Annotated in this window: 161 protein-coding genes, 1 tRNA gene, 1 other RNA gene, 2 pseudogenes, 2 riboswitches and 1 other annotated feature; of the genes and pseudogenes, 65 read left to right on the forward strand and 100 right to left on the reverse strand. The window is 34.4% G+C overall.

The genetic code is table 11. The features are described 5' to 3' along the window. Window positions 1–416: 416 nt before the first annotated feature. From recR to gltB, 11 genes are all read right to left on the reverse strand, one after another. The gene (gene recR, locus KA845_RS01365) at window positions 417–1,013 is read right to left on the reverse strand and encodes a recombination mediator RecR (protein ID WP_002510513.1); all 597 of its coding nucleotides are present in this window, start codon (window positions 1,011–1,013) and stop codon (window positions 417–419) included. Between the two features lie 4 nt (window positions 1,014–1,017). Then, the gene (locus KA845_RS01370) at window positions 1,018–1,335 is read right to left on the reverse strand and encodes a YbaB/EbfC family nucleoid-associated protein (RefSeq protein WP_002510514.1); all 318 of its coding nucleotides are present in this window, start codon (window positions 1,333–1,335) and stop codon (window positions 1,018–1,020) included. 88 nt (window positions 1,336–1,423) lie between these two features. Then, a complete protein-coding gene (gene dnaX, locus KA845_RS01375; RefSeq protein ID WP_021459289.1) occupies window positions 1,424–3,148 on the reverse strand; it encodes a DNA polymerase III subunit gamma/tau in 1,725 nt (574 codons plus the stop codon). A gap of 56 nt (window positions 3,149–3,204) precedes the next feature. Then, on the reverse strand, window positions 3,205–3,738 hold the full coding sequence (locus tag KA845_RS01380; RefSeq protein WP_021459290.1) for a GNAT family N-acetyltransferase: 534 nt from the start codon (window positions 3,736–3,738) through the stop codon (window positions 3,205–3,207). Window positions 3,739–4,165: 427 nt separating this feature from the next. Next, window positions 4,166–4,435, reverse strand: an RNA gene (gene ffs / locus KA845_RS01385) — signal recognition particle sRNA large type. Between the two features lie 99 nt (window positions 4,436–4,534). Continuing rightward, window positions 4,535–5,260: a trehalose operon repressor gene (gene treR, locus KA845_RS01390; RefSeq protein ID WP_151508184.1), complete on the reverse strand. Its 726-nt coding sequence runs from the start codon at window positions 5,258–5,260 to the stop codon at window positions 4,535–4,537. 22 nt (window positions 5,261–5,282) lie between these two features. After that, the gene (gene treC / locus KA845_RS01395) at window positions 5,283–6,917 is read right to left on the reverse strand and encodes an alpha,alpha-phosphotrehalase (protein ID WP_167868086.1); all 1,635 of its coding nucleotides are present in this window, start codon (window positions 6,915–6,917) and stop codon (window positions 5,283–5,285) included. A gap of 93 nt (window positions 6,918–7,010) precedes the next feature. Continuing rightward, entirely contained in the window at window positions 7,011–8,438 is a 1,428-nt protein-coding gene (gene treP, locus KA845_RS01400; RefSeq protein WP_107373778.1) for a PTS system trehalose-specific EIIBC component, read from the reverse strand. Window positions 8,439–8,646: 208 nt separating this feature from the next. Beyond that, window positions 8,647–8,739 (reverse strand) — tRNA-Ser (locus KA845_RS01405). Window positions 8,740–8,799: 60 nt separating this feature from the next. After that, window positions 8,800–10,263 carry a glutamate synthase subunit beta gene (locus KA845_RS01410; protein ID WP_167868085.1) on the reverse strand — a complete coding sequence of 488 codons (1,464 nt, stop codon included), beginning with the start codon at window positions 10,261–10,263 and terminating at the stop codon, window positions 8,800–8,802. Between the two features lie 19 nt (window positions 10,264–10,282). Next, the gene (gltB, locus tag KA845_RS01415) at window positions 10,283–14,779 is read right to left on the reverse strand and encodes a glutamate synthase large subunit (protein WP_167868084.1); all 4,497 of its coding nucleotides are present in this window, start codon (window positions 14,777–14,779) and stop codon (window positions 10,283–10,285) included. 138 nt (window positions 14,780–14,917) lie between these two features. Between gltB and gltC the strand changes: the two genes are divergently transcribed. The 3 genes from gltC (at window position 14,918) to KA845_RS01430 (ending at window position 17,799) form a co-directional block, all read left to right on the forward strand. After that, on the forward strand, window positions 14,918–15,805 hold the full coding sequence (gltC, locus tag KA845_RS01420) for a glutamate biosynthesis transcriptional regulator GltC (protein ID WP_167868083.1): 888 nt from the start codon (window positions 14,918–14,920) through the stop codon (window positions 15,803–15,805). A 102-nt stretch (window positions 15,806–15,907) separates the two neighbouring features. Next, window positions 15,908–17,020 (forward strand): YibE/F family protein, encoded by a 1,113-nt coding sequence (locus tag KA845_RS01425; protein ID WP_151508178.1) that lies wholly within the window; start codon window positions 15,908–15,910, stop codon window positions 17,018–17,020. Beyond that, window positions 17,017–17,799, forward strand: a complete 783-nt coding sequence (locus KA845_RS01430; protein ID WP_151508177.1) for a YibE/F family protein — start codon at window positions 17,017–17,019, stop codon at window positions 17,797–17,799. The genes KA845_RS01425 and KA845_RS01430 overlap by 4 nt, the downstream gene beginning before the upstream one ends. Before the next feature lie 131 nt (window positions 17,800–17,930). On the opposite strand, the gene KA845_RS01435 is transcribed toward KA845_RS01430, so the two are convergent. From KA845_RS01435 to KA845_RS01445, 3 genes are all read right to left on the reverse strand, one after another. Continuing rightward, a complete protein-coding gene (locus tag KA845_RS01435; protein WP_151508176.1) occupies window positions 17,931–19,175 on the reverse strand; it encodes an ammonium transporter in 1,245 nt (414 codons plus the stop codon). A 106-nt stretch (window positions 19,176–19,281) separates the two neighbouring features. Then, on the reverse strand, window positions 19,282–19,752 hold the full coding sequence (locus KA845_RS01440) for a GNAT family N-acetyltransferase (RefSeq protein WP_151508175.1): 471 nt from the start codon (window positions 19,750–19,752) through the stop codon (window positions 19,282–19,284). A 1-nt stretch (window position 19,753) separates the two neighbouring features. Next, window positions 19,754–20,149, reverse strand: coding sequence for an NUDIX hydrolase (locus tag KA845_RS01445; protein WP_167868082.1), 396 nt, complete (start codon window positions 20,147–20,149; stop codon window positions 19,754–19,756). Between the two features lie 167 nt (window positions 20,150–20,316). Here KA845_RS01445 and KA845_RS01450 point away from each other — a divergent pair, with 167 nt between their 5' ends. Further along, window positions 20,317–20,577, forward strand: a complete 261-nt coding sequence (locus tag KA845_RS01450) for a hypothetical protein (RefSeq protein ID WP_021459301.1) — start codon at window positions 20,317–20,319, stop codon at window positions 20,575–20,577. Between the two features lie 51 nt (window positions 20,578–20,628). Here KA845_RS01450 and KA845_RS01455 read toward each other — a convergent pair whose 3' ends face one another. The 4 genes from KA845_RS01455 to KA845_RS01470 form a co-directional block, all read right to left on the reverse strand. Then, on the reverse strand, window positions 20,629–21,606 hold the full coding sequence (locus tag KA845_RS01455) for a LysM peptidoglycan-binding domain-containing protein (RefSeq protein ID WP_167868081.1): 978 nt from the start codon (window positions 21,604–21,606) through the stop codon (window positions 20,629–20,631). Between the two features lie 234 nt (window positions 21,607–21,840). After that, window positions 21,841–22,623: an arylamine N-acetyltransferase family protein gene (locus KA845_RS01460; protein WP_103388575.1), complete on the reverse strand. Its 783-nt coding sequence runs from the start codon at window positions 22,621–22,623 to the stop codon at window positions 21,841–21,843. A 151-nt stretch (window positions 22,624–22,774) separates the two neighbouring features. After that, window positions 22,775–23,245, reverse strand: a complete 471-nt coding sequence (locus tag KA845_RS01465) for a GNAT family N-acetyltransferase (RefSeq protein WP_167868080.1) — start codon at window positions 23,243–23,245, stop codon at window positions 22,775–22,777. Window positions 23,246–23,783: 538 nt separating this feature from the next. Next, window positions 23,784–25,112, reverse strand: coding sequence for a sodium-dependent transporter (locus KA845_RS01470; RefSeq protein ID WP_167868079.1), 1,329 nt, complete (start codon window positions 25,110–25,112; stop codon window positions 23,784–23,786). A gap of 281 nt (window positions 25,113–25,393) precedes the next feature. On the opposite strand from KA845_RS01470, the gene brnQ reads away from it, so the two are divergent. Further along, a complete protein-coding gene (gene brnQ / locus KA845_RS01475; RefSeq protein ID WP_002509932.1) occupies window positions 25,394–26,707 on the forward strand; it encodes a branched-chain amino acid transport system II carrier protein in 1,314 nt (437 codons plus the stop codon). A 155-nt stretch (window positions 26,708–26,862) separates the two neighbouring features. Next, the gene (locus KA845_RS01480; RefSeq protein WP_107373792.1) at window positions 26,863–27,234 is read left to right on the forward strand and encodes an iron chaperone; all 372 of its coding nucleotides are present in this window, start codon (window positions 26,863–26,865) and stop codon (window positions 27,232–27,234) included. 44 nt (window positions 27,235–27,278) lie between these two features. Here KA845_RS01480 and KA845_RS01485 read toward each other — a convergent pair whose 3' ends face one another. Beyond that, window positions 27,279–28,019 carry an alpha/beta hydrolase gene (locus tag KA845_RS01485; RefSeq protein ID WP_167868078.1) on the reverse strand — a complete coding sequence of 247 codons (741 nt, stop codon included), beginning with the start codon at window positions 28,017–28,019 and terminating at the stop codon, window positions 27,279–27,281. Between the two features lie 130 nt (window positions 28,020–28,149). Further along, window positions 28,150–28,683 (reverse strand): hypothetical protein, encoded by a 534-nt coding sequence (locus KA845_RS01490; protein ID WP_107373794.1) that lies wholly within the window; start codon window positions 28,681–28,683, stop codon window positions 28,150–28,152. 275 nt (window positions 28,684–28,958) lie between these two features. Here KA845_RS01490 and KA845_RS01495 point away from each other — a divergent pair, with 275 nt between their 5' ends. Continuing rightward, window positions 28,959–29,687, forward strand: coding sequence for a poly-gamma-glutamate hydrolase family protein (locus KA845_RS01495; protein ID WP_193325418.1), 729 nt, complete (start codon window positions 28,959–28,961; stop codon window positions 29,685–29,687). Between the two features lie 196 nt (window positions 29,688–29,883). After that, complete coding sequence (locus KA845_RS01500) at window positions 29,884–31,302, forward strand: MDR family MFS transporter (protein WP_210127747.1); 1,419 nt, start codon at window positions 29,884–29,886, stop codon at window positions 31,300–31,302. A 116-nt stretch (window positions 31,303–31,418) separates the two neighbouring features. On the opposite strand, the gene KA845_RS01505 is transcribed toward KA845_RS01500, so the two are convergent. Continuing rightward, complete coding sequence (locus tag KA845_RS01505) at window positions 31,419–31,874, reverse strand: hypothetical protein (RefSeq protein ID WP_156344358.1); 456 nt, start codon at window positions 31,872–31,874, stop codon at window positions 31,419–31,421. A 186-nt stretch (window positions 31,875–32,060) separates the two neighbouring features. After that, complete coding sequence (locus tag KA845_RS01510; RefSeq protein WP_210127748.1) at window positions 32,061–33,263, reverse strand: GTP-binding protein; 1,203 nt, start codon at window positions 33,261–33,263, stop codon at window positions 32,061–32,063. 209 nt (window positions 33,264–33,472) lie between these two features. Between KA845_RS01510 and KA845_RS01515 the strand changes: the two genes are divergently transcribed. Next, a complete protein-coding gene (locus KA845_RS01515; protein ID WP_167868077.1) occupies window positions 33,473–33,877 on the forward strand; it encodes a YxeA family protein in 405 nt (134 codons plus the stop codon). A 394-nt stretch (window positions 33,878–34,271) separates the two neighbouring features. Here the strand turns inward: KA845_RS01515 and KA845_RS01520 are convergent, their stop codons facing one another. After that, window positions 34,272–34,751 carry a nucleoside deaminase gene (locus KA845_RS01520; protein ID WP_103388585.1) on the reverse strand — a complete coding sequence of 160 codons (480 nt, stop codon included), beginning with the start codon at window positions 34,749–34,751 and terminating at the stop codon, window positions 34,272–34,274. A 157-nt stretch (window positions 34,752–34,908) separates the two neighbouring features. On the opposite strand from KA845_RS01520, the gene KA845_RS01525 reads away from it, so the two are divergent. Further along, on the forward strand, window positions 34,909–35,415 hold the full coding sequence (locus KA845_RS01525) for a cupin domain-containing protein (protein WP_167868076.1): 507 nt from the start codon (window positions 34,909–34,911) through the stop codon (window positions 35,413–35,415). A gap of 64 nt (window positions 35,416–35,479) precedes the next feature. Here KA845_RS01525 and KA845_RS01530 read toward each other — a convergent pair whose 3' ends face one another. Continuing rightward, entirely contained in the window at window positions 35,480–36,328 is an 849-nt protein-coding gene (locus KA845_RS01530) for a YitT family protein (RefSeq protein ID WP_107380121.1), read from the reverse strand. Between the two features lie 194 nt (window positions 36,329–36,522). Between KA845_RS01530 and KA845_RS01535 the strand changes: the two genes are divergently transcribed. Further along, complete coding sequence (locus KA845_RS01535; RefSeq protein ID WP_107380123.1) at window positions 36,523–36,729, forward strand: hypothetical protein; 207 nt, start codon at window positions 36,523–36,525, stop codon at window positions 36,727–36,729. A 620-nt stretch (window positions 36,730–37,349) separates the two neighbouring features. Here KA845_RS01535 and KA845_RS01540 read toward each other — a convergent pair. From KA845_RS01540 to KA845_RS01560, 6 genes are all read right to left on the reverse strand, one after another. Next, complete coding sequence (locus KA845_RS01540; protein ID WP_107380127.1) at window positions 37,350–37,649, reverse strand: hypothetical protein; 300 nt, start codon at window positions 37,647–37,649, stop codon at window positions 37,350–37,352. A 27-nt stretch (window positions 37,650–37,676) separates the two neighbouring features. Beyond that, window positions 37,677–37,895, reverse strand: a complete 219-nt coding sequence (gene elxI1 / locus KA845_RS12985; protein WP_103388589.1) for an epilancin biosynthesis-related protein ElxI1 — start codon at window positions 37,893–37,895, stop codon at window positions 37,677–37,679. A 160-nt stretch (window positions 37,896–38,055) separates the two neighbouring features. Next, window positions 38,056–38,412: a rhodanese-like domain-containing protein gene (locus KA845_RS01545; protein WP_103388590.1), complete on the reverse strand. Its 357-nt coding sequence runs from the start codon at window positions 38,410–38,412 to the stop codon at window positions 38,056–38,058. Next, entirely contained in the window at window positions 38,405–38,923 is a 519-nt protein-coding gene (locus KA845_RS01550; RefSeq protein WP_103388591.1) for a MarR family winged helix-turn-helix transcriptional regulator, read from the reverse strand. The genes KA845_RS01545 and KA845_RS01550 overlap by 8 nt, the downstream gene beginning before the upstream one ends. Window positions 38,924–39,326: 403 nt before the next feature. Continuing rightward, window positions 39,327–39,608 carry an Rcat domain-containing protein gene (locus tag KA845_RS01555; RefSeq protein WP_107373800.1) on the reverse strand — a complete coding sequence of 94 codons (282 nt, stop codon included), beginning with the start codon at window positions 39,606–39,608 and terminating at the stop codon, window positions 39,327–39,329. 83 nt (window positions 39,609–39,691) lie between these two features. After that, on the reverse strand, window positions 39,692–40,714 hold the full coding sequence (locus tag KA845_RS01560) for an AbiH family protein (RefSeq protein ID WP_107373801.1): 1,023 nt from the start codon (window positions 40,712–40,714) through the stop codon (window positions 39,692–39,694). 376 nt (window positions 40,715–41,090) lie between these two features. On the opposite strand from KA845_RS01560, the gene KA845_RS01565 reads away from it, so the two are divergent. Next, a complete protein-coding gene (locus KA845_RS01565) occupies window positions 41,091–42,035 on the forward strand; it encodes an exonuclease domain-containing protein (protein ID WP_107373802.1) in 945 nt (314 codons plus the stop codon). Further along, window positions 42,032–42,424: a hypothetical protein gene (locus tag KA845_RS01570; protein WP_107373803.1), complete on the forward strand. Its 393-nt coding sequence runs from the start codon at window positions 42,032–42,034 to the stop codon at window positions 42,422–42,424. The genes KA845_RS01565 and KA845_RS01570 overlap by 4 nt, the downstream gene beginning before the upstream one ends. A gap of 57 nt (window positions 42,425–42,481) precedes the next feature. Here KA845_RS01570 and KA845_RS01575 read toward each other — a convergent pair whose 3' ends face one another. The 8 genes from KA845_RS01575 to xpt all read right to left on the reverse strand — a co-directional run bounded on the left by KA845_RS01575 (window position 42,482) and on the right by xpt (window position 49,525). Further along, the gene (locus KA845_RS01575; protein ID WP_107373844.1) at window positions 42,482–42,676 is read right to left on the reverse strand and encodes a hypothetical protein; all 195 of its coding nucleotides are present in this window, start codon (window positions 42,674–42,676) and stop codon (window positions 42,482–42,484) included. Window positions 42,677–43,054: 378 nt separating this feature from the next. Next, complete coding sequence (locus tag KA845_RS12990) at window positions 43,055–43,300, reverse strand: YolD-like family protein (RefSeq protein WP_239442777.1); 246 nt, start codon at window positions 43,298–43,300, stop codon at window positions 43,055–43,057. Between the two features lie 253 nt (window positions 43,301–43,553). Further along, a complete protein-coding gene (locus KA845_RS01585) occupies window positions 43,554–43,856 on the reverse strand; it encodes a hypothetical protein (RefSeq protein WP_107373804.1) in 303 nt (100 codons plus the stop codon). A 58-nt stretch (window positions 43,857–43,914) separates the two neighbouring features. Continuing rightward, window positions 43,915–44,316, reverse strand: coding sequence for a sigma-70 family RNA polymerase sigma factor (locus KA845_RS01590; protein ID WP_239442778.1), 402 nt, complete (start codon window positions 44,314–44,316; stop codon window positions 43,915–43,917). A gap of 287 nt (window positions 44,317–44,603) precedes the next feature. After that, window positions 44,604–46,145, reverse strand: a complete 1,542-nt coding sequence (gene guaA / locus KA845_RS01595; RefSeq protein WP_021459319.1) for a glutamine-hydrolyzing GMP synthase — start codon at window positions 46,143–46,145, stop codon at window positions 44,604–44,606. A gap of 20 nt (window positions 46,146–46,165) precedes the next feature. After that, window positions 46,166–47,632 (reverse strand): IMP dehydrogenase, encoded by a 1,467-nt coding sequence (guaB, locus tag KA845_RS01600; RefSeq protein ID WP_021459320.1) that lies wholly within the window; start codon window positions 47,630–47,632, stop codon window positions 46,166–46,168. Window positions 47,633–47,666: 34 nt separating this feature from the next. Then, window positions 47,667–48,935, reverse strand: coding sequence for a xanthine permease PbuX (gene pbuX / locus KA845_RS01605; protein WP_103388593.1), 1,269 nt, complete (start codon window positions 48,933–48,935; stop codon window positions 47,667–47,669). Further along, complete coding sequence (xpt, locus tag KA845_RS01610) at window positions 48,932–49,525, reverse strand: xanthine phosphoribosyltransferase (protein ID WP_002509193.1); 594 nt, start codon at window positions 49,523–49,525, stop codon at window positions 48,932–48,934. Before xpt ends, pbuX begins: the two co-directional genes overlap by 4 nt. A gap of 240 nt (window positions 49,526–49,765) precedes the next feature. Next, window positions 49,766–49,868: riboswitch (purine riboswitch) on the reverse strand. A 213-nt stretch (window positions 49,869–50,081) separates the two neighbouring features. Between xpt and KA845_RS01615 the strand changes: the two genes are divergently transcribed. The 4 genes from KA845_RS01615 to KA845_RS01630 all read left to right on the forward strand — a co-directional run bounded on the left by KA845_RS01615 (window position 50,082) and on the right by KA845_RS01630 (window position 54,386). Beyond that, entirely contained in the window at window positions 50,082–50,492 is a 411-nt protein-coding gene (locus KA845_RS01615) for a general stress protein (RefSeq protein ID WP_151508165.1), read from the forward strand. Between the two features lie 520 nt (window positions 50,493–51,012). Beyond that, window positions 51,013–51,687, forward strand: a complete 675-nt coding sequence (locus KA845_RS01620) for a hypothetical protein (RefSeq protein ID WP_151508164.1) — start codon at window positions 51,013–51,015, stop codon at window positions 51,685–51,687. Between the two features lie 127 nt (window positions 51,688–51,814). Further along, on the forward strand, window positions 51,815–52,810 hold the full coding sequence (locus KA845_RS01625; RefSeq protein ID WP_002509584.1) for a hypothetical protein: 996 nt from the start codon (window positions 51,815–51,817) through the stop codon (window positions 52,808–52,810). A 190-nt stretch (window positions 52,811–53,000) separates the two neighbouring features. After that, complete coding sequence (locus tag KA845_RS01630; RefSeq protein ID WP_002509585.1) at window positions 53,001–54,386, forward strand: L-cystine transporter; 1,386 nt, start codon at window positions 53,001–53,003, stop codon at window positions 54,384–54,386. A 258-nt stretch (window positions 54,387–54,644) separates the two neighbouring features. Here KA845_RS01630 and KA845_RS01635 read toward each other — a convergent pair whose 3' ends face one another. Further along, window positions 54,645–55,223, reverse strand: coding sequence for a hypothetical protein (locus tag KA845_RS01635; protein ID WP_002509586.1), 579 nt, complete (start codon window positions 55,221–55,223; stop codon window positions 54,645–54,647). Window positions 55,224–55,306: 83 nt separating this feature from the next. Next, window positions 55,307–56,062 (reverse strand): annotated as a pseudogene (nfsA, locus tag KA845_RS01640) (oxygen-insensitive NADPH nitroreductase). Window positions 56,063–56,242: 180 nt separating this feature from the next. Here nfsA and KA845_RS01645 point away from each other — a divergent pair. From KA845_RS01645 to KA845_RS01675, 7 genes are all read left to right on the forward strand, one after another. Continuing rightward, entirely contained in the window at window positions 56,243–57,022 is a 780-nt protein-coding gene (locus KA845_RS01645) for a 2-keto-4-pentenoate hydratase (RefSeq protein WP_103388597.1), read from the forward strand. A gap of 524 nt (window positions 57,023–57,546) precedes the next feature. After that, entirely contained in the window at window positions 57,547–58,116 is a 570-nt protein-coding gene (gene ahpC / locus KA845_RS01650; protein ID WP_002509589.1) for an alkyl hydroperoxide reductase subunit C, read from the forward strand. 16 nt (window positions 58,117–58,132) lie between these two features. Further along, on the forward strand, window positions 58,133–59,677 hold the full coding sequence (gene ahpF, locus KA845_RS01655; protein WP_167868074.1) for an alkyl hydroperoxide reductase subunit F: 1,545 nt from the start codon (window positions 58,133–58,135) through the stop codon (window positions 59,675–59,677). A gap of 320 nt (window positions 59,678–59,997) precedes the next feature. Beyond that, window positions 59,998–60,339: a hypothetical protein gene (locus KA845_RS01660; protein ID WP_002509591.1), complete on the forward strand. Its 342-nt coding sequence runs from the start codon at window positions 59,998–60,000 to the stop codon at window positions 60,337–60,339. A gap of 135 nt (window positions 60,340–60,474) precedes the next feature. Further along, the gene (locus KA845_RS01665) at window positions 60,475–61,092 is read left to right on the forward strand and encodes an NDxxF motif lipoprotein (RefSeq protein ID WP_167868073.1); all 618 of its coding nucleotides are present in this window, start codon (window positions 60,475–60,477) and stop codon (window positions 61,090–61,092) included. A gap of 291 nt (window positions 61,093–61,383) precedes the next feature. Beyond that, complete coding sequence (locus KA845_RS01670; protein ID WP_167868072.1) at window positions 61,384–61,599, forward strand: hypothetical protein; 216 nt, start codon at window positions 61,384–61,386, stop codon at window positions 61,597–61,599. Between the two features lie 485 nt (window positions 61,600–62,084). Next, window positions 62,085–62,447: a hypothetical protein gene (locus tag KA845_RS01675; RefSeq protein WP_021459328.1), complete on the forward strand. Its 363-nt coding sequence runs from the start codon at window positions 62,085–62,087 to the stop codon at window positions 62,445–62,447. A 20-nt stretch (window positions 62,448–62,467) separates the two neighbouring features. Here the strand turns inward: KA845_RS01675 and KA845_RS01680 are convergent, their stop codons facing one another. Then, a complete protein-coding gene (locus KA845_RS01680; protein WP_167868071.1) occupies window positions 62,468–63,046 on the reverse strand; it encodes a histidine phosphatase family protein in 579 nt (192 codons plus the stop codon). A 130-nt stretch (window positions 63,047–63,176) separates the two neighbouring features. Between KA845_RS01680 and KA845_RS01685 the strand changes: the two genes are divergently transcribed. Beyond that, entirely contained in the window at window positions 63,177–63,545 is a 369-nt protein-coding gene (locus tag KA845_RS01685; protein WP_021459330.1) for a magnetosome magnetite crystal formation protein family, read from the forward strand. Between the two features lie 53 nt (window positions 63,546–63,598). Here the strand turns inward: KA845_RS01685 and KA845_RS01690 are convergent, their stop codons facing one another. The 3 genes from KA845_RS01690 to KA845_RS01700 form a co-directional block, all read right to left on the reverse strand. Then, window positions 63,599–64,225, reverse strand: a complete 627-nt coding sequence (locus KA845_RS01690; protein ID WP_167868070.1) for a LysE family translocator — start codon at window positions 64,223–64,225, stop codon at window positions 63,599–63,601. 275 nt (window positions 64,226–64,500) lie between these two features. After that, entirely contained in the window at window positions 64,501–64,815 is a 315-nt protein-coding gene (locus KA845_RS01695; protein WP_167868069.1) for a DMT family transporter, read from the reverse strand. After that, the gene (locus tag KA845_RS01700; protein ID WP_002509599.1) at window positions 64,815–65,141 is read right to left on the reverse strand and encodes a DMT family transporter; all 327 of its coding nucleotides are present in this window, start codon (window positions 65,139–65,141) and stop codon (window positions 64,815–64,817) included. The genes KA845_RS01695 and KA845_RS01700 overlap by 1 nt, the downstream gene beginning before the upstream one ends. Window positions 65,142–65,190: 49 nt before the next feature. Further along, window positions 65,191–65,286: riboswitch (guanidine-I (ykkC/yxkD leader) on the reverse strand. A gap of 352 nt (window positions 65,287–65,638) precedes the next feature. Here KA845_RS01700 and KA845_RS01705 point away from each other — a divergent pair. After that, window positions 65,639–65,863, forward strand: coding sequence for a hypothetical protein (locus tag KA845_RS01705; RefSeq protein ID WP_167868068.1), 225 nt, complete (start codon window positions 65,639–65,641; stop codon window positions 65,861–65,863). A 228-nt stretch (window positions 65,864–66,091) separates the two neighbouring features. Here the strand turns inward: KA845_RS01705 and KA845_RS01710 are convergent, their stop codons facing one another. Together KA845_RS01710 and KA845_RS01715 are read right to left on the reverse strand one after the other, a co-directional pair. Continuing rightward, entirely contained in the window at window positions 66,092–66,520 is a 429-nt protein-coding gene (locus tag KA845_RS01710; protein ID WP_002509601.1) for an organic hydroperoxide resistance protein, read from the reverse strand. 164 nt (window positions 66,521–66,684) lie between these two features. Next, entirely contained in the window at window positions 66,685–67,191 is a 507-nt protein-coding gene (locus KA845_RS01715) for a phenolic acid decarboxylase (protein ID WP_103388605.1), read from the reverse strand. 93 nt (window positions 67,192–67,284) lie between these two features. Between KA845_RS01715 and KA845_RS01720 the strand changes: the two genes are divergently transcribed. Continuing rightward, the gene (locus KA845_RS01720; RefSeq protein WP_002509603.1) at window positions 67,285–67,800 is read left to right on the forward strand and encodes a PadR family transcriptional regulator; all 516 of its coding nucleotides are present in this window, start codon (window positions 67,285–67,287) and stop codon (window positions 67,798–67,800) included. Between the two features lie 146 nt (window positions 67,801–67,946). Here the strand turns inward: KA845_RS01720 and mbcS are convergent, their stop codons facing one another. Further along, on the reverse strand, window positions 67,947–69,530 hold the full coding sequence (mbcS, locus tag KA845_RS01725) for an acyl-CoA synthetase MbcS (RefSeq protein ID WP_107373812.1): 1,584 nt from the start codon (window positions 69,528–69,530) through the stop codon (window positions 67,947–67,949). Between the two features lie 398 nt (window positions 69,531–69,928). Here mbcS and KA845_RS01730 point away from each other — a divergent pair, with 398 nt between their 5' ends. From KA845_RS01730 to xylE, 4 genes are all read left to right on the forward strand, one after another. Then, window positions 69,929–71,077 (forward strand): ROK family transcriptional regulator, encoded by a 1,149-nt coding sequence (locus KA845_RS01730; protein WP_107380087.1) that lies wholly within the window; start codon window positions 69,929–69,931, stop codon window positions 71,075–71,077. A gap of 144 nt (window positions 71,078–71,221) precedes the next feature. Then, window positions 71,222–72,544, forward strand: a complete 1,323-nt coding sequence (xylA, locus tag KA845_RS01735) for a xylose isomerase (protein WP_021459335.1) — start codon at window positions 71,222–71,224, stop codon at window positions 72,542–72,544. A 5-nt stretch (window positions 72,545–72,549) separates the two neighbouring features. Further along, window positions 72,550–74,040, forward strand: coding sequence for a xylulokinase (gene xylB / locus KA845_RS01740; protein WP_031266677.1), 1,491 nt, complete (start codon window positions 72,550–72,552; stop codon window positions 74,038–74,040). A 20-nt stretch (window positions 74,041–74,060) separates the two neighbouring features. Further along, entirely contained in the window at window positions 74,061–75,497 is a 1,437-nt protein-coding gene (xylE, locus tag KA845_RS01745; protein WP_002509608.1) for a D-xylose transporter XylE, read from the forward strand. Window positions 75,498–75,545: 48 nt separating this feature from the next. Here xylE and nadA read toward each other — a convergent pair whose 3' ends face one another. From nadA to KA845_RS01765, 4 genes are read right to left on the reverse strand one after another with little or no spacing between them, the layout of a single operon-like run. After that, complete coding sequence (nadA, locus tag KA845_RS01750) at window positions 75,546–76,646, reverse strand: quinolinate synthase NadA (protein WP_002509609.1); 1,101 nt, start codon at window positions 76,644–76,646, stop codon at window positions 75,546–75,548. Next, window positions 76,646–77,479, reverse strand: coding sequence for a carboxylating nicotinate-nucleotide diphosphorylase (nadC, locus tag KA845_RS01755; RefSeq protein ID WP_103388609.1), 834 nt, complete (start codon window positions 77,477–77,479; stop codon window positions 76,646–76,648). Before nadC ends, nadA begins: the two co-directional genes overlap by 1 nt. Continuing rightward, entirely contained in the window at window positions 77,424–78,341 is a 918-nt protein-coding gene (locus tag KA845_RS13075; protein WP_210127749.1) for an FAD-binding protein, read from the reverse strand. The genes nadC and KA845_RS13075 overlap by 56 nt, the downstream gene beginning before the upstream one ends. Then, window positions 78,274–79,005 carry an FAD-binding protein gene (locus tag KA845_RS01765; protein ID WP_210127750.1) on the reverse strand — a complete coding sequence of 244 codons (732 nt, stop codon included), beginning with the start codon at window positions 79,003–79,005 and terminating at the stop codon, window positions 78,274–78,276. The genes KA845_RS13075 and KA845_RS01765 overlap by 68 nt, the downstream gene beginning before the upstream one ends. 86 nt (window positions 79,006–79,091) lie before the next feature. Here KA845_RS01765 and KA845_RS01770 point away from each other — a divergent pair, with 86 nt between their 5' ends. From KA845_RS01770 to KA845_RS01780, 3 genes are all read left to right on the forward strand, one after another. Then, window positions 79,092–80,198 (forward strand): cysteine desulfurase family protein, encoded by a 1,107-nt coding sequence (locus tag KA845_RS01770; protein ID WP_021459340.1) that lies wholly within the window; start codon window positions 79,092–79,094, stop codon window positions 80,196–80,198. Next, window positions 80,185–80,703 carry a transcription repressor NadR gene (locus tag KA845_RS01775; protein ID WP_002509613.1) on the forward strand — a complete coding sequence of 173 codons (519 nt, stop codon included), beginning with the start codon at window positions 80,185–80,187 and terminating at the stop codon, window positions 80,701–80,703. Before KA845_RS01770 ends, KA845_RS01775 begins: the two co-directional genes overlap by 14 nt. A gap of 173 nt (window positions 80,704–80,876) precedes the next feature. After that, window positions 80,877–82,304: a YhgE/Pip family protein gene (locus KA845_RS01780; protein WP_167868063.1), complete on the forward strand. Its 1,428-nt coding sequence runs from the start codon at window positions 80,877–80,879 to the stop codon at window positions 82,302–82,304. A 53-nt stretch (window positions 82,305–82,357) separates the two neighbouring features. Here the strand turns inward: KA845_RS01780 and KA845_RS01785 are convergent, their stop codons facing one another. From KA845_RS01785 to KA845_RS01795, 3 genes are all read right to left on the reverse strand, one after another. Next, window positions 82,358–82,687, reverse strand: a complete 330-nt coding sequence (locus KA845_RS01785) for a hypothetical protein (protein WP_103388611.1) — start codon at window positions 82,685–82,687, stop codon at window positions 82,358–82,360. Between the two features lie 20 nt (window positions 82,688–82,707). Then, on the reverse strand, window positions 82,708–84,189 hold the full coding sequence (locus tag KA845_RS01790; protein ID WP_167868062.1) for a catalase: 1,482 nt from the start codon (window positions 84,187–84,189) through the stop codon (window positions 82,708–82,710). A 542-nt stretch (window positions 84,190–84,731) separates the two neighbouring features. Beyond that, on the reverse strand, window positions 84,732–86,150 hold the full coding sequence (locus KA845_RS01795) for an aminotransferase-like domain-containing protein (RefSeq protein WP_103388613.1): 1,419 nt from the start codon (window positions 86,148–86,150) through the stop codon (window positions 84,732–84,734). A 173-nt stretch (window positions 86,151–86,323) separates the two neighbouring features. Between KA845_RS01795 and KA845_RS01800 the strand changes: the two genes are divergently transcribed. Then, a complete protein-coding gene (locus tag KA845_RS01800) occupies window positions 86,324–86,941 on the forward strand; it encodes a LysE/ArgO family amino acid transporter (RefSeq protein ID WP_103388614.1) in 618 nt (205 codons plus the stop codon). Between the two features lie 576 nt (window positions 86,942–87,517). On the opposite strand, the gene KA845_RS01805 is transcribed toward KA845_RS01800, so the two are convergent. From KA845_RS01805 to KA845_RS01820, 4 genes are all read right to left on the reverse strand, one after another. After that, on the reverse strand, window positions 87,518–88,180 hold the full coding sequence (locus KA845_RS01805; protein ID WP_002509620.1) for an ABC transporter ATP-binding protein: 663 nt from the start codon (window positions 88,178–88,180) through the stop codon (window positions 87,518–87,520). A gap of 14 nt (window positions 88,181–88,194) precedes the next feature. Then, the gene (locus tag KA845_RS01810) at window positions 88,195–89,244 is read right to left on the reverse strand and encodes an ABC transporter permease (RefSeq protein ID WP_021459344.1); all 1,050 of its coding nucleotides are present in this window, start codon (window positions 89,242–89,244) and stop codon (window positions 88,195–88,197) included. Between the two features lie 97 nt (window positions 89,245–89,341). Beyond that, on the reverse strand, window positions 89,342–89,719 hold the full coding sequence (locus KA845_RS01815) for a BlaI/MecI/CopY family transcriptional regulator (protein WP_002509622.1): 378 nt from the start codon (window positions 89,717–89,719) through the stop codon (window positions 89,342–89,344). Further along, a complete protein-coding gene (locus KA845_RS01820; protein ID WP_204171566.1) occupies window positions 89,712–91,478 on the reverse strand; it encodes a BlaR1 family beta-lactam sensor/signal transducer in 1,767 nt (588 codons plus the stop codon). The genes KA845_RS01815 and KA845_RS01820 overlap by 8 nt, the downstream gene beginning before the upstream one ends. Window positions 91,479–91,567: 89 nt before the next feature. Here KA845_RS01820 and blaARL point away from each other — a divergent pair, with 89 nt between their 5' ends. Beyond that, the gene (blaARL, locus tag KA845_RS01825) at window positions 91,568–92,416 is read left to right on the forward strand and encodes an ARL family class A beta-lactamase (protein WP_167868059.1); all 849 of its coding nucleotides are present in this window, start codon (window positions 91,568–91,570) and stop codon (window positions 92,414–92,416) included. 215 nt (window positions 92,417–92,631) lie between these two features. Here blaARL and KA845_RS01830 read toward each other — a convergent pair whose 3' ends face one another. The 3 genes from KA845_RS01830 to KA845_RS01840 all read right to left on the reverse strand — a co-directional run bounded on the left by KA845_RS01830 (window position 92,632) and on the right by KA845_RS01840 (window position 95,385). Further along, window positions 92,632–93,057 (reverse strand): MaoC family dehydratase, encoded by a 426-nt coding sequence (locus tag KA845_RS01830; RefSeq protein ID WP_002509625.1) that lies wholly within the window; start codon window positions 93,055–93,057, stop codon window positions 92,632–92,634. A 153-nt stretch (window positions 93,058–93,210) separates the two neighbouring features. Next, on the reverse strand, window positions 93,211–94,455 hold the full coding sequence (locus KA845_RS01835) for a Glu/Leu/Phe/Val family dehydrogenase (RefSeq protein WP_002509626.1): 1,245 nt from the start codon (window positions 94,453–94,455) through the stop codon (window positions 93,211–93,213). Between the two features lie 288 nt (window positions 94,456–94,743). Beyond that, the gene (locus tag KA845_RS01840) at window positions 94,744–95,385 is read right to left on the reverse strand and encodes an FMN-dependent NADH-azoreductase (protein ID WP_107373818.1); all 642 of its coding nucleotides are present in this window, start codon (window positions 95,383–95,385) and stop codon (window positions 94,744–94,746) included. Between the two features lie 80 nt (window positions 95,386–95,465). Between KA845_RS01840 and KA845_RS01845 the strand changes: the two genes are divergently transcribed. Then, a complete protein-coding gene (locus KA845_RS01845) occupies window positions 95,466–96,401 on the forward strand; it encodes a helix-turn-helix transcriptional regulator (RefSeq protein WP_167868058.1) in 936 nt (311 codons plus the stop codon). 160 nt (window positions 96,402–96,561) lie between these two features. Next, complete coding sequence (lepB, locus tag KA845_RS01850) at window positions 96,562–97,161, forward strand: signal peptidase I (RefSeq protein ID WP_103388617.1); 600 nt, start codon at window positions 96,562–96,564, stop codon at window positions 97,159–97,161. 340 nt (window positions 97,162–97,501) lie between these two features. On the opposite strand, the gene KA845_RS01855 is transcribed toward lepB, so the two are convergent. Then, window positions 97,502–97,885 carry a VOC family protein gene (locus KA845_RS01855; RefSeq protein WP_002509630.1) on the reverse strand — a complete coding sequence of 128 codons (384 nt, stop codon included), beginning with the start codon at window positions 97,883–97,885 and terminating at the stop codon, window positions 97,502–97,504. A gap of 21 nt (window positions 97,886–97,906) precedes the next feature. Next, window positions 97,907–98,311 carry an SRPBCC domain-containing protein gene (locus KA845_RS01860; RefSeq protein WP_002509631.1) on the reverse strand — a complete coding sequence of 135 codons (405 nt, stop codon included), beginning with the start codon at window positions 98,309–98,311 and terminating at the stop codon, window positions 97,907–97,909. Window positions 98,312–98,470: 159 nt separating this feature from the next. Here KA845_RS01860 and KA845_RS01865 point away from each other — a divergent pair, with 159 nt between their 5' ends. Further along, on the forward strand, window positions 98,471–98,845 hold the full coding sequence (locus KA845_RS01865) for a VOC family protein (RefSeq protein WP_002509632.1): 375 nt from the start codon (window positions 98,471–98,473) through the stop codon (window positions 98,843–98,845). A 160-nt stretch (window positions 98,846–99,005) separates the two neighbouring features. On the opposite strand, the gene KA845_RS01870 is transcribed toward KA845_RS01865, so the two are convergent. After that, a complete protein-coding gene (locus KA845_RS01870; RefSeq protein WP_002509633.1) occupies window positions 99,006–100,133 on the reverse strand; it encodes an epoxide hydrolase family protein in 1,128 nt (375 codons plus the stop codon). A gap of 239 nt (window positions 100,134–100,372) precedes the next feature. Here KA845_RS01870 and KA845_RS01875 point away from each other — a divergent pair, with 239 nt between their 5' ends. Next, window positions 100,373–101,125, forward strand: a complete 753-nt coding sequence (locus KA845_RS01875; protein WP_021459353.1) for a poly-gamma-glutamate hydrolase family protein — start codon at window positions 100,373–100,375, stop codon at window positions 101,123–101,125. A gap of 176 nt (window positions 101,126–101,301) precedes the next feature. Here the strand turns inward: KA845_RS01875 and KA845_RS01880 are convergent, their stop codons facing one another. From KA845_RS01880 to KA845_RS01895, 4 genes are all read right to left on the reverse strand, one after another. Continuing rightward, window positions 101,302–101,481 carry a hypothetical protein gene (locus KA845_RS01880; RefSeq protein ID WP_021459354.1) on the reverse strand — a complete coding sequence of 60 codons (180 nt, stop codon included), beginning with the start codon at window positions 101,479–101,481 and terminating at the stop codon, window positions 101,302–101,304. 1,041 nt (window positions 101,482–102,522) lie between these two features. Next, a complete protein-coding gene (locus tag KA845_RS01885; protein ID WP_021459355.1) occupies window positions 102,523–103,056 on the reverse strand; it encodes a CHAP domain-containing protein in 534 nt (177 codons plus the stop codon). 862 nt (window positions 103,057–103,918) lie between these two features. Continuing rightward, window positions 103,919–104,479 (reverse strand): LOG family protein, encoded by a 561-nt coding sequence (locus tag KA845_RS01890; protein WP_002509637.1) that lies wholly within the window; start codon window positions 104,477–104,479, stop codon window positions 103,919–103,921. A 1-nt stretch (window position 104,480) separates the two neighbouring features. Beyond that, a complete protein-coding gene (locus tag KA845_RS01895; protein ID WP_021459356.1) occupies window positions 104,481–105,008 on the reverse strand; it encodes a DNA topology modulation protein in 528 nt (175 codons plus the stop codon). A 160-nt stretch (window positions 105,009–105,168) separates the two neighbouring features. Between KA845_RS01895 and KA845_RS01900 the strand changes: the two genes are divergently transcribed. The 5 genes from KA845_RS01900 to KA845_RS01920 all read left to right on the forward strand — a co-directional run bounded on the left by KA845_RS01900 (window position 105,169) and on the right by KA845_RS01920 (window position 108,304). Further along, window positions 105,169–105,711, forward strand: a complete 543-nt coding sequence (locus tag KA845_RS01900) for a GNAT family N-acetyltransferase (protein ID WP_107376750.1) — start codon at window positions 105,169–105,171, stop codon at window positions 105,709–105,711. Between the two features lie 364 nt (window positions 105,712–106,075). After that, window positions 106,076–106,519 (forward strand): LytTR family DNA-binding domain-containing protein, encoded by a 444-nt coding sequence (locus KA845_RS01905; protein ID WP_002509640.1) that lies wholly within the window; start codon window positions 106,076–106,078, stop codon window positions 106,517–106,519. Continuing rightward, complete coding sequence (locus tag KA845_RS01910) at window positions 106,516–106,977, forward strand: DUF3021 domain-containing protein (protein WP_103388619.1); 462 nt, start codon at window positions 106,516–106,518, stop codon at window positions 106,975–106,977. Before KA845_RS01905 ends, KA845_RS01910 begins: the two co-directional genes overlap by 4 nt. Before the next feature lies 1 nt (window position 106,978). Further along, on the forward strand, window positions 106,979–107,437 hold the full coding sequence (locus tag KA845_RS01915) for a DUF4188 domain-containing protein (RefSeq protein WP_002509642.1): 459 nt from the start codon (window positions 106,979–106,981) through the stop codon (window positions 107,435–107,437). Window positions 107,438–107,971: 534 nt separating this feature from the next. Then, window positions 107,972–108,304, forward strand: a complete 333-nt coding sequence (locus KA845_RS01920; RefSeq protein ID WP_107389166.1) for a hypothetical protein — start codon at window positions 107,972–107,974, stop codon at window positions 108,302–108,304. Between the two features lie 166 nt (window positions 108,305–108,470). Here the strand turns inward: KA845_RS01920 and KA845_RS01925 are convergent, their stop codons facing one another. Beyond that, the gene (locus tag KA845_RS01925) at window positions 108,471–108,566 is read right to left on the reverse strand and encodes a type I toxin-antitoxin system Fst family toxin (RefSeq protein WP_107373825.1); all 96 of its coding nucleotides are present in this window, start codon (window positions 108,564–108,566) and stop codon (window positions 108,471–108,473) included. 334 nt (window positions 108,567–108,900) lie between these two features. Between KA845_RS01925 and KA845_RS01930 the strand changes: the two genes are divergently transcribed. Then, complete coding sequence (locus KA845_RS01930) at window positions 108,901–109,563, forward strand: NYN domain-containing protein (protein ID WP_167868056.1); 663 nt, start codon at window positions 108,901–108,903, stop codon at window positions 109,561–109,563. Window positions 109,564–109,618: 55 nt separating this feature from the next. On the opposite strand, the gene rpsR is transcribed toward KA845_RS01930, so the two are convergent. The 6 genes from rpsR to rpsF all read right to left on the reverse strand — a co-directional run bounded on the left by rpsR (window position 109,619) and on the right by rpsF (window position 123,534). After that, window positions 109,619–109,861: a 30S ribosomal protein S18 gene (rpsR, locus tag KA845_RS01935; protein WP_002464877.1), complete on the reverse strand. Its 243-nt coding sequence runs from the start codon at window positions 109,859–109,861 to the stop codon at window positions 109,619–109,621. Between the two features lie 273 nt (window positions 109,862–110,134). Further along, window positions 110,135–110,830 carry a thioesterase II family protein gene (locus KA845_RS01940; RefSeq protein ID WP_002509646.1) on the reverse strand — a complete coding sequence of 232 codons (696 nt, stop codon included), beginning with the start codon at window positions 110,828–110,830 and terminating at the stop codon, window positions 110,135–110,137. Between the two features lie 12 nt (window positions 110,831–110,842). Continuing rightward, window positions 110,843–111,475 (reverse strand): 4'-phosphopantetheinyl transferase family protein, encoded by a 633-nt coding sequence (locus KA845_RS01945; protein WP_167868055.1) that lies wholly within the window; start codon window positions 111,473–111,475, stop codon window positions 110,843–110,845. Window positions 111,476–111,642: 167 nt separating this feature from the next. Continuing rightward, the gene (locus KA845_RS01950; RefSeq protein ID WP_210127751.1) at window positions 111,643–122,187 is read right to left on the reverse strand and encodes a non-ribosomal peptide synthetase; all 10,545 of its coding nucleotides are present in this window, start codon (window positions 122,185–122,187) and stop codon (window positions 111,643–111,645) included. Window positions 122,188–122,692: 505 nt separating this feature from the next. Continuing rightward, the gene (gene ssb / locus KA845_RS01955; protein ID WP_002509650.1) at window positions 122,693–123,214 is read right to left on the reverse strand and encodes a single-stranded DNA-binding protein; all 522 of its coding nucleotides are present in this window, start codon (window positions 123,212–123,214) and stop codon (window positions 122,693–122,695) included. Window positions 123,215–123,228: 14 nt separating this feature from the next. Beyond that, window positions 123,229–123,534 (reverse strand): 30S ribosomal protein S6, encoded by a 306-nt coding sequence (gene rpsF / locus KA845_RS01960; RefSeq protein WP_002509651.1) that lies wholly within the window; start codon window positions 123,532–123,534, stop codon window positions 123,229–123,231. A 332-nt stretch (window positions 123,535–123,866) separates the two neighbouring features. On the opposite strand from rpsF, the gene KA845_RS01965 reads away from it, so the two are divergent. Then, entirely contained in the window at window positions 123,867–124,652 is a 786-nt protein-coding gene (locus KA845_RS01965) for a GH25 family lysozyme (protein ID WP_210127752.1), read from the forward strand. Between the two features lie 119 nt (window positions 124,653–124,771). Here the strand turns inward: KA845_RS01965 and ychF are convergent, their stop codons facing one another. Genes ychF through KA845_RS01980 form a run of 3 tightly spaced genes read right to left on the reverse strand, consistent with a single transcriptional unit; the run spans window position 124,772 to window position 126,990 of the window. Continuing rightward, window positions 124,772–125,869 (reverse strand): redox-regulated ATPase YchF, encoded by a 1,098-nt coding sequence (gene ychF, locus KA845_RS01970; protein WP_002509653.1) that lies wholly within the window; start codon window positions 125,867–125,869, stop codon window positions 124,772–124,774. Next, the gene (locus KA845_RS01975) at window positions 125,869–126,084 is read right to left on the reverse strand and encodes a DUF951 domain-containing protein (protein ID WP_002509654.1); all 216 of its coding nucleotides are present in this window, start codon (window positions 126,082–126,084) and stop codon (window positions 125,869–125,871) included. The genes ychF and KA845_RS01975 overlap by 1 nt, the downstream gene beginning before the upstream one ends. A gap of 18 nt (window positions 126,085–126,102) precedes the next feature. After that, window positions 126,103–126,990, reverse strand: a complete 888-nt coding sequence (locus tag KA845_RS01980; RefSeq protein WP_002509655.1) for a mechanosensitive ion channel family protein — start codon at window positions 126,988–126,990, stop codon at window positions 126,103–126,105. 255 nt (window positions 126,991–127,245) lie between these two features. Here KA845_RS01980 and KA845_RS01985 point away from each other — a divergent pair, with 255 nt between their 5' ends. Next, complete coding sequence (locus KA845_RS01985) at window positions 127,246–128,097, forward strand: sialate O-acetylesterase (protein ID WP_103388622.1); 852 nt, start codon at window positions 127,246–127,248, stop codon at window positions 128,095–128,097. A gap of 197 nt (window positions 128,098–128,294) precedes the next feature. Here the strand turns inward: KA845_RS01985 and KA845_RS01990 are convergent. Further along, window positions 128,295–129,656: pseudogene (locus tag KA845_RS01990) on the reverse strand (CitMHS family transporter). A gap of 683 nt (window positions 129,657–130,339) precedes the next feature. Between KA845_RS01990 and KA845_RS01995 the strand changes: the two are divergent. Then, window positions 130,340–131,161 (forward strand): hypothetical protein, encoded by an 822-nt coding sequence (locus KA845_RS01995; RefSeq protein WP_232158767.1) that lies wholly within the window; start codon window positions 130,340–130,342, stop codon window positions 131,159–131,161. Between the two features lie 424 nt (window positions 131,162–131,585). Here KA845_RS01995 and melB read toward each other — a convergent pair whose 3' ends face one another. The 3 genes from melB to KA845_RS02010 all read right to left on the reverse strand — a co-directional run bounded on the left by melB (window position 131,586) and on the right by KA845_RS02010 (window position 135,408). Further along, entirely contained in the window at window positions 131,586–132,956 is a 1,371-nt protein-coding gene (gene melB / locus KA845_RS02000; protein ID WP_107373831.1) for a melibiose:sodium transporter MelB, read from the reverse strand. A gap of 90 nt (window positions 132,957–133,046) precedes the next feature. Continuing rightward, entirely contained in the window at window positions 133,047–134,345 is a 1,299-nt protein-coding gene (melA, locus tag KA845_RS02005) for an alpha-glucosidase/alpha-galactosidase (RefSeq protein ID WP_210127753.1), read from the reverse strand. Between the two features lie 178 nt (window positions 134,346–134,523). Continuing rightward, window positions 134,524–135,408 carry an AraC family transcriptional regulator gene (locus KA845_RS02010; RefSeq protein WP_210127754.1) on the reverse strand — a complete coding sequence of 295 codons (885 nt, stop codon included), beginning with the start codon at window positions 135,406–135,408 and terminating at the stop codon, window positions 134,524–134,526. 195 nt (window positions 135,409–135,603) lie between these two features. On the opposite strand from KA845_RS02010, the gene KA845_RS02015 reads away from it, so the two are divergent. Together KA845_RS02015 and KA845_RS02020 are read left to right on the forward strand one after the other, a co-directional pair. Further along, window positions 135,604–136,761: a globin domain-containing protein gene (locus tag KA845_RS02015; protein ID WP_210127755.1), complete on the forward strand. Its 1,158-nt coding sequence runs from the start codon at window positions 135,604–135,606 to the stop codon at window positions 136,759–136,761. Between the two features lie 342 nt (window positions 136,762–137,103). Continuing rightward, a complete protein-coding gene (locus tag KA845_RS02020) occupies window positions 137,104–137,973 on the forward strand; it encodes an SDR family oxidoreductase (RefSeq protein ID WP_103388626.1) in 870 nt (289 codons plus the stop codon). A 217-nt stretch (window positions 137,974–138,190) separates the two neighbouring features. Here KA845_RS02020 and KA845_RS02025 read toward each other — a convergent pair whose 3' ends face one another. Next, complete coding sequence (locus KA845_RS02025) at window positions 138,191–139,024, reverse strand: ParB/RepB/Spo0J family partition protein (protein WP_210127770.1); 834 nt, start codon at window positions 139,022–139,024, stop codon at window positions 138,191–138,193. A 201-nt stretch (window positions 139,025–139,225) separates the two neighbouring features. Beyond that, window positions 139,226–139,543, forward strand: a binding site (T-box leader). A gap of 60 nt (window positions 139,544–139,603) precedes the next feature. Between KA845_RS02025 and KA845_RS02030 the strand changes: the two genes are divergently transcribed. From KA845_RS02030 to KA845_RS02070, 9 genes are all read left to right on the forward strand, one after another. Further along, on the forward strand, window positions 139,604–140,707 hold the full coding sequence (locus tag KA845_RS02030) for a PLP-dependent transferase (protein ID WP_002509664.1): 1,104 nt from the start codon (window positions 139,604–139,606) through the stop codon (window positions 140,705–140,707). After that, window positions 140,704–141,879 carry a cystathionine beta-lyase MetC gene (gene metC, locus KA845_RS02035; protein ID WP_021459378.1) on the forward strand — a complete coding sequence of 392 codons (1,176 nt, stop codon included), beginning with the start codon at window positions 140,704–140,706 and terminating at the stop codon, window positions 141,877–141,879. Before KA845_RS02030 ends, metC begins: the two co-directional genes overlap by 4 nt. Next, complete coding sequence (locus KA845_RS02040) at window positions 141,833–143,674, forward strand: bifunctional homocysteine S-methyltransferase/methylenetetrahydrofolate reductase (RefSeq protein WP_210127756.1); 1,842 nt, start codon at window positions 141,833–141,835, stop codon at window positions 143,672–143,674. The genes metC and KA845_RS02040 overlap by 47 nt, the downstream gene beginning before the upstream one ends. After that, entirely contained in the window at window positions 143,668–145,914 is a 2,247-nt protein-coding gene (gene metE, locus KA845_RS02045; protein WP_210127771.1) for a 5-methyltetrahydropteroyltriglutamate--homocysteine S-methyltransferase, read from the forward strand. The genes KA845_RS02040 and metE overlap by 7 nt, the downstream gene beginning before the upstream one ends. Before the next feature lie 23 nt (window positions 145,915–145,937). Beyond that, the gene (locus KA845_RS02050) at window positions 145,938–146,681 is read left to right on the forward strand and encodes a cyclase family protein (protein WP_103388630.1); all 744 of its coding nucleotides are present in this window, start codon (window positions 145,938–145,940) and stop codon (window positions 146,679–146,681) included. A 273-nt stretch (window positions 146,682–146,954) separates the two neighbouring features. Then, the gene (locus tag KA845_RS02055) at window positions 146,955–147,233 is read left to right on the forward strand and encodes a TM2 domain-containing protein (protein WP_002509669.1); all 279 of its coding nucleotides are present in this window, start codon (window positions 146,955–146,957) and stop codon (window positions 147,231–147,233) included. A gap of 191 nt (window positions 147,234–147,424) precedes the next feature. Then, complete coding sequence (locus tag KA845_RS02060) at window positions 147,425–147,961, forward strand: TetR/AcrR family transcriptional regulator (protein WP_103388631.1); 537 nt, start codon at window positions 147,425–147,427, stop codon at window positions 147,959–147,961. Continuing rightward, entirely contained in the window at window positions 147,962–148,273 is a 312-nt protein-coding gene (locus KA845_RS02065; RefSeq protein WP_276330037.1) for a DMT family transporter, read from the forward strand. It begins immediately after the preceding gene. Between the two features lie 13 nt (window positions 148,274–148,286). Next, complete coding sequence (locus KA845_RS02070; protein WP_021459382.1) at window positions 148,287–148,628, forward strand: DMT family transporter; 342 nt, start codon at window positions 148,287–148,289, stop codon at window positions 148,626–148,628. 273 nt (window positions 148,629–148,901) lie between these two features. Here KA845_RS02070 and KA845_RS02075 read toward each other — a convergent pair whose 3' ends face one another. The 10 genes from KA845_RS02075 to KA845_RS02115 all read right to left on the reverse strand — a co-directional run bounded on the left by KA845_RS02075 (window position 148,902) and on the right by KA845_RS02115 (window position 160,441). Then, window positions 148,902–150,362 (reverse strand): carbon starvation CstA family protein, encoded by a 1,461-nt coding sequence (locus tag KA845_RS02075; RefSeq protein ID WP_103388634.1) that lies wholly within the window; start codon window positions 150,360–150,362, stop codon window positions 148,902–148,904. Window positions 150,363–150,624: 262 nt separating this feature from the next. After that, window positions 150,625–151,809 carry an NAD(P)-dependent malic enzyme gene (locus KA845_RS02080; protein ID WP_210127757.1) on the reverse strand — a complete coding sequence of 395 codons (1,185 nt, stop codon included), beginning with the start codon at window positions 151,807–151,809 and terminating at the stop codon, window positions 150,625–150,627. 31 nt (window positions 151,810–151,840) lie between these two features. Further along, window positions 151,841–153,184, reverse strand: coding sequence for a 2-hydroxycarboxylate transporter family protein (locus KA845_RS02085; protein WP_210127758.1), 1,344 nt, complete (start codon window positions 153,182–153,184; stop codon window positions 151,841–151,843). A 184-nt stretch (window positions 153,185–153,368) separates the two neighbouring features. Beyond that, window positions 153,369–154,082: a response regulator gene (locus tag KA845_RS02090; RefSeq protein WP_002509676.1), complete on the reverse strand. Its 714-nt coding sequence runs from the start codon at window positions 154,080–154,082 to the stop codon at window positions 153,369–153,371. Further along, window positions 154,079–154,909, reverse strand: coding sequence for an ATP-binding protein (locus KA845_RS13110; protein ID WP_348634720.1), 831 nt, complete (start codon window positions 154,907–154,909; stop codon window positions 154,079–154,081). Before KA845_RS13110 ends, KA845_RS02090 begins: the two co-directional genes overlap by 4 nt. After that, window positions 154,861–155,667, reverse strand: a complete 807-nt coding sequence (locus tag KA845_RS13115) for a PAS domain-containing protein (RefSeq protein ID WP_348634721.1) — start codon at window positions 155,665–155,667, stop codon at window positions 154,861–154,863. Before KA845_RS13115 ends, KA845_RS13110 begins: the two co-directional genes overlap by 49 nt. A gap of 255 nt (window positions 155,668–155,922) precedes the next feature. Continuing rightward, window positions 155,923–156,276: a hypothetical protein gene (locus KA845_RS02100; protein WP_107373841.1), complete on the reverse strand. Its 354-nt coding sequence runs from the start codon at window positions 156,274–156,276 to the stop codon at window positions 155,923–155,925. Between the two features lie 669 nt (window positions 156,277–156,945). After that, complete coding sequence (locus KA845_RS02105) at window positions 156,946–158,346, reverse strand: PTS transporter subunit EIIC (RefSeq protein ID WP_210127759.1); 1,401 nt, start codon at window positions 158,344–158,346, stop codon at window positions 156,946–156,948. 21 nt (window positions 158,347–158,367) lie between these two features. Beyond that, on the reverse strand, window positions 158,368–159,099 hold the full coding sequence (chbG, locus tag KA845_RS02110) for a chitin disaccharide deacetylase (protein ID WP_210127760.1): 732 nt from the start codon (window positions 159,097–159,099) through the stop codon (window positions 158,368–158,370). A gap of 16 nt (window positions 159,100–159,115) precedes the next feature. Next, window positions 159,116–160,441: a family 4 glycosyl hydrolase gene (locus KA845_RS02115; protein WP_210127761.1), complete on the reverse strand. Its 1,326-nt coding sequence runs from the start codon at window positions 160,439–160,441 to the stop codon at window positions 159,116–159,118. 132 nt (window positions 160,442–160,573) lie between these two features. Here KA845_RS02115 and KA845_RS02120 point away from each other — a divergent pair, with 132 nt between their 5' ends. Then, complete coding sequence (locus KA845_RS02120; RefSeq protein WP_210127762.1) at window positions 160,574–161,287, forward strand: GntR family transcriptional regulator; 714 nt, start codon at window positions 160,574–160,576, stop codon at window positions 161,285–161,287. Window positions 161,288–161,484: 197 nt separating this feature from the next. Here KA845_RS02120 and KA845_RS02125 read toward each other — a convergent pair whose 3' ends face one another. From KA845_RS02125 to KA845_RS02155, 7 genes are all read right to left on the reverse strand, one after another. Next, the gene (locus KA845_RS02125) at window positions 161,485–162,438 is read right to left on the reverse strand and encodes an SDR family NAD(P)-dependent oxidoreductase (RefSeq protein ID WP_210127763.1); all 954 of its coding nucleotides are present in this window, start codon (window positions 162,436–162,438) and stop codon (window positions 161,485–161,487) included. Window positions 162,439–162,514: 76 nt separating this feature from the next. Beyond that, window positions 162,515–163,033: a TetR/AcrR family transcriptional regulator gene (locus tag KA845_RS02130; RefSeq protein ID WP_210127764.1), complete on the reverse strand. Its 519-nt coding sequence runs from the start codon at window positions 163,031–163,033 to the stop codon at window positions 162,515–162,517. A gap of 87 nt (window positions 163,034–163,120) precedes the next feature. After that, a complete protein-coding gene (locus tag KA845_RS02135; protein ID WP_210127765.1) occupies window positions 163,121–164,020 on the reverse strand; it encodes an Mph(C) family macrolide 2'-phosphotransferase in 900 nt (299 codons plus the stop codon). A gap of 306 nt (window positions 164,021–164,326) precedes the next feature. Beyond that, window positions 164,327–165,514, reverse strand: a complete 1,188-nt coding sequence (locus KA845_RS02140) for an NAD(P)/FAD-dependent oxidoreductase (protein ID WP_210127766.1) — start codon at window positions 165,512–165,514, stop codon at window positions 164,327–164,329. Further along, window positions 165,507–165,842: a (2Fe-2S)-binding protein gene (locus KA845_RS02145; protein WP_021459392.1), complete on the reverse strand. Its 336-nt coding sequence runs from the start codon at window positions 165,840–165,842 to the stop codon at window positions 165,507–165,509. The genes KA845_RS02140 and KA845_RS02145 overlap by 8 nt, the downstream gene beginning before the upstream one ends. After that, entirely contained in the window at window positions 165,835–166,101 is a 267-nt protein-coding gene (locus tag KA845_RS02150; RefSeq protein WP_021459393.1) for a (2Fe-2S)-binding protein, read from the reverse strand. Before KA845_RS02150 ends, KA845_RS02145 begins: the two co-directional genes overlap by 8 nt. A 57-nt stretch (window positions 166,102–166,158) precedes the next feature. Next, entirely contained in the window at window positions 166,159–167,529 is a 1,371-nt protein-coding gene (locus tag KA845_RS02155; RefSeq protein WP_210127767.1) for a sigma-54 interaction domain-containing protein, read from the reverse strand. 137 nt (window positions 167,530–167,666) lie between these two features. Between KA845_RS02155 and KA845_RS02160 the strand changes: the two genes are divergently transcribed. From KA845_RS02160 to nhaC, 4 genes are read left to right on the forward strand one after another with little or no spacing between them, the layout of a single operon-like run. Then, window positions 167,667–168,830 carry an NAD(P)/FAD-dependent oxidoreductase gene (locus KA845_RS02160; protein WP_238126226.1) on the forward strand — a complete coding sequence of 388 codons (1,164 nt, stop codon included), beginning with the start codon at window positions 167,667–167,669 and terminating at the stop codon, window positions 168,828–168,830. A 2-nt stretch (window positions 168,831–168,832) separates the two neighbouring features. Beyond that, the gene (locus KA845_RS02165) at window positions 168,833–169,849 is read left to right on the forward strand and encodes a proline racemase family protein (RefSeq protein WP_210127768.1); all 1,017 of its coding nucleotides are present in this window, start codon (window positions 168,833–168,835) and stop codon (window positions 169,847–169,849) included. 17 nt (window positions 169,850–169,866) lie between these two features. Next, window positions 169,867–170,673, forward strand: coding sequence for a hypothetical protein (locus KA845_RS02170; protein ID WP_210127769.1), 807 nt, complete (start codon window positions 169,867–169,869; stop codon window positions 170,671–170,673). A gap of 23 nt (window positions 170,674–170,696) precedes the next feature. Then, window positions 170,697–172,127, forward strand: a complete 1,431-nt coding sequence (gene nhaC, locus KA845_RS02175; RefSeq protein WP_167868036.1) for a Na+/H+ antiporter NhaC — start codon at window positions 170,697–170,699, stop codon at window positions 172,125–172,127. The last annotated feature ends 8 nt before the right edge of the window (window positions 172,128–172,135 follow it).

Here is a 172,135-nt window from a genome sequence, read left to right on the forward strand (position 1 = left end):
TTCAGTTTTCAATGTTCATTCGTTCAAGTTTTTTCGAACACAAGAATTAATTATACTCTTTAATCCTTATTAAGTCAACAACTTTTTAGAATTAATTTTGAATGTTAATTTGTGTTGTTGTCGTGTTGTTTCGCTCGACAAGTAAATACTATACAGGGTTTCAAGCATATCGACAACAGTAAAATTTACACTTCTCTCCATTGTCATCAGCATCAAGTAACCAATAAACAAACTTATATTCTCTTTTCTTATATTTAGTACGCTTTTTCCCGTTACATTGTTAAAAAAAGCTGAACCTTAAACACTAACAATGCATAAAAACCAAACTTTAAAGTTTTTTAAACTTTTTTACAAAAAAGACATCATCCTGAAAAAGGACGATGTCTAAACCAGTTCTCTCTATTATAAACAGCTATTTACATTTCTGTTCGTCCCATTATCGCTTTGGATAAAGTGACTTCATCAGCGTATTCTAAATCTCCGCCCACAGATAATCCTTGGGCTAGTCTTGTAACTTTTATGCCAATAGGTTTCACTAAACGAGAGATATACATCGCTGTAGATTCACCTTCTAAGTTTGGATTCATCGCTAAAATCAATTCTGTCACACCTTCGTCTTTTAAACGATTAATTAATGTTGGGATATTAATATCTTCTGGTCCAATGCCATCCATCGGAGATATCGAACCATGTAAAACATGGTATAGACCTTTATATTCACGCATTTTTTCCATAGCGATTACATCTTTATCATCTTCTACTACACAGATAATTGTTCTATCTCGCTGTTTATCTTGACAAATATAACATGGGTCTTGTTCTGTGATATGGCCACATTCACTACAATAAGTTAATTCTCTTTTTACATCTACTAACGCTTTTGCAAATTGTACAACGTCGTCTTCTTTCATATCTAATACATGAAATGCCAGACGTTGTGCCGTTTTAGGGCCAATGCCTGGCAGTTTCATGAAACTGTCAATCAGTTTAGAAATCGGTTCAGGATAATGCATGGGATCACATTCCAGGGATGTTTAAGCCTTGAGTGTGTTTGCCTAAGCGTTCTTGAGTTAACTCATCTGCTTTATTCATAGCTTCATTCGTAGCAGCAATCACTAAGTCTTGTAACATTTCTACATCGTCTGGATCAACCGCTTCTTCTTTGATAACCACGTCTACAACTTCTTTATGGCCTGTTACAGTAACAGTAACCATGCCGCCTCCTGCTGTACCTTCAACGCGTTCTTCTTTTAACTTTTCTTGTTCTTCGCCCATTTTCTTCTGCATTTTTTGCATTTGTTTCATCATTTGTTGCATATTTCCGCCACCGCGCATAATGTATATCCTCCTTAGTGTATTAATTATAATTTATATAATTATGCTTTCCTAATATTATACATGCCTTTGTATTTATTGTCATGTATCACTCTTCGTCAATAACATTGACTGTATTTTCGCCAAATAAGTCTTTTGCTTTTTGAACGACGTCTACTTCCTCTGACGTATCAGCTGTATGTTCACCTTCTACAGAACTTGTTGTTTCGTCAGATTGTCCGGACTTTCTATTTTGTAGATACTCAGAGCGTACACGCATCCATTGATCAGAAGGTACACCTACTACTTTGACTGTTTTATCTATGATGTTGCAGACTACATTTTCAATATTAGCCCTTTTATCATCATCTTTATTTACAATTTCACAATGTATTTCTTCTTCGAATTTAATCAGTACATGTGTTTCACTTGCCGCTACCGGCTCTGAATTTTGCAATAGACTTACGAGTGATTTCATATCATTCGTTTTGGCATGATCCACAACTTCTTCCCAATGACCTTTTAAGAGTTTGATATCATCTTTATTCGCTTTATCTAACACTTTAGCTATTTGTTGCATAGAGAAAGCATTTTTAGATTGTGCCCCTCTACTCGGTGCTTGCTTTTTAGTTGGTTGTGCAGAGGTAGCAGTTGCTACGCCTTGGGCTTTCAATGTTTTCAATTCATTTTCTAACTGTTCCATTCGTTGTAATAACACATCGTTATTTGGTTCAGCTGCTACACTTGTTGTCGCCACGTGTTGCACAGTAGTAGCTTGTCCTTTAATCATCTCTGATAATTTCACCAACAGTACTTCGAAATGTACATTTTGATTCACGCTGAAACGTATCGACACTAAAGTATCATTAATCACATCAATCATTTGATATAAAGTTTCTAACTCAAAGCCCATTAACGCGTCATATTCTACAGTTGATTCAGAAGTTTTATTCATTATAGTATCACGCACAAAATAAATCATATCGTTAATCAAACGATTGACCTCTTTACCATCAGATACAAACTGGTGATACGTAGTAAAAGCTGATTTAACATCGCCATCAATTATTTCTGTGAATAATTGGTTTAATGAAGCCTCATCAACACTTCCTGTCACATTCAGTGCATCTTGAAGCGTCAAGTGTTCATCTCCAAAGGCTATCGCTTGGTCCATGATACTCAGCGCATCTCGCATACCACCTTCAGAAGTTTTAGCAATGAAAGTAAGTGCTTCGTCGTCATAATCAATTTCTTGTTCTTCAGCAACAAATTTCAAGCGCTCTACGATTTCTTCTTCATTAATAGCCTTGAAATCAAAACGCTGCGCACGTGAAATAATTGTAGGTGGTATTTTATGCGGCTCTGTTGTAGCCAAAATAAATATCGCATGCGCTGGAGGCTCTTCGAGTGTTTTTAATAATGCATTGAAGGCACCTGTCGTTAACATGTGAACCTCATCGATAATGTAAACTTTATACTGTGATTCACTTGGAGCATATTTTACTTTATCTCTAATATTTCGTATTTCATCTACACCATTGTTACTCGCCGCATCAATCTCAATAACATCTGAATTGGTACCTTGTGTAATACCTGTACAGATCGCACATTCATTACACGGCTCACCATCATCATTATGTTCACAGTTGATTGCTTTCGCAAACACTTTTGCAATACTCGTTTTACCTGTACCTCTCGGGCCACTGAATATATAAGCGTGAGATTGCTTTTGTTTAGAGATAGCATTGCGTAATGTTTTGGTGACGTGTGTTTGACCTACTACGTCACTAAACGCTTGCGGTCTAAACATTCTATATAAAGCTTGATAATTCACTTTCGCACCTCCATTTACATCCGTTCATTATTATATCATTGAACTTTCTTTCATGGCTATCCATTAAATGCATCTGAATAAACGACTTTACCTCGTGGTGTTGTCTGCTTATTTTCCGCGATAAACTTCACCATAAAATAAGCTGATGGTACTTCAAATGGTGAATAAATACTATATTGTTCCGCTTCCTCATATCCTAAACGTCCATAGTAATCTGGCTCACCTAGTACAATAATTGTATCATAGCCTTGAGCAGCAGCCCGTTCTTCGCCTGCTTGAACTAAAGCTTTACCAATACCTTGGTTGCGATAAGGTTTTAATACAGCTAGTGGTGCTAACGCTAATGCGGTATAAGTTGCTTGTTCACTCACAATTTTAATCTCCGATAATAGAATATGCCCTACCACTTCACCATCATCATTTTTAGCTACGACTTCAAGCTCATAATTATAATTTGCGTCACTACGAATACGTTTTACTAATTCTTGTTCATCGTGGTTGGATTCTGACACATCTTGAAAGGCTTCTACTATTGTTTGTAAACTTGCTTCATAATCACTTTCAGTTAAAGTACTTAAATATATCTGCATATCTTCCCTCCGTACAGCTATCTTTTATGTACATACTACACTATTTCTTTCGATATACCTATATATTAGCTAATGAATAAAAGGGAGTGGGACAGAAATCTGATTTTGAAAAAAATGATTTCGTCGTCCCACCCCGGCAAGGATGACTAGCGTTGAAAAAAGCTTGGTTTAAAGCGCATTTTCAATGCAGTCAGCTACTGCCCATATGAAAAAGGTTTCTAATAAAACATGGAGTGGGACAGAAATCTGATTTTGAAAAAATGATTTCGTTGTCCCACCCCGGCAAGGATGACTAGCATTGAAAAAAGCTTGGTTTGAAGCGCATTTTCAATGCAGTCAGCTACTGCCAATATGAAAAGAGACTAGGACGAATCAATATTGTCCCAGCCTCAAAATTTATGTAAATGTATAATTTTTAATATTAAAACCGTGCACCTTTGCTTCGAATAAGTATCACAAACGTTACCAAAGTCGACAGCTAAATCTCGGCAACCCTACGGCACATATGATGATCCACTTAATGCTGCTTCCGTCAGGACCTGACATGATTCATGGGTTCATATTGCATAGGACCGAAATCTTCAAACACTACGTGCTTTGGGCAGACTTCACAAAAACGTACCCTTAGCAAAGGAATTAAGTCTCGCGTAAAGCGGATTTCGAGTACAGGGAACCGCTACCTCCCCACCTAGCACGGCAAACTTTATATTACTATAAAATCATTAATTAATGCAAGCTAAACGTTTAAAATGCCTTAATAATTTTTTACACAGTCTTAAAGTATATTGCGCATTTGTTATAATTTGCGACGCCGTGAAAAGTCATTAAACCTAAATTCAGTCGCTATATGTTTAGACACAGTATATTGAAAACGTTCTGTATTTTTTAAATGTACGACGCCTCTAACTGTGGCCGTATATGGTGGTTCGACTGGACCAAAAACACGTTTTTCTTGCTCACCAAACGCTTCAAAAGTAATAGATTTATTAGCATAACTAATCTCTAACCCTAGCACTTCTTCGATATAGCGATAAAGTGATTGTTGTGCAATGTCTAAAGTTATTTTAGGAACCATAGTCTCAACGAGATAATCTTCATCTAAAATTTTAACTTGCCCGTTCACTTTTCGCACTCTAACGATATGCCATAATTTGGCGCCCAGCGATAAACTTAATTTATCTTTAATCGTTGGAACGTCACTCGCTTGAATAAGTTCTAATTTCAAAACTTCTGTCGTATGTTTTAGCGCACGTTCATTTTTCACTTCGCTAAAGCTCATTAGATCCGCAAATGGAAACTCAGTTAGCTGTTGATAAATGACAATAGACCCTTTACCTCTAATTTTTTGAATCATGCCATCACTTACTAAGAGATGCAAAGCTTTTCTTACAGTTTCTCGTGACGCTTGGTAAGTTTGTACTAATTCATTTTCTGATGGAATTTGTTCACCATAAGACAAACTCCCATCTAATATTGCTTCTTTCAATGTTTCATATATATTTATAAATTTTTTCTTCGTCATAACTGCCAACTCTTTTACTTAATTATTGAGCGATAACTACTGCTCCAAAACCACTTAACATATTACGTTGTATCTCACCATTTCGGATAATATATTCTCCATCAATATTCAAATCGTCAGGCAAGTCAACAGACGCTTTAGAAAAATTCGCTATAACTAGCCACGTTGCACCTTGATAATGGCGTTTGTATACAAACAATTCATTATGGTCCATATAAAGTGGCTCTATACTACCGTACGTAATAATATCGTTGTTATGGCGTAAGTCAATTAACTTTTTGTATGTGTGTAATACTGAGTTCGGGTCGTTAATCGCCGCTTCTACGTTGATGACATCGTAGTTATTAGGAATATCAATCCATGGCGTACCTGAAGTAAATCCTGCATTAGCTTCATTTGTCCATTGCACTGGTGTTCTAGCATTATCTCGTGATTTTTGCCCTAAAATTTCAATGATTTCATCTTCAGCATATCCGTCTTGTTTCATTTTACGATAAGCGTTGAGTGATTCTACATCTCTATACTGACTTATGTCACTAAAGTACGGATCAGTCATGCCGATTTCTTCGCCTTGATAGATATAAGGTGTACCTTGCAACATATGCAGCACAATTGCCAACATTTTAGCACTACTTTGATGCAATTCTGGCGTTGAATCGTCCCCAAATCTAGAAACTACACGTGGTTGGTCATGGTTACACCAAAAAATAGCATTCCAGCCGCCACCTTCATATATACCTAATTGCCACTCCATCAAAATTTCTTTCAATTTAATGAAATCTAGTTTAGCATTCGACCATTTTTCGCCATCAACATAATCTACTTTCAAATGATGGAAATTGAAGACACTACTTAACTCTTGTCGTTCTGGATTCGTATACTTAACACAATTATCGATAGTCGTAGATGACATTTCTCCTACTGTCATCATCGGTTTATCACCAAAAGTGCGACGATTCATTTCGTGTAAGTACTCATGTACACGTGGACCATCTGTATAAAATTCTTTACCTATCTTTTCAGAATTTTTAAACTCACCTTTCGAAATCAAATTAATTACATCAAAACGAAAACCATCAACACCAAAATCTATCCAACGATTGATCATGTCATATAGTGCATCACGTACAGCTTTATTATCCCAGTTTAAATCTGCTTGTGTAACATCAAAAAGGTGTAAATAATACTCATCTGTGTCAGCATCATACTGCCAAGCATTACCCCCAAATTTAGATTCCCAATTCGTAGGAGGTTGTCCATCCGAAGATTTTCTAAAGAAATAATAATCTCTATACGGGCTATCCTTCGATGAATACGCTTGTTTAAACCACTCGTGTTGTGTTGATGTGTGATTAATTACAATATCTAACATAACCTTTAGTTCGCGTTTATGTGCTTCACTAATTAACGTTTCGAATTCCTCGATGGTTCCAAAACGCTCATTTATTTTATAGTAATCGCTAATATCGTAACCATTATCATTCATCGGTGATTCATATATCGGCGTCAACCAAATGTAGTCCACACCTAAGTACTGAAGGTAATCTAACTTTTCAATTATGCCATTAATATCCCCTTCACCATTACCAGTCGTATCATTAAATGATTTAGGATAAATTTGATAAACAACCGATTTTCTCCAATCATTATGTGCCATAGTACATTCCACCTTCTTTAAATATTAAATAAAAACTCGCTATCTACGTACTAGCGAGTTTAATTTTGACTTTATGCTAATTCAATTACCTACTTACTCTTCTACTAATTCTTTCGTATCATCTTTGGCAAACTTAGAAAAGATAATAGTTAAAATAAATGGTACGATCATTGCAATGACAGTACATATTAAGTACACAACCCAAAAATCTTTTTGAATAGAAATGAACGCTGGTACGCCACCTACACCAACATTACCTAACACACGACTAGCGCCAATAAAGGCACCTAAAATACATGATGTTGTAATAGCTGCAATAAATGGATATTTCAATGGTAAATTGACACCGAACATTGCAGGTTCTGTAACACCTAAAAATCCTGAAACTCCGGAAGTTACTGCAAGCCCTTGTTCTTTGGCCATTTTACGTTTTTTGTAAATATACCAAGCACCGAAAGCTGCTGAACCTTGACAAATATTTGAAATTGCTACTATCGGCCAGAGGTAAGTACCTCCTAACTGACTACCCATCAATTGGAAATCGACTGCCAAGAACATATGATGTAAACCTGTAATTACAAGTGGCGCGTATAATAATCCATAAATGGCACCACCTAACCAACCAGCATGTTGGAAAATAAATGTAACAGCACTAGTAATGCCTCCACCTATCCATAATGCAAGTGGTCCTATGACGATAAATGCTAAAAATCCTGTAATTAACAACGCTACCGGTCCTACTACTAACATCTTAATAGAATCGTGCACACGTTTATTAAGGAATTTTTCAATTTGAGCTAACACATAAGCTGCAAGTAAAATCGGTAACACTTGACCTTGATAGTTTAACTGTTTAATCTCTAATCCAAATAAATCCCACGTTGGAATATTACCTTTTGCAATATCATATTGCGATACTAATTGTGGATTCATCAAAACTAACCCAAGTACTAACCCAAGAATTTGACTTCCGCCAAACACTTTCATACTACTCCAACCAATTAAAGCTGGTAAAAACGTAAATGCAGTATTGGCAATAACGTTTATGATATCAGAAATATCACCGAGTTGCGGAAACTGCTTAACTAACGGATCTGGTCCGAATAAATCTTCCATCGTCAATAAGTTGTTAATCCCCATTAACAAACCGGCTGTAACAATGGCAGGTAAAATAGGTATAAAAATATCACCTAATAATTTAATAAGCCTTTGGACTACATTACCTTTTTTGGCAGCAGCAGCTTTGGCATCATCTTTTGATGCTTCTGTTTGCCCCGTTTCTTCGATAAATTGACTATAGACTTCATCAACAGTACCTGGACCGATTACTATTTGATATTGATTGTCTGCTTTAAACTGTCCTTTTACTAATTTATTATCACTTAACTTGTCCTTATCTACTTTAGCGTCATCTTTTAAAACCAATCGTAAACGCGTCACACAATGTGTGGCAGTGTCAACGTTGTCCTTTCCCCCAATTGCTGCAACAATATCTTGAACATCCTTTTTATTTACAGCCAAGATAGATCACTCCCATTCACTTAATCTTTATAAAAAGTATACATGTATAGACAAGTTATGTAAAGGTTTTCATTTTATTTCTCTCAATTTCCTGATAACAATGGGAATAAGAGCATCTTATGAGTTTTAGACAAATAAAAAAGGCAAATATTCAATAACAACTTGAATACTTGCCTTTTGTATCTATTAGTCTTGGATTACTTCTTAATGGCGGAGGAAGAGGGATTCGAACCCCCGCGAGCCGTTAAGCCCCTGTCGGTTTTCAAGACCGATCCCTTCAGCCGGACTTGGGTATTCCTCCAAACGAACACAACATCAATGATATTATAGCCCGTTTCAAAAGTCAATATAATTTTTATAGCTATACTGGCGTTTTCTCTAGTAAGTAACTGTTTACAGCATCCGCTACAGCTCTGCCTTCTTGAATCGCCCACACTACTAAACTTTGACCTCTGCGTGCATCACCAGCAGCAAAAATTTTAGCTTGATTAGTTCTGAAATCTTTGTTGTCAGCCACAATTTTGTTGCGTTCAGTTTGTACATTAAACGCGTGGGGTACTGTAGTTTCTGTACCTATAAATCCAATGGACAATAATACTAAATCTGCTGGCCAATGACGCTCTGTACCATCCACAATCATCATACCTTCATCAGTTTCTTCTAATATTTGAGTATACACTCCTTTGACGTTACCTATATGATCCACATCATAACGCATCGTTTGAACACCGTATGCGCGTGGCTCAGAACCAAATTTCGCTTCGTATTCTTTATGCGCATAATCCATCTTAAAGACCGGCATCGGTAATGGCCAATGGGTATTTTCTTCAAATTCAAAAGCTTCTGCTTGTTTCGTATATTTATTGAATTGGACGATAGATTTACAGTTTTCACGTAATGCAGTAGCTACACAGTCTGCACCTGTATCACCAGCACCAATTACGACTACATTTTTACCTTCAGCTGAAATCGTAGTTTCACTAATTTCACCATTTAAGTACTGTGCTTGTTCGGTTAAATAATCCATTGCAAAATGAATACCTTGGCCCATACGTCCTTCTAATGGTAGATCACGTGCGTTTTGCGAACCTGTACATAACACTATCGCATCATACGCTTCTGTTAAGTCTTCTTTAGAAATATCAACACCGATTTCTATGCCAGTTTGAAATTCGATACCTGATTGCTCCATCACACGAATTCTACGACGCACTACATCTTTATCTAGTTTCATATTAGGAATACCATACATCAATAAACCACCCGCTTCTTGTGCGCGTTCATATACCGTGACTTTGTAACCTAATTTATTCAACTCATCCGCCGCTGTTAAACCTGCCGGGCCACTACCCACAATAGCTACCCGTTCTTGTTTACGTTTTTTTGGTGGTGTAGGCTGTACCCAGCCATTTTCAAATGCTTCATCTATAATGGTACGCTCAATACCTTTGATTGCTACAGATTCACGATTAATTTTCATGACACATGATTGCTCACAAGGTGCTGGACAAACATAACCTGTAAATTCTGGAAAGTTGTTTGTTTCACTTAATCGTTCATACGCAGTTTTAAAATCTTTTTTGTATACCAAATCATTCCATTCAGGAATATAGTTACCAATTGGACAGCCTATCGTCTCACGACCGAAAGGCTCCCCCGTTTGGCAAAATGGCGTACCACAATCCATACAACGTGCACCTTGTACAGATGCCTCTTCCCGAGTAAATCTATGTTGTATTGCAGCATGATGCTTTAAACGATCAACTAATGACAACTCATCTAATTGTTGTTTGTCATAATTCATAAATCCTTTAAATTCACCCATGCAAATCCCCCCTTATGATTTAATATACTGCCGACAATGGTTTGTCAGTTTCTATATGTGTGCGCTCATCATTAAATGCTTTAAGCAATGCCTCGTCTAGTTGCGGTGTTGTTTGCTTTTGTAAGTCAATTTTCTGCATCATTAATTTGAAATCTTTTGGTATTACTTTGACAACCTTACTTTCAATATGTTCAAAGTCTTGCAGAAGTGCTTGTGCTTTTTTACTATTTGTATATTTCACATGTTCTTCAAGCATTTCTCTTAAGACAGAACGTTCTTCATCGACCGTCACTTCATCAAAGTCGAGTGTATCTAAGGCGTTATCTTGTTTGAATTGTTCAACATCTGATGGGAAGATATAACTAACTCCGCCACTCATACCTTGACCAAAGTTTTTACCTACATCTCCTAATATGACTACACGTCCACCAGTCATATATTCTAATCCATGGTCCCCTATGCCTTCGACTACAACTTGCACACCACTATTTCTAATACAGAAACGTTCGCCTGCACGTCCATTGATAAATGCTTTACCATGAGAAGCACCGTAAAAACATACATTACCAACAATAATTTCATTCTCTCGCGCTGCATTAGGAGCGTTAACAATGATTTTGCCGCCAGATAATCCTTTACCAACATAGTCATTAGCATCACCTGTGTGATGAATCGTTAAGCCTCTAGGTGTATAAGCTGCTAGACTTTGTCCTGCATGACCATTTGTATAGGCATTGATACTATCTTCAGCCATACCTTCTGCACCATGAACACGCGTGATAGCACTACCTGTAATTACGCCTACATCACGTTGTTCATTTTTTAATTGATAGTTTCCTTTATAAGTCTTACCATCGTTGATCGCTGCTTGAGCATCTGGGAATAATTGTGTTAAATCAAAGCCTTCGTCTAAATGATGATTTTGTTCAATTGATTTATGACGTTCACCATCATGTTGATACAACAAAGCTTCAATATCCATTGTATTCGCTTTAGGTCGCTGTTTTTGGTAAGGTGCACGTTGTAATAAATCTGTGCGTCCCACAAGTTCATCTACGGATTTCAAGCCAAGTTGCGCTAAAATCTCACGTAATTCTTCAGCTACAAAATGCATGAAATTCACTACATGATCTGCACGTCCATTAAATAATGCACGTAAATCTTGGTTTTGTGTTGCAATGCCTACTGGACATGTATCTTTATGACACACACGCATCATAATACATCCAAGTACTACTAATGGTGCTGTAGCAAAACCAAATTCTTCAGCACCTAAAGCACAAGCGTAAGCTACATCTTTACCAGTAAGTAATTTGCCATCCGTTTCTACTTTTACACGTGATCTCAAATCATTCATCATAAGTGTTTGGTGCGTTTCGGCTAAACCTACTTCCCACGGAACGCCAGCATGTTGAATACTTGTTTTCGGTGATGCACCTGTTCCGCCATCATAACCACTAATAACAATTTTATCTGCATAGGCTTTCGCTACACCTGCAGCAATCGTGCCTACTCCTGTTTTCGACACTAATTTCACTGTGATATCAGCATCTTTATTCGCATTTTTCAAATCATGTATTAACTGCGCTAAGTCTTCTATTGAATAAATATCGTGATGTGGAGGTGGTGAAATCAAACCTATTCCTGGTGTTGAACCCCTTACTTCCGCAATCCACGGATAAACTTTACTACCTGGCAGTTGTCCGCCTTCCCCTGGTTTAGCGCCTTGCGCAACTTTAATTTGAATTTCTTTCGCATGTAGTAAATAATCACTCGTTACTCCAAAGCGGCCTGAAGCTACTTGTTTAATAGCACTTGAATGATTACGTCCTTCTTCGTCAATAATATAACGTTCTGGGTTTTCTCCACCTTCACCACTATTACTTTTACCACCAATACGATTCATCGCTTCCGCTAATGTTTGATGCGCTTCTGCTGAAATCGAACCGTAACTCATAGCACCTGTATTAAAGCGTCGCACGATATCACTCGCTGGTTCTACTTCAGTGATATCAACAGGTGTTTGTTGCTTAAATTCCATTAAATGCCGAATATGGTCTGTACGTTTTGTATTGACTTCTTCAGAAAAAGCTTTAAATTTCTCATAATCATTTAAACGACATGCATGTTGTAATAAATGAATGGATGTCGGATTAAACGCATGACGTTGGCCTTGTTTACGCCATTGGAATGTACTTCCCGACTCAATATAAGGTGATGTTGCACTTTGACGCGCTTTATTTTCTTGATCAATCATGTCAATTGAGATTCCTGACAATTTTGATTGCGTGCCTGTGAAATAACGATCAACCACATCATGACTTAAACCTACAGCTTCAAAAATTTGTGCCCCTTGATAACTTTGAACTGTGGAAATACCCATTTTCGCCATAACTTTAATTACACCTTCAGAAAGTGTGTCTGTATATGTTTGGACATTAGCAATTACTTCACCAGACAAACGACCATCCTTAGTCAATGCTTCAATAGTACGTTGTGCTAAATACGGTACGACCGCATTCGCTCCATAGCCTAATAAACACGCTACATGATGCACTTCACGTGTTTCACCTGATAACGCAACAATACTCGTATCCATACGTAAATTTTGCGTGATTAGCAGTTGATGAATATGACTGACTGCTAGCAATATAGGCATAGCAAAACCAGTGTCATCAACTAAACCACTATCATCAAGCACTATTATTTCCTTGCCTTGTTTCACAGCTGCAATCGCTTGTTCTCCTAACTCATCTAAAGCATCCTCTAAACGACGACTATATAATGTCGATAAGCGCTGCACATTAAAGCGACTATTTTCAATTTTAGCTAATTGCGCTTCTGTTAATACCGGTTTTTGTAATTGAATACGACTTAACGCATCTTCATTAGGTTGTAATAAATTGCCTTCACTACCTAAATAAGACAACTCACTTGTTACTATCTTTTCACGATAAGCATCAATGGGTGGATTTGTAACTTGTGCAAATAGTTGTTTAAAATAATTGAACAAAGATTCATCTTTGTCATTCAAGACAGCTACTGGCACATCATATCCCATTGCACCAATTGGATCCTTTTTATTTTCAACTATTTCAGTCATATATTTGTCTATTTCTTCTTTAGTGTAGACAAATTGTCTTTGTAAACGTGATAATGTCTCCTCATCCCACTTTGAAGGCTGATATTGCACTTGCGCTAAATCTAAATCTTCTTTAAATTGGCTTAGCCAACTTTCATATGGTAACTCGTCAGCAATTTTTGCTTTCAGCTCATTATTTTCAATCACTTTATTTTGGTTGAAATCTACAAGCAACAACTTCCCAGGATTTAACTGTCCTTTGAAAGCAACTTGTTCCTCAGGCACATCGATAACTCCAACTTCTGATGAATAAACAATGTAGTTATCTTCGGTAATTGTATAACGTCCTGGTCGTAAACCATTTCTATCTGTTAACGCGCCAATTTTATCACCATTACAAAACGAAATCATCGTCGGTCCATCCCACGGCTCCATGAGGTAACTGTAATACTCATAAAATGCGCGAACATTCGCATCATTAGTTTTGTTGTATAACCAAGGTTCAGGAATTAACAGCATCGCTGCTTTTTCAGGTTCCATCGCTAACGCTAAAAATTCTAAGGCATTATCGACTATTGCCGAATCACTACCATCTTCATCTACAATTGTTTTAATTTTATGTTTATCTTTTCCAAAAACAGTATCTACTAATCGTTCTTGTCGTGCACGCATCCAATTCACATTACCTTTTATCGTATTAATTTCCCCATTATGCATTAATAGGCGATTAGGGTGCGCACGTTTCCAACTTGGAAATGTATTAGTACTAAATCGTGAATGTACTAAACCTAACTTAGAAATATAAGATTCATGAGTTAAATCTATATATAGACGTTTAATTTGATCGGAACGCAACCAACCTTTATAAACAATCGTTTTATGCGATAAACTCGTAAAATACAATGCTAAGCCTTGTGTTTCACTGTAATATTCGATTTGTTTACGTGCTAAAAACAATGCTTTATCTATAGTCGACACATCATTTAGTGCTACAAAAACTTGCTGAATTACCGGCATCGTTTTCGCAACATGTGGTGCAATAGCATCAGTATTGACCGGAACTTCTCTGTAGCCTAATACCGTCATGCCCTCTTCAGCAAAATATGCATTAAACTGACTTTCATGCTTTGTCCCTGCAATGGATTCATTAGCAAAAAAGAGTCCTACTGCATAGTGACCTTCAGCTGGTAAATCAATATCAACGTGATTAGCGAAAAATTCAAATGGAATCTCTGTCATGATACCTGCACCATCACCCGTCATTCCATCAGCACCAATACCACCACGATGATCTAATCGACGCAACATCTCCAATGATTTATCAACAATATCGTGTGTTCTTTTATTATCCATGTTGGCATAAAACCCTATACCACACGCATCATGTTCTTCTCTACTATCATATAAGCCCACATTTTTTACAGATTCGAGCATGACATTCACCCCTTTTACGAAAATTCAGAATATTCATTACGTAGAATTACTATATAGCACCTAATCAATCTGTTCAATATATAAAATAGATGATATTATTCTAATTAATAGAACGATTGTGTAAAAAGGAGTATGGTCATGGAAATCAAACAATTAAAATATTTTATTGAAGTTGCTAAAAGAGAGCATCTTTCTGAAGCTGCATTAGAATTAGACATTGCGCAATCTGCCATTAGTAGACAAATCAGTCATTTAGAGCGTGAGTTAAACGTAACGCTCTTCAAACGTGAAGGTCGTAATATCCATTTAACAGATGATGGTCATAAATTGCTTGCTGAAGCCAACAAAATCGTTGAACAAGCTGAGGATACTGTGCGGTTATTTCATAACCAATCCGAAACAAACCATTATGTCATTCGTATCGGTTATGTTGAAAGTTATACTGCTCAAATGCTCGGTTTATTAATTCAAACCTTCGAAGGTCAAAGCGACTCTAAAATAGAACCTATGTTAATGGAAGAAACAGAAATCACCAACGCGTTACTATCTGACCAAATCGACGTTGCTTTTATGGATTTATCCACTGATATCAAACAACACCGAGACCTTGATACCATTCCATTATTTGAGGAAACTTATAATATTTGTGTACCTAAAGAAGACCCGATTGCATTAGCAACCAATCCACCTTTATCACAATTTAAAGACAAAACCATTTATCAATTATACGCAACACCACAATCAATCAAGCACACCCTTGAACAGCAAATTCAACAGCGCGTACGTATAATTACGCACAAACAATTAGCAAAATATTTATTAACACACAACCGTGGTTTTATAATTACACCGTCCTATCACATTATTGATAAGCCTAACAACAAATGGGTAGAAATCTCTTTGGCTCACACTGAATTAAAACGTACCATTTGTTGTGCGACGCGCAAAGACAATCGTAAACACGATATGGCGTTACTCAAAAACACGATTATCACTTTGTTAAGTCGTGATGCTACATATCATTAATCATATGCATCATATCTTTGATCGTTATACAATTTTTTGAATTCCTAAAATTCAAAGCGTATAATCACACTGTCACAATACTAAATGTTTGGAGTCCGCTACATGAACCTTAAAAGACAGTTTAAATCTCCATTTGTTTGGAGTATTACATTATTTTGTATTATTTTTATCTGTGTATTTATCTTCACTTTAGTAAACGACCAAATGTACCGTACACCTATTGGTCAAATTACGAATATCCAAAACCTGAAAACCGAACAGGTCGTCGATGAACATCATAACCATGATACAAAGCACCAAGATCAATTGACCATACATATGTTGAATGGCAAATACCAAGGTGAAACGACTAAAATCAAACACGAATATACAGAGTCTCAAGCAGACAGTGAAGCTTTTTCACCTGGCAACAAAGTACTCATGCATATCGATAAAAAACCAAGCGATGGTTATATTGTAGAAAAGAAACGTGATAGTCTCGTTGTGGTAGTCATGGGTATTTTTTTACTCGTCATTTTATTAGTAGGTAAAAAGGTCGGTATTCAGTCTATTCTATCCCTTATATTCAATACCATAGCTATACTGACAGCAATTTATCTTCATTTACAGTTTCCTAACACTAGTCTATTTGGTTTAATGAGTATCGCTATTACATTGTCAACTACGATAACCTTATTACTCATTACCGGTTGGCACTGGCGAACGTTGGTCACAATTATAAGTACGCTGTTAGGTACCTTCCTTTGTATAGGAATTACATATGGGGTTATACAAGCAACAGATGGTGCTGGCATGAAATTTGAAACCATGAGTTTCTTAACGTTACCGCCTAAAACAATCTTTCTAGCATCCGTTATCGTAGGCTCACTTGGTGCAGTAATGGATGTAGCTATTACGATAGCGAGTGGTATGTATGAAATTTTACGTCGTAGCCCTAACATTGAGATGACACGCTGGGCATTAGCTGGACGTAACATTGGACAAGATATTATGGGCACAATGACCAATATTTTGCTGTTCTCATATTTATCTGGTAGTTTGCCAATGATTTTAATCTATCTCAAAAACGCAAATACTATAACTTATACACTCTCTATCAATTGGTCTATAGAATTATCGCGCGCAATTACAGGTGGTATTGGTATTGTCTTAACAATTCCATTAACGATTATCTTGATGCAACTGGTCTTCAAATTGCGAGGTGTTAAGCAATGAGCGCTATTACAATCTTAGGTTTAATATTATTTGTCCTGATGCTTATATTTGGAGGTAAAAAAGGACTAATTTCTTACCTTACTTTATTTTTAAATTTTATAATCTTAGTTATTTCAATCGTTTTTATTATTTTTGGCGCACCTATTTACCTAGTTACATTAATTTTTTGCATTGCTATTGCAGCGTGTAATCTTTTTGTACTAAATAGCTATAATATTAAAACACGTGCTGCGTTTTACGCTACTATCCTGACGACTTTATTGTTAATTGTAGCGATTTATTGTTCCGTAGCTGTCGGTCACTTACAAGGGTTCACGACAGAACAACAAGACGAAACATATATCTTTTCAATGAATATAGGCGTAGACATGGTAAAATTCATGGTCTTTACTGTTATTTTGGCTGTCATTGCTGCAGTAATAGATTTAGCCATCACGATTAGTTCACCCATCTATGAATTGTATGATACTAATCCACATCTAACACAAAGCGAATTATTTCATTCCGGTATGCGTGTAGGTCGTGAAATATTAGCAACATCTGCCAATACCATATACCTCGCGTATTTTGGTGGCCAGCTGACATTATTCTTTTGGTTTTTCAATTTGAAATACTCGTTCGGCCATATTATAAACTCTAAAATTTTCGCACAAGAATTTGTCACTATTTTACTTGGCGGTATTGCCGTTGCTATAAGTATACCTATAACTGCATGGTTAACATCCTGGCTGATTGTTAAAGAACAACGTAGTACCAAAACAACTTATAATGATAAGTAATGCGAGAAATATTTGAGTTAAAAGAGTTGTGTGGCAACATGTTATCAGTTCAGCCACCTACTGACAATACGACATGAGGCTGGGACATTATTAATTTGTCCCAGCCTCATTTTGCTTGTCTAAGTGCAACATTAACGGCGTTGCTTGAACTTATTCATTTCGCCATAAAAATAAGCTTGTTCACCGTGTACCGTCTCATCTAGACCAAGTTGTTCTTCGCCTTTTGTCATAGCTAGTGGAGTCCAATAACCGATACAACGCGCAAGTATATATGTCATCATCACACTAAATACAATTGTTACGAATACAGCAAGAAATTGGCTACCTACAGCTTGCCAATTTCCTCCTGCCAGTAATCCATCTTGAATAGTAGGATTTGCGCTATGGGATTGGAAAACACCGGTTAGTAATGCCCCAACAATACCACCAACACCATGAATACCAAATGCATCCAACGCATCATTATAGTTGAGTTTAACTTTGATGTAGTTAATAACTAAATAACAACACCCACCACCTATTAATGCCATTATTATTGCTTCAGCGTAATTAACAAAGCCTGCTGCTGGTGTGATTGCCACGAGTCCAGCTAACATTCCAGACAGCATCCCAATTAAACTCGTTGTTTTTTTAGATACATATTCTAATACTGACCAACCTAATGCGCCTGCGCTAGCTGCTAAAACAGTATTTACAAAAGCAAGTATAGCAATATTATCTAATGTAAATGCACTACCAACATTAAAGCCGTACCAACCTAACCATACGAAGATTCCTCCAATTAAAGTAATGACTAAATTATGCGGAGGTCGTTTATCTACATTATGTCCAGCCTTAATCATTACAGCTAACACTAAACCTGAAACACCGGACGTAATGTGTACTACTGTACCGCCAGCATAATCAATCGCACCTAAATGTTCGATCCATCCGCCTCCCCATACCCAATGAGCTACTGGGCTATAAACAAGCAATACCCATAAACCTACAAATATTAAGTATGGTATAAATTTCATTTTTTCAGCAATCGAGCCTGATAAAATCGATACTGCTATCGTACAAAACATTAATTGAAATAACATAAATAACGCTAATGGCACATGCGGCGACAAACTTTCATGAGTAGCAAATCCTACGTTGTGTAATCCGAGAAAACTAAAATCTCCTAACCACCCATTGCCCTGACCAAAACTAAGCGAAAATCCTGCCAAAACCCACACAAAAGTTACAATGACAATAGCAGACATACTTTGCATTACAGTATTTAAAACATTTTTAGATTGCACTAAGCCACCATAAAAAAGACTTAGTCCCGGTGTCATTAACCACACCAGTAATGTACATAGAAAAACAAACAATGTATCTGACATATTCATATACTTCACTCCTTTTTAGGAGCATATACCGTTGATAGTGCAAAAGCAAAAATGCGTTATGAAACGTAACATAGTGTGTCAATTTTCATAACACATTACACATCATTCAAGTTATTATTTGTTTTAAAATATACACGCGTTTGTCTTCTAACTCACCCTCACCACAATATTGATAACCACAACGTTCATATAATCGTTGTGCTTGTTCATTTGTGTCATTGACCGCTAAATAAATTTCGGTAATCATAGGAAATTGTTCATGTATGTATTGTGGCAACGCTTGGATTACTGCTGTACCAATGCCGAGATTGCGATAACGCGCGTCGACACCAAATGAACGAAAAAACACTGCTTGTTCATTTGTAGTATACGGTTTTATCCCTTCACCAAAATGCAAAGTAAAAAAGGCGATGCACTGCTGACGATCATTGTAGACCAATGTCGGACAACGTTCATTATCAAGCTCTGCTAATTTAATGTTATCTTCGGGTGTTTTAGTAAACTGTCTATCGTGGGATTGTATATAAAAATCCATTACATCTTGAATTAATTGTGGTCGATAACTTTCAAAATACATATTACTTCCTCTTTTCATTATCTTCTGATTGCAACCAAGTTAGTACAGCTGGTGCTATACGTGTCACATCATCTTTTTTTATCCACTGTACATCAGTAATTTCACTTGCAGGTTCGATGTTCTGCCAATTGATGTCTTGGGTTGTACTAAAGCAAATCAGCTTAGTCAATGTATTGGGTTGAGGATAGGCCTCACCAACAACAATATTACGATAATACAACTCATGTTCCGCTACAGTTAAACCTAATTCTTCTTCAAGTTCTCTTACGAGTGCAGCGGTCAACGTTTCATTCTCATCAATTTTACCACCCGGGAAATAATATTTAGCTCTATTTCTAGCTTGTACAAGTAATAATTCAGACTCTGTTTCCACTACTAAACATACACAGGTAATCATGTCGTATCACACCTTCTAGTTATTTCCAATTACAATATTTTCATTCGTTAGTATTGTTATGTTATCATATTGCAGTATTGAGCGAATAGCTCAACTTGCAATCAAATAAGACATACAACATAACTATAAACAAGTATCACCAACGACAGATAAATGGAGGTAACATCATGGCTAAAAAAACAAAACTACATCGCGTCTCTAATTTCATTAATTTTACTGGAGTTGCGATAGAAGGATTTAATTGGTATGCATATCGCTCTAACAACAAAAAACTGCTTTATGCGAGCATGGCCATTTCAACAACTGGTGCTATTTTAGATTTTTATACTGCATTAAAATCACCACGAAAATTTGTAAAATTATTTTCTACTTTTACCTTAGCAAGTACATTGGTCACTACGGTGAAGCGATTAAAATCAATGAAATAAAAAAATAGCGTAAACACTAGAGTCACACTCTACGTTTACGCTATTTTTTATTTAATGTATAAATTTATGATTTGCTACTTGTGAAGCAGGCACCGTTCTAAATGTTTTAACACCTGGTGCTGCACTATAGTTCATTTCCGAAACATAGACACTGCCGTCACTATTCACACGTTCTACAAATGCAACATGACCATAATACCCTGCATCAGTTTGCAAAATAGAACCGACTGTTGGTTTACGATCTACTGTATAACCATCTTGTGGCGCAGCATTGTCCCAATTATTAGCATTCCACCAATACGTGCTAATACCTTTACCGATTTGAGCACGACGATTGAATACATGCCATGTACACTGACCCCAATCATACAAATTAGAGTGGTTAAACACTGGCGTCTTGTAACTCGTACCTGATGATGTAGAACCACCAGAAGTACTTGAACTACCAGTTACTTTCAAACGCTGGCCTGGATATATGAAATAATCAGACAATCCATTAAGCTCCATAATTTTTTTGTAAGTTGTTCCATACTTCGCTGCAATCGCAGATAATGAATCTCCGGATTTCACAGTATAATAAGATGTTGTCGATGTATTTGAACTTGTTGAGCCAGATGTAGAAGTTGATGTAGATCCTGAAACTTTTAGGCGTTGTCCTGGATAAATAACATAATTATTTAAACCATTTAAACTCATAATCTTTTGATAAGACGTGCCGTACTTAACTGCAATTGAAGATAGTGAATCTCCAGATTTCACTGTGTAATATGTAGTATTTGAGCTCGTTGTTGTCGAACTAGACGAACTTGTTGTCCCTGATACCGTTAATACTTGTTTTGGGAAAATAACGTTAGATGTTATGTTATTGAGTGATTTTAATTTTGAAACTGACATATTATATTTATTCGCAATCGACCAAAGTGAGTCCCCACTCTGCACTTTATACGTCGTTGCTCCTTCTGCATGTGTTGCGGCTACTGCTGCCACAGCACTACTTCCAATGACCGTCGCAATGATTTTCTTTTGCACTTTTGATAAGCCTCCCTAATACTGTAAAAACTTAGAATTCATTTCTTTTCTTTTCATATTATACACGTCCTAATTGTTAATTAGTATATTTTTTTGATGACATTATGATTACAAAGCATTTTAAAAATTAATTAAAAATATACAATTCAATTGTTCGCCACTATATTTTTACAGTACCATTTATCAGCGTGCGTCATTACGTTAAACCTTAATACCTTCTTTACATGCCTTGAATTATGGCTGGTCAAAAGTTTTAATTTCAATATTTTCAATACCAAAATAATGTGCTAGCATCGTTCGGTAATTCGTATGATCAATTGCTATTTTTTTCTTATGCTCACCTTTAGATATCGTAACATTGCGTTTAGACATTGTGACACGCCCATTTGTGAGTGCCTTACTAATAATTAATTCTCGTACAAAAATAGATTGTGCATCATATTGATTAAATTCAATACCCGAAGCAAAATCAGCAAGCGTTTGAGATTCAGTCGCAGCTTGATACTGTATCACCCATGCACTACCGTTATATTTCAAAAACCGATAATTCATCTGGTCTACCCATTCAATTTTAAAGTAACCATTAACATCTTCGACAATTTTTGATTGTGATAATGGTAAAGCTTGTTGTGGTACATCTGCGTAACCCACATCTGCCACAAAATCTCCCTCTGGCAAAGTAACGATAAGTGACATATGTGAACCTTCCATAGCCCACCCATCACCTGTATGAATTGTTGCTGCTACCATTTTGACACTAAACCCTTTTGCAGCTAAAAAATTACGAAACAAACGATTTTGCTCATAACAAAATCCCCCACGTTGTTCGACAATAATTTTGTACAACATACTTTCATCATCTAATGCAATAGGTTGATTGTTTTGCACATTAATATTTTCAAACGGTACGTGTAATACATACTGCTGAATAAGATGGTTCAACGTAGTCAAATTCACTTCACTATATGTCCCGAGATCCGCATTTATATAGTCCTCTAACTGTGAAAAATCAGTCATCTTAAGTCACCCTTTTCAATATCATTTAATTTTATAGTGCACCGTAAACTATAATGAAGCAATAGCTTTGCTTAAACAATTAAAGCCTTTCGCTAAACAAAAAATCAAACGCTTATATAATATAAACGTTCGATGCCATCGTTGTTTTCATTTATTTTGAGAGTACTAATTCCATAATCATTAATGTGCCTTTACGCCACTGAACACGTTGGCCTGAATCTTTAAATTGACATTTTGTATAAAGTGCCTGTGCAGTTGTATTATCTATATTTACACCTAAAACTATGCTAGTTATATGTGGATAATATTCGGCAATAAAGGCAGGCAAATGTTGCAAAGCTGCTGTTGCATATCCTTGATGTAAAAAACGTGTATCAGTAGAAAAACAACGTAACAATAATGTTGAACTGTGTGTTGTGTAGGATTCAAATTCATGGTGCTCTTGTAAGGCGAAATAGCAAACTAAATGCCGATCTTGATTGAAACACACAATCGGATGATGCCTGTCACTAGCCTGTTGAATATTATTACTAGGGTAGTCCGTAAATTGTAATTGTGTTTCTGTTAACTCATATTGCTGTATCTGCACCTGATATTTTGTAGAATAGTTTTCTAATTGCATAATGTTCACCCCTAATTTTTACCTCTATCGTTAGCTTGTAAAAAATTTATCATGAATATTGCGGTCTGTCACTCACCATAGCTAGTTTGTTTTTTATCGCCGAATACACTTTGATAGTTACACTCATTGTCGATAATAGGGAGTAGTCAGCAATCAAGTATTATTTAAAAACTTTAGCCTCCCAACCCGGCAAGGATGACTAGCATTGATAAAGTGGAACACGTGCACAAAATCTTCCAACAATGTCGAGTAATTTATCGACAATCTATGGTGTGGGACGAATCAATGATGTATCACACTTTTGTTTTAGAACGTAAATAAACCTTACATGACAGTTCGTTTAAGATTTTCATTTAATATTGGCAGTACTTTGGGCCGACTCCTGCTGAAATTGCACTCGCCGAAGAATACTGGCTGAGGCTGTGCCCGCAGAAAGCGTGCACAAAAAAACTGCCAACAAAGTGTATAACTTTGTCGACAGTATATGAAACGGGATAGCAATCTATTGCTATCCCAGCCTCGTTACTTTAATGTGCCATTATAAAAATTGCACAATAAAAATCAAGATAATGACGATAGGTAAAATGAATTTAATTAAATAATACCATGGACTAAACAATTTAAATTTATCGCGTCCAAAATAATCACGTAAAGCTTCCTTATCCAATAATTGTCCTACCACTAACGTCGTTCCAAGAGCGCCTATTGGCATCAAGATATTAGAAACTAAGAAATCCATATTATCAAAAATCGTCCCTGCAGCAAATTGAATATTACTCAAACTACTAAATGATAATGTAGCAGGTATACTAATAGCAAAAACAAGTATACTACCTATCACCGCAACACGCTTACGCTTAGTATTATCATTTTTAGTAAAATTAGAGACATTCAATTCTAACAACGAAATTGAAGATGTTAACGCTGCAAATAAAAATAGTATTAAGAAAATTAAATAAAACCCTGCACCAAAAGTCATTTGTTCAAATACTTTTGGTAACACTATAAATAACAGCCCTGGTCCTTCTGTCGGTTGGTAACCGAAAGCTGATATAGCTGGGAATATTGCTAAGCCAGCTAAAATAGATACTAAAATATTCATTGCTACTATAGAAAGTGCTGATGTTTTGATTGTCATTTCTTTCGAGGCATAACTAGCATAAGTAATCATACCCGTTGTTCCAAGTGATAATGTAAAAAACGATTGCCCTAGTGCAAGCAAGATTCCTTCTACCGTAATATCTTGAACTCGAGGTTCTAAAATATAACGCAAACCACTCATCGCACCATCAAGTGACAATGATTTTAGTACAATTAATATTAAGAAGATAAAGAGTAATGGCATCATAAATTTTGATGCTTTTTCTAAACCTTTTTCTACCCCTAACATAACAATCACCGTCGTTAAGAGTATAAATATCCCTTGTCCAACTATTGTCAGCCATGGATTACCAATAAGTGCTTCGAATTGTAAGTTGCCAATTTGATTACTTTGTAACGTTACAATGTGATATATCACGTTACAAATATAAATAATAATCCAGCCACCAATAACACTATAAAAACCAAATAAGATAAATACTGCTAAATTACCATTCCAGCCTATAATATTGAGCCATTTTTTCCCGGTTAGTTTTTCGTAAATCTTAGTAGTGTACGTTTGTCCCATTTTACCGACTGTAAATTCCATAATTAGTAACGGTAAGCCTACGAGCAAGGTAAAAATTAAGAACATTAATAGAAATGCTCCACCGCCGTTTACCCCTGCCATATATGGAAATTTCCACATAGCTCCTAGTCCAATAGCGGAGCCAGCACTTGCTAAAATAAAGCCAGTCGATGTCTTCCATTGTGATTGTTTAGCCATTTCCAACATCCTTTATATATAAAACTTCATTGCGTTAAAGCGTTCAATAAACATAGAATCTACTATACCATTTTTCAAAATCCAACACAATAGAATCTAAAGAAGTTATTATTTATATATTTTTATAATAAAAATAAACCTATAGATTGGCTTTTAGCTCAATATAATTGTCAGAAATTTCATTGTATTTACCCTAAAATTATGGTATACTGGTATGCGTTTTGTGCAAGATTTATCTTTATCAAAATAGTTTGATTTTTCTAATAATTGAGGTAATTGAAATGAACAAATTAATATTAATATCTGGTTTCATGCTATTCTCATTCTTTTTTGGGGCAGGTAATTTAATTTTCCCGCCGATGCTCGGATATACTGCTCAAAGTAACATGTGGATAGCGATGGCCGGATTTGCAATAACTGGTATTTTAATGCCTTATTTAACAGTTATTGTCGTAGCTTATAAAAATGGCGGTGTAGAGAGTATTGGAAATAAAGTGCACCCCATTTTCGGGTTAATCTTTGCGATATGCATTTATTTATCAATCGGTGCACTTTATGGTATTCCTCGAGCGGCTAACGTAGCTTATGAAATTGGCACAAAAAACTTACTACCCGTACATAATCAGTGGACACTTATAGCATTTTCTATTGTTTTCTTTTTCATTGTGTATATCATTGCACTTTATCCAAGCCGTATAATTGATAATTTAGGCAAATATTTAACACCCATTCTGATATTTATAATCGCACTATTATGTGTGTTAGTCTTTATTAACCCTGAAGGTTCCGTCCAACAACCGGGAGGAGAATACACATCAACACCAATAGTCTCAGGTATACTCGAAGGCTATTTCACAATGGATTTAGTAGCTGCACTCGCCTTTTCGGTAGTTATTGTGCAAATGTTTAAATTAAATGGTGTGAATGATCATAAAACATTAGTTAAAAGTGTCATTAAAGCCGGGTTAATCTCAGCGCTATTATTAGTAATTATTTACTTTTCATTAGCTTATCTCGGCGCTTCTACCACACATCCTGGTTTCAAAAATGGTACTGATATACTAACTTTTAACTCATTACGTGTTTTTGGCACTTTTGGTAACTTAATCTTTGGTATCATTGTCATCTTGGCTTGTCTAACGACTTGCATTGGTTTAGTTAATGCCTGTGCCGCATTTGCAATGGAAAAACTTCCAAAGATTTCATATAAATCGTTTGTACTGATTTTTTCACTTTTAGGTTTTTTAGTGTCGACACTTGGCTTAAATCTAATCTTACAATTTGCTGTGCCATTGTTAACATTTATTTATCCTACATCAATCGTATTAGTACTGATTTCGTTACTTAGTATTTTCATTAAATTTGATATGCAATATACTTTTATAATTCCAACCATTGTGACTTTAATCATTTCAGTACTACAAATAGCTGTCGATTATGACTTATTAAATATACTCAATAGTCTCTATCATTTATTACCATTAGCAAATATCCAATTAGCATGGCTTATACCATTTATTGTGTTAACAATCGTTGGCCTCGTTATTGATTATTTCCTAAGTAATAACGCAAAACCGGAAACTCACCAAAATTAACGTTCAATTTATAGCGATGGCTGCCCTAAAGGCACCATCGCTTATTTTATTATTATGCTTAATTGCACATCTGATGTCTCTCTACTAGTCATACGTTACTGGTTACTATATAATATCCTTAAATAAGTAAGACATATATACTGGAGGAGAATGTTATGCAAATGTTCAATCCTTTTTTACAAACTATCGAAAATGAAACTCACCGAACAAAAGTTGCTGAATTATTCACATGGGTGGCAGAGACATTCCCACAACTTGAAACGACAATCAAATGGAACCAACCAATGTTTACAGATCATGGTACTTTTATTATTGGTTTTAGTGTGGCAAAACAACATTTTTCTGTTACGCCGGAAGCGCAAGGATTATCACCTTTTGTTGAGCGTATTACTGAAGCAGGCTATAGCCAGACACCAAATTTATTCCGTATTAAATGGACACAAGATATCGATTATGATTTATTACGAGACATGATTCAGTTTAATATTGATGACAAGGCAGACTGCACGACTTTTTGGCGTAAATAACATCAAACCCTACTCAATCTTAAGATAGTAGGGTTTGATGTTATTTATTGTAATTCAGCTAAAAAGCGAATGATATCTTGTTCTACCACTTCTCGAGCTTTACCATGCGTTATTAAATGCTCACCCTCTTCATAACCTTTGACTGACTTATGTTGATGTGCAATATGCTCATAAATATAATGTGCGCTTTTAGAATAAGCTGGTTCATCTTGTTGACCATATTTAATAACTATAGGTGCTTGGATACTTGGCAACTGTAGCATAATGTTATCTACAACATTTTTAAACATTTCAAATCCCGCTTCGTATGAGCGTATATCAGCCACTTGACGTTCTATTTCGGTTTGGTCTAAGCCTAAAATATCACCCATACGTCGACCATATGCTTCTAAACGCATTGCTAAGCCAGCATCGTCCTTTTTATACGGTACTGACATCGCAACGACACTATGCACTGACTTGGTTTCACTCAGTTTAAGGGATAGCAATCCTCCCAAAGACACACCTAACACTGTGATCTTATCATAACCTTTGTCTTGTAACAGCTCATAACCATCTTGGGCATCTTGCCACCAATCGGCTATAGTATAAGCCATTAAATCCTCGAGCATTTTTCCATGTCCTTTATATGATGGGACGTAGCAAGTGTAACCTGCTTTATGTAATTTAGTAGCTAATAGTTTAACATCACGTACCGTCCCAGTGAATGAGTGTAATAACAATACAGCGTGTGATGCGCCTTCATACTCTAAATATATTGGATTAGGTTCTTTTACTTTAATCATTTATGTCACTCCACGCTTTTAATTTCACTATTATTATAACAAATATCAATAACTCTAGATTACATCTTATTTAAGTCGTAAAAATGTTGATGAGTCATCTCACTCACCAACATAATTATCAACCAACATGTCATTCATTACTGATAAATTGTAACTCATAAACGGCCTTGTCATCGAATGAATTAAAATTATCTATTTTAGCATTAAGATAGATTTCTTGTTGTTTTCTACTAACATTATGTTTATATGTTATTTTGACATGTAAATCTGATTCGTAGCCATTATTTTTCAAAGTACGATCGATTTCTTTAAAAACATCATTATTTATCGGTAATAAATAACCTTCTTTACTTGGCAACATACTAACATGTTTACGTTGAAGTACATCGTTCTCTCCAATAAAGATTTCTATTTCAATATTTTTGGCAGCTCCGCCACCTAAATTATAAAGTTTGATATAGTCTACATTTTCTAACTCGTTATGATCCTCTATATTTCTAACTTTTAATCTACCATCATTTCGCGAAATGAGTATTTGGTTAAATCCTAATGCTGGAATAAAACTTATTTTCATTTGATACAATTGGATAGACACAGAAACAAAATAAAATAATGCCATAACAAATGTCCCAATTGAACCAATGGCTGAAATGATATTAATCATAATTAAACCTCCTTTTAACTTATCGTTGTATCTATCCCCGTTTTGCTATAGGTTCACACTTCTTAATTAAACTTAACTTGTATTACATAACATCAACATGCTAACCACAAGCCACTGCTGACTTTAACATAATTAAAATTGTCACCCAAAATTTAACCCACCATTAACATCATATTCATATTTAATAATTTATTTTATTAACTTATATAAATATTTTATTATTTACATATGATTATGATAAGCTTTAGACAAACTAATGATGGGGGACGCACAGCATGTCATTTTTTTCACTTAAGCCAAAGTTCTTAATACATAAATTTATCGTCATAAGCATTCTTTCTGTACTACTTACTAGCATCTTGCCATACAATACCGCTAAAGCAGATGATGCCTTTAGTTCTATGAGTGAACTCATGGAAAACACAACTGAAGGTAGCGACTGGCAAATCACGACTACGGATCGGGGTAGCGATGTATTAATTGCTGCTATACATGGAGGCGGTATCGAACCTGCTACTTCACAACTCGCAAGTCTAATCGCGAGCAATGGGGGCTATAACTATTATTCATTTCAAGGTGTGCGTCCAACAAATAATGGAGAATTACATGTCACATCTACAAATTATGATGAACCTATTATTCAACATATGCAATCCACTGCTAACCGCTCTGTCACTATACACGGAGCTTTGGGTACTGAGCCCGTTACATATATAGGAGGCAAAGACCAATCATTGATCTCGAGAGTTGAAGACGAGCTTAGCAACGCAGGTTTTGAAGTCCAAGAATCACCTAATCACCTTTCCGGTAATTCTGATAATAATATAGTCAATAAAAATAAGCGTGGAGAAGGTGTTCAACTCGAATTAACTACAGCAATGAGACAATCTCTATTTAGTAACAATGATATTTCTAAAATCTCAAGAATGAATGCGTTAAATTATAATAGTGAAATGTATAGCTATGCCCATGCCATCAATACTGCGCTATCAACAGACAATTAATACCATATATTATACCTTTGTAAGCATTCAAGGGTATAATTTTTTGTTGTTTTATAGTCCTTTAGTTACAGTTTGATACCATTTTAAAAAATTCTAATAATTTTAACATTATTTTTTTAAACATAATGGTTTGCTTTGCTAACTAAAAACAGTTAAAATTGACAACTGTGATGTTTTAGAAAAGAGGTAATGTGTCATGTCGGATAGTATACTATCTAATAAAAAGAGAAATACCATAATTTTAGTAATGTTAAGTAGTGCCTTTGTGGCCATGCTAAACCAAACTTTACTAAATACAGCTTTACCAGCCATTATTACAGGATTACAAATCACAGAAACTACTGCACAATGGTTGATTACTGGTTTCATGTTAGTGAATGGTATTATGATTCCACTAACTGCCTTCCTCATGGATCGATTCCATACTAGACCGCTTTATATTTTTGCCATGAGTGCTTTTTTAGTCGGCTCTATTGTCGCCGCACTTTCTCCTAGTTTTACCTTGCTCATGATTGCACGTATCATACAAGCAGTCGGAGCCGGTATCTTATTACCACTCATGCAATTTACTGTTTTTACGCTCTTTCCACCGGAAAAACGTGGCTTTGCCATGGGTCTTACAGGTATTGTAGCGCAATCAGCACCGGCTATTGGACCTACTTTAACCGGCTTTTTAATCGATACGTTTAGTTGGCGTGCGCCATTTATCGTGGTAGCAGCGATTGCTATTATTGCCTTTATTATTGGAACAATCTTTGTAGAGAGCAATAACACTACAAAACACACTGAACTAGACAAAACTTCCGTCGTTTATTCTACTTTAGGTTTTGGGTTAATGCTCTATGGCTTTAGTAGCGCAGGTAATCTTGGCTTTGGCTCACCCATCGTCATACTATCCTTAATTATTGGTTTAATCATTGTAGCTATATTTGTTCTACGTCAAATTAAACTCGATAATCCATTATTAAATATGAAAGTTTTTGCCAATAGAACATTTTCGTTATCAGCTTTTAGTTCAATGATTCTATTTATTGGTATTGTAGGCCCTGCCTTATTAATCCCAATGTATATTCAATCAGGTTTAGGTTTATCGGCAATTTTATCAGGCATAGTTATTTTACCAGGAGCCGTCGTCAATGCTTTTATGTCTGTTTACACCGGTAAAATTTACGATAAATATGGTTTGAAAATCTTAGCTATCCCAGGCTTTATCTTACTCATCATTATGACAATTTTACATTGTTTCTTAACTACAGAAACTCCTTATTGGTATATCGTAGTTATTTACGCGGTGAGAATGTTTGCTGTAGCACTCATCATTATGCCTTTGAATACAATTGGTATAAATGCGCTACAACCAGAAAATATTTCTCATGGAACAGCTATCATGAATTCGCTACGTATTATAGCAGGAGCAATCGGCACTGCTGTGATGATTACTATTTTATCTATTGTACGTAAAAATTATGCTGTTGCACATGCAGACCAAAGTAAAATAGATATAATGCAACATTCTACAGTTTTAGGTGTCGATGCCGCCTTTATCTTTACTACTATTTTATTATTTATTGGATTTGCCTTAACACTCATGATCAAACAACCTAAAAAATCTTAATGTTTTAAGTTGAGAGACTCTATTGATATAACAGAAGCCCCATTCATTACACTCATGTAATGAATGGGGCTTCTTTTTTAAAATGTTTCGTATGAAACATTTTAGTGGATAACTAGTCACATAATGCCTATACACAAAAGAATCATCACGATAGTTAATAATATTGCTCTACCTATAATAATACGATCCCAATGCGTTTGTATTGTTCGTAAATTAGAAGGTACTTTATGTGCTTCTGCTGCAGTGGTGATAACTTTATGAATCGGTTTAGATTTAAAATTATATATAAAGATATAACCTAACATTAGTAAAAATGCTATAACATATTCTAAATTACCTACACGGAGCCCACCATTAAATATTACTGCAGCCACAATAGCAAATAACCCAACTGTACCAAATTGAGGCATACGTTTATCTGCTATTTGATGTATATGACCCAACACGTCTACCATACTTTTATCTCTACATTTACGTAATGCTTGAACACCAATGATACTGAAAAATACATCTACGCCAAAGACAACACCAATCATTAAGATTGCTATGATACCTGCAACTAATTCCATCATATCACCTTGTTTTTATGCTTTCGCTATTACTGTGTTCAATTCATTAGCCGCGTGTCAACATGGCTCATTTTCACAACAGTTACCCTATATCTTCCCACTTTAAAATTTCCCAAAACAGTAGATCTCACACGATGTAATATCTATAAATTAAAATAATGCACCATTTACAACTTTTATAATTGCATATTATTGTGCTGGTGCCAATTGCCACTGATATGGTTCAGGCAATGTATCCCAAGCCCCGTCTATTTCATCGTGTTTCAATAAGCAATCATCTAATTGTTGAATAAGTTCATCCTGTTGTAGATTTGTACCTATGATGACAAACTGTGTATGACGATCACCGTATTCAACGTCCCAATTTTCAACAACGTCCGGTCTGTCTGCTAATATGTCTCGCTGTGCCTCCGGTGACATACTCGCTACCCAATATGTTACCGGACTTATATTACATGATGAGCCCGCTTGAGATAACAAACATGCCACTTGGTTATATTGCGCTAACCATACAATGCCTTTCGTACGTACGATATTTTGTGGTAATTGCTCTAACCATGCGTGAAAACGTTCTGCATGGAATGGTAATCGTCTATCATAAACTAAGGAAGTAATACCATATTCTTCAGTCTCTGGCGTATGTGTACTATGTCCGCCTTCAGTTAACTCTTCAATCCAACCTGCTGATTGGCTCGCTTGATCAAAATCAAATAATTGTGTATTTAATACCTCAGACAAATCAACTTCAGCATTAACCGTACGAATCACTTTCGCTGTTGGTTGTAGTTGTCGCAATATACTTTCTAAATGTGTTAAATCCGCTTCGTGAACCAAATCTGTTTTATTTAAAATAAGTACATCACAAAATTCTACTTGGTCAATTAATAAGTCTGCAATAGAACGTTCATCTGTATCATCTGTCCCTTGGTTACGATCAATTAATAAATCTTCTGAGTTAATATCATTAACAAAGCGATTGGCATCGACGACCGTAACCATGGTATCTAGCGTACAAATCGCACTTAAATCAATACCTAAAGCGTCATCCATATAGGTAAATGTCTGCGCTACTGGCACAGGCTCGGAGATACCTGTAGATTCAATGACTATTTGATCAATATTTCCTTTATGTACAAGCTGTTGTACTTCTTGCAACAAATCATCACGCAATGTACAACAAATACAACCATTGGATAGTTCTACCAATTTTTCATCAGTTCGTGACAAACCACCCCCATCTGCTACCAAGTCTTTATCAATATTTACTTCACTCATATCATTAACTATTACCGCTATACGTCTACCCTCTCGATTTTGTAAAATGTGATTGAGTAACGTGGTCTTACCTGACCCTAAATACCCACTTAATACCGTAACTGGAATTTTGCCCATAACATCAAAACCTTTCTAAATCGTAATTATTACGTTTTGTATTATATTAGAACTTTTCGAAATAAGCAAATGCATTTAATGAATAATCGCGAGTGTTTACTTTTCAAATAAATCGTATGACAAGATTGTCATTTGAAATGTCACTTCATATTGTCGAAATTTATCATGTAGCTCCTTATACTGAAAGTAACAACGTTAGGAGGTATTATGTGAAACGATTAATCAAATCAATCATAGGTATATTTATTTTTATCGTAATAGTTTGGAGTGCTTTGCTTCTTTGGAAGGTTTACGCAGAGCAACATACTGATAATTCAGCAGTTGCAGACTTGGCAAAGTTTAATCCATTAATACAAAGTGAAAATTATTATATTAAAACGCAAGAACCAACAAAGGTTGATAAACAGGATAATTCACACAATGTTTATAAGTATAAACAGCAGGCAGTAGATAAAAATGGTCATCGCAAAATGATTACATTTAATGCTTTTTCAGATAAATTAAAAATTAATCATTATTTAAAAGTAGAAGTAAAATTAGATAGAGTGCAAAGTTATAAAGAAGTATCTCAACAACAAGTCCCTTCAAAAGCATTACAACGTATCGATTCATAAACAAAGACTTAGACAAGTGATATACTGTCGACATAGTTTCTGACTTTGTTGGCAGTTTTTGTTCACGCTTTCCGCGGGCACTGCCTTAGCTTGTAGTCTGCGGCGAGTGCTATTCCCGCAGGAGTCGGCTCAAAACACTGCCCATATTATTAGAAAGACTTAGTTGAACTGTTGTCTAAATTCTAAAATAAGAGTGGGATATTATTGTTTAGTCTTACATCACTATAGACTGTCTATATAGTTTCTGGCTTTGTTGGCAGTTTTTGTTCACGCTTTCCGCGGGCACTGTCTTAGCCTGTAGTCTGTAGCTAAGGAGTCGACCTAAAGTCTCGCCAATATTAACGAAAAAAGCACTCATCATTTAGATAAGTGCTTGCTACAATCAGACAGACATTTATTGTTGTTGATGAAAACGATAATGCAGTTGTCTTACCTCTTCTGCTAAATCTTCTACAGGTCCTTCAACTTCAGTATCAGTAATGACATCTTGGATACGCAAATGTCGAACTTTAGAAGGCGGGACGTCTAACTCTTGTAACCACTGTGACAATTGTGCCGATGAACTTGCGTAGACAATCCGATTAAGACCGACCCAACCATGTGCAGCTGCACACATTGGACAATGCTCCCCTGAAGTATATACCGTTGCTGTAGCGCGTTCATCTTCAGATAAGTGGTTCGCCGCCCAGCGCGCTATCGCAAATTCAGGGTGTTGTGTATGGTCACCGCCAGAGACATGGTTAAAGTCTTCAAATAAAATTTCTCCATCCGCTGCAACAAGTATAGAGCCAAATGGTTCGTCATTCGTTTGCAATGCAGTTTCAGCCAATGTAATACAGCGTCGTAAGTATTTTAAATCTTGTTCATTGATCATTACACTGTTCCTCCCTCTCCCAGTTAGCTTTTAATTATAACTTTAATATAGTACAGGCGAGATAGCTAATATTTCACCATAGTCCATACTTTAATCTGCTAACAATGTTTAACTTTCTAGTAAATGAGAGAAATAGTAATGTAAGGAGGTCAACGTTATGAAAGAACTAACAGATAAACAAATTAGTACTTATCAATTTAAGGATGATGGCACAATTCCGAATAACCCCACATACCCATTAGTGATATATAAGGATTTACTCACAAGCAATGATCAAGCTGAACAGATTTTAGCGCATAACAATTGGCTAGACGCTTGGCGTGGTGGCATATTCAACCAACACCATTATCACAGCAATACCCATGAAGTCCTTGCAGTTGTAACTGGAGAAGCTTTTCTCCAACTTGGCGGTGCTTCAGGTAAACAATTAGCTGTCGCATCTGGTGATGTCCTCATTTTACCAGCAGGCACTGGTCATAAATTAGTCGATAGTAGTCCCGATTTTACTGTTGTTGGCGCCTATCCTAATGGTATAAGTTATGATTTCTGTACAGGACAACCACAAGAACGTCCTCAAAATGTCGATAACATCGCAACGGTAACACTACCTGCAAAAGACCCTTTATTTGGTAGCCAAGGTCCTTTATTCAATTATTGGCAATAAACAAATAAGCTAGAAAAGTTGAATTATACTTTTCTAGCTTACTTTATGTGTATTAACTTTTTTATTATGTGATGTTATTAATAAAAGTACTGCCTAGTACATCTCTGACATCATGTATCACTAAAAATGCTTTATCATCTTCTAAATATACTAAATTTTTAATTTTTGTCACTTGCGATTGAGGCACTACTACATAAAGCATACCTGAGTCATTTTTTGAGTAACCACCCTTACTCGGTAAAATCGTTGAACCTCTACCAGTGAAACTATTAATTTTGTCAGCAATTTGTTCATTATGTTCTGAAATAATCGTTACCGCTTTTTTAGGGTTAAAACCTTCAATGACAAACGATGTTGCGCGTTCCGTAATAAACAACATAATTATCGTAAATAGTACGTTTTTTAAAGGTAATACCATTAAAAATGATAACACGATTAAACTATCTAGTAAGAAAATAGATTTAGCAGTTTTAAATCCAAAATATTTATTTAATATTCTAGCAATAACAGCAGGTCCTCCTACCGTACTGCCTGTCGACAAAACGATACCCACACTAATACCAATAATCGCTCCACCAAATACTGAGTTGATAACAAAATCATCAATCCCTAAATTTATATCTTTAGTAAGTCCTAAAAATAATGAAAGTGCAGTATTGGATATAACAGTATAAATAGCTACTTTTTTACTTAAAAATTTCCAACCTATAATAATAAGAACTACATTTATTAGTAATGTGGTGATTGCTGGTGAAAAACCAAAAGCATATTTTAATGCTAATGAAATACCCACAGTTCCACCATCCCCTAAATTAGAGCCTAGTAAAAAACCGTTTACGCCGATAGCATTTATAAAAGTACCAATTAAACATAGAATGATGTTTTTATAGTGATTGTTAATAACAGCTAACATGATCTCACCTTCTCTTATATATAATTAACCCGTACATACTACCATATAGCTACCTATAAATGATACGTATTTTTTATTTAGTGTGAATTCACACTATAGAAAGCGCTTATATTTAAACCACATTGTTCTACTGTATTGTTTCATGTTAAATTAACACTAAATTAATTAAGAGATAATTCGAAAGAGGTGATACAATGTCCACGGTCATGTATATACATCACGTAATTAATATTATTCTCATGATTATCTTATCTATATTAGAATTCACTCATTTTGGTGGCACAGTCGCCTTAATCGTATTAAGTATTTTCTTTATCATCAATAATATCTTATTATTTAGATCAAACAGTAAACAAGTGAAAGATAACGGCACTACGTTAGAAGATTTTAACAAGAAATAACCGAATTACATTGGAGGTGTATGATCATTCACAACAAATCACAACCATCAACTAACAGTATTAAAACAATATTTTGTGCTACCTTGCCGATATACATATACTTTATTGCATTATCGATACATACGATATTAACGAAAGCAAACATCCTTGCCGTCATCCTAGCTACAGTGGGTTTAATAACTTTTACAGCCATGCTCACACTAGTAACTACCAAATATTTGAATGCGAGAAAACCTAAAAGGATAAGATATTATAAAAATGAGCAAAATTAAATATGATTATAACTACTTACTAATGGCGATTCCTCTATTAATCCTAGCTAAATTGGCCCCAGTCACTTTTGTCGCAGCTATGATCTGTTTACTTTGTGGCTTTGAGAAGCGGGAATAGTACAATTGAGTTGTAAAGCTAGGCAATAAACCAATATTAAACTGCAGGAGCAATGAAACTTATGTACATTGCTCCTTTTTATATAGCTGTTTTCTACTGTATTATGAGCTAAAGGTATCATTTTATTACTATTACGCATTGAAAATTTACCAATTTATCCTGAAGCGATTCAAAGAAAAATAAAAAGAGCTAGAAAATGCGTAGGAGCAACGTTCCCAACTCTCTTTTTATCAATTTTCTATATTTTTTATTTCCTGTTTATATCTTACTAAGATATCATATTTTTCCTTAGGTACAATTTCAGACACTAATACATCGTATGCCTCGTTGTATATTCTTTTAGCTTCAGATTTCTTTTCTTTGTTTTTTGCACTATATTCATCGAAAATTTCTTCAAATAGCTTTTCACTTTTATTTAAATAGATAAGTTTGTCTTTATTAGCATCTCGCTCAATCAAACCATCCCTTATACCATATTTAATAGCATAATAAAGTAAAATAGCAGATAAAATTATGTATACGAAAACCAATTAATCACATCCTTTACAATTTATATTTTAGTTTTCAATATGATTTGACTCTTCCTTTTGTTTGTCTTTAATCATTTCAGAAGATACTGCAAACACAAATAGTAGTATAAATAGGATGATTGCTAGATAAGGTATATCTTCTAAAAAATACCATATTAAATTCCAATCGAACATCATATTCGCGTAACTAACTGCATACTTGATAAAAAACAGAACAACACATACACCTGCTAACACATCTAAAATTTAGTTGTCATTTTCATTAAAACGCCCCTATATTTTATAAAAATATTCTATACTATTATTTGAATTTCAATTCAATAACATCATAGTGATATAAAAAATTATATCACTCATATACATATATTTTAACACTTCACTATCTGATTAATATTTATTATTCTATTTAAACATTCTCTAGTGGTAATTTCATACCTTTCCATCCTTCTAACGCACCAGACAATTCATATGCTTCATAACCATTTTTATAAAATGTTAATAATGCTTCTTTTCCTAAAATAGTGCCACCAGTCCAATCATAAACCACATAAATTTTATCTTTTGGTAATTGATTTATTTGAGTATTTAATGTCTTGGCCGGAATCTCTATAGAACCTTTTATTTTATCTCCCTTTACTTCTTTCGGTGCATTCCTTACGTCTATAACAGTATATTTATCATTTCCTTTTTCCATATCTTCTAATACTTCATGGTGATTAATATATAAACTTAAAAAAGTTTCTAAAAATTCTATTTTATCCATTATTATCATCCTTTTCTATATTGAGTCTTAATTTATTTACTAGGTTTAAAAAAGTTGCTTTCTCTTCTTCATCAAACGCTTTAAACATATCTGCAACTAAATCATAATTATGGGGAAGAAAATTTTGCAATTTTAACTGTCCCTCTTTGGTTAGTTGTACATAATTTGTTCTCTTGTCTTGACCTATATTAACTCTTTGTATTAAATTTTGCTGTTCCAAACCTTTTAAAATACCAGTTATCGTAGATTTTTTATTCCCAATTTTTTTGGATAACTCTGATGGTGACAAAATCATATTTTCTTCATATGACAGCAACATCATTATTGAAAACTTTGCTTCAGTTAAACCAAATTCATCGCTAAATTTGTCATAGTTCTTTTTCATAACTTTATAAGCTTTATTTAGCTCTAAATAAAGCATTACAGAAATGATGTCTAGATTCTCATAACTTTTCTTTAGTTTTTCTAATTTACTGTATGTAGGGCTATCTATTAAATAAAATTCGTTCATAAAAACATCTCCTCCATTTAGTTAGGTACCTAACTAAATTAAATATAACATACCCTTCAATATTTTAAAACCAATTACTATTTAACTATTGAATTCCGTTGGCTACTGGAACTGTAGTGTATGCTGATGTTGCTGTAAAATCCGCCAATTATATCAGTGTGAAACGAAACGTATTCAAAGCAAAATAAAAAGAGCTAGAAAGTGCATTATAGCAACGTTTCTAACTCTTTTCTTATGCTTATATATTATTCCCACTCGATGAAGTAGTGATTTTTCGTAGTTTAGTAGCACTTGTGAACATTTGATATAACAGTGTTTCACTATATTTATAATTCTCATTAATTTACATCATTTTAAAATTTACGTATTCAATTACGTATTCATTCCCGTATGCGTGAGATACCTATTTTTTGTTAGGTTTAAAATGCAATTCACATGACTTACAGTATAACGAATGTCCGAATTTATTCAATAAGAATATAAAAAACACCGGAATTACAATAACAAAAACAATAGCCATAACAGTACTAACTGGATTTCTCATAAAGTCACCAGAAATTACTGTACCTAAAATTATCATTACAGCAAAGGCTACTCCAATTCCAACTAAACATCCTAAACATCCACTAGTTCGTTCAACAACAGCGCCCGAACCACATCTTGGACAACGACGCCAACCACTCACTATGTATCACTCCTGATTCTTTACTCTCAAACTTTATATAATAATTAGTGTTATTATATCATTGTTTATAATACAGTAGTACATCAATGTAATATTAATTCATTGATCCGTTTGGATTTTACGACTTCATTTAGTTCCATAATCATCCTCACACCTTGATACACAAATATACAAAAAACAATGGTACTTATAAATCTCTTGAAGAGTTTCATTGTTTTATTATCTATTAGATGATCATTAAAACTTTCAAGTTTATTTTCTAAATTATATTTCTTTAAAAATTCAACAAACTTTACTTTATCTCTACTGTTAAATTGGTATTTACTTAAATAAACCTCTGTTATTGTACTTTTATTATCTTCAAATATCTTTTCTATGTATGGCTTGTCCACGTCAGATAATGAAAACCCCCAAAAAAATAATTCGTTAATCTTACTTTTTTGTAATTTTTCATAAAAACGTTTATTATTCTGAATAATATTTTTTGTATCTTTTTTTGTGTTTAAACCAAAATAGTTAATTTTTTCATTATCCAAACCCGGCGATTCAACTTCTTTTATAAAATTTTCACCATGTCCATAATGATATTGTTTATTACATTTGTTTTTATGTACATGAATATGATTTATATTTTTATTACAAACACTAAATCTATAGTTTTTCTGAAGTGTCTTTGTATAATTAAAATTCAAAAAAAGATCGTCATTTTTAAATATCCTTGTTCGCCTAGTTGAATGTTCATCAATACTATTAATCCATTGAGTAAACAAAGATTGTAAATCTATTAGAACATTTTCTTGTAACATATCATTACGAAATGAATTTTCTTTACAATAATCCTCACTTTCATTAAGTGATCCTATATAGGCTAAAATAGTTTCAAAAAGATTCCACTCACTAGAATCAGAATCTTTTAGTATATTTGCTTTACAATTATATGATCCTTCTGCCGAATTTAAAATAGCATAAATTCTAAATAGGTTTTCTTTCTCTTTCTTTTTACTTTTATTAATACGATTTTCGATATACTTTTTAAACTCCTCAAAACTAGTACTCAAATTATGTGCCATATCGAACCCATTACCTATTACAAAAAGCCTTGTCATTTTTTCACCATCTCTTTTTACTTTTAATTATGTATATATCTTAATGAGAAAGCAATGAGTAATATAAGAATTAGTACACTCTGACATTCACTCTGTGCTGCATCGAGAAATCAATTTACGTATGAGTTTATTCGTTTGATGTTCTACAATCGACTTTGATCTCAAATGAAGTATAAGTATATTATCACTAAATAATTTTAATCATAACTTTTTGTTATCACTATTATTTTTTAAGTGTAGTACAATTAAGTTAATAAATTATTTTTTTAGTAGACGTCAGAATACCTATATTGACTATGCTACTTGAAGATTACTTCAGTCAGTTGAACCATTACGTGTGACTTATTACAAAAAATTATAAAAAGGGGTATGGTGAATGAAAAAATATGATATAGCTGTACTAGATTTTGAAACAATGAACAACCATTCTGATAGTCCCTGTGAAATTGGAATATCGTTAATTAAGGATTTAAAAATAGTAAATGAATACCATTCATATATTAACCCTCCTAATAACGAGTATAGTTTACAGAATGCGAAAATACATAAAATCCCAAAAGAATATATTGATAGTGCACCTCAATTTAAAAGTATATATGATGATATTAATTCTCTAATATCAAATTCTCATTTAGTAATCGCACATAATGCGCATTTTGATGTTTCAGTATTAAAATCAACTATTGATAAATCTAATCTACTTTCTATCGATTTCATGTATATAGACAGTATTAATATAATGAAACAATACGTGAGCAGCAAAAAAGTTAATTTAGAAACTTTGTGTGATTTGTTTAACATCAATAAAGAAAATTTGCATTCAGCTTTAAATGACACACAAGCCTTATCAAAAATAATGATAAATATAGCTGAATCCAGAAATTATAAAAGTATACTTGAATTAATTCAAAACATGAGAAATCAGTCTTTGAAATTCAGTGGTTTAACTAAAGCTCAACAATCAACTTCTTTTTCATTTCCAAAGAAAAGTGATTTAAAACTATCAGAAATAAACAAAATGCCCGTTGAAATAAATGATAATTCTTTCTTCAAAAATAAAGCAGTTGTTTTCACAGGAGATTTCGAAACTAAAAAAGATGAATTGAAAATTATGGTTAGAAAAAATGGAGCATTCATTAGAAGTGAAGTTTCTCCTAGAATAGACATACTAGTCGAAGGTGAGCAACAAGAAAGATATAAAGATGAAAACGGATTGGTATCAAAACAACGTAAAGCTAGAAAATTAATAAACCAAGGAATAAATATTCAAATTTTAAATGAAAATGAGTTGTTGAGTCTTGTAAAAGAGGTGGAAATATGATTAAAAAAATCAAAACACAAAACCATACTTTTTTAATTGAAGAAATAGACTCAAAGGGAAACGAAGATGCTTATTATGGGTATTCATTACTTTTATCTATTTATATCGCAATTAATATTCATAAAAGAACAAAGATGGGTCAGTATTTTTTTAGTGATAAAACAAACAGAATTGCTTTAAAAAAAGATGTTTTAAGTATTTCTGATCCAACTGAAGAAGAGGTTGAGTTTTATAACTTGATAAAGAATAAAAAAAGCCTTAATTATTCTAAAAAAATAGTTACACAATATGGTATAACTAAATATTTAAGATGTTATTTTATTGATGGAAAAGAAGACCAAAATGACAATCCAAAATGTTTACTGTACTATAATTCAAGTGTTTTATAGGAATATATAAACATTTTCTTTCTAACTTCATATAGTCGACACGTTAAACAAGCCCACCTAATCCATGTGGGCTTTTGCGTATTCATATAGTTTTTCTATAGTGATAAATTTCGCTTTACTTAAATCTGATTTACCAGTCATTAAATCTGTAACGGCTTGTCGGGGTATGCCGGAATTTTCAGATAAACTATAAGCTGTTTCTGTATCAATTAACTTTTCAATTTTACTTTTTATTTCTTCAATCGTGTCCACCATTAGCACCTCTTTTATCTTTATATAATTTGTTTACTAATAATGTAGTAATTAGTGCAACAATACTTTTTGTTATGTCATTTCCAAGCAGCACATTTACCCATGCAAGAATGATTAAAATAATATAAATTGTTTTCATAATGTTTAAGTGTTAGAATTTGATTATAAATAGGTAGCACCGTTGGGCTTACCTTATTACTTTTCTTTATCGTCTTTTAGTAGTTGTGTGACAATGGCCGTTGTCAATGCTACATAAAAGGCGATTTCTACTATCTGCTTGATGTTAACCAACACTTTTTTAACTCCTTCCTAGCTGGTATACATTATTACAGCACGTTATTCCGTACTAAATAAGCTGATTGTTTAAAGTTTTTCAATTTATTTTATCCCTACAATATCTTTTAAATCTAACTTTGTTATCCCTTTATCTTCATATAAATGCAGCGTTTGTGTGTATGGGTCAGCTTTATGAATAATGCCCTCTTTCGATTTAATATAACCATTACAAAAGTACCGTACATTTATATGTGGATCGTTGAACATTTTAAATACTAATGCTTCATTTAATTTTTGTAATTGATCATCGCTAAGTATAGGTTTGTCTATCTTATTCTGGTCTTTCATGTATTTAGCTAACTGTTCATACTGTTTTGGAATTGAAGCAAAAGGTTGCCACTTAACCGAACCTCTATCTTTGCAATATTAGAATTTAAATACTCTCTTCGTATTTTGCGATAGCCCTTTTCATATTTATATGGTTCTGGTAATTCTTCATTTACAGCTATCAAAATAATCACCTCATAAATATAAAAGAACGCTGGTTCGCTTGTGTAAATAAAAAACACCCACAATAATGTGGGCATTATATTAATAATCACTAATCTCCTGATATTTCGCTATATATTTTATTACATTTGTGTCTGACCATAAAATACCTAACAATTAAATATAATGCAGGAATTAAAGTCAACATAACTTCTTGAGTGAATCTATTTTTAAGATCACTTAGATTAAAAATTCCATCATTAATCGTAAGATAAAATGGACTAATTACATCCATAATTAAAATTGCTAAAGCGATAAAACTTATGTATATAAACAAACTTAATAACAATGTGTTTTTCTTTTTCCAAAGTACTTCGAAATGTTTAATCAATAATAGTTCTTCACTATTCCCCAAAAAATCACCTCCCCAATTTATTTTACTTTAACATAAATTCAAATTTTAATAAATTATGTTATATCATTAATATATTAAAATTAACAAAAAAAGAGCAAGCACATAAGTGCCTATCCTCAGTTATATACTCCAACTTATCCAACAATCTATTAAACATTTGCTTTACTCTTGCTTCTTTGACACAAAATATACTCCCAGCCTTTTCAAATCTCACACCATTGCATATTAGTAAAGATAAATTATGTTCTTTTTCAGTCGCTATTCTTTCAATAATTGCATCTAGTTCATTATAAAATATACTTTCTTCAACATTATTATTATCTATATCGTGAGTTTCTGCTTGATCATTCACATTAAAAAATTCATCTGTATCAATATCATAGTCACATGTATTATCTTTTTCTATTGTCTTGTGGTAATTCAATATAAACTCTTTCACTGTCGCTTTATCATACCTCATACATAATCTACTGCCTTAGCAACACGTTTTAATATAACTTCTCTCGCATGTCTTAACGTTAACTAACTAACACCTATCACATAATCACAACTCATATGAGATGTATTTAACGATTTGTTCTTGTATAGCTCGGTATCACGCACATGTTACTGAAAAACAACGCGATAAAGTAGCCGATAAATTTGCTAATTATATCAATTTTTAGACGAAACGTATTCAAAGTAAAATAAAAAGAGCTAGAAAGTGCATTATAGCAACGTTTCTAACTCTTTTCTTATGCTTATATATTATTCCCACTCGATTGTGCTTGGTGGCTTAGAAGTAATATCGTAGACTACGCGGTTCACGCGATCTACTTCGTTAACGATACGACTTGAAATCTTTTGTAAGACTTCCCAATCGATACGGGCAAAGTCACTTGTCATACCATCAATCGATGTTACAGCACGGATTCCGACCGTATGATCGTATGTACGGTAGTCTCCCATGACACCTACAGATTGAATGCCTGGTAATACTGTAAAGTATTGCCAGATTTCACGTTCTAACCCTTCTTCACGAATGACTTGGCGTAAAATAGCATCTGATTCACGTACAATTTCTAATTTGTCTTCAGTAATTTCACCTAACACGCGGATTCCTAGTCCTGGACCCGGGAAAGGTTGTCTCCATACTAAATGCTCTGGAATACCTAATTCGATACCTAATGCACGGACTTCATCTTTGAATAGTGTATTGATTGGTTCGATTAATTGGAATTCCATGTCTTCTGGTAATCCACCAACGTTATGGTGTGATTTAATTGTTTGTGCAGTTTTAGTACCTGATTCAATGACGTCAGTGTACAACGTACCTTGTGCTAAGAAATCGACACCTTTTAGTTTTGAAGCTTCATCGTCAAAGACATAAACAAATTCGTTACCAATAATTTTACGTTTTTGTTCAGGGTCAGATACGCCTGCTAACTTATTCATAAAACGTTCTTGGGCATCTACACGAATAATATTCATATTGAAGCCTTCACCAAACTGTTCCATAACCATGTCGCCTTCACCTTTACGTAATAAACCATGGTCTACAAAAATACATGTCAATTGGTCACCAATCGCTTTGTGTAACAGCACTGCTACTACTGATGAATCTACACCGCCACTCATCGCACATAAGACACGACGGTCACCAACTTGTTCGCGAATTTTGTCAATTTCAATTTCGATAAAGTTTTCCATTGACCATTCGCCTGTACATTCACAAACACGGCGTACAAAGTTACGTAATAAGTCATTACCAAATTCAGTATGACGTACTTCTGGGTGGAATTGCACACCGTAAATACGGCGTGCTTTATCTTCAATTGCAGCGTAATTTGTGCTAGGGCTATCTGCAATTACTTCGAAACCTTCTGGAATTTCAATTACTTTATCTGAATGACTCATCCAAACATTTTGCTCTTCAGGTAAACCAAAGAACAATTCATCTGTTTTAGCATTAATCACAGCTTTACCATATTCACGCTCGTTTGCACGCTCTACTTTACCACCTAATAATTTAGTAGTTAGTTGCATACCGTAGCAAATACCTAAAATAGGAATACCTAAATCATAAATTGCTGGATCAATTGTAAATGAGCCTTCTTCATATACTGAATTCGGTCCACCTGATAATATGATTCCTTTTGGATTCATACGTTTAATTTCTTCTATTGAAATTTCATGGTCGTGTAATTCACTGTAGACGCCCATCTCACGAATGCGTCGTGTAATCAATTGATTGTATTGGCTACCAAAGTCTAGTACAAGGATTAATTCTTGCTCTTTCGCCATTTCCATAATTGTTTATCTCCTTTGACTTAGAATGAATAGTTTGGTGATTCTTTAGTAATTTGAATGTCGTGTGGATGACTTTCTGCTAAACCAGCAGGTCCCATGCGTGTAAATTGAGCTTCTTCTCTTAACGCTTCTAAGTTTCTTGAACCTGTGTAACCCATTCCTGATCTTACGCCACCCATTAATTGATAAACTGTATCTTGTAATGAGCCTTTGAAAGCAATACGTCCTTCAATGCCTTCTGGGACGAATTTTTTAGGCGTTTTATCTTGTTGGAAGTAACGATCATTTGAACCACTTTCCATAGCTCCTAGAGAGCCCATGCCACGGTATACTTTATATTGTCTACCTTGGAAAATCTCAGTTTCGCCAGGACTTTCTTCAGTACCTGCAAGTAAGCTACCTAACATTACGGCATGTCCTCCAGCAGCTAATCCTTTAATGATGTCACCAGAGAATTTAATACCGCCGTCAGCAATAATCGCTTTACCATGTTTGCGTGCTTCAGACGCACAATCATAAATTGCTGTAATTTGTGGCACACCTACGCCTGCAACGACACGAGTCGTACAGATTGAACCTGGACCAATACCAACTTTTACAACATCTGCGCCTGCTTCGAATAATGCTTTTGTAGCTGGACCTGTCGCAACATTACCTGCAACTAATGTTACTTCTGGGAATGTTTCTTTAATATGTCTCACTTGTTCAATTACACCTTTGGAATGACCATGTGCTGTGTCAATAACTAAAGCATCAACGCCTGCTTCAACTAATTTTTCAGCACGAATATCTGTATCTTTTGCGATACCGATTGCCGCGGCAACAAGTAATCTACCGTGACTGTCTTTCGCTGATTGTGGGAATTCTAATACTTTTTCAATATCTTTAATTGTAATTAAACCTTCTAAACGACCATTTTCGACAAGTGGTAATTTTTCGATTTTATGTTCTTGTAGCAGTTCTTCTGCTTCATCAAGTGTTGTACCTACTGGTGCTGTGACTAAATCTTCTTTTGTCATAACATCTGAAATTTTAATTGAAAAATCTTCAATAAAGCGTAGATCACGATTTGTGATGATACCGACAAATTGACGCTCTTCATTATTATTAACAATTGGGACACCTGAAATACGATATTTACCCATTAATGCTTCTGCTTCATATACACTTTCTTCTGGTGTTAAATAAAATGGATCCGTAATAACACCATTTTCTGAGCGTTTTACTTTTTGTACTTCATCAGCTTGATCTTCAATGTTCATATTTTTATGGATAACACCAAGTCCACCTTGACGTGCCATAGCAATTGCCATTTTAGATTCAGTAACTGTATCCATACCAGCAGAAATCAATGGAATATTTAATTTGATTCTATCCGATAATTGCACGCTTAAATCCACGTCTTTCGGCAAGATATCTGATTCCGCTGGTAACAATAATACATCATCAAAAGTTAAAGATTCTTTTTCAAACTTATTTTCCCACATTTAGTACAGCCTCCAATTTTTATTTATAGTTACATTATTTCATAACTTCTGTCGTTTGTTGATACTTTATACCATTAAAAAAGAAATTCAGAATAATTGCTGATAATGCGCCTAGAACAATACCATTTTGCGTTAACCAAGCAAATTGCTCACCTAATGATTCAAACGCTTGAGGTACTGCACTTATACCCGTTCCTAGTCCAACTGATACCGCAATAATCAACAAATTATTTTGATTTTTAAAATCGATATTACCTAATATACTAACACCATATGCCATAACCATGCCAAACATAGCAATCATGGCACCGCCTAATACTGGTAATGGAATCATGTTAGCCAAAGCACCCAATTTAGGGATACAACCACATATCAATAACAAAATGACCATGCCATAGATAACATTGTTTTTCTTAGCACCTGACAATGAAACCAAGCCCACATTTTGTGAATATGCCGTATACGGAAAAGCATTAAACACAGCACCTAACATAATCGCAAGACCTTCGGCAGTATAACCTTTACGAAAATCTTTACGGTCAAGTTGTTTTCCTGTAATTTGACTTAGCGCATGATAGACACCAGTAGATTCGATTAAACTCACTAAAGCTACAATAAAGAATACGAGTGTTGCTCCAAAATCAAAACTAAACATTGAAAAGCGAAATGGCTGTGGTAAAGCAAACCAATGTGCTTCTCCTACTTGCTTCACATCAACACTACCGAATGTAGAAGCCAGTATTGTCCCAACAAGCAAGCCAATCAAAATTGCGATGGATTTAAAAAATCCAGTTGTCAATCGTTGAATAATTAAGATAACCAACAGTGTAACAACGCCTAACACAATATTATTGCCATTGCCGTAATCTTTAGCACCTTCACCACCAGCTAAATAATTCATAGCCACTGGCATTAAATTAATCCCAATAATTGTAACGACACTACCTGTTACAACAGGCGGGAAAAATCTAACGAGTTGCGAGAAAAACGGTGCAATGATGACGACTAAAATACCTGATAAGAATAATGAGCCATATAATACATCTATACCTTTAGTCTGTCCTATTAAAATCATTGGAGCTACGGCTGTAAATGTACAACCTAGAACTATAGGTAAACCTGTCCCCGTCCCTTTCCATACTTGTAAAAATGTCGCGACACCACACATAAAAATATCTATCGTAACTAAAAATGCAATTTGTTCAGGCGTAAAGTCTAAACTAGTCCCTACAATAATAGGTACGAGAATGGCTCCCGCGTACATAGCTAATAAATGTTGAACACTTAAAATAAACGTCTTCATATTTGTGTGCCTACTTCTTCGCTGGCAAATGTCACTTTATTACCTTGCAATGAAGCTACTTTACATAATGAAGAAACACGTAATCCTGCGTCCTCTAATCGTTGTCTGCCAGGTTGGAAACTTTTTTCGATAACAATGCCTACTCCCGCTGTTGAAGCTTGGGCTTGTTTAACAATTTCATTCAATCCTAATGAGGCATCTCCATTAGCTAAAAAGTCATCAATAATAAGTACTCGGTCATCTTTGGCTAAAAATTCATTTGAGACAATAACCGTACTCGTTGTATTTTTAGTAAATGAATGAATATCAGCATGATAGACATCTTGTGTTAAAGTGCTTGGTTTTGCTTTTTTCGCAAACAAACACGGTACATTAAACTGTAATGCTGCCATTATTGCAGGCGCGATACCTGAAGCTTCGATCGTTAATATTTTAGTAATGCCTTCATCCTTAAATTGCTCATAAAACGTTTGTCCCACTTGTTGCATCAGGCCTGCATCGATTTGATGATTTAAAAAACCATCTACTTTTAAAATCTTTTCATCAATTACAATACCGTCCTCTTTTACTTTGCGTTCCAACAAATCCACTCGAAAAAACCTCCTCAATTTGTATACAAAAAAAACCCTAAACCAACAAAGTTTCAGGATCTACGAGTGAACAAGCCATACAACTATGTAACTAGCATTTAAAAGCCAGATAATTGCTTATCTAAGTGCTAAAGTTGAATAAACATTTCCCGTTGCTATTCTGCGCAAGCACTTTATGTATGATAAGCCCTATTGTTTTTAATATCATGTGAATAATAAAAGCAATAGTTTTACATTGTTTTGTATTGGGGTGTTACTCATAGTCATATCGTTAATGGCGACATGGTAGAAACTTCTAAAGCCGTATTCTTCAGATTATATGAGTTAGATAAATTATTATACGATAATACCAAATTCCACCTTTTTTTTCAATATATACATTGTTCGCAATATTATTTCGAGCACGATTACACTGCACGTTGCAATCGTTTTCTATAGTGTTTTCATGGTGTTTGTCAAGATACGAGAAACATTATATAATTTAATAAATTCGTTTTATTTTCATGCTTCAAGGGTAAACATGCAATAAGTGAAAACAACAAGTGGAGGGGTAACCATGACAGAATTTACTGTAGTCGATAATGCAGAGAGTTTATATCAAGCAATTGATAGTAAGAGAGCAGAGGGGTATAAAGATTACGAACTATCAGTGCTAAGTAAAGCTAAATTACATTTAGATGAATTACATGATTCAGAAATCAATCTAACATCTACTGGTGGCACATTTAGTGATAAAGTGGCTAAAATCATGACTGGCGAAGATACTGAAAGTGTAGTACTTGCAAACTACAACCTTTCTGATGAAGCGTCTGAACGTTATAAAAAAGAACTTATGGACAATAAATTTATTTTAGTTGCTGCTAAAGATACAAGTTCCCATGAAGAAGTGAATCACTTAAATGCCGCATATGATGAAAAGATTCTCGGTAAACATTTTTCTGAAGAAACACGTGGACCAAAATCTTAAAGCTACAAACAGTAAAAGACTGGACTATTATTAATAATAGTCCAGTCTTTTTATATTGTCTGTAGTTACACTTTAGGTATCAGTTCTGCTACTACTTTTCATAAATATGGGTATGGGCAAAATCCTGCGAAATAACTCTCAGCGAAGACTACCAGCTGAGGCAAAGCCCGCGGAAAGCGTGCACAAAAACTGTCAACAAAGTCATAGATTATGTCGATAAGCTATGGTGGTATGAGACGATTCAATAATATTCCATTCTTACTTTAGAACATAGACTACTTCAGGTAATAGTTCGTCTAAATCTGGCATGAAATATGGGCAGTTTTGGGCCGACTCCTGTGGGAATAGCACTGGCCGAAGACTACAGGCTGAGGCAGTGCCCGCGGAAAGCGTGCACAAAAACTGCCAACATAGCAGGAAGCTATGTTGCATTCCCTTTCATAATAAAAAAATATTTCATCCATACATAGAAAAAGCCATATGCTATAATGGGCAAAACAACAAACGTGGAGGTTTAAGTATGGAATTTAAAGTAGTGAAATCCGTCAATGATCCATTATTTAAAGAAGCAATCCAGCTTTATGATGCTAAATTAGACGTATCTTTAGCTGAAGGAGAAAAAATATTTCGCCAATCTTTAGAAAATAAATATACTAAAGATGATTATATCTTCCTAGTAGGTCTTGAAAATGGCGTTGCAGTTAGTTTAGCAACTGCACATTACGAAGCTACGACCAACTCATCATTTTTAATTTATCTCATCGCTAAAGACAACCCGAACCACGACGAAGTTATCGCTTTAACATTAGAAGAAAGTCAAAAAGAGATTAACCATTTATCCAATCAATTACATTCACGAGATGTTAACTTTATTATGCTAGAAGTGAAACAAGAGCCTGAAGACACAGAACAACTTGAAGACCAATCAACTATTTTAAGTAATCGTCGCCGCTTTCTGTTTGAACATGGCTTTGAAAAACAAAACGACATTGACTATATCGCACCGCAACGTAAAGGGGAAAGTCTAGAGTCACCTATGGATTTATTTATTAAACCAAATATCGAATTAACAAAAGATATTTATGGCGCTAGTATCAAATCAAATTATATCTTAAAATACGTTTTCGCTAACAAAATACCTCGCAGTGAAATCTACCCCCTTTTAGAGGAAATGGACCTACGTAAGCAGTCTTAATTTTACAAGGAACACTTGAAATGAAGACTTAAAGGGGTTAAACTAACATAGAAGTAAGACTGACGTTTCACTAACCGAAGACAAACGTCCGTATACATAATCACATATTAAGAAAGGGATTATCTCTATGTTAACGAAAGAATTTGCTCAACGTGTTGAACTAAGTGAAAAACAAGTACGTAAAATAGTACAACATTTAGAAGAACGTGGTTATCAACTTAGTAAAACTGAATACCGTGGCCGTGAAGCTACTGATTTCCATGAAGAAGATATTGAATTATTCCAAGATATCGCAGAAAAAGTCAAACAAACAAATAGTTACGATTTAGCCTTTGACGAACTAGAAAAAGAAAAAGACTTCTTACAAGTATTAGTCAAAGACACAGACGAACAATTACCAGCTGACCAAAATGTTGCTAATGTCATTGAAGACTTACGTACAGAATTGGAAAAAATGCGTGAAGAGCGCCACATGCTTGGTCAAATGATTAGCCAAGTACATAATCAACAAAACGAATTACGTGAGTTACAAAATCAAATCACTACAAAAATAGACGCAAATACGGAATCACTGACTGCATTACAAACATCTACTGAAGAAATTAAAACAACTCAGTCTGATATTCAAAGTGCGCAAAAAGAGCAATCTGAATTAGTAAAATCCAGTGTGGCAAATGAAACAATTGCAGCTAAACCTAAGCAGGAAGCTCAGACGGCAACATCTGAAGCTAATACTGAAACTGCTACGTCAACGAACGACAGTCAATCAGAAACAGCGTCAGCTAAATTAACTGAAGACGAGATTACATCTACTTCAACTAATTCTGAAAACCATGCAGCAAAAACACCACAAACTGCAAGTACGACTGAAGCAACTTCAGCTAAAACAACTACAGATGAAATTACTGAATCAACTGCGGAAAGTACTTCATCAACAAATGTTGCTGAATCTGAATCATCATCTGAAGAATCAACGACAAAATCTGAAGATCACAGTGAGACAACTAATACATTCAGCATAAATGACTCAGCTCAATCCGAACCAGCAAGTGAATCTGCACAATACAATTCACAATCACAAGGTGAGAAAAAAGGCTTCTTTGCACGTCTGTTTAATTTATAATATAAAGCTATTTTTATAGTCTAGACTCCGGTCTAGACTTTTTTTAATGCTCTAAAGATTGTAATAATATTCTGACTATAATTTTTATAGTAATATTTGAGTTTTTCCTCTTGAATAAATATTGTTTTGCTACTATCCTTATTAGGTATGTCGGATTAAATTATATTAAAAGAAAGTGTAGGTCTTTACTATGTTATTTACTATTATTAACATAATTGTATTTGTGGCCTTCATCATCGGATTATATATTATGGCTAAAAGACACGTATCTTTCCCTAAACGTGTATTCACTGCATTAGGTGTAGGGATTTTATACGGGGTAGCCATCCATCTTATCTATGATGTCGATAGTAGTATAACTAAACAAACAACTGATTGGTTTAGTGTTGTCGGAGACGGTTATATTGCCTTGTTACAAATGATTGTTATTCCATTAATTTTTATTTCTATTGTTTCAGCGTTCACCAAAATACAAATCGGTGAAAAATTTGCGAAGATAGGCGTTTGGATCTTCGTATTCTTAATTGGTACAGTAGCTATTGCAGCTATTGTTGGTATTATTTCAGCATTAATATTTGGATTAGATGCTTCAACAATTGACTTAGGTAATGCTGAAAGCTCACGTGGTAGTGAAATTGCTAGCCAAGCAAAAGATATGACAGCACAAACATTACCTCAACAAATTTTAGAGTTACTACCAAGTAACCCATTCTTAGACTTCACAGGACAACGTACTACATCAACAATTGCAGTCGTTATCTTTGCAGCCTTTATAGGTTTTGCATTTTTACGTGTTATGCGTAAACAACCTGAAAGTGGCAATGTTTTAAAACGTGGTATCGATGCATTATACGCGTTAGTTATGTCTATTGTAACGTTCGTATTACGCTTAACACCTTATGGTATTTTAGCAATTATGACTAATACTATTGCTACAAGTGACTTTGCGGCAATTTGGACACTTGGTAAATTTGTAATTGCATCTTATGCAGCACTTATTACTATGTATATTATCCATTTAATTATTATTGGTGGTATTGGGTTAAATCCTATTACCTTCGTGAAAAAAACGGGAGAAGTATTACTTTTCGCTTTTACATCACGTTCAAGCGCTGGTACATTACCACTTAATGTGCAAACACAAAAAACACGTTTAGGTGTACCTGATGGTATTGCTAACTTCTCCGCATCATTCGGTTTGTCTATAGGACAAAACGGTTGTGCCGGTATTTATCCCGCAATGTTAGCTGTGATGGTTGCGCCAGCAGCTGGCGTTGAAGTGAATTTACAATTCATTTTATCCGTTATCGGTGTTGTTATTATAAGTTCATTCGGTGTAGCCGGTGTTGGTGGCGGTGCAACTTTCGCCTCTATACTCGTATTATCAACATTAAATCTTCCTGTCGCATTAGCAGGTGTCTTAATCTCAGTAGAACCATTAATCGATATGGGTCGTACGGCATTAAACGTCAACGATTCTATGCTTGCTGGTGCAGGTACTGCTAAACTTACAGATAACTTAGATAAAGATACGTACAACGATAGTACTTACGGTGAACTTACTGCCAATAATTAAACACCTAGTTACTATGTAATATTTATCTAACAAAAAACACTTCGTTAAATTCATCACAGCATGAATTTTAACGAAGTGTTTTTTTATATAGATTGCTTACTTTTTTAGTAACAAGTCTCCCTATGCCCTTCCTATTATTCATCAATTTAAAAACAACGACTTAACCCTTTTCGTTAGAGGAATAAGTCGTTGTTCATCTTGCTACAGCTTTTGTCTTTATTTGTATGTTTTCACCAGACACTCAAATTGCTAGCTTCTTTATGCTATAGGTTTGAAAGGGCCCCAAGTAATCTTCTTCTTACTATCTAATGGCGTTTGCTTAATCTCATGAGAGACGTCATCAAACCACTTTAAAAATGCTGCATATTTATCAAGTTGGGCTTCCATACTTTCTTCCGAAATGTCATGTAAATACCAGGTTTTACTTTCAAATTCGAATTGAATTTGTGTGTAAGCCATTCGCGTTAAGTGTGCACGATCATATAAACAATGTGCTTGTTTTACAATATTATCCACTTGCGGCAATAGATTGTGTGCAATGATGTTTTTGTGCTGTGTATTATCCAAATCATTCCACATTCTTACCTGACCATTCATTTGAAAGAAAATGTCCATAGTTGGATCTTTTTCATCAAAGGAAATTAATATAAATATACGTTCTGCCGTATGATCTACGCAGTTTAATGTACTTACAATGATTTTACTCGCTATTTTCGCCCAATATTGTTGTGCTTCTTCTGGAGTAAGTTGGTTGTTATCTATATGTGTATCACGCTTTTTTTCACTTGGACCCACTGCATCTGTGTTTTCATTCTTCTTAAATAATCTATCAAACATGCTCAACACAACCAACCCCTCTCTATAGTTACACAAAACTAAAAAACTTTTCGACACTAACACCATGTCATGGTATAGCTTGCTTACTGCTTAATAAAACCTGACTTATTCAGTTGTTCCAACATTTCAAGTCTTTGTTTACTACTCATAAAGCCAGCAATTTGATCTGACCATGTTTCTGAACGTTCTCCATTCGTACGATTACGATAATATTCACTTACTGTTTGGTCAAAAGCTTCAATTTCTTGTCGTTGACGTTCTTTGTCGCTATTATATTTGTTTTGATGGAAGATGTGTTCTAAAGGTAGACGTGGCTTAGGTTCGCCATTTTCATCGTCTGCAGGTTCGCCGAGAGCCATACCAAATAGTGGGAAAGTATGTTCAGGTAAACCAAGAATATCTTTAACACGTGCTACGTCGTTACGTAAAGATCCTAAATAAACCATGCCATAACCTTTATCTTCAGCAGTAACGGCAATATTTTGTGCTACTAAAGCCACATCAATTGCACCGACTAATAGACCTTCAGCAGATTCAAAAGACACGCTCATGTCTACTTTTTTATCGTCGTTAATCGTAGCATGTCTGTAATAATCCATAACGAACACTAATAAATATCCATTTTCAACAACGTAAGGCTGTCCTGACACTTCTTTTAATTGCTCTTTAATAGTAGGATCATTAATTCCGATAATCGAATACGTTTGTAGGTAACTAGATGTAGAAGCATTTTGACCTGCTTCTATTAATTCTTTTATCGTTTCCTCGGGAATGTCATTAGGCTTGAATTTTCTTACTGAATGATGTTATTTCAATAAGTTATATACATAATCTGTCACATTAATCGCTCCTTATTTGTAAATTTCATACTTCACTTTAACAAATAAAATCGATTAACCCTTATTATAATGCTTACCCGTTTTCTCAACTTTTAAATATATTGAAAGTAAAATCATTTCTCGTTATGATAATTATAATGATAATAGTAACAATTTTCTGAAAATTTAAGGAGAGATTATATGTCAAAGGATACTAAAGTTATTGCAGATTCACTTTTCACTGCTTTCAAGGCGCATGAACCTATTGATTTTGTGAGCAACACATATAATATAACTGAAGCTGACGCATATCATACGCAATCATTATTAATAGAACAATTGCAAACTGTTGATAACTCTAATATCGCTGGCTATCGTGTTAATATGACTAATGACGCTACTCAAATACTTGCGAATACTAATGAACCTGCATACGGGACTATTTTATCCAGTAAAATTGTTCAATCCAATGAATCTATCTCATTATCGAGCCTATTTAATCCTCTCATAGAACCTGAAATTATGTTTATCGTAACAGACGACATTCCTATGGATGCTGATGATGCTACTATTTTGTCATGTGTTGATATCGCACCAGGTTTAGGAATTGCCGACGCCCGCTATAAAAATTGGTTCCCCAACTTTACTTTAAGTGATTTTATCTCAGATAATTCAGCCACAGGACTTGTTGTCGTTGGAGAAATTGTTCCAGCATCAACAATTTCCGCATTAGCGAATGTAGAAATGACATTAACACACAATAGTATAGAGGTTGCTGAAGGTTCCGCCGAAATCGTCTTGGGAAACCCCTTCAAATCATTAACATGGTTAGTTTCTAAATTACAACAGCACAACAAACAATTAACGAAAGGTCAACTTGTGGCTTCCGGTACGTTTATAAGAGCCTTACCAATAACTCATGGTACGTACCACGCTACTTTTACTGATATTGGTGAAATTAGCGTAACCTTTGTTGATTAAGCTACCATACATGCCTGATAAAACGAGACTGGGACAATATTGATTGTCTTAGTCTCTTTTCATATTGGCAGTAGCTGACTGCATTGAAAATACGCTTCAAATCAAGCTTGTTTCAATGCTAGTCATCCTTTCCGGGGTGGGACGACGAAATCATTTTTTCAAAATCAGATTTCTGTCCCACTCCCTTTTATTGTGTTATTTCATTATATTAAACTATTTTCATATTCTAAATGATATTTAGTTGAGAATAAAAGTGGCTAATTGATATTAGTAGATTGCTAAATAAGTTATTACTACCTAACAAAATACACTTTACCGAATACGATGTCAGAGTGACACTGGTAGTTATAGAAACTAGGTCGTAATAAACATTTATTATGCAATGTTGTTTGTTGACTATTTCACAATGTCATGTGATAATGAATATTGGAGATTAGAATAATTATCATCAAACAATTGAAATAATCAATTGTTATAATCTTCGTGTCAATATAAGTAACATACAATTTAGGAGGATGTTTTTCATGTCTTTAATCAATAAAGAAATTTTACCATTCACAGCGAATGCTTATGATCCACAACAAGATGAGTTCATCGAAGTATCAGAAGAAAATCTTAAAGGTTCTTGGAGTGTAGTATGCTTCTATCCTGCAGATTTCTCATTCGTATGTCCAACTGAATTAGAAGACCTACAAGGTCAATATGATAAATTACAAGAGCTTGGTGTAAATGTATTCTCAGTATCAACTGACACACATTTCGTACACAAAGCTTGGCACGATCATTCAGAAGCAATCAACAAAATCAAATACACTATGATCGGAGACCCTTCTCAAACAATCACTCGTAACTTCGATGTGTTAGACGAAGATCTTGGTCTTGCACAACGTGGTACTTTCATTGTTGACCCTGATGGTGTAGTTCAAGCAGCTGAAGTAAATGCTGATGGTATTGGCCGTGATGCTAGTACGTTAGTACACAAACTTAAAGCAGCTCAATATGTACGTCAACACCCAGGTGAAGTATGCCCAGCTAAATGGGAAGAAGGTTCAGAAACATTACAACCTGGTCTTGATTTAGTAGGTAAAATTTAAGGAGGCATTGATTCGAATGCTTAATGATGAGTTAAAATCACAACTTAAACAACTACTGGAACTTATGGAAGGTGATGTAGTACTTCAAGCAAGTATCGGTTCTGATGATAAATCTAAAGAATTAGAAACATTATTAGACGAAGTTGCAAGTATGTCATCTCATATCTCAGTAGAAAATGCTGACCTTAAACGTACACCTAGCTTTTCAGTCAACCGTCCTAATGAACAGACTGGTATTACTTTTGCTGGTTTACCAATGGGTCACGAATTTAACTCACTTGTTCTTGCCTTATTACAAGTAAGTGGTCGAGTACCAAAAGAAGAACAAGCGGTTATCGATCAAATTTCAGCTTTAGATCGTCCACTACATTTTGAAACATATATTAGTTTAACATGTCAAAAATGTCCGGATGTAGTACAAGCCCTAAACTTAATGAGTTTATTAAATCCTAATATCACTCATACTATGATTGACGGTGCTATTTTCAGAGAAGAAGCTGAAAACATTATGGCCGTACCTGCCATTTTCCTTAACGGAGAAGAATTTGGTAATGGTCGTATGACAGTACAAGATATCTTAACAAGTTTAGGTAGTACAGCTGATCCAGCTGAGTTTGATAACAAAGAGCCATACGATGTATTAATCATTGGTGGCGGTCCTGCAAGTGGTAGTGCTGGTATTTACACTGCACGTAAAGGGTTACGTACAGGTATTGTTGCTGACCGTATTGGTGGTCAAGTTAATGATACAGCAGCTATCGAAAACTTCATTACCGTTAAAGAAACTGACGGACCTAAGTTCTCTTCAGCACTTGAGGACCATATTAACCATTATGATATCGACGTTATGACTGGTGTGCGTGCGGATGATATCGAAAAAACTGACAGTGGTATTTTTGTAACTTTAGATAATGGTGCTAAGTTACAAAGTAAAACAGTTATTCTTGCTACTGGTGCACGTTGGCGTAAACTGCAAGTGCCTGGTGAAGAAGCCTTAATTAATAAAGGTGTTGCTTTCTGCCCTCACTGCGATGGTCCATTATTCGAAAATAAAGATGTTGCAGTTGTAGGTGGCGGTAATTCTGGTGTTGAGGCAGCAATAGACTTAGCTGGTATAGCAAGCCACGTAACCTTATTAGAACGTAATGCTGAATTACGTGCTGACGATGTATTACAACAGCGTTTAACTTCACTATCAAATGTAACAATAATCAAAAACGCTCAAACAACTGAAGTATTGGGCGACAATGCTGTAACTGGTATTGCCTATGAAGATTTAGCAACTGGTGCCAAACATGACATTACTCTTGACGGTATCTTTGTTCAAATCGGTCTATTACCAAATACAGAATGGTTAGATGACGCTGTTGAATTAAATGAAGCACATGAAATTAAAATTGATCGTCGTAATGCGACAAGTATGCCAGGCGTATTCGCTGCTGGTGATGTAACAGATGATCGCAATAAACAAATTATTATTTCTATGGGTGCAGGCGCAAATGCAGCACTTAATGCATTTGATTATATTATTCGTAATAGCGCTGAACCTGTACATCAATAAATTGACGATAACACACAAAGTAGACAACCCCTTTCGCATTAATTTGCGAAGGGGTTTTTATTTTCTATATATAATTTTTTGTCTGTAAGGACCTTAAATATTAGTTCTCCTAAAATCTTTTATAGATTGACAGTGTTTTATGCCGACTTCTGTGGGAATAACATTAGCCAAAGACTACAGGCTAATGCAAGGGCCCGCGCAAAGCGTGCATAAATAAACTGCCTACATAGGTATAATTTGTCGACAGTCTGAAGAGAGTCTTTTTGACTCTCCTTTTTATGTTATAATCGGCTCTAAAGTACTAGAAATTAGGTGTTTTTATGTTTTTACTTATTGTTGCCAGCATCCATCTCTACTTAATGAAACGTTTGAAAACTACATCTCCAACAAATAATTCAAGTCATAACGGCACAGCTTACCAATCAAAGCGCGCCATGTTAGGTCCCCTTTATTGGAAAACAGCACAGCATATGTACCAACGATTAACTACATATATATTTCGCAAAGTTTTTGTCATCGCCTTGCCTTTAACACTCATCGATATATGGTTATTCATAAGTTATCGCAATGGTATCATTTTAATTATTGAGGTCATTATCTATTTATTACTACTTATAATTATCTATAGATTAATAGAACGTAAATTAAAACAACTTCAGTAAATATCTTTTCTTGTTATCTCAGTTAGCAATGCCTATAATATTAAGAGGTTATTATATATTGCTCTATATACTGAACAAATTACCGTCGTTAATTAAATAACACGATTAAACAATATAAAGGAGTTAAATTACTGAATGAAGAAATTTAGAATTTTGTTATTATTATTTGCTACGCTATTCATGCTTGCTGCATGTTCTAATAACGTGGATGATGATAATAAACACAGTCAAAAAAATGCACCTAAAAATGTCCAAAATATTTCTGAAGATGACATATTTTCATCCTCAAAAACTGGAGAAAAAATAAGTACAGCAGAAATGAATAAAGCTATTAAAAAATACCTTGATGTTAACTCTGACATTATCGATAACAAATATCTTATGCAATACAAATTAGATAGACAAACTGGTACCGATACTAAAATCACTGATAAACAAGCACAACGCTTATCTAAATTATCTCAAAACGCTGTTAAAAACGATGTTCGTTTCAAAAAATTCATCGAATCTAACGACTTGCCAGAAGGATATAAACCCCATGCTGAACGAATCTTAAAATATTTCACTGCCTTAAACTCTACAATCAAAAATGTCGATAAAGATATTGAAGAATTAGATTATCAACCACAAAATAAACTAAATGTTGTTGATGTATCAGCCAAACATGCTGGTGACGTTAATGGTAAGCAACAAAAGAAAATTAAGCAATTTTTAGAAAAACATGATATTAACAGCGATGCTATCGATAAATAAAGTGCAAATTATAAATTCACAAGAAAAATTGCACAATCATTGAGTTATTTCATTAACACCTATCAACAAAATAATACAATCATTACAAAATGATGACAACGTCCAATAACACCGCTACTAACCGTTTAAAGCAATGTTACACATCATGCATGTTCTTTAATAGCATACTTTTCGTAAAAAACCTTACATAATTGTAAGGTTTTTTATTGTTATTTAACTTTTGACACTAAGTTCTATTTGTTAAACTGAGTTTGTATTAGCACAGAGTATAAACTCAGACTGGAGGCACACATGGTTCTTACAATTTTAATTGGAGCAATGGCTGCTGTCTTCATCGCACTAGGTCTCGTAAATAAACAAGAAAAATATGGCTTTATTTCTGCTAAACACATCCTTTTAAGCATTACTTATGTAGTGATTGCAGTTGTAGTTGGCAGTGTCTTAGATAACATCGATGTCTTTTTCGAAGGCTTTCACAATAGTATAACAGCAGCCAAAAAATATTAGAGGCTGGGACAATATTGATTTGTCCTAGTCTCTTTTCATATTGGCAGTCGCTGACTGCATTGAAAATGCGCTTTAAACCAAGCTTTTTTCAATGCTAGTCATCCTTGCCGGGGTGGGACGACGAAATCATTTTTTCAAAATCAGATTCCTGTCCCACTTCATGTTTTATTCGAAATCTCTTTTCATATGGGCAGTAGCTGTCTGCATTGAAAATGCGCTTCAAACCAAGCTTTTTTCAACGCTAGTCAGCCTTGCCGGGGTGGGACGACGAAATCATTTTTTCAAAATCAGATTTCTGTCCCACTCCCTTTTTAGTTTTTGACTACTTTGCTGTACACCGTTTTAGTTTAGGAATATTCATTTTATAATTTTTTAAAATGATTTTTGATGATATTAAGCTACAAAAAATGTAAATTGTTCTTTACTATACATTTAAGTTATGTGACAATATAAACAATATTATAAACATTGGGGTGTCAGGAAAAATGAAATATCGTCTTCCTATGTTATTTTTAGCTATTGTGTCCATTTCGCTGTCAATCCTTACTATTGCATCTAACAATCCGTCAGGGGGAAGTGGTGTCGCTATTGATCAACCACAAGATATATGGATGATTGTTGGTTTTACAGTAGGTATCTTTTTGCCAGCGCTAATACTAGGAATTTTTAATTCTACAGCTACTCGTGTACTTTCTAGCATATATCAAATTTTGTTTGCGATACCTGCATTTATTTTAACGTTAGGTATCATCTTTACAACTGCAGTACCGATACTTGTTTTTGTCTTATTTTTATCAACAATAGTAATTACTGCAAGTGCGACCACTACACTGTGCGTCGCTTCATAACGATACATACTTAAGCCTTATTACAACTCAACGTAATAAGGCTTACAATTTTCTATTTTTTTATCTACTACTTGTTCTTTAGTTTCGTAGCCTAAATAGACAAAAATACAACGAATCACTACTTGATGCGCTACAATAGCAATACTATCCAGCGACTTATCAACTTCTTGCTCGAAAAATTGTCTCACACGTGCTGATACGTCTTCATAACTTTCGCCATCAGGTGCTTTTTGAGTAAAACTATGTCTAAAATCTTTAAAATTGTCATCATTAAAATAATGCGCATACTCGCTTTGTTGTTCTACATCTGCTACATGTAATCCTTCAAAAATACCAAGGGAGCGTTCTCTTAGTAACGCTGTTGGCTGGGCAGGTATATCTTTATCAAAAATTGCATTATATGTTTGTCTTGTACGTTGCAGATCAGATAAATAAATTTGTTGTACGTGATGCTTATCAAAATATGATTGTAAAAATTGAGCGTCTCGCGTACCTTTTTCAGTTAACGGGACATCCAATTGTCCACAAAAATAATTATTACCTTGCTTTTTATCATAATTAGATTGAGATTCCCCATGTCTTACTAAATAAATTTTCACTACACTCGCCTCTTTTCTTTCACTTCTATTATATTTTCATTTTAGCTCAAGCTAACAATACTGTCACATCGTACTTCACAACTATATTAATGGTGCACTATTTGTTATGCTGTGAACCGAGGTGATTACTATGGAATATCAAACAAGTACTCAAGATACACAAGGTGGTCGTGTACTAGCTGCAATCAGTTATTTTAGCATCTTTTTTGCACCTTTAATTTTACCACTTATCGTGTGGATCTTTGCTCACAAACCAGCATCTTCACACGCTATGAAAGCATTAATTTATCATATCATTACATTAATTTGCCCTTTCGCTTTAATGATCAGTGGTGGATTAAGTCTATCTACCATGCAAGACGCTACGTCTAATTGGGTGACAGTAACAGCTATAATTATTACTATTATTTTAATTATCTTAACTATATGGTATACAATTAAGAATGTTTATCGCGGTGTAAAAGTTCTTATTTCTGAAACAACTTATTTTTATCCATAAAAAGGTTGGGTTGCTTAGTGTTAACACTCACACTTCGACAACTCAACCTTTAATTAATTTGCTTTACTCAACAATAAATTAATAGATAAACCTACTAAAATAAAACCTACAGCGTAATCAAATAGTGCTTTAATTTTACGATTAGCAAATATTTTTTTAATATATTGGAAAATAAATACACAAAAAATAAACCATAATAAAATAACTAAAGTCACAATAGCTGATAAGATAGCTATTTGTGATGTCACTGCCTCACCCGTAGAAAGAAACTGCGGTAAAATACTAATATAGTATAGTAACGCTTTAGGGTTTAATAAAGTACTTACAATACCTTGTCTATAAGAATTCAAATAACTAACTTGAGCTATTTTCATTGTTTCTGGATTGAAATTTAGACCTTGGCGTGCACTAATAATACTGCGAATACCTAAGTAAATTAAATAACATGCTCCCAATATTTTTATTATTAAAAACACATAATACATTTGCGCTAAAATAAAAATGATACCAAAGATCGCTAATAACGAATAAATAACATGGCCTGATGTAATGCCTAATGATGCCATTGTCCCGTTAACACGACCTGAAGAAATAGAATTTTTCATTACAATAAAAAAGTCAGGTCCAGGCACAATAATAATCATTAGCGTGATGGTAATAAACGTAAGTAATCCCTCCAACACAGCTTCCCCCTTTATTTTTTATTGTTAGCTTATCAATCTAGCATCAACTGCGCAATTACCTACGCTAAATTTATAGAGTCGCTCCCTACTCTATATAGCTATACATTTTATTATATTATTATGTTATTTTTACTATTATATTGTTTGATTTCATTGATTATTGACTCGTATATATGATATATTAATGGTGTAGTTGGAATCCGACTACTAGTCTTTTATATTCATGAACATATTACTCTTGGAGGCAACTACATGTTGCCTCTTTTTTTATGCTAGCTTAATAATTTTAAGCCTACGGTGCTCGCTAAAATCACTGCAATACATAGAATCCGTTTAATGTCTTTAGATTCTTTGAAAAACAACATCCCTATCAAGGCACCACCTACTGCACCTATTCCAGTCCATACAGCATAAGCAGTACTCATTGGTAAATTTTGCATAGCATAAGTTAACGCTACAAAACTCAAGGCAAACAATATTAACATGCCTAACAAGTCCTTACTACGTTTATGATGTGTGTATGCGTTTAATGCTGTAATTGCTAACATTTCAAATATACCTGCTAAAATTAAAATTGACCAAACCATTATTTTTTACCTCCTTCACTTGGCGTTACAAGTTTCAAGCCAATAACACCGGCTAACAAAGCAAAAATCAAGACGATTTTCCCTATTATTACGGGTTGCCCAAATACTACAAAATCAAGAATCGTTACGCCAGTCGTGCCTAATCCAACGAAAACTGCATATGATGTACCTACCGGCAAATATTGTGATGCATTAATTAGTAAATAGAAACTAACAATAATAGCAATGATAGTTAATAACCATTCTAATGTAGTACTTGCATGCGTTAAGCCGACAGCCCATCCTACTTCAAAAATAGCTGCAATAATAATTTTCAACCAGTTCATTTTTTAAACCTCCTATAAAATAAAAAGCCTGAGAAATAGTGCTATCACTATCTCCCAGGCTTTTATCCTTCCGTGTCACATGAATACATGTGGCTTTCTCTCGGACCAGACTAACGACTGTTACGGAACCCTAGAAAGCTTTTATTTAATTACTTTTAGCTTATCAAATAGTCCATACTCGGTCAATAAAACTTTTCATTTTTCACTTTATTTTACTTTTGATTCTATAAATACGTTTTCATTATATCAAAAATTAAGCCAAAACTCTCCACATTTTAATCGTTTTAATGTATAATGAAATCACATTAGAATTATTCTAATGTGAAATTGAGAATAATAAAGTATCACAAGATTTATTTCGTAATAGTAAGTTGTCACTTTGATTTTTCGTAGTATACCAAACTAACACAATCACGTAAAACACACTAGCTAAATGGATTAAAACTTGTTTTAAGCACATATTAGAGATTTAAAATTTGATGAAAGGTGAGATCGTTATGCAATTACTTGATTATAAAATGGAACAAGACAAACTTATTGCAACTGTACGTTCAGATAAACAGCATCTATTTAAATACACTTTCGATATTCACACACCAGAATATGAAATTTTAGCTGTATTAGAAGAAATCAATCAGCATGTTGATAATGGCTTCCACCCTTTAGGTTGCACTATTATTAAAAACTTTGATTATAAGGACGTGCATGAATATTCTTTATAAAGTAGTCACATTCAAACCATTATGAGTACACAATTGTTGAAAACATCAGTTGTGTACTTTTTTTATGCCCTTTCAAATACCTACTATTACTATGCTTTACAAATGCGTCTACAGTATCTGGGTCAACAATATAACGCCAGGCGATGCTATACACGCCCTTATTAACAAGAGGTCCGAACTGACTATCAATTCGGGCCTCTTATCGCTTATTCTGCTAATGTGTACTTATTACTGTGCGGTAACCTCTATTTGCACCTCAATATTTCCTTTGGTCGCTTTAGAGTATGGACAAAATGCATGGGCTTGATTAACATAGTCTTCCGCAACTTCTTGAGACATATTATTTAGTGTGACATTTATCGTACCACCTAATTTAAAGCCATTGTCTTCCTCATCGGTCAATAAATCAATCGTCACCTCAACTTCAGGTTGTGCATCTGTCACTTTATTACGTTGTAATATGAGAGAAAGCGCACTATTAAAACAAGCACTATAACCAGCTGCAAATAATTGTTCTGGGTTGGTTTCAGTTACAGCATTACCACCCATAGCTTTCGGTGTGGCTAAGTTATGGGTAAATGTATTATCAGGGCTAAAGACACGTCCGTCTCTACCACCATTGCTGATCATACTAGTTGTATAAATTGCTTTTGACATATAAAGCACCTCTTTTAAATTTTAAATTATCATTCTATAATATTAAAACACATTCAATTGCACTTAATTCAATAGAACTTAATCAAAATTATACTGTCGCTCAAGTAGTGGTACAACTATTTTGCTTCGATACGCATTTGACAATAGGACGTTGACTTCCCCATTTATTGTTGAAAAGCTAATTGTTGTTGTCTAATAGCTTCGGCCATACCTTCATATGGTGCTTCTGCAATAACCTGTTCATTATTAACACCAGGTGTACCAACATATGTAATTGTTGCAAATTCTGGAACTACATATTTAGGATAGGTATCATATTTTTCGCGAGAAGCTTCCATTACATCGATATAATCATTTTGATAACATACTGTAATTTCTGGATGTTCATGCACCCATTTAGGAAAGAAAATCACCCCATGCATTAAATGTTGTTCAGGCACAAAATTTAATGATACGTCTGTTCCAGTAGGCTCTGTCCATGATATTTTATAAACTCCAGCTATAATTTCAACGATATCTGCTTTTTGGTCTTTCACCCATCTACCACCTACCATACCTGAATGAATTCGATAATCAATCGTTTCCTCATTTTTCACATACATTTCATATTCCCAGCCGTTATCATAAGTATAAATCATATGTTTTCCAATAAAATCTTGAAGTGTTGCCATTATTATCCTCCTATATATATGTAATTATTTACATGTTTACTTTTACATACTACTCTCGTATAATTATTCTGTCAAAATACCAGGAGTGAAAAAGTGAAAAATGTACTGCAATATACTATATTAGGACTACTCAATAACCAATCACTAACAGGCTATGAAATTTATAAGTCTTTTAGTGAAGCAATTGGCGAAATTTGGAATGCTAAACATAGTCAAATTTATAATGAATTAAAAAAGCTCGTACAATCTGAGCACATTTATATTTCGAACATTGATGAATCTAGCAAAATAGCCAAAAAAATTTACAGTATTACCCCTATTGGTAAAACCGCTCTGTACCACTGGATTGAAACAGCAGATGAAGAAGAAAACACCAAAGATCCATTTGCGATAAAAGTGTACTTTTATGATGCATTGTCAACTGAAGCAAAGCAGGAATTATTGCGAACTAAAAAAGTTGCTAAACAAGATAAGTTAACTCAATTAAATGCCATCTTTCAACAATTAGACCCTCACAAAGACGCACAACACATTCGTATATTAAAAAAAGCTCTTTTGCGTGAACAAGCTTATGTTGATTGGTTAGATTTTTGTTTATCCGAACAATAACTCACTATCTTAATTGACCAATCAAACTCAACTAAATAAACTTACTTTAGCAAGCAATCATAGGTTATAACTATAAAAAATGACTAATCCTACAATTAATGGATTAGTCATTTTAATTTTGACACGCAAGACACCTGTCTACTGTGTTATTGATTATTATATTTTGCTATTTCCGCTTCTCTTAACTCTACACGACGTATTTTACCTGAATTTGTTTTCGGTAAATCAGTGACAAATTCAATTTCACGTGGGTATTTGTATGGTGCTACGTCCTGTTTCACATAATTTTGTAAGTCTTTTACTAATGCATCATCTGCCGAGTAATTATCTTGTAAAATTACAAAGGCTTTTACGATATTACCACGAATATCATGTGGCTTCGCAACTACTGCACATTCTTTGACTGCTGGATGCCCAATTAATGAATCCTCAACTTCAAATGGCCCAATAGTATAGCCTGAGCTTATGATAATGTCATCGCGTCGACCTTCAAACCAAAAATAACCATCCTCATCGACACGTGCTCTGTCACCTGTCACATAATAGTTACCACGTTTAGAGTCAGCAGTACGTTGTTCATCTTTATAGTAACCTTTAAATAATGCTGGAGAATCTAACGCAACAGCAATATCTCCAGTTGTACCATCTTCTATACGATTGCCATCTTCATCAATAATAGCCACTTGATCTCCTAAAATTGCGCGTCCCATAGAACCAATACGTGTTTCCGTACCTTTCAACGAACCAATTAATAACGTATTTTCAGTTTGACCGTAGCCATCTCTAACAGTAAGGTCAAAGTTTTTACGAAATTGTTCAATGACTTCTTGGTTTAATGGTTCACCTGCAGATACTGCACTGTGTAACTGTGATAAGTCATAGTCACTCAAGTTAGGTAACTTCGCCATTAATCGATATTCTGTCGGTGTACAACATAAGACATTAACTTCATGCTTTTGTAGTAACTCTAAATACTTCTCAGCATTAAACTTACCATTATAAACAAATGCCTTACCACCTGATCCCATGATAGATAAAAATGGACTCCACACCCATTTTTGCCAACCTGGTGCTGCAGTAGCCCAAGCAGTGTCGCCTTCTTCAATACTTAACCAATATTTAGGTGCAGTTTGCATATGTGCATAACCCCAGCCATGTGAATGAATCACTGCTTTCGGTTTAGCTGTCGTACCTGATGTATAAGACAATAATGCAATATCATCTTTAGATGTTTCTACCATGGCAAGTTCAGCTGATGCATTATGTTTTTCTGCAGTTAAATCATGCCACTGCTCTGCTTGTCCACCAACCACAAATTTAATTAATTGCTCATATTCTGCAATTTGTGTGAATTCATCTAGGTGGTCAGCAATAGCAACTACTGCACTTACCTCACCATGCGTTATTCTATGTTGTAAATCTTTCGTACGTAACATTTCAGAGCTTGGAATAATAACCAAACCTAATTTTAGTGCTGCTAAGTATATCTCGTACGTTTCAATGGCGCGCGGCATCAAAATTAATACTTTGTCACCTTTAGTTAACCCATGATTTAAAAAAACATGCCCTATGCGATTCGCATTTTTGATTAAATTTGCATAGGTAATTGTTTGTGTTGCTCCCGCTTCATCTTCAAATAAAATTGCTTCTTTCGCAGGATTTTCCGCGTATTTTTCAATTTCTGAAACTATATTATATGTTTGTGGGGCTATTAAATCTTCTTTTTTCATAATTTTCTCCTTCAAAATACATCGTTATACTAAATAAAGCATTCTAACATTTCATAAGCTATATGCTCAATCCTAGCATATATATTACGCCTATACCGTCGATTTGATAAGTAAAAAGTCAGAAAATTTACATTTTACCTTATCTTCTTAGCTTTAAAAGCAATTAAACACTTGCTCCGTTGCTTAATTAATCCTATTGTCATCATAACGCTATAACGCATGTATAAGTAATATAAATGCTCAGAACAACAATATAATTGTTTTATGTTCTATCACTATGTAGCAATGCTCTTTCATTTATCCTTTGACGCTGTATAATGTATGTTAAAATAGTTGACGTACTAACGCAGAATAAAAACGACACACTTAATTGAATATAACATATGGGGTAATTAACGATGGACAATAACTTAACTTTAAATATTACTATGAACGAAAAACGTGTGTTAAGAGAAATCTTTAATCATAATAATATTTCACGTACTCAAATATCCAAAAATTTAGAAATTAATAAAGCTACCATTTCAAGCATTTTAAATAGTTTAAAAGCAAAATCTTTAGTATTAGAAGTTGGTGAAGGTGACAGTACTAAAAGCGGTGGCCGTAAACCAATATTATTAAAGGTCAATGACCAATATGGTTATTTTATCTCATTAGATTTAACATATAATTCTGTTGAAATTTTGTATACTTATTTTGATGGAACAATCATTACGCACAATTCACACCCTTTAACAGATAAAAAAGTAAGTTCAATCTTGCACATCTTACAGCAAAAAATCAATATTACAGATAAACAAAGTACATTGTATGGGTTATTAGGAATTTCAGTATCTATTCACGGTATTGTGGATGATCATCATAACATTATCCACTTACCCTTTCATGAAACAGATGTCAGCGATATCACCACCGCGTTACAACAATTTGCGGCAGTACCTGTAGTCATTGAAAATGAAGCTAACCTTTCCGCACTCTATGAACACAATACTAATGGCAACCGCGATATAAATAATCTAATAGCTTTAAGTATTCATAAAGGTATTGGAGCTGGTCTAATCATTAATCAACAACTCTATAGAGGAGCTAATGGTGAAGCAGGTGAAATTGGTAAAACTTTAGTATCTAAGCCAACCGAAGTGGGTTCGACATTTTATAAAATCGAAGACATTTGTTCACAAGAAGCATTAATTCACCTTCTTAGTACTAAGTTAAATAAAAATATTACGTTACAAGACTTAATTCATCTTTATAATGAACAACAGCCTGAAGTTATTGCTGCAGTTAATCAATTTATCCAACATGTAGCAGTGCTTGTCCATAATTTAAATACTCAGTTTAATCCCAATGCCATTTATATTAACTGCCCATTAATTAATGCTTTGCCTACAATATTGGAAGATATTAAGCAACAATTTTCACAGTATTCTAGAAATGCTATCAGCATCGAACTCACTTCTAATGTGAACTATGCAACACTATTAGGAGGTACATTAGCTATTACTCAAACTATTGTTGATATCGATAATTTACAAATAAATATTTAAACTCAAGCACTTTCTAATCTTAATTGTAGAAAGTGCTATATTTCTTCTTTTTTAGAAAGCGTTTACAAAATATTGTAATTGTGCTATATTCTCTTTAACGTTAGTTTGTTTAATAAACTAACCAACTAAATGAGGGGGCTAAACATGACTTATTTCAATATAGATCCAGTAACATACGAGGGACCTAAATCAAACAACATATATAGCTTTAAATATTATAATCCAGAAGAGAAAATTGGTAACAAAACTATGGCTGAACATTTGCGTTTTGGTGTTGCTTATTGGCACACTTTCACCGCTGATTTATCCGATCCTTTTGGAGTTGGAACTGCACAGCGTGATTGGAACAACTTAGAACCTATGGAACAAGCTAAAGCTAGAGTAGATGCTATTTTTGAATTTATGCAAAAAACACAAATTGAATATTTTTGTTTCCACGATGTAGACATCGCACCTGAAGGCTCAACATTACAAGAATCAAATGAAAATTTAGATGTTATAGTAGACCGCATTAAAGAAAAAATGGAAGAAACTGGAAAAAAATTATTATGGAATACTACAAATAATTTTACACATGAACGTTTCGTACACGGGGCTGCAACTTCATCTAATGCAGATGTCTATGCATATGCTGCAGCAAAAGTTAAAAAATCGTTGGAAATAGCTAAAAAATTAGGTTCAGAAAACTTTGTTTTCTGGGGTGGTCGTGAAGGCTACGAAAGTTTGCTTAATACTGATATGAAATTAGAATTAACAAACCTTGCAAACTTCTTTAAAATGGCTAAAAATTATGCCAATGAAATTGGATATACAGGGCAATTTTTAATTGAACCTAAACCAAAAGAACCAACGTCCCATCAATATGATACTGATGTGGCAACAGCATATGCCTTTTTACAAAAATATGATTTAGATGACATTTTTAAATTCAACATTGAAGCTAACCATGCAACACTTGCAGGTCATACGTTCCAACACGAATTACGTTATGCACGCGATAATGACATGTTAGGTTCAGTTGATGCAAACCAAGGACATCCCCTTTTAGGATGGGATACTGATGAATTCCCTACTGATGTTTTCGACACAACTTTAGCAATGTATGAAATTTTGAAAAATGGTGGTCTTGCGCCAGGTGGATTAAACTTTGATGCCAAACCTCGTAGAACATCATTTAAACAAGAAGATTTAGTGCTAACACATATTACCGGTATGGATACTTTTGCATTAGGTTTAAGAGTGGCACATAAAATGATTGAAGATAACTTTTTCGAATCAATAATGGACACTAAATATCAAACTTTCAAAGAAGGTATTGGGAAAAAAATTGTTGATGGTACAACATCTTTTGCTGAATTAGAAACGTATGCACATAATCTTACAAGCATCGATAATGCCTCAGATCATTTAGAAGTAATTAAATCACAGATAAATCAATACATTTTAAATATTAATAATAAGGACTGATGACATTGACTTATGTAATAGGTATGGACATTGGCACTAGCGCCTTAAAATCTATTGTCGTTAATAAACAAGGGGACGTTGTGACTTCACACAGCGTCTCTTATGATACACAACATCCACAATCTGGTTACAGCGAAATAGACCCTGACATCTGGTATAATGCTGCGCTTGATAGCTTGAAATATATTCTAACACAATACGAACCAACGGAAATTACAGGTCTCAGTTTTTCCGGTCAAATGCATGGTTTAGTAATTATTGATGCGAATGGAGCAGTCATCAGACCAGCCATATTGTGGAATGATACACGTACATCGACTGAAGTGGAAAATATAAAAAATACTGTGGGTCTAGACACCCTGCTTAACCAAACACAAAACACTGTACTCGAAGGCTTCACCTTACCGAAATTATTATGGGTCAAGAACAATGAACCACATAATTACAGTAAAATTAGTAAATTCATGTTACCGAAAGATTACGTAGTATATAAATTAACAGGTAATATATTTACCGAACCGTCTGACGCCGCAGGTACAATTATGTTCAACGTCAAAACTGAAACATGGGCAACATCATTGTTACAACAACTCAATATTGATGTTAATATCTGCCCATCAATTATAGAATCACATGGATATAGTGGATCATTAACATCTGAAATCACCCATCAACTTAACATCACCTCGAATATTAAGGTTTATCAAGGTGGTGCAGATAACGCTTGTGGTGCTTTAGGGTCTGGTATTACAGATAACAGCAAACAATTAGTCAGCATCGGAACTTCTGGCGTAGCGCTATCTATCGAAAACAACTCAAAATTCGAAAATGATGGGAACGTCCATTATTTCAATCACTGTGTACCTAATCAAAAATACATTATGGGCGTCACTTTATCTGCAGGCTATAGCCTAGAATGGTTACGTCAATTATTAGCTCCGAAAGATGATTTCACAACACTTTTAACTGATATTAATGATTCCGTAATCGGAGGACATGGTTTAGTATATACCCCTTATTTATTAGGTGAACGTACCCCATATAACGATGCTACGGTACGCGGTAGTTTTATAGGATTAGATGCTAACACGACATCTTTGGATATCAAACGTGCTGTCTTAGAAGGTATTACGTTTTCTATTCAAGACAGCATTTCAATCATGCGTAATAACGGAATAGCAGTCAATGACATAGTATCTATAGGTGGCGGTGCTAAAAATACAACTTGGTTACAAATACAAGCAGATATTTTCAATGCAACAATTACCACACGTACAGAAGAACAAGGACCAGCTTTTGGTGCAGCTATGTTAGCCGCAATGGGGGCGCAGTGGTTTGAATCTTTTGACGCTATCAATGAATCTTGGATTCGATTCCATCAATCAATTAAACCTATTGACTCTAATAGTCAATCCTATCGTCAATTGTTTGATATTTATCAATCTGTTTACCAAGCAACACAACCAATTACTCAAGCACTTAGTCAATTTAAGTAAGGAATTAAGGGGATGGGAACATGTCTAATTATGATAATAAAAAATTCATCTTTAAAATCGCTTTAATCGCAACACTTGGGGGTTTACTATTTGGTTATGATACCGCTGTTATTTCAGGGGCAGAACAATCACTACAAAAATATTTAACTCAACAATATGGTAGTTTTATTCACGGTATGACAGTTTCAAGTGCGCTCATAGGTTGTATTATCGGGGGCTTACTGTCATCAAGCTTTTCAAGTTATTTAGGGCGTAAAAAATCGTTACAAGTTGCAGCAATACTCTTTATCATTTCGTCATTATTATCGGGGTACCCAGAATTTTTATTTTTCGATTCGGGAAACTCTAGTGTCGGTTTGTTAATTATGTTTAATTTATATCGTATTTTGGGAGGTATTGGAGTTGGATTGGCGTCTGCCATTTCACCAATGTATATTAGCGAAATATCACCATCTGCGATAAGGGGAACTTTAGTTTCGTGGAACCAATTTGCTATTATTTTTGGTATGTTGGTAGTTTACTTTGTAAACTTTGGTATTACACACGGCGAGACACAACAATGGATTGATGCTGTCGGTTGGCGCTACATGTTTATGACAGCTGCCATCCCTTCTGTCATCTTTTTCTTGTTATTATTCTTTGTACCTGAAACACCACGCTATTTAACGTTAGTCAATAAACAACAAGAAGCACTAACCGTGTTAAACAAAATTTATTCCTCAAAGCAACATGCACAAAATGTACTAAATCAGATTTTATCTACTAAAAATAATACTAAAGACGTTAAAGCCCCACTTTTTAGTTTCGGTAAAACCGTTGTAATTGTCGGTATATTACTGTCAGTTTTCCAACAATTTATTGGTATTAATGTAGCTTTATACTATGCACCACGTATATTTGAAAATTTAGGTGCTGGAAGTAATGCTTCAATGATTCAAACTGTCGTAATGGGATTAGTTAATGTAATTTTCACTTTAATTGCTATAATATATGTCGATAAATTTGGACGTAAACCTTTATTAATTATCGGTTCTACAGGAATGACTATTGGTATGTTAGGCATGAGCATTTTAGCTGCAAATGGAGCTTTCGGTGTCATCACTTTAGTCTTCATGGTCATTTATACAGCATCATTTATGATGAGTTGGGGACCTATTATTTGGGTTTTACTTTCAGAAATTTTCCCTAATCGTATCCGTAGTAGTGCAATGGCAATTGCAGTAGCAGTTCAATGGTTAGCTAACTTTACAATCACTTCTACATATCCTTCAATGATGGATATTAGTGGAACTATGACTTATGGGTTCTATGGTTTAATGAGTTTATTGTCTTGCTTATTCGTGTGGAAATTTGTACCTGAAACCAAAGGTAAAACACTCGAAGAGTTGGAAAATGTTTGGCGTAAAGATAATACATTATCAGAACAACAATATAATCATACAAGTTCTACGCATTAATACAACAGCACCGTTCACAACTCTGAGAACGGTGCTGATTTTTTTATATTAGGTTAATTCTAACATTCGATTTAAAGCTTGTTTGGCACTATGTGCCACGTTACTATCGACTGCGATACGGTTCGATAAATCACCTTGTTGAATTTTATCCAGACACCATGCGAGATGTGGTAAATCTATGCGATTCATCGTCAAACACGCACACATCAACGGATTCAATGAACGAATATTTAATTCAGGGTGTTGCTTTTTCAAACGCTCTACTAAATTCATTTCTGTACCGATGACCCATTCACTCCCTTGTGGTGCATCATTTAATTTATCAATGATATATTTAGTCGAACCAGCATAATCTGCTGCTTGGACCACATCGAATGTACATTCTGGATGTACTAAAACATTCACGTGTGGGTTACGTTGACGTGCTTGTTTAATATGACTAACATGAAACTTTTCATGTACGGAACAATGACCTTTCCACAAAATAACTCTAATATTGTCACTATCGCCATCGTATTCTAATTTCTTAGTCAAAGGATTCCATACGGCCATTTCGGTTAAATCCACACCAAGCTGATAGGCAGTATTACGACCTAAATGTTGATCTGGCAAAAATAAAATACGCTGCCCTTGATCCAAAGCCCATTGTATGACTGTAGCTGCATTGCCACTGGTCACACATGACCCTCCATGTTCACCCACAAACTGTTTGATCGTTGCTGTAGAATTAACATATGTTAACGGTAAAATATTATCTCCTAACATTTCTGTTAAATAATGATAGCCATACTGTGCCTGTGTAATGTTTGCCATATCTGCCATCGAGCATCCAGCTGACAAGTCAGGCAAATATATATGTTGATCCTCAGACGTCAAAATATCTGCAGTTTCCGCCATAAAATGTACACCATTAAACACAAAATAACGCGCTTCAGTATTCGTGCGGCAAATTCTTGCCAATTCTAATGAGTCTCCCATAACATCTGCAAATTGTGCAACTTCATCCTTTTGGTAGTGATGGGTTGGCATAAACAACTGTGACCCTAATTGTTCCTTAATACGCCAAATTTTTTCTTCTAATTCTTGATTTGAAAGTTGTAAATAGTATTCTGGTAACGCTTGTGCATCCGTTAATATTGGATTAAACATTATAAAACCACCTTTGCTGAAATATCGAGTGCGTGTGTCGCATAAAAGAGTGAACCTACAGAAATATAATCCACACCTGTTTCGGCATAAGCTACAATATTATGTTGTTGAATATTACCAGAAGCTTCTGTTTTGATATGTTTTGGCACATGTGACAGTTGTTCCGCAATCCATGCTGGTTGTCGATTATCAAACATAATCACATCAACTTCTGCTGCTATTGCTGCTTGTAGCATCGTTTCATCTTCTATTTCTACTTCGATTTTATCCATCGGTCCTTGCAATTGACGTGCCATAGCCACTGCTGTACTTAATGATTGTTGTGCTGCGATATGATTATCTTTCAACATAATTCCATCATTAAGTGTGCGACGATGGTTTACCCCACCCCCAACGCGTACCGCATATTTTTCAAACATGCCCAATCCGGGAGTAGTTTTACGAGTGTCAACTAATTGTGCTGATGTATGCTGAATAAGCTCAACCATCTGGTGTGTCTTAGTTGCTATACCGGACATGCGTTGAATTAAATTCAAGACAATTCTTTCCATAGTGAGTAACGTTTGTATTTTGCCGCTAATCTTAGCAATATGTTGTCCATGTTGTATTTGATCGCCATCATCAATATATAACTCAATAGCTATTTCTGGTTCTAACAATGTAAAACTATTATGTAATATGACCTCACCACAAAATATTCCGCTTTCTTTGGCAATTAGATTCATAGTGCCACGTTGTGTTGTGTCAAAAATACTCGTTGCTAAGTCACCATAATGATTATCTTCCAGGTAAAACTGTTTGATTTTCTCTTGTACGCTTAATATGTTGAGCATGCATGTCTTCCCCCTTTACAATTTCAATGTCTATTTGTTGTAATGCTGTTTGCATCTTTGGTTTATCTAACCGATAATGTGCACCTCGAGATTCTGTACGATGTAAGGCAGCTTCACAGATGATTTCTAACATTTTTACTCTGACATAGCGTTGCCACAATGTGGGTGTAAGTTGAGTTAGAGTGATATGCTCAGCTTGCTCTAAAGCCTGATGTAAACGTGTTAAATAACCTGTCATACACGCTCCATGTCGTTCAATCCCAAGTATAGCCTCGCTTTCTGCTTGTAGTGGTTTTAACACAGCCTCAGAAATTTTAGGTATCTGCACTAACGACGGTTGAGGATCTACGAGTGGACGGCTGGGCTGTTGATTAATCACTGCAGCACAATGTTGCCCCATTACAATAGCTTCCAATAAAGAATTACTTGCCAAACGGTTCGCACCATGAAAGTTAGTATTGCTTGCTTCACCAATACAATAAAAATGAGGTAAATTTGTACGGCCTGCTAGGTCTGTTTTAATACCCCCCATTGTATAATGTGCACCAACAGTTACTGGTAGGTATCCTTGCGAATAATCATCTGAGCAATAGCGTTGTGCTTGTTGATATATCCCGGGAAATCTTTGCTTAAAACCCCGTACCTGACGAATATCTATATAGCATTGTTGGTGCTGTTCGAAGATCGCCCTACTTGTAATGTCTCTAGGTGCCAAGCTACCCAAAGGATGATAATCATCCATAAAGCGAACGCCTTGTGCATTCTTTAAAATACCGCCTTCTCCTCGAACCGCTTCAGAAATCAAGCCATAATTGTTGGTTGGCGTACCTAATAATGTAGGATGAAATTGAATCATCTCCATATGCCGTAATGGCACCCCCATGATGAAAAGCAATAATATGACCCGAGCTGACTGTCGACGCAGCATGAGAATTATGACGAAAAATATTACTATATCCTCCGGTTGCACATACAACTTCATGTCCTAATATTTGTTGCAATTCGTTATTCTGATCAAACATATAGACACCACATATCTTGCCGTCTCTATCATGCACTAAATCAATGACTTCAGCTTGCTCATAAGTAGTGATGTGCGAATGTCGAGTCAGGCATGCTGTTAGATGTTGCATTAAGCCGTACCCTGTACGATCTCCTCCTATATGTAAAATGCGTGGTACCGTATGTGCCCCTTCTAAAGCCCAGTCAAAATCGTGAGTGTCTACTTGTCGATCAAAGTTGATACCTTGATTTATGTATTTTTGAATAGCTTCATAACTGGCGCAAATCATCGACGTAATCACACGCTGGTCACCTAAAAGATGACCAGCTTCATATGTGTCTTGCGCATGTGATGCACCAGAGTCATGTTCGTATTTTGAAAAACAAATACCTCCTTGAGCTAAATAACTGTTGTTTGTAGTTTTACTGTCTTTAGTAAGACAAATAACGTGTACATCTTCTTCTAATGCTTCAATAAAAGATAGCGCAGCAAGACCACTGCCAATTAAAATAATTCTTTTCATGTTTACACCTAACTTTACACTTATGTTACATTTAGTATACACATATATTTACATATTTCCGATTATAATACAAGTGAGGTAAGCCTATGATTTATTTAGACAATGCATCAACTACACAACCTGATTCTCAAATATTAACGATTTTCAACGATACACAAACCAACGCTTTTTATAATAGCGAAAGTTTACATGTGGGTGGTTTACATGTCTCACAGCTTTTACAATCATGTCGTTACTATATTCAAAAATACTTTCATACTGATAAAGAAGTTATTTTCTCGCGCAGTGGCTCTCATGCTAATGACATTGCTATCCGCAGTTATTTGGAGCATACAACTAAAACCCAAATTTTAGTATCGCCTTATGAACATCCATCAATCGCTGCAGCATTAGCACCTTACGAAGATGTTTTTAATATCGTGACGCTACCTTTGACAGCAGACGGTGCTATTAATGTCAGTGCAACACAACATCTATTAACAGATGATGTTGCCTTGATTATCATGCAGCATGTTAATTCAGAAACAGGATATATTTTACCAGTTAGTGAAATTGCAACTTTAGCGCACCAATTTGCTATTCCGGTCCATGTCGATGGCGTACAAGCAATTACCAAAGTACCGAACCTCACATTAGATGTTATTACCTCTTATGTAGGTTCAGGTCATAAATTTCACAGTACGAAAGGTGCAGGATTTTTATTGATAGACCATAGTTACATTCAACCATTAAACAGCCATTACTTACATGAATCTGCGACACAAAATGGCACAATAGATACACCAAGTATAGTTGCGATGACTAAAGCACTATCTATGGATACACATAGCGATTATCTTAGTCAAATCAAATCTTTTGCACTACAACAAGCGATAGCCTCAGGTTTCACTCCTATTGAGTACGATCAAACTGCGCCACATATTTTAGCGCTCCTCTCACCGCAATTCGAAGGGCAATATGTCATGCAGTATCTCGCCAGTAAAAACATCTGTGTATCTACCGGTACCGCTTGTGGTCATGGTATGTTGTTAAGTCACGGTTTACAGGTTAAAATAAAGACAATACCTAATCATGTACACGACCAATATTTACGTTTATCATTTTCAAAATATACGACTCAACAAGATATTGCGACGTGTTTCCAACATTTACACACACTTATTCAAGGAGACGAAAGCTATGGATACACCTAATAAGCGTAGAGCTCAAATCTTACATTTACTTGAATCAGCTACTACACCGCTGAGTGGCAAACAACTTAGCGAACACTTTGCTGTTTCTCGCCAAATTATCGTCAAAGATATTTCGGTACTAAAATCACAAGATTATACTATACATGCCACAAGTAAAGGTTATATTCTCAATCAAGAACCTCAAGGTAAATCATTCAAACGTGTCATCGCCTGCCAACATACACGCGATAGGATGGCTCAAGAATTACAAATCATTTTAGATAACGGGGCAATGATAGATGATGTAGCTATAGACCATCCTGTTTATGGCACCATCAAAGCAAAATTAATGATTGAAACTAACGAAGATTTACAACAATTTTTAACACAAATGACGAAATACCAAGGTCAAATGCTCGCTAATCTTACGCAAGGCGTGCATTTACATACCATTTCTGCACACACCGAAAAAATTTTAGACAATGCGATCACTGATTTAAAACAGCACGCCTTTATCGTTGACTAAAATTACTATTGCACTAAAAAACTGTGTTAGCGTTACCATATACTGGCCCGTCAACACAGTTCTTTTAGTGTTTTAATTTTGTTAAATTTAATTACGCAAAGTTGTTGACCCCTGTAAACTAAAAATGTATTATATACAAGGTGCACAACTATTTAAAGGAGACGTGAACAGTTATGTTTGCAGATTTAAAATACTTAAAACAACACCCTTTCCAACTCGTTTCTATGATTGCCATAGCTTTAATACCGTTAATCTATAGTGCTGTCTTTATCGGGTCGATGTGGAATCCATATAATGAAACAGGGTCTTTAACTGTAGATATTGTCAATAAAGATGACGGAGCCAAAATCAATGGAGAACATATTAATATTGGTAATAAACTCGAAGATAAATTGAAAAAAAATGATAAATTTAATTGGCAATTTCATAAAGATAGTAAAGCAGCGAAACAAAATATCGATAAAGGGAAATCCTTTGCTTATATAGAGATACCAGCAAACACTTCTAAAAAAGCAAGCACACTATTAGATGAACAACCCGAAAAAGCTAATATCACAGTGAAAACTAATCCTGGATATAATTATATCGGTGCTAATATCGGTGGCCAATCAGCAACAGGTATCCAACAAAAATTAAGCGATGAAATTCGTAGCACTTATACTAAGGAAGTATTCAGCAATATGAAAAAGTTAATCGCAGGTAATGAACAAACAATCCAAGCCTTAGATGACATGAATAATGCTGAACAACAGTTGATAGATGGTAACCAACAAGTGCAAGCTGGTTTAGAACAACTGAAACCTTTAAACCCAAATGCAGTAGGTCAAATTGCACAAGGCAATACCCAAGTGACTGACGGTTTAGCTTCATTACAAGAAAACAATGAAAAATTAAATAATAACCTTAAAGCAAATATGCAACAGTCTTCAGATACACATTTTGAAGAAAAAAATGCAGAGTATGTTGCAGATCCAATAAATATGAAGCAACAAGATGTTACTGAAGTTGAAAACTATGGTCAAAGTTTCGCACCATACATTATTGCTGTGAGCTTATTTGTCGGCGCTATAACTTTCAGTGCTGTATACCCAGTGGGCAAAAATATGCTAACACGCAATTCTGTCGTGCAAACGTTTATCAGTAAATTTTTACTCTTCCTAATTCAAAGTATTGTGACTAGTGCAATCCTAACGCTGTTCCTTGTCTTTGTCTTCCAAATCGAAATCGACGATATTGTAAGATTCACATTTTTAATTGTGTTATGGGGCTTAGCCTCAATGTTCCTTGTCACTACATTAACAACACTATTAGGTAATGTCGGTAAGTTTTTAGCCTTGATGTTATTAATCTTACAATTAGGTTCAAGTGAAGGTACATTCCCAATTGAAACGTCAAATGGTTTCTTCCAATTCCTGAACCCTATCTTACCTATGACTTATGTGATTAAAGGAATTAGAGAAAGTATCTTCGGCTTCACAGGAGCAATACCATATCATGATGCAGTGATATATCTTATTATTTTAATTGTCGTATCATTGATTGTTCTATTCTTTAGCTGGATGATGAAATACAAATTCCCTAAAACGCAAACATTAGATTAAATTACAAAAAGCCTATCAATCCGAGATAGATTGATAGGCTTTTTTGTATTTATTTACAGTTGTGCTTGTGCTTTTACATAGTCAACAAAAGCTGCTGTATCGCCTTTTTCAATGTTAGAAATAGGAAAGGCACCGATATCAAAACGTAATTCTACTGAAGACTCATCATGTGAAATATGTTGTAATTCATCATAACGAATACTTCTATAATAAAATTGACCATCCATATCTACGTTTAAAATTAAACGTTCATTAGTTGCAATATATGCACCTTGGTATATATGTTCTGTACCTTGTATCGTATAAGGCATGTCACCTAGTACTGCTGGTCCTTTTGTTTCTGTAGGATATAAATCATCCGGATTTACATTATCTAAAATCATGCTCTCACCTCATCTATAGATTAATCTGCTTTTTCTAGATCTACGTCATTGATGTCTATACCCATTGCTTGTGCAACGCCTTGACCATATTGTACGTCTGCTTTATAACAATGTCTAATATGACGATGTTTCAACTCATCAGTAACGGGTGCCATTTCATTTGCGGTATTGTAAAATAATGCTTGTTGTTGTTCTGTTGATAATAAACGGAATAGTTTCCCAGGTTGTTCGAAATAATTATCATCATCTTCACGGAAATCATGTTCGTAAACACTGCCTTCCAGTTCTAATGCAGGTTTTTTGTGTTGTGGTTGATCTTGAAAGGCATCGTAACTGTTTGGATAATAATGTGTACTGCTACCTTGATTGCCATCCAAAATACGCATTTGACCATCGCGACTAAATGGACAAATATTTTCTACGCCAACACCTTTAGGTTGATTGACTGGTATTTGCCAATGGTTCACACCTAAACGATAACGTTGTGTATCACCATAAGAGAATAAACGACCTTGTAACATTTTATCTGGAGAAAAATCTAAACCAGGAATGATATTAGTTGGTGCAAACGCTGCTTGCTCTACATCTTGGAAGTAGTTTTCTGGGTTACGATTCAACTCAAATTCTCCTACTTCGATTAATGGGTATTCATCTTTATACCATACTTTAGTTAAATCAAATGGATTATCTTTATGGTTACGTGCTTGTTCTTCTGTCATAACTTGAATATACATTTTCCATTTAGGGAAATTCCCTTCTTCTATAGCATTAAACAAGTCACGTTGTGATGAATCTCTATCTTTTGCTATAACTTGTTCTGCTTCTTCTGCTGTAAAGTTTTCAATACCTTGTTGAGATCTATGGTGGAATTTAATCCAGAAGCGTTCGCCTTCAGCATTATACATTGAATATGTATGTGAGCCGAATCCATGCATATGTCTATAACCTTTTGGAATACCTCTATCAGTCATCAAAATAGTAATTTGGTGTAATGCTTCAGGTAACAATGTCCAAAAATCCCAATTACTTTGTGGGTTTTTCATATTTGTTTTTGGATCTCGTTTCACGACATGGTTTAAACTTGGAAATAGCTTAGGATCTCTAAAGAAAAAGACTGGCGTATTATTACCAACTAAGTCCCAGTTCCCTTCTTTAGTATAAAACTTCAAGGCAAAACCTCTGATATCACGTTCTGCATCACCAGCACCACGTTCACCAGCTACCGTTGAAAAGCGTGCAAACATTTCTGTTTGTTTACCAACTTCTGAAAAGATATCTGCACAAGTATATTGCGTAATATCATTTGTTACAGTAAACGTACCAAAAGCTCCAGATCCTTTAGCGTGCATACGACGTTCTGGAATAACTTCTCTATCAAAATGTGCCATTTGCTCTAAGAAATACCAATCTTGCATTACTAAAGGCCCTCTTGGACCAGCTGTCATACTATTTTCTCTATCTGAAACGGGTGTCCCGAATAAACCTGTTAATTTATTATTCATCTCTATACTCCTTCTCGATTCTATATATTGATGTCTCTATGATAACGATGTGTCGCGCGTACACTTTACGTGTAATCATATTTAAAGCTATAACTACGAGCTCCACTTTATGCTTTAACCGTCACACTTAATCGCTCATTAGTTATACACTTTATAACAATTACTTTTTTGTAATTATTATAATCTATTATATCAACTTTTCCTGTATTGTCGATAATTTTATATTATTTTGTTGATTAAATTGATAATCATTAGATATAACTGATAATTATAATTAACGTCTACACAAAAGGGAGTGGGACAGAAATCTGATTTTGAAAAAATGATTTCGTCGTCCCACCCTGGCAAGGATGACTAGCATTGAAAAAAGCTTGGTTTGAAGCGCATTTTCAATACAGTCAGCTACTGCCCATATGAAAATAGACTAGGACGAATCAATATTGTCCTAGCCTCTTGACAGTATAAAATATCATTTTTCAAATAATAGTAAAAAGAACAGTCAACATGGAGCTCCTCATTTTCACAAAATAGGTCATTTGCCCTTAATGTTGATGCTGCATTATCAATTCTGCCAAACATTGAATGGCTGGCTCCATATCTTGTTCAGCAATATAAGCGTAAGAAAAACGTAAATATTGTTTGGCTTCATTGTCATAAATTTCACCTGGATAAATAATTAAGCCTTGCTCAAGCGCTTGGTTGAATAGTGTTTTCATATCTATAGGTACCGTCAACTGAAACCAAATATAAAAAGAGCCTTGAGGTTGTTGCCATGTACCACAATCAGCTAGATATGTTTCTAAACATTGCATAAAATGTGCACTTTTACGCTGTAATGTCTGCCGTAATTGTATTAAATGATTATGATAATATTTAGGTTCTGTTAACCACTTTTGGGCGATAAATTGTGCTATAGAGCTGGCACCATAGTCATTTTGCATTTTCAAATCTGCTAAATGACTAATGACACGCTCATCACCGACAATCCAACCTACACGCAAACCAGGACTTACCGTTTTGGATAAACTTCCTAAATATAATACATTATCGTTATTGTCGAGCGCCTTCATTGGTAACGGTCTGTCACCCTCAAACCATAAATCACCATACACATCATCTTCAACGATAGGTATACCTTGTTGTTGGCATTGATTAATAATTTTTTGCTTTTGTGTCTTACTATACGTATGTTGTGTAGGATTATGTAACGTTGGAATACAGTAAAATATACTATGCTTATACTCACTATTTGCACGAAAAATATGATTAATATGTTGTTCTATCGTTTCTATTTGTATCGGTAACATCTTTGCTTTCATACTATGCCACGTATGCACAGAATTAATATACGATGGGGTTTCAATTAATACTTTAGACTGTGGTACTAATAAACCATCGGCAATTAACTTCAACCCTTGTAACGCACCTGACACGATACAAATTTGCTCAACATTACAACTAATGCCTTTGCGTGCCAAATGCTCGACAACAGCATGACGTAAAGCTAATTTCCCTTTCGGTGGTTCGTAATTAGTTGTTAACGCGCCTTCCACATCTTGTGCGATTATCTCTTTAAACAAATCATTAGGGATTAATTCTGGTGCTAATTCACCAGTTCCTGTGCGTATTAAGTGTGTATCAAATTCTAACTCATTAATTTTGCGAATATAATATTGATTATTTTGTGACCTGCTATGGCCAAAATAATCATGCCACCGTATATTATCTTTAACAAATTGATTCCATTTGTACTGCGAAACGTAGACACCACGTTTTTCGATACGATCTATTGCACCGTAACTTTCCAAAATATCAAATGCTTCTATGATTGTAGAACGATTAACTCGATACTGTTGCGCAAGTACACGTTGACTAGGTAATTTATCTCCTGGCCGTAAGCTATTGTCAGTCATTTGCGTTAAAATATCATCGACAATATATTGATACTTTGCTTGCTTCATTTTACACTCTCCCTTGGTTGGGATTTTAATTCACAACTGGTTGGTTTATTTAAGTAATAGTTATTGTATCATAAAACCATATTAGCAATAATTCACATTCCATTATAGCTACAACCATCCAATCTGGTTGGTTTATATCGTTTTAAAATACTTCATGAAAGTAGAGGCATGTTATGTTACAACCTATACTACACGGCTTTTTACTCGCTTTAGGGCTCATTTTACCCTTAGGTGCACAGAATGTCTTTGTTTTTAATCAAGGGGCAAACCATCGCAAATTAATACATGCCATGCCTGTCATCGTCACTGCGGGTCTTTGTGATACGTTACTTATTATCTTAGCGATTTTGGGCGTTTCGTTAGTTTTAATGTCTTTACCTGCATTACAATTAGTTATCTATATTATCGGCTTGGTATTTTTATTTTATATGGCTTGGTCACTTTGGCATGAACAACCAAATAATTTGGCTCAACAACACTCAATGTCAGCTAAAAAACAAATAGGGTTTGCGCTATCCGTATCATTATTGAATCCACATGCCATCATGGATACTATTGGTGTAATTGGCACTAGCGCATCAGTCTATACTGGCTCAGATAAACTATTATTTAGTCTGGCTACTATTCTTGTATCGTGGTTATGGTTTATCTTACTAGCTATACTGGGAAAATTACTAGGCTCAATAGATAAGACTGGTAAATACATCTTACTGTTGAATAAAGTGTCGAGTATTATTGTGTTAATTGTTAGCATAATCATTATTAATAATATAATTCGTTTATTATTGTAATGACATCTATAACAAGATATATAAAGTCTCTGACTTTGTTGGCAATTTTTGTGCACGCATTTCGCGGGCACTGCCTTAGCATGTAGTCTTCGGCTAGTGCTCTTCCCGCAGGAGTCGCCCCAAATCACTGCCAATATTATAATTTATGAATTGAAATCGATAGTGTTTATTATGTTATATAAATCAAATGACAATTATCACATAAAGTCGATGTGAAATTGAATTTAGACTTTGTTTAAGACTGTCTATAAAGTCTCTGACTTTGTTGGCAGTTTCTGTGCACGCATTCCGCGGGCACTGCCTTAGCATGTATTCTCACACTATTTCCCTTCGGGCGTCAGCACGCTAAAAAATTAGTACAATAAGTTAACCAAGAACTTGGTTATTTCTTAATATCATTAAGTATACAAAATTTTATAAAACTAAAATAAACGTCAATTTCTATATTTTCTCAATAGAAATTGACGTTTATTTTTAGTCAGGTATATTTATGTCCGGAACACTTAATTATTGTTTGTCATTAAATTAAAAGTCCAGAATACAAGGCTATTCCACAGAAAAGTATTTCCTAGTACCTTACTTTTCTGTAAGTACGCCGTCCTCCATATGATAGACGTGATCACAATACTCTGTTAAGCGCTCATCATGTGTCACAACAATACAAGTTTTATTCAGTGCTTTCACTTGTTGCTGTAAAATCTCCATGACAGCAATCGCATTTTCGGTATCTAAAGCTGCTGTTGGTTCGTCAGCTAAAATTACGGATGGTTTAGTGTACAAGGCTTTGGCTATAGCTACACGTTGTTTTTGACCACCTGAGATGTCGCTTGGTAATTTGTGTTGCACGCCTGTTAACCCCAACTGAGTCATCAGGTTGTTATATTCACTTTGAGACATAACCTCTTGTTTTTGTTTACGTAATAATTTGAACTGTTGACTCACATCTAAAAAGGGCACCAAATTCGTCGCTTGTAAAATAAATCCAATTTCTTGTAACCGTGTACGTGCAAGTTGTTTTTGATTCATCATAGAAATAGCTTGATTTTGAATAGTAACTTCTCCAGATGTCGGTGTTTGTAAAGCACCTACTATAGTTAAAAACGTACTTTTACCAGAACCAGATGGGCCAACAATGGCATTTAATTCTCCTTGTTGAAACGTAATACTAGTAGGTTTGACCGCTTCTATTATCTGATTGCCATCTTTAAATGATTTCGAGACATTCTCACAAATTAGCATACTGTATCCTCCTATTACCCAATCGCTTTTAATGGGTCAATTTTTCTAATAGATAAAATTGAAAACAAACTACCTAGTAATGATACTAAAATTAAGACGATGCCAAAAATGAGTAACGTTAAAACTTCAAACTTCACCGGTACCGCTTCAGGTAGAAAGAGACTCGTTAGTAACGTTAATCCTAAACCTATAACCGTGCCGATACAAGCTAATATAAACGTTTGTGCTACTACTACTTGTGCCAAGTAACTATTCGTAAATCCTTGTGCTTTTAAAACACCAAACAAATGCGTTTTTTGTAATGTAATAACATAAAGGAAAATGCCAATAACAGTAGCAGAAATAACAAATAAAAACGTAATCATAAAGTTTAATGTTAAGTTTTGTGCTTGATAGCCTGGCAATTGTTCAATGAAGTTATCTATAGACACCGCTTCTTTATCATTCTCTAGTTGCTGTGACGACCAGTTATCATCTTTAACGACGACTGCATTAGTTTGGTCATTTTGTAATTTCGTATTGATATTTGCTATTGTATTATTATTCGTAAATAGTACTGGTGAAGCATTGTATTTAGCACTTTCAGTAAAACCAACTATTTTCAATTTTTCGTCCGATTGCGATAACGTTAAAGTATCATCAATTTGAAAGCCTTTTGTTTTCAATGTTTCATCAGCAACAACCTCATTATCGGCTGTGGCTTGACGGCCATCAATCAAATCAGGCATTAGAAAACTATTTTTTGTCACACCAAAAAGCAATGCATTTTCTTCGACATCACCATTAGACGCAATAACACCTGTCTGTTTCAATGTCGTTTGTTTATCATACGTACCTTTCACATCATCTGCGTTAAACAACGATTGTTCCACTGTTTGATTTGCATCTTTATTTAAAATAATAGCGTCAGCATGCCATTTATCTATGCCTTCTCTATTCATATTCATTAAGCCATTGGCTAAACCCGATAATAAAAACAGTAAATAACTTATCATAATTAACACACCAATGATCAAACTGAATTTTAATTTATTGCGTTTGATTTCATTCCAAGCTAAAAACATAACTCACCTCTTCTACTTACTAATTGCTGCTTCTCCATCTTACACTTTCTACTAAAACATTTATAGTTACGCATCAGTATTACACGTCAACAACTTATCATTTATCAAGGTCTTCCAATAAATCATGTAATTCTTGAAGGTCTTGTTCATTTAATTCTTTTTGTTCAACGAAATTTAATACTAGGGATTTCACATCACCACCATAGAGTTGATTAACTAACGTTTTAGTTTTTTCATATTTCATATAATCTTCCTCCACTGTTGGTGTGTACTGATAAACGCCATCTTGTTTTTCCCTAGATAACAGTCCTTTTTTATATAAACGCGTAATTAATGTACGTATCGTCTTTTCATTCCACGCTTTAGACTGTTGTACTTGCTCAATAATATGATTCGCAGATAAGGGGGACTGTGTCCATAAGACATTAATAATTTCCCACTCTGCATTTGAAATATCAGGTGCTTTCTCAGTCATTAATTATTCCTCTCTCCTTCAAAATAGCCTTACTTATAGCTTTAGCTTGTGTTCCTGATGCATTTGCTGCTCCATGTACATGTGTTGAAAAGTAATATGTGTTATTAGCTGTTGTCACATATCCTGTATACCAACCATTTTGTAGTTTGCCATTTACTTTACCAGTACCTGTTTTCCCATAGAGTTGCGCTTTTTGATAGTCTTGTTCATGTAGCAATGTATCTAAATAAGCAACATCACTTGCGCGAAAGTCTAACTGTTGTTGTTTTACCGTTGCTAAAAGTTTCACTTGTTCTAAATTAGACACTTTAAGGGCGTCTTCTTGCCAATAAGCGGATGCATTACTTAAGGTTTCATTACCATAATTTAACGCTTGTAAATATTTACGCACTTCTGTGTTTCCTACCTGTTGATTCAGTTTCTCGAAGTACCAATTCACTGAATAACGCATAGCACTCTGTACATCTTGGTCACGTTCCCATTCTGCAAAAGGGTATGACTCCCCTTGCCACTGCTTTGTAGATTGTTGTGCTGATATTTTCTTTTGATCTAATCCAAAAAGTGCTAAATATATTTTGAAAGTCGAATCTGGTGCAAAGCGTTCTCTACTACCTGACTCATTATAAACAGCGTACTGTTGTCGTTGTTGATCAAATAATACAAATGAACCTTCTAACTGGCGAAAATGTTCATGTTCATCTATGTGTCTTAAATTATCTAATGCCTTCGTGTAACGTCCATTAGCATTTTCTTGTGCGCCTACTAAAGGTATTTGGACTATTAATAAACTAGAACATAGTACTACACCTATCATCAAAAGCAAACGGCGGTGTGTCTGTTTATGAAAATTTTTGATTTGCAATATTCTTTGTTTTAGTTCTACTTTTTTTCCACTGAATGACTGAACATAGATACTGTTCTCTTTTTGTACTCTAGACATTGTACTAGCAATAAGTGTCTGTCCATATAATTTATACTCTGCTGGTTGCAATTGAGTTAATACTTTTTGGTCTGCAATCAATTCACATTCTTTTTTCATATGGCGACGCACATAATAAAGTATGGGATTAAACCAAAAACATTTAGTTAATAAGTTAATAAACAATACATGTAAGGGGTCTTTGCGTTGAATATGCGCTAGTTCATGTAGCATCATATATTTGCATGCTTGTGCACTAAAGCGTTGATCCATATTGGTCGGTATAATAATCCAATAACCTCCCCACCAAAATGAAACAGGCGTTTCCACTAGAGGACTCTCTGCTACAGATATGCGTTTATGAGCACTGTGTAACTTTACTATATTTAAACTTTCACCCACGCTAATCGATACTGTTGAGCGCACCAAATTGCGCAGTTGTAAACAGCCACGCACAAAATACACAATCCCTAAAAACACGCCTATAAGCCACAATATCGTTACAAGCCACGTAATAGCTTCCCAATTCATTTGCGTTGTATTTAAAGTATAATCTTTTGTTTGCGACCAAGCATTGGGTGTACTCGTTGCTCCTGTTGTAGTTGCAGATTGACCAACATCACCCTGTTTGTGCGAGCTCACTAATCCTCTAATCCATTGTTGAGGTAATAATGGTATAAACATCGCTACGTAAACTAAATACCACATTTTATAGCTTATAGTGCTATGACAGTATTTCGTACATATCGCTTTAAATAAATATAAAAAAGCATAAACTATTACCGCACTTAATGTACTCAATATTACAAATTTCAACACTCGCACATTCACCTCTTTCATTATTTCCCATGATACTTGCTTGACTTAAATATTACAAGTGTAATATAATCATTCATGAAGATTACATTTGTAATATTTAGGAGGTAACTATGAAAAAGTTTTTTACTATCTTTGTCTTACTCTGTGTTTGCTTCGCTTACACAACTGCTACTGCTTCAGCGCAAGGTTTAACTAAATTAGAACATAAAAATGATGCCACAGTAGGTGTTTATGGCATTAATACTGCTACTGGACAAACTTATTCGCACAACGCTGATACCCGTTTTGCTTATGCATCAACTTTTAAAGCCATTACGAGTGGGTTATTATTACAGCAAAATTCTCCTGAAGCATTAAACAAAACTGTAACAATAAAAGAATCAGATATCGTGGCGTATTCACCTGTTACCGAACAATATGTCGGAAAAACAATGACCCTACGCCAATTAATTTCCGCTGCTATGTTACAGAGTGACAATACTGCTAGCAATATCATAATGGAACAACTCGGTGGTCTAGATCAGCTTTCGTCTCGCTTACAAGCACTCGGTGACACAACAACAAACCCACAACGTTATGAACCCGAATTAAATAACTATGATCCACAAAGTACGGCAGATACATCAACACCTCGTGCTACTGCCCATAATTTGCAAAATCTATTAACAACAGATGCCGTTGCACCACAACAGCGTAAGTTTTTACAAAATTTAATGTTGAACAATAAAACAGGTGAGAGTTTAATCAAAAAAGGTGTCCCTAACAGTTATAAAGTAGGCGACAAAAGTGGTCAGGGTACAACTTATGGTACACGTAATGATGTTGCCCTCATATATCCAAAACATCAAACTAAGCCAATTGTTTTAGTCGTCTTTACGAAACATCAGCAACAAGACGCACAACCACAAGATGAGTTAGTGGCACAAGCAGCACGTCATGCAATACATCAGCTCGATTAACTTTAAGAATTTACGCAGACAAATATTTATTAATTATGCACTACTGTATCGCAACTGATTATTTAAATATTTACACTAACCAACAACACTTAGAGCTGGAACATGATTAATGTCCCAGCTCTATTTTCATACCTTGTTTTGATTATTAAGAACACATAGCCACCAACATCATACTACAATGCTTCGACTAAGCAGCTGCCTATATTTATTAATATTTAACGATGCATTAAGGCCGTCACTTCACCTGCAAATACCTTCTGCTCATTTTGATTATAAGTATTTAACGCAACCGTCAGCCTCCCCGTAGTCTCTTTCATATGAGTTTTATCGATGACTTCCACTATGACATATAGGCGATCATCAGGATAAACAGGTTTCATAAATTTAACATTATTCATTTCAGTTCCTGCTATAACTTCTGAACCATATTTACCTTCTTCTACCCATAATTTAAAAGTCAATGCCAATGTATGGATGCCCGAAGCAATGATACCTTTAAAGCGCGTATCTGCTGCTTTGTTTTTATCAATATGCATATATTGCGGATCATACATTTGTGCAAATTCCATAATATCTGCTTCTGTTACTGTATAGCTTTGCGTAGTATATGTGTCACCTATGCCAAACGCATCTAAATTCATCCTCGTCTCTCCTTACGTTTAGTTATTACCTACAAGTGTATCAAAATTTCATTATATATAGAGAAGCCACTTATGTTATTAAGGGCAATAATAAAAAACCTATATTGTGTTTATATGTAATTATAAACACAATATAGGTTTTAAGACATTTGTTTATGCCCAACCACGGAAACGAGTTGCTTCTGCAGTACGTTTCACACCTATAACATAAGCCGCTAGACGCATATCAATGTTACGATCTTGCGCTAAATCATAAATCGTGTTAAACGCTTCTACCATCTTCACGCTTAGGCGCTCATTAACTTCTTCTTGAGACCAATATAAGCCTTGCTTATTTTGCACCCATTCGAAATAAGATACTGTAACACCGCCAGCACTAGCTAACACATCCGGTATTAATAACACATTTCGTTCAGTTAAAATACGTGTTGCTTCTTTAGTTGTTGGTCCATTCGCAGCTTCTGCAATGATACTTGCTTTAATTTTATGTGCATTATCAATTGTAATTTGATTCGCAATAGCTGCTGGAACTAAAATGTCACAATCTACTTCTAACAATTCATCATTAGAAATAGTATCATCAATCACATTAGTAAAGCGTCCATGTTCAGCACGCAATTCTATTAAACGATCAATGTCTAGTCCATTCGCATCATATACACCAGCTAAACTTTCAGAAACGCCGACAATTTTAGCACCTTTATCGTACAAAATCTTTGCAATAAAGCTACCAGCATTACCAAAACCTTGCACTACAACTCGTGCACCTTTAATGTCACGTCCCAAACGTTTAATTGCTTCTTCTATAGTAATTACAGCACCTAATGCAGTAGCTTGTTCTCTTCCTTCAGAACCGCCAAGCGCAACTGGCTTACCAGTAATAAATCCAAATGCATTCGCTCGACTGATTTTACTATATTCATCCATCATCCACGACATTATTTGTGCATTTGTATAAACATCTGGTGCTGGAATATCACTATCTGGCCCCACAAACTGAGAAATTGCACGAACGTAACCACGAGATAAACGTTCTAATTCTAATTGACTTAATTGACGTGGATCACAAATAATTGCACCTTTACCACCGCCGTAAGGTAAATCGACAATACCACTTTTCAAAGTCATCCACATAGAAAGTGCTTTTACTTCCTCTTTAGTAACATCTGGGTGGAAACGAATACCACCTTTCGTTGGTCCAACAGCATCATTATGTTGTGAACGGTAACCTGTAAATGTTTTTACAGTACCATCATCCATTTTCACTGGAATTCGTACCTCTAGAAATCTTAATGGTTCTTTTATTAAATCAAACATACCGTTATCAAAACCTAAATTATGTAAAGCTTCTTCTATAATTTCTTGTGTAGAAGATACTAAATTACTATTTTCTGTCATATTCACATCTCGCCTCTTTCTTAATTTATTACTTTACTTTTCATTCTCTTTTGAAATAACATTGCCTTTAACAATGAAATTTTGGCATTACTAAAATTAACTTAATAGTTAGAAAATTCAGTAAATAAAGCCGGAATCATCATTTTACTATTAAAATCGTCAAATGTAAACTAGACTACAAATAATCATAATAATTATATACAATAACATATATATCTTTAATAATTCATCAAAGAGCATAAAAATGCGTAACATCACTTTAATAAAGCTTAGTTACGCACGCTATATTTATATATTATACATAGTAGATAGTGGTGTTGTTAAGTCATTTGCTGCTTGTTGCATTACAGTTGCTTCATCTGTCGTAGCAGTACCTTGGGCACGCACAATATGCAAAGCATCAAATCCCATTATTTCTTCAAACATACCTTTCAAGTAATGATATGAAAATTCTAAAGCTGTATAACGATCATCATTAGTGTACACCGAACCACTTGCTTGAAGTAGCAATGCCTGATAGTCATCAGTCATTAAACCTACTGAACCCGTATCAGTATATTTAAAGGTTTGTCGCGGTACTAATATATTATCCATATAATCTTTCAACCGAGAAGTAATATTAAAATTGTGCATTGGTGTCACAATAACAATACGATGATGGGCTTTAAATTGCGCTATTAATGCTTTCGAGCGTTGCGCAATTTTTTGTTCATCACGTGTCATTTCTTGCTGCTGGCTTTCTTTTTCCCATATTTTTAATAGTTGCGTCGTTTCAATACGAGGAATTTCAGTTTGATATAAATTTAAGATCTCTACTTCTTCAGCTGGACAGATGGTTTGATAATGCTGCAAAAATAACTGTTGTAGCTTAGCAGAGAAAGTTGTTTCATTTTGATAATCGGGATGGGCATTAATAATTAACGTTTTCATTGAACATACTCCTTTAAACTTAATAAATTAAGTATATCGCTCAATGGTGTCAAATAACGAAACTTTTGAAAGGAGAAATTATGAAAAAATCTGAACGCTTAAATCAAGAGTTAAAATACTTAAGTCAAAAACATAGTTTTCATCTAAAAGAACTAATGTCTGAATTTAATATTTCCAAAAGTACAGCCCTCAGAGATATCAATGATTTGGAAGCAATGGGCTTAAGTCTATATGTAGAAAATGGCCGTTATGGTGGTTATAAAATTTTATCTCAAAATTTATTAACTCCAATATACTTTAATAACAACGAAATGCTAGCCATTTTTTTCGCTTTAAAATCATTAGATTTGTTGTCTAGTACACCTTTCGAAAAATCATACAAACAAATTAGAGAAAAACTGTACCACACGATACCAACTCAATTAAAAAGTGAAATTTCCACTGTTCTAAATTTTATTCAATATTATAACGCTTCAACACAGCAACAAACGCTTTATCTGTCCGACATTTTAGACTCGATTATTCACGAATACACTTTACATATTAGCTACAACCAATACCAATGTATAGAAACCGACATTCAAGTGTATGAGTTATTTTATCGTAATGGCGTCTGGTTTTGTAGTGCGTTAGATATACCAAGTGAAACGTGGGGAATCTATCGTTGCGATTGCATTTTAGAACTACAGGCTAACACTACTGATCACCCTAGTTATGCACGAAGTACTTTGGCCGAATTTCAAACACAATACGAAGATACATATCACGATATTCCATTCAAATGTAAACTCTCAACCTTTGGCGTCGAATTATTTACTAAAAACCACTACCCTAATATGGAATTACAATATATTGACGGTTCTCCCTACATCGTAGGCGGCTATAATATAGATGAATTAGACTACATGACTCATTATTTAATGTCTCTTGGTACACACGTCGATATTATTTACCCCGAACAGTTAAAAAAGAATTATTTACACCAAATGCAGCGCATTATTGCGCGTTATCATTAACCTTCACTGTCACTTTTTAGCATAGTAACTTTGCACTTATATACAAATCGTCAAAATAATATATCTTACGCTTCAAACTGTTTATATATTAATTTAAGTTATTTATTATTTTTGGTAATATTATTTAATAATACTATATTAAAATCGAGGTTATTTCATCATGCGTAAAAATGTCATAGAATGGCTTATTGCAATTGTTATCGGAATTAGTATTGCTTGGATAGTTACGACATTTATTTTTAGCAAATATCACGTCAACGGCGATTCGATGTATCCAACATTTAAAAATAATGATCGCTTACTTATCAACAAATTCTCCATTTCTATGGATAGTTTTAGTCGTGGCGATGTTATTGTTTTCCATGCTACTAAAGACAAAGATTATATCAAACGATTAATCGGTATGCCTGGTGATAAAGTACGTTATAAAAACGATCGCTTATATATTAACAATCAGTATGTTAAAGAACCTTACCTCAACTATAATAAGCAACATAAAATTGGCAATCAACTTACTGAAGATTTTGATACTGCAGATATCGAACATGCTAAACAGCAACAAACTATTCCTAAAGGTAAGTATTTAGTGCTCGGTGACAATCGTGCAATTAGCAAAGATAGTCGTAGCTCATTAGGCTTAATTGAAAAAGAAGATGTCGTCGGCAAAGTCTCCATGCGATATGCTCCATTAGATCGTTTGGACTTTGGTTTTTATGCTGATTCTTTTGATAAAATTAATAAAATATCCGCGATAGAATAGCTACTTTATTAGCACTGATTGCCATTTAGCATAATAACATTGCATGATTTACACACTGTACTCCAACTGGATATAAAACAAAGGAGCGAATTCTCAAAATAAAAAGTTTACGATTTTGACCGTTGTGTATGCTTGCCTATAACTATAATTCAAACATATAGTTTCTCTAGCTGCTGCACGTTACAAAGTGACTTGTGTAAAAATACAACACAACTCCTCTTACACTATCGAAGTAAATTGCTATTGTAATTCCGAATAAAGAAAACGCCAATTTCTAGTTTATCGCGCTAGAAATTGGCGTTAATTTTTTAGTCAGAGCTCTGAATGTCTCTAACTCTTTTTATTGTTCAATTAATTGAATTAAGTTGCCACATGTATCATCAAAAACTGCTAGATTAATACCCTCAACTTCTTTAGGCTCAGTAGTAAATTGCACACCTCTTGCTACTAATGCCTCATACTCTTCAGCTAGATTAGAAGTCGCAAACATCGTAACTGGAATGCCGTCATTAAACAAACCTAATTGGTAGTTTTTCGCGACAGGATGCGCATTAGGTTCTAAAACAATTTCTACTGGATTGTTACTTTTGGGTTCAGTCACAGTTAACCATTTCGCATCGCCCATATCTATATCATGTTTTAATTCAAACCCTAATTTTTCGGTATAAAAATCACGTGCTCGTTCTTGGTCTTCTACAAAAATACTTGTTGCTACAATTTTCATGTTTAACTAACTCCTTTATTCTTACTGTAATGCCGCTCTAATTTTAACGCCATGTTCTATATATGCTTTTAAGCAACTTAACATGTAAACCCATCCTTCTTTTTGCTCTAACATAACCTCTAGTTCATCCGAATCAAAACCATTTTCCGTAGTTGTTACTAATGTTGCACCATCTTGTTCGGTAAAAGTAATCGTTACAGTTTTGTCGCCCCAAGTAAATGTAATATATTGATTAGGTACTAACTCCGTAATATTGATAGTTACTTCAGCGTTATACTCTACATATATTAACGTTATTTCTTTTCCTTCTGACCACGACTCTGAGCTAGAAGAAAACCAAAATCCTCCAATTTCATCCTTATCCACAAACGCTTCAAAAATACGTTCTGCAGGTGCAGCAATCGTCATTTTCGTTACAATATCCATAAAATTCCCCAATCTGTTAAGAGTTATTTACACAGTATAAGTTATTAACGTTTTTATCTTATTTCAAACATCACTATCAATCAGCGACATGAGTACGCCGTATCACGAATGTGTATACTTACACTGTATTAATACAACATTACTAAAGGAGATGTGGCAATGTTAAATCACGTGGCAGAAATTATGATTTATGTCTATGACCATAACAAAGCAATACAATTTTGGACTGAACATTTAAATTTCACTGTAGTTGAAGATACAGAAGAAATGGAGATGCGTGTCGTTAAGCTACAACCAAATACTCAAGCGCAAACGCTTATTGTTTTACAAGACAAAGCGAAAGTAGATGCTATGGATATGGGAGTCAGTACAACGACACCGTCATTAATTTTTTCTACAAATGACTTTGACCATCTCTATCAATCGCTAACAGAACAAGGGGTTAATGTAGGTGAAATAATGACATTACCTATGGGAAGAGTATTCAACTTCTCAGACTATGAAGATAACTATTTTGCTGTTAAAGATAATTAATAATTGAGCAAGCAATGCCACGAGTTAAATAATCATTGTACTTTTACTTAGCTACACAACTTAATCCCAACAATTGAACGCTCAGTAGTATAAAACACTTGAGCGTTCATTTATATATTAATAGTGCGCTTAAGAAAGAAAATTGACTCAAGGTCTTTTGCTATTCTGTCCATACAGTCCGAGTAAATGCCATAATTTCATTCACAAAAAGTTTAGGTACTTCCATTGCAGTGAAATGTCCACCTTGTGCTACTTCGTGTAAGTATGTCAAATTATAATGTTCTTTCACATAAGTCGTCGGCGGTAACATGACATCTTGTTCAAATAATGAAATACCGGTCGCCACAGTTAAGTTCGCTAATGGTAATAATTTAGTCGCATTTTCCAAATAAACATTGGCAGCTGTAGCAGCACAATTCGTCTCCCAATATAAATACACAAGGTGAATCATGTCTTCCGGTGAAAGTAAACTGTCTCCATTTTGATCTTTACCACTCCATGCCCAATATTTTTCACCTAACCAAGCCAACAAACCCACAGGAGAATCTGAAATACCAAATGATAGTGTTTGTGGTTTAGTCGCTTGAATTTCCATATAGCCTGTTTCAGTTTCAAAAAACGTTTGCGCACGTTCTTGGTAATCAGCCTCTTCTAATGAAAGACTATGTGTTTTCTTCAATAATGGTCGTATGATTCCTACATCAGTTAAATGTAGTCCTAACAACGCTTGTGGACTTTGTGAAGCCATATATCGTGCGACACTTGAACCTACATCCCCACCAGATATTATAAAAGGACGATCCCCCACTGCTTGTTTCATCAGTTGTACTAAAATTTCAGCAATCTCTTCATTGCTTACACCATGTTGGAATTTAGAAAAGCCAAACCCTGGTAATGAAGGGATAATGACATCATAAGATACTTTTTCACCATTAAGCGTAAAGCCTTGAGTCAAACTATCAATCACTTTCGTATAGCGTAAAATACTATCTGGCCAACCATGTAATAATAACAATGGAATACGACGTTCGGTTTTACCATGTTCATAAATAAAATGCAGATGCTGTCCTGCTACTTCTGTTTCATAATGATTAAACTGATTTAAATGACGCTCTAAACTCGACCAATCATATACATTCAACCAATAATCTGTGAGTTCCTTGACTTGCTCAATAGAAATACCATTATTAATGTCCTCATCTAACTGCACAGGCCATTTAGCATATTCTAGCTTAGCACGTAATAAATTCTTGTGAGCCTTAGAAAAATTAATGGAAATTCTTTTCATCTTTCATCCCACCCTCTTATCATTTTCGTAAGTACTATCACTTTATTCACTAGCAACAACATTTATATTTAATTATGTAACTGTTTAATTAGTTGCTTATTCCCTAATTATTGAATTATATTTATATTTTATTTATACCCCTTTAAGAACTAGAAATGGTAATAACTTGCTTGATATTGTAAAATACAGTTTGCATAGTGTAATAAACACTATGGGATTGTATGATTAAAGGAGTTAGTATGAAACACTTTAAGAAATTATATGGCAAATTGTATTATGTAATTCTATTTATTATTATTGTAGTATTTTTAAGTGGCTTATATTGGTTTTATATTACGAAACAACAAAACACTAATAATAACGATATTTATGATAACTTTGCAGCTTTAAAAGCTGACACAAAAGAAGGTAAAGATTGGCAAATCAATGTCAAAGACACAGATGACAATATTTTAATAACCGCTATTCATGGTGGCAGTATAGAACCAGGAACTTCAGAACTAGCGAAATTAATTGCCAAAAAAGGAAGCTTTGGACTCTACAGTTTTGAAGGATTACTACCTTCAAACAATCGAAGCTTACACATAACTTCTACGAATTTTGATGAACCCAAACTACTTGATATTATTGAAAAATCAGAAGAGGCTATATCTATTCACGGCGTTGATGAAAGTAAAGAAATTGTTTACGTTGGTGGCAAAGATACAAAAATGGCCAAAGCAATAAAGCAAGAATTAGAAGACAAAGGTTTTAATGCAACGCATAGTCCGGAGATGATAAATGGTAATTCCGGCGATAATATCATTAATAAAAATGAATCGAAATCTGGCGTGCAATTAGAAATTTCCAAAGGGTTGCGGGAATCTTTCTTTGAAGACGATGATACCGATTTAGAGTCTCGCGAAAACACTAACAATTATCGACAGGACATGTATGATTTTGCTGAAGCCGTAAGCCAAGGCATTAAAGCTGGCGAGCAAGCTAAAAAATAATTAACTATAAAAGAGCACAAGACATAAATCCCCATACTCAAAATAAGCGGACCAATCTATATTAAGGATTGGTCCGCTTATAGTTAATTTTATGATTTTAATTGTTCATGCTTGCCTAGTGTAAGGTTTATTTTATAATCAGAGCTATTTATATCCCGGACGCTTCATAATTCATACTACTTATCCAAAGTAACATTAATAATTTGTCCTACAAGTGCGAAAACACCAAGTACAATACAGACTACCCCAAAACTGATGAAACTTTGTTTTTTACCTGATCTTTGTTGAGAGGTTTTTTTACCTACGATTAATAAAATCAGCCCCACAATGATGAAAACTATTGCTGTTATCAACATATAATTCCTCTCCTTAATTTACATTTCTTAGTCAATCATACTATACCCGCTCACTTTTAATCATTAACTTTTCACCAAAATTAAAAAAAGACGCCATCGCGTCTGTCATTTCTATCCTCTAATTATGTTTGCTTTTATGTTTAGCTTCCACAATATTTGATATACAACTGGTAATCATTATTAGTATAGAAAAAATAGTAATACCTAGCCAATCCTCTATACCACAAATTACTATCATGAATAGAAAAATACATAATGCCAAAACTATACTTTTAAGAATACTATACATATAGCTCTTCATCTCAATCTACTCCTATAACTAAAAAGGCAAGCACTCTTGTACCTGCCCCAAGACTTACAATAGTTTGTTATTAGAATCAGTGAAAAGAGAGAGTATTCAAAAAACTGATTCTAACAATATTATATATATTGCAAACTTACTTTTGCAACGCTTTTTTTGATATATATACAATTATTTTTTGTTACAAATAAAAAAAGCCACCCGAAGGCGGCCAAAAGGGCGAAAATACAACTAATGTGTATCTTCAAAGTTAAGCATAGCAAAACTAACAACACAATACAATAACTTTATTTTTATATTTTGAGGAACTTTTCTGTTTTATAGGTAACATAGAAGAGGTAAGTATATAAAATTATATACTTATCCCGGTTGTTGTCTGAGCAGTGAGGCCTATTACACTTATAGACCTCTTGTTAATTATAAACTTACACTTATGAATTGTGCAACTTAATTTCTGATTCTTAATAAAATTCACACAATTTGTTCAATGATTAATACTATGTAGCACCACAAAATAACGATGACTATAACTATATCAAACTTAGTTCAATCATGCGTCTTTAGATAGTAATACGCATAAAAAAGGACGAGTACTAGATAGCACTCGCCCCAAAAATAGATAGAATTATTGTCTATATTTAATTTAATGTAAATTTAATGTAAAGTCAAGTAAATGATCAATTAAATTTAAAATTTTCCTAAATAAAATCATTAACTTAATTTTGTCATTAACCCTTTTATTATTTATATTCCGGGCGAATAAACCACATTTCACTTTCATAATCATGAACTACTCTATGTGCGACTTCTTCTTTTTCAGCACCTTTGCCTTCCCAGTTTTGATCTAAAGATTCAAACTTTTGATAGTTACCATCTTCATTACCATTTGTGACAATTGCCGTGTGACCAGCGCCCCCACCGTAATTTTCATTAAAAACTACGATATCGCCTTTTTGTGCTTTAAACCCTTCTGTACTTTTATGTACTGTTGCTTCACCATCAAAATTATTTTCCGTTGGGATGTCTTTAGCATAATCCCCTTCCAAGCCATGACCAAACAAATAATCCCATTGCATGTTTACTAAATCAAAACATTGCCAACCATATTCATTGTCATAGTCCCAGCCTTTTCCTTCTAATGATTCCGCATAGTCCATTGCTTCTGTATGTGTTACTTTTGCTGTTGCTTTTGCAGTATTACCATTACTCTGCACAACGACGTACACTAACATTACAGCAATCAATAGACATGTATATGTAACAACCTTAGTCATAATAGTTTCCTTTCAAATAAATAATTTTATAATTAATTGTTTATTTTTTTATTAACTAAATTCCTAATAAACCATAACACAGTGACATAAGCTACACTATTACATGAGTATAAAACTATATTACGTTTTTATACCTATATGTAATGAATTTAATGCGTTACCAAATAAAATTTTATTAGCACTTTATTTTTTGTTTCTAGTAGTGATAGACAAAGCGTATTCTAATCACTTTTAAATTAAATGACTACACATTAAAGACGTAAAAGTAGTTCTCTTTTCATTGTAATAATGTGATTCAATCATATTGTTAAAAGTAATAAATAGTTGTCTATTCAATTTTTAATATATCATATATGTTGCAATGTTTTAGTGTCACTTAGTTTTCATTTTCGTAAAGTTTTATTAAAAAGATTAATAAAATAAGAACACTCTTTTCAAGGTGCTCACAGTCAATTTTCGACTTTGTTGTCAGTTTTTTGGTGCACGCCTTTCCACGGGCACTGCCTTATCCTGTAGACTTCGGTGAGTGCTATTTCCGTAGGAGTCTGCCAAAAGTACTGCCCAGATTATTTATTCAAAGTTTATTCGCTATCAAATAAACCCTTCGCATTAATTAGCGAAGGGTTTGTTTACGTTTTGAGAGCATTCTCTTCAGAGTGCTCAGACTATTAAAAATACGTACAATATAAAAAAGAGATACACACAATTGAACAGCACGCTGATCAATTGTAACTTTAAAAATACTGGATATTCTGTTGATTGTAAACGTTCCACCAATAAACAGTAATAATTAGTGTGCCAAAAGTAAAATGATGTCTGTTAATTTCACAGTAAAACTTTCATTCAAAATTGTTTACTATAGCTAGTACGTTCTTACTGTCGGCGATTTATAATTCGCAATAAAGTCTTCAATTTCATCAAAAGCATCAGAAAATAAAATCTTATCCCTATCTTCTTGTGTTAAAAATGCGTTCGTAACCATTTGATCGTAGAATTGTTGGATCAAATCGTAATAATTATCAGTGTTAAAGAAAATACAAGGATTGTTATTCTGGCCTACTCTTGTCCATGAAACGACTTCTGTAATTTCTTCTAATGTACCTGGGCCTCCGGGTAAGGCAATACAAACATCTCCTTTTGCTAACATCGTTTCTTTTCTTACTGACATACTGTCTACAATAATAAGTTCATCTAATTGATCATGTGCTAATTCTCGCTCTTGTAAAAATGTAGGCATAACTCCAATTGTCTTGCCGTGATGTTGTATTACTGTATTGGCTACAGTACCCATTAAGCCTGCATTGCCCCCTCCAAATACTAAAGTGTGATTATTTTTAGCTATCCATTCGCCTAATCGAACCGCACTGTCTTCATATTCTTGTTTGTTTCCTTTACTCGCACCACAATAAACGACGATATTCATGTTAATTCTCCCTCTCATTCTCAATTTTCTTAGCAACTATAAACGCTTTAACTGCAGCTGGACTCGTTAAAATATGGACATTTTGCTGATTTACTGTTTGCTTTATTGTGTTTAAAATGTACGGTTTACGCTTTTTTGGATAATCCCAAATGTACTTAATAAACTCTAGATTAAATCTTTCTTTACATCCTTCACCCATATCTTTTCGTGTCTTGCCTAAATTTTGCAATAATCTTTTAGCTATTCTAAAAAGGCAAATTTTACGAGGCAAATCTAAAAAAATAACAGTATCTGCTGCGCTTAGTCGCTCTGCTAAACAAGCACTATAACTACCATCTATAATCCATGATTGTTTGGGTATGATGTTTTGTAATATTTCTTCTTGTTCATCCTCACTTGTCATTATCCATTGAGGCTTCCAAAAAAGCACATCTAAGTGATATAGCGGTAATTGCAATTCGCTAGCTAATGTGCGACACAAAGTAGATTTTCCTGAACCAGAAGAACCCATAACAACAACTTTTTTCATTAACATCACCCTCTATGTATACTGGATTTGAAATTAATTGTACATGAGTACCTATATGTTCACAATTTTTAATTTATCCAAATTACACCTACTCCTGTTCACCACTATAGCAATTTAGTGTAAACTGAAACAATACAATGCAGATGAAATGAGGGGTACAATGTTCAAAACATATATTAATAAGCAATTAAGTTTAAAAATATTAGAAGAATCCGACACTCAAGCTTTATTTAATGTCGTCGATGAATCTCGTACATACTTGGCTGAATGGTTACCATTTGTTAATTTAACGAAAAGCAGTGATGATACGAAACAATTTATTAAATCAGCATTACAACAATTCGTTGCACATGATGGCTTTCATTGTGGCATTTGGTATAACGATAAATTAGTAGGTGTCATCGGTTTACATTATATAAATTGGTTAAATGAAACTACCTCAATTGGTTATTACCTACATCAAGACTACCAAAAGTTAGGTATCATGACTGAATGCACACAATTTTTAATAGATTATTGTTTTACAGAATTAAAGCTTAATCGTATTGAAATCAGTACTGCAACACGAAACACGAAAAGCCAAAACATTCCTAAAAAACTTGGTTTTACACAAGAAGGCATATTAAGACAAAATGAAAAATTAAACGGCTCATATTCAGATAGCTATGTTTTCAGTTTACTGCGTAGTGAATACAATCGCTAAAATGTACCCTTCTGATATTGTGAGCACAAGCAGCTACACCTAGTTATAACACTATGCTTAGGTGTAGCTTTTGTTATTTCTTGGGAAATATTCTTTATTGTCTACACCTTATTTAAAAGCGACGCCATTATTTATATCGTGTTTTTTCACACAATCCACTTTTATCGTACAACTTGTCACCATTACATTTTAGCTACTCATATGTACGAACCTCATACTTTTAATTACGTACTATTGTTAACCACTACACAATGAATCAGAACTACATCACCATACCACTTAGCTTGTATAGTGCACCACTTGTTCAATTGCTATAGTAATTTTGTTATAAATTTGATTAACTTACTTTAAGGGGGAGACGGAATTGAAAATTCAAGTTGACTATAGTGAACAAATGACACACGATGAATTGCTCATTACATGTAATAAACACAACCATGATATCGATAAATTATTGACTCTCATTAATGATTTTTATAATCAGCCAAGTTACCAAGTTCGTGATCTCAACAATGATATTTATTTTATTGCGCAACACGATATATATAGTTTTCGTTTTGAAAATAGGTTACTAAAAATTTATACATTAAAAGGTACTTTTATTTTAAATGAACGACTTTATAAAGTTAAAGAACATTTAGCAAGTCATTTTTTACAAATATCTAAATCTGAAATTATCAATACAATGTTTATCGATCACTTAGTTTTAAATAAAAACGGCATTATCGAAATTATATTTACCAACAATGACTCTACGTATTCTTCCAGAAGATATTTAAAGTCTATTAAGGAGGCATTAAAATTATGAAACGTTTATTGATGGGAAGTACTATGGGCATTGCACTAGGGGTTTTAATCTCTATAATATTTTCACTTATCTTTGCTGATGGTAGCTATGACCCAGTCAATCCGCATTCTTTTATGGGGGAAATCTACAATGAACACTTAACTGAAATCCAAACATTTATTATAGCTGTAGTGATTTGGATATTGTTAGGTATTACTTTCAGCACGAGCAGTTTAGTCTTTTCACATTTGCGATATACACGAGTAAAAACCACCATGCTTCACTTTATCATCATGCTTTTTATCTTCTTTCCTTTAGCAATACTAGCTGGTTGGTTTCCTTTCAAAATCTCAGCTATTGTAATATTCATTATAATATTTGTAGTGATTTATGTAGTGATTTGGAAAATACTTAATACTAAAAATCAAAAAGATATTGAAGCTATTAATAAACAACTAAAAAAGCAAAGGACTGATTAGTATGAATAATGGTAGATACACTGTTTTACCGCATAACGATGTAACTGTATTTCTTATAGGCATGCGTGTCAACAAATGGTTCGCAGTTCACAAATGGCTACCAGTCTTTTTAGCTATGCCACCAATGATGAAAGAATTAATGAGTGATAAATCACTGGGCTGCTTGTCTTTCGAAATGTTTTTTAAATATCGTGGAAATATAGTAGTGCAATATTGGGAATCGAATGACAAACTACTCACCTATTCAAAAATGCCCAATCATCTTAAAGCTTGGAAAAAATTTATGAAACGTACTCAAAATAATGATGCTGTTGGATTTTATCATGAAACGTATAACGTCAAAGCTCAAGCATATGAAAATATTTATATTAATATGCCAGACTTTGGTTTAGGAAAAGTTGAACAGCCAGTAAAAGTAAATAAACACATACATTCAGCCAAACAAAGATTGAAATCATGATGCTATTTTAATTAAATATGCTAATGTTTGTAGTTTTAAAAATACGAATTTGATCTTTTCATATTTGATTACACCTCTCACATTATCTGTAACGTGAGAGGTGTAATACTATGTATAGATTTATTAAAGTGCCAGTACAAAATTTTTATTCTACTAATACATTGTAATAAATCATTTTTCTTTCTAGGTCTCTTCACATCAAGTGTTATAATAATTGCAGGTGTTGTTACTTTTTGTATAGTCCTATTTACATTGGGAGTATACTCTATAGTTAAATGTTAAGAGATAAGATAGGTGAAAACTATACTATATCTATTATATTTTTTTAGAGTTACGTGATAGCAAGTATATGAATATGTATAATACTAATTAACTTAATTATATAGAGAGGTAGATATACATATGAGTAATACGGAAAAGAATAAGGAGAAGAAAGTTATAAGTGTATTCAATTGGGCTTTCTTTATTCTAGTATTTATACTATATTTTTTTGTTTATAATTACATAGATAATTTACCTAATGATGTGGAATATATGAACCCTTTAGTATTAACACTAGCAACATTATTCTTTGGTACTTCAATGAAAGCTACATACGATATACTAATCAATATTTATTTTGGTTTTGAAGAAGATATTCCTAAGTATTATAAAAAAGGAAAAGTTCAAATACATAGTTTTATTGATTTTATATCTATTGGTTTTGTTTTGATAGTTATAGTTAAGTTTATTAATAACTTCACAATTGCACTTGCTATTACTATTTTCTTTGTAGCTTTTCTAATGTTAACTGCTTATATGTACTTATCAAAGAAAATCTTAACTAAGAAGAGTAATTGTAGTGAAAAAGAAACAAAATCATATTAGGTATAAGGCTAATTAAGAAATACAGAAATATCTCAGTTAACTATTTTTGCATTCCCATCCACTATGGTGTTATAATATGCGTAACGAAAATAAGTATTCACTTATACACCAATCCCCTCACTACTGTCATAGTGAGGGGATTTTTGTTGGTGTGGCTTAAGGTCGCCTAGTTTTTATTGCGTTTACTTAGCCAATAAGTAAAGTACGCGATGGCACAGCCACTAATGACTGGCCCTATGATGTGAACGAAAATAAGTATCACTTTATACACCTCCTCTCTACGTCAACTTGACGCCTGAGGAATAGGCGACTTCATTATTATATCACCTGTGAGTTGTTACGCATATGTACTCAAGAATGGTTTCCAAATTTTGGACAGTTCACTAATTGGAAATGATAATAAAGAAGATAATGATACCGTAGGGATATGATAAAGAAGTTAGAAAAGATTGATAGTTAGAATTGACTATATTTAAACTGAGATGTATTATATTTAGCATAAGGTCACGAATACAGACCTATAAAAATACTAAAATACCTGTAGCTCTGCCATTTAATATACTTGGGCAGGGCTTTTTTTATAAAAGGGGATAGTCATGAAAAAAGTAGCAATAATAGTTGATGGACAATTTTTATTACATAGAATAAGAGATGCACAATCTTCTACACAATATCCAAACCTAGAAGATCAATATAATTTTTTAACTAATCTTATTAATTCAAATGACGAAGAACTTTTTAGAATTTTTTATTATCAAGGTAGCCCAAATAAACAAACTGTAGACAAACCCATTTCAAAAGATAAAATAAATTTTTCAGAATCTCAAATTAATAAATATTCCAGTAACCTTATCACCGAATTATTAAACAAAGATTTTGTTGCTATGAGGCTTGGGGACACTTTCTTTAGAGGTTGGAAACTAAAAAATCCAGTTCTAGAAAAAATTAGAAAAGGTATAATTAAAGACACTTCAAAGTTAACTGATGATGATTTCACACCTGATTTCCAACAAAAAGGTGTAGATATAAAGATTGGTTTAGATGTTGCCTGGCTATCAAATAACAATATAGTAGATAGAATATATATGGTTACTGGAGATGCTGATTTTATCCCTGCATTAAAACAAGCAAGAAGAGATGGTATTCAAATTAAACTAGTTAAAATAGGCACCAAAAAAATAAATAACGATTTATTAAAACATTCGGATTTTATATTAGACTTATCCAACAATGATGTAATAGATAAAATCTCCAAATAAAACACAAAAAACCCTCTAGTCTGTTTACTAGAGGGTTTTGCAGATACAATATTTATTATTGTTCTTCTTTAACATATGGTAATAATGCCATATGACGAGCACGTTTGATAGCGATAGTCAACATACGTTGATATTTAGCTGAAGTGCCTGTTACACGACGAGGTAAAATTTTACCACGCTCAGAAATAAAACGTTTTAATAATTCTGTGTCTTTATAGTCGATGTGTGTAATACCATTTGCTGTGAAATAACAAACTTTTTTACGACGACGTCCGCCTCTTCTTGGTCCACCTGCCATGGTTAACTGCCTCCTTTTACGATAATTTGTTTTTTATACGCTCAATTATTAGAATGTTTATCAATCACTATGTGTGTGTTGTGATTGTTAGTTATCATTTCTATTATTATTAAAAGATTTTTTATAGATATGTGTGAAGTATCGGCAAAATCTTGTGTGTGTGTATATGTGCACTATCAATAATATAAAATAGCCTGTCATTTGTCAATACGTTGTATTGGAAAATATAAATGATAGTAGATTTTTATGGTAATTACATTTATCAATGCGAAGTTAATTAATAAGCGCTTTAATTTCCTCGCTCAGTTGATCATACGAATTATTAATAAAGAAGTGGTCCCCATGGAAAAATTTGTAATCTACTGCGGCTTCCGTCAATTCCGACCATTTATAGACAGTGTCAGTTGCTATATCATCGTTTTCACCGACAAATACAGACAATGTCGTCTCTACTTTGTCTTCATGTTGACTATTGTGGTAATTATCAATAGCTAAAAAGTCATTTTTTAGTGATGGCTTCACTAAATCCCATAACTCCTCATGATTTAGCACTTCTTCCGGTGTCCCACCTTTATTTTGGATGAAGCGTTTAAATTCTAGATCATTCATATGCTCAATGTTATTATTGCGCTCTGTATAACCTATTGGCTCACATGCACATAAAATCATATGTTGTGGTGCCGTATAACCTATTTCTGAAAGTTTAAAATATATTTCGTAAGCTAAAATTGTCCCTAAACTATAACCCAATATGATAAATTTTTCCGGTCGTTCTTGCATGATTTGTTTTACTAAATCATCCACCATATCTTCAATTTCTTCTAATGGTTCTTCTATTAACCGTTCACCTCGACCAGGTAATTCTAAGGGTTTTAAGATGATATCACTTGGGAGTTTATCCTTCAATGGATAATATAATGACTTATTGCCTCCTGCAAATGGAATACAAAATAATGTTGTTTTTACCATATACTCAACCCCTTAAAGTATAAAATCTTTGTTAAATGTTGGCGTGATATTTGTTATTTCGACATTTAAAGTGCTAGCTGTTGCTGTGTCCATAATGATAGACAACCTATAATCTCTATTAAATTGCCGAGAAAAGACTGATAGTTGATCAGGCCGAGTTGCCATATCATCTTTGATACTATAGTTGTTATGGCCTGGCACAATCGCAAATGAATCTAATGATTTATACAATCCTGTACCAATTAACTTTAAATAACATTCTTTTAATGTCCAGAGTTCATAAAATCGTAGTAATTGTTGCTCAATGCGACCTGCTCTAATATAGTGGGCTTCTTCTACAGCAAAATATTTATCTGGAATTGATAAATCAATGGGTGCTATTTTCTCGATATCTACACCAACATTATAATCACTCACAATACATACAGAATAACCACTAGTATGGGAAGTATTAAAGTAGTATTGGGATGGTGTAGTGATTAACGGTTTACCATATTCGCCTCGATGCAAAGTAATATCTTTCATATTACAACCTGTATGTTGAGCAATACAAAAGTGCTTAAATTGTTGAGAGTACCATCGCTGATATTGTTTATGTTGATACTCGGAATTACTCGTGTTCAATACGTAAATTGTTACGTCCATGCTGACACATCCCATTAAGTAAATTATGTAAATGCAAGAGCATCTCAGAATCCAACTGGTGAATTCCGGCATGCTCTTACATAAATGATTACAACGACACGTAACCCAAATCTTCAGTGTAATCATCGCATGTTAAATGGTACGACTATTAAACACTTACCTAACTGTTAAAAATTATTTTTAGGATGGTTAATCATTTTCTCTAATGTCTCTGTACTAGTTGGTTTCCATTGGAAATCTAATCGTTCTAACACGAAGTTTGTTTTATAATCTAAGATTTCAAAATGTGATTTGTTAAACAATGTATTATCTAAAATACCAGTGTGTAATAAGAAGTCATTGATTTCATCACTCATTACACCTTGTTCGATACACTGCATCAAGTAATCCATAAAGTCATTCCACTGAATATCATCAATACGATGATTGTTGTCGTTATAGACGTCCATCAAAGTTTTCAATGATAATAATTGATTGTTATAAATATGGTGCGTTTCGTTACGTAGTTGATTATTTAAAATCAACTTGTTGCACGCTTGTGCTGCTTGATCAACAGGTGTGAAATCAACATCATCATGTGCTAAGTTAGGGAATTTTTGTAACTTTTTAAATGATTTGATAATACTATAAAAGGCATTATTTTCTTCATTTTTTTGGAAAATACCTGTTTCAGAATCACATTGTAAATTACCTAAACGGTAAATATTCGTTTCTACACCTTCGTCACGATATGCTACTAAGCGTTTTTCAGCTTCAATTTTCCCATCTAAATATACGTTATTCGGTTTTTGGCCTAAATCAATATCATCTTCCGAGAACGTCACTTGTTTTTTGTCTTCGATATGACCAGAAGCAATAGACATCGTTGACATATGATGGATTTCTTTTAGTTTTTGGTCTTTGGCAAAATCAACTATATTATTTATTGCATTAACATTCGTGTCATAAGACGAAGCTTCCGTGGCAAAGTGATTAACATTAGCTGCAGCATTAATAATAATATCGATGTTGTTTGCTAAATAATCATAAGTTTGCGTTGCAAAGCCTAGGCCATCCGCTTCAATATTACCTTCCACTAAATGAATACGACTAGTATCTGCTGAATTCAATTGAGCATTGAAGTAATACTGCCAATTATTGTTAAGTTTTGATTCACCACTTAACTCATTACTATTACGCACCATGACATAAATAGTAAAATCTGTGCGCGCAAGTAAATCTTTTAAGACGTGAATACCAAAGTACCCTGTAGCACCTGTTAACAATACTATTTTATCTCGTTTAACCGCAGTTTTATCAATAGCTTGATATTGCTGAGCACTTTTCTCTTTGTAGTCATTTACTTCTTTCATAAAGTCGCTGCTGAAACGATGTTCATGCTCTACTGTTACTTCTTTTAAAGCACTCAATTTAGCCATAATATTAGTATCTGCACGTTCGATTAATGCTTTACTAATACTTTCAACGGTCTGTAATTCGAAAATATCTTTAATAGAAATATTATATGATTTAGAGAGTAGCGACGTTAATTTAATAGCTTTAATTGAATCTCCGCCAATTTCAAAGAAACTGTCCTGAATGCTCACGCGTTCTCTGTCCAATACTGTTTCAAACGCTTCAGCGACTGTAGTTTCCATATCATTGCTTGGTTCAATATAAGTAGCACTTTCGACTTCAATTTCTGGTAATGCTTTCTTATTCAACTTACCATTTACTGTTACTGGTAACGCATCTAATTGCATCATATAAGCTGGCACCATATATTCTGGTAATTGCTGATTTAATGCTACTTTAATAGCTTCAAAATCTAATGTTTCTTCGGCAACGAGATACGCACATAGCGCTAAATCAGAACCAGCCATTGGTTTAGCAACAACTGCAACATTAGTAATTGCACTCATTTTACCTAAGACACTTTCAATTTCTCCCAGTTCAATACGATAGCCACGGATTTTCACTTGTTCATCCATACGACCTAAGTATTCCACCATTCCGTCGCCACGCCATTTTGCTAAGTCACCAGTACGGTAAAGTTTACCGTCGCCAAATGGATTATCAATGAATTTTTCAGCAGTTAATTCAGGGCGATTTAAATAGCCTCTTGTTACAGCGATACCGCTAATACATAGTTCTCCCGGAACACCGATACCCATCAACTTATTATCTTCATTTATCACATGTGCGTGTACGTTTGCAATTGGATTACCAATTGGTATCACTTCATGTGTCTTACCATGAGGGACAGGATAGTGTAACATCTCAATCGATGCTTCTGTTGGTCCATACAAGTCGACGAGTAATGTATTATTTCTTTTTCCAATTACAGTGTTAAATTCATTTGCAAGTACAGGTTTAAGCGCTTCACCTGTTGCTAACAATGTTTCTAATGATGCTAAGCTAGGTACATTGTCCGTCGATTTAATGTAATCGATAAAGCCACCTAACATTGAAGGCACAAAGTGAACCATTGTCACATGATGATCATGAATTAAGTTCATAATCTTCTCTGGATTCACTTCTTCACCACTCGGAAGTAGTACAGCTTGGCCACCAACCATTGCCCAACTGAAAATTTCCCACACTGATACGTCGAATGTAAATGGTGTTTTGAATAATATAATGTCACTTTCATCGAAATTATATTTATCAATCATCCAATTCAGGCGATTAAGGACACCTTCGTATGGTACAAGGACACCTTTAGGTTTGCCAGTTGTACCAGATGTATAAATTACATACATAAGGTTCGACACATCTGTGACATGCGGTAAATTATCTTTTGGTAATGCAGTTAAATCTGTAGTTAATAGGTCAATAACAGTATTATCATAAGCTAATTCACTATTAAGTGTATGGTCTGTTAATAAGACGTCTGGTTGACTATCTTCTAACATGAACTCAATACGCTCAACTGGATAATTTGGATCGACTGGCACATAAGCGCCACCTGCTTTTAAGATACCGAAAATACCAACCATCATCTCTAAACGGCGATATGTCATAAGACCTACAAGATCATCTGGCTGTACGCCTAATTCACGTAAACGATATGCAAGTTGATTCGCTCTTGAGTTTAACTCACTATACGTTAAACTTTCTCCTTCATACGTAATTGCCGTCTGTTGTGGTGTTTGTGCCACTTGTGCTTCAAATCGTTCTACAAACGTTTGCGAATTATTCAACGATTCAGCCGTATCATTAAAGACTTCAAAGATTTCAGTTTGTTCTGCTGCGGTAATAATTTCAATTTCTCCAATATTAAGTTGTGGATTTTGCGTAACATTTTTTAAGATTTCCATGTAATGTCCGAGCATACGTTGCACTGTTTCAGCATCAAACAACTCTTGACCGTATTCTAATAACACTTTATACGTGTCGCCTTCTTCGATAGTCATATTCAAATCAAATTTCGCATTGGTGTTTGTTGCTTCTTTAGTTTCAATGTTCCAATCTTCAATGTCTATGCTCTGTTTGTCATTATTTTGTAGTGTGAATAGTACGTCGAATAATGGATTACGTGTTAAGTCACGTTTTTCCACAATTTCATCTACCAACTCTTCAAGTGGATACTCTTGATTATCAAATGCTTGTAACGACGTTTCTTTGAGTTCGGCCAATAATTGATTAAATGTTTTTTGTCTTGTTGGATAGCCACGCATTGCTAACGTATTAACGAACATTCCTAACATACTTTCAGTATCTTTATGTGTCCGTCCTGAAATTGGACTACCGATGACGATATCTTCTTGACGACTATATTTGTGTAGTAACACCATAAATGATGATAATAAAATCATATAATCAGTACTACCTGTTTCTTGTGCTAAATGATGGATGTCTTGAGTGATTTTCGCTGGCACATCCACTGAGACTGTCCCACCAACAAAGCTTTGTTTATTTGGACGTGCACGATCGTAAGGCAAATCAAGTACTGGTGCTTCTTCTTCAAATTGAGCTAACCAGAAAGCACGTTGTGCGCTCATATCGCGATTGTGCATCCACTCACTATAATCTTTATATTGTACTGTCAATGGTGCTAATGCTTGGTTTTGATATAATGCAGAGAATTCTTTCATAATTAAATTAATAGAAAAACCATCTGAAATAATATGGTGCATATCAAAGAGTAAAATATAATGTTGCTCTGCTTGTTTCACAATTTTCACACGTAACAATGGTGCTTGCGCTAAATCAAATGGTTTTACAAAATCCTCTAATAAAGCATCATAATCGGGGTTAGCATTTTCTTCATAATCCACTGTGATTTCTGCTTGCTCATTAATAATTTGTACTGGTTCTCCATCGATTGCCTCGAAGTGTGTGCGTAATGATTCATGACGATCAATTAACGCTTGGAATGCCTCTTGTACAAGCTCTACATCAACGTTCCCATGAATTTCTAAAATGCTCGGCATATTGTATGCTGTTTGACCAGATACCATTTCATTTAACACATATAAACGTTTCTGTGGTGATGATGCATAGTAATGTGCTTTCTGTTCAGCCGGAGCAATCGCTTGAGTATGGGCGTTGTCACTACTATTAAGCACTACTTTTGCAAGTTGGGCTGCAGTAGGATTCTCAAAAATTGCTTTAAGTGGCAGTCTTACCCCTAGATGGCTTTCAATTTCATTGACTACACTTATTGCTTTTAATGAATGTCCGCCAATTTCAAAGAAATCATCATATACACTGACTTGTTCTAAATGTAAAACAGTTTCAAAAGCCTGAGTGATACTTGCTTCTTCTGGTGTTGTTGGTGCAACATAAGCCTTTGTTTCTACTTTAATATCTGGTAATGCTTTTTTATTTAATTTACCATTGGCTGTTACAGGCAATTGTTCAAGTTGCGTCATAAAAGTCGGTACCATATAACTTGGTATCTTTTGCCCAAGTGTTGCTTTAATCGTTTCTATATCAATCGCATCATCTGACACTAGATATGCACAAATTGATAATTCGTCACCAACTACTGCTTTGGCGATGACAGCTACATCCGAAATCCCGTCGATTTGACCTAAAGTACTTTCGATTTCACCAAGTTCAATACGATAACCACGGATTTTTACTTGTTCGTCAATACGTCCAAGATATTCAACATTACCTTCTGCACTCCACTTCGCTAAATCACCGGTACGGTACAATTTACCTTCACCAAATGGATTATCTATAAATTTTTCTTGCGTTAAATCAGGTCTATTTAAATAACCATCTGTGACACCTACACCACCGATACATAACTCGCCGGGAACACCGATCCCCATTAAGTTATTATCTTCATTCATAATATATGCTTGAATGTTAGCAATCGGCTTACCGATTGGAATAGTGTCATACGCTTGTCCAGCATGACATGGGTAATAAATAACCTCAATTGATGCTTCTGTCGGACCATATAAATCAAGTAACAAAGTATTATTTGGTGTACCAATAATCGTGTTAAATTGATTTACTTGTTCTGGTTTTAACGCTTCACCACTTGCGAGTACGTGATTAACTGAAGCGATAGCTTGTTGCTTATTCGTATTTTTAATGAAGTCGATAAAGACCCCAAGCATTGACGGTACAAAGTGTACCATTGTAATCAGATGATGTTCTAAGAGTGCGGTAATTTTTTCTGGATTACTTTCTTCACCTGAAGGTAGTAGTACAGCTTGACCACCAACCATTGCCCAACCAAAGATTTCCCATACCGACACATCAAACGTAAATGGTGTTTTAAATAACACAGTATCATGCGCACTGAAGTGATATTTATCTATCATCCAATTCAGGCGATTCATAACACCTTTGTATGGTACCATTACACCTTTCGGCTTACCTGTTGTGCCCGACGTATAAATGACATACATTAAGTCTGTCACATCAGTGGCATGTGGTAGATTTGTTTTAGCTTGGTTCTCATATACAGCTGAATCTGTTAAATTAATAACTTGTTGGTCATAATCAATCGAAGCGTCTAAATTATGATCTGTTAATAAGACGTCCGGTTGGCTATCTCCTAAAATATAATTCACACGATCACTAGGATAGTTAGGATCCACTGGCACGTAGGCACCACCAGCTTTTAAAATACCGTATATACCAATCATCATTTCTAAACGACGGTTTGTCATTAAACCAACTAAATGATTTGCTGCTACACCTTGTGCTCGTAACACACGCGCTAATTGATTCGCACGTTCGTTTAATTCACGATACGTTAAGCTTGCGTCTTCATACATAATTGCAGTTTGTTCAGGTGTTTTCGCCACTTGTGCTTCAAAGCGTTCGACAAATGTTTGTGTATTATTTAAGTTAACTTGTGTGTCGTTAAAATCATTAAAAATTGTCGTTTTTTCTGACTCTGTAACTATGTTAATGTCACTAATTTTTTGTTCAGGATTTGTCGTGATATTACCTAAAATTTCGAAGAAGTGCCCAAGCATACGTTGAATCGTTGCCTCTTCAAATAATTCACTCGCATATTCTAATGACACATCATAGTGTTCACCATCTTCTATAGTCATACTCAAATCAAACTTCGCATCTGTATGTGTAGCCGCCTTAGGTTCAATCGCCCAATTATTGATTTCTAATTTTTGTTGTTCATTATTTTGTAACGTAAATAAGACATCAAACAACGGATTTCGCGTTAAATCACGTTTTTCTACAATTTCATCTACTAAAGCTTCAAGTGGGTATTCTTGATTATCAAACGCTTTTATAGATGCATCTTTCGTTTCAGACAACAATTGGTTAAAGGATTTATTACGTTCAGGATAACCACGCATAGCTAATGTATTAACAAACATCCCTAACATATTTTCAGTATCTTTGTATGTACGTCCGGAAATTGGACTACCGATCACCACATCTTCTTGGCGACTATATTTGTGTAATAATACCATGAATGACGTTAGTAAAATCATATAATCTGTACTGCCTGTTGTTTGCGCTAACTGACTAATAGCACTACGTGTTTCATCAGGCATACGCACTGTAATAGAACGCCCATCAAAATTTTGTTTATTCGGTCTAGCATGGTCATAAGGTAAATCTAAAACGGGTGCTTCCTCTTTAAATTGTTCTAACCAATAAGTACGTTGACTCGTTAAATCACGTGTGTGCATCCATTCACTATAATCTTTGTATTGCACTTTTAATTCTTCTAATGCATAACCTTGATAAAGTGCTGAAAATTCTTTGATGATAATATTAATTGATAAACCATCAGAAATAATATGATGCATATCAAATAATAAAATAAAACGCTGTTCTGCACATTTAACGATTTTCACTCTCAGTAACGGTGCTTGTGCTAAATTAAATGGACGTACAAAAGCCGTTAACAAACTATCATAATCTTCAGTATGTGCTACTTCGTAATCTACGCTAATCGTCGCTTGTTCTTCAATGACTTGTACTGGTTCGCCGTCTATCGTCTCAAAATGTGTTCTTAACGCTTCGTGTCTATTAACCAGTGTTTGGAAAGCCTCTTGTACACGTGTGATATCAACATCCCCACGTATTTCTAACATACTTGGCATATTATAAGCCGTTGGACTATCCGTCATCTCATGTAACACATAAAGTCGTTTTTGTGGTGATGACGTCAGATAATAAGGTTTGTCTGTAGCTTGTGGAATGTCATGTCCTGCAGTCTCTTTGGCTTGCGCTTCAACGACTGTGGCTAATTGCGCTACACTTGGATGTTCAAAGATAGCTTTTAATGGTAATCGTATACCCATACGACTTTCTATATCATTAATTACACTAATTGCTCTTAAAGAATGTCCACCAATTTCAAAGAAACTATCTTGCACACTAACTTGCGGTGCATTCAACACTTGAGCAAAAGTTTTGGCTATTTCAGCCTCCATATCCGTCGATGGTGCAACATACGTTTTTGTTTCTATTTTAATGTCAGGCAATGCTTTTTTATTTAATTTACCGTTAGCTGTTACTGGTAATTGTTCTAATTGCATCATGTAGGACGGAATCATATATTCCGGTAACTTTTTCGCTAAAAGTGACTTAGTACTATTAAAATCAAGTGCCTCTTCAGACGCCAAATAAGCACAAATTGCCAACTCAGAACCTTGAACTGGCTTGGCCACTACTGCAACATCCGATACATTATCCATTTGTCGTAATAAACTTTCGATTTCCCCAAGCTCAATACGATAACCACGTATTTTTACTTGTTCATCGATACGTCCGATGTACTCTATATTGCCATCTTCGCTCCATTTAGCTAAATCGCCTGTTCGATATAATTTACCTTCACCATAAGGATTATCGATAAATTGTTCGGCTGTTAATTCAGGACGGTTTAAATAACCATCTGTGACTCCAACTCCACCTATACACAGCTCGCCTGCTACACCAATACCTAATAAATTATTATCTTCATTCAAAATTAAAGCTTGAATATTGGCAATAGGCTTACCGATAGGTATTGTGTCATAGATTTTATCGGCGTGACATGGGTAATAAATAACTTCTATAGATGTTTCAGTTGGTCCGTATAAATCGATAAGCAACGTCTCATTAGAACTACCAATACGCTCATTGAAACGATTAACGTGTTCAGTTTTCAACGCTTCACCACTCGCCAAAACATTATTCACTGAAGATATAGCTGCGACATTGTCAGACGCTTTAATAAAATCAATAAAGACACTTAACATTGATGGCACAAAGTGAACCATCGTAATATCATGTTGTTCAATAAGTTTTGTAATTTTTGCCGGATTACTTTCTTCACCTGAAGGTAATAATACTGCTTGACCTCCGACCATAGCCCAACCAAAAATTTCCCAAACGGATACATCAAATGTAAATGGTGTTTTAAACAACACTTTTTCTTGTTCACTTACGTTAAACTCATCAATCATCCAATTCAAGCGATTGATTACACCTTTATAAGGTACCATCACGCCTTTAGGTTTCCCAGTTGTACCAGATGTATAAATGACATACATTAAGTCTGAAACTTGAGTCACATGGGGTAAATTTTCTGTTGGTAGCGACGATAAAGTACTATCCGTTGTTAAATCAATCACATGTCCATTATAAGTAATTGCCTCATCGATGGATCGATCCGTTAACAACACCTTAGGTTGACTGTCCTCTAAAATATAATTAATACGCTCACTAGGATTATTCGGATCAATAGGTACATAAGCACCTCCAGCTTTTAAAATGCCATAAATACCAATCATCATTTCTAAACATCGATTGGTCATAATGCCTACAAAATCATTGGGTTTAATATTGGCATCACGTAATTTTACTGCCAACTGGTTCGCACGTTCATTTAACTCATTATATGATAAACTCGTACCTTCATAAGTGATGGCAGTTTTCGTTGGTGTTAGTGCAACCTGTCTTTCAAAGCGTTCTACAAATGTTTGACTATTATCTAACGCTCTCGCAGTATCATTAAAAGTGTGTAAAATTTGTTGTTTTTCTTCCGGTGTCACAATTTCAATATCACTAATTTTTTGTTCCGGATTATTTATCATACTATTCAAAACATTTTGAATAGTATCGTGCAATTGACATACTTCTCGATCATTCAAAGCATCAATTTGGTAATCATAATCAATATCCAAACCATTTTTACTACTTCTATTACTGATATTTAAACTTAACGGTGCGTTATTCGTCCCTGAATCTAACCATTCATCCGAAAAGCCATCTTCAATAAATTCCGTATTATATTGTGTATTTTGGAAAGACACGAAGCAATCCAACAAACCTTTTTTGTTACCGCTATCTTCGACAATATAATCATACGGATATTTTCTATGTTTAAGTAGATTAAACGTTTCTAGTTTTATTTTATTTAAATACTCTGTGATTGATAGATCTTTGTCGACTTCCACAATCATTGGTAATACTCTTGAATAGACTCCAGTAGAAATCTTTTCTTTTTTACTATCTCTATTATGTATGAGTAAACCAACGGAATTTGTCTGTGACAACGTTTGTTTATATTTTAAAATAAGCATCACTGAGGAATATAAATTACTAATACTTATTTGATTATTTTCACAAAAATCTTTAATTCGTTTTGTGTCTGCGTTTGATAAGCTAAAGCTTCGACGCTTACCTACTGCACTATCCAATGTTGTCTTTTCAAATAGGGTATTATTTTCAAAATTTTCAAGCTTTTCTAGCCAAAATTGTTTATCTTTATTAAAACGAGGAGATTGTTCATATTTTGTTTCAGTTGCGATTGTATCTAAATACGAGGCACGTGCATCTTCCTCTGTATTTTTGCCCGCTAACTTTCGTATCAAAAAATTCACAGCAAGTGTCATACTCCAACCATCACTTATTAAATGGTGTTGTAATAAAAATAGCCCATTATGACCTTCTGGAAATCTAAGTAAGACGCATTTAAATAACTGTTCATCTAACTCAAAGATATTTTTTCTCGCTGTTTCATTACGCCATTTATTGTAACCGACTTCGTCTTCGAAGAAATCTAAATACGGATAGTCCCGATATTCAAAATCTGTTAAATACTGTTTATATTCACCATCTTTTCGTGTCACTTGTAATCTAAAACTATCATGACTTTGGACCAATGCATTAAACGCGACATTGATTTCATCGTATTCCAGTCCATTACGCATGTGCATAATTCCTACAATATTATTTATACTTGTGTTTTCGTAGTACTGTTCAATCTGTAGTATTTCATTTTGTGCATAAGACAATAATTTTGTTTCTATCTATTTTAATAAGCCTCCTATCAATTGGATACATCTTCAATATTAATATTCTTTTAACATCTTTTCAAATCATTAATAAAACATAATACATTAAGATATAATAATAATTATCCTGTTTTGTGTTTTTTAAAACTTTTAATTTCTAAAATGTTTGTATATGAATGTTTTGTTAATTTTATTAAAATTGCATATAATTTGTGTTAAAACTTATTAAGTCCAGCCACGTTTTATAAGTGATATAATATGTAACTTTCTATCTGAATATTCATAATTTTAATGACGCGACATTGTTACTAAAACTCGTACAATAGTTCTTTTATTAAATGAAGAGCAATTTGAGCACAAAAAAAGCGTATATCTTCACACACTGAAGACATACGCTTTAAATTGCATTACTTTACACACAATTTACACACACGATAATGCAATTTTTCACACTTTAAAAATCTTTTAATTTATCGCTCTTGTAAATTCACACAAAATACAGAGCTTAGAACGGTAAGTCATCATCACTGATATCAATCGGTCCATTTGCATTCGCAAAAGGATTATCAGATTGACCTGAGTTTGATGAATTGTTGTTGTTATTATTTTGATAAGATGACGTGTTTTGACCTGCTTGTTGACCACCAAAACCTTGTCCATAATCTTGGAAATTATTACCAGAAGACTGATTGTGACGTTGGTTTTGATTTTTCGGTTCAAGGAATTGAACGCTGTCACAAACAACTTCAGTGACAAACACACGACGCCCTTCTTGGTTTTCATAGTTACGTGATTGTATGCGACCGTCAACGCCAGCTAAACTACCTTTTGATAAGTAATTATTCACATTTTCTGCTTGTTTTCTAAAAACTACACAGTTAATGAAATCTGCTTCGCGTTCCCCTTGCGCATTTGTAAACGTACGATTTACTGCTAAAGTAAAAGTCGCAACGCTCACGCCTGAGGGTGTTGTTCTATATTCTGGATCCTTTGTTAAACGACCTACTAAAACAACTCTGTTTATCATTTAAGCGCCCCCAATTATTTTCTTGTCTTATCTTCGTCTTCACGGATAACGATGTAACGAATAATATCGTCAGAGATTTTAGCCAAACGTTGGAATTCGTCTGTAGCTTCATTACCTTCTGTTTGAATACGAACTAAGTTGTAGTAACCTTCAGTGAAATCGTTGATTTCATAAGCTAAACGACGTTTACCTTGATCTTTTGCTTCTAGGACTTCTGATCCGTTTGAAGCTAAAATACCGTTGAAACGCTCAACTACTGCTTTCTTAGCATCTTCTTCAATATTTGGACGAACGATGTACATAATTTCATATGTTCTCATTTTATAATTGCACCTCCTTGTGGTCTATACGGCCTATCAATAAAAACAATAGGCAAGGAATAATTTTCATTACTCACAATCAAGAATTATAGCATAAGCTTTTACAATTTACAATAATACGAAAGGTGACAATCTACTTGAATTAATATATTCTTGCTGTTAATAACGATTATTTTATTTCTGAATTAATTAATTTTCTTTACACTTTAATCTTGTACGAAGTAAGGTTGCGAAAAAAATCTAATTATTTTAGCATGAGCTTTGTCAGAAATTTATGACACCATTAATTACATATTCAACAATTCACTATAGCAAACTAAAGGAGTACTTTTATGATTTCGTTTTTGAAAAAAAGCATCGTCGCAACAACAGTGCTAGCCAGTGCACCACTCGCTAGTGCGACAGTTTATGCGGCCGACGAAGATTCATCACATCGTGGCACAATGGGCGCTGGATATGAAAACTATCTCAAAGAACATCCAACGGCAACACAAAATAACAGTGTGACACGAGAAGCAGGCAGAGCAAAAAGCGACAATCGCGTTTTAGACATTTCTGAATGGCAAGGAGAGTTAACTGCCAATCAAGTTAAAGCATTGAAAGCAAACTATGACTTCATTATCATTCGTGCCCAATACGGTTCTGAAACTGAAGATGCTGCACTCGAACATAATTCAGCACTACTCGATAAATATAATTTAGATTTTGGCGTCTATTCATATAGTATGTATGAAAATCCAGACGATGCACGCTATGAAGCTCGAACACTTCACAACCGTGCACCCAAAGCTGAATTTTATGTCAATGATTTAGAAGAAAATAGTGTCACTTCTGGTGGCGTGGAGCAAAGTACTAAAGCTTGGTACGATGAAATGAAAAGCCTAGCAGGAAATCATAAAGTACTTTTCTATTCATACGAAAACTTTATCAATGAAAATGTTCCACAAGCACCTAATAATTATGATGGTGTTTGGTTGGCTAATTATAATGAGCAACAACCATCTACGAATCATGCCTTATGGCAATACACCGATGAACATTATTCTGAAGAATTAGATCAAAAAGTCGATGCCAATTATATCTCGTCTGGTGTCAGCAGCGAATGGTTCACGTCGTAAACACTCCAAAATAATACCACTACAACAACACCTCCCATTTCACTATTGCAACTTGGGAGGTGTTTTATGTACTTTGATATTAAAAAAGCTCCTGACATAATCAGGAACTTTTGAAAATTTTATACGTTGAATCTAAAGTGAACAACGTCACCGTCTTGCATGATGTAATCTTTACCTTCTAAACGTTGTTTACCCGCTTCTTTGGCACCATGCTCACCATTAAATTCTACATAGTCATCATAACTCGTTACTTCTGCACGGATGAACCCGCGTTCAAAATCTGTATGGATGATGCCCGCACATTGTGGTGCTGTCATTCCCGTCTTAAAGGTCCAGGCACGTACTTCTTCAACACCTGCTGTGAAATATGTTGCTAAGCCTAATAGATTATATGTTGTACGTATTAAAATATCTAAACCTGGTTCCTCGATACCTAAATCTTCAAGGAACATTGCTCTATCATCATCATCTAATGTAGCAATTTCTTCTTCGATTTTAGCACTGATTACAATAACTTCTGATCCTTCTTTACTTGCGTATTCACGGATAGCCTTAACTTTTTCATTATCTTCGTCACCAATTTCGTCTTCACCAACATTGGCGATATATAACATATCTTTTGACGTTAATAATTGTGCTTGGTTAATATATTTTTGGTCTTCTTCATTAAATTCTAAACTACGTACTGGACGACCTTCTTCTAATGCTTCTTTTACTGTAGTTAATATACGTACTTCATTAACTGCATTTTTGTCTTTTTGTCTTGCCATTTTCTCAAGTTTCGGCAAACGTTTTTCCACTGATTCTAAATCAGCTAAAATTAATTCCATATTAATAACTTCAATGTCATCAATAGGATCTACACGTCCAGAAACGTGCGTAACATTATCATCATCAAAAGCACGCACTACTTGGCATATTGCATCAACTTCGCGAATATGAGATAAGAATTTATTCCCTAATCCTTCACCTTTTGAAGCACCTTTCACGATACCTGCAATATCAGTGAATTCAAATGTAGTTGGTATAGTCTTTTTAGGTTGTACCATCTCTGTTAATACATTCAATCTATTATCCGGTACTTCTACAATACCTACGTTAGGGTCGATTGTTGCGAATGGGTAGTTAGCTGCCAATGCGCCAGCCTTTGTAATTGCATTAAATAGAGTAGATTTCCCTACGTTAGGTAAGCCTACGATACCTGCTGTTAAAGCCATTAGTCATTCTCCTTTTCATCAGTTACTTGATGAGACTCAAGTACTTTTTTTAATTTTTTATTGAACGTTTGTCTAGGAATCATAATACTGCGTTGACAATTTTCACATTTAATTCGGATGTCTGCGCCCATACGAATGATTTTAAAACGATTCGTACCACATGCATGTTGCTTTTTCATTTCTACTATATCATTCAGACCGTATTTAGCTGTCATTCTGTCACACCTCCGAAGTTATTGTGCTTGATTTGGGTTACTCGAGTCATATTGTACCATGGCTGGTTGCGGTGTTTTAATACCTTTTAATTTGAAAAATTGTTGAATTTCTTTACGTAAAATACGCGCACCTGAGAAGCCTTCACCAGGTATCGTTTCTGCTGAAATACGAATCAATACTTCATCTCTCGTAATGGAATCGACACCTACGAATTCTGGAGTAGTAATGAATAAGTAATATTTAGAACGCATTGAAGTAAATAATTCATTTAATAATGTTTCCACACGATCTATATCTTCATCAATTGCCACAGGCATCATCACAATCGCTGTACCATTTGATACTGAAAAGTTAGTAATCTCTCCCATACTACCGTTTGGTAAGATTGTTAATTCGCCACTTATCGTATTAATACGCGTTGAACGTAATCCAATTGCTTTTACAGTTCCTTCAGCTACAGTTGTTCCGGCACTATTAATTTTAACATAATCGCCAACATCAAATTGGTTTTCAAAAATAATAAAGAACCCAGTAATGATGTCTTTAACAATTGTTTGCGCACCAAAACCAACAGCTAAACCAACAACACCAGCACTGGCAATTATACCTTCTACGCTAATACCAAACTTACTAAGAATAGTAGTAATGACTATAAACCATACTACATATGAAGCAATATTTTGTACTAGTGAAATTAATGTCTGTGAGCGTTTTTTATTGGCATTTCTGCCTTTGTTTTGCACTTTAAAAAATTGTTCTATCACTTTATTAATAATACGTATCGCAAACCAAGCAACGACAATATATATTACTACCATAATAATGTTAGATATTAAGGTTTGATACGTCTCAACTTTGGTTAAAGGTTCAAACAAAGATGCTAATACGCTTTTAATTTGATTCAATGCTATGTCCTCCCTGACTTAATGTTACTGTCTATTGTACGTGTTTTCGTTCAGTTGCAACTCCAACTTGGGTTTTAAATTAACACTCCCCTGAGACTAAAATATCCAACGTGTGCTAAAACATACTCGCCTATTATAGCAAGAATCAACTATGCGATAAAGCATCGCACACAAAATCCTTTACATTCGTAAACATTGTATATTTAAATTACCATATACTATAGTTGTGTATACTAACCAAAGGAGTGAACGTCGATGAAATCAATCTTATTAGTCGGGCAGTCTAATATGGCAGGACGTGGATTTATTACAGATGTAGAACCTATCATTAATGAACACATTAAAGTATTAAAAAATGGTCGTTGGCAATTTATGGAAGAGCCTATTCATCAAGATAGAGCAGTTGCTGGTATCGGTCCTGCCGCTTCATTTGCACAGTTATGGGTTGACGAACATCCAAACGAAACATTAGGACTCATCCCTTGCGCAGATGGTGGCACCTCTATTGACGACTGGGCACCTGATCAAATATTGACGCGACACGCCATATCTGAAGCACAATTTGCAATGGAAACAAGTGAACTCATTGGCGTGTTATGGCATCAAGGCGAAAATGATAGTAATAATGATAAATACCAAAACTACCAAGAGAAATTGCAACAATTTATCGCACATATGCGTCATGCATTAGATCAACCTGACCTCCCCTTTATTGTCGGTGGTCTAGGAGATTATTTAGGACAATCTGGTTTCGGCCAAAGTGCAACACAATACCAAGAAATCAATCAAATTATACAATCAGTGAGCAACTCAGATCCATACTGCTATTTCGTAACTGGACAAGGATTACGCCCTAACCCAGATGGTATACACATTAACGCGCGTTCCCAAAGAATTTTTGGTATACGTTATTATCATGCATTTTCACAACTCAAAGATGTGTTGTCACCATTACCAAATGAAGCATCACTTTTATCCACTTTGTATAAAGAGACCTATAGTAAAAACGAGCAGATGTATCTTCAATTGGCGGCGATGGGTAAAAATGAAATCACTTTTGAGCATTTCTCTCAACAAATGGCTGCAATAAACAAAGATACACCATAAGATAAAAATCAACTCACAGAGAGCAACAAACAGCTTCAAGACACACACTTATAAAGTCTGTCTATTACTATGTATACATAAGAAGAAGTACAATTGTAACTTTAAAGTCGATACAATTAAAAGCTGGGACAAGTTCATACATGTCCCAGCTTTTTTATAAAATTATCAATAATAATATATTAAGACTATAATCTAAACTAAATCGTTACAATACCTAAGCAAATTGCGATAATTAACATTATAATTGAGAATCCCCACACCCAGAAAAAGGCGTATTTAATATATTTACCCATATTAATTTCAGCAAGACCAACTGCTAACCAAACTGCTGGTGCAAATGGACTCACAAACGTACCGATAACATTTCCAATCATCAGTGCAAAAGCTGTAGATTCTGTAGGCACATTAAACTGGCCTGCAGTAGACTCTACAATTGGTAATATTGCAAAATAATATGCATCTGTACTAGTTAATAAATCTAAAGGTACACCTAACATACCAACTATAATATGTAAGTATGGTCCGACAGCTGTTGGTAATATCGTAATTAACGATAATGCTATGGCTTTTAACATTCCCGTTTCATTTAAAATACCTAAAAACACACCTGCTGTTAAGATTACTGCTGCCATCATTAAGGCATTCGGTGCATGGGCACGTATACGTTCCATTTGATAGTCTACATTTCTAAAGTTAAGCGGTAGTGCAATCGCCACACCAATCATAAACGCCAACTCAGGTGGCACTATATCTAAGAGCATCATAGCGACAATAATTATAGTTAAAATTAAATTAAGCCATAAAATATATTTATGTTTAGCCGCTTCACCTATAATAGGAGAATTTTCGTTTTGTTGTTGCTCATAACCCTCAACAATACTTTGAATATCTACTTTTTCCCTATCCATATCACTATAAGTACGGGCAATTTTTCTTTTTTCTCGCATACCTAGGAACATTGCAAATAATACGACTAACACAATACCGATTAATTGTAATGGAATGACTTGATACCACAGGTCATTAATATTGTCGACGCCAATAACTGACGCTGTCCTAGCCATTGGGCCACCCCACGGAACCATATTAATGATTGCAGCACTTAGGGCTAACAACAATACTAATAAATACGGACTCATTTTTAGTGCACGATATAAAGGTAATAATGCGGGTATTGCTAATAAAAATGTTGTTGCTCCTGCACCATCTAACTGTGCACATGTTCCAATTAATGCGGTCACAACAGCCACAATAATAACATTCCCTCGCGTAAATTTAATCATTACTTTTACAAATGGTCTAAATAATCCGCTATCAGAAATAATACCAAAATAAATAATAGCGAAAATAAACATAATAGCAACATTAAAAACTTGGTCAATTCCGGAATCCACATATTTTCAAATATCCCCAAACCCATGACCAATTAATAATGCACCAACGATAGGAATAAGTATCATTCCTACTACTGGACTTATCTTTTTAATGATTAACAAAGTGACTATTGAAATAATAATCAATAAACCCACTATAGTTAACAACGTACTTGATTCTTCCATGTTACATCCCCCTATACGTAAGCGCTTTCTTACATTTATAAAATAAAACGCTTTAAATTATATTTGCATAATATATTTAGAGTTATAGATACAGAATGAACATAATTTTATCTATAATATATTGACTACAAAAACATGAAATTCAATTTATTATACTACTTGTGTTATAGTAGTTTAAAAATTTATAGAAGGAGTATATTATATGAAGCCCCCTATAACTTTCACTTTTATTGAGAGAATATTTTTATCTTTAGGGATCCTAAGCTTTCTTTTAAATTTAAGTATTTCATTCAACATCTTACAATTTCCACACTTTATAGCTATGCTTTGCTTAAGCGTCACTTTTATTTGCTTCGGTATAGTAGCATTCAACAAACATTCGATATTTATCGGTATTAGTTTTTTTATAATAGCACTATGTCTTGTAGCTTTTATTGTATTTACAACTTATTAGTAGGCAAAGTTGTAACAGCTAAAATAAGTGGTTTGGCTGAATTGGATTTCATTATTTCTGATGACGACCTCACTCAAAATATGGATAAAAATATAATAAAGTACGTTAATTTAATTTAAGTCAGCTTTTATTATTTTTATGTTAAGTATCCTTTTACTATTTATAACATAGAACAATTTGGGTATAGCTTACTATGGTAGTAATTTTTAACTAGAAGATGAGGGTGAAGATGATGCAGCGTAATAATAACTTTAACGAATATCCTAAAATTTTAAAGATTGAAGACGATGGAACTATTATTGCATTAGATAAACACGGTAAGGTTAATACTGATTTAAACACACATAGTGTTACGGACGAGCAACAGTACGATATCTTTGGAGAAGTATTATACAGCCCTTATAGTCGTATCCAAAAATACCAACAATCCTATGCGCATGATTCACATGATCCGAATCACTTAAAATCAGAAGCCCATTATAATCAACGCGATCGAGAACGAGAATTACAATTACTGGAAGAAAATAAAAAAACCAAACGTAAAAATACGTGGCTCGGTTTAAGTGCTATTATTTTGTTACTTATCGTAGGTGTTTTTGCCGTAACAGCATTTTTCAACTCACGTGATGACGGACAACAAAATCAAACAGAGCAAGCACAAACTGATAATCAAAACCAAAACGATGCTGGCCAAGGTGAAAATGTTAATTTCGAACATCAAAATAGTAAAATTGAAAGCCAAATCCAAACAATTAAAGATGATATAAGTAATGGAAATGATGAAACAGAATCTAAACTGCAATCATTACAAGATAAAGTAGATAGTCTTAAACAAGAAGCTGATTCATCCACGACAGAAAATTTAGCCGATAAATATCAAAGTGCTGTAAACAACTTAGAGCAAGCTAAAGATCAACAAGAAAATGGCAACAGTGATCAAATGCAAGAAGAGCTCGATAAAGTAAATAACAAGTTAGATGATATTAAAGATAAATTTTCATCTTTCTTTGATAATAACAAACAAGAAGACTTTGAAAATAAAGAAAGTTAATCCTCCTGCACCGTTTGCATTTGCAACGGTGCAGTTGCTGTAATTCATCTTAAAAATAGCAAAGTATCACTACCGGTAGTCTGAAGTCAGACAACGCTAAGGCTACCCTACAGTAACCGACAGAAAATAGCTAACATTTTTATAACGCTTATATTTCCACTTACTTCTATCTATATTTTAATGCTTACTTGCTAAGTACTTATTAGTACTTGATAGACCAACAAAATAATACATAGCTCTTTCATAGTAAAGGGAGTGGGACAGAAATCTGTTTTTGAAAAAATGATTTCGTCTTCCCACTCCGGCAAGGTTGACTAGCCTTGAAACAAGCTTGATTTGAAGCGCATTTTCAATGCAGTCAGCTACTGCCAATATGAAAAAAGACTAGGACAATCAATATTGTCCCAGTCTCTTGTTAGTCTTATTATTTAATTTGTCGCTTTTTAACATTTAAGACATTTACAACATCTTGAATGTACGCACCTTTCAAATGATAACTGAATCGGTAAATGAGGTAACTTAAAAAGACGCTGATTATAGGTAATGCAATCATGATGATACGTAAACCATTTTTCGTAAAGTCACTTTGCTGTTGACCAGCTTGATAACCAAATAAGTCTAATCCCCATCCGGTAAATAGTGCCGCTACTGCCATAGCAGTTTTCATCAAGAACGTTTGAGTTGATGTAATAACACTTTCATTCCTTTGACCAAATTTCAATTCACTATAATCAATAACATCTGCAATCGATACAGTAATAATGCCCATAATAAATCCAGTACCTGTTTTAATAAATATTGTCCCTATTATGACTGGTATCACAGCAGAGGGCGATACATAGCTTGCAATTAAAAAAATGATTAAGCCCGTGGATAATGATACTGCTGCTATTGGAAACACATGTTCACGTGACAGCCATTTTGCTAATTTAGGAAACATTAACAACGCAATGATTTCTACAAAACCAACACCATTATACAGTGCAAACAACGCCTTGGATTCTGCTACATAACTAAAATAATATATTGCGACATTACCTAATAATTGAATACTTAAAAAGAAAGTGACTAATATACCGATATACGCTAGTAACTCTTTATTCATGAATAAAATACGCCAAATATCTTTAAAACGTAATGTTATACCTGTATCAATATTTGTGGGCGCTTCATAAACGTTACGTACAGTGATTAGGATTGCAATAATAAACACAATAGCAATGATCACTGTCATAATAAAGAAGCCTACTGATTGCTCTCCCCCTCCAAAATGGTGAGCAAAAAATGCTACAACTGTTAAACCTGCAGTCCCAACAATCAAATTGGCTAAACTAGCAAACACACGAGGAATAATAGATACCTCCTCACGTTCTGTTGGGTCGTTAGTTAAATTGGGTAACCATGACCAATATGGCACATCCATCATCGTATAAGTCATCCCCCACAAAATATAAAACACTGAAACATATACGTACAAACTTGTGCCAGATAACCCAAAATCGCTAAATAAAATGATGGTTATCACCGCATTAATAATAGTACCAATCACTAACCACGGCCTAAATTTGCCCCATTTGGTTTTAGTTTTATCTACAATCATGCCCATAACCGGATCATTAATTGCATCCCAAATACGTGCGACAAAAAACAGCGTTCCTACAAAACTTGCTGCCACTCCTAATACGTCCGTAAAATAAAACATTAAGAAGGTACCCGTTAGACCTACTACTAAATCTTTACCAAAAGCACCAATACCAAAAGAATACTTTGCTTTTCGGGTTACTTGTCTATCCAAAAAACCACCCCTTAAGTTCTACTAGCTTTTAATATTGTTAAAGCTAGGCATAATAGTTCTTTGTGTACCTGTTCAAAGCTCTCGCTGATATTAGTCGAACTTTGGTAGCCAATCGCCATGAGCTGTAATTAAATCATCACATAATGCAATAATGTCATCGATTGATAATTCTGCTGCTGTATGAGGATCTAACATTGCTGCTTGGTATATTTTTTCTTTTTTCTGAGTCAATGCCGCTTCAATAGTCAATAATTGCGTGTTAATATTCGTTCTATTTAATGCTGCGAGTTGTTCTGGTAACGCACCAATATAAGTCGGTGCAATGCCACTACTATCCACTAAACACGGTACTTCTACTACAGCATTTTCTGGTAAATTACTAATTAAACCACCAGTATTTAAAACGTTGCCTCCAATTTTAAACGGTTGATTCGTTTCCATTGCTTCAATGATATACGAGCCATATTCATGTGAACGTTCATGCTCTAAATTTTTATTATTCACCATATCATCACGCATTTGTTCCCATTCTGTTATTTGATTGACACAACGACGTGGGTATTCATCCAATGGTATATTGAAACGCTCTATCAATTCTGGATATTGGCTTTTAATAAAATAAGGATGATATTCGGCATTATGTTCTGAAGACTCAGTAATATAATAGCCAAATTTATCCATGAGTTCGAAACGCACCATATCATCATGTGGCTGTTGTTGTTTTGCTTTCGCTCGTTGTTTAATTTCCGGATATAAATCTTTACCGTTACGGGTGATTTCAAGCAACCAGGCCATGTGATTGATACCAGCAATTTTATACTGAATACCATCCGTTGGCATATCCAACGATGTTAATAAATCATTGGCACAAACTTGAACACTATGGCATAAGCCAACTGTTTTGATCCCTTCTTGCAGCATAATGTTTGTTAACACGGCCATCGGATTTGTGTAATTTAAAAACCAGGCATCTGGACACACTTCTTTCATATCTTGCGCAAATGCTTGCATGACTGGAATCGTTCTTAAATTACGGAAAATACCTCCAATACCTAATGTATCAGCAATGGTTTGACGTAAACCGTACTGTTTAGGAATCTCAAAATCTGTAATAGTAGCTGGATCATATCCACCAACTTGAATAGCATTAATAACATATTTAGCATCTCGTAAAGCTTCTTTGCGGTTATGATAAGCACGTACTGTGACGCTAGCATTTAAACTGCTTTTTAAGTTGTTTAACATCTGTTCAGAATCTTCTAAACGTTGTTCGTCTATGTCATATAACGCAAATTCAAAATCTTGTAATGCCTCAACAGTCATACAATCACCTAATACATTCTTAGCAAACACGGTACTACCTGCACCTAAAAACGTAATTTTCTTCATATTACCGCCCCCTAAATATAAGTTTAATATTGCGATTTCATAAATTGCTTTTACAGTACTTAAACCTTTTATTTCTTGTATTCATTTACTGTAATTACAATATCTTATATTTAGATTAGTGAAAATTCTGATATCTATCAATCGTAAATTTTTTTGAAAAGAGTAAAATATTGCTCTATTAATCAATGAATAATTTATCTACTGGCATCACTTTATTATACTTACGATAACTACCAGGTGTTACACCAATTAATTTTTTAAATACTTTACTAAAATAATTACTAGACCTAAATCCTACTTGATTAGCAATCTCAGACACTGATAATTCACTTGTTATTAATAATTGGACGCTAACACGTATACGTATTTGAGTTAAATACTGTATAGGTGTTACTTTCATCGCGGCATTAAACTGCCTGGTAAAATAATATTTAGAAAGTTGGGTCACCGCTACAACATCATCTAACGATAAATCTTCATAATAATATTTTTCTATGTACCGTATTGCTTTATTAATTGGTGAGTCATCTGCTGTCTCCAATTGTTCACCGTATTCTAAATACTCCAGACATTTCATCACAAACGTATAAGCACGCGCAGAAGATTCGTAACCGTGATGGATACCTATATTTTCTATTTTTTCTAGTGTTTCAATGATAAATTGGATAGGCGCTGCATGGAGTGGCAACTGTAAAATGGGTGCTGCATTTCCTTGTATTTTTTCAAAGAGCGTTGCTGCCATATTGCCATAGATTGTAAAGTACAAAAACTCCCATTGTTCAGATTCATATGGTAAATAATAACAATGATCACTAGGGACTTTGACAAAAAAGGCATCACCTTGTCTTAATGAAAACTGTTGTTGGCCAATGCGAATAGCACCTTTGCCACTAAGCGTATATTGAAAAATATAAACATCTTGCTCAGTTCGTTGTAACCCATCCCAGCGATAATCATGATGCTGTCTAATTTCATAACCTGTCGTTTGTAACCCTGCCACTGTTTCCTGAAAATCACCTTTTAAATGAAAACCATATGTATTAGGTGTTAATGCAATTTTCATACAACCACTCCCTATTTCAGAACTTATACTATCGACTACTAATATCTTAATATTATCATTAACTACTCAGTTAAAATAATGTGATGAAATACGCACAATTTAAAATTTTGAATCCTTTATGACTTTCCTTTTATTTACTTGAACAATTAATACAATAGTTTAATAATTAAGTTAGATAAATAAGGAGGTCATATTATGTTAACTCAAAAAGAAATTAGTACTATTAAAGACACGGTACCCTTACTAAAAGAAGAAGGACAAACAATTACCTCGAAATTTTATAAACGCTTATTTGAAACACATCCAGAATTAAAAAATGTTTTTAACCAAACAAACCAGAAAAAAGGTTTACAATCTTCAGCACTAGCTATGGCCGTTTTAGCAGCTGCCGATAATATCGATGATTTGTCACCTATCGTTCCTGCTATTATGCCAGTAGTATATAAACACTGCGCTTTACAAGTAAAACCTGAACACTATCCTATTGTTGGAGAAAATTTATTATGGGCGATTAAAGAAGTGACTGGACTGACAGATGATAGTGAAGTTATCCAAACGTGGGGCAAAGCATATCAAGCAATTGCAGATGCATTTATCGGTTTAGAACAAGAAGTTTACAGTAACATGGCTTGGGACGGCTTCCAGCCATTCAAAGTCACAGACATTAAAGAACAAACAGACATCATAAAATCATTCACAATTACATCAGAAAATATTGATTTAAGTCAGTTTGTACCTGGTCAATATATTACGGTTGACGTAGCCAGTGACAAATTACCATACAGAGCTAAACGTCATTATTCCATTGTCGATGGTGATACTAACTATTTAACATTTGGTGTAAGACGCGATGTAACTGATGATCATGAAGGTGAAGTTTCAACAATTTTACATGATGAAGTAACTATTGGCGATACTTTAAATTTATCGGCACCAGTTGGTGGTTTCGGTTTAGCCGATAACAATAATAAACAATTATTCTTAGGTTCTGGTGTAGGAGTGACACCTTTAGTATCAATGTACCGCGAAGTAGCAAATAAACAATTAGCAGCTACATTTATTCAAGTTACATCTAATGACAATAATGTAGCATTTGAACAAGAATTGAACGACATTAATAACTCTGTTGCACAAGGTGAATTCAAAACTCATTTTAGAGATGTTGATGGCTTTATCGATTCTAAACAATTACAAGAGTATGTAGATGCAAACACTGAAATTTACATCTGTGGTGGTAATTCGTTCCTAAATTCAATGATTATGCAACTACAAACATTAGATATACCACAAGAAAATGTTCACTTTGAAACGTTCATTCCAAGATTGAGCTTTTCTGCTTCATCACAAGCTTAACTAAAATATCGTTATAATAGTGGCTTTTACGCGAAAACACTTGATTGCTTATGTTATTTTAAGGGAATTCCATATTTTCAGATTTATAATAGGTAAACAACCTTATAAAATTGGTATTACTATTAATTAGTTTACGCATTCAATAAACATCGTCGCACTTCAAACTAACTCTAATATCACGATTTGATGTAAGGCGATGTTTTAAACTCATAACAGACGGGAGATTAGTATTTCACGATACTAATCTCCTTTTTACTTGAATAGCAATATAATAATTGTAACTAAGTTTCATTTGCACTACAGGTGGTATCGGATTAATAATGACACTTTTGGAGGTGCTTTATGAACTTAGTTGATTTTCATAAAGAAATAAAAGGATACGTACAACAGCGTCAACCTGGTATCGAAAAAGATATGCAGCCGAAACCCATTTCTGAATTTGATGACTATCAAGCAGGCAGAAAATTACAAGGTAAAGTCGCACTCATTACTGGAGGCGATTCTGGTATTGGTCGTGCGATAGCAACGCTTTATGCTAAAGAAGGTGCTCATGTCGCCATAGGTTATTATGACGAGCATAGCGATGCTGATGACATTGTTGCTTATATTAAATCTTTTGGAGTGACAGCTAAAGCTTATGCACATGATTTAAAAAGCGTAGCTGACTCTCAAGCATTAATTCAACAAGTAATTACCGATTTCGGCCAACTCAACATTTTAGTAAATAATGGTGGTGTCCAATTCCCACAAGATCACTTTGCTGACATCACACCGGAGCAAATTAAAGAAACATTTGAGACTAATATTTTTGGTATGATGTTTCTATCTCAAGCAGCTGAACCTCACCTCTCATCAGGCGATGCTATAATTAATACAACGAGTGTGACAGCTTATCGTGGTTCCGGTCATTTAATAGATTACGCTGCCACTAAAGGCGCAATCGTAGCATTTACACGTTCACTTGCTACAAGCTTGGTTGAAAAAGGGATACGGGTCAACGCTGTAGCTCCTGGTCCTATTTATACGCCACTCATCCCTGCAACTTTTAGCCAAGACAAAGTCGAACACCAAGGTGATGACACACCGATGGGGAGACGAGGACAGCCAGCAGAGCTAGCACCTGCATATGTTTTCTTAGCTTCTTATGCAGATAGCTCATACATTACAGGACAAGTCATTCATGTGAATGGTGGCGATTATATTACGAGTTAAGGAGTTAACAAATCATGAATGTGTTGCTGACACTCAGAGTAAACTCAATTTCTCTAAAAGGTTAATCTTAATAATTAAAACGTATTATAAAAGCGCGTCGCCTTCTCTTAAGGCACGCGCTTTTTATATTGCTGATATTTGTCCTATTTATTACCATTACACCGTTAACAAGTGTTTGACTACTACTTCATAATGCATGACTGCAAAGATACTATGCTTATTTTCGATATTGGGCATTAAGTTGTTGTATCAATTGCTTAAATTCTTCCTCGGAAGTAAATTCAAATGTGATGTGCCCTTTTTTATTCACGGTAGAAATATTCACCTTTGAGCCATATTGGTCTCTTAATTGCCGTTCTTGTTGTTGAATAAACTTGGGCTTTTTCTTACTCGTTGAAGCTTGTTTTGATGTCTTGCTATTTTTTGCTGAATTGATACAATCCTCTAAATAACGTACGCTCCAAGACTCCTCGTAGGCTTGCTGCGCCATTTTATTCATTGTGCGCTTATCTTTAACAGCTAATAGTGTACGTCCATGTGCTCCCGAAAGTTGTTCATCGCGAATCATTCGCATGATTTCAGTTGGTAAATTAAGTAAACGTAACATATTAGCAATATACGGTCTCGATTTACTTAAGCGTGTCGCAACTTCTTGTTGTGTTAATTGTAGGTCATCCATTAATTTACGATAGCTTTCAGCTTCTTCAATTGCGTTCAAGTCTTCGCGCTGTAAGTTTTCAATAATCGCAAGTTCCATCATATCTTCATCTGTCATTGTTTTGACAATAGCAGGAATCGTTGTCAGACCCACACGTTGTGATGCACGAAATCTGCGTTCACCTACTACAATATGATAGCCTTTTATAGTTTGCTGTAAGACAATTGGTTGTAGAATGCCGTGTTGTCGAATAGAACCCGCTAAATCATCTAATTTAGTATCATCAAATGTTTTTCGGGGTTGGTATGGATTGGCTTTAATTTGATCTAGTGCAATATGTTGCACCTCTTCGTCCTGGGTAGTAATTAAACGGTTGTCTTCTGTCTGTGCGATGATATTCACCTACCTTTCTAACAGCTTTACTGTTATTTTATGAATTTTTATACGTGAGAACAAGTAGAAATATTTATACTAGCGCAGATTAGCCTTTTTATTCTAATATCAAAATAATCTCGTTAATCTAAATTTTCAGAAAAGTTGTTGACAAAATTTCTTTTAATGTGTAAGCTATGATTTATCAGTTAAAACAAATAGCTAAACACAGTAATAAGGAAAGTAGAACTAACCCTGCTGGCACAGAGAGTCTTCAGTTGCTGAAAGAAGACACAGAAAGCAAGTTTGAAAATGGCCTTTGAGTGCTGATGCCAATATGAGGCATCATCGGGATCGCCCGTTATAGCGATACAGTATTAACATCAGTTACATGCCAAACTGGAATTAATTTCCATTGTTTTGAAATCTTCTATAGATTCAAAATGTCGATGCATCAACTGTTAGCGTACTGGATAAGGTTGTTTTAGCAATAAAACAACAAACTAAGGTGGTACCACGAAGCAAGCTTTCGTCCTTTATATCCGAATTTTTCGGGTCTAAAGGACGGAAGCTTTTTTATTTTTTAGGAGGTTATATATTATGAAAAATACTGAATTGGCTCAAATCGCATTAACACAAGATGTTACTGGCTCTATCGCCAACCCTATTTATTTATCAACTGCATATCAGCATCCGCATTTGGGAGAATCGACGGGTTTTGATTATACAAGAACGAAAAACCCTACACGTTCAGCATTTGAAGAAGCGTTTGCTAAATTAGAACGCGGTATAGCTTCCTATGCAACGTCTAGCGGTATGGCAGCAATTCAACTCGTTTGTAATATTTTCAAACCAGGAGATGAGGTGCTCGTATCTTTTGATTTGTACGGAGGTACATTTAGACTATTTGATTTTTATGAACAACAATATGGCGTGAAATTTAGATATGTCGACTTTTTAAATTACGAAGAAGTACAACAAGCACTAACACCACAAACACGTGCACTTTTTATTGAACCAATATCAAATCCTTTAATGTTAGAGGTCGACCTTGAACCTTACTATATTTTAAGCCAAGAGCGTAACTTGTTAACTATTATTGATAATACGTTCTTAACACCTTATCTTTCAACACCATTAGAGGAAGGTGCAGACATTGTTTTACATTCAGGTACTAAATATATCGGAGGTCATAATGACGTCTTAGGAGGCATCGTAACAGTTAAAGACCCACAACTCGCTGAAGACTTTAACGCCTTACACAATATGATTGGAGCGACATTATCACCGATCGATAGTTATTTATTACAACGAGGTCTAAAAACATTACATTTACGCTTAGATCGTTCAGAAGAAAATGCCAAACGACTTGCAGAGCGATGTTCGACGTTATCATCAATCTCTGAAGTATTATACAGCGGCCGCACCGGTATGATGAGTTTACGTTTACACAAAGACTATAGCGTTGCCAAATTTTTAGAAAACATTGATGTTTGTATCTTCGCAGAAAGCTTAGGTGGTACTGAGACATTGATTACCTTCCCATATACACAAACACATGTTGATATGCCCGATGTAGAAAAAGATAAACGTGGCATTGACGAATATTTAATCCGTTTATCTATTGGCGTTGAAAACTATGAAGATATCGAAGCAGATATTATTCAAGCATTAGAAAAATCTAAAGTAGGAGTGATTTCATGACTTTATCAAAAGAAACAGAAGTAATATATGATGCACACCGTGGACAGGACTATGATTCAGCAAACCCACCATTATATGATTCATCAACGTTCCATCAACAAGTACTAGGTGGCGATGCAACATATGATTATGCACGCAGTGGCAACCCTAACCGTAATTTATTAGAAGAAAAACTAGCTAAACTAGAAGGGGCTGACTACGCCTTTGCTTATGCTTCAGGTATTGCGGCTATTTCATCAGTCTTACTCACGCTTAATAGTGGCGATCACGTCATTTTACCTGATGATGTATACGGAGGTACGTTCCGTTTAACAGAACAAATTTTAACACGCTTTAATATACGATTCACTACTGTAGATACAACAGACGTTACGGCAATTGAAGATGCAATTGAGTCACAAACTAAATTGATTTATTTAGAAACACCATCCAACCCACTATTTAAAATCACTGATATTAAAGCAGTTGCTCAATTAGCACAAGCACGTGATTTACTAGTAGCAGTTGACAATACCTTTATGACACCACTAGGACAATCTCCATTGACATTAGGTGCAGATATCGTTGTTCACAGTGCTACTAAATTTTTAGGTGGTCATAGCGATATTATTGCTGGAGTCGCTATTACTAATAATAAAGCTGTCGCAGATGCGTTGTACTTATTACAAAACGGTACAGGTAATGCCTTATCTGCACAAGATAGTTGGACATTGGCTAAACATTTAAAAACTTTACCTGTACGCTTTAATCAATCTGTAAGTAACGCGCAACAATTAGTTACATTCTTATCAGAACGCGATGAAGTCGCAGAAGTTTATTACCCGGGACATAATGAGACACATTTAGCACAAGCTAAACATGGCGGTGCTGTGCTCGGTTTCCGTTTAAAAGATGAAAATAAAGCACAAGCTTTTGTAGACGCATTGTCACTACCACTTGTTTCAGTCAGTCTAGGCGGTGTTGAAACGATCTTGTCACACCCAGCCACAATGTCACACGCAGCAGTGCCTCAAGATGTACGTGAAGCACGCAATATTACCTTTGGTCTGTTTAGACTAAGTGTTGGTTTAGAAGACCCAGATGAACTTATCGCTGACTTTAACTACGCATTTAAGGAGGCTTTTAATGACTCAACTGTTACAAGCACTCAAACACAACATACTCATCGCTGACGGCGCGATGGGAACAATACTTTATTCTGAAGGTTTAGATACTTGTCCTGAAGCATATAATCTCAGCCATCCAGAAAAAGTCGAACATATTCATCGTTCATATATAGATGCTGGCGCTGACATTATTCAGACCAATACGTATGGAGCTAATTTCGAGAAGCTCAAAGCTTACGGATTAGAACATAAAGTGAAGGACATACATCAGGCTGCCGTTAAAATTGCTCAACAGGCTGCCAATGATGATACGTATATCTTAGGTACCGTTGGCGGCTTTCGAGGTGTGCGCCAAGAGGACTTAAGCTTATCTGCCATCCAATACCATACAGGCATTCAAGTCGATACTTTAGTAGAAGCTGGCGTTGATGGTTTACTCTTCGAGACGTATTATGATTTAGAAGAACTAACAAATATCATTCAAGCGACACGTCGTAAATATGATATTCCTATCGTCGCTCAACTAACAGCTTCTAATACCAATTATTTACGTGATGGTTCAGAAATCAATAGCGCATTACAACAACTTAAAGCCAGTGGCGCCGATGTTGTAGGATTAAATTGTCATCATGGACCTCACCATATGCAGCAATCTTTTTCACATATTGAATTACCGGATGACGGTTACTTATCTTGTTATCCAAACGCGAGTCTATTAGATATCGATAACAGTGAATTTAAATATAGTGATAACGCTGAATATTTTGGTAGCGTCGCTCAAAAATTAATAAATGAAGGCGTTCGCCTGATCGGTGGTTGTTGTGGTACAACACCCGAACATATTAAATTTATTAAGTCATCTATTAAAGACTTAAAACCTGTTACACATAAAGATATTATTCCTATAACTAAACACCAAACTAAAACAACAACGACAAGTTCCAAAGTTAATTTAACTACTAAAGTGAAACAACGTCCAACTATTATTGTTGAATTAGATACACCCAAACATCTCGATACAAGCTTATTTTTCAGAAATATCAAAAAATTAGATGACGCCGATATAGATGCGGTAACGTTAGCTGATAATTCCTTAGCTACTGTCCGCATCAGCAACATCGCGGCAGCTAGTCTAATCAAGCAAAATTATAATATTGAACCGTTAGTACACATTACTTGTCGTGACCGTAACCTTATAGGTTTACAATCTCATTTACTCGGTCTGTCACTCATTGGCGTCGACGAAATATTAACCATTACTGGTGATCCTTCAAAAATTGGTAACCTTCCCGGTGCCATGAATGTTTTTGATGTGAAATCCAAAGGATTAACAGAAATCGCACAACGTTTTAATCAAGGAATCAATACTGATGGTGATGCGCTGAAGCAAGCAACGAACTTCAACATCGCAGGAGCATTTGATCCTAACGTACGTAAACTAGACGGGGCTATTCGACGTTTAGAGAAGAAAATCGATAGCGGAATGAATTACTTCATTACCCAACCCGTTTATAGTAAAGAAAAAATCAAAGCAGTATATGAAGCAACAAAGCATTTAAATGTACCTTTCTTTATTGGTATTATGCCAATCACCAGTTATAACAACGCGTTGTTTTTACACAACGAAGTACCTGGCATAAAACTATCTGAAGAAATATTAACTCAATTTGAAGCAGTTAAAAACGATAAAGAAAAGACACGCGAGCTCAGCATTTCAATATGCAAAGAGCTTATCGACACTGTACATGAATATTTCAACGGCTTATATCTGATTACACCCTTCCAACGTGTAGATTTTTCTTTAGAACTAGCAGCATACTCGAAAACCATCACTTCAACAAAACAGGAGGCAATATTATGACAATTAAAACATCAAATTTAGGTTTCCCAAGGTTAGGTAGAAAAAGAGAATGGAAAAAGACAATCGAAAGTTACTGGTCTAACAAAATTTCTGAAGCAGAGTTAAATCAACAATTAACAGACTTACACAAAGAAAATTTACTACTGCAAAAAAATTATAATTTAGATAGTATTCCAGTCGGTGATTTCTCATTATACGATCACATTTTAGATACATCATTACTCTTCAATATAATTCCGGAACGCTTCCAAGGACGTGAAGTTAATAATGATCTGTTATTCGACATTGCCCGAGGTAATAAAGAACACGTAGCGAGTGCTTTAATTAAATGGTTTAACACGAACTACCATTACATTGTTCCTGAGTGGGATAACGCTGAACCAAAATTAAATCACAATGTTTTATTAGAACGTTTTAATTATGCCCAATCATTAAATGTTAATGCGCATCCTGTTATTGTTGGCCCTATTACATTTGTTCAACTATCAAAAGGTGGCAACCAAACATTTGAAGAAAAAGTTCAAACGTTACTACCATTATATAAAGAAGTATTACAATCACTTGTAGATGCTGGCGCTGAATATATTCAAATTGATGAGCCAGTCCTTGTGACAGATGCAAGTGCAGATTTCGAAAATATTACTAAACAAGCTTATGATTATTTCGCTGAAGCAGGAGTTGCTAGCAAATTAGTAATTCAAACATATTTTGAACGTGCGAATATTAAGTTTTTAAATACTTTACCTGTTAAAGGTTTTGGGTTAGATTTCGTCCACGACCGTGGTTACAACTTAGAGCAACTTAAAGCTGGTGATTTAGACCAAGATAAAGCAATTTACGCTGGAATTATTGATGGCCGTAACGTTTGGGCTGCCGATATTGCCGCTAAAAAAGACTTAATTGAAACACTACAAAACTATACATCCGAATTAGTGGTGCAACCATCAGCATCATTACTACACGTTCCAGTTTCATTAGATGATGAAACTTTAGATGACACGATTGCTGAAGGCTTAAGCTTCGCTACTGAGAAATTAGATGAGCTCGATGCATTAAAACGTGTAATCAATGACAATGATTCTGACAAATTTGATGTGTTAAAAGCACGTTATGAACGTTTCCAAAACCAAGCGTTTAAAAATCTAGAATATGACTTTTCACAAGTGCGTGATAGACGTCAATCACCATTTGCAGAACGTAAAAAACAACAAGACGCACAACTCAACTTACCAGATTTACCAACAACTACAATCGGTTCTTTCCCACAATCAACTGAAGTGCGTAAACAACGTGCTGATTGGAAAAACAACCGTATCTCTGACGAAGCATATAAAACATTTTTACAAGATGAAATTGCACGTTGGATCAAAATTCAAGAAGATATCGGTTTAGATGTGCTTGTTCATGGTGAATTTGAGCGTAATGACATGGTTGAATTCTTCGGTGAAAAATTACAAGGGTTCTTAGTAACTAAATTTGGTTGGGTACAGTCTTATGGTTCTCGTGCCGTGAAGCCACCAATTATTTACGGAGATGTAAAATGGACAGAACCATTAACTGTCAAAGAAACAGTATATGCCCAAAATTTAACTGACAAACCAGTGAAAGGTATGCTGACAGGTCCGGTTACGATTTTGAACTGGTCATTTGAACGCGTCGATTTACCACGTGAAGATGTCCAAGACCAAATTGCTTTAGCTATTAACGAAGAAGTTTTAGCATTAGAAGCAGCAGGCATTAAAATTGTTCAAGTCGATGAACCTGCATTACGTGAAGGATTACCATTACGTTCTGAATACCATGCAGATTATTTAGACAAAGCTGTTCATTCATTCAAACTATCTACATCATCTGTGGCAGATGCAACACAAATTCATACACATATGTGTTATTCTCAATTCGGACAAATCATTCATGCCATCTATGATTTAGATGCTGATGTTATTTCTATTGAAACATCTAGAAGTCATGGTGATTTAATTAAAGACTTTGAAGACATCACTTACGATTTAGGTATTGGTTTAGGCGTATACGATATTCACAGCCCACGTATTCCAACAGAAGATGAAATCACAACTGCAATCCACCGTGCATTGCAAGAAATCGATCGTTCATTATTCTGGGTTAACCCTGACTGTGGATTGAAAACACGTAAAGAAGATGAAGTACGTGAAGCCTTAACTGTATTAGTCAATTCAGTAGAAAAATTACGTGAATCTAAAGATCCAGCAACAGTTTAATTAAGTAAAGGAGCATTGATACAATGACACAATATCCATTATGGGACCAACTAGAACAGTTAAAACAAACAGAGTGGGTAGATTTAACACACACCTTTGATGAGCATAGCCCACGCTTTAGTGAGTTTGAAAAAGCCGAAGTTTCTACATTATATAACATCGAAGATCATGGCTTTTTTGTACAACGTTGGAATCTCGTGACGCAGTATGGTACTCATATCGATGCTCCCATCCATTTTGTGCCACACCAACGTTACTTGGAAGAATTAGAACTTAAAGAATTAGTATTGCCATTAATTGTTTTAGACTTTTCCGAAGCAGTTGCACAAGATGCAGATTTTATCGTTACCAAAGACCATATATTACAATGGGAACAAGTACATGGCACAATTGAACCGCATACTTTTGTCGCCTTACGTACAGATTGGTCTAAACGTTGGCCCAATATCGAACAGTTTGAAAATAAAGATAGTGACGGACAATTACATTTACCAGGTTGGGGCCTTGATGCATTACAGTTTCTCTTTGAAACACGTAACATTAAAGCCATCGGTCACGAAACCTTTGATACAGACGCTTCTGTAGATGTCGCTAAATATGGAGATATTAGAGGAGAGCGTTATGTCCTTGGTCAAGACACGTATCAAATCGAGCTGTTAACTAACTTAGATCAACTCCCAACTAGGGGTGCAATCATTTATACGATTAGCCCCAAACCAAAAAATGCACCTGGGTTTCCCGTGCGTGCATTCGCGATCAAACCTTGAGCCAAACAAGTAAAGTAAACTAGCCATTTACATTTGAACTTGTGTAGTAAAAATTGAGCCCTTTACTACAACATTCTACCCTTTCTATTTCATTATATATGACCTTGAGCAATTGCTATAGCAACATTTTGCTCTATAGTCATCATTACAGGGACGAGCATAGGAATTCACACTACAACTAGTGATTTCTAGCTCGCCCCTATTTTAATGTTTTATAGTGTTAAAACAGTCAATATAATAAATACTATGAGTTATCAAGGAGGATTTCACTTAATGTCAGAAGTAGATACACAGTCGAATACTTTAGTCGAACGTAATAAACTCATCATCGCATACATACTTTGGTTCTTTTTTGGTCAATTAGGGGCACATCGGTTTTATGGACGAAAATTTAATACCGCCATTTGGCAAGTAGGACTAGGCCTTACTGGTTGGGTTACATCACCTATCTTCATTGGGTATGGTTTGCTATTTATCTTATGGATATGGCTGATCATCGATCTCTTCCTTATCCCTAAAATGTGCCGCGAACTATCATCATCAACAACATAAAACGCACTTAAAAAGCCAAGTAAGCACTCATATAAGAAGTGTTTACTTGGCTTTTTGTATATAAAATTTCTTCACACATTCAAAACTTAAACTCAATCGTCCTTTAACATGTAAAATTGCGTACTTAATTATTCTATGTTAAATTTACTGTACTGAACGGTCAGTATAGTAAACATTAATGAGGTATCGTGATGAATAAAAAACAAGAATTATTACAGCATGCAGCTACAATTATTCAAGAAGAAGGTATGCAAAAATTAACAATGGATTACTTAGCTAAAAAAGCTAATATCACTAAAGGTGGTGTCTTATATCACTTCAATAATAAAGACACATTAATTCAAAAAATGAATGAAATGGCTATTGCAGATTTTGAACAAAGTATAGAACATCATATCTCCAAGTTGTCTGGGAATTATGTATTTACCCGTGCTTATGTATTAACTACGCTAGATTATTTGCGTCAATCCTCGAACGCTCAATTAACTGCTGTGCTTATATCTTCGCAGGAAGACAAAAACAGCTTACGGTTATGGCAAAAAGTAGTACAACAATGGTCAGCACGCTTTGCTCAAGATCAAGGAGATCCTGATGAAATCTTAAAATTACGTTTAATGAGTGATGGTTTATGGTTTACTATCATGTATGAAGAAGCTGATACCGCACAAATGGCTCATATAGAACGTATTATATTCGATATGTTAAATTCACTCGCTCAGGAGGAATAAGTGATGGGAATTATTTATTTAGCAGGTGCCATTATTTCTGAAATTTTCGGTTCCACGATGTTAAAATTTAGCGCAATATCACGCAAGAAACTATCTGTTCTTGGTGTCATTGTCGGCTATCTTTTAGCATTTTATTTTTTGTCTTTAACAGTAATGTCGATTCCACTCAGTTTTACTTATGCAGCTTGGAGTGGTATTGGTACTGCTTTAACAGCGGCAGTAGGTTTTATTATTTTTAAAGAACGTATTCAACGTCAAACGATAATAGGTTTGATGTTACTTATTATCGGACTCATACTGTTGAGGCTTTAAGGAGGTATTGTACATGCAAGGTTATCTTTATTTATTATTATCTATTGGTTTTGAAATTTTTGGTACTTCAATGTTGAAGTTATCCTCAGGATTCACCAATGTCATTCCAAGCATAATATTAATTATTAGCTTCGGTATCGCATTTATCTTTTTATTATTTTCTTTAAAAACATTACCTTTAAGCAAAGCATATAGTATTTGGGCAGCGTTAGGTACAGCTGGTACTACATTGATTGGTGCACTTTTTTTCAATGAAATTTTATCGGTCGTCAATGTTATCGGTATCGTCGTTGTTATTACTGGGGTTGTTATTATGAATTTGGACTTCACCAACAAAAGTATTAACCACAAATAACTTTGGGAAATTATTGATTCTACTAGTCTTATTTCAATTGTAGTCATACTTGCCGAAGTGCGACGACACAAGCTTTTTAGGAAATTATATTTTTGACCGACGCCATCTGTCAGTAATCTATATAAGTGATTAAAAACTGTTATTGTTTAGCGTGAAACATTACAGCTTAACTTAAAAATGGATGTCTACTACTTATCTTTTAGACTTCCTGTAGACATACTTAAAGAGCCTAACCCTACTTAGAGTTAGGCTCTTTAGCTATTTATTCAACGATTAAGACGACACAGTATTTTGACCATATGGTATTTGATGATCTAATTCAAATGACGTTTGCGCTACCGTTTGTTTATATTGGTAGACGAAGTAAATAATCCATAATAACGTTAAACCAAAGCCAAGATAATAACTTAATGTTAAGTCTAACCCTAACCCGATTTTTTGACTTAAAATATAGACGAAAATATTCCATGTCATAAATGTAGCTGGGATAGCTGCCACCCAAAAGTTTTTCTTAGCTAATAGTAAATACATTGCACCTACCCATAATGCTACAACGGCAGTCGTTTGGTTCGCCCATGAGAAATAGCGCCATAATATAGTAAAATCTACTTGCGTTAAACCAAAGCTGATAACAAACAATGGAGTCGCCACCCATATACGTTTCATAATTTTACTTTGCCCTATATTTAAATAATCAGCAATAATCATACGCGCACTTCTAAATGACGTATCACCACTCGTAATTGGTAAGATAATAACGCCCAGAACAGCAATCGTACCAAATACTGAACCTAATAATAAATGCGACGCTTCACTTACAACTAATGCCGCTTCACCACGTGCTAAGACATCTTGTAAACCACTGTAACCATTAAATAAACTCATACCAGCAGCAGCCCAAATCATAGCGATGATACCTTCTGCAATCATCATGCCATAAAAGATAAAACGACCATTTTTCTCTTTATTTGTTGTTCTAGAAATAATCGGTGTTTGTGTCGCATGGAAACCAGATAAGGCCCCACATGTAATTGTAAAGAATAATAACGGGAAGATTGGTGCGCCATCTGGATGCATATTTTGAATGTTTATTTCTGGAATCGGTGCCCCCGTTTGAACCAATCTAAAGCCAATACCTACCGCACTAATTAATAATAAGGCTCCAAAAATTGGATAAACACGACCTATAATCTTATCAATTGGTAAGATTGTCGATAATACATAATAAACAAATATCACAAAGATAATAATGCCTAAAGCAATACGACCATCCATTAAGTTATGTAATAATAATGCCGGACTCGTCACAAAGACTGTACCCGTCAGTAATAACAATAATATTGAGAAGATATTAACAAAGTGCTTCATGACCTTACCTAAAAACTTCCCTGCTAATTCAGGTAAATGTGCCCCTTTGTTACGAATAGAAATCATACCTGTTAAATAATCGTGAACTGCACCGGCAAAAATACATCCCACTACAATCCAAATAAATGCTACTGGACCATACAATGCTCCCATAATTGGACCGAAAATAGGTCCAACCCCTGCAATATTCAGCAATTGTATTAATGAATTAGACGACGTTTTCATCGGTAAATAGTCAACATTATCACGTTGATCATAGGCTGGTGTAGGTCGCTCTTTATTAGGACCAAACATCTTATCAATGTATTTACCATATGTGAAATAACCTACCACTAGCAAAATGATCGATACAATAAAAGTAATCATAGTAAATAATCCCCCTCATTTCTATCGAAAGCGTTTTCTTTAATTTAATCATAACTTATTGAAATGCACAATGTTAGGAATTAATTTATTGATATACTCCCGTATGAAACTATTTATGCTGCGTGCTTATATTAGCTGATTTTGTAGCGGAAATCGTGCACAAAAAAACTGCCAACAAAGTCAGAGACTTTGTCGACAGTCTGAAAGTACTTTAATCTAAGGTACTTTTTTGTGCCGTTATAAGTTTGTATTATTACTAGATTTAGTTCATTGTCACAGCTTGTTCCTCTGTCACAGCAATAGCTACTACATCTGCCACTGCATCTACGACATTGGGGTTCAAAGCACTTGGAATAACGTAATCGGCAGTTAATTCTGATGGGTCAACAACTTCAGCTATGGCGTGAGCCGCTGCTACTTTCGCTGCCATCGTAATATCTTTTTTCTGTGCTTGTAAAATACCTTTAAAAATACCTGGGAAAGCTAGTAGATTATTAATTTGATTGGGATAATCTGAACGCCCTGTTCCTATAACTGTTGCACCTGCTGCCCGTGCGTCTTCAGGATATATTTCAGGCACAGGGTTGGCTAAAGCAAAAATGATTGGATTATCATTCATTGTAGCGATGTGTGCTGATGATAAAGCGTTAGGTCCCGATACACCGATAAAGACATCCGCATGGACAATGACATCATTTAAATCACCTTGTATATGCGCACTGTTTGTCTGTGTAGCAATGTTTTGTTGGGCTGGGTTCATCCAGTCTGCACCTTCACACACTACACCTTCTAAGCTCACTAATGAAATATTGTTGTAGCCTGCAGCTAATAATAATCGAGCTATAGCAATACCTGCGGATCCTGCCCCATTAATAACAATTTTTAAGTCATCATGTTGTTTCTTTACTACTTTACTAGCATTGAGTAATGCGGCTAACACAACGATTGCTGTACCGTGTTGATCATCATGGAAGACTGGAATATCTAGTTCTTCTTTTAAGCGTGCTTCAATTTCAAAGCATCGTGGGGCTGCAATATCTTCTAAGTTAATGCCTGCAAAATTAGGTTGTAACGCTTTTACCATAGCAATAATTTCTTCGGTATTTGTAGTGTCAAGGCAAATTGGAAAAGCATCTAAGCCTGCAAAAGATTTAAATAAAATACTTTTTCCTTCCATTACTGGCAATGCGGCTTTCGGACCAATATTTCCTAAACCTAAAACAGCTGTACCATCTGTTACAACACCAATCATTTTGCCTCTCGATGTTAACTTGTTTACTTTCGTTTCATCTGCAGCAATTGCTTTACAGACTTCCGACACACCTGGGGTATAAACAACGCTTAAATCTTCTTCGCTATTGACTTCAATTTTACTCGCGACTTCTATTTTACCTGCGTATTGTTCATGTAGTGCAAGTGCTTCTGCTTTATATGTGTGTGTAGTCATTTTAATACTCCTTATTGTTCTATTTTCTTAATTAATTTAAAAGTTTTAATAATAATGATGCGCCAATAACTGTGGAAACCCCGCCAATACGTGTTGCTACTTGCGCAAATGGCATTAAGGACATACGTCTTGATGCTGATAAAATAGCTACATCACCAGTACCGCCTAAACCACTGTGACAACCTGTAACAATCGCTGCGTCTACAGGATACATATTCATTAATTTTCCGACAAAATAACCTGAACTTACCATCGTAATAACGACTGAAGCACAAATAATAGCATAGGCTGGTGTTACAATTTTCACGACATCTTCCAGTGGAATATATAACATACCTAAACCAACCATAAGCGGCCACGTCAAACTTGTAGAAACAAATTTATATAAATGATGCGCACCGTCTTCCATTTTCTGTGGCATCAATTGTAAACATTTAATAAATGTTGCAAGTAATATCATAATAACCGGACCTGGTATACCTATAAATTTTTCTGCTAACCCACCGAAAATAAAGAAACTACATGCGATAAGTAAACCTGCACCCATTAAGCCAAAGTCGATTGGTTTCTTTTCATTTTGCGTTTCTGCCGTTAAATCATTTTTACCGTCAGATTTAACTAAAGTCCCGTTGCCTGACAATGCTTTGTTTTTTTCGCCTAATCTCATCATTAAACCTGCCGATACCACAGCAACAATATTGCCGATAACTGCTGCAGGAATCATTTGCCCTACAAATGACTCTGCAGATTCACCTAAGATAGATGAATACGCTAATGATAAAGGTAAGATACCTTCACCAATGCCACCACCAATAATAGGTACAATGATGTAAAATAATGTGTGCATCACATCATAACCGAATAAAAAACAGACGCCGATACCAACAAGAATTGCTGATGCTGTACCTACAATCAATGGTACAAACATACGCGTGAAACCTTGAATTAACATTTTGCCATTCATGCCTAAAATACTACCAACAACTAAACACGAAATGTATAAGTATAAAAAGTTCGATGTTTTCATTAATGTCGTTACAGCTTTCATAGTCGCTGGATTAATTAAATTTAAAAATACTAAGACAGATGGAATCAATAAAGCTAAAATGGCTGGTCCACCAATATCTTTTAAAATAGGAATTTTCATCCCTAAGTCGCCTAGTAAAATTCCAATAATCATAATCACTGCAAAACCACCAATCATATCTGGTGGTAATGTATTATAAACAAATGCTGCATAAATAATAATTGCTAACGTTATATATAATGGTAAGGGCACTACACCCACTTTAAGCTGTGTTATTTTCGTCCATAAGCTTGCATCTCTGTCTCCCAACCCAGTAGAAACCGCTTTCATTTCACTTTTTGAAATCATAATAATCCCCCTTATTTAACATATATTTATCCTAATGCGAAATAAGGGGGAAGCCTAGTTTATGAAAGTTTAATAATCTTTTTGTAATTAAAAAAAGCGCTGTCATTTGCTCTACTTATTATTTCTGAACACAATTATTGCGCTCTACAGAACACTGTTTACCATTGTTACTTGGCATTCAAAACTATTGTAAATATTGTTGTACGATATACATATTCTCTTTATTAAATGTATATAAATAGACCGGTCTACCGATACCGTATGTCATTGATTCTTCTAATACTTCTATATCAGCTAGAAATTTTAAATATTTACGTACAGATACACGTGAAATATTTGCCATTTCCGCAATTTCATCAGTAGAGAAAGCACGTTCTCCAGAATCATTTACTTTATTAATAATCGCTTGTAATGTTTTTTGCGTTAACCCTTTAGGTAAGTTGGCTTGCGTATTATCTGGTGTTTGGGTTTGTGACAATAACTGACGATCTAATGACGTCTGTGATATAGACTGTTGACCATGTAACAAATCATAATGTTGCTTATATTTATTTAATGCTGTTTTAAAGCGCTCAAATTCAAATGGTTTTATTAAGTAATCGACTGCACCATAGCGTAAAGCTGTTTGTACTTGAGTCACATCGGTAGCTGCCGTTATTAATATCGCATCCGTTGGTAGTTGTTGCGCACGAATATCACTTAACAACGCTAAGCCATCCTCTTCTGGCATATAAACATCTAAAAGAACTAAATCAATTACTTCTGTAGTTAACCGTTCACGTGCCTCTGCCACACTATTCGCCATAGCTACTAGCGTATAGCCTTCAATTTTAGCTAAAAATTGTTTGTTTAATTGTGCGACCATGGGATCGTCTTCTACAATTAATACTCGAATCATTGTTCACGCCTTCTTTCCGGATAAGGAATCGTCACTGAAAACATGGTTCCACCTTGTTTAGGTGTGGTTATCGTAATATTCCCTTGTACTTTATCGATACTTTGCTTCACGAGATACAGCCCGTATCCTCTATGGTTACCTTTTGTGGAATAACCTTTTTCAAAGATTTTATGTTTCACCTCATCACATAAACCTTTACCAGAATCAATCACATCAATATAAAGATGTTCTAAGTCATATTTCAACTGAACATCAATTGATTTGGTGCTAGCAGTTGTGAGCGAATCCATACTATTATCTATTAAATTACCAACAATGGTAATGATTTCATGCGTTAAATAGGAATGCTGGGGCTCAGGAATTACCGTTTTATTTATAATCGTTAAAGTAATGTTCTGTTCCCGTGCTAAACTTAATTTTCCAATAAGAAAACCAGCTAATGCCGCATCTTTAATATGTGTCGCAATATTATCATCTTCTTCTGACCCATGTTCTACAATATCATTAATATACAACTGTAAGTCGTCATAATTTTCCATTTGCAACATACCTTGAATAACATGTAGTCGGTTACGAAATTCATGCGATTGCGCACGTAGTGTTTCCGCATATGTTTGCACGCCCACTAATTGTTGAGATAACTGGTCCATCTCTGTCTTATCTCTAAATGTAGATATTGCACCCACAATTTCATTATTGACATAGAGGGGAACCCGATTGACTAAAATTTTCAATCCATTAATATTTTGTTCTTCATCGTGTTCTGGTTTACCTGTTTCTAGTACTGTAGGCAACTGTGTCGAATCCATATAATCTGTAATAGGCATTCCGAAGGCAACCCTGCTTTATTAAAGATATCTTGCGCTGACTTATTAACTAAGTTGATACGACCATCACGGTTCACAGCCACAATGCCTTCATGTACAGATTGCAACATAGTATTACGCTCCCCTAACAATTGAGCAATGCCCGATGGCTCCAAGCCGTGAAGTATCTTTTTAATATAACGTGATAATAAAATTGCACCGACAATACCTACTAAAATGCCAAAAATAGCACCTAAAATTATATCACGGTTAGCATTGGCAAAGGCTTCATTCACACTTTCCATTGGTATCCCTACTGCTACAGCACCAATTTGTTGATCACCATCATAAATCGGTGTAAATGAGCGCAATGATTTGCCAAGTGTTCCTTTCGATTCTGACATACTAGCACGACCATGTAATACAGGATATTCATCCCCACCTTGAAATTTCTTGCCAATACGCTCAGGCTTAGGATGTGATTTACGTATACCATTCATATCCATAACTACTATAAAACTCACGTCTGTCACTGATTGAATTTCAGACGTATACTCTTGAATTTTCTGTTCATCTTGTTGATGTTGCAAACCAGATTTTACAATTTCAGAATGCGCAATCGTCCGTGAAACAACTTGAGATTTTTCCTCTGCAGTATGTCGCACAGCCTCTCGGACGGTATTACTAATTAAAATACTCGTCACCACTAGCGCCGATAATACAACAATACCTACTAAAATAATAATTGTTGTACTCAGTTTCATTCGTTTTTTCTGCAAGACTCCCCACCCTCTTAACTTACATCTATTTAATCGCTAGATCATAATTTACTTTTAAAAATAATCATATCGGAAAAACATAATTTTACAACCTATTATTAAGATGATTCCATATTTAAATTGCATTTTAAAATTATGATGTCCTAACTTTTAGTATTTTAAAAAAATAAAAAGCAAGGTAGAAACCAATATTATACGTTGATCTCGTACCTTGCTTTATTCGTGTTCACTTATTATAGCTAATGTAAATATAGTTTATGCTGTTAACATATAATTACGTGCTGTAGTGACATCTAGTAATGTTAAATGCTCTGTTGCATGACGTAACTCTTGTGCTGACTGGCTAAATAATGCCACTGTTGCTTGGTAATAACCATTACCCATAGCTGTTAGTGTCGAATTGATGTTAGCCGCTCCAATGCAATCTTTTGTTACCTTTAGTTCATTGGTATACGTAGTTAGCGCGTCTAACGTCAACATATCACTTTGATATAAACAGCAGTACACGCTTTCTTGTGTGTCTTTCGTTATGCGTTTCATTACATGTGCATCTACAATTTGTAGTAAATACTTATCATTTTCTTGATCTTGCATTGTTGCTTTAATCATTTTTATACCTCTTACTCTGTCATTTTTGATATTAAGTGTGATATAGCATGATTAATGCTGAAACATTTCATGATTCATCTATTTTTAAAGGAAACTCTGTATGACAACCACTAGTGATTGCGCCTAGTTAACATGTTGGGTCATTATCTTACATATATGTGAATTGGTCAGTGCCATTAAAAATTCATAGCGTCTGACATTTGTGCGCTGGTACAATTTATAAATATTATATATGTTCCCTTAAACAATACTATCGCTACTTAATAACTTACGAATCAATATACTATCAATTTTTGATATAAAAAGCACGGAATATTGTCAAAAATCACCCGTTACAATGAAATTGTAATTTTTTAGAAATTACGACGTAATACATTTGAAAACATTTTAATTTGTTAAACAATTTAATGTTAAAAATTATTTACTATAAAATTATTCATTGCCTTTGTGTGAATAATAAAGAGTAATTCAATTTGATGTTGTTCGAATTAAGCAGTAATTGATAGAATAAGTTTTAGTAAAATGAAAGCTCATTACTTCTATTAAATTTGATATTAAGACGATTAAAACACTTATTAACAGAGTCAGTATAACAACACCCCACATTCCTTAAAGCTAATGTGGGGTAAGTAGAAATGAACAATATTTACAATTTGTTAGTTTAAATAATCATGATTCTATTTCTTTAGATAGAGATTTGGCTACTTTATTAACTTCTGGCCCTATAACTATTTGTGCATGATGCTTATCTATTATTATAACCCCATGTGCTCCAGTTTGTTTAATTCTTTCTATATTTACTAATGAACTATCTTTTAATTCCAATCTTAATCTCGTCATGCAATTTTCGAAATCTACAATGTTTTCCTTACCACCGATATTCGAAATAATCTTTTGAGTCATATACTGATAATGATTATGTGTTAAAGATAAATTTTCCTCGTCTTCCTTGTTCATATTTTCTAAGTTATTTTCCTCTACTTGACCAATAATTGGTACCTTTCTATAACGAATATAGTAATAAAAAGTTAAAAAGTATAACATAAAGAATCCTATACCTACAGGGATAATAAGCCAACCTCTATCAGATAAGCTAAGATTCAAAAAATAATCAATAATACTTCCACCCCAAGAAAATCCCTCTCGTACATGCAAATAATATAAAACCATACCTGCTAACCCCGTATAAACAGAATGGATAAAGTATAAAAACGGAGAAGTAAATAAAAAAGTGAATTCTATAGGTTCTGTTATACCAGCGATGATAGCAGTGAAACTACCTGATCCCATTAAAGCCTTAGTATTATTTTTGTTATATTTCGCTATTACTGCAATGGCTAAAGCAATTGCAGGTATACCAAATATAATCGTCACGAAATAGCCACTTAAAAAATAGCCAGCAGTGGGATCTCCATTTAAAAATCGAGTAATTTCACCATGTACCATCTCGCCACCCGAAGTTTCAAACGAACCTAAGCCAAAATAAATATATGTGTTTAATACATGGTGTAAACCAAACGGGAGTAAAAATCTATTTAAAAATCCGTAGATGAATACCCCTATGCCTCCTAAAGTTACAAGAGATTGTGCTAACCAATCTATGGAGTTTTGTGCATATGGCCAAATAAGATAGCTTAATCCTGTAACTGGAATCATCAATATGATTACCATTGTAATCGGAAAATTTTCTCCTGAAAAAAATGAAAAAACTTTTGGTAAATCTGTATCTTTAAACTTGTTGTAAGACCAAGCTGCAATTAGTCCTGATAATAGACCCCCAAATACACTCATATCCAAATCAGAATTTAATATTTTTAAACCTTCATTCAATATAGCGATTGCTATAAATCCTGTTAAAGCTGGAATGCCTCTGTCTTTTGTTTTTGAAAGTCCCATAGCAACGCCAATGGCTATAAGTATGTCAATATTGTTGAAAATAGCTCCTGTAGATTGAAGTAACTTCCAATCTAATAAATCTTCAGAACTAATTCGAAATAAAATTCCAGCAGCTGGCAATGCAACAATAGGAATTAACATGGATTTCCCCATTTTTTGTAAGAACTTCATCATTCTTCCCACACCCTTTAATCATTAAAGATTAGAATAATTTATCAAACTAAATCCATTTGTTACTGTAAAAGTATTTTTAGCATGTTTACTTGTTAAAATATCCAGTTCTTCAATTCTAGGAGTGACAAATGAAGAACTATCTCTTAAAATTTTGTCTATATAGGCGGGGTGACACATTATTTCAATTGTTTCATAACTTTTATAATCATTTTTTATTTCTGCTGCTGTTTTTAAAATGGTTTCAGGTTGACGTTCAAAATAATCTACCATTTTAATATCAGTGTAGTTTTCACTACCCCCAAAATTATTGCGTACAGGTAAATTATATTCAGTTGCTAACTGTAAAAACACTGGTTTGATATTTGGTAAATTATTTACATGATGATGACTATCTAGGTGAGTTGGTTTTAATCCAGTTCTCAAAAATTTTTCAATTTGAGTTTTCCATTCTATATATAACTCTTGAGTATCTATATAAAATTTATTTTCATAATGTGAAATATTTTTGAAATTACCACTACTATCAGTTAAAGAAGATAGGTTACCTGTAAGTGGCTTGCCACTAGTTAATGTTAGGTGCACACCTACCCCGAGTTCTGAATTTTCTTTAGCTAATTGAATTGCATGAGCGAAACCACTCCCGTTAGTTAAACAAGTTGTAGAAGTCAAAATTCCATTTTTATAAGCGTCTATGATTCCATAATTAACACCATTTGAATATCCAAAATCGTCTGCATTAATAATAACTTTCATGTCATCAGTCCTTTGCTTAGTATAATGTCGGCCAATAATCTTGATTTGCATGAATTAAATCATCTAAAACTGTCTTTGCTTTGTCAGTGTCTATAATTGTTCTATTCAACACCATAGCTTGCAACAATTTGTCATAGCTGTTTTCTAAATATGCTTCTACAACCAAACTTTCATAAGCGTGTTGGTTTTCGAGCAATCCCTTATAAAAAGTTCCTATTGTGCCCACGTTAATTGGCTCAACACCATGACTTGTAAGTAATGATGGGACCTCAACTAATGCATCGTATGGTAAGTTAGAAATCACACCATTATTACGTGTCATAACAATAAATTTTTGCTGTGTATTATGAACTAATGATGCAGCAGCTCTAACCATATACGAACCATGAATATCACCTTCAACATTTATTTTAGCGGTGGATTGATTTTGTATAATGGTTTGACAATCATTGAAAACTTCAGTTTCACGTCCATTTATAACTTGTCTTGCTCGTGTATTATTTAAATTTTCTTTTTTTGATAACTTTTCAGGGTATAAATAATATTGCAAATATGTGTTAGGTAAATAATCTTTAAAGTCATGTAACATCGTTTTGGCTTGATTAAATGTGGCTTGCCAGGAGGGATCGTTCGCTATTAATTTATCAGTAGGTTTGAAATCTTCGTTTAATACTTTTTCTTTTATTTTCTTCGTAACATCTATACCTCTTCCATTTCTTATAGCAGTAAACCAACCAAAATGATTTAATCCAAAGTAGTCAGCTTCTAACTCCCAAACGTCTTCATTTAACAAATCAGCATAGCTTTTCATAATACCGATTGGCATATCACAAATATTTAAGATTTTATAATCATCCGGAAAAACTTTATCTAATGCTAAACCAACAATTGCTGCTGGGTTTGTATAATTTAATATCCAAGTGTCTTTATTAATTGAACGAATGTCATTTATCAGTTGAATCATATCCTTAATGGATCTAAATCCATAGGCCATGCCTCCAGCACCACATGTCTCTTGCCCAACCAAACCATGTTTAATAGGTATTTGTTCATCTTGCTCTCTCATTGGTAGACCACCTGTTCTTATTTGAACAAATATAGCATCGGCGTTTTTAAACGCATTTTCCTGATTCGTAGTGAAATTGAAAGATTCTAACTCTGGATAATGTTCTTTTAATAAAATTTGTGCTGCTTGTCCTATAAGTCTTTGTCTTGATTTATCATTATCATATAAAGTAAGACTTTTTAATGGAAGTCGCTCTTTCTCATCAATTAAACTCATTAAAATCCCCAAAGTATATGTGCTGCCCCCACCTATAATTGTTAAATTAATTTTTTTCATAATGAAACCCCTTTCACTTTTGTGATCATTATACATATTTGTATTTTTATTTTCAATACAAATATAATACAAATTTAAATTTTTGTATTATCTATGCCCAAAAATGTTAATATATAAAAAAGGAGCGAAACTATGAATAACAAAAAAATGCCTTTATATAAATATATGATGAAAAATATACAAAATTTAATTGAAGAAGAAAAATTGCAAGAAGGAGATGCCATACCTACTGAAAGTCAGTTATCAAACTTATATGGCGTAAGTAGAGTGACAGTTAGGCGAGCTATAACTGAACTAGTAAATGAAAAAACGTTATACAGTGTAAAAGGTAGCGGAACTTATGTAAGCTCTCGTAAATTTGAACATAACCTTTTTAAATTACAAGGATTCACAGAAGAGATGCAACCTACAAGTGGATCGATACAAAATGAAGTTATAGAATTTAAGTTAATAAATCCAACAGAAAAAATAAGAAACATATTGGAAATAACTAGTGAAGACAAAGTATATAACGTAAAACGTATAAGACATCTAAATGGGGAACCGTTAATTATTGAGAATGCCTATTTGCCTTTTTCATTATTTCCAGATTTATCTATAGACGCAATGACAAAATCGAAATATGGATATATAAAAAGCAAAGGGTATAGTATAAAAAACAGATTTGAGGAATTTATACCAAAATTGCCTGACAATGAACAAATGGAAATATTTAAAATACAAGAAGATGAACCATTATTAGAATTGTGCGCACATTCTATATTAAGTAATGGCAAAATTTTTGAATATTCAGAGGTGGTATATCATCCACAAAAATATAAATTCACACTAGAATTGTCTAGATAAACATATGCCGAGACCACTGTTTAATTTATATATTATAATATTGGCAGTGATTTGAGCCGACTCCTGCGGAAAGCGCACTAGCCTAAGACTACAGGCTGAGACAGTGCCCGTGGAAAGCGTGCACAAAAAACTGCCAACAAAGTCAGAGACTTTATCGACAGTTTGAAGGGAACAAATGAAAAGATTTGTACTTATTTTTATACTTTATTTTTGCCATTATGACTTAATGTTTCATTTAAGGCTTGTTCAAAATCAGTTTTTATAATTGGACCAACTCGGTCTTTATATTTTTGATTATTTAAAATAAAGCCATCCTTCGTGATATACATCATTTCAGTAATTTCTCTCATAAAAGGATTAAATATTCCCATTAAAAATATCATTGTCTTATTTAATGGTATTATTGCTTTTTTATATTTAGTAATTTTACGAGCCAAATGAATAATCTCTTTTCCAGAAATAGGATTTCCTCCTGGTATATTCCAATTTTCACCATAAGCATCCTCTTTTTCAGCAATATTTACGATCATTTTAGCTGCATCTGGTAAATATATATACTCACGAGGTGTCTTCAAATTACCGATAAAGATAGTGTTATTATTGTTTAAAACACCATTTATTGTAGGCTGTAAATATGAATTTTGGGAACTCGGTCCAAAATAATCCGGCAATCTAACAATTAACGGTTTCGCATTTTTCCATTTGTTACTATCAAATATTAAATTTTCAAATTGCAGACGTATTTTTCCTTTTTTCGTATGTGGCAATTTAGGATGATTTTCATCGCCTATAGCAGATTGATGACCATAAACATATATACCATCAACGATAACGATTTTTTTTGATAATTTATCAGCTACTTTCATCACATTATTACCTATGATAGGTAACTTTTCTTCCATTTCTTGATAAGGTACGTTTGCACATTGGAAAATAATATCAACATCTACAGCTGCATTTTCAATTGATTGGTAGTTAAATATATCCCCTAAAGCATAAGAAAGCTTTGTATTATTATATTTTGTCATTAAATTTTGTAATTTATTTTTTGAGCGTCCAAAAGCAATAACTTCTATATTACGGCGTAATAACTCCGAAACAACAGCTTCTCCTGTACCACCAGTTGCACCTAAAACTAGAGCTTTTTTCATTATAAAACACACCCTTTTTATTTAGTGATTAATCAATAAATAAAATTTAAAAATAAATAACTACTTAAAGTAGTTATCAATTTATACTACGATCAATCAATTCTGGAGCATTGATAAATCGAGAGATGTTGCACAGTATACCTCTTGATAAGAAAGTAGTTACTTCATTTTCTGCTTCACTTACACCTTCAGCTATAAATCTATCCAATACATAACTTCTAATATTTAATAGTCCCGTTCTGACAGTTTGTTGTATGTTTTCTTCTGTTACAGAAAGCGCAACGACTTGAATGCTAACCTCATTAGGATACGTTGTAGAAATGTTTTCATAAACATCAATCATATCATTTACAATGTTCTCTTTTGTCGATTCAATGTTTTTAAAGTTTTGGATAATTCTATCAAATGCTTGATTTAAAGAAGCTATAAATAACTCTTCTTTTGTTTTAAAAAACTTGAACACGTATGGTTGCGAAATATTAGCTATAGTAGCTACATGCGCTGTAGTTGTCTTATAGTAGCCATTTTCAGCAAATGCTTTTAAACTAGCTTCTAAGATTTCTTGCTCTCTTTTTGCGCTATTATTATTCTTCATAAAACACCTCTATAATATTTATTGATTAATCACTAAATATTATAGACCATGATGTAAAATAACACAAATTATATTTTTTGATAATTTCTACTTTTCCATACCTAACTCTTTTAATGCCATTTTTTCATATGCCGCTTCTCCTGATTCCATCGCAAATTCAGCAATAAACATTGGAAATACAGCATTGAGTTCTATAATATGCTCTTTCATTCGTGGCCAGGTTTCTCCTCCAGCTTTACCATATGCTGTTATGAGTTGCTCCAATCCTGCATCGTCGAATACACGGTGGTGTCCCATAAAATCCATTGATGGATCGGAGTGTATTGCTTCGGTCCAGTCTATGAGACCTGTAACATTTGCTTCGTCATCTACCATGATATGTCCTGGATGTAAGTCTCCATGAATCATGGTCGCATGTCGAGGCCATAGTTCATCATTTTCTAACCATCGTTGCCACCTATTCCATAAGTCATCTGCTACACCATAAGTTTCTTTAACTTTATTCATTCTTCTTTGAAAGTCATCTTTTACTTCTTGTATGTTTTTAATTTTTATATGCTGTGCAGAAATGTTTTCTTCTGGTATGTTGTGTAAATCTACAAGTGTTTCAGCTAATGTGTTAATAAAGTTTTCTGGTACTGGTTTATGTTCAATTGCCCATACATAATCTTGTAGTTCTGGATCTATCGTTGCTGCGGGTTGTCCTGTCAGTTTTGGATAAGCAATAAGGTCTTGTTCGTGTATTTTCCACTTCGGCACTTCAAAAGAAACATTTTTTTGTAAGAAATCTACTGTTTGTTTTTCAGATTTTGTGCGTTTATAAACGTCAGGTCTCCTTGGTAGTCTCAAAACCCATTCTACGCCGTGTTCATCTTCTCCGAATGCAACTTGAAAATCTAATCCTGATTCATTCAATGCTATTGTTTGAGGTTGTATGTGTAATTGATATTTTTCTGCGCATTTAATAATTTCATTATGTTGAGTCATTTTAGTTCCCCCTTTTTCTAATAAAGTTTCTGTCTTTTCAATTGATTTACATAAAGCCATCTTTAAATTTTTTCATATACTTATAAAATAATGGATTGATAATAACTTTATTCCTCAAATGAAGTAACAACTTCTCGTAATTACTAAATCCCCTCGAAGATTTTAGAATTTATTCTATCCATGTGTTATCGAATTACTTGAAAAGGATCTTATTCCTCATTAACTGGTATGATGTATAGGATAATCCAATCAGTAAGGAGTACAACATTGTCAAATTTAGATAGACAAAGTATTAGTAAATAAAAATTAGATAGTCTCAGAAGACTTCCACATATCATTAATATAATTTCGTCCTTCTTCGATACATTCATGGAATTGTATCGTCGCTTCGCGACGCTCTTGTAAAAGTTCATTTTGGACTGATTTCACTTTATCAGCGCAACCTAATATCTGATAAGCAGCTATTTCTCCTTGTTTCATAGCCACCATAGCTCCTTCAATACCTGTTATATTTCCAGCTATATACAGATTATTTATTTCAGTCTCCATGGCATCATTGTGCAGTGGAATAAACCCTCCTAAACTTTCTACATAAGTAAATGATACATTTAATAATCCAAGAAGCTCAGATAAAGGCGTTAAACCTCCAGACAAACATACAAAATCTATAGGGATAATCTCTTCTTTATTTGAAATTACGTTGCCATCTTTATCTACATTTTTTAATGTAATAGATTCTACCTTTTCTTTACCATTAATAGATACAACTGCTTTTTTTAAATGTACAGATGTATTAAAAAGCTTTATACCTTTTTTAGGAATAAGTTTAAAAGCTAAAGGTTGAATTTGGGGCATAATTTTCAATAATTTCGTACTTAATTTTATAAAAAAGCTAGGCGCCATATGTGAGATATTCAATAATTTTTTAAATACATTTTGAGGAATAGCATCCTGAAAATTTACTTCGTTACAATATGGTAGAGACATGATTTTAACTTCTATATCAGCCATATGTAGTTCAGATAAAATGGCGCTGCTTAAGACATTTATACCTATAATAGCTCCTTTATTACCTGGAGCAACACGTTGAACATTTGTTAGAACTTGTGCTGCCCCCACGGTCATAACACCTGGTAATGTACTTCCAGGTAAAGCTGGCGCTAATTCTTGAGCGCCAGTACACACTAGCAAATATTTAGCTTTAAAATTGCCACTGGTGGTATTAATAATATAATATTCATTTGGTTTTTCAATATTAGTAACGCTCGTGGATAACTTCACAGTTAAGTTAGGGTGATGTAACGCACCAGATAGTGTTTCTGCTTTTTCATATCCATTCCAAACATCTCCGTTATTATCCTCATAGAGTTGACCTATTAATCTCCCACCTATACGGTAATATTCGTCTAATAACAGCACCTTTTTTTCCTTCATAAGAATTCGCGCAGCCGATGCACCAGCAGGACCAGCACCTATTATAATTACATCAAACATGGTTTTCACTCCATTCTCTCACATCATGAGGAAGGGAGTGGCCACTTATCACAGACATTCCTTCTTGTACTGGTGTAAGACATGTTCTAATATTCTTTTTCCCATCAATCTCTGCTCGGCATTCAAAACAATGTCCTATATTACAAAATATACCTCTTGGAGAATTATCATCTTCATGATGACGAATTGTACGTATATCATTGGCTAATAGACAACTTGCTACACTTTCCCCAACGTGACATGTTAGGGGATGATGGTTGTAAAACATTTCCACAGTTTCAGTTTCAATATTTTTCAATAAAGGATGGTTATAAATACGCTTAGTCATCTTCGCTGCCTCCTAACTCTCCAAACGTAACAGGGCGCACGGGAGGTTGAACTTTCATTGTTGTAAATTCAGTATTTATTTTTTTACCTTTATTTATAATCTTATCGATATGATTTTTACATGTTCTTCCACCACAAAATCCCATACCTGCGCGCGTACGTAATTTAGTTTCTCTAACACTACTATCATATTTTTCTACTGTTTTTAATATGTGTTTTAAAGTTACATTTTCACAACGACAAATTACTATATCTTCCATAAGTAACACCTCATTTACTGATTTATAAATATATAAGCAAATTTGATGCCAAACTATTTAAGTAATATTGTAATAAGTTAATTTTGCATATAAAGTCGGTCTAGAAATACCCAATTTTACTGCTGTTGCCTTTTTATTATAATCACACTCTTTATAAATTTTATTTATAATTTCACCTTCATAGTATTTTAACTTTTCTGATAAACTGCCCTCTATTTCAATAGATTTTGAATAATTGTTCTTTTCGAAATTAGCATAATCATCAAAAATGTATTCTTGAAAATCTCCGTCTTCTGAAAAAATAATTAACCTTTCAATGATATTTTGTAATTCACGAACGTTACCAGGCCAGTTGTAGTGTTTGAATTTTTGCATTAAAGTCAAAGGAATGGGTTGTAGTTTGATTTCGTAATTTCGTTTAGATAGTTGATAAAAGTGATATGAAAGTGTTTCTATATCTTCTTTTCTATCTCGTAAAGGTGGAATTTCAATATTTACTACGTTAAGTCTATAAAATAAATCTTCTCTAAATGTCCCTTTTTGTACTTCATCTATTAAGTTTTTATTTGTAGCTGCAACAATACGTACATCAATAGAGCGTTCTGTGGTGCCTCCAACACGATAAAAATTTTTTTCTTGAATCATTCTAAGTAATTTAACTTGCATTTCAAGGGGCATATCAGCAATTTCATCTAGGAAAAGTGTGCCTTTATCCGCCTGTTCAATCAGTCCCTCTTTTCCTTTTTGGTTGGCACCGCTAAACGCTCCTTTTTCATAGCCAAACATTTCACTCTCGAAAAGGTTGGCAGGTATAGTTCCACAATTAACAGTTACAAAAGGTTGTTTAAATCGTTTACTAAAGTCATGTATACTACGTGAAAATAACTCCTTTCCAACTCCGCTTTCTCCAGTAATTAATGTATTAACCTCAGATTGTGCAGCTTTTTTTATTAAATATTTTACACGGGTCATGTTACTACTGTTACCAATAATTGAACTAAACGAACCATGATCATTGTATTCTGAAATTTGACGTTCCAGTACTGAAATTTGGTTTTCAAATTGTTTTATTTTGTTACGGTTATATACTTGGTCACTTACATCTAATTCTGTAACAATGGCCCCAACTACTTCATTGTTGCAAATGATTGGTTTTGAAATGATATTAACGTATTTATTATTACCAGCGTAATGTTCTTCTTTTTGGTAGGGCTTCGCTTTTTTTAATGATTCTAAAATAATTAAATCCTTTTTTTCAAAAAATTGATTAATGGATTTTCCTATAATATCTTCATTTGATATTTGAAATATATTAGATGCTTCCATACTCCAATAAACTACTCGTCCCTCTTTATCAATAATGGTGTAGCTTTGATGACTAATGTTAAGTAATACTTCAACTAATGCTTCTAATTCTGATTTATTCAATAGTATTTTCCTCCAGTGTAAAAAAAATAATAAATACTATATAAAACTTAACACTTATGAAAGCGCTTTACCAAAATTCTTTTATTTTCTTTTTGGCATATAAATTGCTTATAGAATTAGTAAAGGAGGGATATTATTTGAATGATATAAATCACGAGGTACTTATAATCGGTGGCGGAATTATAGGCGCAAGTATTAGTTATTTTTTATCAAAAGCTGGATATGATGTCGGTTTGATTGAAAGTAAAGAACTTGCTTCTTTAACTTCGTCCCATTGTGATGGAAATATTTTAGCGATTGATAAAACGCCAGGGTTTGATAGTCAAATGACTTTACGAAGTCAAAAGTTGATTCACGAATTGAGCAAAGAATTGATTCTACCTTTTGAGTATCGGAAACCCGGAAGTATATTAGTCTGTGAAACAGAAAAGGAGATGCAGGCTGCAGAACAATGGGTTCAACAACAACGAGACTACGGATTAGATTTTAAAATGTTGGATAAACAGGATATAAAAAATGAGTCTAAGTATTTTTCAGATCATTTATTGGGTGGTTTGGAATGTTCTACAGACTCGACGGTTAATCCCTATATGCTCACCTATAGTTTTATTGAAACTGCTAAACAACATGGCTTAAAAGTTTATGAATATGAACATGTGAAGAACATAAATAAAAGTAATGAAACTTTTTATATTCAAACTACCAATCATTCTTTTTACGCTAATAAAGTGGTCAACGCTTGTGGTATATATGCTTCTGAAATAGGAAGTATGCTAGATGTTCATATTCCCATTCATCCAAGAAAAGGGCAGATTTTAGTAGCATCTAGGAATGAAACGGTTGGAATTAGAAAAGTAATGGAATTTGGCTATCTGATGTCCAAATTTGGGGGAGAACGACAAGTATCTAAAGAGATGGAGGATTACGGTATTGCTTTAGTATTTGAACCCACAGAAAGTCAAAATTTTCTTATTGGCTCAAGCAGAGAATTTAATGGATATGATAAAAAAGTTAATTCAAAGGTAAATCGGTTAATCGCACAGAGAGCAATTCATTTTTATCCTAAATTAAAAGATATGAGTTTAATAAGAACTTATTCTGGATTAAGACCTTTTACAGAGGACCATTTACCAATTGTTAGCGAAACAGAAGTTGAAGGATTTTATGTCGCTGCAGGACATGAAGGGGACGGTATCGGGTTGTCTTCTATTACGGGCTTATTTATAGAACAACTTATTTCAGACAAAGAAACAGAAATTGATATTTCTCCTTTATCAGTGAATCGTTTTAAGGAGGTTTAATTATGAAATATGACCGTTTGTTTTCAACATTTGATACACATACTGGAGGAAACCCTACTCGGACAGTTTTGAGCGGAATGCCTAAAATGATAGGGGGTACAGTAGCTGAAAAAATGCAATATATGAAGTTATATTATGATCACTATCGCAGATTTTTAATGAACGAGCCAAGAGGTCATGAAGTAATGAGCGGAACTATCATGGTAGAACCTTGCAATAAGGAAGCTGATTTTGGTGCTATTTATATAGAGACAGGTGGTTACTTACCTATGTGTGGTCACGATACGATTGGGTTTTGTACTGCGCTGATTGAGCTTGGTTTCGTTGAAAAAGTTGATCCTATAACGAGAATTAATATTGATACTCCTGCAGGTTTGGTAAAAACAGAAACTAAAATAGAAGATGGAGAAGTTAAGGAAGTTAGTTTTAAGAACGTCCCGAGCTTTTATTTGAAAACTGTAAATATCGAACATGCAACGCTAGGTAAAATTTTTATCGATATTAGTTATGGAGGAAATTTTTACGGCATTATAGATGCTGACCAATTAGGTATTGAATTAATACCTGAAAATAGCAGCTATATTGTTAAAAAAGCTATAGAGATTAGAAATCAAATTAATGAAAAATATAACGTTCAGCATCCAGAAAAATCGTTTATTAAAGGTTTAACACATATTGAGTTTTCATCTAAAAAAGTGATTCATAAGGATATTAATTTTAAAAACACAGTTATTGTTCCACCAGGTGGTATTGATAGATCTCCTTGCGGGACAGGTACATCAGCTAAAATGGCTACGCTTGTTTATAAAAAAGAACTTAAAAAAGGAGATGAATTTTTACATGAAAGTATTATAGGTTCTGTTTTTAAAGGAATCGTGCTAAATAATACAGTTGTTAATGGATATGAATATATTGACGTTAGTATTTCGGGTAGGGCTTGGCCAATGGGAAAACATGATTTTTATTACAGTGAAAAAGCGAAGGAAGATAATTACTTATTTATCCCGCCATTAACTTAATATAGGAGGTTTATAAAATGAACACTCAATTGATATGTACAAGCTATGATTGTGAAGTAATGGGTGGTTTATTTAGATTTGTTTCTTTTGAACAACTTAAAACTACTTCTAACCAAAAGTTAAGTATGGATTGGATGAAACAAAACATTTCAAAATTATCAGCAATGTATCACGAGCCTAGGGGTCATCCTTATTTATTATTTTGTGTTTACTCTATTAAAGGCGACAAATGTGAAGTTGTAACGTTTCAGCCTCTTGGCCATTCAGTACAATTAGAAACAATTTCGAAAGCCACACGTTTTATGTTACAGAATGTAGTGAATCCAAATATCAATTTTAATATAGAAGTAAACGGCTTATATACGAATCATTCAGTGGAAGATAAAAACATGGAAGTTAAAGTGTCTTCAGTGGAGTTAGTTAAAGAAAAAGAAGAAATGGATATTTATAAAGTTGATAGTAAGCTTTACGGGTTTGTTAAAACTCTAGATTTAAAATCGATGAACATACAAAAAATATTGGGAATATATGATGCATATCAAAAACACCATCAGCAAAATGATATTGAAAATTATATATATTTTGATAGCAAAACACATCGTGTCTTAATTATGCATAGCGATCAAATTGTTAGGGTGCCAGATTCAGCGGCGTATTCTATAATATATCATCGTTTCGACAATATATCTAGTCTACTTACTATGACGAATCAACATATAAAAACTCAGGATAAAAAATTTGTTTTAGAGGCATCAGTAAGTAGCTTTAGTCAATTTTATATGTCTGAAACAGATCCATTTAAAAAAGGGTTCATTTTACAATGACCTTAAACTAAAGGGTGGGGAAAATGGATAACAATTACAGATTACCAACCGGAAAAGAAATCATATTTATACTTATAGCATTTATTATAACTATGTTTGTAGTAGTGATTTATTTAGGATTACCAATCCAAATAGCGTTATTACTTATTTGGTTCATCATCATTATAGTTGGCTTAAAAATAGGTTACTCCTATAACCAACTTCAAGCAGGTCTATGTAAAGGCATATATGAGGGAATGGAAGCAATACTAGTAATGATTTCAATTGGAGCATTAATAGGTACATGGATTGCTAGTGGTATTGTACCAAGTATTATTTACGCAGGATTGCATATCATAAGCCCAACGTTCTTTCTTGTTACAGCATTTGTTATATGTATTATAACTTCCTTGGCGACTGGTACATCTTTTGGATCAGCAGGAACAGCAGGGATTGCGATGATAGGAATTGGCACAAGCTTTGGAGTGCCCCTTCCACTTGTGGCAGGAGCAGTTATTTCAGGCTGTTACGTAGGAGACAAAATGTCGCCACTATCTGACACAACAGTTATGACAGCTTCATTATCTAGAGTGGACTTGTTTGACCACATCAAATCAATGTCATTCGTCTCTATACCAAGTGTCATTATTACTTTAATTCTATTTGGGATAGCTAACTTTACAGTGAGCAGTAAAGAAGGTAGTTTAGCTCAAGCTGAAAAAGCGATGGGACAATTATCTGATCAATTTAACATTTCAGGTTGGATGGCAGTGCCTTTAATAATAGTTATAATTCTATTGGCATTAAAGGTTCCCTCTGTTCCTGTAATATTATTCGGAAGCTTAATGGGAGCATTATGGGCTGTTTGGTTCCAAGGCATCCCTTTTGTGGAAAGTATAAAAATATTATATAGAGGTAATGATATTTCTTCTGGCATCTCATTTATTGATAACTTATTAAATCGTGGAGGCATCACCTTTATGCTCGAGACAGTATTACTCGTAATCATTGCCTTAGGTATTGGAGGATTAATGGAAGTAATTGGTGTTACTCAAAAAATAAGTAATATATTTAGTGAATGGGCTTATAATTCAGGGCGTTTAACTTTAACCACTTTACTAGCAGGGATATTTGGTAATTTCTTTGGTGGTGCTGCATATGTATCATTACTTACAGCAACAAAAATGACTGAAAAAAACTACGATAAGTTAAAAATTAAGCGTACCGTATTATCTAGGAATTCAGAGGCAGGTGGTACAGTTACTACCCCAATGATTCCATGGTCAGATGGTGGGGTATTTATGGCTACCACTTTAGGTGTATCTACCATGCACTATTTACCTTTCTTATGGTATAGCTTTGTAGTTCTTATTATTTCCATTATTTTCGGTTTTAAAGGAATATTCATATGGAAAACAGATGATTATTACAGTGAAAAAGAGAGTTATAAGAATCATAAAATTAAAACTAAATAAGCAGATAA

Source organism: Staphylococcus sp. GDX8P114P-2 (genome assembly GCF_017892945.1).
Taxonomy (GTDB): Bacteria; Bacillota; Bacilli; order Staphylococcales; family Staphylococcaceae; genus Staphylococcus; species Staphylococcus arlettae.

Bases quoted from the DNA above. Each gene is read 5' to 3' on its own strand.
- recR (WP_002510513.1), bottom strand. From the start codon at position 1,013: ATGCATTATCCTGAACCGATTTCTAAACTGATTGACAGTTTCATGAAA.
- KA845_RS01370 (WP_002510514.1), bottom strand. From the start codon at position 1,335: ATGCGCGGTGGCGGAAATATGCAACAAATGATGAAACAAATGCAAAAA.
- KA845_RS01380 (WP_021459290.1), bottom strand. From the start codon at position 3,738: ATGCAGATATATTTAAGTACTTTAACTGAAAGTGATTATGAAGCAAGT.
- treR (WP_151508184.1), bottom strand. From the start codon at position 5,260: ATGACGAAGAAAAAATTTATAAATATATATGAAACATTGAAAGAAGCA.
- treC (WP_167868086.1), bottom strand. From the start codon at position 6,917: ATGGCACATAATGATTGGAGAAAATCGGTTGTTTATCAAATTTATCCT.
- KA845_RS01410 (WP_167868085.1), bottom strand. From the start codon at position 10,263: ATGGGTGAATTTAAAGGATTTATGAATTATGACAAACAACAATTAGAT.
- gltB (WP_167868084.1), bottom strand. From the start codon at position 14,779: ATGCTCGAATCTGTAAAAAATGTGGGCTTATATGATAGTAGAGAAGAA.
- gltC (WP_167868083.1), top strand. From the start codon at position 14,918: ATGGAAATCAAACAATTAAAATATTTTATTGAAGTTGCTAAAAGAGAG.
- KA845_RS01425 (WP_151508178.1), top strand. From the start codon at position 15,908: ATGAACCTTAAAAGACAGTTTAAATCTCCATTTGTTTGGAGTATTACA.
- KA845_RS01430 (WP_151508177.1), top strand. From the start codon at position 17,017: ATGAGCGCTATTACAATCTTAGGTTTAATATTATTTGTCCTGATGCTT.
- KA845_RS01435 (WP_151508176.1), bottom strand. From the start codon at position 19,175: ATGAATATGTCAGATACATTGTTTGTTTTTCTATGTACATTACTGGTG.
- KA845_RS01440 (WP_151508175.1), bottom strand. From the start codon at position 19,752: ATGTATTTTGAAAGTTATCGACCACAATTAATTCAAGATGTAATGGAT.
- KA845_RS01445 (WP_167868082.1), bottom strand. From the start codon at position 20,149: ATGATTACCTGTGTATGTTTAGTAGTGGAAACAGAGTCTGAATTATTA.
- KA845_RS01450 (WP_021459301.1), top strand. From the start codon at position 20,317: ATGGCTAAAAAAACAAAACTACATCGCGTCTCTAATTTCATTAATTTT.
- KA845_RS01460 (WP_103388575.1), bottom strand. From the start codon at position 22,623: ATGACTGATTTTTCACAGTTAGAGGACTATATAAATGCGGATCTCGGG.
- KA845_RS01465 (WP_167868080.1), bottom strand. From the start codon at position 23,245: ATGCAATTAGAAAACTATTCTACAAAATATCAGGTGCAGATACAGCAA.
- KA845_RS01470 (WP_167868079.1), bottom strand. From the start codon at position 25,112: ATGGCTAAACAATCACAATGGAAGACATCGACTGGCTTTATTTTAGCA.
- brnQ (WP_002509932.1), top strand. From the start codon at position 25,394: ATGAACAAATTAATATTAATATCTGGTTTCATGCTATTCTCATTCTTT.
- KA845_RS01480 (WP_107373792.1), top strand. From the start codon at position 26,863: ATGCAAATGTTCAATCCTTTTTTACAAACTATCGAAAATGAAACTCAC.
- KA845_RS01485 (WP_167868078.1), bottom strand. From the start codon at position 28,019: ATGATTAAAGTAAAAGAACCTAATCCAATATATTTAGAGTATGAAGGC.
- KA845_RS01490 (WP_107373794.1), bottom strand. From the start codon at position 28,683: ATGATTAATATCATTTCAGCCATTGGTTCAATTGGGACATTTGTTATG.
- KA845_RS01495 (WP_193325418.1), top strand. From the start codon at position 28,959: ATGTCATTTTTTTCACTTAAGCCAAAGTTCTTAATACATAAATTTATC.
- KA845_RS01500 (WP_210127747.1), top strand. From the start codon at position 29,884: ATGTCGGATAGTATACTATCTAATAAAAAGAGAAATACCATAATTTTA.
- KA845_RS01505 (WP_156344358.1), bottom strand. From the start codon at position 31,874: ATGATGGAATTAGTTGCAGGTATCATAGCAATCTTAATGATTGGTGTT.
- KA845_RS01510 (WP_210127748.1), bottom strand. From the start codon at position 33,263: ATGGGCAAAATTCCAGTTACGGTATTAAGTGGGTATTTAGGGTCAGGT.
- KA845_RS01520 (WP_103388585.1), bottom strand. From the start codon at position 34,751: ATGATCAATGAACAAGATTTAAAATACTTACGACGCTGTATTACATTG.
- KA845_RS01525 (WP_167868076.1), top strand. From the start codon at position 34,909: ATGAAAGAACTAACAGATAAACAAATTAGTACTTATCAATTTAAGGAT.
- KA845_RS01530 (WP_107380121.1), bottom strand. From the start codon at position 36,328: ATGTTAGCTGTTATTAACAATCACTATAAAAACATCATTCTATGTTTA.
- KA845_RS01535 (WP_107380123.1), top strand. From the start codon at position 36,523: ATGTCCACGGTCATGTATATACATCACGTAATTAATATTATTCTCATG.
- KA845_RS01545 (WP_103388590.1), bottom strand. From the start codon at position 38,412: ATGGATAAAATAGAATTTTTAGAAACTTTTTTAAGTTTATATATTAAT.
- KA845_RS01550 (WP_103388591.1), bottom strand. From the start codon at position 38,923: ATGAACGAATTTTATTTAATAGATAGCCCTACATACAGTAAATTAGAA.
- KA845_RS01560 (WP_107373801.1), bottom strand. From the start codon at position 40,714: ATGACAAGGCTTTTTGTAATAGGTAATGGGTTCGATATGGCACATAAT.
- KA845_RS01565 (WP_107373802.1), top strand. From the start codon at position 41,091: ATGAAAAAATATGATATAGCTGTACTAGATTTTGAAACAATGAACAAC.
- KA845_RS01570 (WP_107373803.1), top strand. From the start codon at position 42,032: ATGATTAAAAAAATCAAAACACAAAACCATACTTTTTTAATTGAAGAA.
- KA845_RS12990 (WP_239442777.1), bottom strand. From the start codon at position 43,300: ATGAAAGACCAGAATAAGATAGACAAACCTATACTTAGCGATGATCAA.
- KA845_RS01590 (WP_239442778.1), bottom strand. From the start codon at position 44,316: ATGAGGTATGATAAAGCGACAGTGAAAGAGTTTATATTGAATTACCAC.
- guaA (WP_021459319.1), bottom strand. From the start codon at position 46,145: ATGGAAATGGCGAAAGAGCAAGAATTAATCCTTGTACTAGACTTTGGT.
- guaB (WP_021459320.1), bottom strand. From the start codon at position 47,632: ATGTGGGAAAATAAGTTTGAAAAAGAATCTTTAACTTTTGATGATGTA.
- pbuX (WP_103388593.1), bottom strand. From the start codon at position 48,935: ATGAAGACGTTTATTTTAAGTGTTCAACATTTATTAGCTATGTACGCG.
- KA845_RS01615 (WP_151508165.1), top strand. From the start codon at position 50,082: ATGACAGAATTTACTGTAGTCGATAATGCAGAGAGTTTATATCAAGCA.
- KA845_RS01620 (WP_151508164.1), top strand. From the start codon at position 51,013: ATGGAATTTAAAGTAGTGAAATCCGTCAATGATCCATTATTTAAAGAA.
- KA845_RS01625 (WP_002509584.1), top strand. From the start codon at position 51,815: ATGTTAACGAAAGAATTTGCTCAACGTGTTGAACTAAGTGAAAAACAA.
- KA845_RS01630 (WP_002509585.1), top strand. From the start codon at position 53,001: ATGTTATTTACTATTATTAACATAATTGTATTTGTGGCCTTCATCATC.
- KA845_RS01635 (WP_002509586.1), bottom strand. From the start codon at position 55,223: ATGTTTGATAGATTATTTAAGAAGAATGAAAACACAGATGCAGTGGGT.
- KA845_RS01645 (WP_103388597.1), top strand. From the start codon at position 56,243: ATGTCAAAGGATACTAAAGTTATTGCAGATTCACTTTTCACTGCTTTC.
- ahpC (WP_002509589.1), top strand. From the start codon at position 57,547: ATGTCTTTAATCAATAAAGAAATTTTACCATTCACAGCGAATGCTTAT.
- ahpF (WP_167868074.1), top strand. From the start codon at position 58,133: ATGCTTAATGATGAGTTAAAATCACAACTTAAACAACTACTGGAACTT.
- KA845_RS01660 (WP_002509591.1), top strand. From the start codon at position 59,998: ATGTTTTTACTTATTGTTGCCAGCATCCATCTCTACTTAATGAAACGT.
- KA845_RS01665 (WP_167868073.1), top strand. From the start codon at position 60,475: ATGAAGAAATTTAGAATTTTGTTATTATTATTTGCTACGCTATTCATG.
- KA845_RS01670 (WP_167868072.1), top strand. From the start codon at position 61,384: ATGGTTCTTACAATTTTAATTGGAGCAATGGCTGCTGTCTTCATCGCA.
- KA845_RS01675 (WP_021459328.1), top strand. From the start codon at position 62,085: ATGAAATATCGTCTTCCTATGTTATTTTTAGCTATTGTGTCCATTTCG.
- KA845_RS01685 (WP_021459330.1), top strand. From the start codon at position 63,177: ATGGAATATCAAACAAGTACTCAAGATACACAAGGTGGTCGTGTACTA.
- KA845_RS01695 (WP_167868069.1), bottom strand. From the start codon at position 64,815: ATGGTTTGGTCAATTTTAATTTTAGCAGGTATATTTGAAATGTTAGCA.
- KA845_RS01700 (WP_002509599.1), bottom strand. From the start codon at position 65,141: ATGAACTGGTTGAAAATTATTATTGCAGCTATTTTTGAAGTAGGATGG.
- KA845_RS01705 (WP_167868068.1), top strand. From the start codon at position 65,639: ATGCAATTACTTGATTATAAAATGGAACAAGACAAACTTATTGCAACT.
- KA845_RS01710 (WP_002509601.1), bottom strand. From the start codon at position 66,520: ATGTCAAAAGCAATTTATACAACTAGTATGATCAGCAATGGTGGTAGA.
- KA845_RS01715 (WP_103388605.1), bottom strand. From the start codon at position 67,191: ATGGCAACACTTCAAGATTTTATTGGAAAACATATGATTTATACTTAT.
- mbcS (WP_107373812.1), bottom strand. From the start codon at position 69,530: ATGAAAAAAGAAGATTTAATAGCCCCACAAACATATAATATAGTTTCA.
- KA845_RS01730 (WP_107380087.1), top strand. From the start codon at position 69,929: ATGGACAATAACTTAACTTTAAATATTACTATGAACGAAAAACGTGTG.
- xylA (WP_021459335.1), top strand. From the start codon at position 71,222: ATGACTTATTTCAATATAGATCCAGTAACATACGAGGGACCTAAATCA.
- xylE (WP_002509608.1), top strand. From the start codon at position 74,061: ATGTCTAATTATGATAATAAAAAATTCATCTTTAAAATCGCTTTAATC.
- nadA (WP_002509609.1), bottom strand. From the start codon at position 76,646: ATGTTTAATCCAATATTAACGGATGCACAAGCGTTACCAGAATACTAT.
- nadC (WP_103388609.1), bottom strand. From the start codon at position 77,479: ATGCTCAACATATTAAGCGTACAAGAGAAAATCAAACAGTTTTACCTG.
- KA845_RS13075 (WP_210127749.1), bottom strand. From the start codon at position 78,341: ATGGAGATGATTCAATTTCATCCTACATTATTAGGTACGCCAACCAAC.
- KA845_RS01765 (WP_210127750.1), bottom strand. From the start codon at position 79,005: ATGAAAAGAATTATTTTAATTGGCAGTGGTCTTGCTGCGCTATCTTTT.
- KA845_RS01770 (WP_021459340.1), top strand. From the start codon at position 79,092: ATGATTTATTTAGACAATGCATCAACTACACAACCTGATTCTCAAATA.
- KA845_RS01775 (WP_002509613.1), top strand. From the start codon at position 80,185: ATGGATACACCTAATAAGCGTAGAGCTCAAATCTTACATTTACTTGAA.
- KA845_RS01780 (WP_167868063.1), top strand. From the start codon at position 80,877: ATGTTTGCAGATTTAAAATACTTAAAACAACACCCTTTCCAACTCGTT.
- KA845_RS01785 (WP_103388611.1), bottom strand. From the start codon at position 82,687: ATGATTTTAGATAATGTAAATCCGGATGATTTATATCCTACAGAAACA.
- KA845_RS01790 (WP_167868062.1), bottom strand. From the start codon at position 84,189: ATGAATAATAAATTAACAGGTTTATTCGGGACACCCGTTTCAGATAGA.
- KA845_RS01795 (WP_103388613.1), bottom strand. From the start codon at position 86,150: ATGAAGCAAGCAAAGTATCAATATATTGTCGATGATATTTTAACGCAA.
- KA845_RS01800 (WP_103388614.1), top strand. From the start codon at position 86,324: ATGTTACAACCTATACTACACGGCTTTTTACTCGCTTTAGGGCTCATT.
- KA845_RS01805 (WP_002509620.1), bottom strand. From the start codon at position 88,180: ATGCTAATTTGTGAGAATGTCTCGAAATCATTTAAAGATGGCAATCAG.
- KA845_RS01810 (WP_021459344.1), bottom strand. From the start codon at position 89,244: ATGTTTTTAGCTTGGAATGAAATCAAACGCAATAAATTAAAATTCAGT.
- KA845_RS01815 (WP_002509622.1), bottom strand. From the start codon at position 89,719: ATGACTGAGAAAGCACCTGATATTTCAAATGCAGAGTGGGAAATTATT.
- KA845_RS01820 (WP_204171566.1), bottom strand. From the start codon at position 91,478: ATGAAAGAGGTGAATGTGCGAGTGTTGAAATTTGTAATATTGAGTACA.
- blaARL (WP_167868059.1), top strand. From the start codon at position 91,568: ATGAAAAAGTTTTTTACTATCTTTGTCTTACTCTGTGTTTGCTTCGCT.
- KA845_RS01830 (WP_002509625.1), bottom strand. From the start codon at position 93,057: ATGAATTTAGATGCGTTTGGCATAGGTGACACATATACTACGCAAAGC.
- KA845_RS01835 (WP_002509626.1), bottom strand. From the start codon at position 94,455: ATGACAGAAAATAGTAATTTAGTATCTTCTACACAAGAAATTATAGAA.
- KA845_RS01840 (WP_107373818.1), bottom strand. From the start codon at position 95,385: ATGAAAACGTTAATTATTAATGCCCATCCCGATTATCAAAATGAAACA.
- KA845_RS01845 (WP_167868058.1), top strand. From the start codon at position 95,466: ATGAAAAAATCTGAACGCTTAAATCAAGAGTTAAAATACTTAAGTCAA.
- lepB (WP_103388617.1), top strand. From the start codon at position 96,562: ATGCGTAAAAATGTCATAGAATGGCTTATTGCAATTGTTATCGGAATT.
- KA845_RS01855 (WP_002509630.1), bottom strand. From the start codon at position 97,885: ATGAAAATTGTAGCAACAAGTATTTTTGTAGAAGACCAAGAACGAGCA.
- KA845_RS01860 (WP_002509631.1), bottom strand. From the start codon at position 98,311: ATGGATATTGTAACGAAAATGACGATTGCTGCACCTGCAGAACGTATT.
- KA845_RS01865 (WP_002509632.1), top strand. From the start codon at position 98,471: ATGTTAAATCACGTGGCAGAAATTATGATTTATGTCTATGACCATAAC.
- KA845_RS01870 (WP_002509633.1), bottom strand. From the start codon at position 100,133: ATGAAAAGAATTTCCATTAATTTTTCTAAGGCTCACAAGAATTTATTA.
- KA845_RS01875 (WP_021459353.1), top strand. From the start codon at position 100,373: ATGAAACACTTTAAGAAATTATATGGCAAATTGTATTATGTAATTCTA.
- KA845_RS01880 (WP_021459354.1), bottom strand. From the start codon at position 101,481: ATGTTGATAACAGCAATAGTTTTCATCATTGTGGGGCTGATTTTATTA.
- KA845_RS01885 (WP_021459355.1), bottom strand. From the start codon at position 103,056: ATGACTAAGGTTGTTACATATACATGTCTATTGATTGCTGTAATGTTA.
- KA845_RS01890 (WP_002509637.1), bottom strand. From the start codon at position 104,479: ATGAATATCGTCGTTTATTGTGGTGCGAGTAAAGGAAACAAACAAGAA.
- KA845_RS01895 (WP_021459356.1), bottom strand. From the start codon at position 105,008: ATGAAAAAAGTTGTTGTTATGGGTTCTTCTGGTTCAGGAAAATCTACT.
- KA845_RS01900 (WP_107376750.1), top strand. From the start codon at position 105,169: ATGTTCAAAACATATATTAATAAGCAATTAAGTTTAAAAATATTAGAA.
- KA845_RS01910 (WP_103388619.1), top strand. From the start codon at position 106,516: ATGAAACGTTTATTGATGGGAAGTACTATGGGCATTGCACTAGGGGTT.
- KA845_RS01915 (WP_002509642.1), top strand. From the start codon at position 106,979: ATGAATAATGGTAGATACACTGTTTTACCGCATAACGATGTAACTGTA.
- KA845_RS01920 (WP_107389166.1), top strand. From the start codon at position 107,972: ATGAACCCTTTAGTATTAACACTAGCAACATTATTCTTTGGTACTTCA.
- KA845_RS01930 (WP_167868056.1), top strand. From the start codon at position 108,901: ATGAAAAAAGTAGCAATAATAGTTGATGGACAATTTTTATTACATAGA.
- rpsR (WP_002464877.1), bottom strand. From the start codon at position 109,861: ATGGCAGGTGGACCAAGAAGAGGCGGACGTCGTCGTAAAAAAGTTTGT.
- KA845_RS01940 (WP_002509646.1), bottom strand. From the start codon at position 110,830: ATGGTAAAAACAACATTATTTTGTATTCCATTTGCAGGAGGCAATAAG.
- KA845_RS01945 (WP_167868055.1), bottom strand. From the start codon at position 111,475: ATGGACGTAACAATTTACGTATTGAACACGAGTAATTCCGAGTATCAA.
- ssb (WP_002509650.1), bottom strand. From the start codon at position 123,214: ATGATAAACAGAGTTGTTTTAGTAGGTCGTTTAACAAAGGATCCAGAA.
- rpsF (WP_002509651.1), bottom strand. From the start codon at position 123,534: ATGAGAACATATGAAATTATGTACATCGTTCGTCCAAATATTGAAGAA.
- KA845_RS01965 (WP_210127752.1), top strand. From the start codon at position 123,867: ATGATTTCGTTTTTGAAAAAAAGCATCGTCGCAACAACAGTGCTAGCC.
- ychF (WP_002509653.1), bottom strand. From the start codon at position 125,869: ATGGCTTTAACAGCAGGTATCGTAGGCTTACCTAACGTAGGGAAATCT.
- KA845_RS01975 (WP_002509654.1), bottom strand. From the start codon at position 126,084: ATGACAGCTAAATACGGTCTGAATGATATAGTAGAAATGAAAAAGCAA.
- KA845_RS01985 (WP_103388622.1), top strand. From the start codon at position 127,246: ATGAAATCAATCTTATTAGTCGGGCAGTCTAATATGGCAGGACGTGGA.
- KA845_RS01995 (WP_232158767.1), top strand. From the start codon at position 130,340: ATGATGCAGCGTAATAATAACTTTAACGAATATCCTAAAATTTTAAAG.
- melA (WP_210127753.1), bottom strand. From the start codon at position 134,345: ATGAAGAAAATTACGTTTTTAGGTGCAGGTAGTACCGTGTTTGCTAAG.
- KA845_RS02010 (WP_210127754.1), bottom strand. From the start codon at position 135,408: ATGAAAATTGCATTAACACCTAATACATATGGTTTTCATTTAAAAGGT.
- KA845_RS02015 (WP_210127755.1), top strand. From the start codon at position 135,604: ATGTTAACTCAAAAAGAAATTAGTACTATTAAAGACACGGTACCCTTA.
- KA845_RS02020 (WP_103388626.1), top strand. From the start codon at position 137,104: ATGAACTTAGTTGATTTTCATAAAGAAATAAAAGGATACGTACAACAG.
- KA845_RS02030 (WP_002509664.1), top strand. From the start codon at position 139,604: ATGAAAAATACTGAATTGGCTCAAATCGCATTAACACAAGATGTTACT.
- metC (WP_021459378.1), top strand. From the start codon at position 140,704: ATGACTTTATCAAAAGAAACAGAAGTAATATATGATGCACACCGTGGA.
- KA845_RS02040 (WP_210127756.1), top strand. From the start codon at position 141,833: ATGACTCAACTGTTACAAGCACTCAAACACAACATACTCATCGCTGAC.
- KA845_RS02050 (WP_103388630.1), top strand. From the start codon at position 145,938: ATGACACAATATCCATTATGGGACCAACTAGAACAGTTAAAACAAACA.
- KA845_RS02055 (WP_002509669.1), top strand. From the start codon at position 146,955: ATGTCAGAAGTAGATACACAGTCGAATACTTTAGTCGAACGTAATAAA.
- KA845_RS02060 (WP_103388631.1), top strand. From the start codon at position 147,425: ATGAATAAAAAACAAGAATTATTACAGCATGCAGCTACAATTATTCAA.
- KA845_RS02070 (WP_021459382.1), top strand. From the start codon at position 148,287: ATGCAAGGTTATCTTTATTTATTATTATCTATTGGTTTTGAAATTTTT.
- KA845_RS02075 (WP_103388634.1), bottom strand. From the start codon at position 150,362: ATGATTACTTTTATTGTATCGATCATTTTGCTAGTGGTAGGTTATTTC.
- KA845_RS02080 (WP_210127757.1), bottom strand. From the start codon at position 151,809: ATGACTACACACACATATAAAGCAGAAGCACTTGCACTACATGAACAA.
- KA845_RS02085 (WP_210127758.1), bottom strand. From the start codon at position 153,184: ATGATTTCAAAAAGTGAAATGAAAGCGGTTTCTACTGGGTTGGGAGAC.
- KA845_RS02090 (WP_002509676.1), bottom strand. From the start codon at position 154,082: ATGATTCGAGTATTAATTGTAGAAGACGATCCCATGGTCGCACAATTA.
- KA845_RS13110 (WP_348634720.1), bottom strand. From the start codon at position 154,909: ATGCCTATTACAGATTATATGGATTCGACACAGTTGCCTACAGTACTA.
- KA845_RS02100 (WP_107373841.1), bottom strand. From the start codon at position 156,276: ATGATTAAAGCAACAATGCAAGATCAAGAAAATGATAAGTATTTACTA.
- KA845_RS02105 (WP_210127759.1), bottom strand. From the start codon at position 158,346: ATGATGAAGTTCTTACAAAAAATGGGGAAATCCATGTTAATTCCTATT.
- chbG (WP_210127760.1), bottom strand. From the start codon at position 159,099: ATGAAAGTTATTATTAATGCAGACGATTTTGGATATTCAAATGGTGTT.
- KA845_RS02115 (WP_210127761.1), bottom strand. From the start codon at position 160,441: ATGAAAAAAATTAATTTAACAATTATAGGTGGGGGCAGCACATATACT.
- KA845_RS02120 (WP_210127762.1), top strand. From the start codon at position 160,574: ATGAATAACAAAAAAATGCCTTTATATAAATATATGATGAAAAATATA.
- KA845_RS02125 (WP_210127763.1), bottom strand. From the start codon at position 162,438: ATGAAAAAAGCTCTAGTTTTAGGTGCAACTGGTGGTACAGGAGAAGCT.
- KA845_RS02130 (WP_210127764.1), bottom strand. From the start codon at position 163,033: ATGAAGAATAATAATAGCGCAAAAAGAGAGCAAGAAATCTTAGAAGCT.
- KA845_RS02135 (WP_210127765.1), bottom strand. From the start codon at position 164,020: ATGACTCAACATAATGAAATTATTAAATGCGCAGAAAAATATCAATTA.
- KA845_RS02140 (WP_210127766.1), bottom strand. From the start codon at position 165,514: ATGTTTGATGTAATTATAATAGGTGCTGGTCCTGCTGGTGCATCGGCT.
- KA845_RS02145 (WP_021459392.1), bottom strand. From the start codon at position 165,842: ATGACTAAGCGTATTTATAACCATCCTTTATTGAAAAATATTGAAACT.
- KA845_RS02150 (WP_021459393.1), bottom strand. From the start codon at position 166,101: ATGGAAGATATAGTAATTTGTCGTTGTGAAAATGTAACTTTAAAACAC.
- KA845_RS02165 (WP_210127768.1), top strand. From the start codon at position 168,833: ATGAAATATGACCGTTTGTTTTCAACATTTGATACACATACTGGAGGA.
- KA845_RS02170 (WP_210127769.1), top strand. From the start codon at position 169,867: ATGAACACTCAATTGATATGTACAAGCTATGATTGTGAAGTAATGGGT.
- nhaC (WP_167868036.1), top strand. From the start codon at position 170,697: ATGGATAACAATTACAGATTACCAACCGGAAAAGAAATCATATTTATA.